The 226,938-nt window shown below is 35.9% G+C and carries 264 protein-coding genes, 2 pseudogenes, 6 riboswitches and 1 other annotated feature (2 of these 273 cut by a window edge); of the genes and pseudogenes, 191 read left to right on the top strand and 75 right to left on the bottom strand.

Translation table 11 applies throughout. The features are described 5' to 3' along the window. The 12 genes from MKY90_RS21850 to glcK all read left to right on the top strand — a co-directional run. A protein-coding gene (locus tag MKY90_RS21850; protein WP_002015154.1) for an MFS transporter crosses the window boundary here: on the top strand, positions 1-904 show its 3' portion. The gene continues 374 nt to the left of window position 1, outside the view; 904 of the gene's 1,278 nt are visible here — the last part of the coding sequence; the start codon falls outside the window, past its left edge; the stop codon is at positions 902-904. A 109-nt stretch (positions 905-1,013) separates the two neighbouring features. Beyond that, complete coding sequence (locus MKY90_RS21845; RefSeq protein WP_341092551.1) at positions 1,014-3,140, top strand: peptidoglycan D,D-transpeptidase FtsI family protein; 2,127 nt, start codon at positions 1,014-1,016, stop codon at positions 3,138-3,140. Between the two features lie 522 nt (positions 3,141-3,662). Beyond that, positions 3,663-4,580, top strand: coding sequence for a PstS family phosphate ABC transporter substrate-binding protein (locus MKY90_RS21840; RefSeq protein WP_098167349.1), 918 nt, complete (start codon positions 3,663-3,665; stop codon positions 4,578-4,580). A gap of 27 nt (positions 4,581-4,607) precedes the next feature. Next, positions 4,608-5,558, top strand: coding sequence for a phosphate ABC transporter permease subunit PstC (gene pstC, locus MKY90_RS21835; RefSeq protein ID WP_098167350.1), 951 nt, complete (start codon positions 4,608-4,610; stop codon positions 5,556-5,558). A gap of 1 nt (position 5,559) precedes the next feature. Continuing rightward, positions 5,560-6,426: a phosphate ABC transporter permease PstA gene (gene pstA, locus MKY90_RS21830; protein ID WP_098167351.1), complete on the top strand. Its 867-nt coding sequence runs from the start codon at positions 5,560-5,562 to the stop codon at positions 6,424-6,426. Positions 6,427-6,454: 28 nt separating this feature from the next. Continuing rightward, a complete protein-coding gene (gene pstB / locus MKY90_RS21825; RefSeq protein WP_098167352.1) occupies positions 6,455-7,270 on the top strand; it encodes a phosphate ABC transporter ATP-binding protein in 816 nt (271 codons plus the stop codon). Positions 7,271-7,597: 327 nt separating this feature from the next. Beyond that, positions 7,598-8,254 (top strand): phosphate signaling complex protein PhoU, encoded by a 657-nt coding sequence (phoU, locus tag MKY90_RS21820; RefSeq protein WP_002015145.1) that lies wholly within the window; start codon positions 7,598-7,600, stop codon positions 8,252-8,254. Between the two features lie 345 nt (positions 8,255-8,599). Then, on the top strand, positions 8,600-10,954 hold the full coding sequence (locus MKY90_RS21815; RefSeq protein WP_002190680.1) for a sugar phosphate nucleotidyltransferase: 2,355 nt from the start codon (positions 8,600-8,602) through the stop codon (positions 10,952-10,954). Positions 10,955-11,023: 69 nt separating this feature from the next. Further along, complete coding sequence (gene rpmG, locus MKY90_RS21810; protein ID WP_001265616.1) at positions 11,024-11,173, top strand: 50S ribosomal protein L33; 150 nt, start codon at positions 11,024-11,026, stop codon at positions 11,171-11,173. A gap of 104 nt (positions 11,174-11,277) precedes the next feature. Continuing rightward, entirely contained in the window at positions 11,278-11,856 is a 579-nt protein-coding gene (locus MKY90_RS21805; protein WP_063218896.1) for a 5-formyltetrahydrofolate cyclo-ligase, read from the top strand. A 103-nt stretch (positions 11,857-11,959) separates the two neighbouring features. Further along, the gene (locus MKY90_RS21800) at positions 11,960-12,160 is read left to right on the top strand and encodes a YqgQ family protein (protein ID WP_002015140.1); all 201 of its coding nucleotides are present in this window, start codon (positions 11,960-11,962) and stop codon (positions 12,158-12,160) included. Positions 12,161-12,179: 19 nt separating this feature from the next. Continuing rightward, complete coding sequence (glcK, locus tag MKY90_RS21795; protein WP_002034037.1) at positions 12,180-13,163, top strand: glucokinase; 984 nt, start codon at positions 12,180-12,182, stop codon at positions 13,161-13,163. 80 nt (positions 13,164-13,243) lie between these two features. Here glcK and MKY90_RS21790 read toward each other — a convergent pair whose 3' ends face one another. Further along, positions 13,244-13,414 carry a DUF2759 domain-containing protein gene (locus tag MKY90_RS21790; RefSeq protein WP_002034036.1) on the bottom strand — a complete coding sequence of 57 codons (171 nt, stop codon included), beginning with the start codon at positions 13,412-13,414 and terminating at the stop codon, positions 13,244-13,246. A gap of 170 nt (positions 13,415-13,584) precedes the next feature. Between MKY90_RS21790 and MKY90_RS21785 the strand changes: the two genes are divergently transcribed. After that, positions 13,585-14,214 carry an MBL fold metallo-hydrolase gene (locus tag MKY90_RS21785; RefSeq protein ID WP_002034035.1) on the top strand — a complete coding sequence of 210 codons (630 nt, stop codon included), beginning with the start codon at positions 13,585-13,587 and terminating at the stop codon, positions 14,212-14,214. A gap of 9 nt (positions 14,215-14,223) precedes the next feature. Continuing rightward, positions 14,224-15,336 (top strand): class I SAM-dependent methyltransferase, encoded by a 1,113-nt coding sequence (locus MKY90_RS21780; protein WP_341092547.1) that lies wholly within the window; start codon positions 14,224-14,226, stop codon positions 15,334-15,336. Positions 15,337-15,486: 150 nt separating this feature from the next. Here the strand turns inward: MKY90_RS21780 and MKY90_RS21775 are convergent, their stop codons facing one another. The 3 genes from MKY90_RS21775 to metI all read right to left on the bottom strand — a co-directional run bounded on the left by MKY90_RS21775 (position 15,487) and on the right by metI (position 18,560). Continuing rightward, complete coding sequence (locus tag MKY90_RS21775; protein WP_000894375.1) at positions 15,487-15,777, bottom strand: ArsR/SmtB family transcription factor; 291 nt, start codon at positions 15,775-15,777, stop codon at positions 15,487-15,489. A gap of 510 nt (positions 15,778-16,287) precedes the next feature. After that, a complete protein-coding gene (gene metC, locus MKY90_RS21770; protein ID WP_098167354.1) occupies positions 16,288-17,451 on the bottom strand; it encodes a cystathionine beta-lyase in 1,164 nt (387 codons plus the stop codon). Beyond that, on the bottom strand, positions 17,448-18,560 hold the full coding sequence (gene metI / locus MKY90_RS21765; RefSeq protein WP_098167355.1) for a cystathionine gamma-synthase/O-acetylhomoserine thiolyase: 1,113 nt from the start codon (positions 18,558-18,560) through the stop codon (positions 17,448-17,450). Before metI ends, metC begins: the two co-directional genes overlap by 4 nt. Positions 18,561-18,649: 89 nt before the next feature. After that, positions 18,650-18,763: riboswitch (SAM riboswitch) on the bottom strand. A gap of 202 nt (positions 18,764-18,965) precedes the next feature. Beyond that, positions 18,966-19,075, top strand: a riboswitch (SAM riboswitch). Between the two features lie 70 nt (positions 19,076-19,145). On the opposite strand from metI, the gene MKY90_RS21760 reads away from it, so the two are divergent. The 6 genes from MKY90_RS21760 to MKY90_RS21735 all read left to right on the top strand — a co-directional run bounded on the left by MKY90_RS21760 (position 19,146) and on the right by MKY90_RS21735 (position 27,012). Continuing rightward, entirely contained in the window at positions 19,146-20,978 is a 1,833-nt protein-coding gene (locus MKY90_RS21760) for a bifunctional homocysteine S-methyltransferase/methylenetetrahydrofolate reductase (protein WP_098167356.1), read from the top strand. Continuing rightward, positions 20,978-24,376 (top strand): methionine synthase, encoded by a 3,399-nt coding sequence (metH, locus tag MKY90_RS21755; RefSeq protein ID WP_341092542.1) that lies wholly within the window; start codon positions 20,978-20,980, stop codon positions 24,374-24,376. Before MKY90_RS21760 ends, metH begins: the two co-directional genes overlap by 1 nt. A gap of 18 nt (positions 24,377-24,394) precedes the next feature. Beyond that, the gene (locus MKY90_RS21750) at positions 24,395-25,453 is read left to right on the top strand and encodes an undecaprenyldiphospho-muramoylpentapeptide beta-N-acetylglucosaminyltransferase (protein ID WP_063218900.1); all 1,059 of its coding nucleotides are present in this window, start codon (positions 24,395-24,397) and stop codon (positions 25,451-25,453) included. A 244-nt stretch (positions 25,454-25,697) separates the two neighbouring features. Continuing rightward, positions 25,698-25,940, top strand: a complete 243-nt coding sequence (locus tag MKY90_RS21745; RefSeq protein WP_085960924.1) for a DUF3966 domain-containing protein — start codon at positions 25,698-25,700, stop codon at positions 25,938-25,940. Positions 25,941-26,037: 97 nt separating this feature from the next. After that, positions 26,038-26,415 carry a nucleoside 2-deoxyribosyltransferase gene (locus MKY90_RS21740; protein ID WP_215599348.1) on the top strand — a complete coding sequence of 126 codons (378 nt, stop codon included), beginning with the start codon at positions 26,038-26,040 and terminating at the stop codon, positions 26,413-26,415. A gap of 108 nt (positions 26,416-26,523) precedes the next feature. Further along, on the top strand, positions 26,524-27,012 hold the full coding sequence (locus MKY90_RS21735; protein ID WP_002015119.1) for a hypothetical protein: 489 nt from the start codon (positions 26,524-26,526) through the stop codon (positions 27,010-27,012). 35 nt (positions 27,013-27,047) lie between these two features. Here MKY90_RS21735 and MKY90_RS21730 read toward each other — a convergent pair whose 3' ends face one another. Next, complete coding sequence (locus MKY90_RS21730; protein WP_002165070.1) at positions 27,048-27,359, bottom strand: hypothetical protein; 312 nt, start codon at positions 27,357-27,359, stop codon at positions 27,048-27,050. A 252-nt stretch (positions 27,360-27,611) separates the two neighbouring features. Between MKY90_RS21730 and MKY90_RS21725 the strand changes: the two genes are divergently transcribed. Further along, positions 27,612-27,827 (top strand): DUF3912 family protein, encoded by a 216-nt coding sequence (locus tag MKY90_RS21725; RefSeq protein WP_002034026.1) that lies wholly within the window; start codon positions 27,612-27,614, stop codon positions 27,825-27,827. A 69-nt stretch (positions 27,828-27,896) separates the two neighbouring features. Further along, the gene (locus MKY90_RS21720) at positions 27,897-28,307 is read left to right on the top strand and encodes a hypothetical protein (protein WP_165689457.1); all 411 of its coding nucleotides are present in this window, start codon (positions 27,897-27,899) and stop codon (positions 28,305-28,307) included. A gap of 80 nt (positions 28,308-28,387) precedes the next feature. Here the strand turns inward: MKY90_RS21720 and MKY90_RS21715 are convergent, their stop codons facing one another. The 3 genes from MKY90_RS21715 to MKY90_RS21705 form a co-directional block, all read right to left on the bottom strand. After that, a complete protein-coding gene (locus MKY90_RS21715; RefSeq protein ID WP_341092539.1) occupies positions 28,388-29,782 on the bottom strand; it encodes an L-cystine transporter in 1,395 nt (464 codons plus the stop codon). Positions 29,783-29,889: 107 nt separating this feature from the next. Further along, the gene (locus MKY90_RS21710; protein WP_002088627.1) at positions 29,890-30,132 is read right to left on the bottom strand and encodes a DUF2626 domain-containing protein; all 243 of its coding nucleotides are present in this window, start codon (positions 30,130-30,132) and stop codon (positions 29,890-29,892) included. A gap of 281 nt (positions 30,133-30,413) precedes the next feature. After that, positions 30,414-31,109, bottom strand: coding sequence for a helix-turn-helix transcriptional regulator (locus MKY90_RS21705; RefSeq protein ID WP_002014995.1), 696 nt, complete (start codon positions 31,107-31,109; stop codon positions 30,414-30,416). A gap of 205 nt (positions 31,110-31,314) precedes the next feature. On the opposite strand from MKY90_RS21705, the gene comGA reads away from it, so the two are divergent. From comGA to MKY90_RS21655, 10 genes are all read left to right on the top strand, one after another. Continuing rightward, positions 31,315-32,358, top strand: coding sequence for a competence type IV pilus ATPase ComGA (comGA, locus tag MKY90_RS21700; protein WP_002138337.1), 1,044 nt, complete (start codon positions 31,315-31,317; stop codon positions 32,356-32,358). Next, the gene (gene comGB / locus MKY90_RS21695; protein ID WP_016096112.1) at positions 32,345-33,382 is read left to right on the top strand and encodes a competence type IV pilus assembly protein ComGB; all 1,038 of its coding nucleotides are present in this window, start codon (positions 32,345-32,347) and stop codon (positions 33,380-33,382) included. Before comGA ends, comGB begins: the two co-directional genes overlap by 14 nt. An 11-nt stretch (positions 33,383-33,393) precedes the next feature. Beyond that, the gene (gene comGC, locus MKY90_RS21690; RefSeq protein WP_002088623.1) at positions 33,394-33,693 is read left to right on the top strand and encodes a competence type IV pilus major pilin ComGC; all 300 of its coding nucleotides are present in this window, start codon (positions 33,394-33,396) and stop codon (positions 33,691-33,693) included. Continuing rightward, on the top strand, positions 33,690-34,145 hold the full coding sequence (comGD, locus tag MKY90_RS21685) for a competence type IV pilus minor pilin ComGD (RefSeq protein WP_078184431.1): 456 nt from the start codon (positions 33,690-33,692) through the stop codon (positions 34,143-34,145). Before comGC ends, comGD begins: the two co-directional genes overlap by 4 nt. Then, positions 34,138-34,434, top strand: a complete 297-nt coding sequence (locus MKY90_RS21680; RefSeq protein ID WP_016100615.1) for a hypothetical protein — start codon at positions 34,138-34,140, stop codon at positions 34,432-34,434. The genes comGD and MKY90_RS21680 overlap by 8 nt, the downstream gene beginning before the upstream one ends. Beyond that, positions 34,418-34,879: a competence type IV pilus minor pilin ComGF gene (comGF, locus tag MKY90_RS21675; RefSeq protein WP_002088620.1), complete on the top strand. Its 462-nt coding sequence runs from the start codon at positions 34,418-34,420 to the stop codon at positions 34,877-34,879. The genes MKY90_RS21680 and comGF overlap by 17 nt, the downstream gene beginning before the upstream one ends. Next, positions 34,876-35,247, top strand: coding sequence for a competence type IV pilus minor pilin ComGG (gene comGG, locus MKY90_RS21670; protein WP_098167362.1), 372 nt, complete (start codon positions 34,876-34,878; stop codon positions 35,245-35,247). The genes comGF and comGG overlap by 4 nt, the downstream gene beginning before the upstream one ends. A gap of 173 nt (positions 35,248-35,420) precedes the next feature. Beyond that, entirely contained in the window at positions 35,421-36,071 is a 651-nt protein-coding gene (locus MKY90_RS21665; RefSeq protein WP_341092534.1) for a 2OG-Fe(II) oxygenase, read from the top strand. A gap of 151 nt (positions 36,072-36,222) precedes the next feature. Then, positions 36,223-36,720 (top strand): shikimate kinase, encoded by a 498-nt coding sequence (locus MKY90_RS21660; RefSeq protein WP_002129082.1) that lies wholly within the window; start codon positions 36,223-36,225, stop codon positions 36,718-36,720. 38 nt (positions 36,721-36,758) lie between these two features. After that, a complete protein-coding gene (locus tag MKY90_RS21655; RefSeq protein ID WP_002015009.1) occupies positions 36,759-36,959 on the top strand; it encodes a YqzE family protein in 201 nt (66 codons plus the stop codon). A gap of 67 nt (positions 36,960-37,026) precedes the next feature. Here the strand turns inward: MKY90_RS21655 and MKY90_RS21650 are convergent, their stop codons facing one another. After that, positions 37,027-37,662 (bottom strand): VC0807 family protein, encoded by a 636-nt coding sequence (locus MKY90_RS21650; RefSeq protein ID WP_002015010.1) that lies wholly within the window; start codon positions 37,660-37,662, stop codon positions 37,027-37,029. Between the two features lie 128 nt (positions 37,663-37,790). Beyond that, positions 37,791-37,907: pseudogene (locus MKY90_RS21645) on the bottom strand (GTP pyrophosphokinase). A 71-nt stretch (positions 37,908-37,978) separates the two neighbouring features. Here MKY90_RS21645 and MKY90_RS21640 point away from each other — a divergent pair. Further along, positions 37,979-38,206 carry a hypothetical protein gene (locus MKY90_RS21640; protein WP_000032698.1) on the top strand — a complete coding sequence of 76 codons (228 nt, stop codon included), beginning with the start codon at positions 37,979-37,981 and terminating at the stop codon, positions 38,204-38,206. A 98-nt stretch (positions 38,207-38,304) separates the two neighbouring features. Next, a complete protein-coding gene (locus MKY90_RS21635) occupies positions 38,305-38,436 on the top strand; it encodes a hypothetical protein (RefSeq protein ID WP_002088613.1) in 132 nt (43 codons plus the stop codon). 50 nt (positions 38,437-38,486) lie between these two features. Here the strand turns inward: MKY90_RS21635 and MKY90_RS21630 are convergent, their stop codons facing one another. Then, on the bottom strand, positions 38,487-39,281 hold the full coding sequence (locus tag MKY90_RS21630; RefSeq protein WP_002088611.1) for a YqhG family protein: 795 nt from the start codon (positions 39,279-39,281) through the stop codon (positions 38,487-38,489). Further along, positions 39,268-40,950 (bottom strand): DEAD/DEAH box helicase, encoded by a 1,683-nt coding sequence (locus MKY90_RS21625; RefSeq protein ID WP_002015016.1) that lies wholly within the window; start codon positions 40,948-40,950, stop codon positions 39,268-39,270. Before MKY90_RS21625 ends, MKY90_RS21630 begins: the two co-directional genes overlap by 14 nt. Before the next feature lie 392 nt (positions 40,951-41,342). Between MKY90_RS21625 and gcvT the strand changes: the two genes are divergently transcribed. The 11 genes from gcvT (at position 41,343) to MKY90_RS21570 (ending at position 49,755) form a co-directional block, all read left to right on the top strand. Next, positions 41,343-42,443 carry a glycine cleavage system aminomethyltransferase GcvT gene (gene gcvT, locus MKY90_RS21620; protein ID WP_341092532.1) on the top strand — a complete coding sequence of 367 codons (1,101 nt, stop codon included), beginning with the start codon at positions 41,343-41,345 and terminating at the stop codon, positions 42,441-42,443. A gap of 20 nt (positions 42,444-42,463) precedes the next feature. Then, positions 42,464-43,807, top strand: a complete 1,344-nt coding sequence (gene gcvPA / locus MKY90_RS21615) for an aminomethyl-transferring glycine dehydrogenase subunit 1 (RefSeq protein ID WP_341092529.1) — start codon at positions 42,464-42,466, stop codon at positions 43,805-43,807. Beyond that, positions 43,804-45,279 (top strand): aminomethyl-transferring glycine dehydrogenase subunit 2, encoded by a 1,476-nt coding sequence (gene gcvPB, locus MKY90_RS21610; RefSeq protein WP_002122485.1) that lies wholly within the window; start codon positions 43,804-43,806, stop codon positions 45,277-45,279. Before gcvPA ends, gcvPB begins: the two co-directional genes overlap by 4 nt. A 283-nt stretch (positions 45,280-45,562) precedes the next feature. Continuing rightward, entirely contained in the window at positions 45,563-45,766 is a 204-nt protein-coding gene (locus MKY90_RS21605; protein ID WP_000262495.1) for a DUF3929 family protein, read from the top strand. 70 nt (positions 45,767-45,836) lie between these two features. Beyond that, a complete protein-coding gene (locus MKY90_RS21600) occupies positions 45,837-46,028 on the top strand; it encodes a hypothetical protein (RefSeq protein WP_002088608.1) in 192 nt (63 codons plus the stop codon). A gap of 118 nt (positions 46,029-46,146) precedes the next feature. After that, positions 46,147-46,521, top strand: a complete 375-nt coding sequence (locus tag MKY90_RS21595; RefSeq protein WP_002184968.1) for a GntR family transcriptional regulator — start codon at positions 46,147-46,149, stop codon at positions 46,519-46,521. A 3-nt stretch (positions 46,522-46,524) separates the two neighbouring features. Beyond that, positions 46,525-47,397 carry an ABC transporter ATP-binding protein gene (locus tag MKY90_RS21590; RefSeq protein ID WP_341092527.1) on the top strand — a complete coding sequence of 291 codons (873 nt, stop codon included), beginning with the start codon at positions 46,525-46,527 and terminating at the stop codon, positions 47,395-47,397. Further along, on the top strand, positions 47,378-48,046 hold the full coding sequence (locus MKY90_RS21585) for an ABC-2 transporter permease (protein ID WP_341092525.1): 669 nt from the start codon (positions 47,378-47,380) through the stop codon (positions 48,044-48,046). Before MKY90_RS21590 ends, MKY90_RS21585 begins: the two co-directional genes overlap by 20 nt. Positions 48,047-48,060: 14 nt before the next feature. Continuing rightward, on the top strand, positions 48,061-48,693 hold the full coding sequence (locus MKY90_RS21580) for an ABC-2 transporter permease (RefSeq protein WP_078213468.1): 633 nt from the start codon (positions 48,061-48,063) through the stop codon (positions 48,691-48,693). 32 nt (positions 48,694-48,725) lie between these two features. Further along, entirely contained in the window at positions 48,726-49,322 is a 597-nt protein-coding gene (locus tag MKY90_RS21575) for an ABC-2 transporter permease (RefSeq protein ID WP_078213467.1), read from the top strand. 247 nt (positions 49,323-49,569) lie between these two features. Continuing rightward, positions 49,570-49,755 carry a hypothetical protein gene (locus tag MKY90_RS21570; RefSeq protein ID WP_098167366.1) on the top strand — a complete coding sequence of 62 codons (186 nt, stop codon included), beginning with the start codon at positions 49,570-49,572 and terminating at the stop codon, positions 49,753-49,755. A gap of 16 nt (positions 49,756-49,771) precedes the next feature. Here the strand turns inward: MKY90_RS21570 and MKY90_RS21565 are convergent, their stop codons facing one another. The 5 genes from MKY90_RS21565 to MKY90_RS21545 all read right to left on the bottom strand — a co-directional run bounded on the left by MKY90_RS21565 (position 49,772) and on the right by MKY90_RS21545 (position 52,422). Continuing rightward, entirely contained in the window at positions 49,772-50,029 is a 258-nt protein-coding gene (locus MKY90_RS21565) for a DUF3975 family protein (protein ID WP_341092520.1), read from the bottom strand. 15 nt (positions 50,030-50,044) lie between these two features. Then, entirely contained in the window at positions 50,045-50,359 is a 315-nt protein-coding gene (locus tag MKY90_RS21560; protein WP_002015033.1) for a DMT family transporter, read from the bottom strand. Position 50,360: 1 nt separating this feature from the next. After that, positions 50,361-50,693, bottom strand: coding sequence for a DMT family transporter (locus MKY90_RS21555; RefSeq protein ID WP_000312339.1), 333 nt, complete (start codon positions 50,691-50,693; stop codon positions 50,361-50,363). A gap of 71 nt (positions 50,694-50,764) precedes the next feature. After that, a complete protein-coding gene (locus MKY90_RS21550) occupies positions 50,765-51,346 on the bottom strand; it encodes a TetR/AcrR family transcriptional regulator (RefSeq protein WP_341092518.1) in 582 nt (193 codons plus the stop codon). Between the two features lie 98 nt (positions 51,347-51,444). Beyond that, entirely contained in the window at positions 51,445-52,422 is a 978-nt protein-coding gene (locus tag MKY90_RS21545; protein ID WP_002129066.1) for a LacI family DNA-binding transcriptional regulator, read from the bottom strand. 317 nt (positions 52,423-52,739) lie between these two features. On the opposite strand from MKY90_RS21545, the gene MKY90_RS21540 reads away from it, so the two are divergent. Next, positions 52,740-53,276, top strand: a complete 537-nt coding sequence (locus MKY90_RS21540) for a DNA polymerase III subunit delta (RefSeq protein WP_201065576.1) — start codon at positions 52,740-52,742, stop codon at positions 53,274-53,276. A 37-nt stretch (positions 53,277-53,313) separates the two neighbouring features. Here MKY90_RS21540 and MKY90_RS21535 read toward each other — a convergent pair whose 3' ends face one another. Next, positions 53,314-53,697, bottom strand: a complete 384-nt coding sequence (locus tag MKY90_RS21535; RefSeq protein WP_002015038.1) for a rhodanese-like domain-containing protein — start codon at positions 53,695-53,697, stop codon at positions 53,314-53,316. A 169-nt stretch (positions 53,698-53,866) separates the two neighbouring features. Between MKY90_RS21535 and MKY90_RS21530 the strand changes: the two genes are divergently transcribed. Beyond that, positions 53,867-54,703, top strand: coding sequence for a lipoate--protein ligase family protein (locus MKY90_RS21530; RefSeq protein ID WP_002015039.1), 837 nt, complete (start codon positions 53,867-53,869; stop codon positions 54,701-54,703). Positions 54,704-54,731: 28 nt separating this feature from the next. Here MKY90_RS21530 and MKY90_RS21525 read toward each other — a convergent pair whose 3' ends face one another. From MKY90_RS21525 to MKY90_RS21515, 3 genes are all read right to left on the bottom strand, one after another. Beyond that, a complete protein-coding gene (locus MKY90_RS21525) occupies positions 54,732-55,571 on the bottom strand; it encodes a hypothetical protein (protein WP_098167369.1) in 840 nt (279 codons plus the stop codon). Between the two features lie 200 nt (positions 55,572-55,771). Then, positions 55,772-56,443 (bottom strand): DUF1129 family protein, encoded by a 672-nt coding sequence (locus MKY90_RS21520; protein ID WP_078184479.1) that lies wholly within the window; start codon positions 56,441-56,443, stop codon positions 55,772-55,774. A 5-nt stretch (positions 56,444-56,448) separates the two neighbouring features. Further along, positions 56,449-56,766: a PadR family transcriptional regulator gene (locus MKY90_RS21515; RefSeq protein WP_000556081.1), complete on the bottom strand. Its 318-nt coding sequence runs from the start codon at positions 56,764-56,766 to the stop codon at positions 56,449-56,451. A gap of 156 nt (positions 56,767-56,922) precedes the next feature. On the opposite strand from MKY90_RS21515, the gene splB reads away from it, so the two are divergent. The 3 genes from splB (at position 56,923) to MKY90_RS21500 (ending at position 59,211) form a co-directional block, all read left to right on the top strand. Beyond that, entirely contained in the window at positions 56,923-57,948 is a 1,026-nt protein-coding gene (splB, locus tag MKY90_RS21510) for a spore photoproduct lyase (RefSeq protein WP_002067092.1), read from the top strand. A 133-nt stretch (positions 57,949-58,081) separates the two neighbouring features. Next, complete coding sequence (gene mntR / locus MKY90_RS21505; RefSeq protein WP_001143080.1) at positions 58,082-58,510, top strand: transcriptional regulator MntR; 429 nt, start codon at positions 58,082-58,084, stop codon at positions 58,508-58,510. A 53-nt stretch (positions 58,511-58,563) separates the two neighbouring features. Beyond that, positions 58,564-59,211, top strand: coding sequence for an HAD family hydrolase (locus tag MKY90_RS21500; protein ID WP_341092515.1), 648 nt, complete (start codon positions 58,564-58,566; stop codon positions 59,209-59,211). Positions 59,212-59,289: 78 nt separating this feature from the next. Here the strand turns inward: MKY90_RS21500 and MKY90_RS21495 are convergent, their stop codons facing one another. Both MKY90_RS21495 and MKY90_RS21490 read right to left on the bottom strand, forming a co-directional pair. Beyond that, positions 59,290-59,691 (bottom strand): SA1362 family protein, encoded by a 402-nt coding sequence (locus MKY90_RS21495; protein WP_002129056.1) that lies wholly within the window; start codon positions 59,689-59,691, stop codon positions 59,290-59,292. Positions 59,692-59,770: 79 nt separating this feature from the next. Then, entirely contained in the window at positions 59,771-60,691 is a 921-nt protein-coding gene (locus MKY90_RS21490) for a DUF1385 domain-containing protein (protein ID WP_002015047.1), read from the bottom strand. 244 nt (positions 60,692-60,935) lie between these two features. On the opposite strand from MKY90_RS21490, the gene MKY90_RS21485 reads away from it, so the two are divergent. The 4 genes from MKY90_RS21485 to efp are packed head-to-tail and all read left to right on the top strand — an operon-like array spanning position 60,936 to position 63,562. Further along, positions 60,936-61,421, top strand: coding sequence for a YqhR family membrane protein (locus tag MKY90_RS21485; RefSeq protein WP_141506894.1), 486 nt, complete (start codon positions 60,936-60,938; stop codon positions 61,419-61,421). Positions 61,422-61,476: 55 nt separating this feature from the next. After that, complete coding sequence (gene aroQ, locus MKY90_RS21480; protein WP_002015049.1) at positions 61,477-61,917, top strand: type II 3-dehydroquinate dehydratase; 441 nt, start codon at positions 61,477-61,479, stop codon at positions 61,915-61,917. Positions 61,918-61,921: 4 nt separating this feature from the next. Beyond that, the gene (pepQ, locus tag MKY90_RS21475) at positions 61,922-62,983 is read left to right on the top strand and encodes a Xaa-Pro dipeptidase (protein ID WP_002015050.1); all 1,062 of its coding nucleotides are present in this window, start codon (positions 61,922-61,924) and stop codon (positions 62,981-62,983) included. A gap of 21 nt (positions 62,984-63,004) precedes the next feature. After that, the gene (efp, locus tag MKY90_RS21470; RefSeq protein WP_002015051.1) at positions 63,005-63,562 is read left to right on the top strand and encodes an elongation factor P; all 558 of its coding nucleotides are present in this window, start codon (positions 63,005-63,007) and stop codon (positions 63,560-63,562) included. 35 nt (positions 63,563-63,597) lie between these two features. Here the strand turns inward: efp and MKY90_RS21465 are convergent, their stop codons facing one another. Beyond that, complete coding sequence (locus MKY90_RS21465) at positions 63,598-63,918, bottom strand: hypothetical protein (protein WP_063218912.1); 321 nt, start codon at positions 63,916-63,918, stop codon at positions 63,598-63,600. Beyond that, positions 63,899-64,480 carry a GNAT family N-acetyltransferase gene (locus MKY90_RS21460; RefSeq protein ID WP_063218913.1) on the bottom strand — a complete coding sequence of 194 codons (582 nt, stop codon included), beginning with the start codon at positions 64,478-64,480 and terminating at the stop codon, positions 63,899-63,901. Before MKY90_RS21460 ends, MKY90_RS21465 begins: the two co-directional genes overlap by 20 nt. 178 nt (positions 64,481-64,658) lie before the next feature. Between MKY90_RS21460 and MKY90_RS21455 the strand changes: the two genes are divergently transcribed. From MKY90_RS21455 to MKY90_RS21415, 9 genes are read left to right on the top strand one after another with little or no spacing between them, the layout of a single operon-like run. Next, a complete protein-coding gene (locus MKY90_RS21455; RefSeq protein WP_000816054.1) occupies positions 64,659-64,940 on the top strand; it encodes a YqhV family protein in 282 nt (93 codons plus the stop codon). Between the two features lie 27 nt (positions 64,941-64,967). After that, positions 64,968-65,894, top strand: coding sequence for a stage III sporulation protein AA (gene spoIIIAA, locus MKY90_RS21450; RefSeq protein WP_341092511.1), 927 nt, complete (start codon positions 64,968-64,970; stop codon positions 65,892-65,894). After that, positions 65,888-66,403 carry a stage III sporulation protein SpoIIIAB gene (gene spoIIIAB, locus MKY90_RS21445; RefSeq protein ID WP_002088574.1) on the top strand — a complete coding sequence of 172 codons (516 nt, stop codon included), beginning with the start codon at positions 65,888-65,890 and terminating at the stop codon, positions 66,401-66,403. Before spoIIIAA ends, spoIIIAB begins: the two co-directional genes overlap by 7 nt. Positions 66,404-66,417: 14 nt before the next feature. Next, complete coding sequence (gene spoIIIAC / locus MKY90_RS21440; RefSeq protein ID WP_000020914.1) at positions 66,418-66,621, top strand: stage III sporulation protein AC; 204 nt, start codon at positions 66,418-66,420, stop codon at positions 66,619-66,621. A gap of 23 nt (positions 66,622-66,644) precedes the next feature. Beyond that, positions 66,645-67,028, top strand: a complete 384-nt coding sequence (spoIIIAD, locus tag MKY90_RS21435; RefSeq protein WP_078172833.1) for a stage III sporulation protein AD — start codon at positions 66,645-66,647, stop codon at positions 67,026-67,028. A gap of 10 nt (positions 67,029-67,038) precedes the next feature. Beyond that, on the top strand, positions 67,039-68,211 hold the full coding sequence (gene spoIIIAE / locus MKY90_RS21430; protein WP_002067101.1) for a stage III sporulation protein AE: 1,173 nt from the start codon (positions 67,039-67,041) through the stop codon (positions 68,209-68,211). 12 nt (positions 68,212-68,223) lie between these two features. Next, positions 68,224-68,856 carry a stage III sporulation protein AF gene (spoIIIAF, locus tag MKY90_RS21425; RefSeq protein ID WP_002015059.1) on the top strand — a complete coding sequence of 211 codons (633 nt, stop codon included), beginning with the start codon at positions 68,224-68,226 and terminating at the stop codon, positions 68,854-68,856. Next, positions 68,846-69,508, top strand: coding sequence for a stage III sporulation protein AG (gene spoIIIAG, locus MKY90_RS21420; RefSeq protein ID WP_002088572.1), 663 nt, complete (start codon positions 68,846-68,848; stop codon positions 69,506-69,508). Before spoIIIAF ends, spoIIIAG begins: the two co-directional genes overlap by 11 nt. A gap of 15 nt (positions 69,509-69,523) precedes the next feature. Next, positions 69,524-70,180, top strand: a complete 657-nt coding sequence (locus tag MKY90_RS21415; RefSeq protein ID WP_078184424.1) for a SpoIIIAH-like family protein — start codon at positions 69,524-69,526, stop codon at positions 70,178-70,180. A 58-nt stretch (positions 70,181-70,238) separates the two neighbouring features. On the opposite strand, the gene MKY90_RS21410 is transcribed toward MKY90_RS21415, so the two are convergent. Then, positions 70,239-70,436, bottom strand: coding sequence for a hypothetical protein (locus MKY90_RS21410; RefSeq protein ID WP_012261697.1), 198 nt, complete (start codon positions 70,434-70,436; stop codon positions 70,239-70,241). A 471-nt stretch (positions 70,437-70,907) separates the two neighbouring features. Here MKY90_RS21410 and accB point away from each other — a divergent pair, with 471 nt between their 5' ends. The 22 genes from accB (at position 70,908) to MKY90_RS21300 (ending at position 91,087) form a co-directional block, all read left to right on the top strand. Continuing rightward, positions 70,908-71,396, top strand: coding sequence for an acetyl-CoA carboxylase biotin carboxyl carrier protein (gene accB / locus MKY90_RS21405; protein ID WP_002015063.1), 489 nt, complete (start codon positions 70,908-70,910; stop codon positions 71,394-71,396). A 16-nt stretch (positions 71,397-71,412) separates the two neighbouring features. After that, a complete protein-coding gene (accC, locus tag MKY90_RS21400) occupies positions 71,413-72,765 on the top strand; it encodes an acetyl-CoA carboxylase biotin carboxylase subunit (protein WP_002015065.1) in 1,353 nt (450 codons plus the stop codon). A gap of 22 nt (positions 72,766-72,787) precedes the next feature. Beyond that, complete coding sequence (locus tag MKY90_RS21395; protein WP_000807630.1) at positions 72,788-73,180, top strand: Asp23/Gls24 family envelope stress response protein; 393 nt, start codon at positions 72,788-72,790, stop codon at positions 73,178-73,180. A gap of 348 nt (positions 73,181-73,528) precedes the next feature. Further along, positions 73,529-73,921 (top strand): N utilization substance protein NusB, encoded by a 393-nt coding sequence (nusB, locus tag MKY90_RS21390; RefSeq protein ID WP_002067080.1) that lies wholly within the window; start codon positions 73,529-73,531, stop codon positions 73,919-73,921. Positions 73,922-73,944: 23 nt separating this feature from the next. Next, on the top strand, positions 73,945-74,805 hold the full coding sequence (gene folD, locus MKY90_RS21385; protein WP_002067081.1) for a bifunctional methylenetetrahydrofolate dehydrogenase/methenyltetrahydrofolate cyclohydrolase FolD: 861 nt from the start codon (positions 73,945-73,947) through the stop codon (positions 74,803-74,805). 26 nt (positions 74,806-74,831) lie between these two features. After that, positions 74,832-76,190 (top strand): exodeoxyribonuclease VII large subunit, encoded by a 1,359-nt coding sequence (gene xseA / locus MKY90_RS21380; RefSeq protein WP_002015068.1) that lies wholly within the window; start codon positions 74,832-74,834, stop codon positions 76,188-76,190. Beyond that, positions 76,180-76,410, top strand: a complete 231-nt coding sequence (gene xseB, locus MKY90_RS21375) for an exodeoxyribonuclease VII small subunit (protein ID WP_000428422.1) — start codon at positions 76,180-76,182, stop codon at positions 76,408-76,410. Before xseA ends, xseB begins: the two co-directional genes overlap by 11 nt. Beyond that, the gene (gene ispA / locus MKY90_RS21370; protein WP_061674771.1) at positions 76,410-77,303 is read left to right on the top strand and encodes a (2E,6E)-farnesyl diphosphate synthase; all 894 of its coding nucleotides are present in this window, start codon (positions 76,410-76,412) and stop codon (positions 77,301-77,303) included. The genes xseB and ispA overlap by 1 nt, the downstream gene beginning before the upstream one ends. A 307-nt stretch (positions 77,304-77,610) precedes the next feature. Further along, complete coding sequence (dxs, locus tag MKY90_RS21365; protein ID WP_002088566.1) at positions 77,611-79,503, top strand: 1-deoxy-D-xylulose-5-phosphate synthase; 1,893 nt, start codon at positions 77,611-77,613, stop codon at positions 79,501-79,503. A gap of 3 nt (positions 79,504-79,506) precedes the next feature. After that, a complete protein-coding gene (locus MKY90_RS21360) occupies positions 79,507-80,346 on the top strand; it encodes a TlyA family RNA methyltransferase (protein ID WP_002015074.1) in 840 nt (279 codons plus the stop codon). A 142-nt stretch (positions 80,347-80,488) separates the two neighbouring features. Then, positions 80,489-80,938 (top strand): arginine repressor ArgR, encoded by a 450-nt coding sequence (gene argR, locus MKY90_RS21355; protein ID WP_002015076.1) that lies wholly within the window; start codon positions 80,489-80,491, stop codon positions 80,936-80,938. A gap of 271 nt (positions 80,939-81,209) precedes the next feature. Beyond that, positions 81,210-82,949: a DNA repair protein RecN gene (recN, locus tag MKY90_RS21350; protein ID WP_341092508.1), complete on the top strand. Its 1,740-nt coding sequence runs from the start codon at positions 81,210-81,212 to the stop codon at positions 82,947-82,949. Positions 82,950-83,068: 119 nt separating this feature from the next. Then, a complete protein-coding gene (gene spoIVB / locus MKY90_RS21345; protein ID WP_002015079.1) occupies positions 83,069-84,361 on the top strand; it encodes a SpoIVB peptidase in 1,293 nt (430 codons plus the stop codon). Between the two features lie 286 nt (positions 84,362-84,647). Beyond that, positions 84,648-85,442 carry a sporulation transcription factor Spo0A gene (spo0A, locus tag MKY90_RS21340; RefSeq protein ID WP_002015081.1) on the top strand — a complete coding sequence of 265 codons (795 nt, stop codon included), beginning with the start codon at positions 84,648-84,650 and terminating at the stop codon, positions 85,440-85,442. 153 nt (positions 85,443-85,595) lie between these two features. Beyond that, the gene (locus MKY90_RS21335; protein WP_002099536.1) at positions 85,596-86,570 is read left to right on the top strand and encodes a tyrosine-type recombinase/integrase; all 975 of its coding nucleotides are present in this window, start codon (positions 85,596-85,598) and stop codon (positions 86,568-86,570) included. Between the two features lie 884 nt (positions 86,571-87,454). Then, the gene (locus tag MKY90_RS21330; RefSeq protein ID WP_341092505.1) at positions 87,455-87,862 is read left to right on the top strand and encodes a GIY-YIG nuclease family protein; all 408 of its coding nucleotides are present in this window, start codon (positions 87,455-87,457) and stop codon (positions 87,860-87,862) included. Positions 87,863-88,313: 451 nt separating this feature from the next. Next, entirely contained in the window at positions 88,314-88,601 is a 288-nt protein-coding gene (locus tag MKY90_RS21325; RefSeq protein ID WP_341092503.1) for a helix-turn-helix domain-containing protein, read from the top strand. Then, positions 88,598-88,831 (top strand): hypothetical protein, encoded by a 234-nt coding sequence (locus MKY90_RS21320; RefSeq protein WP_341092500.1) that lies wholly within the window; start codon positions 88,598-88,600, stop codon positions 88,829-88,831. Before MKY90_RS21325 ends, MKY90_RS21320 begins: the two co-directional genes overlap by 4 nt. Then, positions 88,815-89,498, top strand: a complete 684-nt coding sequence (locus tag MKY90_RS21315) for a metalloendopeptidase (RefSeq protein WP_341092498.1) — start codon at positions 88,815-88,817, stop codon at positions 89,496-89,498. Before MKY90_RS21320 ends, MKY90_RS21315 begins: the two co-directional genes overlap by 17 nt. 2 nt (positions 89,499-89,500) lie before the next feature. Further along, positions 89,501-89,755 carry a hypothetical protein gene (locus tag MKY90_RS21310; RefSeq protein WP_341092496.1) on the top strand — a complete coding sequence of 85 codons (255 nt, stop codon included), beginning with the start codon at positions 89,501-89,503 and terminating at the stop codon, positions 89,753-89,755. A gap of 143 nt (positions 89,756-89,898) precedes the next feature. Continuing rightward, complete coding sequence (locus tag MKY90_RS21305; RefSeq protein ID WP_341092495.1) at positions 89,899-90,369, top strand: helix-turn-helix domain-containing protein; 471 nt, start codon at positions 89,899-89,901, stop codon at positions 90,367-90,369. Between the two features lie 358 nt (positions 90,370-90,727). Next, complete coding sequence (locus tag MKY90_RS21300) at positions 90,728-91,087, top strand: hypothetical protein (RefSeq protein WP_341092493.1); 360 nt, start codon at positions 90,728-90,730, stop codon at positions 91,085-91,087. Positions 91,088-91,387: 300 nt separating this feature from the next. Here MKY90_RS21300 and MKY90_RS21295 read toward each other — a convergent pair whose 3' ends face one another. Together MKY90_RS21295 and MKY90_RS21290 are read right to left on the bottom strand one after the other, a co-directional pair. Beyond that, positions 91,388-91,981 carry a recombinase family protein gene (locus MKY90_RS21295; RefSeq protein ID WP_341092492.1) on the bottom strand — a complete coding sequence of 198 codons (594 nt, stop codon included), beginning with the start codon at positions 91,979-91,981 and terminating at the stop codon, positions 91,388-91,390. Positions 91,982-92,231: 250 nt separating this feature from the next. Continuing rightward, positions 92,232-92,399: a hypothetical protein gene (locus MKY90_RS21290; protein WP_341092489.1), complete on the bottom strand. Its 168-nt coding sequence runs from the start codon at positions 92,397-92,399 to the stop codon at positions 92,232-92,234. A gap of 1,185 nt (positions 92,400-93,584) precedes the next feature. Here MKY90_RS21290 and MKY90_RS21285 point away from each other — a divergent pair. Then, positions 93,585-93,920, top strand: coding sequence for a hypothetical protein (locus tag MKY90_RS21285; RefSeq protein ID WP_341092487.1), 336 nt, complete (start codon positions 93,585-93,587; stop codon positions 93,918-93,920). A 17-nt stretch (positions 93,921-93,937) separates the two neighbouring features. Further along, a complete protein-coding gene (locus MKY90_RS21280) occupies positions 93,938-94,114 on the top strand; it encodes a hypothetical protein (protein WP_341092485.1) in 177 nt (58 codons plus the stop codon). Between the two features lie 423 nt (positions 94,115-94,537). Here the strand turns inward: MKY90_RS21280 and MKY90_RS21275 are convergent, their stop codons facing one another. Beyond that, positions 94,538-94,792 carry a hypothetical protein gene (locus MKY90_RS21275; RefSeq protein WP_341092484.1) on the bottom strand — a complete coding sequence of 85 codons (255 nt, stop codon included), beginning with the start codon at positions 94,790-94,792 and terminating at the stop codon, positions 94,538-94,540. After that, positions 94,792-95,886, bottom strand: a complete 1,095-nt coding sequence (locus MKY90_RS21270; RefSeq protein WP_341092482.1) for a response regulator aspartate phosphatase — start codon at positions 95,884-95,886, stop codon at positions 94,792-94,794. The genes MKY90_RS21275 and MKY90_RS21270 overlap by 1 nt, the downstream gene beginning before the upstream one ends. A 220-nt stretch (positions 95,887-96,106) precedes the next feature. On the opposite strand from MKY90_RS21270, the gene MKY90_RS21265 reads away from it, so the two are divergent. The 8 genes and pseudogenes from MKY90_RS21265 to MKY90_RS21230 all read left to right on the top strand — a co-directional run bounded on the left by MKY90_RS21265 (position 96,107) and on the right by MKY90_RS21230 (position 101,183). Next, positions 96,107-97,402 (top strand): WXG100 family type VII secretion target, encoded by a 1,296-nt coding sequence (locus MKY90_RS21265; RefSeq protein ID WP_097810843.1) that lies wholly within the window; start codon positions 96,107-96,109, stop codon positions 97,400-97,402. A gap of 34 nt (positions 97,403-97,436) precedes the next feature. After that, a complete protein-coding gene (locus MKY90_RS21260; RefSeq protein ID WP_000707095.1) occupies positions 97,437-98,006 on the top strand; it encodes an imm11 family protein in 570 nt (189 codons plus the stop codon). A gap of 30 nt (positions 98,007-98,036) precedes the next feature. After that, the gene (locus tag MKY90_RS21255; protein ID WP_000265781.1) at positions 98,037-98,489 is read left to right on the top strand and encodes a YrhA family protein; all 453 of its coding nucleotides are present in this window, start codon (positions 98,037-98,039) and stop codon (positions 98,487-98,489) included. A 19-nt stretch (positions 98,490-98,508) separates the two neighbouring features. Then, positions 98,509-98,967 carry an SMI1/KNR4 family protein gene (locus MKY90_RS21250; protein ID WP_000459259.1) on the top strand — a complete coding sequence of 153 codons (459 nt, stop codon included), beginning with the start codon at positions 98,509-98,511 and terminating at the stop codon, positions 98,965-98,967. A 263-nt stretch (positions 98,968-99,230) separates the two neighbouring features. Next, positions 99,231-99,800 carry an imm11 family protein gene (locus tag MKY90_RS21245; RefSeq protein ID WP_000708204.1) on the top strand — a complete coding sequence of 190 codons (570 nt, stop codon included), beginning with the start codon at positions 99,231-99,233 and terminating at the stop codon, positions 99,798-99,800. A 35-nt stretch (positions 99,801-99,835) separates the two neighbouring features. Further along, on the top strand, positions 99,836-99,985 hold the full coding sequence (locus MKY90_RS21240; protein ID WP_000339152.1) for a hypothetical protein: 150 nt from the start codon (positions 99,836-99,838) through the stop codon (positions 99,983-99,985). Between the two features lie 238 nt (positions 99,986-100,223). Beyond that, positions 100,224-100,322: pseudogene (locus MKY90_RS21235) on the top strand (sporulation initiation factor Spo0A C-terminal domain-containing protein); the annotation flags it as partial. Positions 100,323-100,619: 297 nt separating this feature from the next. Beyond that, the gene (locus MKY90_RS21230; protein ID WP_215599354.1) at positions 100,620-101,183 is read left to right on the top strand and encodes a PRK06770 family protein; all 564 of its coding nucleotides are present in this window, start codon (positions 100,620-100,622) and stop codon (positions 101,181-101,183) included. Between the two features lie 240 nt (positions 101,184-101,423). On the opposite strand, the gene MKY90_RS21225 is transcribed toward MKY90_RS21230, so the two are convergent. Next, positions 101,424-101,570, bottom strand: coding sequence for a YycC family protein (locus tag MKY90_RS21225; protein WP_001247671.1), 147 nt, complete (start codon positions 101,568-101,570; stop codon positions 101,424-101,426). 50 nt (positions 101,571-101,620) lie between these two features. Between MKY90_RS21225 and MKY90_RS21220 the strand changes: the two genes are divergently transcribed. Beyond that, positions 101,621-102,349 (top strand): glycerophosphodiester phosphodiesterase, encoded by a 729-nt coding sequence (locus MKY90_RS21220; RefSeq protein WP_078184420.1) that lies wholly within the window; start codon positions 101,621-101,623, stop codon positions 102,347-102,349. Between the two features lie 51 nt (positions 102,350-102,400). Here the strand turns inward: MKY90_RS21220 and MKY90_RS21215 are convergent, their stop codons facing one another. Continuing rightward, on the bottom strand, positions 102,401-102,634 hold the full coding sequence (locus MKY90_RS21215; protein WP_001190193.1) for a DUF2627 domain-containing protein: 234 nt from the start codon (positions 102,632-102,634) through the stop codon (positions 102,401-102,403). A gap of 137 nt (positions 102,635-102,771) precedes the next feature. Here MKY90_RS21215 and MKY90_RS21210 point away from each other — a divergent pair, with 137 nt between their 5' ends. The 18 genes from MKY90_RS21210 to MKY90_RS21125 all read left to right on the top strand — a co-directional run bounded on the left by MKY90_RS21210 (position 102,772) and on the right by MKY90_RS21125 (position 120,861). Next, entirely contained in the window at positions 102,772-104,844 is a 2,073-nt protein-coding gene (locus MKY90_RS21210) for a sigma 54-interacting transcriptional regulator (RefSeq protein WP_002167695.1), read from the top strand. A gap of 195 nt (positions 104,845-105,039) precedes the next feature. Next, entirely contained in the window at positions 105,040-105,939 is a 900-nt protein-coding gene (gene yqiS, locus MKY90_RS21205) for a phosphate butyryltransferase (protein ID WP_002033959.1), read from the top strand. Between the two features lie 35 nt (positions 105,940-105,974). Continuing rightward, positions 105,975-107,075 carry a leucine dehydrogenase gene (locus tag MKY90_RS21200; RefSeq protein ID WP_002015088.1) on the top strand — a complete coding sequence of 367 codons (1,101 nt, stop codon included), beginning with the start codon at positions 105,975-105,977 and terminating at the stop codon, positions 107,073-107,075. A gap of 87 nt (positions 107,076-107,162) precedes the next feature. Further along, positions 107,163-108,266 carry a butyrate kinase gene (gene buk / locus MKY90_RS21195; RefSeq protein ID WP_002088555.1) on the top strand — a complete coding sequence of 368 codons (1,104 nt, stop codon included), beginning with the start codon at positions 107,163-107,165 and terminating at the stop codon, positions 108,264-108,266. A gap of 4 nt (positions 108,267-108,270) precedes the next feature. Further along, on the top strand, positions 108,271-109,692 hold the full coding sequence (lpdA, locus tag MKY90_RS21190; protein WP_002015090.1) for a dihydrolipoyl dehydrogenase: 1,422 nt from the start codon (positions 108,271-108,273) through the stop codon (positions 109,690-109,692). A gap of 27 nt (positions 109,693-109,719) precedes the next feature. Next, on the top strand, positions 109,720-110,721 hold the full coding sequence (gene bfmBAA, locus MKY90_RS21185) for a 3-methyl-2-oxobutanoate dehydrogenase subunit alpha (protein ID WP_000852549.1): 1,002 nt from the start codon (positions 109,720-109,722) through the stop codon (positions 110,719-110,721). A gap of 13 nt (positions 110,722-110,734) precedes the next feature. Further along, positions 110,735-111,718 (top strand): 3-methyl-2-oxobutanoate dehydrogenase subunit beta, encoded by a 984-nt coding sequence (bfmBAB, locus tag MKY90_RS21180; RefSeq protein WP_000290070.1) that lies wholly within the window; start codon positions 110,735-110,737, stop codon positions 111,716-111,718. A 15-nt stretch (positions 111,719-111,733) separates the two neighbouring features. After that, positions 111,734-113,050, top strand: a complete 1,317-nt coding sequence (locus MKY90_RS21175; protein ID WP_098167374.1) for a dihydrolipoamide acetyltransferase family protein — start codon at positions 111,734-111,736, stop codon at positions 113,048-113,050. A 340-nt stretch (positions 113,051-113,390) separates the two neighbouring features. After that, positions 113,391-114,569 (top strand): FtsW/RodA/SpoVE family cell cycle protein, encoded by a 1,179-nt coding sequence (locus MKY90_RS21170; protein ID WP_000831201.1) that lies wholly within the window; start codon positions 113,391-113,393, stop codon positions 114,567-114,569. 106 nt (positions 114,570-114,675) lie between these two features. Continuing rightward, positions 114,676-115,380, top strand: coding sequence for a DUF421 domain-containing protein (locus MKY90_RS21165; protein WP_061674762.1), 705 nt, complete (start codon positions 114,676-114,678; stop codon positions 115,378-115,380). Between the two features lie 73 nt (positions 115,381-115,453). Further along, on the top strand, positions 115,454-115,912 hold the full coding sequence (locus tag MKY90_RS21160; protein WP_078184419.1) for an NUDIX hydrolase: 459 nt from the start codon (positions 115,454-115,456) through the stop codon (positions 115,910-115,912). Positions 115,913-116,056: 144 nt separating this feature from the next. Continuing rightward, a complete protein-coding gene (locus tag MKY90_RS21155) occupies positions 116,057-116,470 on the top strand; it encodes a BrxA/BrxB family bacilliredoxin (protein WP_002015097.1) in 414 nt (137 codons plus the stop codon). Positions 116,471-116,720: 250 nt separating this feature from the next. Beyond that, positions 116,721-117,500, top strand: coding sequence for a transporter substrate-binding domain-containing protein (locus MKY90_RS21150; RefSeq protein ID WP_341092474.1), 780 nt, complete (start codon positions 116,721-116,723; stop codon positions 117,498-117,500). 36 nt (positions 117,501-117,536) lie between these two features. Beyond that, entirely contained in the window at positions 117,537-118,196 is a 660-nt protein-coding gene (locus tag MKY90_RS21145) for an amino acid ABC transporter permease (protein WP_002067073.1), read from the top strand. Then, positions 118,189-118,911 (top strand): amino acid ABC transporter ATP-binding protein, encoded by a 723-nt coding sequence (locus tag MKY90_RS21140; RefSeq protein WP_002088545.1) that lies wholly within the window; start codon positions 118,189-118,191, stop codon positions 118,909-118,911. Before MKY90_RS21145 ends, MKY90_RS21140 begins: the two co-directional genes overlap by 8 nt. Positions 118,912-119,011: 100 nt before the next feature. Further along, complete coding sequence (locus MKY90_RS21135; RefSeq protein WP_002033971.1) at positions 119,012-119,980, top strand: aromatic acid exporter family protein; 969 nt, start codon at positions 119,012-119,014, stop codon at positions 119,978-119,980. Positions 119,981-119,996: 16 nt separating this feature from the next. Further along, complete coding sequence (locus MKY90_RS21130) at positions 119,997-120,557, top strand: L,D-transpeptidase (protein WP_002015103.1); 561 nt, start codon at positions 119,997-119,999, stop codon at positions 120,555-120,557. Positions 120,558-120,621: 64 nt separating this feature from the next. After that, positions 120,622-120,861 (top strand): DUF3894 domain-containing protein, encoded by a 240-nt coding sequence (locus tag MKY90_RS21125; RefSeq protein ID WP_002088543.1) that lies wholly within the window; start codon positions 120,622-120,624, stop codon positions 120,859-120,861. A gap of 90 nt (positions 120,862-120,951) precedes the next feature. Here the strand turns inward: MKY90_RS21125 and prli42 are convergent, their stop codons facing one another. Next, complete coding sequence (prli42, locus tag MKY90_RS21120; RefSeq protein ID WP_000549036.1) at positions 120,952-121,044, bottom strand: stressosome-associated protein Prli42; 93 nt, start codon at positions 121,042-121,044, stop codon at positions 120,952-120,954. A 188-nt stretch (positions 121,045-121,232) separates the two neighbouring features. On the opposite strand from prli42, the gene MKY90_RS21115 reads away from it, so the two are divergent. Next, the gene (locus tag MKY90_RS21115) at positions 121,233-121,778 is read left to right on the top strand and encodes a GNAT family N-acetyltransferase (protein ID WP_078184415.1); all 546 of its coding nucleotides are present in this window, start codon (positions 121,233-121,235) and stop codon (positions 121,776-121,778) included. 127 nt (positions 121,779-121,905) lie between these two features. Continuing rightward, positions 121,906-123,024 carry a tripeptidase T gene (locus MKY90_RS21110; RefSeq protein ID WP_002015107.1) on the top strand — a complete coding sequence of 373 codons (1,119 nt, stop codon included), beginning with the start codon at positions 121,906-121,908 and terminating at the stop codon, positions 123,022-123,024. 50 nt (positions 123,025-123,074) lie between these two features. On the opposite strand, the gene MKY90_RS21105 is transcribed toward MKY90_RS21110, so the two are convergent. Continuing rightward, positions 123,075-123,281, bottom strand: coding sequence for a hypothetical protein (locus MKY90_RS21105; protein ID WP_078184414.1), 207 nt, complete (start codon positions 123,279-123,281; stop codon positions 123,075-123,077). Positions 123,282-123,423: 142 nt separating this feature from the next. On the opposite strand from MKY90_RS21105, the gene MKY90_RS21100 reads away from it, so the two are divergent. Continuing rightward, the gene (locus MKY90_RS21100) at positions 123,424-124,662 is read left to right on the top strand and encodes a DNA polymerase IV (protein ID WP_002088539.1); all 1,239 of its coding nucleotides are present in this window, start codon (positions 123,424-123,426) and stop codon (positions 124,660-124,662) included. On the opposite strand, the gene MKY90_RS21095 is transcribed toward MKY90_RS21100, so the two are convergent. The 3 genes from MKY90_RS21095 to MKY90_RS21085 all read right to left on the bottom strand — a co-directional run bounded on the left by MKY90_RS21095 (position 124,655) and on the right by MKY90_RS21085 (position 128,533). After that, complete coding sequence (locus MKY90_RS21095; protein ID WP_162014387.1) at positions 124,655-124,804, bottom strand: hypothetical protein; 150 nt, start codon at positions 124,802-124,804, stop codon at positions 124,655-124,657. The two genes, MKY90_RS21100 and MKY90_RS21095, sit on opposite strands and share 8 nt — an antisense overlap. A 76-nt stretch (positions 124,805-124,880) precedes the next feature. Beyond that, positions 124,881-127,586 carry a magnesium-translocating P-type ATPase gene (mgtA, locus tag MKY90_RS21090; protein ID WP_341092471.1) on the bottom strand — a complete coding sequence of 902 codons (2,706 nt, stop codon included), beginning with the start codon at positions 127,584-127,586 and terminating at the stop codon, positions 124,881-124,883. Between the two features lie 331 nt (positions 127,587-127,917). Then, positions 127,918-128,085: riboswitch (M-box (ykoK) riboswitch) on the bottom strand. Between the two features lie 196 nt (positions 128,086-128,281). After that, positions 128,282-128,533 carry a DUF3932 family protein gene (locus tag MKY90_RS21085; protein ID WP_000665712.1) on the bottom strand — a complete coding sequence of 84 codons (252 nt, stop codon included), beginning with the start codon at positions 128,531-128,533 and terminating at the stop codon, positions 128,282-128,284. Between the two features lie 189 nt (positions 128,534-128,722). Between MKY90_RS21085 and rnz the strand changes: the two genes are divergently transcribed. From rnz to sdaAA, 4 genes are all read left to right on the top strand, one after another. Beyond that, a complete protein-coding gene (rnz, locus tag MKY90_RS21080) occupies positions 128,723-129,646 on the top strand; it encodes a ribonuclease Z (RefSeq protein ID WP_201052942.1) in 924 nt (307 codons plus the stop codon). A gap of 562 nt (positions 129,647-130,208) precedes the next feature. Then, the gene (locus MKY90_RS21075; RefSeq protein ID WP_002066987.1) at positions 130,209-130,346 is read left to right on the top strand and encodes a hypothetical protein; all 138 of its coding nucleotides are present in this window, start codon (positions 130,209-130,211) and stop codon (positions 130,344-130,346) included. Between the two features lie 45 nt (positions 130,347-130,391). Further along, on the top strand, positions 130,392-131,051 hold the full coding sequence (gene sdaAB, locus MKY90_RS21070) for an L-serine ammonia-lyase, iron-sulfur-dependent subunit beta (protein ID WP_002088527.1): 660 nt from the start codon (positions 130,392-130,394) through the stop codon (positions 131,049-131,051). Between the two features lie 18 nt (positions 131,052-131,069). Further along, the gene (sdaAA, locus tag MKY90_RS21065; protein ID WP_002033842.1) at positions 131,070-131,948 is read left to right on the top strand and encodes an L-serine ammonia-lyase, iron-sulfur-dependent, subunit alpha; all 879 of its coding nucleotides are present in this window, start codon (positions 131,070-131,072) and stop codon (positions 131,946-131,948) included. 57 nt (positions 131,949-132,005) lie between these two features. On the opposite strand, the gene proI is transcribed toward sdaAA, so the two are convergent. Further along, positions 132,006-132,845, bottom strand: a complete 840-nt coding sequence (proI, locus tag MKY90_RS21060; RefSeq protein ID WP_002066991.1) for a pyrroline-5-carboxylate reductase ProI — start codon at positions 132,843-132,845, stop codon at positions 132,006-132,008. Between the two features lie 167 nt (positions 132,846-133,012). Here proI and MKY90_RS21055 point away from each other — a divergent pair, with 167 nt between their 5' ends. Continuing rightward, on the top strand, positions 133,013-133,966 hold the full coding sequence (locus MKY90_RS21055) for an MBL fold metallo-hydrolase (protein WP_002014957.1): 954 nt from the start codon (positions 133,013-133,015) through the stop codon (positions 133,964-133,966). 9 nt (positions 133,967-133,975) lie between these two features. Further along, positions 133,976-134,770 (top strand): SDR family oxidoreductase, encoded by a 795-nt coding sequence (locus tag MKY90_RS21050; RefSeq protein ID WP_002129013.1) that lies wholly within the window; start codon positions 133,976-133,978, stop codon positions 134,768-134,770. Between the two features lie 29 nt (positions 134,771-134,799). Here MKY90_RS21050 and MKY90_RS21045 read toward each other — a convergent pair whose 3' ends face one another. Then, on the bottom strand, positions 134,800-134,985 hold the full coding sequence (locus tag MKY90_RS21045; RefSeq protein ID WP_002014960.1) for a YqzH family protein: 186 nt from the start codon (positions 134,983-134,985) through the stop codon (positions 134,800-134,802). A 224-nt stretch (positions 134,986-135,209) separates the two neighbouring features. On the opposite strand from MKY90_RS21045, the gene argC reads away from it, so the two are divergent. From argC to MKY90_RS21000, 9 genes are all read left to right on the top strand, one after another. Next, positions 135,210-136,247, top strand: coding sequence for an N-acetyl-gamma-glutamyl-phosphate reductase (gene argC, locus MKY90_RS21040; RefSeq protein WP_003191291.1), 1,038 nt, complete (start codon positions 135,210-135,212; stop codon positions 136,245-136,247). Between the two features lie 10 nt (positions 136,248-136,257). Next, entirely contained in the window at positions 136,258-137,481 is a 1,224-nt protein-coding gene (gene argJ, locus MKY90_RS21035) for a bifunctional glutamate N-acetyltransferase/amino-acid acetyltransferase ArgJ (RefSeq protein WP_341092464.1), read from the top strand. 11 nt (positions 137,482-137,492) lie between these two features. After that, positions 137,493-138,260: an acetylglutamate kinase gene (gene argB, locus MKY90_RS21030; protein ID WP_341092462.1), complete on the top strand. Its 768-nt coding sequence runs from the start codon at positions 137,493-137,495 to the stop codon at positions 138,258-138,260. After that, a complete protein-coding gene (locus tag MKY90_RS21025; protein ID WP_215599361.1) occupies positions 138,257-139,417 on the top strand; it encodes an acetylornithine transaminase in 1,161 nt (386 codons plus the stop codon). Before argB ends, MKY90_RS21025 begins: the two co-directional genes overlap by 4 nt. Positions 139,418-139,429: 12 nt before the next feature. After that, positions 139,430-140,380 (top strand): ornithine carbamoyltransferase, encoded by a 951-nt coding sequence (gene argF / locus MKY90_RS21020; protein ID WP_061674752.1) that lies wholly within the window; start codon positions 139,430-139,432, stop codon positions 140,378-140,380. Positions 140,381-140,743: 363 nt separating this feature from the next. After that, complete coding sequence (locus MKY90_RS21015) at positions 140,744-141,736, top strand: WXG100 family type VII secretion target (RefSeq protein WP_098167383.1); 993 nt, start codon at positions 140,744-140,746, stop codon at positions 141,734-141,736. A 22-nt stretch (positions 141,737-141,758) separates the two neighbouring features. Next, positions 141,759-142,220: an Imm30 family immunity protein gene (locus tag MKY90_RS21010; RefSeq protein WP_002190613.1), complete on the top strand. Its 462-nt coding sequence runs from the start codon at positions 141,759-141,761 to the stop codon at positions 142,218-142,220. Between the two features lie 656 nt (positions 142,221-142,876). Continuing rightward, the gene (locus MKY90_RS21005; RefSeq protein WP_033728147.1) at positions 142,877-143,428 is read left to right on the top strand and encodes a DUF2062 domain-containing protein; all 552 of its coding nucleotides are present in this window, start codon (positions 142,877-142,879) and stop codon (positions 143,426-143,428) included. Positions 143,429-143,486: 58 nt separating this feature from the next. After that, on the top strand, positions 143,487-143,699 hold the full coding sequence (locus MKY90_RS21000; protein ID WP_088034343.1) for a hypothetical protein: 213 nt from the start codon (positions 143,487-143,489) through the stop codon (positions 143,697-143,699). Between the two features lie 24 nt (positions 143,700-143,723). Here the strand turns inward: MKY90_RS21000 and MKY90_RS20995 are convergent, their stop codons facing one another. Both MKY90_RS20995 and MKY90_RS20990 read right to left on the bottom strand, forming a co-directional pair. After that, on the bottom strand, positions 143,724-144,170 hold the full coding sequence (locus MKY90_RS20995) for a MarR family winged helix-turn-helix transcriptional regulator (protein WP_002088507.1): 447 nt from the start codon (positions 144,168-144,170) through the stop codon (positions 143,724-143,726). A 72-nt stretch (positions 144,171-144,242) separates the two neighbouring features. Further along, positions 144,243-145,022: a GDSL-type esterase/lipase family protein gene (locus tag MKY90_RS20990; RefSeq protein ID WP_002143069.1), complete on the bottom strand. Its 780-nt coding sequence runs from the start codon at positions 145,020-145,022 to the stop codon at positions 144,243-144,245. Positions 145,023-145,429: 407 nt separating this feature from the next. Here MKY90_RS20990 and cpdB point away from each other — a divergent pair, with 407 nt between their 5' ends. After that, positions 145,430-147,799, top strand: a complete 2,370-nt coding sequence (gene cpdB, locus MKY90_RS20985) for a bifunctional 2',3'-cyclic-nucleotide 2'-phosphodiesterase/3'-nucleotidase (RefSeq protein WP_098167385.1) — start codon at positions 145,430-145,432, stop codon at positions 147,797-147,799. A gap of 49 nt (positions 147,800-147,848) precedes the next feature. Here the strand turns inward: cpdB and nhaC are convergent, their stop codons facing one another. Next, the gene (gene nhaC, locus MKY90_RS20980; RefSeq protein WP_215599364.1) at positions 147,849-149,222 is read right to left on the bottom strand and encodes a Na+/H+ antiporter NhaC; all 1,374 of its coding nucleotides are present in this window, start codon (positions 149,220-149,222) and stop codon (positions 147,849-147,851) included. A 278-nt stretch (positions 149,223-149,500) separates the two neighbouring features. Continuing rightward, positions 149,501-149,720, bottom strand: a binding site (T-box leader). A gap of 142 nt (positions 149,721-149,862) precedes the next feature. On the opposite strand from nhaC, the gene MKY90_RS20975 reads away from it, so the two are divergent. The 8 genes from MKY90_RS20975 to MKY90_RS20940 all read left to right on the top strand — a co-directional run bounded on the left by MKY90_RS20975 (position 149,863) and on the right by MKY90_RS20940 (position 156,625). Beyond that, a complete protein-coding gene (locus MKY90_RS20975) occupies positions 149,863-150,219 on the top strand; it encodes a hypothetical protein (protein WP_002128995.1) in 357 nt (118 codons plus the stop codon). Positions 150,220-150,296: 77 nt separating this feature from the next. Beyond that, positions 150,297-151,730 carry an adenosylmethionine--8-amino-7-oxononanoate transaminase gene (gene bioA / locus MKY90_RS20970; protein WP_061675806.1) on the top strand — a complete coding sequence of 478 codons (1,434 nt, stop codon included), beginning with the start codon at positions 150,297-150,299 and terminating at the stop codon, positions 151,728-151,730. Beyond that, on the top strand, positions 151,730-152,458 hold the full coding sequence (gene bioD / locus MKY90_RS20965; protein WP_098167388.1) for a dethiobiotin synthase: 729 nt from the start codon (positions 151,730-151,732) through the stop codon (positions 152,456-152,458). Before bioA ends, bioD begins: the two co-directional genes overlap by 1 nt. Further along, positions 152,424-153,611 carry an 8-amino-7-oxononanoate synthase gene (gene bioF, locus MKY90_RS20960; protein WP_215599365.1) on the top strand — a complete coding sequence of 396 codons (1,188 nt, stop codon included), beginning with the start codon at positions 152,424-152,426 and terminating at the stop codon, positions 153,609-153,611. The genes bioD and bioF overlap by 35 nt, the downstream gene beginning before the upstream one ends. Continuing rightward, positions 153,608-154,348, top strand: coding sequence for an alpha/beta fold hydrolase (locus MKY90_RS20955; protein WP_341092453.1), 741 nt, complete (start codon positions 153,608-153,610; stop codon positions 154,346-154,348). The genes bioF and MKY90_RS20955 overlap by 4 nt, the downstream gene beginning before the upstream one ends. Then, the gene (gene bioC / locus MKY90_RS20950) at positions 154,314-155,123 is read left to right on the top strand and encodes a malonyl-ACP O-methyltransferase BioC (RefSeq protein ID WP_063218939.1); all 810 of its coding nucleotides are present in this window, start codon (positions 154,314-154,316) and stop codon (positions 155,121-155,123) included. The genes MKY90_RS20955 and bioC overlap by 35 nt, the downstream gene beginning before the upstream one ends. 1 nt (position 155,124) lies before the next feature. Then, positions 155,125-156,123 carry a biotin synthase gene (gene bioB / locus MKY90_RS20945; protein WP_002014986.1) on the top strand — a complete coding sequence of 333 codons (999 nt, stop codon included), beginning with the start codon at positions 155,125-155,127 and terminating at the stop codon, positions 156,121-156,123. 181 nt (positions 156,124-156,304) lie between these two features. Further along, a complete protein-coding gene (locus tag MKY90_RS20940) occupies positions 156,305-156,625 on the top strand; it encodes a hypothetical protein (RefSeq protein WP_063218940.1) in 321 nt (106 codons plus the stop codon). Between the two features lie 30 nt (positions 156,626-156,655). Here MKY90_RS20940 and ribH read toward each other — a convergent pair whose 3' ends face one another. The 5 genes from ribH to MKY90_RS20915 form a co-directional block, all read right to left on the bottom strand. Beyond that, positions 156,656-157,117, bottom strand: a complete 462-nt coding sequence (gene ribH / locus MKY90_RS20935) for a 6,7-dimethyl-8-ribityllumazine synthase (RefSeq protein ID WP_000230897.1) — start codon at positions 157,115-157,117, stop codon at positions 156,656-156,658. An 18-nt stretch (positions 157,118-157,135) separates the two neighbouring features. Next, entirely contained in the window at positions 157,136-158,329 is a 1,194-nt protein-coding gene (gene ribBA, locus MKY90_RS20930) for a bifunctional 3,4-dihydroxy-2-butanone 4-phosphate synthase/GTP cyclohydrolase II (protein WP_002033864.1), read from the bottom strand. A gap of 12 nt (positions 158,330-158,341) precedes the next feature. Continuing rightward, on the bottom strand, positions 158,342-158,986 hold the full coding sequence (gene ribE / locus MKY90_RS20925) for a riboflavin synthase (protein ID WP_098167392.1): 645 nt from the start codon (positions 158,984-158,986) through the stop codon (positions 158,342-158,344). Beyond that, entirely contained in the window at positions 158,968-160,080 is a 1,113-nt protein-coding gene (gene ribD / locus MKY90_RS20920; protein WP_063218942.1) for a bifunctional diaminohydroxyphosphoribosylaminopyrimidine deaminase/5-amino-6-(5-phosphoribosylamino)uracil reductase RibD, read from the bottom strand. Before ribD ends, ribE begins: the two co-directional genes overlap by 19 nt. A gap of 309 nt (positions 160,081-160,389) precedes the next feature. Continuing rightward, a riboswitch (FMN riboswitch) is annotated at positions 160,390-160,533 on the bottom strand. A 190-nt stretch (positions 160,534-160,723) separates the two neighbouring features. Beyond that, positions 160,724-160,930, bottom strand: coding sequence for a CDGSH iron-sulfur domain-containing protein (locus MKY90_RS20915; protein ID WP_001151582.1), 207 nt, complete (start codon positions 160,928-160,930; stop codon positions 160,724-160,726). 139 nt (positions 160,931-161,069) lie between these two features. Here MKY90_RS20915 and MKY90_RS20910 point away from each other — a divergent pair, with 139 nt between their 5' ends. Next, positions 161,070-161,315 (top strand): DUF2552 family protein, encoded by a 246-nt coding sequence (locus tag MKY90_RS20910; RefSeq protein WP_002014992.1) that lies wholly within the window; start codon positions 161,070-161,072, stop codon positions 161,313-161,315. 10 nt (positions 161,316-161,325) lie between these two features. Here the strand turns inward: MKY90_RS20910 and MKY90_RS20905 are convergent, their stop codons facing one another. After that, entirely contained in the window at positions 161,326-162,249 is a 924-nt protein-coding gene (locus MKY90_RS20905) for an alpha/beta hydrolase (RefSeq protein ID WP_002033868.1), read from the bottom strand. 82 nt (positions 162,250-162,331) lie between these two features. Here MKY90_RS20905 and MKY90_RS20900 point away from each other — a divergent pair, with 82 nt between their 5' ends. Further along, the gene (locus MKY90_RS20900; RefSeq protein WP_063218943.1) at positions 162,332-162,826 is read left to right on the top strand and encodes a GNAT family N-acetyltransferase; all 495 of its coding nucleotides are present in this window, start codon (positions 162,332-162,334) and stop codon (positions 162,824-162,826) included. A gap of 248 nt (positions 162,827-163,074) precedes the next feature. Next, positions 163,075-164,001 carry a LacI family DNA-binding transcriptional regulator gene (locus MKY90_RS20895; RefSeq protein ID WP_063218944.1) on the top strand — a complete coding sequence of 309 codons (927 nt, stop codon included), beginning with the start codon at positions 163,075-163,077 and terminating at the stop codon, positions 163,999-164,001. A 25-nt stretch (positions 164,002-164,026) separates the two neighbouring features. Here the strand turns inward: MKY90_RS20895 and MKY90_RS20890 are convergent, their stop codons facing one another. Together MKY90_RS20890 and MKY90_RS20885 are read right to left on the bottom strand one after the other, a co-directional pair. After that, positions 164,027-165,346 (bottom strand): Na+/H+ antiporter family protein, encoded by a 1,320-nt coding sequence (locus MKY90_RS20890; protein WP_002138221.1) that lies wholly within the window; start codon positions 165,344-165,346, stop codon positions 164,027-164,029. Positions 165,347-165,465: 119 nt separating this feature from the next. Beyond that, complete coding sequence (locus MKY90_RS20885) at positions 165,466-166,464, bottom strand: alpha/beta fold hydrolase (RefSeq protein WP_002138220.1); 999 nt, start codon at positions 166,462-166,464, stop codon at positions 165,466-165,468. A 131-nt stretch (positions 166,465-166,595) separates the two neighbouring features. Here MKY90_RS20885 and MKY90_RS20880 point away from each other — a divergent pair, with 131 nt between their 5' ends. Further along, positions 166,596-167,072: a ribbon-helix-helix domain-containing protein gene (locus MKY90_RS20880; RefSeq protein ID WP_002014948.1), complete on the top strand. Its 477-nt coding sequence runs from the start codon at positions 166,596-166,598 to the stop codon at positions 167,070-167,072. A 49-nt stretch (positions 167,073-167,121) separates the two neighbouring features. Here the strand turns inward: MKY90_RS20880 and MKY90_RS20875 are convergent, their stop codons facing one another. Together MKY90_RS20875 and MKY90_RS20870 are read right to left on the bottom strand one after the other, a co-directional pair. Then, entirely contained in the window at positions 167,122-167,433 is a 312-nt protein-coding gene (locus MKY90_RS20875; protein WP_063218945.1) for a ferritin-like domain-containing protein, read from the bottom strand. Positions 167,434-167,602: 169 nt separating this feature from the next. Continuing rightward, the gene (locus MKY90_RS20870) at positions 167,603-169,192 is read right to left on the bottom strand and encodes a bifunctional metallophosphatase/5'-nucleotidase (RefSeq protein WP_098167394.1); all 1,590 of its coding nucleotides are present in this window, start codon (positions 169,190-169,192) and stop codon (positions 167,603-167,605) included. Positions 169,193-169,393: 201 nt separating this feature from the next. On the opposite strand from MKY90_RS20870, the gene MKY90_RS20865 reads away from it, so the two are divergent. From MKY90_RS20865 to MKY90_RS20855, 3 genes are all read left to right on the top strand, one after another. Continuing rightward, the gene (locus MKY90_RS20865) at positions 169,394-169,657 is read left to right on the top strand and encodes a YqkE family protein (protein WP_002014945.1); all 264 of its coding nucleotides are present in this window, start codon (positions 169,394-169,396) and stop codon (positions 169,655-169,657) included. 68 nt (positions 169,658-169,725) lie between these two features. Continuing rightward, positions 169,726-170,250, top strand: coding sequence for a GrpB family protein (locus MKY90_RS20860; protein ID WP_002138216.1), 525 nt, complete (start codon positions 169,726-169,728; stop codon positions 170,248-170,250). Positions 170,251-170,380: 130 nt separating this feature from the next. Further along, on the top strand, positions 170,381-171,208 hold the full coding sequence (locus MKY90_RS20855; protein ID WP_341092447.1) for an aldo/keto reductase: 828 nt from the start codon (positions 170,381-170,383) through the stop codon (positions 171,206-171,208). A gap of 58 nt (positions 171,209-171,266) precedes the next feature. Here MKY90_RS20855 and MKY90_RS20850 read toward each other — a convergent pair whose 3' ends face one another. Both MKY90_RS20850 and mciZ read right to left on the bottom strand, forming a co-directional pair. Further along, the gene (locus MKY90_RS20850; protein ID WP_063218948.1) at positions 171,267-172,181 is read right to left on the bottom strand and encodes an aldo/keto reductase; all 915 of its coding nucleotides are present in this window, start codon (positions 172,179-172,181) and stop codon (positions 171,267-171,269) included. A 53-nt stretch (positions 172,182-172,234) separates the two neighbouring features. After that, positions 172,235-172,363 (bottom strand): Z-ring formation inhibitor MciZ, encoded by a 129-nt coding sequence (gene mciZ / locus MKY90_RS20845; RefSeq protein WP_000870295.1) that lies wholly within the window; start codon positions 172,361-172,363, stop codon positions 172,235-172,237. A gap of 74 nt (positions 172,364-172,437) precedes the next feature. Between mciZ and MKY90_RS20840 the strand changes: the two genes are divergently transcribed. Continuing rightward, the gene (locus tag MKY90_RS20840; RefSeq protein ID WP_002014941.1) at positions 172,438-172,977 is read left to right on the top strand and encodes an NUDIX domain-containing protein; all 540 of its coding nucleotides are present in this window, start codon (positions 172,438-172,440) and stop codon (positions 172,975-172,977) included. Between the two features lie 23 nt (positions 172,978-173,000). Here the strand turns inward: MKY90_RS20840 and MKY90_RS20835 are convergent, their stop codons facing one another. Next, complete coding sequence (locus tag MKY90_RS20835) at positions 173,001-173,552, bottom strand: GNAT family N-acetyltransferase (RefSeq protein ID WP_002033881.1); 552 nt, start codon at positions 173,550-173,552, stop codon at positions 173,001-173,003. A gap of 126 nt (positions 173,553-173,678) precedes the next feature. On the opposite strand from MKY90_RS20835, the gene spoIIM reads away from it, so the two are divergent. The 9 genes from spoIIM (at position 173,679) to corA (ending at position 181,859) form a co-directional block, all read left to right on the top strand. Continuing rightward, positions 173,679-174,326 (top strand): stage II sporulation protein M, encoded by a 648-nt coding sequence (spoIIM, locus tag MKY90_RS20830; RefSeq protein WP_002014939.1) that lies wholly within the window; start codon positions 173,679-173,681, stop codon positions 174,324-174,326. A gap of 106 nt (positions 174,327-174,432) precedes the next feature. Beyond that, entirely contained in the window at positions 174,433-174,888 is a 456-nt protein-coding gene (fur, locus tag MKY90_RS20825; RefSeq protein WP_000392654.1) for a ferric iron uptake transcriptional regulator, read from the top strand. A 103-nt stretch (positions 174,889-174,991) separates the two neighbouring features. Beyond that, positions 174,992-175,222, top strand: coding sequence for a YqzK family protein (locus MKY90_RS20820; protein ID WP_002165108.1), 231 nt, complete (start codon positions 174,992-174,994; stop codon positions 175,220-175,222). 6 nt (positions 175,223-175,228) lie between these two features. After that, positions 175,229-176,119 (top strand): site-specific tyrosine recombinase XerD, encoded by an 891-nt coding sequence (xerD, locus tag MKY90_RS20815; RefSeq protein WP_002067028.1) that lies wholly within the window; start codon positions 175,229-175,231, stop codon positions 176,117-176,119. A gap of 143 nt (positions 176,120-176,262) precedes the next feature. Continuing rightward, positions 176,263-176,991, top strand: a complete 729-nt coding sequence (locus MKY90_RS20810; protein WP_002088470.1) for a FixH family protein — start codon at positions 176,263-176,265, stop codon at positions 176,989-176,991. Positions 176,992-177,355: 364 nt separating this feature from the next. Further along, the gene (gene deoB, locus MKY90_RS20805) at positions 177,356-178,540 is read left to right on the top strand and encodes a phosphopentomutase (RefSeq protein ID WP_002014935.1); all 1,185 of its coding nucleotides are present in this window, start codon (positions 177,356-177,358) and stop codon (positions 178,538-178,540) included. Positions 178,541-178,552: 12 nt separating this feature from the next. Next, complete coding sequence (locus MKY90_RS20800; protein ID WP_001078443.1) at positions 178,553-179,374, top strand: purine-nucleoside phosphorylase; 822 nt, start codon at positions 178,553-178,555, stop codon at positions 179,372-179,374. 7 nt (positions 179,375-179,381) lie between these two features. Then, positions 179,382-180,686 carry a pyrimidine-nucleoside phosphorylase gene (locus tag MKY90_RS20795; RefSeq protein ID WP_002067030.1) on the top strand — a complete coding sequence of 435 codons (1,305 nt, stop codon included), beginning with the start codon at positions 179,382-179,384 and terminating at the stop codon, positions 180,684-180,686. A gap of 210 nt (positions 180,687-180,896) precedes the next feature. After that, positions 180,897-181,859 carry a magnesium/cobalt transporter CorA gene (gene corA, locus MKY90_RS20790; RefSeq protein ID WP_002067031.1) on the top strand — a complete coding sequence of 321 codons (963 nt, stop codon included), beginning with the start codon at positions 180,897-180,899 and terminating at the stop codon, positions 181,857-181,859. Positions 181,860-181,892: 33 nt separating this feature from the next. Here the strand turns inward: corA and MKY90_RS20785 are convergent, their stop codons facing one another. After that, a complete protein-coding gene (locus MKY90_RS20785; protein WP_063218949.1) occupies positions 181,893-183,182 on the bottom strand; it encodes an NCS2 family permease in 1,290 nt (429 codons plus the stop codon). Positions 183,183-183,316: 134 nt separating this feature from the next. After that, positions 183,317-183,988: an SIMPL domain-containing protein gene (locus tag MKY90_RS20780; protein WP_002138209.1), complete on the bottom strand. Its 672-nt coding sequence runs from the start codon at positions 183,986-183,988 to the stop codon at positions 183,317-183,319. A gap of 160 nt (positions 183,989-184,148) precedes the next feature. Between MKY90_RS20780 and MKY90_RS20775 the strand changes: the two genes are divergently transcribed. Further along, entirely contained in the window at positions 184,149-184,568 is a 420-nt protein-coding gene (locus MKY90_RS20775; protein ID WP_002088468.1) for a MarR family winged helix-turn-helix transcriptional regulator, read from the top strand. 100 nt (positions 184,569-184,668) lie between these two features. Continuing rightward, positions 184,669-185,214 carry a hypothetical protein gene (locus MKY90_RS20770; protein ID WP_002128961.1) on the top strand — a complete coding sequence of 182 codons (546 nt, stop codon included), beginning with the start codon at positions 184,669-184,671 and terminating at the stop codon, positions 185,212-185,214. 17 nt (positions 185,215-185,231) lie between these two features. On the opposite strand, the gene MKY90_RS20765 is transcribed toward MKY90_RS20770, so the two are convergent. Genes MKY90_RS20765 through MKY90_RS20745 form a run of 5 tightly spaced genes read right to left on the bottom strand, consistent with a single transcriptional unit; the run spans position 185,232 to position 189,710 of the window. Further along, positions 185,232-186,281: an ABC-2 transporter permease gene (locus MKY90_RS20765; protein WP_341092444.1), complete on the bottom strand. Its 1,050-nt coding sequence runs from the start codon at positions 186,279-186,281 to the stop codon at positions 185,232-185,234. A gap of 37 nt (positions 186,282-186,318) precedes the next feature. Then, positions 186,319-187,383, bottom strand: coding sequence for an ABC transporter permease subunit (locus MKY90_RS20760; protein ID WP_061674468.1), 1,065 nt, complete (start codon positions 187,381-187,383; stop codon positions 186,319-186,321). A gap of 12 nt (positions 187,384-187,395) precedes the next feature. Then, the gene (locus tag MKY90_RS20755; RefSeq protein ID WP_341092442.1) at positions 187,396-188,454 is read right to left on the bottom strand and encodes an ABC transporter permease; all 1,059 of its coding nucleotides are present in this window, start codon (positions 188,452-188,454) and stop codon (positions 187,396-187,398) included. Then, positions 188,444-189,325, bottom strand: a complete 882-nt coding sequence (locus MKY90_RS20750) for an ABC transporter ATP-binding protein (protein ID WP_341092440.1) — start codon at positions 189,323-189,325, stop codon at positions 188,444-188,446. The genes MKY90_RS20755 and MKY90_RS20750 overlap by 11 nt, the downstream gene beginning before the upstream one ends. Continuing rightward, a complete protein-coding gene (locus tag MKY90_RS20745) occupies positions 189,291-189,710 on the bottom strand; it encodes a GntR family transcriptional regulator (protein WP_002033900.1) in 420 nt (139 codons plus the stop codon). Before MKY90_RS20745 ends, MKY90_RS20750 begins: the two co-directional genes overlap by 35 nt. Before the next feature lie 166 nt (positions 189,711-189,876). On the opposite strand from MKY90_RS20745, the gene dacF reads away from it, so the two are divergent. The 13 genes from dacF to MKY90_RS20680 all read left to right on the top strand — a co-directional run bounded on the left by dacF (position 189,877) and on the right by MKY90_RS20680 (position 198,987). Further along, a complete protein-coding gene (gene dacF, locus MKY90_RS20740) occupies positions 189,877-191,067 on the top strand; it encodes a serine-type D-Ala-D-Ala carboxypeptidase DacF (protein ID WP_215599370.1) in 1,191 nt (396 codons plus the stop codon). 165 nt (positions 191,068-191,232) lie between these two features. Continuing rightward, positions 191,233-191,583, top strand: a complete 351-nt coding sequence (gene spoIIAA, locus MKY90_RS20735; protein ID WP_201064446.1) for an anti-sigma F factor antagonist — start codon at positions 191,233-191,235, stop codon at positions 191,581-191,583. Further along, positions 191,584-192,024 (top strand): anti-sigma F factor, encoded by a 441-nt coding sequence (gene spoIIAB / locus MKY90_RS20730; RefSeq protein ID WP_001243400.1) that lies wholly within the window; start codon positions 191,584-191,586, stop codon positions 192,022-192,024. Between the two features lie 12 nt (positions 192,025-192,036). After that, entirely contained in the window at positions 192,037-192,795 is a 759-nt protein-coding gene (sigF, locus tag MKY90_RS20725; RefSeq protein WP_002014922.1) for an RNA polymerase sporulation sigma factor SigF, read from the top strand. A 157-nt stretch (positions 192,796-192,952) separates the two neighbouring features. Then, positions 192,953-193,051, top strand: a complete 99-nt coding sequence (locus MKY90_RS20720) for a methionine/alanine import family NSS transporter small subunit (RefSeq protein WP_000016829.1) — start codon at positions 192,953-192,955, stop codon at positions 193,049-193,051. Between the two features lie 118 nt (positions 193,052-193,169). Then, entirely contained in the window at positions 193,170-193,790 is a 621-nt protein-coding gene (locus MKY90_RS20715; protein ID WP_063218951.1) for a stage V sporulation protein AA, read from the top strand. Next, positions 193,783-194,199 carry a stage V sporulation protein SpoVAB gene (gene spoVAB, locus MKY90_RS20710; RefSeq protein WP_000568664.1) on the top strand — a complete coding sequence of 139 codons (417 nt, stop codon included), beginning with the start codon at positions 193,783-193,785 and terminating at the stop codon, positions 194,197-194,199. Before MKY90_RS20715 ends, spoVAB begins: the two co-directional genes overlap by 8 nt. A 12-nt stretch (positions 194,200-194,211) precedes the next feature. Further along, on the top strand, positions 194,212-194,670 hold the full coding sequence (gene spoVAC, locus MKY90_RS20705) for a stage V sporulation protein AC (protein WP_002128953.1): 459 nt from the start codon (positions 194,212-194,214) through the stop codon (positions 194,668-194,670). Positions 194,671-194,683: 13 nt separating this feature from the next. Further along, the gene (gene spoVAD / locus MKY90_RS20700; RefSeq protein WP_002165116.1) at positions 194,684-195,700 is read left to right on the top strand and encodes a stage V sporulation protein AD; all 1,017 of its coding nucleotides are present in this window, start codon (positions 194,684-194,686) and stop codon (positions 195,698-195,700) included. Positions 195,701-195,703: 3 nt separating this feature from the next. After that, positions 195,704-196,054, top strand: coding sequence for a stage V sporulation protein AE (gene spoVAE / locus MKY90_RS20695; RefSeq protein WP_002014916.1), 351 nt, complete (start codon positions 195,704-195,706; stop codon positions 196,052-196,054). Between the two features lie 5 nt (positions 196,055-196,059). Next, positions 196,060-196,629 (top strand): stage V sporulation protein AE, encoded by a 570-nt coding sequence (locus tag MKY90_RS20690; protein WP_002088445.1) that lies wholly within the window; start codon positions 196,060-196,062, stop codon positions 196,627-196,629. After that, on the top strand, positions 196,616-198,088 hold the full coding sequence (gene spoVAF, locus MKY90_RS20685) for a spore germination protein SpoVAF (RefSeq protein ID WP_002143032.1): 1,473 nt from the start codon (positions 196,616-196,618) through the stop codon (positions 198,086-198,088). The genes MKY90_RS20690 and spoVAF overlap by 14 nt, the downstream gene beginning before the upstream one ends. A 95-nt stretch (positions 198,089-198,183) precedes the next feature. After that, positions 198,184-198,987, top strand: coding sequence for a Cof-type HAD-IIB family hydrolase (locus tag MKY90_RS20680; protein ID WP_141506897.1), 804 nt, complete (start codon positions 198,184-198,186; stop codon positions 198,985-198,987). 31 nt (positions 198,988-199,018) lie between these two features. Here the strand turns inward: MKY90_RS20680 and MKY90_RS20675 are convergent, their stop codons facing one another. Next, a complete protein-coding gene (locus MKY90_RS20675) occupies positions 199,019-199,885 on the bottom strand; it encodes a DUF1002 domain-containing protein (RefSeq protein WP_002143030.1) in 867 nt (288 codons plus the stop codon). 187 nt (positions 199,886-200,072) lie between these two features. On the opposite strand from MKY90_RS20675, the gene MKY90_RS20670 reads away from it, so the two are divergent. Both MKY90_RS20670 and ribT read left to right on the top strand, forming a co-directional pair. Continuing rightward, positions 200,073-200,510 (top strand): peptidylprolyl isomerase, encoded by a 438-nt coding sequence (locus MKY90_RS20670; protein WP_000853785.1) that lies wholly within the window; start codon positions 200,073-200,075, stop codon positions 200,508-200,510. 484 nt (positions 200,511-200,994) lie between these two features. Continuing rightward, positions 200,995-201,363 (top strand): GNAT family N-acetyltransferase RibT, encoded by a 369-nt coding sequence (gene ribT / locus MKY90_RS20665; RefSeq protein WP_000908403.1) that lies wholly within the window; start codon positions 200,995-200,997, stop codon positions 201,361-201,363. Between the two features lie 20 nt (positions 201,364-201,383). On the opposite strand, the gene MKY90_RS20660 is transcribed toward ribT, so the two are convergent. Together MKY90_RS20660 and MKY90_RS20655 are read right to left on the bottom strand one after the other, a co-directional pair. Further along, a complete protein-coding gene (locus tag MKY90_RS20660) occupies positions 201,384-201,902 on the bottom strand; it encodes a DUF309 domain-containing protein (protein ID WP_063218952.1) in 519 nt (172 codons plus the stop codon). 99 nt (positions 201,903-202,001) lie between these two features. Beyond that, the gene (locus MKY90_RS20655) at positions 202,002-202,097 is read right to left on the bottom strand and encodes a YjcZ family sporulation protein (RefSeq protein WP_000510194.1); all 96 of its coding nucleotides are present in this window, start codon (positions 202,095-202,097) and stop codon (positions 202,002-202,004) included. A gap of 169 nt (positions 202,098-202,266) precedes the next feature. Here MKY90_RS20655 and MKY90_RS20650 point away from each other — a divergent pair, with 169 nt between their 5' ends. From MKY90_RS20650 to phnF, 6 genes are all read left to right on the top strand, one after another. Then, positions 202,267-203,010: a segregation/condensation protein A gene (locus tag MKY90_RS20650; protein WP_002143025.1), complete on the top strand. Its 744-nt coding sequence runs from the start codon at positions 202,267-202,269 to the stop codon at positions 203,008-203,010. Between the two features lie 156 nt (positions 203,011-203,166). Continuing rightward, on the top strand, positions 203,167-203,739 hold the full coding sequence (gene scpB, locus MKY90_RS20645) for an SMC-Scp complex subunit ScpB (protein WP_002128944.1): 573 nt from the start codon (positions 203,167-203,169) through the stop codon (positions 203,737-203,739). 78 nt (positions 203,740-203,817) lie between these two features. Then, positions 203,818-204,720, top strand: coding sequence for a ComEC/Rec2 family competence protein (locus MKY90_RS20640; RefSeq protein WP_002128943.1), 903 nt, complete (start codon positions 203,818-203,820; stop codon positions 204,718-204,720). 206 nt (positions 204,721-204,926) lie between these two features. Beyond that, positions 204,927-206,069 (top strand): N-acetylglucosamine-6-phosphate deacetylase, encoded by a 1,143-nt coding sequence (gene nagA / locus MKY90_RS20635; protein ID WP_002088433.1) that lies wholly within the window; start codon positions 204,927-204,929, stop codon positions 206,067-206,069. Positions 206,070-206,073: 4 nt separating this feature from the next. Then, on the top strand, positions 206,074-206,862 hold the full coding sequence (gene nagB / locus MKY90_RS20630) for a glucosamine-6-phosphate deaminase (RefSeq protein WP_002033913.1): 789 nt from the start codon (positions 206,074-206,076) through the stop codon (positions 206,860-206,862). Further along, a complete protein-coding gene (gene phnF / locus MKY90_RS20625; RefSeq protein WP_012261644.1) occupies positions 206,792-207,523 on the top strand; it encodes a phosphonate metabolism transcriptional regulator PhnF in 732 nt (243 codons plus the stop codon). The genes nagB and phnF overlap by 71 nt, the downstream gene beginning before the upstream one ends. Positions 207,524-207,596: 73 nt before the next feature. Here the strand turns inward: phnF and MKY90_RS20620 are convergent, their stop codons facing one another. Continuing rightward, positions 207,597-208,415 (bottom strand): Cof-type HAD-IIB family hydrolase, encoded by an 819-nt coding sequence (locus MKY90_RS20620; protein WP_033734224.1) that lies wholly within the window; start codon positions 208,413-208,415, stop codon positions 207,597-207,599. Positions 208,416-208,580: 165 nt separating this feature from the next. Between MKY90_RS20620 and glcT the strand changes: the two genes are divergently transcribed. The 4 genes from glcT (at position 208,581) to ptsP (ending at position 213,944) form a co-directional block, all read left to right on the top strand. After that, positions 208,581-209,429, top strand: coding sequence for a glucose PTS transporter transcription antiterminator GlcT (gene glcT, locus MKY90_RS20615; RefSeq protein ID WP_063218955.1), 849 nt, complete (start codon positions 208,581-208,583; stop codon positions 209,427-209,429). 340 nt (positions 209,430-209,769) lie between these two features. Continuing rightward, positions 209,770-211,833: a PTS glucose transporter subunit IIABC gene (ptsG, locus tag MKY90_RS20610; protein ID WP_002014901.1), complete on the top strand. Its 2,064-nt coding sequence runs from the start codon at positions 209,770-209,772 to the stop codon at positions 211,831-211,833. Between the two features lie 135 nt (positions 211,834-211,968). Further along, positions 211,969-212,232, top strand: a complete 264-nt coding sequence (gene ptsH, locus MKY90_RS20605; protein ID WP_002033915.1) for a phosphocarrier protein HPr — start codon at positions 211,969-211,971, stop codon at positions 212,230-212,232. Next, on the top strand, positions 212,232-213,944 hold the full coding sequence (gene ptsP, locus MKY90_RS20600) for a phosphoenolpyruvate--protein phosphotransferase (RefSeq protein WP_002128938.1): 1,713 nt from the start codon (positions 212,232-212,234) through the stop codon (positions 213,942-213,944). Before ptsH ends, ptsP begins: the two co-directional genes overlap by 1 nt. Positions 213,945-214,030: 86 nt before the next feature. Here the strand turns inward: ptsP and MKY90_RS20595 are convergent, their stop codons facing one another. From MKY90_RS20595 to MKY90_RS20585, 3 genes are all read right to left on the bottom strand, one after another. Further along, positions 214,031-214,399: a DUF3915 family protein gene (locus tag MKY90_RS20595; protein ID WP_050000339.1), complete on the bottom strand. Its 369-nt coding sequence runs from the start codon at positions 214,397-214,399 to the stop codon at positions 214,031-214,033. A gap of 197 nt (positions 214,400-214,596) precedes the next feature. After that, complete coding sequence (locus tag MKY90_RS20590) at positions 214,597-214,815, bottom strand: hypothetical protein (RefSeq protein WP_002088422.1); 219 nt, start codon at positions 214,813-214,815, stop codon at positions 214,597-214,599. Between the two features lie 234 nt (positions 214,816-215,049). After that, a complete protein-coding gene (locus MKY90_RS20585; protein ID WP_002033918.1) occupies positions 215,050-215,667 on the bottom strand; it encodes a nitroreductase family protein in 618 nt (205 codons plus the stop codon). A gap of 310 nt (positions 215,668-215,977) precedes the next feature. On the opposite strand from MKY90_RS20585, the gene MKY90_RS20580 reads away from it, so the two are divergent. The 4 genes from MKY90_RS20580 (at position 215,978) to MKY90_RS20565 (ending at position 219,768) form a co-directional block, all read left to right on the top strand. Continuing rightward, positions 215,978-217,270 (top strand): GGDEF domain-containing protein, encoded by a 1,293-nt coding sequence (locus tag MKY90_RS20580; RefSeq protein WP_078184386.1) that lies wholly within the window; start codon positions 215,978-215,980, stop codon positions 217,268-217,270. A 149-nt stretch (positions 217,271-217,419) separates the two neighbouring features. Beyond that, entirely contained in the window at positions 217,420-218,547 is a 1,128-nt protein-coding gene (locus MKY90_RS20575; RefSeq protein ID WP_063218958.1) for a serine hydrolase domain-containing protein, read from the top strand. 4 nt (positions 218,548-218,551) lie between these two features. Then, on the top strand, positions 218,552-219,430 hold the full coding sequence (locus MKY90_RS20570) for an NAD(P)-dependent oxidoreductase (RefSeq protein WP_078184384.1): 879 nt from the start codon (positions 218,552-218,554) through the stop codon (positions 219,428-219,430). 5 nt (positions 219,431-219,435) lie between these two features. Continuing rightward, the gene (locus tag MKY90_RS20565; protein ID WP_002014892.1) at positions 219,436-219,768 is read left to right on the top strand and encodes a DUF3909 family protein; all 333 of its coding nucleotides are present in this window, start codon (positions 219,436-219,438) and stop codon (positions 219,766-219,768) included. A 111-nt stretch (positions 219,769-219,879) separates the two neighbouring features. On the opposite strand, the gene MKY90_RS20560 is transcribed toward MKY90_RS20565, so the two are convergent. The 6 genes from MKY90_RS20560 to MKY90_RS20535 all read right to left on the bottom strand — a co-directional run bounded on the left by MKY90_RS20560 (position 219,880) and on the right by MKY90_RS20535 (position 224,913). After that, positions 219,880-220,155: a hypothetical protein gene (locus tag MKY90_RS20560; RefSeq protein WP_002033923.1), complete on the bottom strand. Its 276-nt coding sequence runs from the start codon at positions 220,153-220,155 to the stop codon at positions 219,880-219,882. A 319-nt stretch (positions 220,156-220,474) separates the two neighbouring features. Continuing rightward, entirely contained in the window at positions 220,475-220,987 is a 513-nt protein-coding gene (locus tag MKY90_RS20555) for a 1,2-dihydroxy-3-keto-5-methylthiopentene dioxygenase (protein ID WP_016100676.1), read from the bottom strand. Next, positions 220,965-221,603, bottom strand: coding sequence for a methylthioribulose 1-phosphate dehydratase (locus MKY90_RS20550; protein ID WP_044442765.1), 639 nt, complete (start codon positions 221,601-221,603; stop codon positions 220,965-220,967). The genes MKY90_RS20555 and MKY90_RS20550 overlap by 23 nt, the downstream gene beginning before the upstream one ends. Beyond that, the gene (locus MKY90_RS20545; protein ID WP_341092432.1) at positions 221,600-222,259 is read right to left on the bottom strand and encodes a 2-hydroxy-3-keto-5-methylthiopentenyl-1-phosphate phosphatase; all 660 of its coding nucleotides are present in this window, start codon (positions 222,257-222,259) and stop codon (positions 221,600-221,602) included. Before MKY90_RS20545 ends, MKY90_RS20550 begins: the two co-directional genes overlap by 4 nt. After that, entirely contained in the window at positions 222,256-223,500 is a 1,245-nt protein-coding gene (gene mtnW / locus MKY90_RS20540; protein ID WP_061674459.1) for a 2,3-diketo-5-methylthiopentyl-1-phosphate enolase, read from the bottom strand. Before mtnW ends, MKY90_RS20545 begins: the two co-directional genes overlap by 4 nt. Positions 223,501-223,564: 64 nt before the next feature. Beyond that, positions 223,565-223,670: riboswitch (SAM riboswitch) on the bottom strand. A 52-nt stretch (positions 223,671-223,722) separates the two neighbouring features. Further along, positions 223,723-224,913, bottom strand: coding sequence for a pyridoxal phosphate-dependent aminotransferase (locus MKY90_RS20535; protein WP_063218962.1), 1,191 nt, complete (start codon positions 224,911-224,913; stop codon positions 223,723-223,725). A gap of 14 nt (positions 224,914-224,927) precedes the next feature. On the opposite strand from MKY90_RS20535, the gene MKY90_RS20530 reads away from it, so the two are divergent. Both MKY90_RS20530 and mtnK read left to right on the top strand, forming a co-directional pair. Then, positions 224,928-225,791, top strand: coding sequence for a carbon-nitrogen family hydrolase (locus tag MKY90_RS20530; RefSeq protein ID WP_141506899.1), 864 nt, complete (start codon positions 224,928-224,930; stop codon positions 225,789-225,791). A gap of 71 nt (positions 225,792-225,862) precedes the next feature. Then, positions 225,863-226,003, top strand: a riboswitch (SAM riboswitch). An 88-nt stretch (positions 226,004-226,091) separates the two neighbouring features. Beyond that, a protein-coding gene (gene mtnK, locus MKY90_RS20525) for an S-methyl-5-thioribose kinase (RefSeq protein ID WP_002190558.1) crosses the window boundary here: on the top strand, positions 226,092-226,938 show its 5' portion. 332 nt of this gene lie beyond the right edge of the window; 847 of the gene's 1,179 nt are visible here — the first part of the coding sequence; the start codon lies at positions 226,092-226,094; its stop codon lies off the right edge, out of view.

Here is a 226,938-nt window from a genome sequence, read left to right as displayed (position 1 = left end):
TAACTTGTTGACATTTGAGATTACAGAACCAGAAACAAGAGATTTTTTTAACGGTTTTCTAGGACTTCTTACATCGTTCTCTGGAATGATTGGACCGATAGCAGCGGGATATACAATTTCACGTATGGAAAAATGGAGTGGTTATACTGTCGTTTTCTTCCTCTCGTTAATGCTATTTGCGGTTGCAGTCGTTCTAAGCTTTTTTTTATCGAAGAGGGAATGTGAAGGACGCTATGAAATTGTGCAAGTATTGAAAGAGCGGCAAGTTGATGAAAACTGGGGAAGAATTACGCGCGCTCATTTCTTCCAAGGTTTGAGAGAGGGAACGTTTATTTTCGTCATTTCGGTATATGTCTATTTAGCATCTGGTAGCGAGTTAGCACTAGGGAAATATAGTTTAGTGAATTCTGCAGTATCATTTGTATGCTATTATTTAGTTGCTCGTATGTTAAAGAAAGAATGGCGAAAAAAAGCAATTTTACTTGGTGGCATTATTTTATATGCGGTCGTATTTTTAGTTATTTTTAATGTTACATATACGAAATTACTTATTTATGCAGCATGTATTGCGGTTGCATATCCGATTTTACTCGTTCCGTACGGCTCAATGACATACGATGTAATTGGTAGAGCAAAACAGGCGAGAGAATGGCGTGTAGAATATATAGTGGTCAGGGAATTATGGTTAAATGCCGGAAGAATTTGTTCCATTTTAAGTTTTTTATGTGCTGTCATATTTTTTCCGCCTGAAAAAAGTTTACCTTTCTTACTATGTATTTTAGGAGCTGGACATTTTCTTATTTATTTTGCAGTTAAAAATGTCAAATATGATGAGGGGAATGTGAACAAAACCAGTGTTGTAGCGCAAGGAAGCACACAGAATCAAACTGAACCAGAAGGTTAACTTATCGCGTGTTTTATGCTAGAATAGAAAAAGATGTAAGACAGCAGTGAGGGCACCTGTATGAAGGTGTCCCTTTCACATTACATAGCTGTTGGTAGAGGGGGTTTGTATGAGCAAGAAGCAGAAACAACAAAAGAAAAAGACCCACGTTCCTTTTCGGTTAAACGTGTTGTTTTTTTGCGTGTTTTTAATGTTCTCCGCGGTTATTGTAAGGCTTGGATACGTACAAATTGTTCGTGGTGAGGAATATAAAAATGAAGTTGAGAAAAAAGAAAACTCAACGATAAGTAATCCTGTACCACGCGGGAAAATATTTGATCGTAATGGAGAAGCGGTCGTAGATAATGAGCCTATTCGTACAATTACATTTACAAAAATGAAGGGGTCAACTGCAGCAGATCGCTTAGAGACGGCGAAAAAGTTAGCAGATTTAATTGAAGTCCCAACAGATAAGTTAACAGATCGCGATAAGAAAGATTATTGGCTTGCTTTACATAAAGAAGAAGCAGAAGCAAAAATCACAAAAAAAGATCGTGAAGAGTTTAAAGCGAATAAAATTGACGATAAAGAACTAGATGAACGTCAACGAAATCGTGTAACAGAAGAAGAGATTAATCAACTGTCAGCAAAAGATTTAGAAATATTGGCGATCAAAAGTAAGATGGAAAGCGGATATGCAATGACGCCGCAAATCGTTAAAAAAAATGCAACACCGGAAGAATACGCGATTATTAGTGAAAATTTAGCGAAATTACCAGGTGTAGATACAAATGTTGACTGGGAGCGAAAATATAAGTATGACGATATGTTCCGAAGTGTACTTGGTGGTGTAACTTCTTCTGATGAAGGGTTACCGAGAGAAAGATTAGATCACTATCTTGTTCGTGATTATAATCGTAACGATTGCGTAGGAAAAAGTTACCTTGAGCAACAGTACGAAGATAGTTTACACGGCACAAAAGCTGAAGTTAGAAATGTTACAGATAAAGACGGTAATATTTTAGAAACTATTAATGTGTCACAAGGACAACGAGGTAACGATCTGAATTTAACGATTGATATGAAATTACAAAAGCGCGTAGAAGAAATTCTTACAAAAAACTTAATGAGATTTAAAGGGAGCGAGCCTCTTTTAGACCGTGCATTCGTTGTAATGATGAACCCGAAAAATGGTGAAGTTTTATCTATGGCGGGGAAACAATTAGTGGATAAAGACGGCGAAACGAAAGTAGAAGATTTTGCATTAGGAACGATGACAAGTTCTTATCCGATGGGTTCAACTGTAAAAGGTGCGACAGTACTTACGGGGTATCAAACTGGTGCGATTCAGCCTGGATCTGTACAGTTAGATGAACCAATTAAATTAAAAGGGACACCTACGAAGTCATCTTGGAAACAGATGGGGTATATTAATGACCTTACAGCATTAAAACAGTCTTCAAACGTTTATATGTTTAAAACAGCGATGAATATCGCTGGGGTTCCATATGTACGAGGCGGTACGTTAGATATTCCGAAAAGTGCGTTCGATACTATGCGTTACTATTTTGGTCAGTTTGGACTTGGTGTGAAAACAGGAATTGATTTGCCAAATGAAACTGCTGGTCAAATAGGTAAAGGAAATCAACCAGGTTTCTTATTAGATTTATCAATCGGGCAGTATGATACGTATACACCGCTTCAATTAGCACAATATATTTCGACGATTGCGAATGGTGGATATCGTATGCAACCGCAAGTTGTAAAGGAAATACGTCAGCCATCGGCGAAGCCAGAGGAAGTTGGAAAAGTTGTTCAATCCATGGAACCGAAAGTATTAAATCGCATTGATATGCCTGAATCGCAAATTAAACGTGTTCAAGAAGGATTTAGACAAGTGTTTAACGATACAGGTGGTACAGCTACAAAATACTTTGCAGGTGCACCGTATAAAGCCGCTGGGAAAACAGGTACAGCTCAAACTGTATATGGCGGAGATAAAGAGATTGGTAGAAATGCAAAGGGTGAGCGTGTTGAAACATATAACTTAACATTAGTAGGTTATGCCCCGCTCGAAGATCCAGAAGTAGCATTTTCTGTTGTTGTGCCATGGGTACATGATGATAAAACAGGGATTAATGGATATATCAGTCGTGAAATAATGGACGCTTACTTTGATTTGAAAAAACAAGCATTAACTGGTGAAGCTCCGCAAGATGAAAAAGCGAAAAAAAATAAAAATCAAGATGATGAATAAAAAAGTTGTAAAAAAAGCACACTATCTGAAAAGATAGTGTGCTTTTTTTTATGCCTTACGCATATGGTTTAGTAAATGTGGACAAGCATAAAATATTGAAAGAACATGTAGTTTCAAAAACGATGAACACAACAAGATTAGTGCATACGCTCTAAGTTTGTTGTGTGTGATAGGCGATAGCAGTTTTATCCCGCGTTTGAGGGCGGTAAAACTCCCACCTCAAAATTCAGCTGGAGCAAAGAAGTTAGGTGGGAGCCCTGCTGCCCGTAAACGCCCGATTGGTGAGGGCTAATAATCAGTGGGGGGATGAACAAAACCCCCACTGATTAAAGTTTCGCTTTATGGATGATTAGAAAATTTCCTGCATCTAAAGTACAAAAGTGAAAATAAAATTTGTGTATACAGTTGTTTTTGTGGGACTTTACAAAACTTTTACAAATAATTAAAACCGAATTAATAGTTTAGCAGTATTCTTATATCTGTAATCCTGTTATTTCCGGTTACTTCTAGGAGGAAGAACACGTGAAATGGATGAGCGCATCGATTCAAGTTTTGACATTATCGACATGTTTCCTTTGTTTTAATATGTCTACTGCATTCGCTACAAATGAAATGGGAGAAGTGAGAGTTGATGGATCCTCAACGGTTTTCCCCATTATAGAGGCAGTAGCAGAGGAATATACAAAGGCCCATCCAAACGTGAAAATTTCTATTAGTATTTCTGGGACAGGGGGAGGATTTAATCGTTTCAGTAAAGGAGAAGTAGATATAAACAATGCTTCGAGATTGATGAAACCGGTAGAAGAAAATGCAATGCAGAAAAAATTCATTCAATTTACACCATTTGAGGTTGCTTATGACGGTCTAACGATTGTTGTGAATCGTCAAAATACGTGGGTAAACAATATGACGATAGACGAGTTACGTCTATTATGGAGTGAAAATGGAAGATTGAAACGATGGTCACAAATTCATTCATCATGGCCTCGTGAACAAGTTAAATTTTATGCGCCAGGCGTAGACTCTGGTACTTATGATTATTTCCAAAATGTTGTCTTACAAAATAATCGCCTTGTAAAAACGGTTTCTTTGTCTGAAGACGATCAAGTTATTATGCAAGGGGTTATGAATGATAAAAATGCCATTGCTTTTGTAGGATATGCTTATTATATGGCCAATCGAGATAAGGTAAAAGCAATACAGGTGGATGGTGTATTTCCAACGAAAGAGACCATTCAGTCGGGTACGTATAAGCCATTATCTAGGCCACTATTTACGTATGTGAATCATGCATCTATCAGAAATAAAATTAATGTAGCAAATTATGTGGAGTTTATGATTAAGCATGTTGGAAGCCTTGCTGAAGAGGTCGGATATGTAAAATTGCCAAAAGAAAAATATAATGAACAGCTGCGAATGTTAACAGAAATAAAAAGGTAATGTCAGGGTGGAAAGGGGTTTTCATCTTTGGCTCATAATGACAAAAGTCAAATTACATTTTCTGTACAACATTTGATTGAGAGAAATACAAATAGAAGAAAAAAAACGCAGCGAATCAATCGAATTGTTCCGTTAATACTAAAAGCCATTGCTAGCGTGTCCATTGTAACGACACTTGGAATTATTATTACGTTGGCAAATGAAACAATCATGTTTTTTCAAAAGATATCATTGTATTCTTTTTTGACAGAGAAGGAATGGTTACCTTTTTTTGAAGATCCAAAATTCGGTATATTACCACTTATATGTGGAACAATCCTTGTAACAGCAATTGCCATGTTCGTAGCAATTCCTATTGGTTTAGGTTGTGCCGTGTTTTTAAGCGAATACGCTTCGAATGGCGCTCGGAAAATATTAAAACCGTTGTTAGAGCTACTAGCAGGCATCCCGACAATTGTATATGGTTTTTTCGCGTTAACAGTTGTCACACCACTTTTACAACGGGTTATACCAGATTTGCAGTTTTTTAATGCTATTAGTCCAGGTATTGTTATAGGGTTTATGATGATACCGACGATTGCGTCTCTCTCTGAAGATGCGATGAGAGCTGTAGCGAAAGGAATTAAAGAAGCCTCATTAGCGCTAGGAGCAACTCGTTTTGAGATGGTAAAACAAGTGGTGTTTCCATCGGCTTTTACGGGCATAATGGCAGCGATTATATTAGCAGCTTCCAGGGCAATTGGTGAAACGATGATTGTTGTTATTGCAGCTGGATCAACACCTAATGTATCGATAGATCCGACTCATTCTATTCAAACATTAACAGCCTATATTGTACAAGTGAGTTTAGGTGATGCTCCGCACGGAACGATTACTTATTACAGCATGTATGCTGTAGGTGCAACGTTATTTATGTTTACTTTTATTATGAATATCATTTCGCAATATATTATGCGCGGTTTTAGGAGGGTGACATAATATGCGAATGTTAAACCATAAGAACATACAAGAAAATATGGCATCTCGTTTTTTAAAGGATCGGATTTACAAGTGTTTGTTTTATATAGCAATTTTGTTTTCAGTAGTAATACTTTTTATATTGCTTTTTCAAATTTTTGAAAAAGGTATAAATTATCTTTCAATAGATTTCTTTACAAACTTCGCCTCACGTAATCCGAGAGAAGCTGGGATTGTCGCTGCTTTGTCAGGGACAATACTATTTATGAGCATTGTTATACCAGTCTCTTTTATATTTGGAGTCGGAACAGCTCTTTATTTAGAGCATTATGCGAAGGAGTCCGTTTTTAAAAAGTTAATTGAATTAAATAATCAAACATTAGCAGGGGTACCTTCCGTTGTGTTTGGTTTACTCGGGTTAACTATTTTCGTATACGCTCTCCATTTGGGAGAGAGCATAATGGCAGCGGCACTGACGATGAGTTTACTCGTCTTACCAACTGTTGTTGTAGCTAGTCAAGAAGCGATTAGAACTGTGCCGAGCTCATTACTAGAGGCTTCTTACGGATTAGGTGCTACGAAATGGCAAACGATGTATCGAATTGTATTGCCAGTCGCTTTGCCAGGGATTGTAACGGGATGTACGTTAGCGGTATCGAGAGCAATTGGTGAGGCAGCACCATTATTAGTTATTGGGGCCCTTGCCTTTGCAAATTATGTTCCGTTCAGTATGTTTGATAGATTTACGGTTTTACCAATTCAAATTTTTAATTGGATGAGTAGACCACAAGAAGAATTTCAGTATGTAGCAGCAGCTGGGATGATTGTTTTGCTAGGATTGTTGCTCTTTATAAATATATTTGTCTTATGGTTACGAAATCGAAAATAAGTTGGAAGTGGATGAAAGGGGAATTCAAATGGTAGCAACAGTAGTAAATGTACAGGTGAAAAATGAGAAAAAGATTGAGACAGCACAAAAAAAAATAGTATTTGATACGAAAAATTTAAATTTATGGTACGGAGAAGACCATGCTTTAAAAGATATCAACTTAAGTATTCATGAGAATGAAGTAACAGCGATTATCGGTCCGAGTGGTTGTGGGAAATCAACATACTTAAAAACGCTAAATCGTATGGTAGAGTTAGTGCCTATCGTTCGAACTACGGGCGTTATCGAATATAGAGAACGAAACATATTTGATAAATCATATCCGGTTGAAGAATTACGTACGCATGTGGGTATGGTGTTCCAAAAGCCAAATCCATTCCCAAAATCTATTTATGAAAATGTAGCATATGGTCCGAAAATCCATGGTATTCGTGACAAAAAAACACTTGATGAAATTGTTGAAAATAGCTTGCGCGGCGCAGCTATTTGGGATGAGTTAAAAGATCGTTTGCATGATAATGCATACGGTTTATCTGGTGGTCAGCAACAACGTCTATGCATTGCACGCTGCTTAGCGATTGAGCCAGACGTAATTTTAATGGATGAGCCAACATCGGCGCTAGATCCAATTTCAACATCAAAAGTAGAAGAATTAATTCAGGAGTTAAAGAAAGATTTTAGTATTGTTATCGTAACGCACAACATGCAACAAGCAGCACGAATTTCAGATAAAACTGCTTTCTTCTTAAGTGGAGAAGTTGTGGAATATACAGATACGAACAAATTATTTACAACACCTGCAGATAAGCGTACAGAAGACTACATTACAGGACGATTTGGTTGATATCGCTAGCAAGGCTAAGAGTAAATGCCCTCTTAACAGAGGGCATTTCTCATTTTCACCTCATTTTAAATAGAGGAGTAATATTTCTCTTTTCTCAAGGCTTAATAAACATACAAGAGGCTGGGTAGGGGATTTATCCCGCTATTTGCCGGGCAGTAAAACTCCCAACTCAAAACTCGGCTGGAACAAAGAAGTTAGTTGGGAGTCGGGCTGCCCATAAACGCCCGATTGGTGAGGGCTGATAATCAGTGGGGGATGAAAAACCCCCACACTGATTAAAGTTTCACTTTATATAAAATGGCACATAATATTGAGGGGGAAGAAATGATGGTAAGAGAACAGTTTCAATGTGATTTAAAAACGTTACAGCAAAAGGTGATCGAGCTTGGTGAGTTAGCAAGTGGAGCTTTATTGATTGCTATGGAAGGTCTTCACAACAGGGATGTAGAGAAAGCGTTAGAAGTCATTGATGGGGATTATCGCATGGATAATTTAGAAGAGGAAATAAATGACCTTGCGCTTATGCTTATTACAAAGCAGCAGCCTGTAGCAAGTGATTTAAGAAGAATTTTCATTTCAATTAAAACAGCGACAGATTTAGAACGTATTGCAGACCATGCTGTTAATATTGCGAAATCAACAATTCGTCTTGGTGAAAAAGAAGTGGTTGTTAGTTTACATAATCTTGAGGAAATGTTTGAGATTGCTCATAAGATGTTAAATTTAGCATTAGAAGCATATGAGCAAGAAAATTTAACTTTTGCTAAACAAATTGCTGAAATGGATGATTCAGTTGATGAAATTTATGGGAAGGCGATTCGTGAATTTATTTCATCTATCCCGGGACAACCAGAAGCGATTACACAAATTACACAACTATCCTTTGTTGCAAGATATATTGAGCGTGTAGCAGACCATGTTACAAATATTGCCGAGAATGTATTTTATGTAGTAAAAGGAAAGCATTATTTATTGAATGAGTAGGGGGAAAAGTAGGTGATGAGAAATCACCTGCTTTTTTTAGTCAAAACATGACAAAAAAAGCTCGTTGTTTCCTTTAGTCTATGATGATAAGATGTATCATAATTGATGGGAAAATAAGTACATATGTGTTAGTTACGTTTTATTAATTATTTTACCAAGTTAATAGTAAGCGCTTTCTTTTTTATGGGAGTTAAAAGGTACATTTATTTATAAAGGGAGGCTTTAATTAGTGGGGCTGTCTCTCGCTGATTGTTAGATCATACTAAACCGGACTTTTACTGCAGTTAATATGGGGTAAATGATATACGGAGTTCTTGAACATTATATAAGTGGAGGCTGAAGTATATGAAGGGGGTTATTTTAGCTGGAGGAAAAGGGAGACGCCTTAGACCATTAACATGTAATACTCCAAAACCGATGTTACCATTGTTAGAAAAACCAGTTCTTGAATATAATATTGAATTATTACGTCAGCATGGTATTCGTGAAATTGCAATTACAGTTCAATATATGAGTACTGCCATTAAGCAATACTTTGGTGATGGTAGTAAGTGGGGAGTTAACTTGTATTATTTTGAAGATTCTCCTCCGCTTGGAACAGCAGGGAGTATTAAGCAAGCGGAAAGTTTTTTAGATGAAACATTTGTTGTTATTAGTGGGGATGCACTAACTGACTTTCAATTATCAGAAGGAATTGCATTTCATGAACAGAAGAAGAGAATGGTAACGATGTTTGTGAAAGAAGTAGAAAACCCACTCTCATTTGGCTTAGTTGTAATGAATAAAGAACAAGAAATTATACGATATATAGAAAAGCCGAGCTGGAATGAGGTAGTTTCTAATATTGTGAATACAGGTATTTATATAATGGAGCCAGAAATCTTTTCTTACATACCATCCATGGAATTTTCGGATTTCAGTCATGATGTGTTTCCTTTATTGGCAAATAAAAATGCTTTATTTGCATATTTATCAGAAGACTATTGGCTAGATATTGGTACATTTGATCAATATCGGCAAGCTCAATTCGATTTGTTGACGAAAAAATTGAAGGTGCCTATTCCATATACAGAAGTATTACCGATGGTGTGGATGGGAGAAGGTGTAACGATAGGAAAAGGGACGAAAATTCATGGCCCTTCTTTTATTGGAGAAGGAGCAATGATTGGTGCAGGGGCTGTAATTGAACCGTACTCTATTATCGGGAAAAATAGTATCGTTTCAAGTTATTCTCATCTTCAAAAAAGCATCATTTTTGCAAATTCTCATATAGGAAAAAATTGTGAGTTGTTAGAAACAACAATAGGAGATCATACAATGGTCGAAGATGATGTTACACTTTTTCAAAAAAGTATTGTAGCGGATCATTGTCATATAGGGAAAAGTACAGTAATTAAGCAAAAAGGAAAAATATGGCCATATAAGGAGATAGATAGTCATTCGATAGTAGGTTCTGCCGGTGTTAAAGAGAGTGAAAAGAGTGCAGGATGGTTACAAAAAAGCCGAATTGTAGGAAGGGGTAATGTTGAAATTACTCCTCAATTTATTGTGAAAGTTGCAATGGCTTATGGATCTCTTTTTGCCAAAGGGGAGAGTATATTGATTGGAAGTCAGGAAAATATAGAAACAACTTCCTTTAAAAATTTATTCCTCCATGCCATTCATGGCAGCGGGATTCATACGATGGAATGTAAAGAAATGAATGAGTCGCTTTTTCAGTATGCCATTCATAATTTGCAATGTGCAGGTGGAGTTTTCGTTCAAGTGGAAAGCAAAAGAGGGATTGTTATACAACTGTATGGCAAGGAGGGCTCGTTTTTAACGTATAAGCAGCAAAAAGAGATAGAACAAGTATATATGTCTGAGTCGTTTTATTACGCTTCTGAGAAAGAACTGGGGCGAAATAAGCTAGTTCACGTTTCTGCAAATAATTATGTAGAAGCTGTGTTAGAGCGTATTGATATTGAAACGATACAAAAACAGAAGTTTCATCTTCTTATTAATAAGAGAAATGATATGTTACAACATTTACTTATGATTTTTTTGCAAAGGCTCGGATGCACAGTTACATGGATTTATGCGGGCGAACAAAAGCATCATGTGAAAGCCTTGATGAAATCAAGTAAAGCAAATATGGCACTTATGTTTTCAGAGCAAGGAAATTATTTCGAGTTATATGATAATCATAGTAATATTTACCAGGGAACAGATTTTGAAGAGGTAGATATTCCAGATTTATTACTTGAATCGGCAGGAAATATTTACCCGATGTCTTTGAAATTAGGAGAATGTTACCTTCTATTTTATACGCAGGATGAAAAAAAGTCGTTTCAAGCGAGATGGAAGCGAGATATTTTATATCGAATTGGAAAATTATTCGAGCTAATAGCATTGCAGGGAAAAACATTTCTCAGCATAGTAGAGCAATCACCTCCGCTCTATCTACTTTGTGATGAAGTTGTATGTTCATGGAATGAAAAAGGGAAAGTAATGAGGAAATTATTGGCTGATATGGAAAGAAAGGAAGAAGGTATATTTGAAGGAGTACAGTTCAAATATACCGAAAAAGAGTGGTCTTATATCGTTTCTGACACAAAACAACCGAAATTTTTAGTGTATTCGCATGCTAGAAACCCAGTAATAGCAAGGGAAAACATGAAAAATCTTATAGAAAAAATTAGACAATATCAAAAGGTGTAGAATTTTTATTTTAAAAGTGGTATTATAGTATAGTCTGATTTAAGTTATTAGTACTGGAGGGAAATAAGAATGCGTGTGAATATTACTCTAGCATGTACAGAATGCGGAGATCGTAACTATATCTCAAAGAAAAACAAACGTAACAACGCTGAGCGTATCGAGCTTAAAAAGTATTGCAAGCGTGACAAGAAGTCTACGTTACACCGTGAAACAAAGTAAGCAGTAGGAATATTTTCCTACTGTTTCTTTTTTTATTCGGTTCCTCTGTTAAAAGTGATACACTATCATCGTAGAGCAAAGTGTCACTGTGAGGGGGAAAATGTGTGAGAGAAGAGAAACTACGTTTACGTAAACAAATAATAGAACACATGAATTCTTTATCAGAAGAACGGTATACAACTTTATCAGAGCAAATTGCAGCTTCGTTGTATGCGCAAAAAGAGTGGGTTGAAGCTAAAACAATTGGAATCACCCTCTCGATGGAGCATGAAGTGAATACATATCCTATTATCGAAAAAGCTTGGGAAGAAGGAAAGAAAGTTGTTGTTCCGAAGTGTAATAAAGGAACACGAACGATGTCTTTCCGGAAAATTAGTAATTTTGATCAATTAGAAACAGTGTATATGAATTTACGTGAACCAATTCCAGCGCTTACGGAAGAAGTGAATGCAGATGAAATTGATCTTCAAATCGTGCCAGGCGTAGCTTATACAGAGCGAGGAGAACGGATTGGATATGGCGGTGGCTATTATGATCGTTATCTCGTGCATTATAAAGGGAAAGCGCTATCATTAGCTTATAGTTTTCAAATGGTAGAACATATTCCAGTAGAGCCATTTGATAAAAATGTAGAAAAAATTATTACAGAAAAAGGAACAATGGTTAAAATTGGGCTTGTATAGACAAATAAAAATTGACGAGACTTTTTCTTCGTGATTATAATAAAATATGTGAACGTTTTCTTATTATAATTTTTTATAGTAAGTGAGCATAGAGGGTGATGAAATGATATCCATTTATGATATTCAGCAATTGCTAAAGAAATTTGGCACGATTATTTATACGGGTGATCGAATTGCTGATTTACAATTAATGCAAGATGAATTGCGTGAATTAAATCAATCACAGCTAATCGATCCACAAGACTATCAAACAGCTTTATTTTTGTTGAAGCAAGAAATTCAAAAAGAAATAAATAAGAAATAGATAAAGGTAGGTACGTAACATGGAAGAGAAATGGTTAGTTGGTGTTGACCTTGGTGGTACAACGATTAAATTAGCATTTATTAATGTGTACGGTGAAATTTTACATAAGTGGGAAATCCCTACGAATACAAATGAACAAGGAAAACATATTACACTTGATGTAGCGAAAGCTATTGATAAAAAGTTAGAAGAATTAGGTGAATTAAAAAGTAAGCTAATTGGTATTGGTATGGGAGCTCCTGGTCCTGTACATGTGGCATCTGGAATGATTTATGAAGCGGTTAATTTAGGATGGAAAAACTATCCGTTAAAAGATTTACTAGAAGTAGAAACGGGATTACCTGTTGTTATTGATAATGATGCAAACTTAGCGGCGCTTGGTGAAATGTGGAAAGGTGCTGGTGAAGGAGCAAAAGATTTAATTTGTATGACACTTGGCACTGGTGTTGGTGGTGGTGTTATCGCCAATGGTGAGATTGTACATGGTATAAGCGGTGCTGCTGGTGAGATTGGACATATTACAGTTGTTACAGAGAACGCTTTTCCATGTAATTGCGGGAAGTCGGGTTGTTTAGAAACGGTAGCCTCTGCAACAGGTATTGTACGTGTTGCTATGCAACAAATACAAGAGACAGATAAAGAAAGTGTTTTACGTTCTATGTTAGCAGAAGAAGGGCTTATTACATCAAAAGATGTGTTTGAAGCGCTTGGACAAGGTGACGAACTAGCAGGTGAAGTAGTGGAAAAAGTAGCTTCTTATTTAGGATTAGCTGTAGCGAACCTTGCTAGTACGTTGAACCCAGAGAAAATCGTAATTGGTGGTGGCGTATCTAAAGCTGGAGACGCACTATTAGAGCCAATTCAACGTTATTTCGAGCAATATGCTTTCTCTCGTGCTGTAAAGAGCACAAAGTTAGCAATTGCAATACTTGGTAATGATGCAGGTGTAATTGGAGGAGCGTGGCTTGTAAAAAAGCACAAATACGAGGCGAAGATGATATAAGTTGTGAATAATGAAAAGAGGAAGGGGCCCCCTTCCTCTTTTTATGCAAGATCTTGTTGGAGAATAAAAATGTAAATGGATTAAGCTGGTGGGTACCCATTATATAGAACAGTCATGATTGTAAACCATCCGAAAACAAGTACGGTTGCAATAGCGAAGCCACCCGCGAATAAGTTTTTTTCGCGAAGTGTTCTAAGCGTAGCAAATACAGCTAACAGAGTGACTAGCGTAAAAATAATAACAAGGCCCATACAATATCCTCCTCTGTCTACTCATTCCTTAAAATGAGTTTTTAGAATATTTACTCTTTTATATTGTACATGTTTTAAAAATGATTGTCGAGATAACACGCCTTCTTTTCCTAAGAGAAAGAAATGTTGTATCATTAAAAGTAAATTAAATAACTGGAGGAGATTTTCATATGAAATGGATACAAATGCCTTTAGGCCCATTACAAACAAATGCTTATATTTTAACGAATGATCAAAATGAGTGTATTATTTTTGATCCTGGTCATGAAGGAGAGAAACTTGTTACATATTTACAGGAAGCACAGTTAAAGCCACTTGCGGTTTTATTAACACATGCTCATTTCGATCATATTGGTGCTGTTGATGCCGTGAGAGACGCTTTTCATATTCCGGTATACGTACATAAAGAAGAAGCGAATTGGTTAGGCGATGCAACTGTGAATGGCTCGCAAATTTTTATGATGAACCGCAGTATTACAGCAAAACCAGCAGATCATATTATCGACGAAGAGGGTACATTAACGATCAGTTCTTTTAGTTTTGAAATTTTTGAGACACCAGGACATTCTCCAGGAAGTATCTCTTATTATAGTAAAGAAGCGAATGCTGTATTTTCTGGAGATGTATTGTTCCAAATGAGTATTGGAAGAACGGATTTACCTGGTGGAAGTTTTGCTGAATTAATTGGAAGTATTGAAGAGAAATTATTTGTATTACCAGATGAAACAGCGGTGCTATGTGGACACGGTCCAGAAACAAGCATTGGTTTTGAAAAAGAAAATAATCCATTTTTACAATAAGGAGTCATTATGGAGATGGAGCCCATTTTAAGAGAATGGATGGGAAAAGAAAAGGATCATTCGATTTCATATAGTACGTATATGAACCTCGTATTATATGCAGAGGAATATGGGTATTATATGAGAGAACGTGAAAAAATTGGAAGACAGGGAGATTTTTTTACGAGTAGCAATGTATCTTCTGTATTTGCGAAGACTTTTGCTAAGTTTTTTATTCGGCTTGTTGAAAAGGGAGAAGTTTTTCCAAATATTTGTGAGATTGGTGGGGGAACAGGAAAGTTTGCCTATGATGTTTTACAAGAATGGAAACAATTATCTCCGGAAACCTTTATCAATTTAAACTATTCAATTATTGAAGTGAGCCCTTTTCATAGAAGGCTACAACAGGAGAGGCTTTGCTTATTTGATAATGTGTCGTATTATACATCTTATATTGAAATGGGAGAGTCTTTCGAAGGAATTATTTTTTCGAATGAATTATTTGATGCGTTTCCTGTTGAGATAGTTGAGAAAAGAAATGGAATTTTGTATGAAGTACGTATCACGTATACAGATGAAGGAAACCTTACAGAAGTATTTAGACCGATAGAGAAAAGAGTCGGTCGTTACTTATTGAAATATAACATTCATATTGCCGAGGGACAGCGCTTTGAAGTGCCTATTGCAATGGAAGAGTATATAGAAGAGATTGCGAAATGGTTTCAGAAAGGTATATGTATTACAGTTGATTATGGATATACAAAAGAAGAATGGATGCATCCTGCACATCGTGAAGGAAGTTTAAGAGGATATTATAAGCACAAGCTAATTCGTAATCCTCTTGCATATCCAGGAGGAATGGACCTTACTACGCATGTTCATTGGGATGAGTTGAAGATGAATTTTGAGCTACAAGGAATTAATACGATATGGCATAGGAAGCAATCAGAGTTTTTGTTAGCAGCAGGAATATTAGATCAGCTTGCTAGCCATCAAGATACCAACCCTTTTTCTGAAACTCAAAAACTAAATAGAGCTATTCGCTCTATGATTTTGAACGGAGGATTAGGTAATGCTTTCGATGTTGTTATACACACAAAAGATATGAAGAATTTACTTTTGAATCAATATTTAACAATATGAAAAAAACAAGACACAGTATTTTCTGTGTCTTGTTTTTTAATACGACTTTTAATTATGTAGCATTATATATTTTCTCTCATGATATATATTTATATTAAAGATATGAGATGAAAAATATAGAATACACTCTTTTTCTCTGTCTATAGGTCCCTAACCTAATAATACGCGAACGAGTTGAATGATTGTTTCGTTTTCTACTTTGTAGTAAATTTCCAATCCTTTTCTTTCACTAGAAACGATTTTAGCACTTTTTAACTTTGCTAAATGCTGTGAAATTGTAGATTGTGGCATGTTTAAGCCTGTGTACATTGTAGAAACGTTGCTTGGGCCACGTTCAATTAATCCCTTTACAATACATAAGCGAACAGGATGAGCAAGCACTTTCAATAATTCTGCATTGCTTTCATATAGTTCTATTTCTTTTTGAAAGGTTTCTAACATGTTCTTTTCCACCTCCGTGTGAGCTGTTATACCATACTATACATACCAAAAAATCAAAGAAAAGAAAACAGTTGTTGCAGAAAAAAAGTCCTAAAGTAAAGAAATTGTAAGAAAAGAGACCCTGATGTAAATAAAATAGATAAATTTGCACAGTTTTGTAAAATGACATTTTTGAGTGAAAATTTTGATGCGTTTCAAAAATTGAAAGATATAGATATATTCGTAACACAATTTTATCATGATTTTCTTATTCTTTCAAATGAATATACAAAATTTTTAAAATAATATGACAAAGGAATTATAATGTTATATATAGAATATATAACAGGTTAAAAGAAAAGAAGCTGATTATGATCAGCTTCTTTATGATGATAATGAAATGTTTGGATGTAACTGATACATCTTAGAATAATCAAGTCATCAGTCATTTATTCTAGAGTTCATCTTTTTAAACAACTATTTTATTTCTTGAAGAGTTTTATTATTCGTACACAGCTTCGTTTCTTCCCTTTATGCATTTACAGGTTCTTCGACATAAGAAAGAGCATTTTCGAAATCGGATATTAAATCGTTAACATTTTCAAGACCAACCGATAAACGAAGTAATGAATTGGAAATCCCTCTTTCATCACGTGCTTCCTGTGATAAAGCTGCATGTGACATTTTTGCTGGATATGAAAGAATAGATTCAACAGCTCCTAGACTAACCGCAAAAACGGGTAGTTTAACTTTTGATAAAAATTGGCGCAGTGCATCTTCGGATTGTAAGGTGAAAGATAAAACAGCCCCAGCTGATGTTGCTTGAGTTTGTTGAATACTATAGCCAAGATGTGATTGTAATCCAGGGTAATAGACATTTTGAACTTTAGAGTGCTCTTGTAAAAAATGTGCGATTTTGTTGGCACCTGCAGCTGAATGTTCGAGACGTACATGCAATGTTTTAATGCCGCGAAGCACGAGAGAACAATCTTGCGGTCCTAAAATAGCACCAAAAGCGTTTTGTAGAAAGCCGAGCTTTTGAGCGAGTTCTTCATCTTTTACGACAGCTAATCCGGCAGTAACATCACTATGACCGGCAATGAATTTTGTGGCACTATGAAGAACGACATCGGCGCCAAGGTCAAGTGGCTTCTGGAATAGTGGTGTCAAAAATGTATTATCAACAAATGTAAGAGCACCAATAGATTTTGCGAGTTTAGAAACCTCGCGAATATCTGTCACTTTTAAAAGTGGGTTAGATGGTGTTTCTACATAAAAGAGCTTCGTATTCGGTTTGATATTTTGTTTTATTGCCTCTAAATTGGTCATATCAACAAATGTATGTGAAACACCGTAACGAGAGAGAACTTCAGTTATAATTCGGTAAGTGCCTCCATATACATCTTCTGAAATAAGAACATGGTCACCTTGTGAAAGAAGGAGAAATGCAGTAGAAATGGCTGCAATGCCTGATGCAAAGGCAAATCCTTTTGTCCCGCCTTCTAATAAAGCAATGATATCTTCAAGAGCTTCACGTGTTGGATTTCCAGATCTACTATAGTCATACTTTCCGAAAGCATCTACATCAAACTGATGGAATGTTGATGTGTTATAGATGGGAACGTTAACAGCTCCTGTGTGTGAGTCATGCTTGTATTGATTATGCAGTAAAAGCGTATCTATGGAATAACTCATATTCTTACACCTTCTTTTACAAGTTTAATTGCTTGCTTTAAGTCTTGAATTAAGTCGTTGCTATTTTCGATGCCGACTGAAAAACGGAGAAGACGATTACACACACCACGTGCTGTTCGAACATCTTCTGGAATATCGGCATGAGTTTGCGTTGCTGGATAAGTCATTAAACTTTCGACACCGCCAAGACTTTCAGCAAATGTAATTAAGGATAAAGATTGTAAGAAAGGATTAATCCAAGTTTCATCTTGAAGGCGAAATGAAATCATACCACCTCTTCCTGGATAAAATACATCTGTCACACTATCTTCATCATTTAAATAAGCAACAATTGCATGAGCGTTTTTTTCATGCTGTTTCATGCGAAGTGCTAAAGTCTTCATGCCTCGAATTAATAGCCATGAATCAAACGGGCTTAAGACAGCACCAGAGGCATTATGATAATGAGCAAGCTCCTCGCAAAGAGATTTCCCTTTCGCAACGACAAGTCCGCTTAGTACATCGTTATGACCGCCTAAATATTTAGTTGCGCTATGAAGGACGATGTTTGCACCTTCTGTTAATGGTTGCTGTATATAAGGTGTATAGAACGTGTTATCTACAATAAGAAGTAGTCCGTGCCTTTTCGCTACACTTGCTACACTTACGATATCAGTTACTTGCATTAATGGATTAGTCGGTGTTTCTATGAAAATAGCCTTCGTTTGAGATGTGATTGCTTGCTCAATTTGTTTAATAGATTGTGTATCTACGTATCTACATCGAATATTCCACTTGTCTTCATGTTCGGAAAATAGACGATATGTTCCCCCGTATAAGTCTTCAGATACGATAAGCTCATCTCCTGAACGGAATAGTGAAAGGACAAGGAGAACAGCCGCCATTCCTGAACTACAGGCATACCCTTGCTCACCGCTTTCTAAGTCTGCAATTGCCTGTTCTAAAAGGCCACGAGTCGGATTTCCAGTTCTTGAATAGTCAAATCCAGTAGATTTACCAATTCCTTCGTGACGATAAGCAGTTGAGAAATAAACAGGTGGATTAACCGTTCCTGTTGTAGCTTCGCTACGGTTCCCGATTTGTGCTAGTTTTGTTTCGATTGTTGACATGTGAAAATTCCCCCTTTTTAAAGTGAACAACTAAGTGAAAATAAAAAAAGCCTTCTAAGAAGAAGGCTTTCGGATTGAATAGAGTCTTCTTCTCATCTGTCAAATCTTTCACAATTTGCTGGAATTAGCACCTTATTAACGAATGAATGTTAATGGTTGCTGAGGCGTCAAAGGGCCAGTCCCTCTACCTCTCTAGATAAGAATGTTCGTATGAAATTTTATTATGGTTTTAACTTTACAACAAAAGATAATTGAATTGCAACTTTATTTTAAATAATTTTTATTTTTCCGCAAGTGTCATTGACTTTTATTTTAGTGCGTGCTAAATTTATAAAAAATTAACAAACATTGTTAAAAGGGGAACGTATTTCCTTTTAGCTACATAAATAAAATAATAAAGACAAACTCTTATTGAGAGCGGTGGAGGGAAAGGCCCTGTGAAACCCGGCAACCTTCAAACTAAATGTTTGAAACGGTGCTAAAACCTGCAAAACGTGTGTTTTGCATAATAAGAGGAGGAACAATTATGTCCCCCTCTTCAAAGTGAAGAGGGGGTTTTTATATTGATAGAAATGAGGGAGATTCGTGAAATTACTAGATTTATTATCAAAAGGAATTGTAATAGGTGATGGTGCGGTTGGAACGTTATTACATTCGCATGGTTTACAAAGTAGTTTTGAAGAATTGAATTTGTCTGATCCGGACTTAATTATATCGATCCATAAACAATATGTAGCTGCTGGAGCGGATGTTATTCAAACGAATACGTATGGTGCGAATGAAGCGAAACTCCGCATGTATGGTCTAGAGAATCAAGTTGTCCAAATTAATAAAGCGGCAGTGAATATTGCGAAAGCATCAGTAACAGATCGGAATGCAATTTTAGGGACAATTGGAGGTATGAAACATATTGGTGCTGTTACAACGACTGATATAGAGCGAGAATTTATGTTACTTGAGCAGGCAGGTGCTTTACTAGAAGAACAGGTTGATGGATTACTATTAGAAACTTTTTATGATGAATTTGAATTATTGCATGCGGTTAAAGTATTGCGTAAACAAACGAATATTCCGATTGTTGCTCAGTTAGCGTTACATGAGGCAGGTACGACTCAAAATGGGAATGATGTCAATGAAATATTAAAACAGCTTTTAGATTACGGTGCCAATGTTGTTGGGTTGAACTGTCAACTAGGCCCGCTTCACATGACGGAAGCTTTCAAAATGATATCGATTCCTCAAAATGGCTATTTATCAGCATATCCGAATGCAGGTCTCCCGAATTATGTGGAAGGGCGTTACGTATATGAGGGAAGTCCAGCGTATTTTGAAGAAATGACACCGAAATTTATTGAACAAGGTATTCGTTTATTAGGTGGTTGTTGTGGTACTACCCCGGAACATATTGAAGGAATGAAACGTGCTATTGCAAATGTTACACCTGTAATAGCAAAGGAGACGATTCAAAGGCCTAAAGTGGTCCATACACATGAGAAGCGTTCGAGAGCTCATGTTACTCTAGCAGAAAAGGCAAAGAAACAAACGACAGTTGTAGTGGAATTAGATCCACCGAAAACGTTAGACACGCAGCGTTTTTTTGAAGGGGCAAGAGCACTGAAAAGGGCTGGAGCGGATGCTATTACTCTAGCAGATAATTCATTAGCATCTCCTCGTGTTTCGAATATGGCTATGGGTGCATTATTAACGAAGCATGATATTCCAGTATTGACGCATTTAACGTGTAGAGACCATAACGTCATTGGACTACAGTCTCACTTACTTGGATTATCAGCATTAGGTATGGAGGAAGTGCTAGCTTTAACTGGTGATCCAGCGCGCGTTGGTGATTTCCCAGGTGCAACTTCTGTATATGATTTGTCATCGATAGAGCTCATTAAAATGATTAAAGAGATGAACGACGGACGCTCTATTTTAGGGAAATCAATTGGTCCGGCAACAAGATTTTCTGTTGGAGGTGCATTCAATCCTCATGTAAGGCATTTAAAAGCAGCGGTCAAGCGAATGGAACGAAAAATTGATGCTGGTGCTGAATATTTCTTAACGCAGCCGATATATGATGTTGCTTTAATAGAAGAAGTATATGAAGCGATAAAGCATTTGGAACAACCTATCTTTATTGGAATTATGCCGTTAGTAAGTAAGCGGAACGCAGATTTTCTTCATTTTGAAGTGCCGGGTATTACTCTCCCTGAAGAGATAAGACAAAGAATGGATGGACATGAAACGAAAGAGGCAGCCATAGAGGAAGGGATTCGTATTTCACAAGAGTTGATCGATGCGGCGATGAAATACTTTAACGGTATTTATCTTATTACACCGTTTTTAAAATATGAAATTACAGAACATCTCGTGAAATATGTGAGAGAAAAGCAAGAAGTGAAAGAAGGTATTAATTGATGAAACGAATAGAAGAGAGATTACAACATGAAATTTTAATATTAGATGGTGCAATGGGAACGATGATCCAGCAAGAAGACTTAACAGCGGAAGATTTTGGAGGAGAAGAATACGAAGGTTGTAATGAATATTTAGTAAAAACAAGACCGGATGTTATTTTAAATATTCATAAAGTCTACATTGAAGCTGGAGCAGATATTATTGAAACGAATACGTTTGGTGCAACAAATATTGTATTAAGTGATTATGCATTGTCTCATTTAGATGAAGAGTTAAACGAAAGGGCAGCGCTTTTGGCGAAGCAAGCGGTTAAAGAAAGTGGGAAAGAAGTGTATGTTGCGGGAGCGATGGGACCAACGACGAAAGCGATTAGTGTTACAGGTGGTGTGACTTTTGAAGAGTTAATTGAAGCCTATACAAGGCAAGCGAGAGGACTATTAAGAGGAGAAGTTGATGTATTACTCGTTGAAACGAGTCAAGATATGCGTAATGTGAAAGCTGCGTACATTGGAATTCAATCGGCGTTTGAAGAACTAAACAAAATAGTACCTATTATGATTTCTGGAACAATTGAACCGATGGGAACGACTTTAGCGGGTCAAACGATCGAAGCCTTTTATTTATCGGTAGAGCATATGAAGCCATTATCGGTTGGATTAAACTGTGCTACTGGTCCAGAATTTATGAGGGAACATATACGTTCCCTATCTGATTTATCGGAGTGTTATATTTCGTGTTATCCAAACGCTGGTCTTCCTGATGAAGATGGGCATTATCACGAATCTCCAGCGTCACTTGCTGAAAAAGTAAAACGTTTTGCTGAAGAAGGATGGATTAATATTATTGGTGGTTGTTGTGGCACAACACCAGAACATATACGTGTAATGAAATCGGCGCTTGCCTCGATTAATCCTCGTGAGCATCATGAAAGGGTTGGACATGGAATTAGTGGACTAGAAGTGTTGCAATACGATGATTCTATGAGGCCCTTATTTGTTGGAGAAAGGACGAATGTAATTGGATCGCGTAAGTTTAAAAGATTAGTAGCAGAAGGGAAATTTGAAGAGGCTGCTGAAGTGGCAAGAGCGCAAGTGAAGAAAAATGCTCATATTATTGATATTTGTATGGCAGACCCTGATCGTGATGAAATAGAAGATATGGAAAGATTCTTGGCAGAAGTTACGAAAGTGTTAAAAGTACCGATTATGATTGATTCAACAGATGAAAATGTTATGGCGAAAGCTCTTACTTATATTCAAGGAAAAGGTGTTATCAATTCTATTAATTTAGAGGATGGAGAAGAACGTTTTGAAAAAGTGACACCCCTTCTTCGGAAATACGGTGCTGCGATAGTTGTAGGGACAATTGATGAAGATGGTATGGCAGTTAGTGCAGAAAGAAAGATAGAGATTGCTAAAAGAAGCTATGAATTACTAACGAAAAAGTATGGTATACGCCCATCTGATATTATTTTTGATGCGCTTGTGTTTCCTGTAGGAACAGGTGATGAAGAATATATAGGTTCAGCGGCAGCGACTATAGAAGGAATTCGTCTTATTAAAGAAGCGTTACCAGAATGTTTAACGATTCTAGGTGTGAGTAATATATCTTTTGGTTTACCACCAGCTGGACGTGAAGTATTAAACTCTGTCTTTCTATATCATGCAACGAAAGCAGGATTAGATTATGCGATTGTTAATACGGAAAAATTAGAACGCTATGCGTTAATTCCAGAGGAAGAAAAACGTCTTGCGGATGCATTATTATTTGAAACGACGAAAGAGACGTTAGAAAAATTTACAAACTTTTATCGTGTTGCCAAAAAGAAAGATGTCGTTATACAAGAAACGCTAACACTTGATGAACGACTGGCAAATTATATTGTAGAAGGTACGAAGCAAGGACTACAAGAAGATCTAAGTCTCGCGCTTACAGAAGGACGAAAACCTCTGGATATTATTAACGGGCCGCTTATGACAGGAATGGATGAGGTGGGGCGATTATTTAATGGTAATGAGCTTATCGTTGCTGAAGTATTGCAAAGTGCTGAAAGTATGAAAGCTGCCGTAAGTTATTTAGAGCCACATATGGAATCTAGTGAGAGTGCAAAAAAAGGGAAAGTATTATTAGCGACTGTTAAAGGAGACGTACATGATATTGGGAAAAACCTTGTTGAAATTATTTTATCAAATAACGGATATGAAATTATTAATTTAGGAATTAATGTTCGTTCGGATCGAATTGTTCAAGAAGTACAAGAAAAGAAACCTGATATTATTGGCCTTTCGGGTTTGTTAGTAAAATCAGCGCAACAAATGGTAACGACTGCTGAAGATTTAAAAGCAGCGAATATTGATATTCCAATTGTTGTAGGTGGTGCAGCACTAACGAGGAAATTTACAGATAATCGTATTTCTCCATCTTATAAAGGGCTCGTATGTTATGCAAGTGATGCAATGACAGGTCTTGATATTATTAACAAATTACAAAAAGAAGAAGAACGTGAAAAGATGAAGCGAGATAAAAAGGAACGCCATCTTCATATTGTGAAACAAGAGGAGAAAAAAATAGAAATTCCCGCAGTTATTGAGCCGTTGCCAAAAGCAACTGTTATAGTGCCAGATTCGACGAAACGAGTTGTATTACGGGATATTCCTGCCCTTCATCTTGCACCGTTTTTAAATAGACAAATGTTAATTGGACACCATCTTGGATTAAAAGGAAACGTAAAAAAACTCTTGCAAGAAGGGGATAAAAGAGCACATGAGCTAAATGATTTAATTGATGAATTATTACAAGAAGGACAATCTTGGTTACGCCCAAAAGCGGTGTATCAATTTTTCCCGGCGCAAAGTGATGGACAAAATATAATTATATACGATCCGGAAGATCACACACGTATTATAGAGCGATTTGAATTTCCGAGACAAGGGAAAGCACCATACCGTACTTTAGGAGATTATATACGCCCGATTGGAGATGAGATGGATTATGTCGCTTTCTTATCTGTTACCGTTGGAGAAGGGGTTCGAGATATTGCAGAGGAATGGAAGGCGAAGGGAGATTATTTACGCAGTCATGCGATTCAGTCGTTAGCACTTGAATTAGCAGAAGGACTTGCTGAAAAAACACATATGCTCATTCGTGATCGTTGGGGAATTCCAGATTCACCTGAACTGACGATGGAAGAGAGATTCCGTACGAAATATAGAGGAATACGCGTATCATTTGGTTATCCAGCATGCCCAGAACTTGCTGATCAAGAAAAATTATTTCGCTTAATTCATCCAGAAGAAATTGGTATTTCATTAACAGAAGGATTTATGATGGAGCCAGAAGCGTCTGTAACGGCTATGGTATTTTCTCACCCTGAGGCAAGGTATTTTAGTGTACTATAGTGTAGAAGGGGGAGACGTATGAAAAAAATAGTCTTTACAGGTGGCGGTTCGGCCGGGCATGTAACACCTAATTTAGCAATTATTCCACATTTACAAAAGCAGAACTGGGATATCTCTTATATTGGTTCTCATCAAGGGATTGAGAAAACGATTATAGAAAAAGAAGGAATCCCATACCATAGTATTGCAAGCGGGAAGCTACGTCGTTATTTTGATTTGAAAAATATAAAAGATCCTTTTCTCGTGATGAAGGGTGTTATGGATGCGTACGTAACAATTCGTAAACTAAAACCGGATGTTATTTTTTCAAAAGGTGGTTTCGTATCCGTACCAGTCGTAATAGGAGGGTGGCTAAATAGGGTGCCAGTTTTATTACATGAATCTGATATGACACCTGGACTAGCAAATAAAATTGCGCTCCGTTTTGCCTCGAAAATATTTGTTACATTTGAAGAAGCAGCGAAACATTTACCGAAAGAAAAAGTAATATATACAGGATCGCCTGTACGTGAAGACGTACTAAGAGGAAATCTTGAAAAAGGTTTAAAGTTTCTAGGGTTTTCCCGGAAGAAATCAGTTATTACTGTTATGGGAGGAAGTTTAGGCGCAAAGAAAATTAATGAAACGGTTCGATCGGCACTTCCAAATCTTCTGAAAAATTATCAAATTGTGCATCTTTGCGGAAAAGGAAATCTTGATGAATCCTTACAAAATAAAGAAGGATATAGACAATTTGAATATGTACATGAAGAGTTGCCGGATATATTAGCAGCAACAGATTTTGTTATTTCACGTGCGGGATCCAACGCGATTTTTGAATTTTTAACAATGCAAAAGCCGATGGTTTTAATTCCGTTATCGAAATTTGCAAGCCGTGGAGATCAAATTTTAAATGCTGAATCCTTTAAAAGACAAGGGTATGCATCGGTATTATATGAAGAGGATGTAACGGTGAACTCACTTATAAAGCATATAGAAGAGCTATCTCATAATAATGAGACGTATAAAATAGCATTAAAAAAATATAATGGAAAAGAAGCGATTAAAACTATCATTCAACATATTTCAGAGGCATGATTAAACAATCATGTCTTTTTTAGTAGGATGAAAGATTCCAAGAATTGATATTTTTATGTTACAATAAAGTGAAACTTTAATCAGTGGGGGGTTCATCCCCACTGATTATTAGCCCTCACCAATCGGGCTTTTACGGGCAGTTAATCCCACACCTAACTTCTTTGTTTTCGCTGAATTTTGAGGTGGGGGTCTTACTGCCCTCAAATAGCGGGGTAACAAATGGTTAATAGGGAAATTCCAATTGATTAAGCGTGAAAATACGAATGGATTAGGAGTGACTGTGTTGGAGCTAAGTCTCTATGAAAATACTGCACTTATTATATGCTTTGTGTTGTACGTTGGTAGTGTTATTGTTTATATTTCACGGAAATTTTCACAAGAACGAGAGCTTGAAAAATCAGAAATAACAGCTGAACTAGAAATGTTAGCTGATGAAAGTTATAAAAAACAAAAAATAAAAGAAGATCATGAGGCACCCCATCATTGAAACGCAAATAAGTTCTAAGGATGGGGATTTTTTTTGAAAAAATCCCATTAACGCTAAAAAAGGAGTTTCCCCATACATATTTAAGGAGTGAATATAAATGAAATTTTATATTGCTTCAGGATTTCAAAATAAACATCTTGTTCGTTTCGTATCAAGCCAGTTGAAAGAAGTGGGATGGCAGCATACATATGATTGGACGAAAAATGAAAGAGCAACCAATAGAGAACAATTGCAAAAGATTGGTGAAGAAGAACAAGAAGCGATACGAGAAGCTGATGTTTTCTTACTCATACTAGAGGGTGGGAATGGAAGTCATACAGAATTAGGGATGGCAATTGCTTTAGAAAAGAAAATTTATATATATCACAAGGGCAATGAGTTGCAAACGACATTCTACCATTTACGAGAAGTTGATATTTTCGAAGGAGAAATTGAGGGGCTTGTCTCATATATATTGAATAAAGTGGAATATTAGACGTGGGAATGCAGTGAGAAATATTTATTGCAAAAAAAGAGTGAAGGTTACCATTAGGCTATTTTGGGCACAGTTATTATAAGTAAAGCATATAAAGGAGTTATAAATATGAAATTAGAAAATGGATGGGAAACAAGTTTTTTAGAGGTTGTACAAAACAGTGAATTTAAGAAAGATGCAATTCTTAGTCAATTGCTTTTTGCGGATAGTGAAGAAGTAGAAGAGCTTGTTGATGATTACGGTTATGAAGAGATTATTGAACGCGAACATGATGATGAGTTAGCAGGAATTTTAGGAGAAGAACTTTTCAGTGAGCTGGAGCGAAACGTATTCTTATCTCCACAGCCAGAAGAAAAACTTATTTCATTCGTAAATGGATTAGGTTTTCATGTGTTAGATTGGATTGTGCTTCTTGAAACAGAATTTGGCATTGATAGCGCAAACTTCACATCGGATGCAGTGAAAATGTTAGAAAAGCGCTTTAGACAGTTTCCCTATATAGAAGAGAAGACAATTTTTGATATGACGTTTGAAGAAGCGATGGATGTATTAGAATCTGTTACAGGATTACAGCTGAAGGGGAAAATGAACGTATAATGAAAAAGAACGTGATAGCTTCACGTTCTTTTTTTTTACATAATAATAATTTTATCATCTAGCTTTGTTTGTCCAGTAAGAAGTGCATTTAAATACTCTACTTTTCGTATGCAAGCTTGTATATGTCTTTCAACCTCTTGTAACTCTGCTTGGTGATGCGTTTCAATTGGATGAATTTGTACGTTAAATTTTTCGAATTGACTACTATATGTTATTTCTGCATAGCCGCTCATAATATCGGTTTCGTTATGAAATAAAAATTGCTTCGTTTCTTCACAGAATGATACATCCTGAAAGCCATATACTTTTAATGCTTCAATTACTTTGTTAATCATGTTTATATTCATTTTTTAACCCTCTTTACGAAGTTCTACTTTTATATTATAACATAAAAAATTACGTAGAAAGCGCTTCCAAGTGTATTTTATTATAAACTTTACGTTTCAATCATAAAAATGAAACAAAGAAAAAATAATTGTAAAGAAGGAAGGACTCTTTTATTGTTTCGTCATATATATAGAGAAATAGTGCAATGAAAGGAAATTTTCCGAGGTGGAGATTGTATTTCCAATTTGAGCGCAGTAAAAGAGGTGAGAATCTTGAACTTTGATATTGTAGGACAAAAAGCATATATAAAAAATGGGCCGCATCGGAACCGAATTGGAACTGTAAAGAAAAATGAAAAACAATTAGAATCCCATTTTGCTATTGTAATTGGAGAACAAAGTATTGATGTAGAGCTAAAGGATATCGTGTTAGTTGGAGTAGATGTAGGACAATTTCATACATGGTGCGAGCAAAATGGTTATTTGTGAAAGGGACGGGCTGTGAGATAATGAAATATATTTGAGAAAAGAGAATATGTTATTGTATTCTCTTTTTCTATGTTTAAGGAGGCGGAAATGAAATATAAAGCACAGGAGCTTACATTGGAGTTGAAAGAGAAGATTCAATGTATGGAGAATGGAATAGAGCGAATATCACTTGAACTTTTTAAAGAGTATTCATATTTATACATAGAGAAAAACATGGAACTATCTATGGAACTTGTTAAAGATAAAGAGCATCCTTTTGAGGTGGGTTATTATTCATCAGTTGCCATAGCTATATTAGATGAAGAAAAAGAGATGATTGGATTTTATAATATTCCAATTTGGAAATGCGAAAGAATCTTTTTAGGAATGCAAATTCAATTAAGCATTTGGGGAAGTAAGAAAGTAGGGGAACTTGTTGATGAATCTTGTTATGAGATTGAGGAAGAGTTAAAAGAGCAACTAGAAGAATACTTGGAGTGATAACTTTCAAGAGAAGATGTATAGAGATGGAACATAATAAAAAAGACGCTAACAGTATAAATTGTTAGCGTCTTTTTTTATTATGAAGCAATCTCACCAGTTTTTACATCATCTTGATTGTACGTATCCTGATCTAATTCACCAAGCCATTTACTAGAAATAAGACCTGCTGTCATAGAACCACTTACGTTAAGAGCTGTACGACCCATATCGATTAATGGTTCAACTGAGATAACAAGAGCGACAATGCCGATTGGTAAGTTCATTGTAGATAGTACGATTAACGCTGCGAATGTTGCACCGCCACCAACACCGGCAACACCGAATGAGCTAATAGAAACGACAGCGATTAAAGTTAAAATGAATTGTGGTTGTAATGGATCGATTCCTACAGTTGGAGCGACCATCATAGCAAGCATTGCTGGATAAATACCTGCGCAACCGTTTTGACCGATAGATACCCCAAAGGATGCAGCGAAGTTAGCGATTCCTTCAGAAATACCAAGCTTTTCTTTTTGAGCTTCAATATTTAATGGCATTGCACCAGCACTAGAGCGAGATGTGAATGCAAATGTTAATACAGGGAACACTTTTTTCAAATATTGAATTGGATTTAAACCAGATAGTGCGATTAATAATAAGTGAATGATAAACATTACGATAAGAGCTACGTAAGATGCTAACACGAAGTTACCAAGTTTTAAAATAGCGTTAATATCGCTACCAGCAACTGTCTTTGCCATAAGAGCTAATACGCCGTATGGAGTAAGACGTAAAATTAATGTTACCATACGCATTACGATTGCATATACAGCATCAAGCATTTTCTTAAATAGCTCTGCTTGTTCTGGATATTTTCGTTTTACACCTATAAAGGCAATGCCGATAAAGGCTGCAAATATTACAACAGAAATTGTTGATGTTGGACGAGCACCTGTTAAATCAAGAAAAGGATTTGTAGGCAATAGTTCTAACAATTTGTCTGGAATTGTTGTCTTTTCAATAGAAGTAAATCTTTCTTCTACTAATTTCAGACGAGCAGATTCTGCATCACCTTGTTGTAATCCTGTTGCTGATACATCAAATCCTGCGCTTGCAGCTATACCGACAGCTGCGGCAATTCCTGTAGTAAGAATTAAAATTCCGATAATAAGACCACTGATTTTACCAAGGTTTTTCGTTAATTGTAATTTTGTAAATGCTGAAATAATAGATACTAAAATAAGTGGCATAACGATCATTTGAAGTAATTTCACATAACCGTTACCAATTAAACTAAACCAGGTATTTGATTCGATAATTACTTTAGAAGTAGGTTCATAAATAAATTGTAATATAAGACCAAAGATAATTCCGACTCCTAAAGCAGTAAATACACGTTTATTAAAAGATACATGCTTACGTTGCATATAATACAATACGCCAACTAAAATGAGCATGACTATGATGTTAATCCCGACAAGCAGTGTATTCATGTTGATTCCCCCTAATTCCAATGTGTTATATAGAATATAAGGTAATAAAACCTATAAGTCAACTAGGGAATTGCGGAATTAAAAAAAAGATGGCAATTTGCCATCTCTTAATGCCCAGCTCCAGGGACAAGTAAAAATGTTGTGTACCATGTAAATCCGATGAAGAAAACGGTTAAATATGCCCCGAATACGTATATATACATACGCTCTGTTAATTTTAAATAACTTAAAAGTACGAAGAATCCTGTTTGTCCTAAAAATAGTAGTGCGGCCGAATGCATATCCCCTACGTAAAACATAACCGAGAAAATTCCAGTCCAAAAGCCAAGAACGCGAAACATGCGCTCCATGCCATCTCCCTCCTTTTCTAAAAAAAGTAAAACCTCTTTTCATTATAGTTTATTTTTCTAACTATTGTAAATATTCATTCATATAAAAAAGAAGCCAATTATAATATTGACTTCTTCTTAGTTGAAAAACTAAATTCGAACTTTATCCCGCTATTTGTGGGCAGTAAAACTCCCACCTCAAAATTCGGCAAAATGCGAGGAAGTTAGGTGGGAGATAACTGCCCGTTAATGCGGGATTGGTGCGGGCTAATAATCAGTGGGGGAAGAACACCCCCCACTGATTAAAGTTTCACTTTATAGTTACAAGATTTGCATCCATCTAGTAGACTATCGTTTCGTGTTAATTCCACGTTCGGGAATAGGATTTCAAAAATCCCCTTCATCATATCTCCGTGCATATTACAAATTTCAGTCGGATGATGCGCAGCAACTTCTTTAAATGGGCAATTGTGTACATCATAGAAAATTTTTGTGCCATCTGTACTTAATTCAAAAGCAGGAGATAAGCCAGCTGTTGAGAATGCTTCTTTTGCGATTAGCATTTTTTGTTCTATCGTCAATGCTTCTGCACTTACATTTAAGCGATGCATATGTTGTTGCATTAATTCTTTGCCGAATTGTTTCCCTGTTTCATATAGCGCTTTTTCACCAGCACTACCTAAGCTTAGCAGTGAATTAAATGCTATCTGCGCTAACAATTGATAATCGCGAAATGGGAATTGTAACTGGATGACATCTTGAGACAAGACGTATAGTCTGCTTGGTCTGCCGCCTTTCCCAGTTTTTTTTGTTTCTGATTTGAGCATATTAACATCTTCTAATTTAGATAAATGTAAACGCGCTACGTTTGGATGAATGTTAAACTCATCTGCAATTTCTTGTACAGTTACGTAATTATGCTTTTGCGAAATATATTTATAAATGTAATAACGAGTAGGGTCAGATAACACACCTGTAATTTTTAAAGCTTGTTCCATTAGGATCTCCACCTTTATCACTTTATCCAAGATATTAACATTATAATACAGATAAACTTCCATATAGGTAATTTCAGACAATAATTCAGAAATTGTTCATAATTTCACAAACATATTTTCCCTTTTTCTCCTAGTGAAAATACAAAATCTCTAATTTTTCTTGTGCATTTTTTCATGATATATACATAGTGAGGAGGGAAACTTGATGAATAGTGTCGAGCTTTTTGCAAATATGATTATGAAAGAAGCTTGTGGGGTGCAAGCATCGGACTTACATATTGTGCCCAGGCAGAAGGATGTGGCGATTCAATTACGTATTGGAAAAGATTTAATTACGAAACGGTGTATTGAAAAGGGATTTGGAGAAAAGCTTGTTTCGCACTTTAAATTTTTAGCATCAATGGATATAGGAGAGAGGAGAAAACCTCAAAATGGTTCGTTGTACTTACAAATTGATGGGCAAGAAGTGTATTTACGCCTTTCAACACTTCCAACAGTATATCAAGAAAGTCTCGTTATTCGCCTCCATTTACAAGCATCTGTACAGCCGTTGTCTCACCTTTCGTTATTTCCAAGTTCAGCGGAAAAATTACTCTCTTTTTTAAAGCATTCGCATGGGTTACTCGTATTTACTGGGCCGACTGGTTCTGGAAAAACAACAACAATGTATGCGTTATTAGAAGTAGCTAGAAAATGGCAAACACGTCGTATCATTACACTAGAAGATCCAGTTGAGCAAAGAAAAGACGGTTTATTACAAATTCAAATAAATGAAAAAGCTGGTATCACATATAAAACAGGATTAAAGGCTATTTTGCGTCATGATCCAGATATTATTTTAGTTGGCGAAATTCGTGATGAAGAAACAGCAAAAGTAGCTGTAAGGGCCAGTTTGACGGGACATTTAGTAATGACAACCTTGCATACAAATGATGCGAAAGGAGCGATACTACGATTTATGGATTATGGTATTACAAGGCAAGAAATTGAACAATCATTATTAGCAGTAGCTGCTCAGCGGCTCGTCGAATTAAAATGTCCATTTTGCAGAGGGAAGTGTGCAACTTTATGTAAATCAATGAGGAAAGTGAGACAGGCAAGCATTTATGAACTGTTATATGGATATGAATTAAAACAAGCGATTAAAGAAGCAAGTGGAGAACATGTTACGTATCACTATAAAACGTTGGAATCGTCGGTTCGAAAAGGGTATGCTTTAGGCTTTTTAGAAGAAGATGTATATGTTTAAGAGAAAATGGAGTTTAAGTGATCAAGCATTATTATGTAAAAGATTAAGTGATTTATTAGAGAAAGGTTACTCACTTTTGCAGGCGTTAGAATTTTTGCAGTTGCAACTACCATTAGGGAAGAAATTACAGTTACAGCGTATGATCGAGGGATTGAAAAATGGACAAAGTTTGCACGCTTCTTTTCACCAATTAATGTTTCACTCTGAGATGTTAAGTTATTTGTTTTATGCAGAGCGACATGGTGACATTTCTTTTGCTTTGCAACAAGGAAGCGTACTTCTTTACAAGAAAGATAAATATAGGAAAGATATGATGAAAGTAATGCGATATCCTATGTTTTTATCATTTTTTTTAATGATTATGCTTTCTGTTTTTAACCTCATTTTATTGCCTCAGTTTGAAATGATGTATAGTTCTTTACGTTCTACAGCACCACCACTTACGGAGCAAATTTTAGTTGCAATTAAATTATTACCCTACTTCATTTATATGATTGTTCTTATCGTTATAACGGGATTTAGTTTATATATATTTTATTTCCGAAAACTTCCGCCTACTCAAAAGGTAAAGATTATGATCCGTATTCCCCTTATGAAAACATTTCTTATTTTAAATCATTCTCATTATTTCTCCACTCAATTAAGTGGTTTATTACACGGTGGATTGTCCGTACACGAAGCATTAACAATAATGATGAAGCAAAAGTATCATCCGTTCTTTCAGTATGAAGCAGACCGAATTGAGCGACAATTAATTGCAGGAGAACCGTTACAATCTATTATTGATAAAAGCGGTTATTACGAGAAAGAACTTTCTTATATCATTACGCATGGACAAGCAAACGGTAATTTAGCAAATGAGCTTGGTGATTACAGTGAGCTCATTATTGAAAAGGTAGAACAAAAAATTAAACGTATGTTATTTGTGATTCAACCCATTTTATTTACATGTCTTGGGGTTATAGTCATTTTGATGTACTTAGCGATGATTATGCCGATGTTTCAAATGATGAATTCTATATAGGGGGCATTTACATGCAGAATGAGGAGGGTTTTACTCTTTTAGAAATGTTATTAGTTATGGTTGTCATAACTGTATTATTACTATTAATTATTCCAAATGTAGTTACACAGCGCTCATCCGTCCAAGGAAAAGGATGTGCAGCCTATGTGAAATCTATAGAAGCACAAATACAAGCATATCACTTGCAACATAATAAGATTCCATCAATAGAGGAACTTGAAACAGGAAAGTATATTACTTCAAAAACTTGCCCGAAAGGTGAACCAATCCATATTTCCGATGATGGTACGGTATCAGCTGGGAAATCGTGAAGCAAAAAGGTTTTACTCTTTTAGAAATGCTACTTGTCTTATTTGCTATTTCTGTACTGAGTGTTGTTACGCATTTTAACGTTACTTCATTACATGAAAAACAAAAAGTTGAGCAGTTTTTGAAACAGTTTTCAAATGATATTTTGTATATGCAGCAGTTGGCGATTAAGCGTCAACAACATTATACGTTACGCTGGTTTAAAGGGAAACAGATGTATTATATTTCGGAATCGGAGACAGACCTTTTAATTGTTAAGAGAGAATATGATAAAGATGTCCAAGTGGATTTGCATACCTTTCCAAATCCAATGACATATAATCCGAGCGGGAATATTAATAGGGGTGGTACGATTTTACTTTCCTATCGAGGGTATAAATATGAGATTGTATTTCAGCTTGGAAGAGGGAGATTTACGTATCGTGAAGTGTCAAAAAGGATCAGTAATGGTTGAAATGGTTGTAGCGTTAAGTTTAATAATGATGGCGGCATCGTTATTGCTCCCGCAAACATTATTAATTATGCAAGAAAGAAAAAATATAAAAATGAGCTATAAAGCATTAATATTATTAAAAAAAGAAGCGGCCTTATTTAAGTATGAGAATGAGGAAAAGCGAGTAAAAGAGCAAGTCATAAAAGGAATTGTATATTACACATATTGGAGAGGAGATGAGGTTTGTACGATGTGGAAAGATAGGAGAGGAAAAGCGATGGAGCAATGCCTTTATGCAAAGGAAAAATAAAAAAGAAGCGGGATTTACATTAATAGAAATGATTGCATGTTTGTTGCTTTTATCAATGTTCTTTTTACTTTTACCGCGTCTTCATATTATGGGGATAGAAAATACACATTCAAAAGGATTAAATGACTGGGAGTGGGATGTGTTTTTAGGACAAATGCAATTAGAGTTTCGTGAAGTATTAAGTGGGAGGAAGATAGAGCTAGAAAACGGTGGGAATATTTTACGCTTCCAACTTCGTAATGGTGATCAGGTGACGTATGAAAAGTTGAATAGTAATCTGATAAGAAAAGTAAATATGCGCGGAAGGGAATTTATATTACAAAGGATTGAAGCGATTTCGTATAAATTAACACCTCATTTGTTATATATATATGTGAAAGATATAAGTGGTGAAATATATGAAGGCGTGGCTGTGCGCTATAGTGAAATTGAGATAGAAACATGAGAAAACAAAATGGATTTGTAATGCCAGGAACAATTATTTTTCTTATTTTATTCATTTCTTTTTTGATGTACGAAACGAATATGTTACTTTCGGATAAAAAATTTTATTCTGAAATAGAACAAAGTTTTTTCATGGAGGAACTTGTTGATCGCGCTATTTCAGATATAAAAAGAGAGTTACAGCAAAAAGAAAAAGAGGATGTTTTTTTATTTCAGTATGAAAGAGGAGAAGTGAGTGGAAAGTACGTCTTTGAAAATGATGTTATTATCATTTCGTTGCAATGTGTTACAAAACAGAGAGTTTTCTATACAGTGAGCTTTCACTATAGGAAAAAGGATAATAAAATATTTGATTGGGTAGAAGGATAATATGTAAAATATATGGAGAAGAACCATGAGTTTCTATTGTGGAGGGAGTCAATTTCTTTGAGGAAAGGGATAAGAACGATGTTCAAAAGTTTAAATTTTCTCAAAAAAGAGAAAGGTAGAAAGAATATGATATATTCATGCTATCCAATCATTTTTTCTAGGGAGATAAGAAAATGACAAATAACAATCAAATAGGTGAAAGTAAGGAACAAACTATTTTTGATCATAAAGGAAATACGATTATGACAGAGGATAGGGAAATACAAATTATTTCAAAATTCGAAGAACCTTTTATTGTCGTATTAGCAAATGTATTAAGTGATGAAGAGTGTGCTGAATTGATTGAATTGTCTAAAAGTAATATGAAACGTTCTAAAGTTGGTTCATCACGTGATGTAAATGATATTCGAACGAGTAGTGGTGCATTTTTGGAAGAGAATGAACTTACTTCGAAGATTGAAAAACGAATTTCATCTATCACGAATGTTCCTGTAGCGCATGGAGAAGGATTGCACATTTTAAATTATGAAGTAGATCAAGAATATAAAGCGCACTATGATTATTTTGCGGAACATAGTAGATCAGCTGCTAATAATCGTATAAGTACTCTTGTGATGTACTTAAATGATGTAGAAGAAGGCGGAGAAACATTCTTTCCGAAATTAAATCTTTCTGTACACCCTAGAAAGGGAATGGCAGTATACTTTGAGTACTTTTATCAAGATCAATCACTAAATGAGCTTACGTTACATGGAGGGGCACCTGTTACGAAGGGCGAGAAATGGATTGCAACGCAGTGGGTGAGAAGAGGTACTTATAAGTAAAAGTGAGCCAGCTTGTTTGATTACGAGAAAATAGTGAGTATGTTACGTTTTGTTCTTCATAGCATAAGAAGAACAAAACGTTTTTTTATTAAATAAAGTAACATCTTTCGTTATAATAACAAATAATAACGGATGATTGAGAGGAACGAAAATGAAATCTATATACATAACTGGCTATATGGGAGCCGGGAAAACAACAATTGGAAAAGTGTTAAGTAAAGAACTTCATATGGATGTTGTAGATACAGACCAAAAAATTGAAGAGAAGCAAGAGAAGGCAATTCGTGATATTTTTGCCGAAGAAGGCGAAATGGCTTTTCGGGAATATGAAAGTGAAATGTTACGTTCACTACCGGTTCAGAATGTAATTATTACAACGGGTGGAGGGATTATTGAACGAGCGGAAAATCGAAAGTGGATGAAGGAAAATGGAACTGTTGTGTATTTATATTGCGATCCACATGTAATTGCAGAAAGGCTTCGTGAAGATACGACACGTCCACTATTTCAGAAGAAAGATATAGATGCATTTATAACGAAATTTGAATCGCGCCGAGCTTATTATGAAGAGGCTGATATTCATATCGATACGACAAATAAGTCGGTAAAGCAAATTATGAATGAATTAAAGCAAAAGATTAATGAATAAAAAAGTGGACATACTAATCAAGTAGAGGTGATGATAATATGTCTACTAATGATTATGTACGCTTTGTGACACAGCAATTTGTGTCATATATGGATGCTCCAAAAGAGGATCGAAAACAACAGAAACAACAACGTCGCGCGGAGAAAGAGCCATTCTTAAATAAATGGTTTGGTGTTATGCCACTGAGCGCTGCTTTGTTTTATCGAAATGTAAAAAATAAAAGAAAAAAATCAAGCTAACTTTTTCGTAATATGTCTGGCAAAATAAAGATCCCCCTAGTGCAACAAGCTGCTAGGGGATCTTTATTTATTGTTGCACAGATTCTTTTTCTTCAGTAACCGCATGTATCTTATTATTTACCCATACAAACCCTATTCCGATGCAAATAGAAATACCCCAGCCAACAGCGGTCATAATAGCTCTCATTTCACCATATCCATCTACACCGAAAACAGAGATGAAATAGATTTTCAAGAAGCTTTTTAATATAAATTGAAGGCCGAAAAATAGTGTTAAATATTGCAGTGCTGGATATATACGACTATCACGATAAAGCTCACGACTTTTATCACGATCATGACCTTGCAGTGCTGAAATATCCGCTGCGAAATATAACATAAGTGGTTTTTTTATAAAGATTGTACATATAACGATGCAGCCAAGTACGATATGATAATATGCATCATTCCATAGCATTCGTTCCGCTGATCCAGATATTAAGTCTACCGTTGTATTAGAAATGAGTGTAATTAAAATAAAGAACCCTGTAACGTTAAACTGTTTTTCTTTTTTAAAGGTATACAGTGTATAAATAATCCCCGGAACAGAGGAAATTAACATTGCGTAATAAGGATCGATATAAGGTTTTGCAAATTTCCAAATGAGGAATGGGAATACGAGATAAAAGACAAGATCTAATATAGCTTTTTTATTTTGATTCATACAAATCCTCCTTAAGTCATACATATATTTTATAATATAATTTCTGAAAATTGTATAAGGTTTAATAAAAAAAAGAAAAGTAGATGATTAGTAGATTAAAAAAATTGTCCCTAGCGTAGTAAGTTTTTTTAGTATATAATAAAGGAAACGCTTTCATTTTTGATTTGTTCACAAAATGGATGGAAAATCACATATTTACTATTGATATGTTACTTTATAATGAAACTAATTAAATATACATGCATACAATATTGTGAAATAAATAACATAAATAATCTATATAAATGTAAACGTTATCAAAAGAGAGGTGGAGACAATGAGTAAATTTTTCTTCAATCATAATCCAGCAACATTAGAGGATGGAAGACTGGTTAAGTATGCTGAAATTATTTATGGAGAAGGTGGCCGTTCTGTATTAGAAAATTTAATGGTGAAGGCATCTATCAGATTACGTGATCGTTATCCGAATAAATCTGACGAACAGATCTCGAACCTCGTAAATCAAGGCATCCATGATATGTTTCAAAAATACGTGAATGAGTAAGAGCAGCTACTGGCTGCTCTTATTTTTTTGTATAAGGATTGTGCCTCTAGCTGAAAATAAAGATGCATTTTGAAACATGCAAAAAGGAGGCGAAAAAGATGAGTAATGGAATTGGTCGTTCAAAAGAGAATCTTCCAACTGATGCAAACCATGTAAGTGCAAAGGATCGTGCATATCAGAAACGTATGACAGAGAAAAAACAGCAAGAGCGTAATGAAGATAGAGAATAGGCTGGGAACATATCTTAAAAGAAAGCTCCTTCAATCTGAAGGAGCTTTCTTTAAGATAGAAAATGATTTGCGGTAACATAAAAGAGACCACCGTTTATAATTTGTATTGTAATGCGTGGTTCGTATTGTTCTTGTAATGCTTGCTTTTCAATTTCATAGCTTTCTGGAAGTTCATCGCTATCTTCGTAAAATCGATTTAAAAGGTCTAAATCGTGATTCCAACGCACTCTCGCTTCTTTTGCCCACGTGTGGTCATCTTCAGCGATTATACTTTTTAAAGCATCCTCTATACGCTGTAAGCCACTTTGTGGCTTAATGATAGGTGAGAGGGTAAAACAAAAGTCAGGTATTTTCGGTGTGAGTTTGATCTCTGCTAAAGTGTCATGAAAGTTTGCAATCATTGTCCCGGAAATAAGATGAATACCGATGGAATGAAGTATGTCTTTTTTTCGGTCGCATTGATAAGATACTTTTATATTTACACCAAGCCAAGGATGAAGGGGGGTATGAGTTGCCCCGCTATGTTTCACTTCCTCATATAAACGTATGTATGAACCTAGTTCTTTTGTTGTTTCAAATATTTGATGCAAACGGGGTGAACCGTAATGAATAAGTTCACCGTCGTTTTCTTCGTTTTCCGGATTTGTAATAAGAGTAAGGCGCATCGGGTTCGGAACGCCTCCTGTTTTTTCAAGATAGTGCCAATAGAAAGGGCGGTTCATTAATAATTTATCCATTTCAATTGTTAATTGCACGTCTAATAGGTGAGGGGAACGTTCTAAAATTTCGCAGTTATTCGCCTCAAAAAAGTTATATAAGTAATTATGAATTTCATTTTGCTGCATAGTCCTGCACCTCTGCTTCATTGCGCTTCGCAAAATCGATAATAGATGTTAAATTTTCCATCTTGATTCGAATTTCACCTTCGCTTTTTGACTGCGCGAAAATTTCTTGAATATGCGCATCAATATTTTTCATGTTGATTCTCGTTAAAATTTCATCGAGTTCACCGATTACACGTTCAAATAAATTAATTTTTTCATATAGTAGTTTTAAAATGTGCTCTTCAACAGTGTGCTTTGTTGCTAAGTTATAAATGTGAACATCATTTTTTTGTCCAAGACGGTGAATACGTCCAATCCTTTGCTCGAGTCGCATTGGATTCCACGGTAAGTCGTAATTAATCATATGGCTACAAAATTGTAAGTTAATTCCTTCACCACCAGCTTCGGTCGCAATTAATACTTGGGCATGATTTTGGAAAAGCTCCTTCATCCAATCTTTCTTCCCGCGCTTAAATCCACCGCGAAATGGAACAGAGGAAATGCCATGTTGTTGTAAGAACCATTGTAAATACATTTGTGAAGCTCTATATTCAGTGAAGATAATGACTTTATCGTCAACTTCTTTTATAAGCTCTAGTGCTTTATTTGCTTTGGAGTTGAACGGAATATGATTAATTTTGTCCATCAGCACATCAATATGTGGGTCCTTTATGTAGTGCTCATTTTCTTTCTGTCTTTTTTCTACATGTTTTTTTAGTGAATAGTAAACAGCTTCACGACTACTACATGCTTCCCGTTTTAAAGTTAAGGATGAGAAAGCAGATGTGACGGCATCTTGTCCACGCCAATTTTCAATTTCATTATACAAAGCTTGTTCTTCTTCATTGAATTCAACGAAGATTGTTCGTACATGCCTCTTCGGCCAATCAATGCCAGTGTTATTGCGTCTATTTCGAACCATTACTTTATTGATAAGAGCTTTTAAATCTTCATCTGATTCAGTGGAACGATTTTTGGAAGCGTAATATTCTTCAAAATTAGATTGATTGCCTAAATGACCTGGTTTTAATAAAGAAACGAGGTTGAAGATTTCATCGATTTTATTTTGAACAGGAGTTGCAGTTAGTAATAAACAAAACTTCTTTTTTAATCGCTGTGCAAATTCATAGTTTTTTGTTTTATTATTTTTTAGTTTATGTGCTTCATCGATAATAATAAGGTCATACTCTAGGTTTAAAACGATATCGCGATGCGGTGAACGTTTCGCAGTATCGATTGATGAAACGATGACATCAGCTTGTTCCCAAGAATAACTTTTCTTTTGAGCGACCGCAGGAATAAAAAATTTTGTGTTTAGTTCATACGCCCACTGAGATACGAGAGAAGCTGGAACGAGAATGAGTACCTTTTTTACAAGTCCTCGAACCATATATTCTTTCAAAATAAGTCCAGCTTCAATCGTTTTTCCAAGTCCAACTTCATCTGCTAGAATCGCTTTACCATTCATTTGTTCAATGACATTTTGAGCGACCTCTAATTGATGTGGAAGCGGCGTGAAATGTGATAAATGTTTCGGTGCTTGCAATCCATCAAAAGTAGGGACGAGTAACGATTTCTCTGTTTTATAAGCTAAATGATATAAATCCCAATTTGTCCAAGGACCATCTTCATCAATTCTTTTTAAAAAATTATTTTGCCACGTTCGATCTACGGAAATATCGACATTCATTAAGACTCTCCCACCTTTTATAAACTAAAGTGATTATTAAAAAAATCTTTATTATAAGCCTCGTAATAAGGCGCTATCACAATTACTAAAAGTTAAAGAATAGGCAATGATAGAGGGCTAAATTTCAAAATTTGTATTTAATAAGATTAAGAATGAAAAATTCTAAATTATTTTTTATGCTAGAATATTGATGAAATATAGCGAATAATGTTAGGATAATGGTGTGAAATGTGTGGAATCTTTCGTATTTTATCCAAGAAAGTAACTTTTTATTTACGCTTTCATAAAAAAAATATACTGAGATTCCGTATAACCTTATCTTTTCAGAATGAAAATGTTTAGATATGGGAAGCAACTTTTATTGATTTGTCAGAGCATAAGGGGGAAAGAGCATGATTACATTACAACGTACACCGTTATTTGATGTATACGCGAAGTATGGTGGGAAAACAGTCGACTTCGGTGGTTGGGAATTACCAGTTCAATTTTCAAGCATTAAAGAGGAACATGAAGCTGTACGTACAGGAGCAGGTTTGTTCGATGTATCTCATATGGGAGAAGTAGAGGTAAAAGGTGTAGATAGTTTAGCATTTTTACAACGTGTTGTTACAAATGACGTATCTACCTTAAAGGTAGGGGGCGCACAATATACAGCTATGTGCTATGAAAATGGTGGCACAGTAGATGACTTATTAATCTACAAACGTGGTGAAGAAGACTATTTATTAGTAATCAATGCATCAAATATCGAGAAAGATTACGAATGGTTAGCTAGCCATGTAATTGGCGATGCGAAAGTAGTCAATGTTTCTAGTGAAGTTGCGCAGCTTGCAATTCAAGGACCAAAAGCAGAAGGCATTTTACAAAAAGTTGTGTCAGAATATTTGAAAGAAATTAAGTTCTTTAAATTTAAAAATAATATTCTTGTAGATGGAATTCCTGCACTTGTATCTCGTACAGGTTACACAGGTGAAGATGGATTCGAAATTTACTGTAAGAGTGAAGATGCAGCAAAACTTTGGGAGAAACTTCTTGAAGTGGGAGCAGAAGAGGGCTTAAAACCATGTGGCTTAGGTGCTCGTGATACACTTCGCTTCGAAGCAACACTTCCGTTATACGGACAAGAGTTATCAAAAGATATTACACCGATTGAAGCGGGAATTGGCTTTGCGGTAAAACCAAATAAAGAAGCAGATTTCTTTGGAAAAGAAACGTTAAAAGAGCAAAAAGAAAACGGTGCATCTCGTAAATTAGTCGGCATCGAAGTAATCGAACGCGGTATTCCTCGTACGCATTACCCTGTATTTATAGGAGAAGAAAAAATCGGGGAAGTAACGAGTGGTACACAATCTCCAACGTTAAAGAAAAGCATTGGTTTAGCACTAATTGATGTAAAATACGCAGCAGTTGATACAGAAGTAGAAATTGAAATTCGTAATAAACGCGTCAAAGCAGTAGTTGTTCCAACACCATTTTATAAACGTTCAAAGTAACGGGGAGAGGGGTAGATTTCATGTTGCATCGTTATCTTCCAATGACAGAAGAAGACAAAAAAGAAATGTTACAAACGATCGGCGTTCAAACGATCGACGAATTATTCTCTGATATTCCAGAGAGTGTTCGTTTTAAAGGGGATTTAAAAATTAAAGAAGCAAAATCAGAGCCAGAGCTGTTAAAAGAGTTATCTCAAATGGCTAGTAAAAATGCTAATTTAAAAGAATATGCTTCTTTCTTAGGAGCAGGTGTATACGATCATTACGCTCCAGTAATTGTTGATCATGTTATTTCTCGTTCAGAGTTTTATACAGCTTACACACCATACCAACCAGAAATTTCACAAGGGGAATTACAAGCAATTTTTGAATTCCAAACAATGATTTGTGAATTAACAGGAATGGATGTAGCAAACTCTTCTATGTATGACGGAGGTACAGCTTTAGCTGAAGCAGCAATGCTAGCAGCTGGTCATACTCGCAAAAAGAAAATTCTTGTTTCAGCGACAGTTCATCCAGAATCAAGAGCGGTACTTGAAACATATGCAAAAGGTCAAAATCTTGAAGTTGTTGAAATTGATCATAAAAACGGTGTAACAGATTTAGAAGTATTACAAAGTGAAGTAGATGATACAGTTGCTTGTGTAATCGTTCAATATCCAAACTTCTTCGGACAAGTGGAAAAGTTAGCTGATATCGAAAAAATCGTTCATCAACAAAAATCATTATTTATCGTTTCTTCAAATCCATTATCATTAGGCGCATTAACACCGCCAGGAAAATTCGGTGCTGATGTTGTAATCGGTGATGCACAACCATTCGGTATCCCAACGCAGTTTGGCGGACCGCACTGTGGTTACTTTGCAACAACGAAAGCATTTATGCGTAAAATTCCAGGACGTCTTGTCGGACAAACTGTAGATTCAGATGGTAAACGTGGATTTGTATTAACGTTACAAGCACGTGAACAGCATATTCGTCGTGATAAAGCGACGTCTAACATTTGTTCAAACCAAGCGTTAAATGCATTAGCAGCTTCTGTTGCAATGACGGCACTTGGCAAACAAGGTGTAAAAGAAATGGCACGTCAAAACATTTCTAAAGCACAATATGCAAAACGTCAATTTGAAGCGAAAGGTTTCACAGTAACGTTCGCTGGACCATTCTTTAATGAATTTGTTGTAGATTGTAAACGTCCAGTTAAAGAAATAAATGATGTATTAATACAAAAGAATATTATCGGTGGTTACGACCTAGGCCGTGATTATAAAGAGCATGAAAACCATATGCTTGTAGCGGTAACAGAGCTTCGTACAAAAGAGGAAATTGACACACTTGTAAACGAAATGGGGGCTATCCAATGAAGAACCAAGACCAAGCACTTATTTTTGAAGTGACTAAAGAAGGACGCGTAGGATATAGCTTACCCAAATTAGATGTAGAAGAAGTAAAATTAGAAGATGTGTTTGAGAGTGATTATATTCGAGTAGAAGATGCAGAGCTTCCAGAAGTATCTGAACTTGATATTATGCGCCATTACACAGCGCTTTCAAACCGTAACCACGGTGTGGATTCTGGATTCTATCCACTTGGGTCTTGTACGATGAAATATAATCCGAAAATTAATGAAAACGTAGCTCGTTTCGCAGGCTTTGCAAATATTCATCCACTTCAAGATGAAAAAACAGTGCAAGGTGCAATGGAATTAATGTATGACTTACAAGAACATTTAATTGAAATTACAGGTATGGATACTGTTACGTTACAACCAGCAGCTGGTGCACACGGAGAATGGACAGGATTAATGTTGATTCGTGCATATCATGAAGCGAACGGTGACTTTAACCGTACGAAAGTAATTGTTCCTGACTCTGCTCACGGAACAAACCCGGCGTCTGCAACAGTAGCTGGTTTTGAAACAATTACGGTGAAATCAAATGAACATGGTCTTGTTGACTTAGATGATTTAAAACGTGTTGTAAACGAAGAAACAGCAGCACTTATGTTAACAAATCCAAATACATTAGGCCTATTCGAAGAAAATATTTTAGAAATGGCAGAAATCGTCCATAACGCAGGCGGTAAATTATACTATGATGGTGCAAACTTAAATGCGGTATTAAGCCAAGCACGCCCAGGAGATATGGGATTTGACGTTGTGCATTTAAATCTTCATAAAACATTTACAGGTCCGCATGGCGGCGGTGGCCCAGGTTCTGGTCCAGTAGGTGTGAAAGCTGATTTAATTCCGTACTTACCAAAACCGATTTTAGAGAAAACAGAAAATGGCTATCACTTCAACTATGATCGTCCAGAAGCAATTGGGCGTGTGAAACCATTCTATGGTAACTTCGGAATTAACGTTCGTGCATACACATATATTCGTTCTATGGGCCCAGATGGCTTGCGTGCAGTAACTGAGTATGCTGTATTAAATGCGAACTATATGATGAGAAGATTAGCACCATTCTATGATCTTCCGTTCGATAGACATTGCAAGCATGAATTTGTATTATCAGGTCGTCGTCAAAAGAAACTTGGTGTACGTACATTAGATATTGCAAAACGTCTGCTTGATTTCGGTTACCATCCACCAACAATTTACTTCCCATTAAATGTGGAAGAATGTATTATGATTGAGCCAACAGAAACAGAATCAAAAGAAACATTAGATGGTTTCATTGATAAGATGATTCAAATTGCTAAAGAGGTAGAAGAAAATCCAGAAGTTGTACAAGAAGCACCACATACAACAGTAATAAAACGTTTAGATGAAACATTGGCTGCTCGTAAACCAGTTTTACGTTATGAAAAGCTAGCACCTGTACAAGTGTGATTGCAAAAAAAGAACTCGCTACATGCGGGTTCTTTTTTTTGCAACATTGGTGCAGCTAGAATGAAAAAAATGTTAAAAATTTATATTTTTTGTTTCATATTGCTGTAAAGATGCGGTTTTATAGGTGATTTTGTTGAAAAAGTCGGTTTGATAAAAGTATTTATTTTTGTTAGAATTTTATTGAAATTAAGAAGATGTGATGAGGTAGAAATTACTCATTTTTATGTATATGTGAAAAAACGAGCAAGACGGGGGTGGAAGCGTGGGATATCGATGTTATAGAATGGTATACCATTTAGAAAATGGAGAAACAATTAAAGATGTAAAAGAATTTTGTTACCGAGACCAAGGGAAAGTGTTAGAAAGAGTAGCACACCGTGTAATGGATAATAGAGAAGTGACAGCGATTGATAAACAAGGAACAATCATTTCAATAGCGTGTGAGGACATTGTAAAGGTAGAACTTGATTACATAACAGAAAGTTAACCTTGAGTCATATCGAATTATTCGATACAATATACTGTTGAATGGTGAAGAGAGAAGAGAGGAGTTTATCATGGGTAATACACGACACTTTTATATGTTTATTTTAGCGTTTGTTCTTGTTGTGGCGTTAACGATTTATTTAATTGTTGATAGCAGCTGGTACAATACAGTTCATCCAGCATTCCTTCTTTTTATGTATGTAGGAATTGCGGTTGTTAGTTTCGGAATGAGAGACGAAATGTTAGATCGCTTTGAAAAGTGATACATATACGAAAGACCAACAGGAAAATGTTGGTCTTTTTTTCTTGCCAAAAATAGGATGGTGTGTATATACTGTATATATAAGGTATACACAGTATATACACACACTGGAGGAAAACATGAATATTATTATTTCGAATTCTTCCCAAGACCCTATTTATGTGCAAATAAGAAAACAATTAAGCCAGCTTATTTTAAATGGTGGTTTAAAGGGTGGAGACCAATTACCGTCTATTCGTAGCTTAGCGAAGGAATTACAAGTTAGTGTAATTACAACGAAGCGTGCGTACGAGGAGCTTGAAAAAGAAGGATATATAGAAACTGTTGCTGGGAAGGGGACTTATGTTTCACGTAAAAATAATGAACTACTAAAAGAACAGCGGCTACGTCTATTGGAAAGTAAAGCGGAAGGGATTGTGAATGAAAGTAAAGCGTTGCAGCTTTCACTTGAAGATTTACAGCAGATGATTGCGTGTTTATATGAGGGGGAATAAGAGATGTTAGAGCTAAAAAACGTTTGTAAAACTTATCAAGATTTCTCAGTGAAAAATGTAAGTTTTACATTGCCACGTGGATATATTATGGGATTTATCGGACCGAATGGAGCTGGAAAAAGTACGACGATCAAAATGATTATGAATTTAATCAGAAAAGAGAGCGGTGATATAAAAATTTTTGGTAAGGACAATAAGAAAGCCGAAAAGGAAATAAAACAAAATATTGGTTTTGTATATGATGAAAATCATTATTACGAAGATTTAACGTGTGAGCAAATGAAACGGATTATTGCACCGTTATATAAAAAGTGGGACGAAAAGCAGTATCAATCGTATATGCAGAGATTACAAGTTCCAACGTATAAAAAGATTAAAGAGTTATCCAAAGGGATGAAAATGAAATTTGCGATTGCAATCGCACTTTCACACCATGCGGAATTCATTATTATGGATGAACCAACAGCAGGATTAGACCCAGTTGTTCGAAGTGAATTACTTGATATGCTGCAAGAGATTTTAATGGAAGATGAAGTATCTGTATTATTCTCAACACACATTACAACAGACTTAGAGCGCATCGCGGATTATATTACGCTCATCAACGATGGAGAAATTATATTTACTGGTGAGAAAGATGAATTAATGGAGAATTACGTAATCGTAAAGGGGAGCAATGATTTATTGGATCGAGAAGGAAAAGAGTTATTCGTTGGCTTACGCAAAAATAAATTCGGATTTGAAGGACTCGCAAAGGAAAAACAAGCAATTATAGATTGGTTTGGAAATGAGGTTGTACTAGAAAAACCTACATTAGATGATATCATCGTTTACACTGCGAAAGGGAGAGGTGCCTATGCGTCAGCTCATCTATAAAGATTTATTCTTTTTTCGGGTGATGTGGTTAGTGAATTTTGTTATGCCTCTTTTGTTATTTATGTTAGAGCCAAGTGGTGAATTGTTATTTCCGATGAGTTGTCTATTTATAACCCTTTCCTCGGTTATGACGTTAATCTATATGGATGAAAGGAATAAAAGTGACATTGTTATAAATAGTTTACCGTTAAGTCGAAAGGATATCATAATTGCTAGATATATTTCCTGTGCGATATTTATTGTAGGTGGGATAGTCTCAACTATGTTAGTTGTTTTTCTTATAAGAGGTGTCGCTGTTATTGATGATATCGGTGTATACCATCCTAATTTGTATATTGAAATTCTGTGGTATGGAGTAGTAAATGGGGCTGTTTACGCTTTGGTTTTTGTTGCGGCTTTTTTTCCTAGTTATTACGGAACCAAATCAAAGGTAGCAAGAAGTATCTTGTCAGGAGCATCGATGGCAGTAGCTGGAATTGCATGGATATTTATAGGGGATGGACTGAACGCAACAGCACCTTCATTCATTGAGTGGATTATGAATCCATCACATCTTAGCTTATTTATAGTTGGAGGAATTATATTAGCTAGTGTATATATCGCTTCTATGTTTCTAACAATTAAAATTTATGGATCGCGTGATTTATAGAGAGGAGAATTCATATGAAACAGTTGATTTTAAAGGAGTTTTTCTTACATAAGAAGATGTTTCCTTTCTATTTTTTAATACCTATTTTCTCTGTTTTTAGGAATCCCGTCCAACCAATGGGGATTGCAATAGGATTATTTATAACATGTAGTACGATTATATATATTTCTTTTTATCATGAAGAGAAAAGTAAAGCAGAAAAAGTATTAGTGAGTTTGCCTATAACGAGAAAAGAGATAGTTATAGCTAAATATATTTCAAGCTCATTATTTATTATGACTGGTTTGAGTACAACTTTTATAGTCGTAATATTAGGAAATATTTTATTGAACAGAGACATAGCTATTCCTGGATATGCAATATTTTCAGCAATAGTAGCAACTTTGATCTATTGTGTTGTAACGATACCTGCTAATTACGTTGGAGGATATAAAGCTACTTCTGTTTTGAATGTTATTATGGTTTTGCCTTTAACGGGTATGATTGGCCTTATGTGCAATGTTTTTGGTGATAAAATAATTATGTTAAAAGTACTTCAATCTCAAGAGGCTACACTAGCAATGATTGTTCTTGGTATCGGAGTATTAGTAAGTATAGTCATATCAATGTTTCTCTCAATGAAAATGTTTCAGGAGGCAGAGTTATAGAAGGGACATTTTCATATTAGGAGGTGTAATACATGATCAAGCAATTAATTTTAAAAGATTTCATCATTCAATGGAAATTTTTAATTTGGTACATACTGTATCCTATTCTCTTTTATATGGCTTTAACAGATACGGAAAATCTATTCATAATTATGTCAGTAATTATTACAATTGGGGCAACAGTAAAAACATTTGAAGCAGATAGTAAAAATGAGAGTGAAGTTATAGTAAGTAGTTTGCCAATATTCAGGAAACAAATCGTGTATGCGAAATATATAGTAGCAATTATTATTCTTTTTATAAGCGTAACGGTCGGTTGTTTCACGATGGGAATGAAGAATGGGGTTAACCTATTTGAATTTATTGAAACGACAATGGTTGCTAGTATTAGCTTTATTTTAGTGTATTTAAGCTTTGTTTTACCGATATCGTTTTGGCTAGGGTATAAAAAAACTATTTTTATTACGCTTTTCATACTAATAGCACCGATAGCAATCTGTTCTATGTTCTTTCAAATCAACCTAGAACAAATTCAACTATATAACAGCGTGTTATTCGTTAGTTCAATTTGCATGTTCATAGTATCTATCTTCGTTTCAGTGAAATTGTATGAGAAGAGAGAATTTTAAAAGGTGCCTCGTAAAAGGCACCTTCTTCAATAACGGCAATACGAGAGCAAAAGTTTATAAACAGAAAGGCTATTAGGCACATCTTTCGGAGTATGTAATATAAAGCTGAAAACGATAACGAAAATGAGAAAGAGGAAAAATAAAAATAGGATCTGCTTATGTATAGAATTTTGCATATAACCCACTCCTTTTTTAGGTAGTATGTCCAAAAGAAAGAAGGATATGAAAAATTTTAGGAGGGAGAATGATGAACAAAAGAAAATGGTTATATAGAATAGGAGTACTTTTATTTTCAATAGGTCTCACATTAGCAAATTTTTATTCGGATATACCACCGCTATTTCCTATTTTGCATAAAGGGATTGGTATGAGTGTTGTCATAGTTGGTTTGCTTTGTCTTATCGCATCAAATTTCTATAGAAAATCTGAATAGGCATAAAAAAGGACAGTTACTTCTTTTCAGAAGAACTGTCCTTTTTAAATAACTTGCTCCATAGCTTGGCGATACTCCATATAATCACGATTGTAATGGAGGCAATAATTGACCAAGCGATAGATGCAATTTCAAGTGCCATGTTAGGAAGGAATGTAAGAATGGATAATACTTTATGAAACAGCCATTCTATTATATGAAAACTTATTTGTAATAGAATGATAATCCCGAGTGTGATCCATGTTAAGATTTGTTTTCCTTTTTCTTTCCACATGACATTCACCTCACGTTAGCCTAATAATTTTAAGCCAACAGCGCCGCATAGAATGCAGCTTAAGAAGGCAAGGCGACGCCAATCCGCTGACTCGCGGAAAATAAGAATACCGAGAAGTGCACTTCCGGCAGTTCCGATTCCAGTCCAAATTGCGTAAGCAGTTCCCATCGGTAATGTGTTCATTGCAAGAGATAAGAAGAAGAAGCTTACGCCAAAGTTAGCGATTAAAATAACTTTTGGTGCCCAGCCTTTCTTTTCAGTGGCTACTTTCATAAAGAGTACACCAACAATTTCACAAATACCAGCTAGAATTAAAAATACCCAAGCCATTTTATGCGGCCTCCTTCGCTTCTTTTTCTTCTGTTACTCGTTTTAAACCAATTACTCCGAAGAAGATTAAACCGATTAATAATACTTTTACGATAGAGAAAGGTTCTCCGAAGATGAAAATCTCTGTAAGAACGATTCCACCAGCTCCAATTCCTGTAAAGACTGCGTATACAGTGCCGACAGGTAAATCTTTATATGCTCTAAATAATAAGACGAAACTAATTGTAATTAATAGAGCAACACCAGCCCACTCAAGTGGTGCCTCCGCTTTTTTAAGTCCAATAACCCAAAAGATTTCAATAATACCAGCTATGATTACATAAATCCATGCCATATGTCATTTCTCCTTCCTACCAGTCGTTAGGTAAAGGGCTTAAAAACGACGCATTGCAAAGGAGCAATCCGTCAGTTTGAAAGGCCGCGCCAAAATACTTTCCAAGAAGCTTCTAAACGTGTCTCAAAACGATTTAAACCTGCGTATAGTAGTTCAACCATAAGGCCGTCAAGTAAGCATAAAAAAGCCTCCAAAGCATCTTTTACTTCAATGTTATGCAGTTCATCTTGTTCGCTTGCTCTTTTAAACACAGGGAATAAAAGTTTTCCGAAATTTTCAATGTGTACATTCGCTTTATCAATAATTTGTTCGCGAAATGCATCCGGCGGAAAATAAGAAGTTCGTAACCAAAACATTGATTCTTCACTTTCACCAAATCGTTTTGCATAACCTTTTAACAGATTTACTAGCAATTCTTCAGTAGACGATTTTGAAAAATTTTCGATATCGTCAGTGAAGCTTTGTAAATCTTTTTGAAGAGCGGATTCTAAGCATGTAAAATATAGCTCTTCTTTTCCTTTAAAGTGTGCGTAAATCGATGGTTTTTTAATCCCAACTTCTTGAGCAATATTTGCTAATGAAGTTCCTTCGTAGCCGTAGCGCGCGAAATGAGAAAGTGCTACAGCTTTAATGCGGTTTGCTGTCATTTTCATCCCCTACCTACCGTTCGTTAGGTTCATTATATGAGATAAAAAATATAAAGTCAATAGGTGAAGAACTGAAAAAAGAGTGCTATGGTTGGCACTCTTTTCTAGACTGTTTTTCGCTCAATTAAATGGAATGAAAGTTCTTCTGAGTTTCCAATAATGTGTTCGTTTTGTATCTGTTTATGAAATAAAGAAAAAGCACGTGATCCCATTGTGAGCCCGGGATGCTCAATAGTTGTAATTTCTAATGCTTTTGAAATTTCATGGTTATCAAATCCCAGGATAGCGAGGTCTTCAGGTATGCGAATGCCATGTTTTTTTGCCTCTGTTAATAAACCAGCAGCTACTTGATCGTTCGCTGTGAAAATAGCGGTTGGACGATTTTTCATGTTTAAAATACGATGAAGTATTTTTGCCCCGTCCTGCATCGTATAACATTGATGAAAAACCCAATCAGGGTGCACTGTTTTTCCTTCTTGACGAAGAGTATCGGCGAAAGCTTTTTCACGATCGATTGAATTAGCACTTGTTTTTCTTGCTAAACAAATGCCGATTTTTTCATGACCTTTACTGAGTAAATAGGAAGTACCAAGGCGGAATCCTTCGTAATGATCTACATAGACAGATGAAATGAGGGGATGTTTCATTTTTTCACATGAAATAATAGGGGCAAATTTTGCGAACGGTTCAATTTGTTCCCATGAACTCGTGCGAGAGCAAATAATCATCCCGTCAAATTGCTTCATTTTCATCATTTCAAGAACGCGAATTTCTTCAATACTATCGTAATTCGTTTGGCATAAATTAATATGATATCCAGCTGCTAACGCTTCGTTTCCGATTCCTTCAATGATCGTGCTAAAGTACGGAAGATTAATAAAAGGTAGCATAACGCCAATTGTATATGTTTTACCCTTTATTAAATGGATAGCATTTATATTTTTTGCATAGTTCAATTCTTCAACTGCATCTAAAACACGCTTACGCTTTTCTTCTTTTACGTAAGGATGATTATTAAGAACACGAGAAACAGTTGATATAGATACACCAGCAGTTTTTGCAATTTGTTTTATATTGGCCATATGTATCACCTCTTTCCTTAATTATAAGGGGAAAATAATAAGAATGAAAAAAATCTTGACCTGAAAAGCTTTTCACAATCTATGTTATAAGCATGACTTCTGTTGTTCGCGTAACCTTTTTATTTGGGCGTAAGAATAGTGGGGTCTTTTTTGTATGTCTGCAAAGAATTTTTGTCAGAATGTGTGAGAATAACGTGGAAAGTTTTCGGAGGAGGCGTTTGATAACGAAGCGAATAGTAGAGAGTATAAACGCTTCACTCGTTAAGAGAGCGGTATGAAAGGGCGGAAACAAATTGAAAAAAGGAATCATTTGTTTCGTGTTTTCTAGTGTAATACTTAGCTCATGTTCATTTCAGCAAACGATGCAAGAAGAAAAAACATTTGTAGGAACAACAGGAGGGGCTAAGGACCGTGTTACTGATCCGATTCCGCTAAAGGAACTTCCAAAATATTTTCCGGCAAAGTTTAAAGTTCCAACGTTTTTACCTTATGACATTACGAGTGATGTGCAGGGAGAGGTAAGAACGATGGGAAAGAAGAATGCTGTCTTAACGATTAAATATAAGCAACAAGAGAAAGGAAGGCACGATTATATAGAATTAACAGTGGCCAACTTTTCTTACAGTTTTCCATACCTCGTAGAAGAGAATCGATTTCAAGAACAAATGAAATTGAATAATGGAGCACCTGCTTATTTTAAAAATAAGGATGATTACGAGCGAGGGGACGAATTTGCTACGCTTATATGGAAAGAGAAGGGGATTGAATATCAGCTATTATATCGTAATGTAAATGAGAAAGCTGAAGATGTGATTAAACAAAATCTGCTGTACATTGCGAACAATATGGAATGAAAAAACTAGCTGTATCGTGCAGCTAGTTTTTTGTATATTATTTCTTTTTAATTTTTCCTGACCAAGATTTAAATCCACCTTTTAATTGGTAGAAATCTGTGTAGCCTTGTTTTTTTAAGTATTGAGCTGCACGACCTGTACGGAATCCGCTTTGGCAATATAAATAAACCGGTTGATCTTGGCGAAGTTCTTTGTGGCGAAGGCGAATTTGTGATAATGGAATGTTACGCGCACCTAAAATATGTCCCGCGTTAAATTCATCCGCTTCGCGAATATCGATAAGCTGTGCTTTACGGTAGCCAGCGCGAAATTCATCTTCTGAAAGTGTTTTAATTAATTTTTTCTGATAGAAATACATCCATACAGTGTAGCCGATGAATGCTGCAATTGCGGCTAGTATAATAATCAAGTTTGTTGACACGATTCTATCGCTCCTTTTTTCTTATCCTACTTTCAATATTATAATGCCCATATGTATTTATGCAACAGATTCATTTGTATATAAGAAGAAATTTCGTATTCTTTCACAAATTTTGTCGAATTTGGTAGACTAGAGAATGTGAAAAATAATTGGTTATATGAGGTGCAGGATGGGAAAAGAAAAATGGTGTTATATTAACTCTGGTCAATGTTCACCAGCATTTAATATGGCGTTAGATGAATGTTTATTAAATTGGCAAAGTGCAAAGAAAATGTCACCAACAATTCGTTTTTATGAATGGGAAGTACCAACATTAACAGTCGGGTATTTCCAGCGTGTTGAAAAAGATATAAATATGGATGTAGTTAACGAAAAGAAATATGGATTCGTTCGTCGTCAAACAGGCGGCAGGGGTGTACTACATGACAAAGAATTAACGTACAGTGTTATTGTGTCTGAAGATCATCCGAATATGCCAAAAACAGTTACAGAAGCATACCGAATTATTTCGCAAGGCTTATTGGACGGTTTTAAGGCATTAGGATTAGAAGCGTATTATGCAGTTCCGAAAACAGAAGCGGATCGTGAGAATTTAAAAAATCCGCGTTCAGGAGTATGTTTTGATGCACCATCTTGGTATGAGATTGTAGTTGAAGGAAGAAAAATCGCGGGTAGTGCCCAAACACGTCAAAAAGGTGTTATCTTACAACACGGTTCTATTCCGTTAGAAATAGATTTAGATGAGTTATACGACCTATTTTTATTCCCAAATGAGCGAGTAAAAGAGCGTATGAAAAACATGTTTTCTTCTAAAGCGGTAGCGATTAATGAATTAACAGACCGCACATTTACGATTGAACAGTTAATTAAAGCGTTTGAAACTGGATTTGAAAAAGGTTTAGATATAGAGCTTGTGCCGTATGAACTAACAGAAGAACAGCTTCATGAAGTTCAAACTTTAGCAAAAGAGAAGTATGAAAGTAATGAATGGAATTATAAAAAATAAGGAGATGGCGACCGCCATCTCCTTATTTTTATAGTAAATTAAGTACTTTTTCTACTTTGATTCCTTTATCTTGTAAAGAACGAAGGCGATTTACAACGTCCATAATTTCTTTGTCGAATGTAACGCTAATACCTTGGCTTTGTAGCTCTTTTTTTAATCCTTCAATAGAATCATCTATGTCGATGCCAAGCTCGTAATCTTGACAAACTTCAATTGTCTTTTTCACAAGTTTAACATAATTTTCTTGTAGTTTTGTATTTGTTTCAGTCAAAGCAGGTTGCTTCGGTTTTATAGGAGTAACCGGTGCTGTCTCTTGCTTTGTAACTGGAGTAGGTACTGCTTTTTTCACAGGTGCTGGAGTAGATAGTTCTATAGCTGCTTCAACACTTACTGACTTCGGCGTTGGTACCGGAGTAGGTTTAGATACAGCAGGTGTTTCTACTCGCGTAATAGGCTTTGGAGCAGGTGTAACTGCTTTTGGAGCTTCTACAACTACTTCTTTTTTCGGAGTAGCTTCTACAACTGTTTCTTCTTGCTCAGCAGCTTCTTTATTTTCTTTGCTCCACATAACGCGTTCAACTTCTAGAGAAACATTGTTTTTGTTCATCGCTGTTAATGTAACTTTACCAACCTCAGCGTTCCCAGTGAAATCAACAATTTTATAAATAACACTCTTGTTCCAATCCACGTTTCCGCTCAAAAATAATTCTTCGTTACATTTTGGCGTTAAGCCCTCGATTTTAATTTCTGCGTTTACACCGTTTTCACTATATACCATAATTAGCGAAGCATTTACATCTTCGTCTGCTAACATTAGTTCACGTACCATTTTGCCGGTGCGTACTTGCGTTTTCTTCTTAACTGACATCAAATTTCTCCTCTCAAAAATTCAGTAATAATAAAAAAATCGTATAACGAAAAATAATTGCTCACGAAGATTTATGATACCGATAATAAAAGCATCACGTCAACAATTAACTTTAATTATTTTGCATTTTTCTTATTTTCTTTATGAAATTTTTCAATTTGTAAAATTATACAGAAGAAAAACAGCCGTTTGAAGGGCTGTTAAAAATTTGATTTTTTGTATAGTAATTTATATAAAATATAAAATAGAATAGCGATTAAAGCGTTTTGCCAAAAGGTTAGATGATAAATGAGATAAGGTTGTTTTTTGAAATAGACATTTAAAAATACAGCTGAACAAAATGGAGTAGCAAATGCAAATCCAAATAGAATCCTTCTTTTCCAATTCATCTTTTGATCAAAGGAATAGCGCTTTAATAAATATAAAATGAAAAGTATACCTAGTATAATAAGTGAAACGAACAAAGTGGTTCCAGGGATGCTAAAAGCTGGGCTTAATTGTTCGATATTCTTCCCGAAGATTAAAATGAAAGTCGAAACAAGTGCATCTATTCCAAACTGTATAGCAAGAAGTAAGCTAATAACAAAACCGATTAAAGAAGTTTGTTCTAGCTTTGTTTGGGTTGGTAAAGCTGATATAAGTTCATCGCAGTAAGATCGTAAATCATTTCCGAAAATATCATAAGCATTTTTATTTTCTGCTTGTGCTTCGATGAGGTGATCTAATATTTCTAATAATAGTTCTTCTACTTGATGTTCAGGTACGTTAGATAACCGAAGATATACTAGCATATCGCCATAAGCAGCTTCGTTTTCAGGTGTTAGAAGTTTGCGTTTTCTGTTGTTTAGTTCTATCATATCTTGAGCTTTCATCCCCATCACTCCCCTTGTAATAAGTTGTTTACCGTCGTTGAAACCATTCCCCAACTTTTTTTAAATTCTTCAAGTTGTTCTAATCCCTTATCAGTTACGTGATAATATTTTCGCTTCGGTCCAAGAGAGGAAGCCTTTAATGTTCCTTCAATAAGTTTCTCTTTTTGCATGCGTAACAATAAAGGATAGATGCTTCCTTCACTTACGAATGTAAAGCCGTGTTTATTTAATTTTGTACTTAGTTCATATCCGTACACTTCTTCTTGTGAAATGATATATAGAATGCAACCTTCTAGTACACCTTTTAACATTTGGCTGTGCATGATTTCACCACCTTTTATCCAGGTAACTTGCGTTGCAAGGTAGCTGTTATCCAAATTATAACAGTCAGTAACTTGCAAAGCAAGTTACTGAAGTGGAAAACTTTAATCTGTGTTAATTTTCATGTGCTTCCCATACTAACGAGAGGAGGGAAGCACATGAAACCATTTATGCCAAAACTCGTTTACTTTGAACCGAGGGCACTCGAATATCCGCTTGGAAAAGAGCTTTATGAGAAGTTTACGAAGATGGGATTAGAAATTCGTGAAACGACATCACACAATCAAATTAGAAATTTTCCAGGGGAAAATGAATTGCAAAAGTATCGTAATGCAAAAGCAACACTTGTCGTTGGGGTGAGGAAGACGTTAAAGTTCGATACATCAAAACCTTCAGCTGAATATGCAATTCCGCTTGCAACAGGGTGTATGGGACATTGTCATTATTGTTATTTGCAAACGACACTTGGGAGCAAACCTTACGTAAGGGTGTATGTGAATCTAGATGAAATCTTTGAGAAGGCAAAGCAATATATGGATGAAAGGGCCCCTGAAATAACAAGATTTGAAGCGGCGTGTACATCAGACATCGTTGGAATTGATCATTTGACACATGCATTAAAGCGGGCGATAGAGTTTATCGGAGAAAGTGAACATGGACGTTTACGTTTCGTTACGAAATATTCGCATGTTGATCATTTATTAGATGCAAAGCATAACGGGAAAACGCGTTTTCGATTTAGTATTAATTCACGTTATGTGATTAAAAATTTTGAACCAGGGACATCGCCATTTGAAGAGCGAATTGAGGCTGCTCGTAAAGTAGCGGGGGCTAATTATCCTCTTGGCTTTATTGTTGCGCCAATTTATATGCATGAAGGGTGGGAAGAAGGGTACCGTGAATTGTTTGAACGATTGTACAATGAATTAAAAGACATGACGATACCAAATTTAACGTTCGAATTAATTCAACATCGTTTTACGAAACCAGCCAAAAAAGTCATTCAAGAACGTTATCCGAATACGAAACTTGAAATGGATGAAGAGAAGCGGAAATATAAATGGGGACGATACGGTATTGGGAAATATGTATATCAAAAGGATGATGCAGAAGTATTGGAAGAAACAATACGAGGTTATATATATGAGTATTTTCCCGATGCAGAAATTCAATATTTTACATAAGGGGAATCTGGATTCTTTTTTTGTTTTATATATTTAGGCTCGTTTCCACCTTGTCACGTTATTCTTTCTGGTGTATCATTTTATTGATTGCTTCGCACGGAATAAGCAAAATGAAATTGGATGGAGGAAACCGATGCCTACCCCTAGTATGGAAGATTATATTGAACAAATTTATTTGTTGATTGATGAAAAGGGTTATGCCCGTGTATCTGATATTGCTGAAGCGCTTAGTGTACATCCATCCTCTGTAACAAAAATGGTACAAAAATTAGACAAAGACGAATATCTAATTTATGAAAAATATAGAGGGCTTGTATTAACATCAAAAGGTAAAAAAATCGGAGAACGTCTCGTATATCGTCATGAATTGTTAGAACAGTTCATGCGCATTATCGGTGTGGATGAAAGCAAAATTTATAATGATGTAGAAGGAATTGAACATCATTTAAGTTGGGAATCAATTGACCGTATCGGTGATTTAGTACAATACTTTGAACAAGATGAAGTTCGAGTAGAAACACTTCGTGGTGTTCAAAAAGCAAATGAAGAGAAAAGTAATTAAGGGGAACGTGTGGCGTTTCCTTTTTTATTTCAATCGAAAAGGACGGGAGAATAATGAAAGCAATTATTTTTGATTTTGATGGATTAATTGTGGACACAGAAACAATATGGTTTCACTCTTTCAGAGATGCTGTTCGTGAATACGGCGGCGAGTTACCTTTAGAGGAATTTGCGAAATGTATTGGAACGACAGATGAAGTGCTTTATGCATATTTAAAAGAGCAATTAAAAGAAAAATTTAACGAGCATGCATTAAAGGGAAAAGTAACAACTTTACATAAAGAGAAAATGAAAATACCAAAAGCGCGTGACGGGGTAAAAGAATATTTAGAAGAAGCGAAAGAACTTGGATTGAAAATCGCATTAGCCTCTAGTTCATCTAGGGAGTGGGTCGTTCGTTTTTTAGAAGAGCTACAAATTAGAGATTATTTTGAAGTGATTAAAACGCGAGAAGATGTAGAGAAGGTAAAACCAGATCCAGCTCTTTATAAAGTTGCGATAGAAGAATTAGGAATTGAACCATCAGAAGCTGTTGTATTTGAAGATTCATTAAATGGATTGAAAGCAGCAATTGCAGCAGGATTAAAATGTGTCGTCGTACCTAATGATGTGACAAGAAATTTACAATTTGAAAACCATCACCTTCGTATCGAAAGTATGAAAGATAAAAGTTTGAAAGAAGTACTTCAACATATAAAGTGAAACTTTAATCAGTCGGGGCTTTTCTCATCCCCACTGATTATTTGCCCATACTAATTGAGATAAAAAAGACCGTATTTCCTAAAAGGAAGCACGGTCTTTCTTTTTGTTTTTTTTACCTTCAATGACAGTTAAATGAGATTGTTTTCTTTTTCTTTTCAACGATGGAGAATTACCCTTTTTCCCCTTGTCATCAGAAGCATTTCGTTTCAAGAAAGAATTACTTAGGGGTGCTACATTTTGTTTCCCGTGTTTGCGGTTCGATTGTTTCGCTGCACGCTTATATGAGCTTTGCGAATTTGCAGAACCACTAGAGTTTGTAAACATTTTGTAGAGTAAGTAAAAGATACCGACGACAGCTAACATGATACCAATGTTTTTCAATACTCCCATTGGATCTGTAATAACAGATGAAACAAGGCCGAATATTGCTAATCCGATAATAAGCACAAATATAGCGAATGTAAACGAACGACCGTTCATAAGGGACACCTCCTAAAAACATATATTAAAATTAGTATATTAACGATGAGGAAAGGAGTTGAACACCATTTTTAAATAATTATTGTTTGTTTTCTAAACGTAATAATTCTTCAAACGATGCGATTGCAACTTCCGCTTGATCATCTGTTGGTTCTTTCGTTGTTAATAGTTGCAGCCATAATCCTGGATATCCAAGTACTCGCAAAACAGGGACATCTCGTAATCGATTGGTAAATTGTAATACTTCAAAAGAAATGCCGAGAACAACTGGAATTAATAAAATTCTGTTTACTACCCTTGCCCAAAGTGGATCTGTAGGAACTAGGAAATAAACAAACATTCCAATAATGACTGTAAATATTATAAAGCTACTGCCACAGCGATAATGGAGGCGAGTTTGCTTTTGAACATTTTCTACAGTCAGTGGAAGGTTATTCTCGTAAGCATTGATTACTTTATGTTCCGCACCGTGGTACTGAAATACCCGCTTAATAAGTGGGGTTAAAGAAATGAAGTATATATAGCTCAATAATAGCATGAGCTTAATGACACTTTCGACAATGATTTGCCCTGTATGAGATGGGAAAATCGGTCTCGTTAATTCAGCTAAAAGTGCAGGAACTGCTGTGAAAATTACTTTACCGAATATGAACGATAAAACGCCAACTGCTGCAACTCCTAATACCATCGTTAATTTTGATTGTTCTTCTTTTTTATTTGCAAGTTGTTCATCTTCTTCTGGGTGGACATCAAATCGTTCTGAAGCAAAGTTTAAATGTTTCGCTCCATTCGCACTTGCATCCACAATAGCGGCAATACCTCGTAAAAATGGAATTTTCTTTAGTAAAGATAATGCTTTATTACGAACGCGTGGTAAACGATAAAATTCAATCGATTTATCTTTACGACGAACCGCTGTAACAGTATATTCTCTACCGCCAAACATAACTCCTTCTATGACTGCCTGCCCGCCATATATTTGTTTTGACTCTTCTGCCATGTTAACACCAACCTGTATTTGTTTCTCTCTTATGTAGAAAAAGAGGCAATTGTCATACTTGGTTTTGTCATCTTGAAATAAGACAATCACCGAGTTTCCTTTATTTTATCGACAAATACAGGCAGATGACAAGGGAAAATGTTACGAGAGTCGGACATTTCTTATTCTTTTTATAGACAAATTTTGCAGGATTTAAACATGCCTCAAAATAGTTTCGGGCATACTAGTGAGCGGAGGTGTCAATGTGAATCAAGAACAATCAACAATAAGAAACTTTGTACAAATTGGTTTATTTGGGGGCTTATTTTGGGGAGGTATATGGTATTTCCTTCATATATTCTCATTTACAGAAGCTGGACCTAACTATTTACTTTTACCGTTTGCATTTGGAGATTGGAAAGAAGGGGTTTGGGGAAATGTACTAGGTATCGTTTGTATGGGACTTCTTTCAATTTTAGTGGCATTTCTCTATAAAGCCCTTTTTAAAAAGTTTGAAGGAGTACTCCCTGGCGTACTATACGGTTTGTTTTGGTGGGCATTATTATTTTTGGGGATGGGGCTAATGGCACCTGTTATTAAAAGTGCACTCCATTTACCGAAAGAAACAATTGTAACGACAATATGTATCTTTATATTATATGGTGTTTTTATTTCGTATTCTGTAGCATTCGAATCGAATAATACAAATAGAGGAGAAGGGGTCGAGAAGACAAACTATTCAAACAAGTGATTCCTATGTTAAAATGTCGTATAGACATTTTTTAATATTAAGGAGTTTTAAGAAAATGAAAAAGTTACTCCTCGTAAATGGTCCTAACCTAAATCGCCTTGGCGTTAGGGAAGTAAATGTATACGGAAAAGGAACGTTAGCGACGCTTGAAACAGATATGAAACACGAAGCAGAGAAAATGGGAGTGGAGTTAGAATGTTTCCAATCGAATCATGAAGGTGCTATTATCGATCGTCTTCATGAGGCTGAAGATATATATGAAGGGATCATTTTAAATCCTGGAGCATTTACGCATTATAGCTATGCGATTCGAGATGCAATTGCGAGCATTTCGATTCCTGTTATTGAAGTACATATTTCTAACATTCACCAGCGTGAATCGTTCCGTCACGAATCTGTGACGGCGGCTGTTTGTGCGGGACAAATTGTTGGATTTGGTTTTTATGGCTATAAGTTAGCGTTATTTGCATTAATGGAGAAATTGAGGGAGGCATAAAGTAATGGAAAAGATCGAGAGATTAAGAAGTGCGTTTGATGAGGCTGGTATTGACGGTATCGTATTAACGAATGAACATAGCCGTAGATATATGGCGAATTTCACAGGAACAGCTGGTGTTGTACTAATTTCAAAAGAGCGTGCTCTATTTATTACAGATTTCCGTTATGTAGAGCAAGCTAGTAAGCAAGCGGTTGGATACGAAATAGTGCAGCATGCAGGATTAATTCTTGATGAAGTTGCGAAACAAGTTAAAGAACTTGGAATTCAAAAGCTAGGATTTGAGCAAGATACTCTTACATATAGCTCTTACGTAACGCATAATGAAGCGATCGAAGCTGAATTCATCCCAACTTCTGGGCTTGTAGAAAAGTTACGCTTGATAAAGACTGATTCAGAGATTAAGATATTAAAGGAAGCTGCACAGATTGCAGATGCTGCCTTTGAGCATATTCTATCATTCATTCGCCCGGGAGTATCTGAAATTGAAGTGTCAAATGAACTTGAATTTTTCATGAGAAAACAAGGAGCAACATCTTCTTCGTTTGATATTATCGTTGCTTCAGGTCTTCGTTCGGCATTACCGCACGGCGTGGCATCTGAAAAAGTGATAGAAAAAGGAGATTTCGTTACATTAGACTTCGGCGCTTATTACAAAGGATATTGCTCTGATATTACTCGTACGATTGCAGTCGGTGAACCATCTGATAAATTAAAAGAAATTTATAATATCGTTTTAGAAGCACAACTACGTGGTGTGAACGGTATTAAAGCTGGTTTAACGGGTCGTGAGGCCGATGCATTAACGCGTGATTACATAACGGAAAAAGGATATGGTGAATACTTCGGACACTCTACTGGTCATGGAATCGGTCTTGAAATCCATGAAGCACCAGGTTTAGCGTTCCGTTCTGATACAGTACTTGAACCAGGTATGGCTGTAACAGTAGAACCAGGTATTTATATTCCAGGTGTTGGCGGGGTACGTATTGAAGATGATATCATTGTAACAAGTGAAGGTAATGAAGTAATAACGAAATCACCAAAAGAACTTATTATTTTGTAATACACAGGAGGATTTTTTTACATGATTTCAGTAAACGATTTTCGTACAGGTTTAACAATTTCAGTGGACAATGCCCTTTGGCAAGTAATGGATTTCCAACACGTAAAGCCAGGTAAAGGTGCTGCATTCGTTCGCTCTAAACTACGTAACCTTCGCACAGGATCTGTTCAAGAGAAAACATTCCGTGCAGGTGAAAAAGTAGAAAAAGCACACATCGAAAACCGTCGTATGCAATACTTATACGCGAGCGGTGAGTCTCACGTATTTATGGATAACGAAACTTATGAGCAAATCGAACTTGGCGAAAACCAAATCGAGCGCGAATTAAAATTCTTAAAAGAAAACATGGGAGTATCTATTATGACATACCAAGATGAAGTACTTGGTGTTGAACTTCCGAACACAGTTGAATTAGCAGTGTCAGAAACAGAGCCTGGTATTAAAGGTGACACAGCTTCTAACGTAACAAAACCAGCTAAATTAGAAACTGGTCTTGTTGTACAAGTACCAATCTTCATTAACGAAGGCGAAATGCTTATCATCAACACTGGTGAAGGTAAATACGTTTCTCGTGCATAGTAGAAAAGCACTCGTGATTATCACGAGTGCTTTTTTTATAGGAAGTAGGGAAGATAGTAAATTGCGGTTATAACAAAACTAACTGTGACGAGTGAAAGGGTACCCATAATATATGGAGTCAAAACAATTTGAAACGGGCGTATTTCACCAGTTTCAATACCGGTAAAAGTTTTATTCGTTACATGATCCATATTGTTATTTCTAAAGTTACTCATAATAATTAACCACGTAATTGCAAATATTGCTAGACTGCCAAGGAAAAAGCTCTCGATAAATGACCAGCCAACCATTTTTGAAAAAAGATAAATAATAGCTAATTCTACTACAATTGTTAAACTAATTTTTAATGCTTTCATATTTTCCCCCCTCATTTTGTACTTCCAACCAATTTGAAAATTTTTCGCATGATACAACATGCAGTACGCAAGGTGATTTTACTTCTTTCTCCAAAGCAGCGTGTACGTCTGGAAATTGTTTTTCCACATGTAATGAAATGTAAGATAGTTTCTCTTGTGCTTTTAAAGAGCGAATGTTAGTCGTTTTAGCACCGGCAAATACGTATGTAAGTTGCAAGTCTAAAAAAGCGATTTTAAAGATCTCTTTTTTCGCAGATTCGTTATATCCTCTTCCCCAATATTGATAGCCGAGCCAACTTCCAATATGTGAGTGCTTTTGTTCGTAATTAATATGTTTAAGTGTCGTGAGGCCAATTATTTCATTTTCTTCATTTACAATCACTCTTGATAAGGAGTGCTTTTTTCGTTCCTCTTCAATTGCAAAAAGAATGAATGTTTTTGTATCTTCCACTGATTCTACTTTTAGCCCTAATGCATTTTTTACATGTGGATTGCTTGATAGCTCAAAAATCACATTTGCATATCGTAAATCGAGCGGTAATAAAGTAACTTGCTTCATCATCTATGCTCCTTTTCTATTAAATATACCATAAATTAATTGGAATATTCAGTTTTAGATTAAGTCGATAGAGAAAAATTATGTTTTTACTTCTGAAATAGACAACCTCTGCATATGGTTGTACAAATATATTCTTTTTCAGAATAAGGAAGTAGTAACTGTTATGGGAGAAGGTGGGAGAATGAAACAGTGGCTAGCGGCAATGGAAACATCCGTGCTTGTTATGGGATTACTTCGGTTGTTTTCAGGAAGCGCGGAAATATTCGCCGCTCTGCTTATGCTTTACGTGAATGATGCGAAGAAAGCATTGTTTATAAATGGTATGTTGGCGTTTGTTGGACCGACCGTATTAATTTTAACAATGACAATTGGCATAGCGAGTGTAGCAAGTGAGATTTCTTTCTTGAAACTCTTTTTTCTAGCGCTTGGAATTGGCTGCATTTTTATCGCGTTGTTGAAATAGTAAGTCGAGTATAGTGGGGAGAAGCTTATGAAAGAAGTATTAGAAGTTTTACCGAAAGCGATGAGACAGTTAGTTGAAGGCTGTAAACAATACGATACTCTAGAGGAAATTCGCGTTCGAATTGGAAGGCCACTAGAGTGTATTGCACATGGAGAAGTGTTTTTCTATGACTATATCGCTACAGCGGAAGATGCAATCCATTTATTGAATAAATTAAGTCAATTCTCAATTTATACGATGGAAGAGGAATTGAAACGTGGATATGTGACACTACGAGGAGGACATAGAATTGGCCTAGCTGGAAAAGTCATTACAGAAAAAAGCGCAGTGAAAATGATTCGAGATGTCTCTTCTTTTAATATTCGTATTGCCCGTCAAAAAATAGGGATTGCTGAGCCGCTTCTGCCATACCTTTATGAATCGCGATGGTTAAACACGATGGTAATTGGCCCACCGCAAACGGGGAAAACAACACTTTTAAGAGATGTAGCACGCTGTATGAGTCAAGGTGTAAGTGCTTCGGAAATTCCTTCATGTAAAGTGGGGATTGTTGATGAACGATCAGAAATTGCGGGCTGTGTGAAAGGAATCCCGCAATATGACTTTGGCGTGCGAGTAGATGTATTAGACGCTTGTCCAAAAGCTGAAGGAATGATGATGATGATTCGTTCTATGAGCCCAGACATATTAATCGTAGATGAAATTGGACGTAAAGAAGATAGTGAAGCGATTATGGAGGCGGTACATGCAGGTGTTCAGCTTTTTATAAGTGCACATGGATTTTCTTATGATGATGTTGTGAAACGTCCATCGTTACAGGCGGTGCTGGAACTTGGTGTATTTGATAGGTTTGTGGAATTATCAAAAGCGAGAGGGCCAGGAACAGTTATGCAAGTGAAAGATAGAGATGGAAAACCAGTATTATCCCATAGAAAGGTTCAAGGCGTATGGTGAAAATATTTGGTGCGGTATTAATAGTTGCTGTTAGCACTTTTTTCGGATTTTCATACGCTAAAAGGTACAGTGAGAGACCGCGGCAACTTAGGTTATTGAAGGCAGCATTGCAATCATTAGAAGCTGAAATTATGTATGGACACACGCCGTTATCTGAGGCTGCAGAGCGTTTAGTCAAACAAATGCCGAAGCCGTTAAATTGGATATTTCAAAGCTTTTCGAAACGGCTAGAGGACGGGGAGCAAACAGTTAGAGAAGCTTGGATTGATAGTTTGAAGGAGAACTGGACGTTAACGGCGTTTAAACAAACCGAGTATGAAATCTTACAACAATTTGGTGAAACACTTGGACAACATGATCGTGAATCACAGCAAAAACATATTCGCTTATGTATTACACATTTGGAGAGAGAAGAAGGAGAAGCGAAAGCATTACAACTACAATATGAAAAAATGATAAAGAGTTTAGGGGTACTAGCAGGGCTACTTATCGTAATTTTACTGCTATAGGGGGGAGAAAGGCGATGTCCATTGATGTTGGATTAATATTTCAAATCGCCGGAATCGGCATTGTTTTAGCTTTCATTCATACTGTACTAAAAGAATTAAAGCGAGAGGATATTGCAAATTGGGTTATCCTTGTCGGTTTTGTCGTTATTTTGTTTCATGTTGCATTTTTAATTAATACTCTATTCGACAAGATTAAAAGTGTCTTTCTCTTCCAGTAAAGGAGGCGGTTCGAATCGAAATTATACAAATTGTCGGATTAGGCCTCGTTGCTACATTTTTAGCTGCTGTTTTAAATCAGCATAAGTCTAGTATTACATCGTTATTTATTGTGTTCATTGGTAGCATGATGTTTCTTCTCTTAATCGATCAAATTCATTCTATTTTACAAATGATTGAGAGAGTGGCGAGTGAAGCGAAGGTTAGCAACGTATATGTAGAAACGTTATTGAAAATTATAGGGATTGCTTATATCGCTGAGTTTGGTGCGCAAATTACAAAGGATGCTGGTCAAGGTGCAATCGCTTCGAAAATTGAATTAGCTGGGAAAATCTTAATTCTCGTCATGGCAATTCCTATTTTGACGGTTGTAATTGAAACAATTCTCGGTTTTTTACCTACGGGATAAGGGGGAGTGAATGTTGAGGAAGTTTGGAGCTAAGCTATTATTTGCTTGCTTCCTTTTCTTTTCTTTACCGATTGTTGTACAAGCTTCTCCTATAGAAACAAACGTCGTTGATCAACAATTGGATAAGCTCGGAATTGAAGATGTGAAGCAATTTTGGGACGGGCTTGTTACAAAGTATGGAGGCTATTTACCAGAGAGTCAAAAAGGAAGCTTTATGGAGTTTGTAAAGGGAGAAAAAGAGTTCTCCATAAAAGAGTGGATGATAGGTCTATTAAAATATTTATTTCATGAGCTTGTTGCAAATGGAAAGTTACTCGGAACGCTCATTATGCTCACGATTTTCAGTGCATTGTTGCAATCGTTGCAATCTGCTTTTTCAAAGAGTAGCGTGAGTAAAATCGCTGATGCAGTCGTATACATGGTACTTATTATTTTCGCTTTAAATAGTTTTTATGTCGTTATGACATATGCAAGAGAGACGATACAAACAATGGTAGATTTTATACTAGCGTTATTACCAATTTTACTTGCACTCGTAGCAACAGGCGGCGGTGTTGTTTCTGTATCATTTTTTCATCCAATCATCATTTTCTTAATGAATACGAGTGGGCTTCTTATGAACTATATCGTTCTACCACTTTTATTACTTGCAACTATATTAAGTATTGTAAGCACGATGAGTGATCAATATAAAGTTACGAAATTGTCCAAGCTTTTGCAAAACGTTAGTGTTGGGATTATTGGTATCTTTTTGACGGTTTTTTTAGGCGTATTATCTGTACAGGGAACAGCGTCAGCCGTTGCTGATGGTATAGCTGTGAAAACGGCTAAATTTGTAACAGGAAATTTCATTCCTGTAGTAGGAAGGATGTTTACTGAGGCGGCGGATACTGTTATTAGTGCATCTGGATTATTAAAAAACACAGTCGGAATTATCGGGCTCGTTATTTTATGCTTAATTGTCGCTTTCCCAGCGATTCAAATTTTTTGTATCGCGTTTATTTATAAATTCGCAGCAGCAGTATTGCAACCAGTAGGCGGAGGAGCAATTATTCAATGCTTAGATATCATTGGACGAAGTATCATTTACGTATTTGCTTGCTTAGCTATCGTATCATTTATGTTCTTTTTAAGTATCACAATTATTATTGCTGCCGGGAACATTACTCTCATGATGCGGTAGGAGGTGAAGAGTATGCAATTTGTTACAGAGTGGATTAGAAATATTATCGTTTTTTTACTCTTAGCGACAATGCTTCATCTTATTCTTCCAAATTCAAATTTGCAAAAGTACGTTAAATTCGTTGTAAGTCTATTGTTAGTCGTATTAATTTTAACGCCTCTATTTAAGTTGTTACAAACAGATGTAAATGAAGTTATCGCAAATTTCAATGAGGAAAAGTACGTAGCAGATGGATCTGTAAAAAATTCGATAGATTCGAAGAAAAAAGAAATACAAGCTCTAACACGTGCATATAGTTTAGAAGAGATGGCTACCAAAATGAAAAAAGACGTAGGAAAAGAGTTTGAGAAAAAGTATGGTATGACAGTCTCTGAAATACAAATAGTCGCAGTGGAACATGCAGAAGAAGTAAAGTCAGCGAAAGATATTCAATCTGTTGTTGTGACGTTGAAAGAAAAAGAACGTAGTAAAAATGATGCAATCGAAACAGTAAAGCCAATTGAAATTAATATGAAAGAACCTCCAAAAAAAATAGAAGAAACGAATGTAGAAATGAAAGATTTCTTTTCAAGCAGGTGGCAACTAGAGGATAAACAAATCCAAGTTCAGATGGAAGGGAGGACAGGTAGCGTAAATGGACAATAAAGATAAAAATTCGAGGTTCTCATTTTTTCGAAACCTATTAAATGGGGATGGAAAAGAAAGTAATGAGAAGGGGAAAAAGGTAACACCTAAGTTTTTGCTTGTCCTACTCATACTTGGGATTGCGCTTATGTTTTCTAGTAATTTCTTATCACCTAAAAAAGAAGAAGTGCCTGTGTTTAAAGAAAAGACAAGTCAAAGCCAAGATAAAGATGTACCAACTTTCGGTCAAAAAAACAATGATAATATGTCAAATGTAGAAAAATACGAAAAAGCGTATGAACAAGAATTGAAAGCTTCTTTAGAAGAGATAGCCGGAGTAAAAGATGTAACTATTAAAGTGAACTTAGATTCATCTGAAGAAAAAATACTCGAGAAAAATACAGTAAAACGTTCACAAACGACAGGTGAAACTGATAAAGCAGGCGGGAAAAGGGAAGTAGAAGACGAGTCTCTTGATGAAAAGACAGTCATTATACGTGAAGGTGATAAAGAAACTCCAATTGTTTTGCGAACAGAGAAACCGAAAGTACGAGGTGTTCTGGTCGTAGCAAAGGGAGTGGATAATATACAAATAAAAGCAATGGTAAAAGAAGCTGTGACGCGATTATTAGATGTACCAGCTCATCGCGTTTCAGTATCACCGAAAAATTGATAGGGAGGAAATAAAGTGTTAAAAAAACAAACGGTTTGGCTATTAACGATGTTAAGTTTAGTGGTTGTACTATCTGTTTATTACGTAACAACTCCTGATAAAATGAATACAGCAGCACCGGCAACGGGTGAAAAGATGGGACAAGAAAAGCAAGGTGTTGATAAAGCAGTTACAAAAGAAACAACGAAAGAAACTGCAAATAAAGAGACAACAAAAGAAAATACAAGCAAGGAAACTACAAATAAAGAAACAGACAAGAAAGAGAATGACAAAAAAGAAACAAGTAAAAAAGAGGCTAGCGTAACAGTTCAATCAAGCGATGAGAATTTTACAGCGCTACGTATGCAAATGGAAGATCAGCGTAGTGTAGAGAAAGAAAAGTTACAAAATGTAATGAAGTCATCAAAATCTTCAGCAGAAGAAAAGAGTAAAGCGAAAGATAATCTTGATGCAATCACTACGATGGAAACGAAGCAACAATTACTTGAGACAGTGATTAAATCTCAAGGCGGATATAAGGATGCTCTTGTAAGAGCTGATGGAACAGACATTAAAGTAACAGTTAAATCGGCAAAGCATTCACAAAAAGAAGCGAATAAAATTATTCAGCTCGTAAGAAGTGAAGGTGGTTCAAAAGATGTAGGTGTGAAATTTGATCCATCAGTAAAATAAATTGAAATTATAATAGGTGTTGCTGCTTCAAATTAGATAAAAGAATAATAGAAAAAAGCTATCGTTTTCGATAGCTTTTTTCTATTTCATCTTTGCAGTTGTATTTAGTATTTTCAATTGGAAACGGGGAAATACGCTGTGAGTAAAAGATTAATGGTTCGTGATGATGGTGATTAGTTTTTCCAGATTTGACGTGAATGAAGAGGACCAATGTCCAAATCACTACGGCAGGCAAGAACAGGATGAGCCATATCATATGTCCGCACCTCACTACAATAAATTTGCTACACTTTGAACATACTATTCTTTTATGAAGGAAGAATGAACGGCGCGTAAACAAAAAAATAATATTTGGTAAAAATATGTTTTTTTACCGTGGATAAAATGAAGAATGCTGAGGGAATTACGTTTTTACACTTTGCAGTTTTGAAAAAGTAAAGAATGTTTTTTAGGAAGTGGTCTTGCCAATTTTGTGTGAAACTTGGTATTATTACTAGGTAATAATTTTTTGGTGGAATAATATTTTTACAGGAGTTTCGATTTATAATAAAGAAATATAAATTGGAATGTTTAAAAAATTTAGCGTAAGATGGGAATAGTAAATATTTCTATTAGTAAATGTCATAGGAATAAATTTTCTAATAGAATACATCGTATTTTTACAGTAAATCAGTTTGATGCCAATCTGTAAAAACGGGACAAACAAGAGTATGGGAGTGGATTTTACATGTTTAAAATTCAAGAAGTTCGTGAATTAATTAAATTAATTGATAGCTCTAATATTGATGAATTTGAATACAAAAAAGACGGTACAACAATCAAAATGAAAAAACGTGGTAATGAAATAGTTACTGTGCAAGCACCGGTAACGAAACAGGTAGTACAGCCAGCAGCATCTGTCGAAGTAGAAACAGCAGTAGCGGCAGCGCAAGTAGAAGCGCCAAAACAAGAAGAGAAGAAAGTTGTTCAAGATGAAAACCTACATAAAATCACATCACCGATGGTAGGGACATTTTATTCCTCTTCTTCGCCTGATACACCTCAATATGTAAGTGTTGGGGACAGAGTATCGAAAGATTCTATCGTATGTATTGTTGAAGCTATGAAATTATTTAACGAAATTGACGCAGATGTAGAGGGCGAAATTGTTGAGATTCTTGTTAATAACGGACAGCTTGTTGAGTATGGACAACCGCTATTTCTTGTAAAAGCGTAATAAGGGAGTCTTTGTGATGATAAAAAAAGTATTAATAGCCAATCGTGGGGAAATTGCTGTACGAATTATTCGTGCTTGTAAAGAAATGGATATTGAAACAGTTGCAATTTATTCAGAAGCAGACAAAGAGTCACTTCATGTGCAAATTGCAGATGAAGCGTATTGTGTTGGACCAACGATTTCAAAAGAAAGCTATTTAAATTTGACGAACATTATTAGTGTTGCGAAATTAACAGGTTGTGATGCAATTCATCCGGGATATGGATTTTTAGCAGAGAATGCAGATTTTGCAGAATTATGCCGTGAGTGTAACTTGATTTTTATCGGTCCAAGCCCAGAAGCCATTTCAAAGATGGGCACAAAAGACGTTGCACGTGATACAATGAAAGAAGCAGGGGTTCCGATTGTACCAGGTTCACAAGGGATTATTAAAAATACCGAAGAAGCGATCGAGCTTGCTAATCAACTTGGATATCCAGTTATCATTAAAGCGACTGCAGGTGGCGGCGGAAAAGGTATTCGTGTTGCGCGCCATGAAGAAGAGCTTGTAAAAGGAATTCAAATTACACAGCAAGAAGCCAGTACCGCTTTTGGGAACCCTGGTGTATACTTGGAGAAGTACGTTGAAGATTTCCGCCATGTTGAGATTCAAATAATGGCAGATACACATGGAAATGCCATTCATTTAGGAGAGCGTGATTGTACAATTCAGCGCCGTCTGCAAAAACTATTAGAAGAAAGTCCATCACCTGCACTTGATGAGAATATTCGCAAGCAAATGGGTGAGGCAGCAGTTAAAGCGGCGGTAGCGGTTGATTATACAGGTGCTGGTACGGTTGAGTTTATTTATGAATATAAAACGAAAAGCTTTTATTTCATGGAGATGAATACGAGAATCCAAGTTGAACATCCAGTTACTGAAATGGTAACAGGGATGGATTTAATTAAAGAACAAATTCTTGTTGCTTCTGGAGAAAAGTTATCGTTACAGCAAGAAGAAGTACAATTTAATGGTTGGGCAATGGAATGTCGAATTAATGCGGAAAACCCTGCCAAAAAATTTATGCCATCTCCAGGTAAAGTAGAAATGTACTTACCACCAGGCGGATTTGGTATTCGCGTCGATTCAGCTGTATATCCGGGATATTCAATACCACCTTTCTATGATTCGATGGTTGCTAAATTAATTGTTCACGGAAAAACACGTGAAGAGGCAATTGCAAAAATGAAGCGAGCGCTCAGTGAGTTTGTCATTGAAGGCGTACATACAACAATCCCGTTCCATTTGCAATTGCTAGAGCATCCTGATTTTGTAAAAGGTGAGTTTAACACGAAATTTTTGGAAGAGCATGAACTTGTGACGCAGTGATACATTAAAGGAGGTTTTTTTCATGGCTGAACATATGTTAGATATGGGTCAAGATACAACTCTTGGAAAAGTAGAAATTGCACCAGAAGTAATCGAAGTAATTGCAGGTATTGCAGCTGCTGAAGTAGAAGGTGTAGCGGCAATGCGTGGTAATTTTGCTACAGATGTTGTTGAGAAGTTAGGTAAGAAAAATCATGGTAAAGGTGTAAAGGTTGAATTGGCAAACGAAGATATTATTGTTGACCTTTATGTTGTGATGTATTTTGGTGTAGCGATTCCGGTTGTTGCACAAAAAATTCAAGACAATATTCGCCAAGCACTCTTTACAATGACAGGACTTGAGCCAAAAGAAGTGAACGTTCACATCGTTGGCGTAACATTCGAAACACAAAAAACAGAAATCGAACCAGTGTAAGAGTGGAAAAAGGTGCCTAGTAAAATAGGCATCTTTTTTATCGTTTCATTTCTTCACAAATTAAAACCCTCTAATTGTTATACTATTTCAAAAAAAAAGAAAAATAAAACGGTATGTTTCATTTTTCCAAAAAACGTACATTGTGATAAGATATGGAACTTGAAGTTAATCTTTTTATTATTTTTCAGCCTTGTACCCCGTGTGTGAAACGATAAATTGTGTTATTATCATTGTATTATAAGGTTGGAAAATCAATGAAAACTGCAAGAGTAAGTGAATTGACGGCTTATAAATTATAATAATATAACAAAACATAAGGAAAGACTTGAAGTATAAAGGAGAGTTACAATGAAACGTAGGACGGCTAGAGAAAGAGCAATGCAAGCATTATACCAAATGGATATTACAGGTGAATTGGAACCGAAAGTAGCGGTGGAAAATACGCTAGATGAAGGCGAAGAAACAAATGAGTTTCTAGAATCACTTGTTGTAGGATTTGTAGACAACAAAGAAGAGATTGACGCAGCAATTCGTCAAAATTTAAAAAAGTGGAAGCTTGAGCGTATTAGTATTGTTGATCGCAGTATTTTACGTGTAGCTGTGTGTGAGATGAAATACATGGAAGAAATTCCGCACAATGTAACAATTAACGAAGCAATTGAAATCGCAAAAACATTTGGGGATGAGGAATCTCGTCGTTTTATTAACGGCGTTTTATCTAATATAAAAGATACACTGTAATTTCTTTAAGGGGGAAACTTAAAATGGTAGCAGTAATCATCAAAGGAAATGAAGTTGCGGAGAAAAAACGAGCACAATTAAAAGAAAAAGTTGTGAAGTTAAAAGAGCAAGGGATTGTACCAGGATTAGCAGTTATTTTAGTTGGAGAAGATCCAGCATCTCGTTCTTATGTAAAAGGAAAAGAAAAAGGCTGTGAGCAAGTAGGAATCTATTCAGAGCTAATTGAACTTCCTGAAACGATTACTGAGGAGCGTTTGCTTGCTGAAATCGATCGCTTAAATGGAGACGACCGCATTAATGGCATATTGGTACAATTACCTTTACCAAAACATATTGAAGAAAAAGCTATCATTGAAAGAATTTCACCGGAAAAGGATGTAGATGGATTTCACCCAATCAGCGTAGGACGTATGATGACGGGACAAGACACATTCCTTCCATGTACACCGCATGGCATTTTAGAATTAGTAAAAGAAACGAATCTTGATATTTCTGGAAAGCATGTTGTTGTAATTGGAAGAAGTAATATTGTTGGTAAGCCAGTGGGGCAACTGTTTTTAAATGAAAATGCAACTGTCACATATTGTCATTCTAAGACGCAAAATATAAAAGAATTATCGAAGTTAGCTGATATTTTAATCGTAGCCGTTGGACGACCGAAAATGGTAACAGCTGACTATATTAAAGAGGGTGCGGTTGTAATTGATGTTGGTGTTAACCGTTTAGAAACAGGCAAACTTTGTGGTGATGTTGATTTTGACAATGTATTAGACGTTGCAGGTTACATTACGCCTGTGCCAAAAGGAGTCGGCCCAATGACTATTACAATGCTTCTTCACAACACTGTGGAGTCTGCAAAGCGTGCAGGTGTTGTTTGTCAATAATTTGAATCGGCTATGAGGAGAGAGAAATGGAGAAACAATATTTAACCGTTACAGCATTAACACGCTATATTAAAACAAAAATAGAGTATGATCCGCATTTACAGTCTGTTTGGTTAAAAGGAGAAATTTCCAACTTTAAATATCATAGTCGTGGTCATATGTATTTTACATTGAAAGATGAAAATGCAAGAATTGCAGCGGTTATGTTTGCGGGTCATAATCGTAACATTAAATTCAGACCGGAAAATGGAATGAAAGTACTTGTAAAAGGAAAGATTTCTGTTTACGAGGCGAGTGGTTCTTATCAAATTTATATTCAAGACATGCAGCCTGACGGAATTGGAAACTTGCATTTAGCTTATGAGCAATTAAAAGTTCGTTTAGAGGAAGAGGGCTTGTTTTCTCAAGTTTATAAAAAAATAATTCCTCCGTATGCTAAAACAATAGGTGTAATCACGTCGCCAACAGGAGCAGCAATTCGCGATATTATAACAACAATTAAACGTCGTTATCCAATTGGAAATGTTATTGTATTTCCTGTACTTGTACAAGGGGAGTCAGCAGCTCCCTCGATTGTACAAGCAATTCGTACAGCGAATGAAATGGGAGATATTGATGTTTTAATTGTTGGACGTGGTGGAGGCTCTATTGAAGAATTATGGGCCTTTAATGAGGAAGTAGTTGCAAGAGAAATTTTCACAAGTGAGATTCCGATTATTTCGGCTGTAGGCCATGAAACAGATTTTACAATCGCAGATTTTGTCGCGGATTTACGTGCACCAACACCGACTGCAGCAGCTGAGCTGGCGGTACCTAATACTATAGAGTTACAAGAAAAGGTATTACAAAGAACTCTGAGATTGCAAAGAGCAATGAGAGAGAGAGTACATAAAAAAGAAGAAAAACTGCAAGTGTTACAAAAATCTTATGCGTTCCGTTATCCAAGGCAAGTGTACGAGCAAAAAGAAGAGCAGTTAGACAGGGCTCTTGAACAACTTGTTTTAGCGAAAGAGCGTTATATAGATAAAAAAGTAAATCAATTAAAGCAACTTTCATTTTATTTAGAAAAGCACCACCCATCTCAAAAAATTATACAAACGAAAACGGCAATTGAAACGTTGCAAAAGCAGTTGCAACGTGAAATGCAAACCTTACTTCAAACGAAGGAGTTCGTATTTGTGAGAGCGGCTCAAAAGCTTGAGGTATTAAGCCCGCTTAAAGTAATGATGAGAGGGTATGGGCTTGTATACGATGAAGAGAAACAAGTATTAAAAAGCGTGAAAGATGTTAGCCTTGGAGATGCTGTTTCGGTTCAATTACAAGATGGAATACTAGATTGTAGCGTATCAAGCATAGAGGAGCGTGAATTGAATAATGGAAAATAAGTTAAGCTTTGAAGAAGCAATTTCGCAGCTTGAGCATCTCGTTTCTAAGCTTGAACAAGGTGATGTACCTTTAGAGGAAGCAATTTCTTATTTTAAGGAAGGCATGGAATTATCTAAGCTTTGTGATGAGAAATTGAAAGATGTACAAGAACAAATGGCAGTTATCCTTGGGGAAGATGGAGAGCTTAAACCGTTTACTGCTTTAGGAGATGAAGCATAGTGACACATATAGCTTTTGATGCTTTTTTGAAAGAGAGTAAAACTTTCGTAGAAGAAAAGCTTGTAAGCTATGCAAATGAATTACAATGTCCAAATGTGCTTCGTGAAGCGATGGCATATTCTTTGGAAGCGGGTGGGAAACGTCTCCGCCCGTTACTTTTATTTGCAACGTTACAAGCGTTTGGGAAAGAAAGAAATCTTGGAGTGGGTGCAGCTTGTGCCCTTGAAATGATTCATACATATTCGTTAATTCATGATGATTTACCTTGTATGGATGATGATGATCTAAGACGAGGAAAGCCTACCAATCATAAAGTATTTGGTGAAGCAATGGCAGTTTTAGCAGGAGATGGTTTGTTGACATATGCTTTTCAAGTTATTATGGCATATGGGCAAAAAGAAATCTCTGCTGAAAAAAAAGTAAGACTTGTACTTGAGCTTGCGAAAGCAGCAGGACCTGAAGGAATGGTTGCTGGACAAGTGGCAGATATGGAAGCTGAAGGAAAACGACTTACAATTAATGAATTAGAGTACATTCATAATCATAAGACAGGTAAACTGCTTGAGTTTGCTGTACTTGCAGGTGCGATACTTTCTGATGCTACAGAAGAGCAAGAAGAGAAGTTACTTGCATTTGCGAAATATATCGGTCTAGCTTTCCAAATTAGAGATGATATTTTGGATGTAGAAGGAACAGAAGAAGAGATTGGAAAACCGATTGGTAGTGATGCTTCCAACGAGAAGAGCACATATACGACGTTATTTACTGTAGATAGAGCAAAATCTATTTTAGAGGAGAAAATTGCAAAAGCAAAAGATTCTATTAGCTCCTTACAATTACAAGATGAATATTTACTATCTATTTGTGATTTAATCGCAAAACGTAATAACTAATATAACAGCGTTTCCATTTGTTGAGTCATTCATCATTTTATGATATAAATGTAGGAAAGGTTTTTCTTTTCTTGTTATTGGCAAAAATATATGTAGATTACATTGCCGTTATCACTTCGTGTTAGCGGCTATTTTTTTCATCACGTAAAGAAATATGATGTATAATATGATAAGTGAAAAAATGGAAGTGTTTTCTGAAAGCAGGACAAGATAAAAAGAATAGAAAAGATAATTTCTTGTGTTGTGTAAATGTTTCTTATAATATTTGACATGTTGACAGATTATGAAATGAAAGTGAGTGATCCATGTGGATCTAACGCAAATTCAAAACCCTAGTTTTTTGAAAGATATGTCTATCAGTGAACTAGAGGGGTTGAGTGAGGATATTCGTAAGTTTTTAATTGAAGAGCTCTCTCAAACAGGTGGACATATTGCACCTAATTTAGGTGTAGTAGAACTCACAATTGCTCTGCATAAATTATTTGATAGTCCGAAAGATAAGTTTTTATGGGACGTAGGACATCAATCCTATGTACATAAAATTTTAACAGGGCGTGCGAAAGAATTCGGCACATTAAGGCAATACCAAGGTCTATGTGGTTTTCCAAAACGCTGCGAGAGTGAGCATGATGTTTGGGAAACTGGTCATAGTTCGACATCGTTATCTGCTGCAATGGGAATGGCTCTAGCACGTGATTTAAAGAAAACGGAAGAATACGTTATACCAATCATTGGCGATGGTGCATTAACAGGCGGAATGGCTTTAGAGGCATTGAACCACATTGGGCATGAAAAAACGGACATGATTGTTATTTTGAATGACAATGAAATGTCAATTGCACCAAACGTCGGTGCACTTCATAATGTACTTGGTCGTTTACGTACCGCAGGGAAGTACCATTGGGTAAAAGATGAACTAGAGTATATATTGAAGAAAATCCCAGCAGTCGGCGGGAAAGTTGCTGCGACAGCAGAGAAAATAAAAGATAGTCTAAAATATTTACTAGTATCAGGCGTCTTTTTTGAAGAATTAGGCTTTACATATTTAGGTCCGGTCGATGGGCATGATTATGAAAAGTTATTCGAAACGTTGCAATATGCAAAGAAAACAAAAGGCCCAGTACTTGTTCATGTTATTACGAAAAAAGGAAAAGGTTATAAACCAGCTGAAAGTGACGTTATTGGAACTTGGCATGGAACAGGATCGTATAAAATTGAGTCAGGTGACTTCGTTAAACCGAAAGAAGTTGCACCAGCATGGAGTGCTGTTGTTAGTGAAACAGTGCTTAAGCTAGCGAGAACGGATGAACGTATCGTTGCAATTACGCCTGCAATGCCTGTTGGATCGAAACTTGAGAAATTCCAAAAAGAATTTCCGGATCGCATGATTGATGTAGGTATTGCAGAGCAGCATGCTACAACAATGGCAGCTGGTATGGCAACACAAGGGATGAAGCCGTTCTTAGCAATTTATTCAACATTTTTACAAAGAGCATACGACCAAGTTGTTCATGATATTTGTCGCCAAAATTTAAATGTTTTCATTGGAATAGATCGCTCTGGATTAGTAGGAGCAGACGGTGAAACGCATCAAGGTGTATTTGACATCGCGTTTTTACGTCACTTGCCGAATATGGTGCTTATGATGCCGAAAGATGAAAATGAAGGTCAACATTTAGTATATACAGCGATGCAATACGAAGATGGACCGATTGCTTTACGTTATGCACGCGGAAATGGACTTGGCGTTCAAATGGATGAAGAATTAAAGGCGATTCCAATCGGTACATGGGAAACGTTAAAAGAAGGCACACAAGCAGCAATTTTAACGTTTGGTACGACAATCCCGATGGCAATGGAAGCAGCTGAGCGTCTTGAACAAGCTGGAGTATCAGTGAAAGTAGTGAATGCTCGCTTTATTAAGCCGATGGACGAAGCATATTTACATGAGCTTTTAGGGAAAAATATACCGATTTTAACGATTGAAGAGGCTTGTTTAATCGGTGGCTTTGGAACGGGAGTAGTTGAATTTGCTTCTGAGAACGGATACCATAGTGCTTTAATTGAACGAATGGGTATTCCTGATCGCTTCATAGAGCATGGTAGTGTAACAAAACTGTTAGAAGAAATTGGTTTAACAACAGATGCTGTTGTAGACCGTATTCATACAATGATTCCATCAAAACAAAAAAGGGCGTAACAAATGAGCGTAAAAAAAGAAAGAGTAGATGTACTATTAGTAGAGCGAGGACTTATAGAAACGCGTGAGAAGGCTAAACGTGCTGTTATGGCAGGTCTTGTATATGCGAATGAAATGAGACTCGATAAGCCAGGGGAGAAAATCTCACAAGATACGGAGATTACGGTGAAAGGGCAAGTCATGCCGTATGTAAGCCGTGGTGGTTATAAGCTTGAAAAGGCACTAGAAACATTTCAACTTGATTTACAAGATAAGGTTATGATAGATATTGGTTCATCAACTGGTGGTTTTACAGACTGTGCGCTTCAAAATGGGGCGAAGTTATCCTACGCATTAGATGTAGGATATAATCAACTTGCGTGGAAATTGCGTCAAGATGAGCGTGTTGTTGTGATGGAACGAACGAACTTCCGTTACGTGACACCGGCAGATTTAGAGCGTGGTTTACCGCAGTTTGCAAGTATTGATGTTTCATTTATATCATTAAGGCTTATATTGCCGGTTTTAAAAACAATGCTTATGCCAAATGGTGATGTAGCTGCATTGATTAAACCTCAGTTTGAAGCTGGACGAGAACAAGTCGGGAAAAAAGGCATTGTTCGTGATAGAAAAGTACATGAAGCTGTCGTGGAAATGATTGTCGATTTTGCTCTTAAGGAAGGCTATAATATCGAAGGTTTAACATTCTCACCAATTACAGGCGGGGATGGAAATATTGAATTTTTAATTCATCTAAAGTGGCACGGTGAGCGTGAGAATGGCGAAAATCATTCTCCGGTTTCTATTGAACAAGTTGTTACAGAAGCACATGATGTTCTAAAACAAAAAGGGAAAGGGGAATAACATATGTTGTTCCTCTTTTTGTTGTAATCGTATAATGATTGTAAAAACAATTGTGTACAAGTAATGGATTATACGGTAACATAAATAAATGAAGTATACCAATGTTTAAACTATGGTAAGAGATAGTGTGAGGTGCAAATGTATGAATAAAGGTCAGCGCCATATTAAAATCAGGGAAATTATTGCTAACAAAGAAATTGAAACACAAGATGAACTAGTTGATATTTTACGTAATGTGGGGTTTAATGTAACGCAAGCAACAGTATCGCGCGATATTAAAGAACTGCACTTAGTGAAGGTGCCATTACATGATGGCCGCTATAAATATAGCTTGCCAGCAGATCAACGATTTAATCCGTTGCAAAAATTAAAACGAAATCTAGTGGATTCATTTGTAAAATTAGACACGGCAGGACATATGCTTGTGCTAAAAACATTGCCTGGTAACGCTCATTCACTTGGGGCACTCATTGATCATTTAGAGTGGGATGAGATCGTCGGAACCATTTGTGGTGATGATACTTGCTTAATTATTTGCCGTACACCTGAAGATACAGGTGTTGTCTCTGATCGTTTCTTAAATATGCTTTAACAGAAAAATCTTGTTTACTTTCCTCTGTAAAGTGGAAAGTAAACAAGATATTTTTATTGGCGAAAAATACGGATTTTCAAATACAATACATTATTTTTTTTGAATGAAGTTAGAAAATAGGTGGATTGACCCGTAAAACGAATGTTTGGTACAATGGAGCGGGTTAGAAGAGTAATTTATACATACAAACATATAGTATAACTATTTGAATGAAGAATACTGAGAAAAGCCCTTAATAGGGGGATTAGTTTATAACGAGGTGAATGGGGCATTGTTATCGGAATTATCGATCAGAAACTTTGCTATTATTGAGGCATTAAATATTTCTTTTCAAAAAGGTTTAACCGTTTTAAGTGGTGAAACAGGAGCTGGAAAATCCATTATTATTGATGCAATTAGTTTGCTTGTTGGTGGCCGTGGTTCAGCAGAATTTGTTCGATATGGAACAGAAAAGGCTGAGATAGAAGGCTTATTCTATGTAGAAGATGACAAGCATCCATGTATCGCAAAGGCAGAAGAGTTAGATATAGAAATAGAAGATGGCATGATTATTTTGAAGCGTGACATCGCTGCGAACGGAAAAAGTGTCTGTCGTGTAAATGGGAAACTTGTTACACTCAGCATATTAAAAGAGATTGGAAAAACGCTAGTTGATATTCATGGACAGCATGAAACACAAGATTTAATGAATGAAGAGCGTCATATGTTTATGCTTGATCATTTTGATGGAAATCGCATTGTTAAACAATTGGGCATATATCAAAATGTATATACAGACTATGAGAAGTTAAAAAAACAGCTGAAATCTTTAAGTGAAAATGAACAACAAATGGCCCATCGTCTAGATTTAATTCAATTCCAACATGAAGAAATTCGTAAGGCGGATTTAAAAATGGATGAAGAATATGAATTGACTGAGGAACGATTAAAAATCTCCAATTTTGAAAAGATTTATAAAGCATTAGGAGATGCGTATCGTTCGTTAAGTGGAGACGGACAGGGATTGGATCACGTAAGAAATGCAATGGGACAAATGGAGAGTATTACGCACTTAGATGAAGCGTATCAAGAAAATCATGATTCTATTGCAAATAGTTATTACTTATTAGAAGAAGTTGCATACCAGCTTAGAGAAAAATTAGATATGATGGAATATGATCCGAAACGTCTAGATGAAATTGAAACACGTTTGAATGAAATCCGTATGTTAAAGAGAAAGTATGGAAATACTGTAGAAGAGATTTTAGCGTATGCTGATAAAATTGAACAAGAAATTTTTACGATTGAAAATAAAGACGTACATATTGAAACGACGAGAAAGCAGTTAACGAAATTAGAAGGTGTTATTGTAAAAGAAGCAACGTTGTTAAGTACTATGCGTCATGAGCTTGCAGATCATCTTACAAGCGCTATTCATCAAGAATTAAAAGAACTATATATGGAAAAAACGAAATTTGAAGTGAGAATTATGAAGAGGGTAGGAAATATAGAAGAACCTCTCGTGGAAGGAACACCGGTAAAACTTACGGCGGATGGCTACGATCATGTGGAATTTTATATTTCAACGAATCCGGGTGAACCGTTAAAGCCACTTTCAAAGGTCGCTTCTGGCGGAGAGTTATCTCGTATTATTTTAGCTTTAAAAAGCATTTTTTCTAAGCATCAAGGTGTTGCATCTGTTATTTTTGATGAAGTGGATACGGGTGTGAGTGGTCGGGTTGCACAGGCTATTGCGGAAAAAATTTATCGTGTATCAGTAAACTCGCAAGTACTTTGTATTACGCACTTACCTCAAGTAGCTTCAATGGCGGACTCTCATTTATTTATTAGAAAACAAGTGGCGAATGATCGTACGATTACATCGGTTACTGTGTTAAGTACGGATGAAAAAGTAACAGAAATTGCTCGAATGATTTCTGGTGTTGAAATTACAGATTTAACGACAGAGCATGCGAAAGAGTTACTTACGCAAGCGCATCATTTCAAACAGACAGCAGAGGCTATCCAGTAATGGATAGCTTTTTTTTCTCAAATGACGATTTCTTAATTCTTCCGGTTATAAATAAAGCGCTGCAAGGAGAGATTAAAAAGTGAAGCCAAGAGGCTGAATGTGGGGTAGGAGCGAGGAGAGTGAACAAATTGAAATTAGAAAGATTTCGAAAAATAATAGGTCTTTGTCTCCTTGTTTCTCTAGTTTTTATTGGATGTTTTAAACCGCTTCGAACGTTTATTTCATCGCCGAAGCAACTTGTTGTTTTTGAAGGACAACAATCAGAAATAGCATCATTACCAGTTTTTAAGGCTGCATCTACAAATCGTAATGTATTTACTGTAAGTTCAAATGAACAAGAACTTATGGTAAATTCTCACCAAAATGGTGAAGCTGATATGGTGTTTCAACTTGCTGGTTTTCCAGTGAAAAAAGTAAATGTGAAAGTATTAAAAGATTTTAAAGTTATTCCAGGTGGACAATCGATTGGTGTAAAATTGAACACAAAAGGTGTACTTGTTGTAGGCCATCATTTAATTCAAACTGAAAAGGGTAAAGTATCTCCTGGTGAAACAGCTGGTGTACAGATTGGAGATATGATTACTGAAATCAATGGTAAAACAATTGAAAGAATGAGTGATGTAGCACCATTTATTCATAATAGTGGAGAAACAGGTGAACCGCTTAATCTTGTTTTATTAAGAGATGGAAAATATATTCGTGCTAAGCTAACACCACAAAAAGACAATGGTGAATCCTCTTACCGAATTGGACTGTATATTCGTGATTCAGCAGCTGGTATCGGAACGATGACATTTGTACATCCAGATTCTATGAAATATGGAGCGCTTGGTCATGTAATTTCCGATAATGATACAAAAAAGCCAATTCAAGTAGAAGATGGACAAATTATGCGTTCGACAGTAACGTCTATTGAAAGAGGAAGTCACGGGAACCCGGGAGAAAAATTAGCAAGATTTTCACCGGATCGTGAAGTGATTGGTAATATTACAATAAATAGCCCGTATGGTATTTTTGGGAAATTAAACACAGATATGACAAACGGCATAATGGATAAAGCAATGCCTATCGCATTATCCCATCAAGTAAAAGAAGGGCCAGCGAAAATATTAACAGTTATTGATCAAGATAAGGTGGAAGCGTTTGATATTGAAGTTGTTAGTACGGTACCACAAAAGTTCCCAGCTACAAAAGGTATGGTTATAAAAGTGACAGATAAACGTTTACTAGCAAAAACGGGTGGTATTGTACAAGGAATGAGTGGAAGTCCGATTGTACAAAATGGGAAAGTAATTGGTGCGGTTACACATGTATTTGTAAATGATCCAACGTCAGGATACGGTGTTCATATTGAATGGATGTTACATGAGGCTGGAATTAATATTTATGATCAAGAGAAAAAAGCGAGCTAATACATATTAGCTCGCTTTTCTTTTGAAAAATTCGTTGAAATTTTGTAAAAGCTCCGCAAGAGCTGTTTTTTGTTGTAAGATATAAGCAAAGGGTTGAACGTTTCGCTGTAATTCTATGATGGAATGTGTTGCGAAAGTAAAAAAATGAACGATAAACATATTTTTTTGTGATTTTATCGGAAAGTAAGAAACTTTAAAGGGAATTTTCACACAATTGTCGAACAATTCATGTAGCCTAGAAGCTTACACATGTCGGAAGAATCGATTCGGTAAGGGAGGAAAAACTGTGGAAAAAATTAAAGTATGTCTTGTGGATGATAATAAAGAATTGGTATCGATGCTAGAGAGTTATGTTGCTGCCCAAGATGATATGGAAGTTATCGGAATTGCTTACAATGGTCAAGAATGTTTAAACTTATTGAAAGAAAAGCAGCCTGATATACTCGTTTTAGATATTATTATGCCACATTTAGATGGTCTAGCTGTGCTAGAGAAAATGCGACATATTGAAAGGTTAAGACAACCTAGCGTTATTATGTTGACAGCATTCGGACAAGAAGATGTGACGAAAAAAGCGGTTGATTTAGGGGCATCATATTTCATATTAAAGCCATTTGATATGGAGAATTTAACAAGTCATATTCGTCAAGTTAGTGGTAAGGAAAGTGCTACTATTAAACGTCCATTACCATCTTTCCGATCAGCAACAACAATCGATGGAAAACCGAAAAACTTAGATGCGAGTATTACAAGTATCATTCATGAAATTGGTGTACCCGCTCATATTAAAGGGTACATGTACTTACGAGAAGCAATCTCTATGGTGTACAATGATATCGAATTACTAGGATCTATTACGAAAGTATTATATCCAGATATTGCAAAGAAATATAATACAACAGCAAGCCGTGTCGAGCGCGCAATCCGTCACGCAATTGAAGTAGCTTGGAGCCGTGGGAATATTGATTCTATTTCGTCCTTATTTGGTTATACTGTATCCATGTCAAAAGCAAAACCTACGAATTCTGAGTTCATCGCAATGGTTGCGGATAAGCTAAGACTTGAACATAAGGCTTCGTAAATATTGATATAGCAGTGTTTTTGATTGTTTAGCGGTAATGTAAAGTTACCAACAAACTTCTTTTCGTACCAACAAATAATGTTAATGCATTTTAATAAACACCGTCTTTTATTGGTTTGTAAATCAAACTAATGAGAGGCGGTGTTTTTTGTTTTGACTGAATTTGAATTACAACTAGATAATTTTATGTTGTATTGTTCGAGTAAAAATTTGTCGACTAAAACGCTGAAAAGCTATGACCAGACGCTAAATTTATTTTTATTGTACATGAGAGAGACGTATCAAGTGGAGGAAGCGGGAAAGGTAAAGGCCGTACACATTCGGCAGTATATTAAGTATTTAAAGGAACGTGGAAAGTACACCGTGGCTGCTAGAACAATAGCAAATGATATTAATCGCCCGCATAACCGGACAGATTACAAAAAGCCACTAAGCGATACAACGATTGCTAACTATTTACGTAATATCAAAGTGTTTTTTAATTTTTTATTCCAGGTAGAACGAGAAATTAAAATAAATCCTGTCGAAAGCATTCAAAACATTAAACCGAAACGTAAGCAAAAACCTTTGTTGACGGAAGACGAAATCATACGTGTATTAAGAGTTTTTGATGTTACCACATTTCATGGTTATCGTAATTGGATTGTTACTCGATTGCTATTGGATACGGGAATGAGAATATCAGAGTGTTTAGAGTTGCTTCCTGAAAAAATTGATTTTAAGCATAAAGCAATTTTAATTGAGAACTCGAAAAATAAGCAGCAACGTTACACGTACTTCTCATTTAAAATGGCAAATGATTTAAAACGTTGGTTATTGTATCGAGACCGTTATTCAAATAGTGATTATATGTTCCCTACAATTCGAGGAACACAATTAGAAGTGCGAAACTTTGAAAAATCTTTACGTGAAGCGGGGAAAAGAGTAGGAGTATCAATACACCCACATCAACTGCGTAATAATTTTGCTAAGTATTATATTCTAAATGGCGGAGACTGGGCCTCGTTATCACGTATTTTAGGTCATTCTAGTGTAGAGGTAACTCAAAAAGCTTATTTAGATTTCACAGATTCAGAAATAGGTAAGAAATATCAAAAACATTCACCATTAAATCACTTGAAAGTTTAAAGCAAAGAAAAAAGCCGCCTATTGCAGTAGGCGACCGAAAGTTAAGTTTAAATTCAAAACTAAATAACGGATATTCCGTACATTCAGCACTTGTATTATACCATTTTTCAAAAATGGATAGCAAGGGGTCTAATTTCTTATTGCCTTTTTTAGATGATTAGAGTCTTCAGTGTACGGTAATTCCGAACGTGGAATTGCCTGTAAACCACGCTAAAAACTGTTTCCCGTAATTATGGACACGTATAACGCTGGGGTAATTACGGATTGGCTTGCTATCGGTCGTGCGGAAAGTACTTAGTATACTTTTACAAGGATAGCACACCCCGCTGGATTCCTATTCATTCGGTGGGGATAAGGTGAGAACTACCTTAAAGGTTCGGGTTGGTTATCGTTAGTACTACGGTACTAAGGAACACGTTCAGCTTGTCGCACAGGGGCGATATTGTGAGGAACAAGCCTTGTTAAAGGGCGTGTACGGTGAAAACTGTTAAGCGAATAGGGTCTATACATACGGAACACTGACTAAGCAAGGCATGGCATGAACCGAAAGACGCTTATCCTTCTATTCTGATTGATTACTTTTTTGTAGTCTTTCAGCATAGGGGATAAATCTGCCTTCCAGCCATTTTCCTAACATCGCTTCAGCATGATAAAAAACCTCAAAATCTAAAGTCAATATCACTATTAAAGAAAAGTGTAAGTTTATAGCATTTTCCACTAATTAAGTTAAAATAAATTAGCCAAATGAAGTGTAGGAACAATATAAAGAATTAAGTACTATATAAAGAGTAGAGTATACGGGATAATGATATTTAAGGTACTTTATTTAAGACGCAAAGTAACGAATGGTCTTAAATATAAGAAATATAAATAGGAGAAAGAATATGAGGGATAAACTAGAACGGCTTTTAGTATCTGAGGAGATTTTACCATTAAGTTCTTCTAAATGGTCAGTGTTTCAGGTGGATTTTAAGAAGGAATGTAAGGAAGTAACACATAAAATAATAAATGACAATGTACCTAGTAATGTTATTGGAGTGTATGTAATTCAAAATAGTGACGGAGAAGTATTGTATGTGGGACAAGGGAAAGTAAAAGAAAGAATTAAACGACATTATAAAAAGTTATTTGCTTCTATCCCTAGTTACAGGCAACAATTCTTCCAAGAAAAAGAGGGGACAATGAATATATATTGGGCGGCATTTGAAAGGGATAGGCTTGTAGTAGAAACGTTGTTGCAGCTTGTCTTAAATCCTGCATTTGAAGCATATAAAAATGGGAGGAAAAATTAACAGTATAATAAGACTGTGGGACTGGTTCTATATAGTTCGTTCAAAGAAAAATAGAGACATATAAGGCAAAAGAATTTTTAAAGTAGAGAAATGATGAGTAGTTGCCCAGATAAGCACGTTAGAATATACAGCGATGCGTTAGACGAAAATCTCCAGTATGTTTAAAATACACTTGACGAAGAGGGAAGCATAAATCCTTGTCATACATAGTTTGAAATTAAAAATAATTCTAAAATATACCTGTAAAAGTACCCTATTTCAAACACATTAATATAGGGGAACTTATTAGACCGCATACTGTACTGTGTGCGGTTTTTATTTTCCTCTCTCCTTTTTGTGGTGTACATTTCTTACCTTAGCCCCTATGTCATTTATGATGTGGGGGATATTTTTTGTACCAGCAGAAGGAGAAATAAAACTAATGTAACTACCTATAAAGGGGGATTTAATGATGATTGGAAACGAATATAAAAACTTGCCGTATAAGCCTGAAATAAAACCGCAAATGCTTAAATACATTCGATTAAGTAGAAACCTTACACAAATTTCTGTGGCAGAAAAGCTTGGGGTTTCACAGAAAATGATTAGTGATTATGAGAACGGAAAATATGAGGACTTCAGTCCCAACGTTTACGCCCGTGTACGTGAACTGGTGAGGGCATATCGTATAGACCGCTATGAAATAGAATCTTATAAAAAACTTATGGAAATCAAAAGTAGACGTGGTTACAAGGTATGACAAAGAAAGTAGAAAGCTTATGTGCAGCTATTTTAACTAAGGGTTATAACGCTAAAGAGTTGGACAGCAAAGCAAATGCCCTGTTAGATAAGCTATTTCATTTACGAACTATTGAAAAGGAAACAGCCATTAGCATAAAAGAAACGAAAGTAGCTATACAAGCTGTAATGCTTGCTAAGAAACAGCAGGTACAAACGAAAGGGGAAACAATAAATGTTATTTCAAATTAATCGTGAAGAACTAAACAAAGTAATTGCAGGATATAAACCGCACCGCCATACAAAGAAAGCTATCCAAGCATTTCAAAAGGATATAGCTGATATTGAAAAATATGCTGCTAGTATTGAGGAACAGAAGATAGAAAAACAATTAGAATTAACGAAAGTACTTGCTGATATTGAAGTGACTTTTGAAATTGGCGAACGTGTTTATCTTCAAAACGAAAAAGCCCACTTAGTGGAACAATTACAAGGCTTAGACTTCTTTTTAGAAGAAACTAAGGAACACAAGACGCAAGCACGGTTAAAACATTCCCCAGCAGTAGCACAGGCGATTGATAAAGACCGTAACGAGTTGTTATCTACCTTTAATGAGGAAATGAATAAGGCTGTACGTGTGGGGCTTTCTGATATGTTTCAGTGTGTAGTTGATGTGAATGTAATGTTGGAAACTGAAAAGCAAACCTTTGTAAATGATGTGTATGATTGTTTGGCTGGTGATGAAGTAGTTATTGATACGTACCGCTTTCAGAATAAGAGAGTACCTACAGAAACACCACTTGAAGTGGGATACCTAAACATTACACCTAATGATTTTAGTCAGGCTACGAATGGACATAACACGGTTAAAAGTAACAGCTTCATTATTCGTAACTATGGACAAGAAGGGGGCGAGTAATAATGCAATACAGTAAAGAAGTGTTAGATAAGATAAGAAGCGGCGATACTTCCCTTTTACAAAACTTGTCACCACTTGCCACAGTCGCATTAGGGTTGCAATTACAGCAAGAAGCAATGGACAAGGTTAATGGAACTACAATTGATTTTAATAAAGTAGGGCAGACTGTTCAGGGTTTAAATAACAGTAACCATGCTACTAAACCAACTGGTATTACGTTTTTTAAGACTGATGAAGAAGTAACCCCACAACAATAAATATGCAAAACATGAAGGCAGCCATTGCGGTTTGCCTTCTTTTTTTATTAATCACATACATACGTGTCCCGTTTGGTTATTCGTTTGGTACTACTTTTATGTAACCGATTTTAAATAGGGTACAAACAAAAGGAGGAACTAATATGAAAACAATTCAAGGAACGAAGAAACTAGCAAAAGGAAACATTGAGGGTAATTATGAACACTTCCCGAAAGATTTACACGCATACTTACAGCTGGGAGTGATTAAGCCCAGTGACGTTATAGTGTACATGACTTTAATGGCTTATCACAACACAGAAATAGGGTACTCATTTCCTACTAATGTGCAGATAGAAATTGCAACGGGATTGAGTAAGGGGACGGTATGCACCTCCTTACAACGGTTAGAAAAGGTAGACCTAATAGGAAGAAAGCGTGCAAAATACTATGCAAACAAGAAAATTTTCTTTGTATTCAAGCCGCTAACACGAGATGAATTATACAAGCAGTTACCTAAAGAAGCAGAAGCATTTGAGAAGAAGAAGGCAAAGAAATTGGAAGAAGCGGAACAAAATAAGGCGGACTTCCTAGCCTACAAGGAAATGCAAAAGCACAACTTACAAGCCATTTAGTGGTGTGATTAATAGTTTGATTAAAACGTTGATATGACAGCATTTAGGGAGTTTATTAATCACAAGGTATTAATCACACACGTATGTGAGTACTTTGTATAAAAATTGTAATGAGATAAGTTCAATTTTAATGAAAATGGAGTGCAAAATGTATACCTTATAAAGACTTACTTACCAAGACTTACAATATAAAGACTTACAAATAAGAATGAGGGCAAGCCCTCCACTATCATAAGAATAAAAGAAATATTATCTAAAGAAATACTATGGATAAGTAAGAAAGAAAAGAGATAAGATTACGCCGCCGCACCTTGCCATTAGTGAGGCTGTTTGGCGTGCAGTAAATAGGGGGACTAATATGTGTACAGAATATGAAAATAAAATTAGCAGTTACGAAGTGGCTAGTTTTAAAACGATTAGTAAAGAAGAGTACCAGCAGTTATTGAATGATAAATACGAGGGTTTTATTACAGTTGAGGGGCGTCCTATTAATGTAATAGTAGCTGTACCGCATGAGTGCCGTATTTGTGGGAAAGGGTTTTATAATAGGGCGGTTAATATGCTAGGAAATGCGGAGGAACTTCACCACCAGTGTTTTTTAATGTTCAGTGGAGGAAGTAATAGTAATAGTGAAAGTGATAAGGTGCGTAAAAAAAGATTGGCAGAAATAGAGAAGGTGAAAAGTAAGTTACGTAAGGAAATGTCCCCTACTGGTTAACGGTGGGGGGGGTATTTCTATTCAAACAAAGTGTTTGTTTAGCCGAAGAAATATTTTCTTTCCCTAACTACTACACTTGACGATAATTTACGTTGTAGTGGCTGAAACAGGTGAAATAACACCGCTTGTAGGGATAATAAATTGTGGGTTTGAAAAATCTTTTTTGGGGTAAGTAATAGCCCTTCAGCCCCTGATACATATGTGTTTGTGGGCACTTTTTACCTTGTGGGAATTAGGGATAACCCACAAATATTATCCCTTGGACTTTTTTAAAGCGAGTTTAAGCCCGTTACTAAAATATTAGTGGGAAACCCCTTGTTGTTCTCGGTATTCTTTTAATCGTCTTTTGAATGTAGCAACACTACACTTTGCAAATTCAGCCCCTTCAGGTTGGGACATTTTCCCTTCTTCAACTTGCTGAATGGCACTTAATAAAGCACCTTCAATTTTATGTGTCTTAGATTTTCTACCAAACCTAACACCTTTTTCCCTAGCGTCCTTAATGCCTTCCTGAGTTCTTTCAAGTATCATAGAACGTTCAAATTCAGCAAATGCACCTAATACTTGAAACAATAGCTTTGTCATAGGGTTCTCCATCGTTTCAGCTGTAAACATTCCCATATTGATTACATGTACTGCTACACCCCTATTAGTTAATTCAGTAACGATTTTCTCTAATTGAGATAAAGAACGTGCTATGCGGTCAGCCTTAGTTACAACAAGCGTGTCACCAGCTTTAATTTCTTCTAACAGCTTGTTAAGTTCTTTTCGGTTAGCTTTAGCACCACTAATCTTTTCTTTATATATCTTCGTAGCACCAGCCTCTTTAAGTGCTTTGATTTGAATATCTAATTCCTGCTTATTTGTACTTGCACGTCCATATCCATAAATCATTATTTTTTGCCCCTTTTTATTGTTTTATTTGATACGACTTTTTGATACTTTGCGAATCCTATAATACAGGGGTTTCTTATCAGTGTCAACAAGTGTAGGTTTTTTGATACTTTTTTATTTAGCCTGTCGTGTAACAAGCGTCCCTTTTTAAACGCCCCATAAAGCCCTGTAAAGCGTTGTTAAAATAAAACTACTCCCCTTTTATATTACTCTACGTCATAAAGTCCGTTATACAGTCGTCTGTGAGGTATCATGTATGCCCTTGTGTAGTAGGTGTACGCACAGGTATATCATGTACACCACGCTTACCAACTGCACCACATGGCACAGCAGTAGTACTACATCTACCTAGTGCGAGGACACGGATACGGCAAAGTACCACATACAGTGCATAGCATAGGTGCATACGCAGTACCATACATGCACACATACACAGCACAACACTATCACATGTATTCATACTTAATAGTATCAATCTGACAGCATAAGAATGCGGCTTGACTCACTATCATAACTAACTATCACAATGCACCTTGTCATAATGGCACACATTCACGCATTCTTTTTTCCCTGAAGGGGTACATAGGGGGAAGGTAGAGGGTCTAGGGCTGGGTCTAGTACTTTAAACATTCCTACACCACTTTTCTAAACTCGGACTAGTGAATATTTAAGAAAATACGTATACTAAAAGTAACTACTTCTTTTAGCGAAGTTATGTTTCAATGCCGTTAAATCTAAAACAGTCCTATCGGCATAATAATATGTAAAGGCGTATGGCAGAACTGGAATGGCTGTACGTCTATTTTTATGCCATTTTAAGGGAAGGGTGGTTTACCAACACCTTAATTTGCCTTGCTTGTAAGTGCTTAAAAAATTTGCGATGGGGGCTGGGAAACCTCGGGTGTCATATGTCTTTGTAATGGCTTTGCTGTGCCGTTCTCAACTGTCTTCCTTTACATAAATGTGTAAGTCGCATAATGCATTTTAACAATATTAAGCAAGCTTTTACCAGCTTCCCTAAAGTTTGTACTATAATTCAGCAAGGAACCGCAAAACTCTACACGATAGGATAAGGGGTATCCATGAAATTACAATTTTCATTTTAGAAAAACCTTTTCAAAAAATTACACAACGGTTTTCATAACTTTTTGTAACAATAGGGACATCCTAAAAATGACCAAATTATTACCAGTGGTAGAGATGACTAATTACATATATGATGAAAGTACACTAACAATGTGATAATTAATTTTTTAACGTGTTTCCTGTAAGAGGGATGTTCTCTTACAGGGCACGTTTTTTTTCGTTTGTAGTAACATTGGAGAACCTAACTCATGATAAAAATTAATAGACTTACACGCTGTAAACCTAGAAACGGAAAAAGGAAAGTTCTTTGTTACATTCGAAAATGGTGAAGAATTTATGTTCTCAAATAGTAACATTCAATTATTCCCACGCCGTGCAGTACTACGTGTAGCAATGCTGTTACAGGATAGTTAATTGCAAGGGAAGTACGTACACAGCTACTAAATATTCAAAATAATAAACTGGGGAATATTGTATAATAAATTTGTAACTACAATGAAAGGGTGGGAGATATATTATGACTACTAAGGATTATATGGTTAACAAACAAGGGGCGAAAATTTATAGTGATGTTAACAAGCATGAAATTCTATCAATACCAAAAATTAAGAATGATAGAGAACAAGGTGCTATTTATGAGATATTGTCTGTCGGTATGTTAGGAATGAACACACCTATTGTTACGGTAAAAGAGAAAGGACAAGCGGTAGCGTATAGACTTCCTCAACAATATGTAGAATGGGCTACTAGTTCACTTATGATGGCGAAAGAATTAAATGTTTCAATGTTTCCTGAAAAAGTGGAGTTTGGTTGCATTGAAAAAGAAAACTATTATTATGCAGAAATTCTTTAAAAAGAGGATTAAATAATATGGTAAGAAATTTAACTATGAGGGAAGTATTTAACATAGGTATAGTTAACCTCTTAGAAAATGAAGAATTAATGTATAGGGCAGATAATGAATATGAAATAAAGATATTTAAAGGTGCTGCTATTGGTGTAAGAATGTTTTTATGTAGCAAGAATATGATATTCAAATTGGTATAGAAGCCGTCAAAAAAGGTAAAGTACCATTAGACCTTATGAAAGAAGTCAAAAATTTAACTGCAAAAGGTTTACACTAAGAAATGAAAGGCGACTGTTAATTGCAGTTGATTTTTTATTTATTGTGAGTAAACATTGAATAGCTGTTTTTTGAAATAGATTTAATATACTTTATTCCTCATTGTTAAACTTTAATAGACTTTAATTCACTGACCTTGCTGTATAAGTGAAATATGCAATTTGCTTTATTTGTATTTAATTTTAAAGTACATACTTTATTAGGCTTTATTTATGAAGTGCAGTTATGTAGTGGAAATAAAGTGATTTAAAGAAAATTAAGTTTAGATAAAGTTAATTAAATTGAAATATAGAATATGGAACAATAAAAAAGCCATACAAGTAGTATGACTTTTCACTATGAAACCATTATGCTTGCGGTGCTGGTGGTCGTCCGTGGTCATATACAGGTGCACCAGTGTTACCATCAGCTACACCCCAAGGTTGCCCGTGTGTGTAAGATGGAGACCAACCTTCTCCATGTGTATATTCAGGAGAACCACCAGTATGACCGTGACTATACGCTAAGTCAGGTCTTTGTGGTGCAGGTGTGTCACCCTCAGCCATTGCTAAGAAACCAAATGCCGTAACCGATAATAGTAGTACTGCTTTAAGTTTATTCATTACACTAACGCCCCTTTTTCTTCATACTTTTTTCGTGCTTCGTTACTCATGTAAAAATACTTACTTGCTTTCTTCTCGTTCTCTTCCTTATAAAACATAGTTGCTAATATTTCCGTGTATTCTTGTACGCAACGTGTTAAATTTTCTGCTTCGAAGTAGGAAATTCCTTCTAAAACAGTACTTTCCAACGTTAGAGAATCAGAACCAGTATTCATTTCCTTCAGGATATTAAAGCGATGCACGTATTCCTTATTTTCTATCTTAGTACAAGCCGCAAGACCTTTTTTAATTAGTGTATTAGCCTTGTTGCGTTCACCTAACTTATAATGTTCTCTAGCCTGTAAGAACATAGCTTTATAATGGTTTGGAAGGTGTTCAGTAACTGCTGATAAATGACGAATAGCTAAATCAGAAAGATTTTGATTTGCGTATAACCAGCCTAAATTATTTCTAATACGTAACAGTAGTTCCGTGCTATCAATCTTTTTAACAGTATCAATAGCTTTAGTTAAGTATTCTTCTGCCTGTTCAAACTGTCTTATCTGAATGCATGTTAATCCTTGTACGTTTTCGCATAAAGCAATGTTAATGTCAGAGGAGTTAGTTTTGCTGAAAAAGTCTTTTGCTTTACTAGCATATAACATAGACGGTAGGGGTTTGTAATTTTGGTAATAGAAAGATGCCAGCCTATAATTAAATTCTGCTTTCTCTAATTCATCAGGCAAATACATTAACAGTTTTTCTGCCTTCTCAAAGTGTTCTTTAGCTTCATTATAGTCAGCAAGAGTTGTGCTGTGAATTGCTTTGAAGAAGTGATAGTAATAGGATAGAAAGCTGTTATCAGGTATATCAAAGGAGTTAATTTCATTAAAGCTATCTTTTGTAATATTAAGTCCATCTGTCAGCACTTTATATCTAAAGTTTAATAATGAATAGTATAATAATAAATTCTTGTCTTCTTTTATACTGGAAAGCTTATCTTCAACTTCTTGTTTTAAGTTTGTTGCTTGTATATTTTGATGTTGTAGTATAGCTTGATACCAGTCATTAAGTGATTTTGTAATTTGTTCATTCCCCTTCACTGGAACATGCATATAATCCCTTCCTTTTCTGAATAGTCTTACATTAAATGATAACAAGAATAGAATATAATGGAAATTGAATTTCGATATTTCTCAACATTTATTTAAAAATTTTATTTTAAAAGGAAAAATTCATTAATTCATTGTGTTTAGTAAATTCGAATATTTGGCACAGAAAAACAAGCCCACATGGTATAATTTTGTGTGGAATATTAAGGGAAGGAAGGGCTATATGGTTCAAATAAAAGTAACACCAGAACGGCTAGAACAGTCAGCAAAGCTTGTTCTTGAAACTAAAAATAGGTTAGAACAGATACATAAAGATTTATATAACCAAACGGAATACGTAGCTTCAATGTGGAATGGTGCAACGAGTCAAAGGTTTTATCAGATGTTTAATGAAACAAAACCGCAAATGTTTAATGTGTTTCGGCAATTTGATAAGATTGCAGAAGAACTAATGCACGCTGCTGAAAAGTTTCGTAATGCTGATGAACTTTATGGCGGTAATTTAGTTGATGGGAATTTATCAGATGAAAAGGTAGAAGAAGGGGCAATGTGCGGCAAACCCTCTGAAAAATCTATGCTTAGAAAGATTTGGGATGGTATATACGTGGGTTCTGGGCAAGTTATTGGGGGGATTGTAGAAGGATTTGATTCACTAGACGATACAGTAACGAAAGAAAACATTAAGTATGCTATAGGTCACCCTATAGAGACAACCTTTACTGCTTGGAATGCTGTTTCGGATTCATTTATGAATGATTTTTGGCATGGTGATGCGGAAAGTCGTACAAAATGGGGAACGAGTGTTTTTATGGGGCTTGGATTGGGATGGCTTGGGGATAAAGGAATAAGTAAAGTAGGGAAAGTAACTACACTCGCAAAAGGTGCGAATCTAACAAAATTCTCAGAAGGTATCTCGTCTGTTTCGAATCAATTACCATTGAAAGACCGTTTTGCATTTGCAGGTACTAGTGGCTTTGGTAGCAATCAGATAAAAACTTTTGAAGCTTTACAAGAAGCCCGTGATACATTTATGTTTTCCGAAACTGGTGGAAGAAGTAGAGTTAAAGGTGTACAAGAAGTAATAAAAGATTATGCGGATAAAGTTCTTGATAGAGTAGATGTAAAAAATGATTATCCCGATTCGTATACAGCATCTAAAGTATTACGTGAAGAACTTAAGGATGCAGGGATTGAACCACCCCCATATTCTAATGCAGCACATCATCTAACACCTTGGAATGATAAAAGGGCTATTGAAGCACAAGAATTATTAAAAGAATTTGGAATACACCATGATTCTGCTGCTAATGGAGTATTTTTACCGTATAAAGTAAATGAATATGTGACTACTGAAGTGTTACATATAGGTAACCATAGTACGGATTATATGAAAGAGGTAACTAAGGTACTAAAAGAAGTTAAAGAATATGGTGGTACTCAAGTAGACGCTGTTGCAGCTTTACATGACATAAGAACACGTTTATTAGATGGCAGCTTAAAATTAAATAGCCCGAAATAATTTATGAATAGATTAAATATAAAGGAGAAGGAAAATGAAAATTTGGGAATTGAAGAGTTCATCTGATAACTATGAGTCTTTCCAACTATTAAATTATAAAAAGGATAAGAAATATTTTGAAGGAAAATTCAACTCCACTACAATTTTACTAGATTCATGGGGAGAAATATTTATTGAATGTCTAGAAGAAGGAAATCATAGTGATTTTCCTCATTTTTGGGGAGAAACTGGTGCACCAATGGTTAGCGAACAAGCGAAAAAATTATTAGAACCTTTAATAGGTGCTAATGTTGAGTTTCTTCCACTTATTAATAATACAACAGGTGAAGTATATTATGTAGTTCATGTTTTAAATGTATTAGATGCAATTGATAGTGATAAAGCAATTTTTAAAAAACTAATTACAGGTTTAATAATAGGGTGTGAAAAATTTGCATTTACTCCTAATGTTATTCAAAATGAAATGATTTTTAAAGTATATGTAAATAAAAGGATTCATCCTACTGCTGTTTTTGTATCTGAAGAATTTAAAAATACAGTGTTAGAAAGTGATTTAAAAGGTTTTGAATTTGTAGAGGTATGGGATTCAGAAGCAAACATGTAAAAGACAGTCCTGAAAGAAAGAGGTTTTTATATGTGGAAAAATCTGATTTTAGAAATTGACGATATATTGAAAAGTGTTAACTTTAATCTGAACACACCTGCAACAGATACTGAAGTTCATAGATTAAGAGAACACGTGAAAGAGAAATTTAATGTTGATTTACCGATTGAATTTGAGGAGTTTCTTAAAAACGTAAACGGTTTAGATTTTGGTGGACTAGTTATTTATGGAGTTGACCCTTCTTTACTAGAAACAGAAAGAAACGAACCGATTTGTGGATTTATAGACACGAATGAGATTTGGTATGAAAATGAATTTCAAAAAGAGTATCTTTTCTTTGGAGATTCAAGTATTGCGTGGTTTTGTAAAAACTTATCTGACGGTACTTACTTAGAACTTGATAAACCATCTGGTACAGTGATGAAATCATATAATGATTTCAATACAATGCTTGAAGAAGCATTGAAAACAGCCCTTCTTTAATACGGAGGTAGCAAAAGTTATGTTTGATTTTTTGAAAAAGTATGTTGTAGCTAATGAAAGTGTAAAATCCGACCAAACACCTTTTTTTTACCCTTTACCAAAAGAAGAGATAGCAGAAGCAGAAGATTTGTTGAAAATGCAGTTCCCAAAAGAATTGAAAAATTTTTATAAAGAAATTGGTTATGGTTTTATAGAGGCATCAAGTAAGTTCTTTTTTAACAGATTTATGGACCCCTTTTCAGTTGCAGATTTCCGTTTAAGGCAAGATATTTATGAATATAACCCAAACCTAGATGATGTAGATGATGAAGAATCATTGGTGTTTTTTGAAGTAACAGAACTTAGTTTTTTAACAATTAAATTTAAGCAGGAAAATGAATTAGGTCAATGTCCAATTTACTCTGAGGACGTAAAAATAGCGGATTCTTTAGAGGAGTTTTTAATTAAAATGGATGAAAATCCTGACTACTATATTTAATAGATATCAAGTCTATTTTTGTAGAGTGGTGCATTATTGGTTCATCCTTTTAAGAGTTGTTTTCTAGTTTATGTGATTGCGAAGACGAATAATAATTAATTATGAATAACAAAAGTAAGACTTATGTGAATTACGCATAAGTCTTTTTAATATATAATTAGCCTACAGTTAAGAGAACGTTTATTGAATGGTGAATTAAAATTAAATAAACCGAAGAAAGAGTAATCTTATTTATACTAGAAAAATAGCAAAGGAGAGTAAAAATGAAAATTTGGCAATTAAAAAGTTTAACCAATGATTATCAAACTTTTCAATTATTTGATTATGAAGAGGACAAGAAATATTTTAAAAACGATTTTAATTCTACGGTAAGTTTATTAGATTCATGGACAGCTAAATTTATTGAGATTGTAGATGAAGGATATCAAAGTGATTGTCCTATTTTTTGGGGGAAATCGGGTTTACAAATAATTAGTGAGAAAGCTAAGTCAGTATTAGAATCTTTAGTAGGAAATAATGTTGAATTTTTACCACTAATTCACAAAGAAGCAAACGAAAAATACTATGCTATTCACGTTTTATGTGTATTAGATGCACTTGATATTAATAATACAATATTTGAAAAATTAAGTTCAGGTTTAATAATAGGCTGTGAAAAATTTGCATTTACTTCTAATGTTATTCAAAATGAAATGATTTTTAAAGTATATGTAAATAAGAGGATTCATCCTACTGCTGTTTTCGTATCAGATGAATTTAGAAATGCAGTGTTAGAAAGTGATTTAAAAGGTTTTGAATTTGTAGAGGTATGGGATTCAGAAACGGACATGTAAAAAAAGTCCTAAAATAACTGACAGGAGTTAGTAATATGGACGCAAAGGTTTCAGAAATTCTAAGAATGTTAGACAATTATGAGGGAAATGAAAAAGAAATTTTTGAAATGATTCAAGCTGAAGTAATGGTGAAATATAAACAATGTGAAAAAATGATTAAGAATCGTCAATCATCTATACATTGATTTATATTTTGAGATAAAGTCGTACCAGATAGTTGATGAAATGAATAATAGTACACGAATGTCATTTAATTTTATTGACGTTTGCCCCTGTGGTTATGTATCATATTCTTATACACATGAGTAACGTAATGTTACCAATGAATTAGGAAAAACTAAACCAATAAAGGGCGTGAAATTTAGCGTATTTATTGGACGAAAAGAAAATGTTAGAAACGTCTACATATCAACGTTCAAAGCTTTTGGTTATACTGTATCCATGTCAAAAGCAAAACCTACGAATTCTGAGTTCATCGCAATGGTTGCGGATAAGCTAAGACTTGAACATAAGGCTAGCTGAGAGGAAAAGTAGTAAGGGATTTAAGTTTTAATAGAGCTTAATAATTCTTGAAATTTATACTCGATATCAATTTTAAAACCAATAAACTTTTATTTAATGACCAATGAATTTTAGAATTCGTTGGTCTTTTTATTTTGTTGAGAAAAAGAGGGAGAAGTGATATCGATTTTATCAAAATTATTTGGGTAGATAAAAAGGGTTGTTTGATATTATGGAAAATAAAACCTGTTTTTAGTAATATTACATATAAGTGAGTTTTTTAAGGTAATTAAATAGGTATACAGAGGGAGAAGGAAAATGAAAAACAAAATATTAACTTGGCTAGGAATAGTAGCAGCTATGGGAGTTCTTGCTGTTGCAGTTACATTTGGAATGTTAGAGCTTGCCGATAATCCAGTAGATAAAGAAGTGAGTGCTCAAATAGATAAAAAAGAAGACCCAACGATAGTAGGTAGAGAGGTAGATGGAGTCTTTGTTGATGTGTATGTTACTGAAAATTCTACTGAAAGCGAAGTCATTACAGCGATGTATCACATGACTCATCAAAAAGTAGTGGCAGAACGAAAATCGGGATCCATCCCAATGATTCAAAATAACGCTGAAAAATTAAAAAAAATCATAAATAAGAGTAGTTTTGCGAAGAAAAATGAGCTTGTAGCAATTGCTGATAGATGGGTGAAAAAAGATTTTAGTAAAATTGTAGAAGATCACAATTTTTTCTCGGATGCTCAAGAGGGGAATGTTTGTAAAGCCACTAGAGTGATGGATGCGGTAGAAGAGCAACATTATATTTTAACTACATTCGGGGAGGAAAAAGCGAAAGAACTATACGAATCAGGGGATACTCCGCACATTCAATAAAAAATAATATGAAGGGCTTCTAGTTATTTTATTACCTTGCTTTAAGGGGGCAATGGTGACTTGTGAATAAATATTCTGCTTTCTTTATGACTTGTAACAAAAAAGAAGATATATAATGCATTATTAAATGATGAAGTAAAGGCTAAATCGCATCGTAGTACATCTGTTAAAGGATTTTAGCGGGGAAGTCATCCATGATATAATAGATGATAATAAAAAGCCCTGCAAAACAGGACTATATTATTCTTCGTCTTTATTTTGTTTTTCTAATTCAACTAACTTTTGGATTAAAATATGCTGTGGCATATGCATAAGTTGTTCAAGTGGAACACCTAACGCTTTTGATAGGCGGACTGCAGTGTCTGGAGAAATTTGTAATGGTCTCATAGAAGTACCTCCTTTTTCGTATAGTATAGCATAAGATTGGGGGAGTGAGGATGACTCTTATATTTGCACATCGTGGTGCGGCGGGAACGTATCCGGAAAATACAATGATTTCATTTGAAGCGGCGGAGGCTTTCGGGGCAGATGGAATTGAACTCGATGTTCAATTCACGAAAGATGGAAAAGTTGTCGTTATTCATGATGAAACGGTGGATCGGACAACAAATGGAAAAGGTGCGGTTCGAAATTATTTATATGAGGATTTATGTAAGTTGGATGCGAGTTATAAATTCGGTGACAAAGTAGGTTTTTGCAAAATACCTCTTCTAGAAGAGGTGTTAGAATGGCTCGCAAAAACGAAATTGCTACTCAATATTGAACTGAAAAATAATAAAATCCCATACAGAGGTTTAGAAGAAGTGGTTATAACACTTGTACGTAAGTTTAGTCTAGAGGATCGGATTGTGTTTTCTTCCTTTAATCACTACAGTATGAAGCGATGTCATATGATGGCTCCTGATATTCAAACAGCTATTTTGTATCGTGAAGGTTTGCATAGCCCGTGGGCATATGCAAAAAAGATGGGTGCTACTGCAGTACATCCGAATTATCGTTATCTTCAAGATGCTATCGCTGAATTAACGATGGGAAGTGGTGTGGAGGTTCGTCCTTACACGATAAATGAAGAAACGCTTATGCGTAAATATTTTGATATGAATATATCAGCGATTATTACTGATTATCCTGAAACAGCAAGAACTTTATTACCGATAAAAAAATGAGACCTAATATAATGGTCTCATTTTTTATTTATGATATGTGAAAACTTTGTTTTATCTTCTGAAGCGTGCTTGTACTTTATTTCTCTTACGATCTCTGTGTAAGACGAAGCCGCCGAAGATATAAAACCCGAGTGCGAAGCAAAGAGCGCCGATTAAAAATTGTAACCATAATATAGGGATTGGGGAGAACAAAATCCCAAATACAGTATCTCTCATTAGTTTAATACCAAGCACGGCTAATGAAATGGGGATGAGTGCTAATAATAGAGCGAGGTAACGCTGCATACATAACGCTCCTTTTCAGATTATTTTGTGTATTTTAATGATGTTATATGGAATGGGGGTTTGTCAAGAGGTTGCTGAACGAGTAAGATAAGAATGTGAAAAATTTTGCAGAGATACTTCGAGAGGAAGTGTAATGTATGAAACAAAATGTGTTAATTGTTGGAGCAGGTGAAGGTGGGAGTACACTGCTGAGTCTGTTGCAAAATTCGAATATATTTCAAATTATAGGAGTTATTGATAGTAATCCAATTGCGAAAGGATTACAAATCGCAAAGGAATATGGGGTTCCGATTGGTGATAGTGTAACTCCGTTTCTTTCTATGCATATTGATGTAATGTTTGATATGACAGGTGATTATGATTTACATAAAGTTTTATTGGGAAGCAAGCATAAAGACACCCTTCTTATACCAGGGGATATTGCAAAAATTGTTACGAGACTAGCGCATGAGAAGGAAAGCTTAATTGGAAAGCTAGAAGAACAGACGCAACAAGGGAATTTAATTTTAAATTCAACGCATGACGGTATGATTGTTATAGACCAAGAGGGACAAGTTCGTCTGTTTAATAAAAGCGCAGAGCGTATTACTGGATATAAAAAAGAGGAAGCAATAGGGAAATATATTTTAGAAGTTATTCCAACGAGTAAGTTGCTTCGTATTATACGCACGAAAAAAATAGAAGTGAATCATGAACTGACGTTAGAGAATGAAAAAAAGATTATTACAACGCGTATTCCGATATTAAAAGAAGGTGGGGAGGTTCAAGGGGCATTTGCGATTTTTAAAGACATTACAGAAGTTGTAGATTTAGCGGAAGAAGTTACAGACTTAAAAGAAATTCAAACGCTACTTGAGGCGATTATTAACTCATCTGAGGAAGCAATTTCGGTTGTTGATGAGAAAGGAAGAGGACTAGTTATAAACCCTGCTTATACGAAGTTAACGGGTTTGACTGAAGAAGAAATTATTGGGAAGCCGGCGACAACTGATATTGTGGAAGGTGAAAGTATGCATATGAAAGTACTTCGGACGCGCCGAGCGGTACGAGGAATACATATGAAGATTGGGCAAAAAAAGCGAGATGTAATTGTAAACGTAGCACCGGTTATTGTCGATGGAATATTGAAAGGGAGCGTCGGGGTAATTCGCGATGTATCAGAAATTCAAAAGTTAACAAATGAATTGAATAGGGCAAGACAAATTATTCGAACGTTAGAAGCAAAATATTCATTTGATGATATTGTTGGTGATTCAGATGAAACGACGGCAGCTATTGAACAAGCAAAACTTGGAGCGAATACACCGGCAACAGTATTGCTTAGAGGGGAATCTGGTACGGGGAAAGAGTTATTTGCACACGCTATTCATAACAGTAGTAATCGAAAATACAATAAGTTTGTACGAGTAAACTGTGCTGCTATTTCTGAGACCTTATTAGAAAGTGAATTATTCGGTTATGAGGAAGGCGCGTTTTCTGGAGCGAAAAGAGGCGGGAAACGAGGATTCTTTGAAGAAGCGAATAATGGAAGTGTTTTTTTAGATGAAATCGGAGAGTTATCTGCAAATACGCAAGCGAAGCTCCTTCGTGTGCTACAAGAAAAAGAAATTGTGAAAGTAGGGGGAACGAAAGCGATACCTATTAATGTCCGGGTAATTGCAGCAACACATGTGAATTTAGAAAAGGGTATTCTAGAAGGAGAGTTCAGAGAGGACTTATATTATCGTTTAAATAAAATCCCGATTCAAATTCCTTCCCTTCGTCAGCGTAAAGGAGATATACCAGCGATTGCAGAAAGGTTAATTCAAAAAATTAATCAAGATTATGGTCGTAATGTAGAAGGACTCACCGATTCAGCCGTTTCGTATTTACAATCATATGAATGGCCAGGGAATGTTAGGGAACTTGAAAATATTTTAGGACGAGCTATTATCTTTATGAATTATAACGAAATATATATTGATGTACATCATTTACCGCCTTTACATAAAGAAGAACAAGTAGAGACGAAACAAAATAATTTATTACCTGAATTAGAAGAGAAGGCCCTTGAACACCTAGTGACAGAATTTGAGGGGAATATTATCCGTGAATATTTAGAGAAATTTGATGGGAACAAAACGAAGACTGCAAAAGCGTTAGGAATTTCAGTTCGAAACTTATATTACAAGCTAGAAAAGTATGACTGTGCAAAAAATAGCACGCAATAAATTGCGTACCGTGCAATTTATTGCGTGGTATACAAAAAGCGACAAAACGAGACAGAATATTTCGTTGTTTTCCAAAGTATTGATTTTACTGCATTTTGAATGCGTTTTCATTATTGGTAAGACCACTTTTGAAAGTTGGCACGGTATTTGCTTAATGAATAGACGAGGGACGACGGAAAGGGTTGATTACAAAATATGAAGTTAGAACACTTAATTGATCAAGCAGCAGGACAGCCTAAAAAAACTGTGGCTGTAGCAGTAGCTGAAGATCATGAAGTAATTGAAGCTGTAGCGAAAGCAATCAAGTTACAGCTAGCTCAATTTCGTCTATATGGAAATCAAGAGAAAATAATAGGGATGCTACAAGAGCATGGGTTACAAACTTCAGAACATATTGAAGTGATTGCAGCAGCGTCAAGTGCTGAGGCTGCAGAACTTTCTGTTAAATCTGTAAGCAATGGCGAAGCAGATGTGCTAATGAAGGGGAACATCCCAACAGCAAATATTTTGAAAGCTGTATTAAATAAAGAGTGGGGACTTCGTAAGGGCAGTGTGCTTTCACATGTTGCAGCGTTTGAAGTTCCAAATTACGATCGTCTTATTTTTGTTACAGACGCAGCGATGAACATTGCACCTGATGTAACACAAAAAGCTGCTATTATACAAAATACTGTAGAAGTTGCCCAGGCAATAGGAATTGATTTGCCAAAGGTAGCGCCAATTGCAGCGGTAGAGGTTGTTAATCCTGCGATGCAAGCGACAATTGATGCAGCGATGTTAACTCAAATGAATCGCCGCGGACAAATTAAAAATTGTGTCGTTGATGGACCACTTGCTTTAGATAATGCAGTATCACAAATTGCAGCAGAACATAAAGGCATAGTAAGTGATGTAGCAGGTAAGGCAGACATTTTACTCGTCCCAACGATTGAAGCTGGAAATGTGCTATATAAATCACTCGTCTATTTTGCAAATGCAAAGGTAGGAGCGATGATTGCTGGCGCTAAAGCACCGATTGTTTTAACATCACGTGCTGATTCAGCAGAAACAAAAGTATATTCATTAGCATTGGCAGTTGCGACTGCTTCAAAATAAACCAAATAGGGTAAAACAATTAGGGGGAAACGACAATGACATTAGAAATCTTCGAATACTTAGAAAAATATGATTATGAGCAAGTGGTATTTTGTCAAGATAAAGAATCTGGTTTAAAAGCAATCATTGCAATCCATGATACAACACTTGGACCAGCTCTTGGTGGAACAAGAATGTGGACATATGATTCTGAAGAAGCGGCGATTGAAGATGCATTGCGTCTTGCAAAAGGGATGACATACAAAAATGCAGCAGCTGGTTTAAACTTAGGTGGTGCAAAAACAGTAATTATCGGTGATCCACGTAAAGATAAAAGCGAAGCGATGTTCCGTGCATTAGGACGCTACATTCAAGGACTAAACGGACGTTACATTACAGCTGAAGATGTTGGTACAACAGTAGATGATATGGATATTATCCATGAGGAAACTGATTTTGTAACAGGGATTTCACCATCATTCGGTTCTTCTGGTAACCCATCTCCAGTAACTGCATACGGTGTTTACCGTGGTATGAAAGCAGCTGCAAAAGAAGCATTTGGTACAGATAACCTAGAAGGAAGAGTAATTTCTATTCAAGGTGTTGGTAACGTAGCGTATCACCTATGCAAACATTTACACGCTGAAGGAGCAAAATTAATCGTTACAGATATTAATAAAGAAGCTGTACAACGTGCAGTAGAAGAATTCGGTGCAACAGCAGTTGAGCCAAATGAAATTTACGGTGTTGAATGTGATATTTACGCACCATGTGCATTAGGCGCAACAGTTAATGATGAAACTATTCCACAACTTAAAGCAAAAGTAATCGCTGGTTCTGCAAATAACCAATTAAAAGAAGATCGTCATGGCGACCTTATTCATGAAATGGGTATTGTATACGCACCAGACTATGTTATTAATGCAGGTGGCGTAATTAACGTAGCAGACGAATTATATGGATACAATAGAGAACGTGCATTAAAACGTGTTGAGTCTATTTATGACACAATTGCAAAAGTAATCGAAATTTCAAAGCGCGATGGCATAGCAACTTATGTAGCAGCAGATCGTCTAGCTGAAGAGCGCATTGCAAGCTTGAAAAACTCTCGTAGCACATACTTACGCAACGGTCACGACATTATTAGCCGTCGCTAATCATTCATATATAACTTTTACAAAAGGTGTGGTTACCTCTTATGAGGTTTCCACTTCCTTTTAAATTTATTAGTGGAGGTAGCAACATTGTCTGTAAATCGAATTCTTGTTATTAACCCAGGTAGTACATCCACAAAGATTGGTGTTTTTGATAATGAAAGACCCGTTCTAGAAGAAACTATTCGTCATGACGTAGAACAGATTGGAAAATATAAGCGAATTATCGACCAATATGAGTTTCGTAAAGAAACGATTTTAGAAGTTCTACATTCTCATGGTATTAACATTTCAAAATTAAACGCTGTTTGTGGGCGTGGTGGATTACTTCGTCCAATCGAAGGCGGTACGTATACAGTAAACGATGCGATGTTAGAAGATTTAAAAAATGGGTTTAGTGGTCATCACGCTTCAAACCTTGGAGGCATTTTAGCATATGAAATTGCTTCTGGATTAAACATTCCTGCATTCATTGTGGATCCTGTCGTTGTAGATGAGATGGAGCCAATTGCTCGTATAAGTGGTATTGCTGGTATGGAACGCAAAAGTATCTTCCATGCATTAAATCAAAAAGCAGTTGCTCGTAAAGTGGCAGATGAATTAAATCACAAATATGAGGATTTAAATTTATTAGTTACACATATGGGCGGTGGTATTACAGTTGGTGCTCATAAAAAAGGAAAAGTTATCGATGTGAATAATGGCTTAAACGGAGAAGGACCATTTAGTCCAGAGCGTGCTGGTACAGTACCAGTAGGACAATTAGTTGAAATGTGTTTTTCTGGTGAGTATTACCGAGACGAAATGGTTAAAAAACTTGTCGGACAAGGTGGACTTGTAAGTCTTATCGGTACAAACGATGCAATTAAAGTAGAACAAATGGTTGAAAAAGGTGATCCTGAAGCAACTCTTATTTATAAAGCAATGGCGTATCAAGTTGCAAAAGAGATTGGCGGAGCTAGTGCTGTACTTCACGGGAAAATCGATGCAATCGTATTAACTGGTGGACTTGCGTACAGTAAAATTCTTGTCGATGAAATAAAAGAACGTGTTCACTGGATTGCAGATGTTATCGTACATCCAGGAGAAGATGAATTACAAGCGTTAGCAGAAGGAGCACTTCGTGTATTACGTGAAGAAGAAGCTCCAAAAGAATATATTGTACGAGAAAAACAAACAGTAGCTAGGGGTTGAGATAATGGCAAGAGAATATGATTTAGTCATCGTTGGCGGCGGTACTGGTGGATATGTTGCTGCTATTCGTGCATCACAACTAGGGTTAAAAACTGCACTTGTTGAAAAAGAAAATCTTGGTGGTACTTGTTTACACAAAGGATGTATTCCTAGTAAAGCTCTTTTACGTAGTGCGGAAGTATACGCAACTGCTAAAAAAGGAGAAGAGTTCGGAGTTATTGCAAGTAATGTAGAACTAAACTTTGCTAAAGTACAAGAGCGTAAAGAGAAGATTGTAACGCAGCTTCATAAAGGCGTTCAGCATTTAATGAAACAAGGTAAAATTGATGTGTTTGAAGGTATTGGCCGTATTCTTGGCCCATCTATTTTCTCTCCAATGCCAGGTACAATTTCAGTTGAACTTGCAAGTGGAGAAGAGAATGAAATGTTAATTCCAAAAAATGTACTTGTTGCAACAGGTTCTCGTCCAAATTCATTACCAGGATTAGAGTTAGACGGAGAGTATGTAATGTCTTCGGATCATGCCCTAAAAATGGAAACGCTTCCTAGCTCAATCATTATCGTTGGTGGCGGTGTAATTGGTATTGAGTGGGCATCTATGCTTGCTGACTTCGGTGTAGAAGTTACTGTATTAGAATATGCGAAAAACATATTACCACTAGAAGATAATGACGTTTCAAAAGAAATGCAACGTCTATTCAAGAAAAAAGGTATTAAAGTGGTAACTGGTGCAAAAGTATTACCAGAAACATTGGTAAAAGATAATGGAGTAACAATTCAAGCTGAACATAACGGTGAGAACAAAGCATTTAAAGCAGAAAAAATGCTTGTATCTGTAGGAAGACAAGCGAATACGCAAAATATGGGCTTAGAGAACACAGATATTGTTGTGGAAAAAGGATACATTCAAACAAATGAGTTTTATCAAACGAAGGAATCTCATATTTACGCAATTGGAGATGTAATCGGTGGCTTGCAACTTGCTCACGTTGCTTCTCATGAAGGAATTGTTGCAGTAGAACATATCGCTGGTAAAGAAGTTGCACCAATTGATTATTCTATGGTATCAAAATGCGTATATAGTAGTCCAGAAGTTGCTTCTGTCGGCTTAACAGAACAAGAAGCAAAAGAAAAAGGCTATAAGTTAAAAGTCGGTAAATTCTCATTCCGTGCAATCGGAAAGGCACTTGTATACGGAGAATCAGACGGTTTTGTAAAACTTGTAGTTGATGAAGAAACAAATGACATTCTCGGTGTTCATATGATCGGACCACATGTAACAGATATGATTTCTGAAGCTGGTCTTGCAAGAGTACTTGATGCAACACCTTGGGAAGTAGCACATACAATTCATCCGCATCCATCATTATCTGAGGCGATTGGTGAAGCTGCACTTGCTGTAGATGGAAGAGCGTTACACGCATAAAAATGTGGATTTAGGAGGTTATGAAAAATGGCAGAAGTAAAAGAAAAGCGCCATGAAGAGCTTGGCTTAAGTGATGAGCAAGTATTAGAAATGTTCCGTACGATGTTACTTGCACGTAAAATTGACGAACGTATGTGGTTATTAAACCGTGCAGGTAAAATTCCATTCGTAATTTCTTGTCAAGGACAAGAGGCTGCACAAGTTGGAGCGGCATTCGCTCTTGATAGAGAGAAAGATTATGCATTACCATACTACCGTGATATGGGTGTTGTACTAGCGTTTGGTATGACAGCTAAAGAGCTTATGTTGTCTGCTTTCGCAAAAGCTGGAGATCCAAACTCTGGTGGTCGTCAAATGCCTGGTCACTTCGGTCAAAAGAAAAATCGTATTGTTACAGGATCATCACCAGTAACAACGCAAGTACCACATGCAGTTGGTATTGCACTAGCTGGAAAAATGGAGAAGAAAGATTTAGTAACGTTCGTTACATTCGGAGAAGGCTCTTCAAACCAAGGTGACTTCCATGAAGGAGCAAACTTTGCTGGTGTACACAAACTACCTGTTATTTTCATGTGTGAAAATAACAAATATGCAATCTCTATTCCAGTTGAAAAACAATTAGCATGTAAAAACGTATCAGACCGTGCAATTGGTTACGGTATGCCTGGATATACAATAGACGGAAACGATCCGCTTGCAGTATATAAAGCTGTAAAAGAGGCAGCAGACCGCGGCCGTCGTGGTGAAGGCCCAACTTTAATTGAAACAGTATCATATCGTTTAACAGCACATTCTAGTGACGACGATGATCGTGTTTATCGTGATAAAGAAGAAGTAGAAGAAGCAAAGAAAAAAGATTCAATTATAACATTTGCAGCTTATTTAAAAGAAGCTGGCGTGTTAACTGAGGAATTTGAAAAACAAATGTTAGACGAAATTATGCATATCGTAAATGAAGCAACAGAATATGCAGAAAATGCTCCGTATGCAGCACCTGAAGATGCATTGAAGCACGTATACGCAGAATAGGGGGGAACGTTTCATGGCTGTAATGTCTTATATTGATGCTATTACATTAGCAATGCGCGAAGAAATGGAACGCGATGAGAAAGTATTTGTTTTAGGTGAAGATGTTGGTAAAAAAGGTGGCGTATTTAAAGCGACACACGGATTATATGATCAATTTGGTGAAGATCGTGCGCTTGATGCACCGCTTGCAGAATCTGCAATTGCTGGGGTAGCAATTGGTGCGGCAATGTATGGTATGCGTCCAATCGCTGAAATGCAGTTTGCTGATTTCATCATGCCAGCAGTAAACCAAATTGTTTCTGAGGCAGCAAAAATTCGTTATCGTTCTAATAACGATTGGACTTGTCCAGTTACAATTCGTGCGCCATTTGGCGGCGGTGTTCACGGTGCATTGTATCATTCACAATCTGTGGAAGCGATGTTTGCGAACCAACCAGGTTTAAAAATTGTTATTCCTTCTACACCATATGATGCAAAAGGCTTATTAAAAGCTGCAATTCGTGATGAAGATCCAGTATTATTCTTTGAGCATAAGCGTGCATATCGCTTAATTAAAGGTGAAGTGCCAGAAGATGACTATGTATTACCAATCGGAAAAGCAGATGTAAAACGCGAAGGTGATGATATTACTGTTATCACTTACGGATTATGTGTTCACTTTGCTCTTCAAGCAGCTGAGAAGTTAGCACAAGATGGAATCTCTGCACACATTCTTGATTTAAGAACGGTATATCCGTTAGATAAAGAAGCGATTATTGAAGCGGCTTCTAAAACAGGTAAAGTTCTTCTTGTAACAGAAGACAATAAAGAAGGAAGTATTATAAGTGAAGTGGCAGCAATTATTGCTGAAAACTGTCTGTTTGATTTAGATGCGCCAATCGCACGTCTTGCAGGTCCAGACGTTCCAGCAATGCCATATGCACCAACAATGGAAAAATTCTTTATGGTAAATCCAGATAAAGTTGAAAAAGCAATGCGTGAACTTGCGGAATTTTAATCGGGGGGACTATACATGGCTGTAGAAAATATCACAATGCCTCAGCTCGGGGAGAGCGTTACAGAGGGTACAATTAGTAAATGGCTCGTTAATGTTGGCGATCACGTAAACAAGTATGATCCGCTTGCAGAAGTAATGACTGATAAAGTAAATGCTGAAGTACCATCTTCTTTCACTGGTATTGTGAAAGAATTAATCGCTGGTGAAGGTGAGACGCTAGCTGTAGGTGAAGTAGTTTGTGTTATTCAAGTAGAAGGCGCAGATGAAGTAGCAGCGACAGCTGTTGAGGAAAAAACAAAAGAAGAACCAAAGGCAGAAGTAGCTACGCCTGAAAAAGCACCGGAAGCAAAACAACCAACTGATGGAAAACCACGTTTTTCACCAGCGGTTTTAAAACTTGCGGGCGAGCATAACGTTGATTTAGATTTAGTAGAAGGTACGGGAGCAAATGGCCGTATCACTCGTAAAGATATTTTAAAGCTAGTGGAATCTGGAAATATTCCGCAAGCAGGTGCGAAGAAAGAGGAAGCGGTAGCAGCAGTAGTAGAAGCACGTCCAGAAGCACCAAAAGCAGCGCCAGTAGCACAAAAAGTAGAAGCTGCAAAACCAGTTTCTGTACCAACAATGCCTGGCGATATCGAAATTCCAGTAACAGGTGTGCGTAAAGCAATTGCAGCGAACATGTTACGTAGTAAACACGAAGCGCCACATGCTTGGATGATGATTGAAGTAGATGTGACAAACCTTGTGTCATACCGTAATTCAATTAAAGGTGATTTCAAAAAGCGCGAAGGCTTTAATTTAACGTTCTTTGCTTTCTTCGTAAAAGCAGTAGCGCAAGCGTTAAAAGAGTATCCTCAAATCAATTCAATGTGGGCTGGCGATAAGATCGTTCAGAAGAAAGATATTAACCTTTCTATCGCTGTTGCAACAGAGGATGAACTATTTGTACCAGTAATTAAACACGCGGACGAGAAGACGATTAAAGGTATCGCTCGTGAAATTACAGAGCTTGCAGGAAAAGTACGTACGAAATCGTTAAAAGCGGACGAAATGCAAGGCGGAACATTTACAATTAATAACACAGGGTCATTCGGTTCTGTTCAATCTATGGGTATTATTAATTACCCACAAGCGGCTATTTTACAAGTTGAATCAATTGTAAAACGCCCAGTAATTATGGATAACGGTATGTTCGGTGCTCGCGACATGGTTAACTTATGTTTATCACTTGACCACCGTGTACTAGATGGCCTAATTTGTGGTAAGTTCTTAGGACGTGTAAAAGAAATTCTAGAAAATACGTCAGAAAATAATACATCTGTATATTAATAAAAAGCTCGCTTATGCGAGCTTTTTATCATCTTATTTCTTCATTTGCATCCTACTATATGTACAACACTTTTCCCGGCAATCTTACAATGAACGAGTATGTATTAGAAATTTACGAAAATACATTGCTGATATATGGTATATAGATATAAAATAAGAAAAGAATAATTTTTTTGGCAAATCTTACTGACGAAACTGTAGTATAATATATTGTATTGTATGAAAAAGAGGGTTATTCTATATAAGTGTTTTATAGATAATGTGTAATCAGTCGTCAAAACATGAAGAATGTTGACTCCTGGTTTTTTATTTTGCTGTAACAATGTTTCAGGAGGATGTCATGAAAAGAAGTACCGAGTTTCTAAAAAGTTTAGATGTAAAATTAATATTAATTTTGTTAGCATTATGTGTTACGAGTATAGCTGCTATATATAGCAGTCAGCAAACTGGCCAATATGGAGAGGCAAACTTTGCGATGAAACAGGGTTTGAACTACATAATTGGAGTTGTATTGTTATTGCTTGTTGCAAGCATCGACTTAGATCAATTACAAAAATTGTCTTGGCCACTTTATATCGTCGGATTTGGTTCACTTATTCTTTTGAAAATACTACCGGTTTCCACTTTCACACCTGAAAAATTAGGTGCAAAAAGATGGTTTGTATTTCCGTTAGTTGGACAAATTCAACCATCTGAGTTTTTCAAAATTTCATTGCTTCTCGTAGTAGCAAGTATAGCAGTGAAACATAATGCACAGTATATGGCAAGGACATTCCAAACGGATTTACAATTAGTAGGTAAAATTGTGCTTGTATCCCTTCCGCCCATGGCTGTTGTATATAGCCAACCGGATACAGGGATGGTGTTCTTATATGCTGCTGCAATTGCATGTATTTTATTTATGTCAGGTATTCAGAAGAAATTGATAGCGTTATGTACAGTTATTCCAGTCACCATATTATCGGCGTTAATATTTATTTACGTAAGGTATGAGGATTTCTTCTTTAATAAGTTAGTTACGTTACTAAAACCTCACCAACAATCACGTATTTTAGGTTGGTTAGATCCATTTGAACATACAGATCAAGGTTATCAAACACAGCAATCGATTTTAGCTGTAGGTAGTGGTGGTATGGAAGGGAAAGGATTTGGCGAAGGGAACGTCTATATCCCTGAGAAGCATACTGACTTTATTTTCGCTACAATTGCCGAAGAAGGTGGATTTATCGTAGCCGCGTTAGTTGTGTTCTTGTTCCTATTACTGCTATATCGAACAATTATTATCGGTTATTCTGCTGATAATTTATTCGGTACATTATTATGTGCTGGGTCTATTGGTATATTAACAGTTCAAATATTCCAAAATATTGGTATGATCGTCGGATTAATGCCTGTAAAAGGGATTGCATTACCTTTCTTATCGTATGGGGGAAGTTCCTTATTCTCGAATATGATTATGATGGGGCTCATATTGTCCGTACGGAAAACGTATAAAAAATATATGTTTTCAGTTAAGTAAAAAAGCTAGTTCGTGTAAAAACGAACTAGCTTTTTTACATATATGCTCTTAAACGTTGCAAACTAAAACAAAGTAGCAGTTTGAGACGGGTAAGGAGTGCAAAGTGATGCATATGCATATTTTTGAAGGGGCACGGCATCTTTCTAATAGTGAATGGGTTATTCGGGCTATCATAGCATACATATTTTTAATATTAGTTGCGAAAGCGATGGGGCAAAGGTCCATCGCGCAACTTCGTTTTTTAGATGTTGTATTAGTATTATTGCTTGGTGGGAATATTTCTAACGCATTATCTGATGAAAAAGTGGGGTTACTCGGCTCGATGATTACAACGTTCATACTCGTTGTACTTCACATTATAAGCTCAGTCTTAATGTTGAAATGGGATAGATGGAGACGCTTTTTAGAGCCAGCACCTATTATTCTTATACACAATGGCTCCATTGATTTTAGCAATTTGAAAAAAGCGAGAATTACGGTGGAATATTTATTTTCGGAACTTCGTATGCGAAATGTGAGCGATATTCAAACGATTAAATTAGCATTGTGGGAAGCGAATGGTGTTGTTTCTATATTTCGGTATCCAGAATATGAAGCAGTTTCGCGGCTTGATCTGAAAGTGGCGGGAAGAAGATCTCCAGTTTCTTTTGTATTAGTAAAGGATGGGAGGATTCAGCAAGATGTTCTAGCTTTAGTAGGGAAAACAGAAGAGTGGGCGAGAGAATTTCTAGAGAAGAGTGCAGAAGTCGAATCCATTATGTTAGCTACAGTAGATGAAGCGCATAAAATAAATATTTTGTTAAAAAAATGAAAAATATACGCATTTTGTCGTTTCATACATATGATACAATAGTGTGGACAACGTAAAAATGGGAGGTGTTTCCATGGGATATGTAGAGGAATTACGAAAAATAGTTGGTCATCGCCCTTTAATTTTAGTTGGTGCTGTTGTACTCGTTATAAATGAAAGTGGATATGTATTATTACAGCAAAGAACAGAGCCTTACGGAAAATGGGGGTTGCCTGGCGGGCTAATGGAGCTTGGTGAATCACCAGAAGAAACAGCTTACCGTGAAGTATATGAAGAGACAGGAATAGAAGTAAAGAACCTCCGATTAATCAATGTATTTTCTGGAGCGAACTATTTTTCAAAATTAACAAACGGTGATGAGTTTCAATCCGTAACGACAGCCTATTATACCGATGAATACGAAGGGAATTTTGTTATGAATAAAGAAGAAGCGGTTCAGCTTACATTCTTCCCACTAACAGAACTACCTGACTATATTGTAGGATCGCATAAAAAAATGATTGGTGAATATATGAAAATTATGGAAAAGTGACAAAAAGGTGTTAGAGCAAGGGCTCTAACACCTTTTCTATGCCTAAATACAAGTAAACTTACTTGTATTTCATAAACATTAACTGGTAAGATACAAATAGGTAGAATTAGAGGAGGGAAAAGATTGATTAACTTTAACTTTTTTATGAATGATGTTGTCCGTCAAGCGCGTGAAGAGATTGTCTCTGCGGGATATACAGAATTGACGACACCAGAAGCAGTCGAAGAAGCATTTAAAAGAAATGGTACAACACTTGTAATGGTAAACTCTGTATGTGGTTGTGCAGGTGGCATTGCTCGTCCTGCTGCTGCACATTCCGTACATTATGATAAACGTCCTAACCACCTTGTAACGGTATTTGCGGGTCAAGATAAAGAAGCAACAGCAAGAGCTCGTGAATATTTTGAAGGATATCCACCTTCATCTCCATCATTTGCGTTATTGAAAGATGGAAAAATTGTAACGATGGTAGAACGTCATGAAATTGAAGGTCATGAACCAATGCAAGTAATTGCAAAACTACAATCTTATTTCGAAGATAATTGCGAAGAACTATAAGGAAGAGAAAAAGGCGGTACGTCCACAATCAAGTGGGTGTACCGCCTTTTTTATTTAGTTTTTAAAATAATTAAACATGCAGGAAGTTGTTATTTTATACATGTTTTTATGCATTAACAACAGCTTTAATACTGTTTTTATATTTATTTTTATTTTATATATTGCATAAAAATTAAAGTGCTGATACAATACAAACATCGAATAAATATTCTATTAAACTTTTAAATATACATTATTAGGGGGAAGAAAGATGAAAAAGTTATTATCAATATCGTTTGCACTTATTTTAATTGTAAGTATGTTCAGTGCTTGTAGTAATGGGGAAGAAAAGGCTACGGGAAAAAATAAAAAAGTACTCGTTATGGGGACTTCAGCAGACTATAAACCGTATGAATACGTGGAAGCTTCAAAAAGTGATGAAATTATCGGCTTTGATGTTGATATTGCCAAATATATCGGAAAAGAACTTGGATACGAAGTGAAAGTGAAAGACATGGATTTCGGCGGATTATTAGCATCTCTTAATTCAGGAAAAGTTGATTTCGTTATGGCAGGTATGACGCCAACTGCAGAGCGTAAAAATAATGCTGATTTCACAGATATTTATTTTGTTGCTAAAAATATGATCGTTTCAAAAAACGGCTCTAATATTAAATCGTTAGAAGCTTTAAAAGGGAAAAAAGTAGGGGTACAAACAGGGTCAATTCAAGAAGAAAAGGCAAAAGAATTTCAGAAACAAGTCGATTTCAAAGCTGAGGGACGTGACCGTATACCAGAAATCGTACAAGAAATTAAAGCTGGTCGTTTTGACGCTGCAATTATAGAAGACACAGTTGCAAAAAATTATTTAGAAAAAATGAAAGAACTACAAGGAATTGAAATTCAAGAAGCACCAGAAGAAGTAGGTGCAGCAATTGCTCTTCCGAAAAATAGTGATAAAACAGAAGAATTTAATAAAGTAATTAAGAAAATGCAAGAAAATGGAGAAATGGATAAATTAGTGAAGAAATGGTTTGGCAGCGGAAAATAAGCTGCCTTTCACTTTTCTGTGAGGGGAATGAAAAGGATGAATCTAGATTTTTCGGCAATTACGCCTTCAATACCATATATATTAAAGGGATTAGAAGTTACATTGAAAATTGTAGCTGCATCAGCTGTGGTAGGATTTATTTTAGGAACGTTATTAGCACTTTGCAAAATTGCTAGAATACGAGTATTAAATATTGCAGCAGATATTTATACGTCAATATTTCGTGGCACACCGCTAGTATTACAATTAATGATTATTTATTTCGGTGTTCCGCAAATGATGGGTTATGAGATACCGGCCTTTTTAGCAGCTGTACTTGCATTTAGCTTAAATTCAGGTGCATATATGTCAGAAGTAATTCGTGCCGGCATTCAAGCAGTCGATAAAGGACAAACAGAAGCAGCAATGGCTTTAGGTATTCCGTACAGTAAAATGATGAGAAATATTATTTTTCCTCAAGCTTTAAAAAATATATTACCAGCGCTTGTGAATGAGTTTGCGACACTTACGAAAGAGTCGGCTGTAGTAACCGTAATAGGAGCGACTGATTTAATGCGCCGTGCTTATATTGTAGGTGGTGAAACATTTAAATATCTTGAGCCATTACTTTTTGTTGGACTTATTTATTATATATTAGTAATTATTCTTACATTAGTCGGGAAAGCCATTGAAGGGAGAATGAAGAAAAGTGATTAAAATTGACAACCTTCATAAATCATTTGGGAAAAATGAAGTATTAAAAGGAATTACAACAACGATTGAGAAAGGAGAGGTTGTTGCAATTATTGGACCGTCTGGATCTGGAAAGTCAACGTTTTTACGCTGTATGAATGTATTGGAAGCGCCGACAGATGGTCACATTTGGATTGGAACGGAAGAAGTAACGAATCCGAAAACAAATATTATGCACGTTCGTGAAAATGTCGGAATGGTATTTCAACATTTTCACTTATTCCCTCATATGACTGTATTAGAAAATATTACGTATGCTCCTATCAATGTAAAAGAAGTAACGAAGCAAGAAGCTGAAAAAAAAGCTGAGAAACTTCTAGAAAAAGTGGGGTTATTAGATAAGAAAGATGCATATCCAAATCGTCTTTCAGGAGGACAAAAGCAACGTGTAGCAATTGCAAGAGCGTTAGCGATGGAACCGGAGGTTATGTTATTTGATGAACCTACCTCTGCGCTAGATCCAGAAATGGTGAAAGAAGTGTTAGAAGTTATGAAATCATTAGTTACGACAGGAATGACGATGGCAATCGTTACACATGAAATGGGATTTGCAAAAGAAGTAGCAGACCGTGTTCTCTTTTTAGATGGTGGAAAGCTCGTAGAAGATAGTAATCCGGAAGAGTTTTTTACAGCACCAAAAAGTGACCGTGCAAAAGAATTTTTGCAAAAGATATTGTAATATGTGAAGGGTACGTGAATAATAGGTAGAAAAGGATGACATTGCGTCATCCTTTTTTTATACTAACTGTAAATACGTTTATACATATAGGAGTAATGATATGTTTAAAATTGGATATAGAACAGTGAAAACAGCGCTTGGAACGGGAGCGGCAGTTTTTATTGCTCAGTTATTAGGATTAGAATTTTATAGTTCAGCTGGTATTTTAGTCATTTTATGTGTGCAAAATACGAAACGAAAATCCGTTCAAGTATCGTTGCACCGTTTTTTAGCTTGTGTATTATCGATGGTATTTGCGTTTTGTATTTTTGAAACGATTGGTTATACACCACTTGCGATTAGCGTATTACTGCTTACCTTTATTCCAACTGCAGTTATGTGCAAAATTCAAGAAGGGATTGTCACGAGTTCGGTTATCGTTATGCATCTGTATTCATTAAAGCAAATTACATGGTCTATAGTTGGTAATGAAATTGCTATATTAACGATTGGAATTAGTGTCGCTTTATTAGTAAACATGTACATGCCAAGCAGTGAGAATAAACTGAAAGAGTATCAAGGAAAAATAGAAGAGCATTTCAGAACGATTTTGTTTGAAATGGTCGTTTATTTACGGAATCGAGATAGTAATTGGAGTGGGGCCGAATTAATTGAAACAGAAATGATGCTGAAAGAAGCGAAAGATTTATCATTTAAAAAACTTGAGAATGAATTTATGCGTGAAGATGACTATTATTATCGGTATTTTGATATGCGTATGCAACAATTTGAAATTTTGGAGCGCATGATACCATTAGCTGCATCACTATCTTGGACGTATGAACAAGCTGATATGATTGCAGACGTAATTGAAAATATAGGGAATTCTATTCGACCTGAAAGTACAGGGGTCATTTCGTTAAGACAACTTCAAGAAATGCGAGAAGTATTTAGAGAAATGCCTTTACCAGTCTCGCGAGAAGAATTTGAAATACGTGCAAAACTTGTTCAACTTGTTTATGAGATGGAGCAATATTTACTCATTAAAAGTCGTTTTAAGGGAAAGGATAATATAAAAGAACTTATTTAGAAGGTAGGAACTATATATGCCGTATCTTCTTTCTTTATTATTATGTCTTTCTCTATCACCGATCTGGCCTCTTGGTGATAACCCACGTGCTGGAGATCCTTTTATAATTGTAAATAAAGCAACGAATAAACTAGCTTACATCGATGATGGGAAGATTCAAAAGGTTTTTCCAGTAGCGACAGGGAAAACAAATGAATTAACCCCAGAAGGAACCTTTGACATTGTATTGAAGGCGAAGGATCCCTATTATATTGCGAAGGATATTCCTGGGGGCTCTCCCAAAAATCCACTTGGATCGAGATGGATGGGATTTAATGCAAGAGGCACGGATGGAAGTAAGTATGGGATACACGGGACAAACCAACCTAGTTCAATTGGAAAATATATTTCGCAAGGATGTATAAGAATGAAGAAACATGATGTGGAATATTTGTTTGATCGTATTCCAATTGGAACGAAAGTATCGATTGTGAAATCGAAAAAAACATTTCAGCAATTGGCGAAGGAAAAAGGGGCCATAGTATTTGGAAAAGTCAACGAAACGGTTGGCTTTTTCTTTTATTATAAGTTGTCTTGACATGTGTACATAACCATGCGTTAATGAGAATATATAAAGATAATTGAGTAAAGGGGTTGCTCATATGTATTTAAATCCAAAAATTTCTTACATGCAGTTTTGTGTTGGTTTTCTATTTGTTATTACATTCATATTGGCAACTTTTAATATATGTTCTTACGTTGTAGCGATCGTATTTATGGCATTACTCAATCTTACTTTTGTTATTGGGGCATTTCAGCAGAAACAATATACAAGTTTTGTAATAGCACTTGTAATGGCCTTTTCCTTTAGCATTGTAGCAATTGTAATATATATAAAATAAAATGTTCATTACAAGATAGACTATCTCGATTTCGAGATGGTCTATTTTGTATGTGTAAGCAGTAAAAAAAGGACGAGTGAATCGTCCTTTTTACCAAAACATACTTGCGCCAGTAAGTAATGTTGTTACAAGCATAGAAATTAGCATTATATAAACCATAATTTTTTGAGCTTTTTTATGCATCGTTAAACCTCCTTGCAAATCAGTACAATTTCATTGTAACGAGAAATGAAATTGTGGACAAGGGGAGAGAAAGGACAAAATTCGGGAAGGGGGTGCAAAATATTACAGGAAATTTGAGCATACGTAGAGAATATGTTAAAAGATAGATTATTAATTTTTTTTTATGCAAGCTGAAGAATGGAGATACAATGATGAAAATATACGAGACAGAGCGTTTACATTTAAGAGAAATTGATGAGTCGTATGCGGAAAAAGTTCTTCAATATTACGACAAAAATCGTGAATTTTTAAAAGCGTGGGAAGAGTATAGACCGGAGGGGTTTTTCACGTTAGATTATCAAAAGAAAAAGTTACAAAAGGATAGAAAAGAGTTCGCGGAAGGCAAGATTATCAGGCTTTGGATTTTTAAAAAGGGTGATGATACAAAAATTATTGGATGTATTTCATTTAATCTAATTGTTCGCGGAATTTATCAATCTTGTGTACTCGGTTATAAATTAGATAAGGAAGAATTGAATAAAGGTTACACAACAGAAGCGCTTAGAAAAGCAATTCAAGTTACCTTTGAAGAATTTCATTTACATCGTATAGAAGCACCAATTATGCCACGAAATTTAGCATCTATACAAGTAGTGACGAAGATAGGATTTCAATATGAAGGTGTATCTCGAAAAATGCTAATGGTAAATGGCATCTGGGAAGATCATATGCGCTGGGTATTGTTAAACGAGTAATAGAAGGCAGATGGGTATCTAGATGTGTTAACCATCTGTTTTTTGTCTTGTATTTCGAAACTTTTGCGAAATTCTGTTATAATTAATGTTGTTACATACATAATGGTAGTGCAGGAGGCGCAGTCTTATGATTAATCAAGAACGTTTAGTAAATGAATTTATGGAGTTAGTACAAGTAGATTCTGAAACAAAATTTGAAGCAGAAATTTGCAAAGTGTTAACAGAGAAATTTACTGCTTTAGGTGTAGAAGTATTTGAGGATGACACGATGGGTGTGACTGGTCATGGTGCAGGTAACTTAATTTGTACTTTACCAGCAACAAAAGACGGTGTTGATACAATTTATTTCACTTCTCATATGGATACAGTAGTTCCTGGTAATGGAATTAAGCCTTCTATTAAAGATGGATATATCGTATCAGATGGTACTACAATTTTAGGAGCCGATGACAAAGCTGGATTAGCATCTATGTTTGAAGCAATTCGTGTCTTAAAAGAGAAAAACATTCCTCATGGTAAAATTGAATTTATTATTACAGTTGGAGAAGAATCTGGTCTTATTGGCGCAAAAGCGTTAGATCGCGAGCGCATTACAGCAAAATATGGTTATGCATTAGATAGTGATGGAAAAGTTGGTGAAATTGTAGTTGCAGCGCCAACACAAGCGAAAGTGAATGCGATTATTCGCGGGAAAACAGCTCATGCTGGCGTAGCACCAGAAAAAGGTGTATCTGCAATTACTATCGCAGCAAAAGCAATCGCAAAGATGCCACTTGGCCGTATCGATTCTGAAACAACTGCAAATATTGGACGTTTTGAAGGTGGTACACAAACAAATATCGTTTGCGATCATGTTCAAATCTTTGCAGAAGCTCGTTCTTTAATAAATGAAAAAATGGAAGCACAAGTTGCAAAAATGAAAGAAGCATTTGAAACAACTGCAAAAGAAATGGGTGGTCATGCAGACGTTGAAGTAAACGTTATGTATCCAGGATTTAAGTTTGCTGCTGGCGATCACGTTGTAGAAGTTGCGAAACGTGCAGCTGAAAACATTGGTCGTACGCCTTCTCTTCACCAAAGTGGTGGCGGAAGTGATGCGAACGTAATCGCAGGACATGGTATCCCAACAGTTAACTTAGCAGTTGGTTATGAAGAAATTCATACAACAAATGAAAAAATTCCTGTTGAAGAATTAGCGAAAACAGCAGAATTAGTTGTAGCTATTATCGAAGAAGTAGCGAAGTAAGTAATAAAGTCAAAAAGACGTGTGAACCAATTATGGTTTACACGTCTTTTTTATTTTGATTCAATTGCTTTCACAAGGCGGATAAGCCAATATAAGAAGACCCACGGAAGTACATAAGTTGTTGCAAAATGTATGAAATGAGAGAAGATTCCTAAAGCGTAAATGTTAATGTTAAAAAGGGGAAGTAACAAATAATTAATCGCAAGGATTACTATAATAATAATAAATACATAATTGAGTTTATTATGTTGTTTCATAACGATTCACCTCCTTTACAATAATATCCATTTGTTACGTACAGTATAGCAAAAAATAGATAGAGAAAAACCAATAATTATTATAACGTGTAAAGAAATTTGATATAATGAAGGAACAAATGTTCTTTAAGGGGTGAGTAGTATGCGAGAAATGTATCCGAAAAATGGACGTGTTATTTTACATGTAGATATGAATTGTTTTTTCGCATCTGTTGAAATTGCTCATGACCCATCATTACAAGGAAAGCCATTAGCGATTGCGGGGAATGAAAAAGAGAGAAAAGGGATTATCATAACATGTAGTTATGAGGCGAGAGAATATGGAATACGTACGACGATGCCTCTATGGGAAGCGAAGCGATTATGCCCGCAATTAGTTGTGAGGCACCCTAATTTTACATTATATCGAGAAGCTTCATTTCAAATGTTTCAAATTCTTTCCCGTTTTACAGAAAAAATACAACCGTTTTCTATAGATGAAGGGTATTTAGATATTACAGATTGCTATGCGCTCGGTTCGCCTCTTGAAATAGCGAAGATGATTCAACAAGCGTTACTAACAGAGTTACAGCTTCCATGTAGCATTGGGATTGCCCCAAACCTTTTCCTAGCAAAGACTGCTTCAGATATGAAAAAACCTCTTGGAATTACAGTACTTCGAAAACGTGATATCCCAGAAATTATTTGGCCACGATCAGTTGCAGAGATGCATGGAATCGGAGAGAAAACAGCTGAAAAACTAAAAGATATTCATATACATACAATTGAACAGTTAGCAAAAGGAGACGAGCATATCATTCGCGCTAAAATTGGAAAGCACGGTGTTGATTTACAAAAACGTGCAAAAGGTATGGATGACAGGGAAGTTGATCCGAATCAAATGGGACAACATAAAAGCGTTGGAAATTCGATGACTTTCTCAAAGGATATGGACGAAGAAAAAGAATTACTTGATATGTTAGAAAGATTATCGAAATCAGTAAGCAAAAGGCTACAAAAACGAACTCTCGTTAGTTATAACATTCAAATTATGATTAAATACCATGATCGTCGCACGGTAACACGGAGTAAACAATTGAAAAATGCAATATGGGAAGAACGGGTTATTTTCCAAGCAGCATCACGTTTATGGAAGCAACACTGGGATGGTGATTCTGTTCGTCTGTTAGGTGTTACAGCTACTGAATTAGAGTGGAAGACAGAATCAGTGAAACAGTTAGATTTGTTTTCATTCGAAGAAGATGCGAAAGAAGAGCCGTTACTTGCTGTTATTGATCAAATTAATGAAAAGTATGGAACACCTCTTTTACAGAGAGGTAGTCAATTATTGCGTAAGCAAGAAAAGTCGTTTCAGCAAAAATTAGAAAATAAGTTTATGTAGAAGGTTTTAGAGATTTAAACCCTTCTTTTTTAGATGGAAGAGAGGATCCAGCCATTCGATGTCTCCATTGTCTTTCCATTCCGATGCAAGCTCCTACAATAATTGCTATAAATAACCTTAATACGATGTCATACCATATCATCATGGTTACCTCCATACATATAAGTACATGTTATATTTTTTGAGAATGAGTGAGAAATACCCACTCATTCTCATTTTTACAACCAGCTGTGGAATTTTTTAATATAAAGCTTTTTCAGGAATTGTGTTAAGAAAGCATAACCTAATAATATTCCTATGAGCCACGGGAAGTAGCTTAGTGGTAATGCTTGTAAACCAATTGCTGCACCAAGTGGTGAGAATGGAATGTAAATTCCGATTGCCATAATACAAGCGGTTAATATAAGAACTGGTATTGATGCTGTACTTTGAATGAACGGAATTTTTTGTGTTCTAATCATATGGACAATTAATGTTTGAGTTAGCAACCCAACGACAAACCAACCAGATTGGAATAGCGATTGTTCTCCAGGTGTATTTGCACCGAACACATTCCACATGACAACGAATGTGATAATATCGAATATAGAGCTAATTGGACCGATGCAAATAATGAAGTTACGCAAGTTTGCAGTATCCCATTTTCTAGGCTTCTCTAGAAATTCCTTATCCATTTTATCCCATGGAATTGAAAGCTGTGAAATATCATAAAGTAAGTTTTGAATTAAGAGATGAATTGCAAGCATCGGTAAAAATGGAATGAAAGCACTTGCCACTAATACACTAAATACATTTCCAAAGTTAGAGCTAGCTGTCATTTTTATATATTTTAAAATATTGCCGAAAGTAGTGCGTCCTTCTAAAATACCTGCTTCTAATATAGTTAAACTTTTTTCAAGTAAAATAATATCGGAAGATTCTTTTGCAATGTCAGTAGCAGTATCAACAGATATTCCAACATCAGCATCACGTAGTGCAACGGCATCGTTAATACCATCCCCCATATAACCTACAGTATGACCATTACCTTGCAATACGCGAATGATGCGGGACTTTTGCATTGGATTTAGTTTTGCGAACACTGTTGTTTCTTCTGCCAGTGTTGCTAATGTTTTATCTGGTAAAGAATCAATTTCGTAACCGAGGACAGGCTCACCTATATTTAATCCCACTTCTTTACAAACTTTTTTTGTAACAATTTCGTTATCGCCTGTTAAGATTTTCACTTGTACGCCATGTTTTTGCAATGCTTGAATTGCAGAAGCAGCAGATGGTTTAGGTGGATCTAAAAAGCCGATATATCCAGTAAGGATCATAGCGGATTCATCTTGTACTGCATAAGCTTTATGATAAGGTTTGTTATCGTTCTTGTATGCTACAGCGATGACACGCATTCCTTCACTATTTAAAGTTTCGCTGAGATGTTTTACATTTACTCTCATTTCTTCAGTGAGAGGGACAATTTGTCCATCAACTTCAGTGTAGTTACAAATTGATAAAATTTCTTCTACGGCACCTTTACAAACCATTGTATGTTCACCTAAAATATTTTTCACGATGACAGACATGCGACGCCGAGCAAAATCGAATGGAATTTCATCTAGCTTTTGAAAAGCTGATGGATCAAATTTATGGTTCTCCTCTGTATGTTCAATAACAGCTTTATCTATTAAATTTTTCAATCCAGTTTGATAGAAGCTATTTAAATAGGCAAAGTGTAATACACGATCGCATTCATTTCCGTTAGGATCTAAATGACGAACTAGGACAACTTTATCTTCTGTTAAAGTTCCAGTTTTATCTGTGCAAAGAATGTTCATAGCACCTAAGTTTTGAATTGAGTTGAGCTGTTTTACAATTACTTTTTGTTTAGACATGTTCACGGCGCCTTTAGCTAAATTAGCAGTTACAATCATTGGCAGCATTTCAGGTGTAAGGCCAACTGCAACAGCAATAGCAAAGAAAAAAGCTTCTTGCCAATCTCCTTTTGTGAATCCATTAATGAGAAGGACAATGGGTGCCATAATAAGCATGAATGTGATTAAGAGCCAACTTACTTTGTTTACGCCTTTATCAAAGTTTGTTTCTGCACGTTTTCCGATAACCTTTTTTGCTAAAGAGCCGAAATACGTATCCGTACTAGTTGAAACAACAACAGCTTTTGCGCTACCGCTAACAATATTTGTACCCATAAAGCAAAGGTTTTCCATATCGAGCGGATTGTAATTTTTTTTCATGTTTTTCGGTAATATATGTTTATTTTCCGTATGGTAGCAGTTTTCGTATTTTTCTACAGGAAGTGCTTCCCCGGTTAAAGAAGACTGATTAACAAATAAATCTTTTGCGGATAAAATACGCACATCAGCTGGCACGATATCACCAGCTGAAAGTGAAATAATATCGCCAGGTACAAGTTCTTCAATTGGAATTTCTGTTGTGTAATTTCGATTTAAATTTGTTACGTTTTTTGTTTCGTGTACAAATCCATCTATTCTAAAGACACTCGCAGTTGTTCGAACCATAGCCTTTAACTTATCCGCCGCTTTCTGAGAGCGGAATTCTTGTAAAAAGCGAATCGTTGCACTTAGCAGTACCATTACAGATACGACAATTGTTCCTTGTATATCATCTGTGAAAAAAGAGAGTGCTCCAAGAGCTAACAAAACAAAAATAAATGGATTTTTAAATGCCAGCAGAAATTGAATGTACCACGGCAATGTTTTATTATGAGCGATTTCGTTCGGACCATATAAAGAAAGTCTACGAGACGCTTCTTGTTTAGAGAGTCCATCTTGTGTTGTTTCTAAGAGTTTTAACGCAGAGTTTACATCCTGTGTTGCAACTTCCACTAATAATTCGTTATTTGCTTTCATGCTATCTTGATTGTAAGCATGCTTCGTTTCTTGTTTTTGTAAATTTAACATTGGTAGTTCCTCCTTTTCATGAAGGAGGAAACAATCTGTTACTCGACTATTTTAAACAGGGAGGAACAGCTTCTTTCCTACCTACATGATGAAATATAAATGTAAAACATATGGGTATCTGGGCCGAATCATCACTTGACACTGTTCCTCACCTCCATACAATTTAATAGTTTCTGAATATGCTATGTTTGTTTCATAGTAGGGTGCATAAAGATATAAAAAAGACCTTTACTCAAAACGAGTAAAGGTCTGAATTCATAGTCAAAAAGAGTCAACAACAAAGACTGTTAGTAAACATAGATAAAAACAGTTTTTGTGTATGACAAAACATACGCACCTCTCCCTCGTTGAGTTTTAGCACTGTATAGCATAGGTACTGAAACCAGCTACGTTAAGAAAGGCCTTCATTCCGACCTTTCCTGTTGACCCATTGGCGTCTCTCGACATTTTTGGGCAGCAGCGTTTCTCTATACAGGAGCCTCACCTAACAGAGACCATATTCAATTACACGTTGAATATTAGCACTGTAAAATCGTAGTGTCAATATCTTTTTAATCTGTTTTTTTGAAAAATCAAATAGATTTATGATGGCTATATAGTAGGAAATAAGCGGAGTTTTTTGAAATAAGGCGGGAAAATAAATACTTTAATGAACATAAATAAAAAGCACTGATTACAGTGCTTTTTATTATAGATTATGAGATTGTAGGATTTTCAAAAATAACAATTTCTGAGTTACTTGTTGTTGAAACGCGTTGTGCGTAATATGTTAAAGCTGAAGAAATATATGTTGGTAACGTCTCATTTGTATGTGATGTTGTATATTCATGGATTAATTCTTTTAAAGTCGTCCATTCTAATTGTGCTGGGTGATCAGAAACGAAAGAACTTACCCAGCGATCAAATGAAGATGAAAAATCAGTTTGTAAACGAAATACTTCTTTCATAATAAAACGCTCCCTTAAAATGTAGTACAATTATTTTACCACAAAATACGAACGATAGCTAAATTTTTTAAGTATAATGTTCGTGTTATATAGTTGTCTAGATGATTGGTTATACAAATTCAATTTGCCATTTGAAATAACATTCCGTAAGATGAAAGATAGATTATATAAAGAGCTGGAGGAAAGAAAGTGGAATTTGTATTTTTAGGGACTGGTGCAGGTGTTCCTTCAAAAGGAAGGAATGTTTCAGCAATTGCTTTGCAGTTGTTAGAAGAACGAGGACAGACTTGGTTATTTGACTGTGGCGAGGCGACGCAACATCAAATACTACATACGTCTGTACGTCCACGCCGCATTGAAAAAATATTTATTACGCATTTACATGGCGATCATATTTTTGGATTGCCGGGTTTATTGGGTAGCCGTTCGTTTCAAGGTGGAACAACAAAATTAACAGTGTACGGACCAAAAGGAATTAAACAATTTATTGAAGTGGCATTATTAGTAAGTACGACACATGTTAAATATCCACTTGAAATCGTTGAGATTACGGAAGAAGGTATTGTGTTTGAGGATAATGAATTTTGTGTAGAAACAAAAAGGTTATCACATGGAATTGAATGCTTCGGATATCGAATTGTAGAGAAAGATATACAGGGAGCTCTTTTAGTGGATAAGTTACTGGGAATGGGTGTGAAACCTGGTCCAGTTTTTAAACGCTTAAAAGATGGTGAAGTAGTTGAATTAGAGAATGGCACAGTGTTAGATGGAAAAGATTTTATTGGCCCGCCTCAAAAAGGAAGAGTTATTACAATTTTAGGCGATACACGATATTGCGAAGCGAGTAGAGAGCTTGCGCAAGATGCTGAAGTACTTGTTCATGAAGCGACTTTTGCGGCAGAAGATGAACAACAAGCGTATGATTATTTTCATTCCACATCTAAGCAAGCTGCGAGTATTGCACTTCAGGCAAATGCAAAACGCTTAATATTGACTCATATTAGTTCTCGTTATCAAGGAGATACATATAAGGAATTATTGAAAGAGGCAAGAGAGCTATTTTCTAATACAGAAATAGCTACGGATTTAAAATCATTTCCAGTAGAAAGATAATAATGTTGTGAAAAAATGGTGACGATAGGTTGCCATTTTTTTTATTTCTAAAAAAAATTAAAAATAAAACTGTTATCATTTTATTTTTATATAGGATGACACAGAAAGTTTTAATGATGTGAAGATATAGGATGAAAATACATAATACCGATTATTTAGAAAAACTGTTATATAAGTCAGACGACATACGAGTGGTACAAGTAGCGAAAATGGATTTTTATTCAGAACTTTTAAAATTCATTAAAAGTAAGCGTTTTATTAAAAACAAGCTATAATGAGGGCAGATTATAATTTATTGTAGGCTACATGCGTTTTAGCCATTTGTCATAACAAGTGAAGTTGACTAAATCGTGAGAGAGCAACATGGAAATTATAATAGGAAGGATATTACTATTATTTGTACTAAGTCTTTTTTTCCTTTTTAGCTTTAAAATATCAAAAGGTATGAAAGCAATGGGAGTTTCACTTGTTTATGCTATGCTTGTAAGGGGTTCTGTGTTAAACTTTGGATTGCTACCAGACTTTATTGTGGACTATCTTATATTATTTTTAAATGCAGGTAATGCTAAGTTTCTTATTTATTATTATAACTGGTATTATTTCAGGATATATTGCTTCACTGTTATTCAAAAACTATCCAATTCTTACAGCGGAACAAATTCGTGGTACGACTGGAACAGCAACCGATTCGGTAGCTTAATAGAATAGTAAATAATTTTTTCATAGAGGTTTAGGGGGAGTTATGATGAAGTATCGCTCAGTGTTTGATATTATTGGTCCGGTTATGATTGGTCCATCAAGTTCACATACAGCAGGCGCGGCAAGAATGGGACAAGTTGCTCGTCAGCTGTTTCGTCATGAACCAGAGAGAGTTAGCATTTCATTATATGGTTCATTTGCAAAAACATACCGTGGTCACGGTACGGATGTAGCGCTAATCGGTGGAATACTAGGATTTGAAACAGATGATTTACGTATTCCAAGTGCGTTAGATATTGCAAAAGAACGCGGGATTGAAGTGGAATTCATTGAAGAAGATGCAAATGCTCCGCATCCAAATACAGCGAAAATTCGTCTGTATAAAGGTGAAGAGGAAATTGAAGTTGTTGCTTGCTCAATTGGTGGCGGTAAAATTGAAGTTGTAGAATTAAACGGATTCGATCTTCAATTAACAGGCACGAGTCCAGCACTACTTATTGTAAATAACGATCGCTTTGGTGCTATCGCAGCTGTAGCTTCAATCCTTGCTAAGCATGAGATTAACATAAGTACAATGAGTGTTTCTCGTAAAGAAAAAGGAAGAAGAGCGCTTATGGTCATTGAAACAGATGAATTATTAGCAGATGAAGTAATTGCGGAAATAAATGGGCAACAAAATATTTGTCAAGTAACTATTATGGATTAATTGCAGGGGGGACACACCATGTTTCGGAACGCAGCGGAACTAGTGGCGCAAGCTAAAGAGCAAAATGTAAAAATCGCAGAAATTATGATTCAATGTGAAATGCAAACAAGGAATATCTCACGTGAAGAAGTAATTGCTGGAATGGAAAAGAACTTAGTCGTGATGGAACAAGCAGTAGAACGCGGTATTCGTGGTGTAAAATCACCGACTGGTTTAACTGGCGGGGATGCTGTGAAAGTCCAAGCGTATATGCAGAGTGGAAAAGGTTTATCTGGAGATACGATTTTGGACGCAGTGAGTAAAGCTGTTGCGACAAATGAAGTAAATGCGGCGATGGGAATTATTTGTGCAACACCAACAGCAGGATCTGCTGGAACAGTGCCAGGTGTACTGTTTGCACTGCAAGAAAAATTACAGCCGACACGCGAAGAAATGATTGAATTTTTATTTACAGCAGGAGCTTTCGGTATGGTTGTTGCGAATAATGCTTGTATTTCTGGCGCGGCAGGAGGTTGCCAAGCTGAAGTAGGTTCAGCAAGTGGAATGGCAGCTGCAGCAGCAGTTGAGATGGCTGGTGGAACACAAGATCAAGCAGCTACAGCGATGGCGATTTCATTAAAGAATATGCTTGGTTTAGTATGTGATCCTGTTGCAGGGCTTGTAGAAGTACCTTGTGTAAAACGTAATGCAGCAGGAGCTGCGAATGCCATGATTTCAGCTGATTTATCATTAGCTGGTGTAACTAGTACAATTCCATGTGATGAAGTCATTGAGGCGATGTTTAGAATTGGACAAACGATGCCAGTAGCACTTCGTGAAACAGCAGAAGGTGGCCTTGCAGCAACACCAACAGGTCGTCGTTTGCAAGAAGAGATTTTTGGTAAGAGTAATAACTAAAAGCATATCATATGATTAAAGTAAAAACGGAGCTCAAATAAAGTTGAGCTCCGTTTTTTATTTTTCTTTTGCTATTTCTTCTAATGTTTTTCCAAGATCGTGTGATCGTTTCGTTGCTTGTGTAATACATGAGATTAATGCTTGTTGAAAATTATGCTCCTTTAATACTTCAATACCTGCTTCAGTTGTTCCGCCAGGAGAAGTAATTTCTTTTCGCAAAATAGAAGGGTGTTTTTCGCTTGCTTTTAGCATTTCAGCAGAACCAATCATCGTCTGAAGAATAAGAGATTTTGCAACATCTTCTTTTAAACCAATTTTTTTTGCTGCCTCTTCCAGTGCCTCTACCACGTAATAAATATAAGCTGGTCCACTTCCAGATAATGCAGTGATAGCATGCATATCTTCTTCTTCTACAACAGAGACGAGACCAATCGTTTCAAATAAAGATGTTGCAGTGCGAATATGTTCCTCCGTTGTGTGTTCTGAAGGTGAGATAGCGGTAGCGGATTTTAAAATGGCTGCAGATGTATTTGGCATTGCACGAATAATCGGAACGTCTTTTTGAAGTAGGTTTCTAATTGAATGAGTAGAAACACCTGCTAATAACGAAATAATAAGCAAGTCATTATTTATGTATTCTTTAAGAGGAATAACCGCTTCTGCGACATCTTTTGGCTTCATAGCTAGAAAAAGAATATTTGCATCAGCAAGTAATTCCTTTTTATTATGTGTACCTTTGACACCGTATTTTTTATGTAACTCCTGTAATCTTGTCTCGTTAGAACGATTACTTACAGTGACGTGTTCTCCCTTAACAACATTTGCGTTTAATAAGCCACCAATAATCGCTTCGGCAATAGAGCCTGCACCGAGAAAGGAAATGTTTTGCATAGACATGATGTGCCTCCTTTAAATTTGGTTAGAAATACTTATAAATGTACATACATTCGTTTTTTTATGGAAAAGACCTCTTTTTATCTGAAAATAATGACAAATTTATAGGGAAGTTGTAAACTGAAGAGGTATTCATTTTTGAACCGGAAAAAGACAGGGGGGGGCTAAGCATGACGGCGATTCATCGAATGGAGATTCCTGTTCCATTTGCAGTTGAGACAGTGAATGTGTTTTTAGTTGAGGGAGAAACATTAACGTTAATTGATACAGGGACAAATACAGAAGAAGCAAAGAAAGCACTAGAAAGTCAATTAGGTGCATTAGGATATAAGATAGAAGATATTGAAACGGTAGTGATTACGCATCACCATGCGGATCATTGCGGACTTTTAAATACATTTTCTGAAAAAGTAAAGATTATCGGACATCCTTGGAATGAACCATGGATTACACAGAATGCTGAATTTTTAAAGAGGTATCATGAATTTTTTAAAGAGACAGCCTTGCAGTTCGGCGTTCCAGCAGTATTTCTGAATGGTGAGGCGTTATTGACGACGAAGACACTTAAATATTCTTGTAATAGATCGTTAACACATACCGTGAGAGAGGGAGATCGTATAGATTCATTACCTGGATTTACAGTGATTGAAACCCCGGGTCATGCTTCCACTCATATTTCATTATATAGAGAATCTGATGGAATATTAATTGGTGGGGATGCTCTCATTAGTCATATTTCTTCAAATCCAATATTAGAACCACCATATGAAGGGCAAACAGAAAGAGCGCATCCCTTATTGCAGTACAATCAAACGTTAAAACGTTTAAGTGAAATGAATATTTCACGGATTTTATCAGGGCATGGGGAAGATGTTCTGAATGTGAAACAACTTATTGAAACAAGATTACAAAAGCAAGAGACACGTGCTTTTAAAGTGCTTGAACTATTAAAGGAAAAGCCAATGACAGCATTTGAGGTGTGTGTAAAACTATTTCCGGTATTATATAAAGAGCAATTACCACTTACTATCTCAGAAACTGTTGGACAATTAGACTTTTTAGCATATAATCAACAGGTGATGATTGATGAATCTTCACAACAATTGATTTATTATGCAAAGTAGGTGACAGCAATGACGGGACGTTTACAAGAAAAAGTAATCGTCATTACAGGTGCTTCTAGTGGAATTGGAGAGCAAGTTGCAATGCAGGTTGCAGAGCAAGGGGCGACGCCGGTATTAATGGCTCGAACAGAAGAGAAGCTACAAGCATTAGCAGACAAAATTAAAGTAACTTATAATACGCCTTGCTATTACTATGTATTAGATGTAAGTGAAGAAACGAAAGTACAATCTGTTTTTTCAAAGGTATTACAAGAAGTAGGCCGTATTGATATATTGGTAAATAATGCTGGGTTTGGTATTTTTAAAACGTTTGAAGATGCTTCAATGGATGAAGTAAAGGATATGTTTCAAGTAAATGTATTTGGATTAGTAGCTTGTACGAAAGCGGTATTACCTAATATGGTAAAAAGGAACGAAGGACAAATTATTAATATTGCTTCATTGGCTGGAAAAATTGCAACTCCGAAGTCGAGTGCTTATGCAGCAACAAAACACGCTGTATTAGGATTTACGAATAGTTTACGTATGGAGTTATCTAACACAAATGTGTATGTAACAGCAATTAACCCAGGACCGATAGAAACGAACTTTTTTGAAATAGCCGATCAATCAGGTACATATGTGAAAAATATGGGACGTTACATGTTAAAACCAACATATGTAGCAGAACAAATCGTAAAGGCGATGCAAACGAAAAAACGTGAAGTAAACTTGCCGAAGTGGATGGGAATGGGGCCAAAGCTCTACGCATTATTCCCAGGTTTATTTGAACGCGTTGCAGGCAAATCATTAAGTAAAAAATAGGAGATTTCCATATGGAAATCTCCTATTTTTTATTTTCCAGTCACATAATCGTAAACGATATCCTCAACAGCCTCGTATACATCAATTTCAGTATTTGAATGAATTATCATTTGAATATGTTTAATTAGCATTTCCTGATCCTCTTTTGAAACAGGATTACATTGATATTGCCGAAAACTTTTTATAATCATTTTCTCAATTAATTTTTTATTCATGTTTTTCCCCGCCTATATGTATACATGTATTGTTTTATTGTACTTGAAGTGAAATGAAAATACTACTATGCACTACTTTTGTATAAAAATGCACTTGTATATATTGTTTTTATAGCAAAGTTAGTATTTTCAAGTTTTTAAAAATTATAAATATTTAATTGACTTTATAATTATGCAATATTATAATCAAACTTAATTTAAAGAATAGATATGAGGAGGAGCTTATGAAAGTCGCAATTATTGGAGCAACTGGATATGGAGGTATTGAGTTAATTCGGTTATTAGAGCAACATCCATATTTTTCGATAGCATCTCTCCATTCTTTTTCACAAGTCGGTGAATTTATAACAAATGTATACCCGCATTTTCGAAATGTTCTTGTCCATACGTTACAAGAAATTGATGCGGAGAAAATAGAGAAGGAAGCTGAAATTGTATTTTTAGCAACCCCAGCGGGAGTATCGGCAGAGTTAACACCAAAATTATTGGCAGTAGGTTTAAAAGTAATTGACCTATCTGGAGACTTTCGTATGATAGATCCCTCGTCATATGAATTGTGGTATAAAAGGCCAGCTGCACAGGAAGAACTTCTTAGGAAAGCAGTATATGGATTAAGTGAATGGAAAAGGCCTGAGATCCAAAATGCAAATTTAATTGCAAACCCAGGATGTTTTGCTACAGCTGCATTATTAGCGGTAGCGCCGTTAGTACGTAGCGGCATGATTGAAGAAGCTTCGATTATTATTGATGCGAAATCAGGAGTATCTGGAGCGGGCAAAACGCCAACAACAATGACTCACTTTCCTGAGTTATACGATAACTTACACATTTATAAAGTTAATCAGCATCAGCATGTTCCTGAGATTGAGCAAATGCTTGCAGAGTGGAATCGTGAAACGAGGCCAATCACGTTTAGTACACATTTAATACCGATATCACGAGGGATTATGATTACACTTTATGCGAAAGTGAAAAAGGAAATGAAAATAGAGCAACTTCAAAAGTTGTATGAAGAAACGTATGAATACTCAGCTTTCGTTCGAGTTCGCTCGCAAGGAGAATTTCCAAGTCCGAAAGAAGTAAGGGGCTCAAATTATTGTGATATTGGGATAGCTTACGATGAAAGAACAGAAAAAGTTACGGTCGTTTCTGTTATAGACAATATGATGAAAGGTGCGGCAGGGCAAGCAGTTCAAAATGCAAATTTATTAGCGGGACTAGAAGAGACAACGGGTTTACAGCATATGCCGCTTTATCCATAAGGGGGAAATTATGATTAAAGCATCGTCTATTACAAAATTAGCAAATGGTTCAATTGTTACACCAAAAGGCTTTTTGGCAATCGGTACTGCAAATGGTCTGAAAAAGGTGAAAAAGGATATGGGTGCAATCGTTTGTGAGGTGCCAGCATCATGTGCCGCTGTGTATACAACAAATCAAATACAAGCAGCGCCGTTGCAAGTAACGAAGGATAGCATAGCAGCAGAAGGGAAATTACAAGCAATTGTTGTAAATAGCGGCAATGCAAATGCTTGTACGGGGATGAAAGGATTGCAAGATGCTTATGAGATGCGAACATTAGGAGCGGAACACTTTGGAATAAAAGAAAAGTACGTCGCAGTCGCTTCAACAGGTGTAATTGGAGTACCTTTACCGATGGATATCATTCGAAAGGGAATTGAATCTCTTGTGCCAACAAAGGAAGTAAGTGAAGCTTATTCTTTTTGTGAAGCAATTTTAACGACAGATCTTATAACGAAAGAAACTTGCTATGAGATGATAATTGATGGGAAAGCAGTGATCATTGCTGGGGTCGCAAAAGGATCAGGGATGATCAAACCGAATATGGCAACGATGCTTAGTTTTATTACAACAGACGCCAATATAGAGCATGAAGTATTGCAAACAGCATTATCACAAATTACGAATCATACGTTTAATCAAATTACGGTGGACGGAGATACTTCTACAAATGATATGGTCATCGCTATGGCAAGTGGATTATCAGAAACGAAAACGATGAATATGGAACATGAAGACTGGGAAACTTTCGTAGTTGCTTTACAAAAGGTATGTGAAGATTTAGCGAAAAAAATTGCACAAGATGGTGAAGGTGCTACGAAGTTAATAGAAGTAAATGTGCTAGGAGCTCTAACAAATGAAGAGGCAAAGAAAATTGCAAAGCAAATAGTCGGTTCGAGTCTTGTGAAAACAGCGATATATGGTGAAGACCCAAATTGGGGGCGAATTATTAGCAGTATTGGACAAAGTGAAGTAGAGATTAATCCGAATACAATTGATATTACTCTTCAATCTATCGCTGTGTTAAAAAATAGTGAATCTCAAATGTTTTCTGAAGAGGAAATGAAAAAGAGATTACAAGAACATGAAATTATTATTGATGTGTATTTACATTTAGGAGAAGAGAACGGATCAGCTTGGGGCTGTGACTTAAGCTATGAATATGTAAAAATAAACGCTTGTTATCGTACATAAGGAGAGGGAAGATGAGCGATTATATTGTAGTGAAATGCGGCGGTAGTATGTTGGATCAATTAAATGATGTGTTTTTTGATTGTATAAAGAAATTGCAACAAAAGTATAAGGTAGTGATTGTTCATGGTGGTGGTCCAGAAATTGATGCCAAATTAAAAGATTGTAACATCAAAGTAGAGAAAAGAGATGGGTTACGAGTAACACCAAGAGAAGTTATGGATATTGTTCAAATGGTGCTATGTGGAAGTACGAATAAAAAACTCGTAATGAATTTACAAAAGCATAATTTACTTGCGGTAGGTTGTTCAGGATGTGACGGCAATTTACTTCAAGTTCAACCTGTCAGCAAGGAGATAGGATATGTGGGAGAAGTAAGTTATGTCGAAACAGCCTTACTAAAAGGGTTAATAAATATGAATTATATTCCTGTTATTGCTCCAATCGGGATAAATGAAAATGAGATTTATAACATAAATGCGGATAATGCTGCAGCTGGAATTGCGGCAGCATTATCTGCAAAGGAACTCATTTTTATTACAGATGTAGATGGAATATTACATGAAGGAAAATTAGTAAAGAAAACGGACGAATTTGAAATTGATACTTTTATTGAAAAAGGGGTTATTACAGGCGGGATGATTCAGAAAGTACAGGCGGCACTAGCGTCATTAAAAATGGGAGTGCAAAAGGTAAGTGTCGTGAATGGTACAAAAGACTTTGCTGAAGTTACCGGAGAGTGTATTGGAACGACGGTAACGAAAGGAGTGAGTATCGTATGACAAGCCATCTTTTTCAAACATATGGAAGAAGAGAAATTGAATTTCTAAAGGGCAATGGGGCGAAAGTTATTGATAAAAGTGGTGAGCAATATTTAGATTTCACTTCTGGTATTGGAGTATGTAACTTAGGACATTGTCATCCTACTGTGATGAAAGCTGTACAAGAGCAACTTGATGATATATGGCATATATCTAACCTGTTTACAAACAGCTTACAAGAAGAAGTCGCGTCATTATTAACAGAAAATATAGCATTAGATCATGTATTCTTTTGTAATAGCGGGGCAGAGGCGAATGAAGCAGCTTTGAAGCTAGCCCGTAAGCATACTGGAAAATCTCTCGTCGTAACATGTGAGCAGTCTTTTCACGGGAGAACATTTGGAACGATGAGTGCGACGGGGCAAAATAAAGTGAAAGAAGGATTTGGTCCGCTCCTTCCGTCTTTTTTACATATCCCTTTTAACGATATAAAGGCGTTAGAGGAAGTAATGAATGAAGAAGTTGCGGCGATAATGGTAGAAGTTGTTCAAGGAGAGGGAGGAGTCATACCTGCTGATCTATCTTTTTTGAAAGCAATTGAAGCATTATGTAATAAGTTTGGCTCCTTATTTATTATAGACGAAGTACAAACGGGGATAGGAAGAACAGGAACACTATTCGCTTACGAACAAATGGGAATAAAACCTGATATCGTTACCGTTGCAAAGGCACTAGGAAATGGTATTCCTGTTGGAGCGATGATTGGTCGGAAAGAGCTCGGAACGTCGTTCACTGCAGGATCACACGGTTCAACTTTTGGCGGGAATTATATTGCGATGGCTGCAGCGAAAGAAGTATTACAAGTAAGTAAAAGACCATCGTTTTTAAAAGAAGTACAAGAAAAGGGCGAGTACGTATTAGAGAAGTTGCAAGAGGAATTACGACACGTTGAATGTGTTCAAAATATTCGTGGTAAGGGACTTATGATTGGAATTGAGTGTAAGCATGAAGTTTCAAGTTTTATAGAACAACTAGAAAAATCAGGACTTCTCGTATTACAAGCAGGGCCTAATGTTATAAGACTATTACCGCCACTCATTGTAACGAATGAAGAGCTAGAACAGGCAATATATATGATAAAAAAAGTGGTTTGTACAAAAAATGCATCAATCATATAAGGGGGAAATTTCATGTCAACTGTACAAGTACCGAAATTAAATACGAAAGATCTTTTAACACTAGAAGAATTGACGCAAGAAGAAATCATTTCTTTAATTGAGTTTGCTATATATTTAAAAAAGAACAAGCAGGAGCCTTTATTACAAGGAAAAATATTAGGGCTCATTTTTGATAAACATTCAACTCGTACTCGCGTATCTTTTGAAGCAGGAATGGTACAGCTCGGAGGACATGGCATGTTTTTAAGTGGGAAAGAGATGCAAATTGGAAGAGGGGAGAGCGTTTCAGATACTGCGAAAGTGTTATCTCATTACATTGACGGGATTATGATACGTACATTTTCACATGCGGATGTAGAAGAGCTTGCAAAAGAATCGAGCATACCTGTAATTAATGGATTAACGGATGATCATCATCCATGTCAAGCGTTGGCAGATTTAATGACGATTTATGAAGAAGTGAAGACATTTAAAGGAATTAAATTGGCTTACGTAGGTGATGGGAATAACGTATGTCATTCATTGTTGTTAGCGAGTGCGAAAGTCGGAATGAATATGACTGTTGCAACGCCTGTAGGGTATGAACCGAATGAGGAAATTGTAAAAAAAGCGTTAGCGATTGCTGAAGAAACAGGAGCTGAAATTGAAATTTTGCATAACCCTGAACTAGCGGTGAGTGAAGCGGATTTCATTTATACTGACGTTTGGATGAGCATGGGGCAAGAGGGAGAAGAAGAGAAATATACTTTATTTCAACCTTACCAAATCAATAAAGAACTTGTTATGCATGCGAAGCAAACATATCGTTTCTTACACTGTTTACCTGCCCATCGTGAAGAAGAGGTAACAGGAGAAATTATAGATGGACCACAGTCTATCGTATTTGAGCAAGCTGGTAATCGATTACATGCGCAAAAAGCATTATTAGTAAGTTTATTTAAAAATGTAGAAGAGCCTTCCTAAATGATGTGCACCCCAATTGTTAGACACGAATAACAATTGGAGGTGTATTTTTTATGGTTAAATTCTTACTAGAAGAAAAAGTAAATGAAATAAAAACATATTCCCTTCAGTATACACTGAATGTACTTAATTATATGGATAGACGAGGGATATCCATTAGAGAAATAGCTACTTAATTTTTTATCTAACCTTTTGGGCCCTGTTCACCAGGAAGGCTCTTTCCTTTACTTCACATGCACATAGGCTTCATTTGTTGTTAAGCAGGTTTTATGTTATATAAAGACTTTTGGTTAGCCTGAAGTTTCCGTATTTACATTTTTTTCTTTTTATCTCGTAATTTTAATTGGGAGAGGGAGGAAAAAAATGGTTCAAATTAAAGTAACACCTGAAATGCTAGAAGAAGTTGCTAATCGTGCAAGTAATACTCGAATCGCATTAGAATCTATACATAATAAATTATGTAATGAAATAGATCAATTGTGTTTTCAGTGGATTGGTGCCTCCAATCAACAGTTCATTCAAATGTTCAATGATGCGCGACCAAAAGCTTTTACATCTATTCATTCACTTGTAAAAGTAGAAGAAGATTTGAAACGAATTGCTGAGAAATTCCGCAATACAGATAATCAAGATGTTACAATGGAAAAAGGTGCAATGTGTGGACCACTATCATCAGAAAAAGAGGGTTTTGATGGTAAAAAACTAGCTAGGGATATAGCGGGTGAAATAAGTGGGGAGTATGATGTTCGTCGTGTTTGGGATGGTATTGATCCATCTACTGGCGAAAAACTTTCGGGGTGGGAACGTGCAGGGGCAGGTGTCATGGCTGTAGCCGGCCTTACACCCTTTGGAAAGATAGCTAAAGTAGGAAAAGGAGTTAAAATGACTGCTAAGGCTACTGAGGCTGTGAATAAAGCTAAAAAATTACCTGTGGAGAAAGTCAATGGAGTTAATGGTGCGGATAAAGCTCTATTGACTAATGAAGGAAAAGTTGGAACCTATAAACAACTTGTGAAACAAGGAACTGCTTTTGATAATATTACTCCACATCATATGCCTTCTGCACAGAAAATGAAACAAGCTGGTATAAAAAGGAATGATGGTGTGAGTATGAATATGGAACAACCTCATCCTGGAACTGGTGGGAGACATCGTGAAACATATACATATGGTCTATCAGGAGAAAAATCGCAGGCGTATTTAAACCTTAGCTTTCGTGAGGCCTTATCTCATGATATCTTGGATGCTCGAAAAATTTATATAAAAGATGGTTTATATACTGCTGAGATAAGAGAAGGTTTAAGAGAAGTTATTAAAAGAAACAAAGAGCTGTATCCGCATTTATTTGATAAATAAAACATGGAAAGGATGATTACCTTTGGATATTAAGAGTCATTTAAAAAGACTATATGATAATCGTTTATTAGAAAATGAAAATGAGATACGAGATTTTAATGAGTCATTAATGGAAGTAATAGAGTACAATGACGTCTCTGTTATTACAGATTTATGTTTAGTTCTGGATGATGAGACTGAGCAATTTGAGGTTATGTTTGGTTTGATTCATGGAATAGAGAGCTTATATAAAAATAACATAGAAGAAGGACTTGTATGTATTGTTAAAGCTTTTCCAAAGATGATTAACTCAGCTAAAGAATGGGTAGAAATTTTACATTATAGAATTCTTAATCACCCTCAAGTAAGATTAGCATATGGAAAAGTACTTTCGGGATTTGATCCATCAATTACGATTAGTATTAAAGAATTATTGATTGATATAAAAAATGAAGACCCTGATATGTTTAGTGAATCTGTTAATGAGGTAATTAAGAGCATCTAACCATCTAATGTTTAAAGTTGAAACGATATATAAGCACATAAGGCAAGCTAACAGAAAAGAATTTATTATTGGAGTGGAAAGAAAAAGAATAAGAATAAGCTATTAAAAAGTACATACTCCATGATGGTTGTACCATCATGGAGTACTGTGTGCAATGATAGAATAGAAAAACGAAGTACGAGCTTAGGCGAGATGACATTTTACTGGATGATGAATATAAACACATGGAATGGACATAAAACTAATGAACTCGTACAAACTCGTAAGTTTTAACGTAGTAGTTGTCACAACATATAAAGGCTGTCAAACTGTTACTACAAAACTTAGAAATCTATGCTACTTAAAAACAGATGAACTTAAAGCACTGGGTTGTCGATTAAAGGCAACAAGTGCTTTTTTCGTCTTGATATAAAAATAAATGACATGGGACAAACATTAGGAGAATAAATAAGAAAAAAGCCGTCCAACTAAAGTGCACCTCAAATTTTTAGACACGAATAACAATTAGAGGTGTGCTTTTTTATATTGAAATGTCGTATGTATATTTGGTTAACCATCTCTATATCATTTATAATAAAAAGAGTAAACTACATTTGTTTTTCATATCATGTAAGGACATACTAGATAGAAAAAATATAGTTAAAGAGATGATGAATTTGAAAACAACTAAGAAAACATATTCGTTTTTTCAGCGGATGTGGAGAATATTAAAGTTTCAATATTATAAGTTGCTTCGATCACCAGAAGGAGCAAAGAAAGTGTCGTTAGGTTTTGCGATTGGATTTGGTTTAGAAATGTTGGTAATTTATACGGCATCGCTCGTGTATTTAATATTTTATCCAATTGTCAGGTTAGCAAAAGGATCTTTTCCAGCCGCAGTCATTGGTAATATTATTGGGAAAATATCGTTTCTCCCAGTATTTTTATTTCCATTTGCTTATGCGCTAGGAAAAATGATTTACCCATTTCATGTACAGAAAATACATCATGAACCATTTACGATATCAGATTTGTTTTCGAGCCATATTTTTACGATGTTAAAGAGCTTATTACAGAGTGAAGTATATGTATTAATTGGTATGACGATAATAGGAATTGTGTTTGGGGTAATTTCATATTTCGTTGTGCATTATTTATATGAAAAGAATCGTAAGTTACGTTTGAAGAAAAGAAAGAAACAAGTGAGAGAACCACTTGTTCAAATATAAAGAATGTCACATTCATTTTCTCCTTTGAATATGTTTAAGAAAAAGGGGGAGAGAATGAATGTATTATTACTATGTACCTCAAGTATATCCATATACAAATTATTATCCTGTAACTGGAGTGAGACAGCAATTCGGAGTATATCCGCAGCAACAAATACAGCAAATGCAGCAAATGCAACAGCCTGAGCAGCAACTTGTTCAAGAACGAAAACCGTATTTAATGACATGGCCGTATTCAAATGTATACTATGGTAATTATTACGAATCATAAAGCTGCTTCTATTTAGAAGCAGCTTTATGCGTTTGTTTTCAAAATTAAATTTTGAATGGTTTTAAGAGAATAAATGAGCTTTTCGCGCTCTTCCTCAGATAATGTTTGAAAATTTTCTTTTAGTTTGCCTAAAATGAATTGCTGATACTGACTTACTAACATTTTCCCTTCAGTTGTTAGGGAAATTAAAATGACCCTTCGATCTTTTTCGCTATAATGACGCTCTATTAGCTCTTCTTGAATAAGTTTGTTTAATAGAGGGGTCATGTTAGGCCGTGAAATCGCTAGCCGCTTGCCAATTTCTGAAACTGCTAATGTACCATTTTCATGCAAAAGCAGTAACACTTGCGTATGTGATGGCGGCATATGTCTTTGAGAAGAAAACTCTCCAGGAAGCATAAATTTGCGATAAAAAAGAGGCACTAGCGAAAGAAGATGATCAACAATACGTTCCCACTCGCGTGATTCCATATAACGGCCCCCTTCCACTATCATTGTAACAAAAAAGACAAGGTATAAAAATAGAATTGTTTCATGGTAGCCTTAATATTTGTAGGATAACACTTGCTTTGTAAATGTATTGGCAATAATCGTATAACCGTTATCATTTGGGTGTACTTGGTCAAATAGTAAATCTTTTTTATCCTTCGATATTAATTTGCGAATTGGTAAAACAATCGACGGTTGATGTGCTTTTGAAATAGAATAAATAGAATCATTCCAACCATCTAAAAACATATCTGCATAACTTGCGATGGAGTCATCTAGTTGTAAAGGGTTATAGAGTTCAGATAGAATGAGTAAAGCATTCGGATTTTGATCTCGAACGGTCTTTACAATGTTTTTTACATCCGTTTCAAAACGGGCTTTTTCTTTATTTAACATTTTAATACCATCTATAACACCTACATCACGATTTAAGCGGAATAAATTATTTGCTCCAATATTAATAGTAATTATATTTGCTTCCCTAATTTTTTGTTGAACTTCTTCTGACTGGACTTTTTTAACGAGACGATCTGTAGTGAGACCATTTACACCGAGGTTTTCTACCCTAATTGGTTTATGAATTTGTCCTTCTAATTGTTTAGAAGCTAATTCGGCAAATCCCCCTTGTGTAGATCCATATCCTTTTGCAAGTGAATCACCTAATACGAGGTGATAAAAGGAATCATTCGTTTGCTTATCAATCCAACTGGGAGCAGATGTTTTTTCTGTTTTTCTTTCAGTTTCTTTTTGTTTTGTCTCATCGTTCTTTTCAAAATTAGAATAAGAAATGATTAGAAGGAGGAGACAAACAATTGTTAAGATGACTTTTCTCATAAATTCATCCTCCTTGTAATTGGTAATTGTATCATATTCAGCAGTATTAGCAATGTAAGGGCATATTATATGTTTATGAAAAGTTTATAATAACTTTACAGAAAATTTGTTGAAGTTTGTCAAAAAATATTGACGATATGAAAGAACTTTATATATGATAATGTCAGATAAGGTGAAATTATTGTTAGTGGAGCATGATTTCCTACTAATGATGTATCTTAACCAATCGGGCGTTAAAGAGCAGTGGAACCTTTTGTTTACCTATTTCTTTGAGGGAGCAGTCTGTTGTTCGTTAACGTGGGATAAAGTGAAAAGCATCGCTCTAATAGAAGAAAAAAGGTATGTGGTTAGGGACTGATAGAGATGCACTTCATTATTTTGGGGTAATTGTATAAGGGGGATTTTTTGTGAAAAAGTCAAAAAAAATGCTAGCTGGAGCAACACTTGCTATTGGCGTTATAGCACCGCAAGTGTTGCCGACAACAGCTCATGCAGAGGAAAAAGCTGGGGAGAGTACAGTTAACTTACGAATTTTAGAAACATCAGATATTCACGTTAACTTAATGAATTACGATTATTATCAAACGAAAACAGATAATAAAGTAGGTCTCGTGCAAACTGCAACACTTGTTAATAAAGCACGTGAAGAAGCGAAGAACTCTGTCTTATTTGATGATGGGGATGCATTACAAGGGACACCGCTTGGAGATTATGTAGCGAATAAAATAAATGATCCGAAGAAGCCTGTGGATCCTAGTTATACACATCCATTATATCGTGTAATGAATTTAATGAAGTATGACGTCATCTCTCTTGGGAATCATGAATTTAACTACGGTTTAGACTATTTAAACAAAGTAATTAGTAAAACAGAGTTCCCGGTTATTAACTCGAACGTCTATAAGGATGATAAAGATAATAATGAAGAGAACGACCAAAACTACTTTAAACCATATCATGTTTTTGAAAAAGAAGTAGAAGATGAATCAGGTCAAAAACAAAAAGTGAAAATTGGCGTAATGGGATTTGTTCCACCTCAAGTTATGAACTGGGATAAAGCGAATTTAGAAGGAAAAGTGAAAGCAAAAGATATAGTTGAAACAGCGAAGAAAATGGTGCCAAAAATGAAAGCAGAAGGTGCAGATGTTATCGTTGCACTAGCGCATTCCGGTGTTGATAAGAGTGGATACAACGTTGGCATGGAAAACGCGTCGTATTATTTAACAGAAGTTCCTGGTGTAGATGCAGTATTAATGGGACATTCACATACTGAAATGAAGGATGTATTTAATGGTGTTCCTGTTGTAATGCCTGGTGTCTTTGGAAGTAACCTAGGTATTATTGATATGCAATTGAAAAAGGTAAACGGAGAATGGGAAATACAAAAAGAGCAATCGAAGCCGCAACTACGTCCGATTGCTGATAGTAAAGGGAATCCATTAGTACAATCCGATCAAAGATTAGTTAATGAAATTAAAGATGATCATCAAGCGACAATTGATTATGTGAATACAGCTGTAGGAAAAACGACAGCGCCAATTAATAGTTATTTCTCATTAGTACAAGATGATCCTTCTGTACAACTTGTGACAAATGCACAAAAATGGTATGTAGAAAAGCTATTCGCTGAAAACGGACAATATAGTAAATATAAAGGAATTCCAGTATTATCTGCAGGAGCACCATTTAAAGCGGGTGGCCGAAACGGTGCTACATATTATACGGATATTCCAGCAGGGACGTTAGCAATTAAAAACGTAGCGGATTTATATGTATATCCAAATACGTTATATGCTGTAAAAGTAAACGGGGCACAAGTAAAAGAATGGCTTGAAATGTCTGCTGGTCAGTTTAATAAAATTGATCCAGCGAAAACAGAAGAGCAGCCACTAGTAAATATAGGTTATCCTACATATAATTTTGATATTTTAGATGGTCTAAAATACGAAATTGACGTGACGCAACCAGCGAAATACGATAAAGATGGTAAAGTTGTAAATGGAAATACGAATCGTATTGTAAATATGACGTATGAAGGTAAGCCTGTAGCTGACAATCAAGAGTTCATCGTAGCTACAAATAACTATCGTGGAAGTAGTCAAACGTTCCCTGGTGTAAGTAAAGGGGAAGTTGTATACCAATCACAAGATGAAACACGTCAAATCATTGTGAAATATATGCAAGAAACACCAATTATTGATCCAGCAGCAGATCAAAATTGGACGTTTAAGCCGATTGTTGCAGATAAATTAAATACAACATTTGATTCTTCACCAAATGCACAAAATCATATAAAGAAAGATGGAAAGATATCATATGTTGGACCATCTGAAAATGAATTTGCTAAATATGCAATTGATATAACGAAGAAGAATGATGATAAGGAAACTGGTGGAGAGAATCCAACGACGCCACCAACAGGTGAAGGCAATAACGGAGAAAATCCAACGACACCACCAACAGGTGAAGGTAATAACGGAGAAAATCCAACAACACCGCCAACAGGTGAAGGCAATAACGGAGAAAATCCAACGACACCACCAACAGGTGAAGGCAATAATGGAAATGAACCAAAACAAGATGGAAATAATACAGGATCTGGACAAACTACAACGGATAATCAAAACTCAAAAGAAACAACAACTGTAAGTGAAAATAAAGAAGAACGTGATTTACCGAAAACAGGTACAAGTGTTGCTTCTACAATTGGAGCAGGTCTGGCGTTTGTTGGAGCGGGATTACTTATGTTATTTAGAAGAAAGAAAGCGAATAGATAGCCGAGAAATATAAAAAGGATTACCGATTAAGGTAATCCTTTTTATTATATTATGAAACTGGTAATGCTTTTTCTTTCTTCCATGAAAGGCCAAATCCAGTAAAGCCGACGATAATTGTTAAGACTGGGCAAGCTAAACAGAAGATTGCGTATGGAAGGTAATCGAATGTTGGAACGCTAAGGACGTTTGTTAAGAATACGCCACTTACACCCCATGGTACGAGCGGGTTAATAACTGTACCTGCATCTTCTAATACGCGTGATAAATTACGACGTTCTAAACCGACTTCATCGTATTTATTAGCGAATGCTTGTCCTGTTAAAACGATTGATAAGTACTGCTCACCAAGTAAGAAGTTTACACCAATTGCAGTTGAAGCAGTAGAAATAATTAAGCGTGTGCTATTTTTTACGAAGCTAGAGATAATATTCATCAGCTGCGCTATAATACCCATTCCTTGTAATAATCCTCCCATACAAAGAGCTAGGAAAATAAGAGCAATCGACATCATCATACTTTGTAGACCACCGCGAGATAGTAAGCTATCAATGTCTTTAATACCAGTTTTAGAAACGTAGCCGTCTTGCATAATTTTCATTAAATCAGCTAAAGAAGTGCTAGGTTTAAAAATAAAGAGAATAATAATTCCTACTACAATTCCTGCAAGCAATGTTGGAACTGCTGGAACCTTTTTAAATGCGAATAGGAACAGTAATAAAATTGGAATAAGTGTAACGATAGAAATTGTTGTGTTTTTTTCTAACGTGCTAATAAAGTTTGTGAAGTCAACGTCTCCACTAGTACCGCTTCCTAAAATGAAAAATGCGATAAAAGCAATAATGAAAGCAGGAACTGTTGTCCAAAGCATGTTACGAATATGCTCAAATAAATCTACACCCGTTACAGCAGGAGCTAAGTTTGTTGTATCAGATAAAGGAGACATTTTATCTCCAAAGAATGCACCAGAAATAATTGCACCAGCGATCAGAGCTGGATCGTACCCGAGAGCACTACCCATTCCCATAAAGGCAAGTCCTACAGTTGCGGCAGTTGTAAAGGCACTACCGATACTTGTTCCAACAATTGCACAAACAACAAAAACGGTTGGGACGAAAATTTTAGGAGATACAAGCTGGAAGCCGTATACCATTAAAGTTGGAATTGTTCCAGCAGCTATCCAAACACTAATTAATACGCCCACAAGTAAGAAAATAAAAATAGATGGAATACCAGCTGAAATACTACTGATCATCCCTTTTTCCATAGTAGACCAAGAGATTTTTTTCATAAATCCAAATGCTAATAAAAGAACGATACCAAATAAGATTGGGATGTGTGGTGAAACTTCTAATTGGATAACACTAAAGCCAATACAGAAAAAGATAAATAATGTTAAAAGAACAGATTCAATTTTTGAAACCATTGTTTTTCCCTCCTAAGTAATTTAAAATAGCTCTTTTTTATATGAAATTCGCCAATATTGTATATTTCCTTCTAAAATTTAGAATTTTGCGACAAATTATCGGTAATTGTCAACATCTCAATATGATACGGAAATGATTGGATAAAAAAAACGCCCCTGCATATAATTATGCAGGGACGAAGAAATCGCGGTACCACCCTAGCTTGTGAAAGGAATGTATCACAAAATAAAGGGTCATATGATATGCGCTCATAAAATAAAAACGCCCCTGCAATATATGCAGGGACGAAAAATTCGCGGTACCACCCTAAATTGTGAAACAGTTTCATTTCACCACTCTTTAGACATAACGGTCTAAACCGTCTTTCACTACTCCTCACGTTTCGTAAAAGAAGCTCCAGGGGGTAATTCATAAATCGCTCTGTACTGGTTCGCACCGACCACCAGCTCTCTGAAATCAGAAAACGAAATACTACTAAATCCTATCAACGCCGATTCATATGATGTTAGTTAAATTTTTATCATATATTCATCATACATGTCAATAAAAACATTCGATATTTTTTTAGGGAAATAAAGGAGAAATGTTTTTCATACTGTAAAAATGTGCGTTATAATGAATTTGAAAGGGGAGGAAAGAGTGAAGAAAAAAATAATTCTTTTTACCACCTTACTAGTCGTTGGCGGAAGTGCTGGAATTTACACAGCTTTTGCAGCTGAATCAGAGCAGTCGAAACAAAAGCAAATACAGCAGTCAGAAGTGAAGAAAGTGAAAGAAACTGAAGAGAAGAAATCGATGGAAAAAGCAGCTACGAAACTAGGAGTTTCTACTGAGGGGAAAACAAAAGAAGAGGTTACAAAAGAAGTAGATACCGCTAGATTTGAGCAGCGCCATGATTTGTTAATTGAGCATGCTAAGCAACTTGGAATTGATACAGAAGGAAAAAAAGATGAAGAGATTATTTTAGAAATTGGAAAGATACAACATGGAAAGTAGAACAACTTATCGTATGATAAGTTGTTCTTTTTTGAGAACTATTTGATTTAAAAATAATTGACAGTCATTTGTTTTTAATGTTAACTATATTTATAAATAAGTTAACATTAGGGGTGACAATTGTGGCTGTTAATAGTAACACGAGTGAAAAATCGTTTTATACATATGAAGAATTATCGAAGAAGAATAAAGATTACGTATGGCACCCATTTACACAAATGAAAGATTATTTAGAAGAAGATCCTGTCATTATTGAACGTGGAGAGGGAAGAAAGCTATACGATGTAAATGGAAATGAATATTGGGACGGTGTTTCATCTATTTGGTTAAATGTTCATGGGCATCAAGTACCAGAACTAGATGAGGCAATTCGCGAGCAATTAAATAAAATTGCTCATTCTACTATGCTAGGACTTGCTAACGTTCCATCTATTTTATTAGCAGAAAAAATAATTGAAGTTGTACCAGAAGGTTTGAAGAAAGTATTCTATTCAGACTCTGGTTCTAGCGCCGTTGAAATTGCAATTAAGATGGCCTTTCAATATTGGCAGCATAAAGGAAAACCGAAAAAACAAAGATTTGTTACATTAAAAGAAGCATATCACGGTGATACGATAGGTGCTGTTTCAGTAGGAGCAATAGACTTGTTTCACCAAGTGTATAGTTCACTATTATTTGAGGCAATTAAAATGCCGTATCCATATACATATCGTTCTCCTTATGGAGATAATAAGGAACAAATTGTAAAGAAACATTTAGAAGAAATGGAAGAAATGCTACAAGAAAAACATGAAGAAGTAGCAGCTATTATTGTGGAGCCATTAATGCAAGGTGCTGGTGGGATGATTACAATGCCAAAAGGATACTTAAAAGGGCTTCGCGATTTATGTACAAAATACAATGTATTATTTATTACAGATGAGGTAGCGACTGGATTTGGGCGTACCGGGAAAATGTTTGCATGTGAACACGAGGATGTAACGCCAGACATTTTAACAGCCGGAAAAGGTTTAACAGGTGGTTATTTACCAGTGGCAATTACGGTAACGACAGATGAAATTTATAATGCCTTTTTAGGAGGCTATGAAGAACAAAAAACGTTTTTCCATGGTCATAGTTATACAGGGAATCCGTTAGGGTGTGCCGTAGCAATTGCAAATTTAGAACTATATGAAAAAACTAATTTAATAGAAGATGTTGCGTATAAAGCAGAATATGTAGCGGCACAATTAGAAGCTCTTAATGAATATAAGCATGTAGGAGATATTCGTCAGTGTGGGCTAATGGTTGGTATTGAACTTGTGAAGAATAAGGAAATGAAAGAATCGTTTGAATGGACAGAAAGAGTCGGCGTTCAAGTATGTAAACGTTCAAGAGAGCTGGGCATGATTTTGCGACCACTCGGTAATACGATTGTATTTATGCCTCCTCTTGCATCTACGGTGGCTGAGATTGATGAGATGTTACGCATTTTATATAAAGCAATCTCGGATGTTACGGAGGGAGAGTAATGAGTGGTTTCTTTATAACAGCAACGGATACAGAAGTTGGCAAAACGGTAGTGACAGGAGCATTGGCAGGTATATTTCGAGAGCGTGGACATAATGTTGGTGTATATAAACCGTTGCAAAGTGGACATGTTGCATCAAATCCTGAGGGTGATGCAGCAAGATTAAAAGCATTATCGGGTGTACCGACAGAAGAAGATGAAATTTGTCCTTATTCCATTGAAGAACCACTTGCTCCGAGACTTGCCATGAAAAGAGCTGGAAGGACAGTAACGTTAAAAGAAATTACTGCTCACTATAATGAACTACTAAAAGAGTTTAATAGCCTATTTGTAGAAGGGGCTGGTGGGCTTGCAGTTCCATATACAGAAGATGCTTTAGTGATTGATTTTGCAAAAGAATTACAGCTTCCTCTTATTGTAGTAGCGCGTCCTACGCTTGGGACAGTTAATCATACTATTTTAACAATTTCTTATGCAAAAGCACATGGATTAAAAGTAGCAGGTGTAATTTTATCTGGATGTAAAGGATATGAAAAAGAAAGAGTGCAAGAAAATAAAATAATGATTGAGGAGTTAAGTGGCGTGCCGGTTTTAGGGTTATTACCATTCCTTGAAGGAGAGTTTACAAAGGAAGAATTATTAGGGGCGGCAAAAGAGCATATTATGATTTCAAAATTAGAGGAGCTCATCCAAAATGAATCAAATGTGGCGCACGCATCTTCAATCTAAAGTAGAACAATTAAAGGAGCAAGGGCAGTATCGTAATTTACATGTAACAGAGAAAGCGGAAGAGACATGGCTTATTCGAAATAAGAAAAAGATGCTAAATTTAGCATCGAATAATTATTTAGGATTAGCTGGAGATGAAAGGTTGAAAGAAGCTGCTATTGCCTGCACGAGAAAATATGGAACTGGAGCGACAGCATCTCGTCTCGTTGTAGGAAATTATCCATTGTATGAAGAGGTTGAGAAAATTATATGCAACTGGAAAGGTACTGAAAGAGCATTAATTGTAAATAGTGGGTATACAGCAAATGTAGGTGCTATATCTGCTTTAACCTGTCGTCACGATATGGTTTTTAGTGATAAATTAAATCACGCAAGTATTGTTGATGGAATTATATTAAGCGGAGCAGAGCATAAAAGATATCGTCATAATGATTTGGATCATTTAGAAAAGATGTTGCAAATAGCGTCACCAGAAAAGAGAAAATTAATCGTAACAGATACGATTTTTAGTATGGATGGAGATATTGCATATTTGAGAGGCTTAGTTCAGCTGAAAGAGAAATACGGGGCAATCATTATAGTTGATGAAGCACACGCAAGTGGAATATATGGAATCGGTGGAGCTGGACTATCTCATATAGAAAAAGATATCGCTCAAAAAATTGATATACATATGGGGACGTTTAGTAAGGCTTTAGGGTGTTATGGTGCGTATTTAACGGGTGATTCCATTTATATAGAGTATTTACAAAATATGATGAGAAGCTTGATTTTTACTACAGCTTTACCACCAGGAACATTAGGGGCGATCCGAAAAGCAATTGAAATTGTGAAAGAAGATAACGAAAGAAGAGAGCGACTTATAGAGAATGGTGCATATTTCAGGACGCATTTACAAGAAGCTGGTTTTGATATTGGGAATAGCTCAACTCATATTGTACCGATTGTAGTTGGGTCAAATGAAAATACTTTACGGTTTAGTGAAAGGTTACAAGAGGTAGGTATCGCAGCCATTGCAATTCGTCCGCCGACTGTTCCGGTTGGTAGTTCTCGAGTCCGTTTTGCAGTTACGTCACAACATACAATAGCCGATTTAAAATGGGCTATTCAGCATATTATACGCATTGGTAAAGAAGAGGGGTTTTTAGTATGAAAGAGCTAAAGCTTATTTTTATTCCAGGATGGGGAATGGAAGAAGGTGTTTGGACTTTGGTTCTGCCGTATTTTAAAGGATATTCTGTTCAATGTATAGATTGGCGTAACGTGAAAGAACAAAGTGAATTTGCGGGGCGAATAATAGATGTAGCGCAGGATGAAAATGTAATTTTAGTTGGATGGTCACTAGGAGCGTTAGCGGCAGTACAAGCTTATAAAAAGATTAAGGCCCAAGGTATGGTACTAATTGGTGGTACCGCTAAATTTACCAATACAAGTGACTATACAAGTGGATGGAATTCCTTGCATGTAGAACGTATGAAAAAGAATTTAACGAGAAAAAAAGAAGATACTTTGAAGCGTTTCTATGAAAATATGTTTACAAAAAGTGAGCTGAGGGAAAATACGAGTTTTGAAGAGGTTGCGCGGAAGTTTAAAGGAGACTCGATTCAGTCTTTAAAATTAGCCTTAGATTATTTAATAGAAACAGATATGAGAAACGAATTAACAAGTGTAAAAGTCCCTTTGTTACTTCTTCATGGAGAACAGGATGTGATATGTCCATTATCCGCAGCTCATAGTATGACAGAGAATACGAATGCTACGTTAAAAGTAGTAAGCGAGGCTGGGCATGCTTTATGCGTGACAAATTTTGAATATTGCGCAAACGAAATCATTCAATTTGTAGAGGGGATACGACATGATCAACAAAACGTTACTGCAAAAACGGTTTAACGGGGCGGCTGTATCCTACGATCAATATGCAAATGTACAAAAAAAGATGGCGCATTCGTTACTTTCTACATTGAAGGAACGATATAGTGAAACTTCATCGATACGTATTTTAGAACTTGGATGCGGGACAGGATATGTAACAGAGCAATTATCAAATTTATTTCCGAAAGCTCATATTACAGCTGTGGATTTTGCTGATGAGATGATTGCAGTCGCGAAAACTAGAAAAAGTTTGGGAAATGTGATGTTTCGATGTGAAGATATTGAACAATTAAAATTAGAAAATCCATATGATGTCATCATTTCAAATGCTACATTTCAATGGCTTAATGATTTAAAAGAGACAGTGAAAAATTTATTTAACTATTTGTCTGAAGAAGGAATATTATTATTTTCCACGTTTGGTAATACGACTTTTCAAGAATTGCATACGTCTTTTCAGCGTGCTAAGAAAGAAAAGGGGATATACAATTGTACTTCAATAGGACAACGATTCGTTTCGAAAGAACAGTTAGTGAATATATGCAAAAATCCATTAGGAAATGTACATGTTTCTGAAACGTGTTACATAGAAAGCTTTACAGAAGTTAGGGAGTTTCTACATTCTATTCGAAAAGTAGGGGCAACCAATAGTAATGAAGAGTCTTACTGTCAAAGCCCTTCACTCTTTCGTACGATGCTTCGTATATACGAAAGAGACTTCACGGGAAAAGAAGGGATAATGGCAACATATCATGCTTTATTTACGTATATAACAAAAGAGGGGAAGAGATGAAATGAAACAAGTACAAACAAAAAGGGATTGGAAAAAACTTGCATACGACGTAGTAGAAGAGAAAATGATTACGAAAGAAGATGCAATTGCAATATTAGAAGCTGATGATACAGAGGTTTTAGAAATTATGAATGCAGCTTACATCATTCGCCATCATCATTTTGGTAAGAAAGTAAAGTTGAACATGATTATAAATACGAAATCTGGATTATGTCCTGAAGATTGCGGGTATTGTTCACAGTCTATTATTTCAGAAGCACCGATTGATAAGTATGCATGGTTAACACAAGAGAAAATTGTTGAAGGAGCGCACGAAGCAATTCGTCGTAAAGCAGGTACATATTGTATTGTTGCATCTGGTCGTCGTCCGACGAATAAAGAAGTAAATCACGTTATTGGAGCAGTTAAGGAAATTCGTGAAACGACAGATTTAAAAATTTGCTGTTGTTTAGGATTTTTAAATGAAGATCAAGCAGGTCAGTTAGCAGAAGCTGGTGTGCATCGTTATAATCACAATTTAAATACGCATGCCAACAATTATGATAGCATTTGTTCAACGCATACTTATGACGATCGTGTTGATACAGTCCAAAAAGCGAAGCAAGCCGGTATTTCTCCATGCTCTGGGGCAATTTTCGGAATGGGAGAAACGATTGAACAGCGCGCTGAAATTGCCTTTGAATTACAACGTTTAGATGCGGATTCTATTCCGTGTAATTTCCTGGTTGCTGTAAAGGGTACTCCGCTTGAAGGACAAAAAGAATTAACACCTGTAGAATGTTTAAAAGTGCTGGCGATGATGCGTTTTGTAAATCCAACAAAAGAAATTCGTATTTCAGGTGGTCGAGAACTTAATTTACGTTCTGTACAGCCACTTGGTTTATTTGCAGCAAACTCTATCTTTGTCGGGGACTATTTAACAACAGCTGGACAAGAGCCGACTGCGGACTGGGGTATGATTGAAGATTTAGGATTTGAGATTGAAGAATGTGCGCTATAAGATAGATGAAAAGCAAACTCTTTAAAGGGGTTGCTTTTTTTTGTAAATAAAATGTAATAAAAGTCCATTAACGCTTGATAGTAGTCACTTTTGGACGAGAAAAATAATTTTGTGGACGAATTTTCCAAGCCCTAATTGTACATAGTAAAAATGTAATTTATATCGGGTTGGAGGATTTTACATGTACAAATACATATTAACTATTATGACCTGTCTGATTTTAATAAAAGCGATAAGTGCTGATCCAGTTAAGGCGGCTGAAAATCCTGAACAAAAAGAAATGCAACAAAGAATTGAACAGCATTTTCGAACGAAAGCTGAACATTTTGGGCTTGAAACAGAAGGAAAAGATTTAAAAGAAGTGAGGAAGGAAATTTCTATTATAGAAGAAGCGGAAAAGAGAGAAAATGTGTGGAGAACAGCACAAACACTTCGTATACAAACAGAAGGAAAAACAATGGATGAATTAATAAAAGATGTCCGGAAAAAAGTAAAAAAATAAAAAAGAGGCCGCAGCCTCTTTTTTATTTTTTTATGCCCATTGTTTTGATAAGTGAGCCATTTCAATGGCAGCAACTGCTGATTCATAGCCTTTATTACCAGCTTTCGTGCCCGCACGTTCAATCGCTTGTTCGATCGTTTCTGTCGTTAATACACCGAAAATAACTGGGATGTCTGTTTGTAGTGATAAGGATGCAACACCTTTTGCTACTTCATTACAAACGTAATCATAATGCGTTGTAGCACCGCGAATTACTGTACCTAATGTAATAACAGCATCATACTTTCCGCTACTAGCCATCTTTTTAGCGATTAAAGGAATTTCGAATGCACCAGGAACCCATGCAACATCAATATCATTTTCTTCTACACCGTGACGCTTTAATCCGTCTAAAGCACCGCCAAGTAACTTGCTTGTAATAAATTCATTAAAACGTCCAACAACAACCCCAACTTTTAATCCTGTACCAACTAAATGACCTTCGAATACCATAATGTATCTCTCCCTTAATTATAAGTTTAGTAAATGTCCTAATTTGCTTGCTTTTGTTTGTAAATACGTTTTATTTTCTTCTTTTGTTGGCATTTGTAACGGTACACGCTCGGTTACTTCTAAATCGTAACCTTGTAAGCCAGCAATTTTTCGTGGATTATTCGTTAATAATCGTAAACTTTGTAAGCCTAAATCTTTTAAAATTTGAGCGCCAATACCGTAATCACGAAGATCAGCTGGGAACCCAAGTTTTTCATTTGCTTCTACAGTATCTAACCCTTCTTCTTGTAACTTATAAGCGCGGAGCTTATTCAGAAGGCCAATGCCTCGTCCTTCTTGTCTCATATAGAGAAGAACACCTTTTCCTTCACGCTCAATTTGAGCAAGTGCAGCATGTAGCTGTGGTCCGCAATCACAGCGGCACGAACCAAATACATCTCCTGTTAAGCATTCTGAATGAACGCGTACAAGTACAGGTTCGCCTGTTGAAATATCACCTTTTACGAGCGCGATATGTTCTTTCATATCTAATGAGTTAGAATAGCCAATTGCATGGAAAGTACCGAAATCTGTAGGTAATGTAATTTCCACTTCTCTTGTCACAAGTGTTTCGTGATGGCGGCGATAAGCAATTAAATCTTCTATTGTAATCATTTTTATATCAAATTGTTTTGCGCACTCTAGTAAATCAGGTACACGTGCCATCGTACCGTCCTCATTTATAATTTCGCAAATGACTCCAGCTGGTTCTGCTCCGCAAAGTTTGGCTAAATCGACAGCGGCTTCTGTATGACCAGCACGGCGCAGTACACCGCCTTCTTTCGCAATTAATGGAAAGATATGTCCAGGGCGATTGAAATCAGAGCCTTTTGATGCAGGGTTTAACAATTCTTGTATTGTAGTTGCACGTTCATGAGCACTAATCCCTGTTGTTGTAGAAACATGATCAATGCTCACTGTAAACGCAGTGTGATGTGAATCTGTATTATGAGATACCATTGGTTCTAACTGTAGACGTTCTGCGTACTCCTCCGTAATGGGTACACAAACGAGACCACGACCGTGTGTAATCATAAAATTAATCGTTTCTGGTGTAATGTACTCTGCTAAAGCAATAAAATCGCCTTCATTTTCTCGGTTTTCATCATCACATACGATAACAACTTTTCCTTGTTTTAAATCTTCTAGAGCTTCTTCAATACGATGAAACATTGTGCTTCCTCCTTATAGAAATCCGTTTTCTTGTAAAAAGCTTTCGGTCATTGAACCAGTTTTTTTTGCGGGCTTTGAGATAAAGCGTTCAATATATTTTCCAATCATGTCACACTCAATGTTTACGATGTCCCCGGCTTTTTTTTCTCCGATTATAGACTCGCTTACTGTGTGGGGGATGAGTGAAATTGTAATTGAAGATTCGTCTATATCAAATATTGTTAAGCTAGTGCCATCAACAGCAACGGATCCTTTATGCAAACAATAGCGTAGTAATTCATCAGAAATTGCTATTTTGTAATAGATGGCATTGTAATGTTGTTTTTTAGTTAAAATCGTACCGATGCCATCGATATGTCCGGTGACGAAATGTCCACCGAATCGTCCGCTTGCAGCCATCGCCCGTTCTAAATTCACCTTGGCACTTGGCTTTAGCATACGAAGTGATGTTGCTTTCATTGTTTCAGGCATTGCGTCGACAGTGAATGAAGTAGTCGTAAAAGTAGTTACTGTTAAGCAAATGCCGTTAACTGCGATACTATCACCTAATTTGACATCCGATAAAATTTGCTTTGCGCTAATAGTTAGCTTCATTGCTTCACCACTTTGAGTCATGCTTGATATCGTTCCTAACTCTTCTACGATTCCTGTAAACATTCCGTCACCTCGCTTTTTAAGGTTGCAACAATTTTTATATCATTACCGATTTGTTTCATCTCTTGAATTGTTAAGGAAAGTGCATCTTGTAACTTCGAAAAACCAGCTCCGCCAAATAAGGTGGGTGCATCTTTTCCACCAATTAATTTCGGGCTTATATAGGTCACGATTTCATTAAAACTATTTGTTTTTAAGAAGTTTGCATGCACCGTTTGACCACCTTCAACGAACAGAGAAAGAATTTGTTTCTCACCGAGCAGGGATAGGACATCTTGTATTTCAATTTGCTGTGTTTTCATTTGGAATACAGCTATATTGTTAGATTCATAAGACGCTATTTTCTCTTTGTTTACATCCTTACCGACAATAATCCATGTCGGAGTTAAGCCATCTGTTATGACATAAGAAGATGGCGGCGTTCGTAAGTGGGTATCTAAAATAACGCGTATAGGATGTTTACCTCCGTTTGGAATTCGTGTTGTTAAGTGTGGATTATCAGTTAGAACTGTATTCACACCGACTAGAATAGCATCATGTATATGACGATATTGGTGAACGTCAGCGCGTGCTTCTTCGCCTGTAATCCACTTACTTTCACCGGTTATAGTTGCTGTTTTTCCATCTAAGCTCATTGCTGTTTTTATTGTTACAAAGGGACGTTTCGTTTTCATATAGTGAAAAAAGTATCGATTTAATAAAGTGGCTTCCGCCTCAAGAACACCAGTAGTTACCTCGATTCCAACTTCTTCTAATCTCCTTTTTCCATTGCCGGAAACGAGTGGATTGCAATCAAGAGTAGCAATTACAACACGCTGAACTCCTTTTTCAATGAGTAATTCACAGCAAGGGGGTGTTTTTCCAAAATGGCTACACGGTTCAAGTGTTACATAAACGGTAGCGTCTTTTGCTCTTTCACCAGCCATGTGAAGAGCATGAACTTCAGCATGTTCTTCACCAGCACGCATGTGGGCACCCATTCCAACAATTTTTCCATCTTTAACAACAACGGCACCAACCATAGGATTTGGGCTTGTTTGTCCCGATGTTCCTTGTGCTAACTGCAAGGCAATCCTCATATATTCTTGATCTGTCATTCTTTTCACCTCTCCTGAAAAAATCAAAAAAACCCAAGGATTTTATATCCTTGGGGTTTGGGAGACGTGATTTCTAGAAATATAGTTCGAATACGAAAGTATAGGAAAGAAACCTAACGATGACTGATATTTTGGCATAAGGAAAAAACCTAGCAAAATATCAAATTCTTTCAACGCTAGTCGTATCTTTTTATTTCAGTATAGAAACATAACTATACAAAATAAAACATATATAAAGATTCAAAATGAAACTTTAAAAATATGCATACTGAAATAAAAGTGTATTCGCTATATAAAATTACTAGAAAACATATCCTTCTCCCATCCAGACTATACTGTCGGCCCTAGAGTTTCACTAGATCCACCGTTTTCGCGTTGAAAACGGGTCACGGACTTAGAAGCTATCGCTTCATCACCGCCGGTTGGGAATTTCACCCGACCCCGAAGGATGTTGTTTGCTCACATTATAGCACAAAAAAGAAAAAAGCATAGTAAAAAATATTCGAATGTGAAGAATTGTTTGAAAATATATACCGATTTGAATGGGGAAGAAAGTAATAGAAATGTGGAAAGGGGAAGGGCTGTATAGGCTTTGATCAAAAGAAAAAACATACACAAATAAATGTGCATGCTCTTTAAATATTTATTCTGCCTCTGGTGCTCTAACAACAGACTCGAATTTTCCTTTATGCGAAGCATCGCAATAAGGCATGTTTTTTGATAAACCACAACGACATAAAGAAAATGCTGGTTTTGCTGGGAATACATTCCCTTGTGAGTCAACTAATTCCACGTCCCCTGTAACGCGAAAAGAGCCATTATCATTCACTTTAATTTGTACTTTTGCCAACGTTATCCCTCCTTTCCAAACGCTTACTCTCATCATATAATTAGGGAGAGTACTTGACAATATAAAAAGAGCGCTTTGTTTGAGAGAGAAGAGAGTGTTATAATAGTTTTTATAACTGACTAGAGTAAGGTGACGAAAGATGGATAAAAAATTACACACACTACAAAATATTGCAAATGAGCGCACATGGGCATCATTTTTGAATGATAATCATCCATATAGTTTACTTCATTGGTCAATCGCAGGTGTAGGACAAGAACCGAAAGATGTTTGGTTACTTCAAGATGAGGTAACTTTTCAAACGACGGAATTCCCAACGCTAGACGAGGCAGTAAAGTGGATTTCTGAAAATATGGAACAAGTTACAGACGTTTTAGCGCAGTAAAAAAACAGGCTTATGCAAGCCTGTTTTTTGTTTCTTTTACATATGTGTTTAAAAATTGATCGATGGCATCTTCGTACTCTTCTTTATTTTCATTATAAGAGCAAGCGTGTGCACCATGTTCTGCAATATAAAGCTGTTTATTATTTTCTTTCGCTTCATAAAGTGATTTCGTCATATCAGATAAAATATAGTCATCATCTTTACTATGAATAAAGAGAACCGGATTGTTAATATTTTTTATACAATCAATTGGTGAAACTTCACGAATTGTATAGCCATCACGAACTTTTAAAAAGGCATTTGCTAAAGGTAATAAAGGCCATTTTGGCAAATGAAACTCAACTTTCAAACGATGTTGTAACTGTCCATAAAAATCAGAGAAAGGACAATCAGCAATATAAAAATCAGCACCATCTTCTACAAATCCTGCATATTGAAGAAGAGTTGCAGCGCCCATAGATTCACCATGAATTCCGAGTGTAATATTCGTTCCGAAACGATCCTTTAGCCAGTCAACTACTGACTTTAAATCATGTTTTTCATAATAGCCATAACTTGTTGTTTTACCACCGGTTTTACCATGACGGCGATGATCATAAATAAATACGTTATATCCTCTATTTAAAAATAAGTTTGCATATTTAACGGAATTCATTTTATTTACAGTCACACCGTGGCAAAAAATCATAAATTTATTGGAATGACCAGCTGGCATGTAATATCCGTGAAGTTCGTATCCGAATTGAGAAGGGATGTGAACCTCTTCTTTTTGAATAGCCTTAAAATCGTCCAAATGAAAATGCTTTTTCGTTTCGCGTTCTAAAACTTCTTCCTCTGTTTTTTTCTTCAAGTACATAACTTTATTTGTAAAGAAAATCCCAATCGCAGTTAGTGCACCTAGTATAGTAAACAATGCTGTAAAAAAACGTTTCATACTTTACCTCATCCTCCAAATACCTCTACATGTGATACACTAACATTGTATCACAATGATGTGAAAAGGGGAGAAATCGTGTATGGTTCATATACAAAAAATCACACCAGAAATGAAAGAAGTAATTCAGGATTTTATGTGTGAAAATTGGGGAAGCTCAATGATGGTCTCGCGAGGCAGAGTACATCAATTAGAAGAATTACCTGGTTTTATTGCACTTAGAAATAACAGAATAGTGGGAATTATAACATATAAAGTGATAGAAAACATGTGTGAAATTGTATCGTTAAATAGTTTTGAGGAAGGGAAGGGGATTGGTACAAAACTGGTGGATTGTGTGTTGCAAGTGGCAAAAGAGAACGAATGTAAAAAAGTGTGGCTTATTACGACGAATGATAATATGAACGCACTTCGTTTTTATCAAAAACGTAACTTCATGATGACGAACTTGTATATTGATGCGGTAAAGGAAGCACGAAAAATAAAGAAAGAAATTCCATTTATTGGTTATGATAATATCGCGATTTCACATGAAATTCAGCTGGAGTATATTTTCTCCCGCATTAACGGGCAGTAAAACTCCCACCTCAAAATTCAGTTGGAGCAAAGAAGTTAGGTGGGAGATCCACTGCCCGTAAACGCCCGATTGGTTCAACTAATAATCAGTGGGGGATGAACAAAACCCCCACTGATTAAAGTTTCACTTTATGAGTAGAGTGGGAATTGTGTAACAATTTTCAGAAATATAAAACAATAACCTTGACGAATGTTATATTTTGGTTTAGTTTAAAATTGTAATCTATTACCATATTAAGGGGTGACGATGTGGCAACTATACGTGATGTTGCAAAATTGGCCGGTGTTTCAGTCGCAACCGTTTCAAGAGTCATTAACGAAAAAGGATATGTCCATGAAGATACGGTGAAACAAGTAAAAAAAGCAATTGAAGAATTACATTATAGACCGAATGCTACAGCAAAGCCTTTATTTAAACAGCCTTCAATGGTGATTGCATTACTTGTAGATAATTTGCATAATCCATCATACATCACTTTGCTCCGTTTCGTTGAGGAAATAGCATACAAAGAAGGGTATCAAGTAATAGTTTGTAATATAGAAAATAAGAATAGATACATAGATATGTTGGAGCAAAATAACATTGCAGGCGTTATAATGACGAAATCTGTTTTTCGAAGTATAGGAGACATCTCACTTCCTTTCGCTGTGCTTGAAGAACGACAATCTCTTATGAGCTATTATGAAAGTGGACAGAAAGCTGTTTCTTTATTAAAAGAGAAAGGCTGCCAGTTTCTTGCTTATATCGGTGAGGGAGTAGAGAGTGAAGAAATGGAAGAGCATGTGGCAGGATTTCTAGATACTGCTTGGAAAGAAGGACTTTCTTATCGAGAGGAAATTGTACAAGGGTATACGAATCAACAGTTTCTTGAATTGTTACAAAAGCATCCATACATAGATGGGGTTGTAGCTTCAAGTGATAAGGTCGCTATTGAGCTAATCAGGGCGGCGAAAACTCTTAATATTCATATACCAGGTAAGTTACAAATCATTGGATTTAACGGGAGTGTAGAGGGTGAATGGATAAGTCCATCATTAACGACGATTGGAAGTTATATCGAAGAAAATGGGGAAATAGCTTTTCAACAGTTAATAGGAAAAATAAAGAAGAAACAAGTGCGACAAGAAGAAGTGGAAACAGAATTTAGGTGCATTGAGAGAGAAACAACAAAGTAAAAGGTGCGTTTTTAAAACGCACCTTTTATAGTGTAATTGCGGCAATAAAGCCGAATATAAGTAACGGTATATTATAGTGTAGAAATGTTGGGACACATGTATCCCATATATGATGGTGCTGACCATCAGCATTTAAACCAGACGTTGGTCCAAGTGTACTATCAGATGCTGGAGAACCTGCATCACCAAGTGCACCAGCTGTACCGATAATTGCGATTGTAGCCATGGGACTAAATCCGAGCTGGACGCATAACGGTACGAAAATTGTTGTTAAGATTGGGATGGTTGAAAAGGAAGAGCCAATTCCCATCGTAACGAGAAGTCCAATAATGAGCATAAGAAATGCAGCAAGCGGTTTATTATTTCCGATTATATGTGCACTCGTTTGCACAAGAGATTCAACATGTCCAGTTTTTCGAAGAACAGCGCCAAATCCAGCGGCAGAAATCATAACAAATCCGATAAAGGACATCATACGCATTCCACTCGTTAAAATAGCATCGGCTTCTTTAAGAGGGAGGCTACCGCTAACTGATAAGACGATAATACCTGCTAAAGCACCAAAAATCATTGATTCTGTTGCTAATTGCACAGTTAATGTAGCGAGTATTGATAATAAACCCAAAGTAATGCTTCTTTTCGTATAGGGAACGATTTCATTCTGTGCAGCATGAATTTGTTCTGTTTCATATGTACGTGGTTTTCTGTATGTAATGAAAACCGCTACACATAATCCGATAATCATACCGATTGCTGGAATAGTCATCGCTTTTGGAATAAGTGCGACATCAAATGTAAGACCGCTTTGCGCAGCATTTGTTTGCAATACGTCATGAAAAATTTTTCCGAACCCTGCTGGAACCCACATGTAAGGGGTAATTAACCCAAATGTAATAAGACATGTTACAAGCCTACGATCCACCCTCAGCTCATTTAATACTTTTAAAAGTGCTGGAATTAAGATTGGGATGAAAGCGATATGAACAGGGATAATATTTTGTGAGAAACAAGCCATTGTTAAAATGATAAATAATATAAGTATTTTAGAATAGACTTGTTTTTTCGTGTCTTGTTCGTTGCCGATCCATTTTAAAGCTGATTGGATCATTGCATCAGGAAGTCCTGTTTTTGAAAGGGAAATAGCAAATCCACCGAGCATTGCGTAGCTTAATGCGATAGGAGCACTGTTCCCAAGACCGGCTGTAAAAGTACTAATTGTTTCTGAAATACCGAGTCCGCCGATAAGGCCGCCTGTTAAAGCTCCAACGATAATGGCGACAATGACTTGGACACGTAACAAACTAAGCAGTAGCATGACTGCTACTGCGATGAGTACAGCGTTCATAATAAATGTAATCTCCCTAATTTTTATTCTGTTAAGGCAAGCAAGTGTTTGTAGTGACATATACTTGCGACATATCATTATAAAATGTTTTCTATGAAATGTAAAAGCGCCTTTTGTTATTAATGTTGAAAAGATAGTTCTTGTTTAATTGATTGTAAAGATTTAGCGAATAACTCAGGCTCTTCTAAATCTGGAGAATGTGCCGAGTTTGGAAACCAAATCATCTTTTTAATAGGAGCTTGAATGATATCGCAATATTGTTGAACGAGTGCATAAGGAGTTTGATAATCATAGCGACCAGAACAAAAATAAACAGGAACAGATAAACTTGAAATAGATGAAAAGAAATCGATTGTCAGCATCTCTTCCCATAAAACTCCGGATTTTAAATTTCCTGCGAGAAATTTGAACCAATCTAATAGCGTATATTCAGGAGAAAAGAAGCCTTTTCGTATGAAAGAAAAGGAAGATCCATTTTGGATTGCTCCTCCGAATGTACCAAGCCACTTTCTTTGAATAATGAGGCGTCTCGTATCTAAAAAGGGTGGTTTCCCTAATTTTAAAAGAGAAGCTAATGCCTTTTTATGGTCATGCTTTTTGGCAGAGCTAATTAAATGTTGATATAGTAATTCTTCATTTTGCTTCATATGTACGATTTGACCGATGCCGATGTATGCTTCTATATATTCGGGACATTGATTAGCGATTTGTAGTCCGATAATACTTCCCCAAGAATGACCAGCGAGAAATAGTTTTTGCTTATTAAAGCGTTTGAGAAGATATTGAATAACCTTTTTTGCATCTGAAAAAAATTGATCAATCGTAAGATTTGTTTGGATGTCCCGCCATAAAAAGGATTTACCTGCCCCTCGCTGATCCCAATTAATAACGATAAAGTGCTTTTCTAACTCTTTTTGAAAATGGCGAATAAAGCCGATTTGTGCCATACCAGGACCGCCGTGACAGCATAATAAAATAGGCTGATCCACGTTTTGGCCGCGTATAAGGAGAGATTGTTTCCGGTCATTAATCATAACGCTTTCTATCGTAGCGATACTGTTAGGGATTAGTTGCTTCTTTTCGTTGTAAAACCGAGGGGTATGGCTACGAAAAAGCATATGTAAACCTCCTTTTCTTAAATGGTATGAATCGCACAGGCTCTTTCTTTTGCATATACTACTAGAAAATCATTGTATCATAACATACTGGTTTGATTTCAAGTTTAGGCGATTAAGAGAGGAGGGAGAATGTGACGATTGGAGAAATTATTGATTCTTTAAATAGACGCGAATCAATCGCTATTATAGCGAAACGGCTTGAAATGAGCCCATATACATTATCAAAGAAATTAAGGGTGATTGGATATGAATATGATGGAGAGCAGAAAAAACGTATCTTTATAGGTGATGGTGAAGAGCCACGTCATTTGCAAATACAAGAAGCTACTGCCCTTCAATATGCAAAAACAGACTATCAATTACTAATTTATGAACAATTACAAAGCATTTATGAATTGCTAAGAAAAAGAGAAGAAGTAAGTGTTCAAATTATAAGTAAGAGCACAGAGAAAAAGAAACGAACCTTTTCGATTAATATAGAAGTATTAGCAAGACTAGATGTTATATCGGAATCAAAAGGGATTCAAAAGTCTAAAATTGTAGAAGAAGCACTACAGGAGTTTTTGCAACGGTATGATGTTAATCATGAAACGTATCCAGAGAAATAAAAGAAAGGATACTATGTTCCATATAAGAGCGTGTATCCTTTCTTTTATTTCATTTTTTGTTTTGTTTCGAAAAGTAATATAGGAACCAAACGGCATGATTTTGTTCATCAGCTGCTGCGCGCTGAAATGTTTCTTTCACTTGTTGATTTGTCGTTTCGTCAGCAATTTCTAAGTAAAAATCAACTGTTCGTTGCTCATCTTGCCGAATTTCAAGGATTTGAGTTCGTTCATTTATGTCTGGAGCTAAAGTAGCTAATCTAGCATAAAAATGAATGGCGCTATATTCTCCATTAATTGCTTTCTCAATACTACGAATGTGTTTGTCGATACAATGTATCGTCATTGTTTGATAGAAATACATACAAATCTTCCCATTATAGTTTTCTATATACTACGAAGAAACAAGGGGCTATGTGCGTATCCTTTACTGCACTAGAAGAATGACAATACGTATGACTCTAAAAGAAGAAGCTCCTTGCATATAAAAGGAGCTTCTTCTTTCGAGTGTCACGCACTAGTTTAAATAGTATTTAATTGTTTTTTTGAATACGTCCATCAATAATCGGCTGAATTGGTTCTTTCACTTGTTTTACATAATCGACTAATGCTTCAAAATCGTTTGGACCAGTTTCAGCATTTTTTCCATTTTTAAAGGATACGAATCCATCACCGCCAGAAGCTAGGAAAGCATTTGCAACTACGCTATACGTTTTAGAGGGAACTAATTCTTCACCATTTGTTAAACGGATATTCGTAACCTTTTCGTTATTTGGTTTATTTGCATCCCAAGTGTATTGAATACCTGAAATTTGAAGCATTCTCGTTGCTCCTTTTTGCCATTGTTGATTTAATATATCACGAATATCTTGACCTGTTAGATCTACTTTAATTAATTGGTTTCCGAAAGGCTGAATGCCGTATAATTCGCCCCATGTAATATCTCCAGCGTCTAGATCATTACGAATTCCACCAGGATTCATAAGAGCGATTTGTGTTTGCATAGTTTGGCGCTGGGCATCCGCAACTAAATTTCCAAGTGTAGATTCACCAGCATCGTTTTGTTTACGGTCGATAGGTGCTGTAGATTTTCCGACAACTTCATTTACAAGCGGTGCAATTTTTTCTTTATATTGATCTAACTTTTGTTTTACTTGTTTATCAGGCTCTACACCTTCATGGTACGTTGTAATAACTTCAGCTTTTTTCTTCACAATATCTTTTGTTTTTCTATCAATCGTTACATCTACATCAGAGAAAGCCATCCCGTAAGAGTTCGCTTGCACGATAAGTTTATTATTTACAGTACCATTTACGTACGTATGACTATGTCCGCCGAAAATAACATCAACTTCGGGATCTGTTTCATTTGCAATTCGAGTGAGGTCTCCATTTGTTACACCAGACTCATCAGTTGTTCCGCCGACATGTGCAAGGACTACGATAGATTTAACGCCGAGACGCTTTAATTGTTGTGTGGATTTATTAATAGCCTCTACTTCATCAGTGATTTCTACATTTTTAAGCATAGTAGGCATAACGACATTCGGTGTATCCGTTGTAACAACTCCAATGAACCCTACAGGAACTCCGTCAACCATTTTTACAGTGAATGGTGGTAAAAATAAGCGGCCAGTTGATTTATTATAGAAGTTTGCAGCGACATAAGGGAAGTTTGCTCCTTTGAAATTCCCTGTTTTTTCATGATATCCACCATAAATGAGACGTCGCATTTCCTCAATGCCTTCATCAAATTCATGATTTCCAATTGTACCAACATCAAACTTTAAATCATTTAAAAATTCAATTGTTGGTTCGTCCTGTAATAATGCGGAAACTGGTGGGCTGGCTCCGACAATATCACCGGCATGTACGAGAAGTGTATTAGGGTTTTGTTTTTTGCGTTCTTTTAAATAAGTAGCTAAATAATCAGCGCCACCAGCTTCTTTATTGTTAACTTTTTTTACAGTATCTAGTTGACCATGTAAATCATTAATACCAAGCATTTGTACGTCTATGTATCGGTTTTGTTCGGCAGGAGTCTGAGATGGAGGAGCGGCGAATACGCTTGAAAAAGTAATAGTACTTAAAACAGCAACAGCAGGAATAATTTTTTTCCACATAATTAATTTCTCCTTTTTTTATAATCTGACATCATACGACATAATTTTAATAGATTACTAGGATTATATCTATATAAAAATTTAGTTTTTTCGAAAAATTAACATATTTACAAAAGATAAATAATAGAGTATGGAACCTTTTTTATTGTCGATTTCGCCATGTATCCTCTATAATGGAGAAAAAAGTAAAAGGTGAGTAGTATGAAGAAAAAGAAGCAAAGACAAACACAAAGACACTCTCAAATGAATCAACCAGAGAAAGAATCACTTACACTAGGTGATCAATTGAACGATTCGTTAATGCAACAATTAAAGAATAAGAAAAAAGAGTTGCAAGTGAGAGAAGAGAAAAAAGAGGCAGCAGAACAAGAAAGAAAGCGTAAGGAACAAAAAGAACGTGAAAAGAATAAATCATTTGAAGAACTGTTAAGTGAAAGTAGCCTTACTTGGAAAGACTTTAAATAATAAAAAGATGATCAGTGAAATGCCGCTGATCATTTTTTTGACGAGTTTGTAAGAAAAGGGGAGTTAGAATGAGGGAAATTGTAGTCGTTCCGTATGAAAATCATTGGAGTGAGAAATTCCAAATGGAAGCCGAAAGATTAAAATCGGCGATGCCAGAAATGGTGAAAGTCCATCATATTGGAAGTACGTCAGTGCCAGGACTGGCAGCTAAACCAATTATAGATATGATTATGGAAGTAGAGAGTATCGACAGAGTAGATCATTGGAATGAACGTTTTAAAGAGCTTGGTTACATCGTAAAAGGGGAAAATGGTATTTCAAGACGTCGTTATTTTATTCATGGGACTGAGGAAAAACGCTCGTATCACTTACACGTATTTGAAAAAGGAAATCCTGAGATAGTAAGGCATTTAGCATTTCGTGATTATATGATGGCTCATTGTGAAGAAGCAGAAGCGTATGCGACTTTAAAGAAAGAACTAGCTGAAAAATATACATATGATGGCACGTTGTATACAGAAGGAAAAAATGAATTTGTACGTAATGTTGATGAAAAAGCGAAGAAATGGATAGAAAGTAACGTGAACGACTGAGTTCATGTTATTTTCTAAAGGGGTATAAAATTATTATGTAAACTGTACGTATGTTTTGACATTTTGAATAAATCTTGTTGAAATAAAGTGGTGGTTTATAAAAAATGTAACATTGAAAGGGAGAACGAGTATGCATATTCCAACAACTACACTTCATAATGGCGTGAAAATGCCGATGATTGGTCTAGGCGTTTATAAAGCTAAAGAAGGCGACGAAGTTAAACAAGCAGTAAAAACAGCGTTAGAAGTTGGATACCGTTCGATTGATACAGCAACTGTATATGAAAATGAAAGCGGTGTCGGAGAAGCGGTTCGTGAATCTGGAATTTCGCGAGAAGACTTGTTTATTACAACAAAAGTTTGGAACGACGATCAAGGGTACGAGGAGACGCTCGAGGCGTTTGAAAAAAGTTTAAAGAAATTACAAATGGACTATGTAGATTTATATTTAATCCATTGGCCGATAAGAGGGAAGTATGTTGATACGTACCGTGCTCTAGAAAAGCTATATGAAGAAGGTAAAGTGCGTGCCATTGGTGTTTCTAATTTTCATAAACATCATTTAGAACTGTTATTACCAAATTGCAAAGTGAAGCCGATGGTAAACCAAGTTGAACTTCATCCAATGCTAGCGCAATTTGAATTGCGTGATTTCTGTCAAGGTGAGCAAATTCAAATGGAAGCATGGAGTCCTTTAATGAGAGGCGGCGAAGTATTCCAGCATCCAATTATTCAGGCTATTTCTAAAAAATATGAAAAGTCACCTGCACAAGTTATATTAAGGTGGGATATTCAAAGTGGGATTGTGACTATTCCTAAATCTGTTACGCCATCTCGTATTAAAGAGAACTTTACTATTTTTGATTGCTCATTAACTGAAGAAGAGATGGATCAAATTAATACGTTAAATCGTAATTTACATGTAGGAACGAATCCTGATAAATATGATACGTTATAAAAAAAGACTGCCGCCTAGTGTTGAGGGGCAGTCTTTTGCTTTTATCGGTATCAATATTTTAGCGATGCAAAGCATATGAATCATACTTAACAATCTTTTGAAGTTGTACATATTCTTCTTTTGTTAAAGATAACTGTTGGCTAGCTTGTATATTTTCTTGCAATTGTTGAATAGAGCTTGCACCAGGTATAACAGCTGCAACAGTTTCGTTATGTAAGCAATATTGAATAGCTGTTCCTGTTAAAGAGCTTTCTTGGGTTATTTCTTTTACACTCGCGAGTGTCGAATATAACTCATCGTAAGAATAAGAGAGGTAATCTTTTTCTTTTACTCTTTCTATCTTTCTTGCATTATTGTTAGTTAAAATCCCTTTTGCAAGTGGTCCGCGAGCAATAACGCTAATTTGCTGTTCATTAAGAAGCGGGAACCATTCTTCAGGGCGACGATTTAAAAGGCTGTATTCCATTAATATGCTAACGATATTTGATCGTTTTGCATACTCACGAATGACATTTGGACGTATAGAAGAGATACCATAATGACGAATAATCCCTTCTTTTTTTAATTCTTCAAAGGCTTCAACTGTTTCATCTATAGGATCTTCAATCGTCCCACCATGAAGTTGATATAAATCAATATAATCTGTTTGAAGTCTACGTAAACTCTCTTTTACTTCGGCCTTTATATAAGCTTTAGAAGGATCCCAAGACCAACCGTTTTTTTCTTCTGTCCATCGATTTCCAACCTTTGTTGTAAGAACAATTTGGTCACGTTTTCCTTTCAGAGCTTTTCCAACAAATTCTTCATTTAATCCATAATCGTATAAGTCTGCTGTATCAAAAAAATTAATTCCTAAATCGATTGCCTCATCGATAATACGCATAGCTTCAGCCTCAGATGCACCGAGAGACATACAGCCAAATCCAATTTCCGTAACATATAAATCTGAGTTTCCTAATTGACGTTTTTTCATAGGTCAACCTCCTTACTTTTATTGTACGAAAGGGGAAGGAGGTTGACAAACGTTTACTTTTTATTTGCTGTAATCCACTCTTGTACAGTTGTATACTCTTTTCCATATTGTTTTAGCTTATGACGAATTTGCCATGCTTTGCCGACTAAAGTGACGCGATTTGGTAAAATGTAAACTTTCATTTCTATCACGCTCCTTTCAATGTGGTAAAATGTATGAAGAACGATTAGGAAATAGAACAGGGAGATGAAGTAGTATGAGTAATCTTGCAGAAAGAACAGTAAAAACTGAACCGATTTTTGATGGTAGAGTTATAAAAGTTCGTGTTGATGATGTAGTATTACCAAATGGAGAAATGAGTAAACGTGAAATCGTAAATCACCCTGGGGCAGTTGCTATTATTGCTATTACTGATGAGGGGAAAATTGTACTCGTTGAGCAGTATCGTAAAGCTCTCGAAAAGGCAATTGTGGAAATTCCTGCTGGGAAGTTAGAACCTGGGGAAAAGCCAGAGGTAACAGCAGTTCGTGAATTAGAAGAAGAAACAGGATATGTATGTGAAAATATGGAGCTTATTACATCTTTCTATACATCACCTGGTTTTGCAGATGAGATTTTATATGTATATAAAGCGACAGGATTAAAACAAAAAGAAAATAAAGCAGCTTTAGATGAAGATGAATTTGTGGAATTAATGGAAGTGTCATTAGAAGAAGCGATTGATCTTATGAAAGACCTTCGCATACATGATGCTAAGACGATGTTTGCAGTACAATATTTACAATTACAAAAATAAACACTCGCCTAAGGCGAGTGTTTTTAGTTGATTTTTGCATATACACGTGCATCGCGTAAGCTGCCATCGGGTGCTAGGAAATCATTTTCCATTGTACCTTCTAAAATAAATTCTAGACGTTCTGCTAAGTTACATGCGTTTATATTTGTTGCATCAGTACGAATTTCAATTCTTCTAGCACCTAGTTTATCAAATGCAAATTGAATCGCACCTTTAATGGCTTCTGTCATATAGCCATGCTTTGTATAAGCGCTATGTAGCCAAAAGTGAAGTGAAAACTTTGGAATATCCCAGTTTTCAGGCTTGAGCGTAATAGCTCCGATGAATGTACCAGATACTTTATCGTATAAGTGGAAATCAAGTGTTTCACGAAGTAAAAACTGTCCGTGAGCTTCGCGAACAATTTCTTCAGCACGTTCTTCTGTTTCAGCTGTAATTGGCATCCATGGTAATAAGTCTTCTAGCGAAGCTTGGATTGCTTCATATACTTCTGTGCCATCACCTGGAAACGGCTTACGTACTTGCAAGCGCTCAGTTTGAAATAATGTTGGAAAATCTAATAATAATGGTTTCAAGAGAAATCCCTCCTATTCTCTACTTTTTAGTTTAGCAAAGTAGAGCGGAATTTCAATGCTAATTCGTCATACTTTTTTTCTTTCTTTCATACATTTTTAGTAAGAGTGTGAACGGAGGGAAGGAAAATGTGGCGAAAAACGTGGCAAGACCGTGTAATGTCTCACATACAGGAAAATTCTTCACTATATATATTTAATGCGGTTTTATTACTGATGGGAGTAATATTTGGAGCGATTCTTGTGAATAGTTTACAAATAAACCAAAAGCAAGATTTATCATTTTATTTACAGCGTTTTTTTGGACAAGTTTCTAAAGGAGAATTTGCTGTCGCAGGCGAAATGTTTCGAGAAAGTTACTTTTCGCAATTAAAATATATCGGTTTTATTTGGATTTTGGGGATTTCAATTATTGGGTTGCCGCTCATTTTTATCTTACTATTTTTAAAAGGGGTAGTTGTTGGATTTACAGTAGGTTTTTTAGTAAGTCAGCACGGATGGAATGGACTATTATTAGCATTTGTATCTGTATTGCCACAAAATTTAATTATAATTCCTGTATTTCTCGTAATGACAACAATTGCTGCAAGCTTTTCCTTACGCATGATTAGGCATCAATTTATTCGGAAAATAACTGAGCCACTATTACCGTTATTAATTCGCTATACATGCTTTTTTCTCGTGATTGGAGCGGTATTAGCTATTGCTTCCAGTGTCGAAGTGTATGCATCACCAGTTTTAATGAAAGAAGTTGTGGAGGCTATTAACAAACAATAAATATTTTTTGAGAATAATTATCAATTTGTTTTTATTGTTTTTCTTTTGACAGGAGCCCTTCTTCTGATATAATGGTGTAAGAGTGGCGAGGAGGGAGTAGTACCGAATGGAAGAAAGAATTGAACGAATTAAGAAGCAATTACATGCAGCGAGCTATAAATTGACACCACAACGTGAAGCAACAGTTCGTGTGCTGCTAGAAAATGAAGAAGATCATTTAAGCGCAGAAGATGTATACCTCCTTGTAAAAGAAAAGTCGCCAGAGATCGGATTAGCAACCGTTTATCGAACTTTAGAGTTATTGTCTGAGTTGAAAGTTGTCGATAAAATTAACTTTGGAGACGGTGTTTCGCGTTATGACTTACGCCAAGAAGGTGCACAGCGTTTCCATCATCATTTAATCTGTACACAATGCGGTGCTGTACAAGAAATACAAGAAGATTTACTTGGTGAAGTGGAGAATAAAGTGGAACGAGACTGGAGCTTTAAGGTGAAAGATCATCGTTTAACATTCCATGGGATTTGTAAAAATTGTCAAGAAAATGAAACGGATGAAAAATAACCTTTTCCTATTTAACTAGGAAGAGGTTTTTTATTTGAATAAGGTATAAATTGGTGAAAGCTTGGCATATGTTGTAATAACTTATATTTTGGAGGAATTTACAATGCGCCGAGCTTTAAAATTAACTTTTGATGGGATGAAAGTATTTTTATTATTTACAAGTTGTACGATTTTGTTTTATTTCGCTATACTATGGATAAATCAAGAATATGAAAGTTACCATCGTTATGAAAAGCCAAAAGAAGAGACTGTAGAAAAAGTATCAGGGAATGAGGAGCCGGAAAAGGATGCTTTCGTAAATAGAATGATGTTTTTCTATGAAAATGGGGAGTAGTGTAGATTGGAAGATCAATTAAAAGATTTTATTCATTATATGATTGTTGAAAAAGGGTTAGCGAAAAATACAGTTGTATCTTATGAACGCGATTTAAAAAGCTATGTGAAGTATTTGCAAAATGTAGAACAAACGAAGACGTTTCATGAAGTGACACGCTTGCATATTGTTAACTTTTTGCAGCATTTAAAAGAAAACGGGAAATCTTCAAAAACATTGGCGCGTCATATTGCATCGATTCGTTCGTTTCATCAATTTTTACTTCGTGAACGAGCAGTGGAGCATGACCCATCGGTACATATTGAAACGCCACAAGGGGAACGGAAATTACCAAAAGTATTATCAATCGACGAAGTGGAAGCATTGCTTCAAACACCGAAAACGGCAAGTGCTTTTGGGATTCGTGATAAGGCAATGTTAGAGTTGTTGTATGCAACAGGACTTCGTGTTTCAGAATTAATTGCATTAAATTTAGAAGATGTGCACTTAACGATGGGATTTGTTCGCTGTATCGGGAAAGGGAACAAAGAAAGAATTATTCCACTAGGAAGCTTAGCGACAGAAGCGATTCAAAAGTATATTGAAAAAGGAAGAAGAGAATTGATGGGTAAAAAAGCAGTAGATGCGCTCTTTTTAAACCATCATGGTAATCGATTATCGAGACAGGGATTTTGGAAAATTTTAAAACGGCTAGCGAAAGAAGCGAATATTGCAAAAGAGCTTACACCGCATACGTTGCGTCACTCTTTTGCTACGCATCTATTAGAAAATGGGGCAGACTTACGTGCTGTACAGGAAATGCTTGGACATGCAGATATTTCGACGACACAAATTTATACGCACGTTTCAAAAACTAGATTAAAAGATGTATATAAACAGTTTCACCCGAGAGCATAGTCACTATGCTCTTTTTTCATAGATTAAGAAGAGTGAACCATTTCACAGAAACTTCACAAACATTTCGTACATTGTTTTCAGCAGAAGACTAGAATATTACAATGTATTTCCTCTATACTAAATAAAGTATGAAGGAGGAAATGATGATGAAAAAACTTATTATGACTTTATTTATCGCGATGCTAGCATTGGCTGGCTGTAATACAAACAAAGAAGAACCGAAAAAAGAACAGAAACTGGAAGCTATAAAAGTAGCGGTTCAAACGAATCCGAAAGAAATTAAACCTGGTGAAAAAACAGAAGTACAAGCACTTGTTACACAAGGAAAAGAAAGAGTAACGGATGCTGATGATGTAAAGTTTGAGATTTGGAAAGATGGCGACGAGAAACACGAGATGTTAGATGGTAAGCATAAAGGAAAAGGTGTTTATGCAGTAGAGAAAACATTTGAAACTGATGGAGTATATCATATTATTCCTCATACAAATGCACGTGAAATGCATGTTATGCCAGAAACAAAAGTCGCTGTAGGAAATGCAAAAGTAGAAGATGCGAAAAAAGAAGAAGGTCATGGGGATCATAAAAGTGATACGATGATACATCTTATGGCTGGTGATATTAAAGCAAATGCTGAATCAACAATGAAAGTTCATTTGAAGCAAAAAGAAGAAGCGTTAACTGGTGCTGAAGTACAACTTGAGATTTGGAAAGATGGTGTTGAAAAGCACGAATTTATTCCAGCGAAAGAAGGAAATAAAGGAGAGTATGAAACGAAACATACTTTCAAAGAAAACGGTGCTTACAAAGTGAAAGTTCATGTTAAAAAAGGTGAACTACATGAACATAAAGAAGAAACAGTAGAAGTAAAATAAAAAGTAGCTCTTTAGAGCTGCTTTTTATTTTTATATTAGGAAATATGTTATAAAATGATTAGCACTTCTTTGCAGAATGGATTACAATAGAAGGGTAAAGAAAATGAGAAATTCTACGAAAATGTATTAAAAAGAAAGCGTAAACATGTTATGATATCAATATCAGATGTCTGACATCTGACTTGGAAAAACCTAGAAATGTTTTTTATTCGTTTGAAAGTAAAACGAAAAAGTTAGAGAATGATTTAAAGCAGTACTGTTTAATAATGAGGACGAAAGATAATTCCCATTGATAACAGTTTCACTTTATAGCGTTTTGAACATACTACAAGAAGTAGAACTGAACATATAGGAGGTTGCAGTTATGAATAAATATAAACGTATTTTCCTAGTCGTAATGGACTCTGTGGGAATCGGTGAAGCACCAGATGCTGAGCAGTTTGGTGATTTAGGTTCTGATACAATTGGTCATATCGCTGAACATATGAATGGATTACACATGCCAAACATGGTGAAATTAGGCCTTGGTAATATTCGTGAAATGAAAGGAATCTCTAAAGTAGAGAAACCGCTTGGATATTATACAAAAATGCAAGAGAAATCTACAGGTAAAGATACAATGACAGGTCACTGGGAAATCATGGGCCTTTACATTGATACACCATTCCAAGTGTTTCCTGAAGGATTCCCGAAAGAATTACTTGATGAATTAGAAGAAAAGACAGGTCGTAAAATTATCGGTAATAAACCAGCTTCTGGAACTGAGGTACTTGTTGAGCTTGGTCAAGAACAAATGGAAACAGGTTCTTTAATTGTTTACACTTCTGCTGATAGTGTATTACAGATCGCAGCTCATGAAGAAGTAGTACCACTTGAAGAGCTATATAAAATTTGTAAAATCGCACGTGAATTAACATTAGATGAGAAGTACATGGTAGGGCGTGTTATTGCTCGTCCGTTCGTTGGAGAGCCAGGAAACTTCACACGTACACCAAATCGTCATGACTATGCGTTAAAACCATTTGGTCGCACAGTAATGAATGAACTTAAAGATAGCGATTATGATGTAATTGCTATTGGTAAAATTGCTGACATTTATGATGGAGAAGGTGTAACTGAATCACTTCGTACGAAATCAAATATGGATGGAATGGACAAGCTTGTAGATACATTAAATATGGACTTTACAGGTATTAGCTTCTTAAACTTAGTTGACTTTGATGCCTTATTTGGTCATCGTCGTGACCCACAAGGGTACGGAGAAGCATTGCAAGAATATGACGCACGTCTTCCAGAAGTATTCGAAAAACTAAAAGAAGATGATCTATTATTAATTACAGCAGACCATGGTAATGATCCAGTACATCCTGGTACTGATCATACACGTGAATATGTACCGTTATTAGCATATAGCCCAAGCATGAAAGAAGGCGGACAAGAGTTATCACTTCGTCAAACATTTGCTGATATTGGTGCAACTGTAGCAGAAAACTTTAATGTTAAAATGCCAGAACATGGAACAAGCTTCTTAAACGAGCTAAAGAAATAGGGGGATAAACAGATGAATCGTGAACTAATTACAAAATCAGCTTCATACTTAAAAGAGAAATTTCAAGAGACACCACAAGTAGGACTAATCCTTGGATCTGGACTAGGTGTATTAGCAGATGAAATCGAGAACGCAGTAACAGTACCATACAGTGAAATCCCTGAATTCCCAGTTTCAACTGTAGAAGGACATGCAGGTCAACTTGTATTCGGTACACTTCAAGGTGTAACAGTAGTAGCAATGCAAGGACGTTTCCATTTCTATGAAGGATACGATATGCAAAAAGTAACATTCCCAGTTCGTGTTATGAAAGAATTAGGTGTAGAAACAGTTGTTGTAACGAACGCAGCTGGTGGTGTAAATACATCATTTGAACCAGGCGATCTTATGTTAATTTCAGACCATATTAACTTCATGGGTACGAACCCATTAATCGGACCAAATGATTCTGAAATGGGTGTACGTTTCCCTGATATGTCTACATCATATACGCCAGAACTTCGCGAAATGGCGAAACAAGTTGCAGCAGATTTAAATATTAAAGTACAAGAAGGTGTATATGTTGGAATGACAGGTCCTGTATATGAAACACCTGCTGAAATTCGTATGCTTCGTACACTTGGCGGAGATGCAGTTGGTATGTCAACAGTACCGGAAGTAATTGTAGCTCGTCATGCAGGTATGAAAGTACTAGGTATTTCTTGCATTTCAAATATGGCAGCTGGTATTTTAGATCAACCACTTCACCACGATGAAGTAATTGAAACGACAGAACGTGTTAAAGCTAATTTCTTAGCATTAGTAAAAGCAATTGTAAAACAAATGAAGGGGTGACTTCACAATGAGAATGGTGGACCTAATTGCAAAAAAACGTGATGGACATGCATTAACGACAGAAGAAATTAACTTTATCGTTGAAGGATATACAAATGGTAGTATTCCAGATTATCAAATGAGTTCACTTGCAATGGCAATTTTCTTCCAAGATATGAATGATCAAGAACGTGCAGATTTAACGATGGCAATGGTAAATAGCGGTGATACAATTGACTTATCAGCCATTGAAGGGGTAAAAGTAGATAAGCATTCAACGGGTGGAGTTGGTGATACAACGACACTTGTATTAGGTCCATTAGTAGCTGCTTTAGGTGTACCAGTTGCGAAAATGTCTGGACGAGGTCTAGGACATACGGGTGGTACAATTGATAAATTAGAAGCAGTACCAGGATTCCATGTGGAAATTGAAAATGATGAATTCATGCGTCTTGTAAATGAAAATAAAATCGCTGTTATTGGTCAAAGTGGAAACTTAACACCTGCTGATAAAAAGTTATATGCGCTTCGTGATGTAACTGCAACAGTAAATTCAATTCCTCTTATTGCTAGCTCAATTATGAGTAAGAAAATTGCTGCTGGTGCAGATGCAATTGTTCTTGATGTAAAAACTGGAGCAGGCGCGTTTATGAAAACGGATGAAGATGCAAAGCGTTTAGCAGAAGCAATGGTACGCATTGGTAATAACGTTGGTCGTAATACGATGGCGGTTATTTCTGATATGAGTCAGCCGCTTGGTGAAGCAATCGGTAATGCATTAGAAGTACAAGAAGCAATTGATACATTACAAGGTAAGGGACCGAAAGATTTAGAAGAGTTATGTTTAACACTTGGAAGTCAGATGGTGTACCTTGCTGGACAAGCTTCATCTTTAGAAGATGCACGTGAAAAGTTAATTGAAGTAATGAACAATGGTAAAGCGCTAGAATCATTTAAAACGTTCTTATCAGCACAAGGCGGCGATGCATCTGTTGTTGATGATCCTTCTAAATTGCCACAAGCACAATTTAAAATTGAAGTGGAAGCGAAAGAAGACGGTTACGTATCGGAAATCGTTGCAGATGAAATCGGAACAGCAGCAATGCTTTTAGGAGCAGGGCGTGCAACGAAAGAGTCTGAAATTGATTTAGCAGTTGGTCTAATGCTTCGCAAAAAAGTAGGCGATAGCGTGAAAAAAGGTGACTCTCTTGTTACAATTTACGCAAACCGCGAAAATGTTGAAGACGTAAAAGCGAAAATTTATGAGAACATGAAAATCGCTAAAGATCACGTAGATGCACCAACTTTAGTACACGGTATTGTAACGAAGTAATAAAGTGAAACTTTAATCAGTGGGGGCTTTATCCCCACTGATTATTAGCCTTCACCAATCGGGCATTTACGGGCAGCCCGACCCAGACCTAACTTCTTTGCTTTCGCTGAATTTTGAGGTAGGGGTCTTACTGCCCGCAAATAGCGGGATAAAAAAAAGCTGAGGAGATTTCTCCTTGGCTTTTTTTACTATTTTTTGTTTATAATAGTAATGGGTGAAATTATGATTAGAATTTGTGCAATAACGAAAAAAAATGAAGTTTTATATGATGTTTCGCTAGAAGAAACGAAAAAAGAGAACATCATATGGTATTGGCTTGATTTATATAAGCCAACGAAAGAGGAGTATACATATATTTTACAAGATCACTTCAAGTTCCATCCCCTTGCAATTGAAGATTGTGTAGAGTATGTACAGAGACCAAAGGTAGATTTTTATGATGGATATAACTTTTTAGTTCTTCATGCATTCGGAGAAGACGGATTAGAACCGCATGAAATCGATTTATTTATTAGTGATCGATATATAGTCTCTTTCCATTTCTCTCATAACAATGCGATTGAAAGAGTATGGAAAACGCTCGGTGAAAAGAAACGTATTAAGAAGAGCCCTTTGCATGTAGCACATACAATTATTGACCAAATTGTAGATGATTATTTCGCACCTGTTTATTACATTGAAGACCATTTAAATGCAATTGATGATAATTTAACGGGTGAGACAGCAGGAAGTGTGTTAGAAGAAGTATTTGATATTCGTGCAGATTTATCTAAGCTAAGGCGTACGATTATTCCGATGCGTGATTTATTGTATCGTATATTAAATTCAACACGTTTTTACGGTATAAGCGATCATGAAATTTATTTTAAAGATATACATGATCATTTGCTTAAACTGACAGAGATGATTGAAGCGAGCCGTGAATTAACAGCAGATATTCGAGATAGTTACTTTTCGTTGAATTCCCACCATATGAACAATATTATGAAAACATTAACTGTTTTCTCAACTATTTTCATGCCGTTAACATTTATTGCAGGGGTATACGGCATGAACTTTGCACATATGCCAGAGCTTGGCGGGAAGTATAGTTATTTTATTTGCTTAATTTTAATGGCATTAATTGGCGGCGGAATGATGGCTTGGTTTTATAAAAAAGGTTGGTTTAAGTAAAAAAACACCGAGGATTTCCTCGGTGTTTTTTTCTTAGCCAATAGCGTGTAATACGAACATGGCTAAGAATAAGCATGTAATAATATACATGGACGGTGCGACTTCTTTACGCTTTCCAAGTGCAACTTTCAAGATAGGATAAGCAATAAATCCGAACGCAATGCCATCAGCAATACTATATGTGAGCGGGATCATAACGATAATTAAAAACGCTGGAAATCCTTCTGAAAAGTCGTTCAGAGGAATTTGTTGAATGCTTGTAATCATCAGCCCGCCAATAATAATTAAGATTGGTGCAATGGCACTGTCAGGAATTATTTTGACAAACGGAAGCGCAAACAGTGATGCGAAGAATAACAACCCTGTAACGATAGACGTCAGACCTGTCTTTCCGCCTGCAGTAATACCTGCGGCACTCTCTACTGTTGAAACGGTAGGGCTTGTGCCAAATAGACCACATGTCATTGCTGAAATTGCATTTGCTTGGTAAGCACGTGGGAATTTACGATCATCTTCTAATAAACCATGTAAAAGTCCCATGTTCTCAAAAATAAGCACCATGCTTAAGGAGAATGTTGCAATCCAAAATGGCAAGGAAGAAAGTTTCCCAAATGACATAGCTCCAAACACATCGCCATAATTAGCGAATGAAAACGAACTATTTCCCATTTGACTCGTATCAACAAGACCAAACAGCCATGCAATACCAGTTCCAATTGCAATCGTCCATAAAAAGCTTCCACGTACGTTACGCGCAAATAGTACAAGTGCGACAATAAGAGTAAGTAGTGTGGCAAGAACGACAGGACTACTTAATTTTCCCATTGCAACAGCAGTATTAGGATGCGAAACGACTAAACCACCTTTTTGCAAGCCGATGAAAGCTAAAAACAACCCGATACCGACAGTGATCGCTTCCTTTAATGACTTTGGAATCGATACCGAAAGCACGCGAGCAATCGGTGTAAAAGCAGCAATTGCAAAAATAATACCGGCGATAAAAACAGCTGCCAATGCTTCTTGCCAAGTTAAACCGAGCGTATGCACAGCAGTGTACGTGAAGAATGCATTTACACCCATACCAGGGACAAGAATAGCAGGTGCATTTGCCCAAAATGCCATGAGTAGACATCCGACAAATGAACTTAAAACAGTTGCCAAAATTCCTGCCTCAAGAGGAATGCCGGCATCTGATAAGATTGACGCATTTACAATCATAATATAAACAATTGTGAAAAATGACGTGACTCCAGCTAAAACTTCTTGTTTTGGTGATGTTTGGTGTAAGTCTAATTTAAATGTTCTTTCAAGTATTCCTTTCATGTTAAACCTTCTTTTTCATATCCCTCTCCCACCCGTGATATCTCTTATGTAAGAGCTCACCGTCCTTTATTATATCAGAACATCATGTTTTTACAACAATGAAAATGATAACGGTTACTTATAAATGAGTTTATTTATAAATACGTAAAAATTGCCCGGATAGATGAAATGATTTCTAGTTCTCCTGATTGAATGGGCGGAGCTGCTTGCGCATGCAAAGTAGCATATGATGCGATCTCCCGTGGTAATTGGGCAGATTCTTCAACGAGTGAGAGGGGAACAGGATTAATATTTAAATTGTAGGTACTCGCAATTGTACGAGCTTTGTCTACTGCTTGTTGCAGAGCTTGAATGAGAGCTTGCTCATAATATTTATTTGGATGAGATATTCGAAAACGTAATCCTTTTGCTACGTTTGCACCATTTGTAACGGCTATATCATATACTTCCCCTGCTTTTTGCACATTTAAAACGGTAATTTCATACAAATGCTCCACACGGTAGCCTTGTAGTAATGCTTTATCATTTACATATTCGTATTGAGGAGTAATGGTATAAGAAATGGTTTCTATATCTTTATCGGCAATACCTAGCTGTTTGAGTGCATCAAGCAATTGTTTCGATTGCACTGCATTTTCTTCTTGCGCCTGTTTTACATTTTTACTATCTGTTCGAATGCCCAGTGTTAATATGACAACATTTGGTTTTGCCTTTATAATGCCTTCTCCTTGTACAGTAATAGTAGCTTCTTTACCAGTATTTGTCGTACGGATATTATGTAAATACGGATTCATTCCACTTTGCATTTATGCTCACCATCCTTTTTTATATGTATATGTGTGAACAAAAAAGAAAATCTTATGAAAAAAGTTACATAAATGAGAATGTTAAGGGAAGAAAGCATATACAATATAGGTATTTATAGATTATAATATGTGTAAATATGATAAAAAAGGGACGAGGCTAGTGAACGAAAATAGAGAAACACTGATTTTAGATCTATCTGCATCATTTCGAAAGATGATACGTTTATTACAAAATGATATTAATACACGTTTTTCAGAGCATATGCCATATAATGAATTCTCTGTATTACGTGCGTTATTTTTAAAAAGTCCACAGATGGCTTCGCAAATTGCGAGTGAAGTAAACGTAACCTCCAGTCATATTACAGCTGTAACAGATCGTCTCGTGCGAAAAGGGTTTGTTGAAAGAAAACGTTCAAATTCGGACCGTCGTATCGTATACTTAGAAATTACTGAAAACGGACGAGAAGTAACTGAAAAGCTTGAAGCTGTGCGTAAAGAATATTATAAAGAGAAATTTAAAGGTTGGAGCGACCAAGAGATAGAAATGGTTTTAGAACTATTTGGCCGCGTATTATAATAAATGAGGATAGGAAGCGAGAGCTTTCCTATCCTTTTTCTTTTGAATAAAAATATTTTGAAACTCCGATACTTTAATTAAACAGATCGGAGGAAAGATTATGAAATATATTGCTGCACTTACCATTTTACTTGGAAGTTTTTTCTGCTTTCATACATTCATGTACGCTGATAGCCCTATCCAAGTGGTGCAAAAAGAAGTGAAGTACATTGAGAATGATAATACCGTCTTGTATTCGAAATTATGGGTTCGTTCTATGCAAAACGCAGTATTATTTCATCATAGCGATAATGTTCGTAATCAGGACACTTTGCGTAATGTAACAAGTTCATCGCTCGTTAAAGCGAAGCAATTACCATTTAAGAAAGCATCAATGTACATTCCAAGATTATCGCAATACGTATCAAAAGCAGGGAAAGAAAATATTCAAGTGCACTACATTGCGGTGCACTATAATGTGAAAAAAGAAAATGCGTATCAATTAAATGGTATGAACTATTTTCTGCAAGTATTTGTGAAAGAGCGCGGCGAATGGAAAATTGCTGAAAGTGTAGTCGCGCCGACAGAGCAAATTGTGCAAAATGGTGATGGATTTGGGATGAAAGAAGAGATGGTGTATGGGGATAGGAGAGAGAATGTGAAATAGCCTCCTTTTGAAGGAGGTTATTTCGTATGAAGTAAAAATTTTTTATTTATCAAATAGTGAAGTATTACATAGCCAAATAGTCCTATTATTATGAACCCAGCGTAATAACTTAATAGCGGATCGTTTTTTCCACCTGTTATCCGGCCTCCTAATAGAGCAAAGCATATTGTAACACAAGGTATAAATAGTCGATGTAGTTTAGTGAATAATAATATTTTACCGTTATTTTCATTAGGAGTCCGATTATACAAAAATACTCCTAATGGTAAAAGAATGAGAATATATAGAATCGGAGTGATAAGCTTCCAGATGGGCTGGAATTGATGCTGCTCCTTAACGGATTCTTTTAAATTATTAATGTCTACTTCCTTTACTTCTGGATTAAATGTATAAGATATATAAGTATTATTAGTAGGTGCAAAAACTTCAATATTCTCTATATATGATGCATAATTCGCTTTCTTAAGGAAAAATTCAGTTGTAGATACATTTGTGTGAATCCAAGCAAAATGAAACAGTAACATGCCTATTCCAGATGGTAATATAATGAAAATTAAGCTTAATATACTATGCGAAATGACATTGCCAGCAATTGTTCCGATAAAAATAGCTATTGTAAAAATCGCAATCCATGTAATGGTAACATAACATAATAATGTACCCATTGGCCCGAAAGATTGGTATTGGCTAAAAAGATTAATCTTTAGGATGAAATAAATTAAGATGCCATTAAGACTCATTATGAATAGAATTGCGATTGTCCCGAACAGCCACTTAGAAAGAAAAAGCTCTTTTCTCGTGAATGGCATTGCAAATAACAGATAGTCTGTTTGATTTTGTCTTTTCCAACTGATTAATGAACAGGCGAGTAATATGAAAATTGGAATGAAGGGGATGATAAGAGTATCCCCATTTAAACTATAGTAGAAATAGCCATCTTCGTTTGGTTGAACCTGTAAATCATTAAAGTAGCTAATAAGTAAAAACCAAAAACTACTACAAGCAAAGAGTAAAAGAATGTACTTACTTTGCTTGTAATGATGGAGCCATAAAGCTTTATGAAACATGTAATCCCTCCAGTACAAAATTGTGATAATGATGAGTTTATTTAGCGTTCCAAGAGAACTTCCATTTCAATAGTTTGGATAGAAGAAAATAGCTAATTATGCTTGCCCCAAAAAATCCAATGTAAAAATTAAGTAATGATTTGTCTCCCCTTAAGACTAAACCACCAACTATTCCTATAACGAAAATACCAATGCTCATAATTATTTTTTGTAACTTCGGATATAGGAGGAAGTTTCCATTTAGCTCATTGACTGAACGAACATATAAATATATACCGAGTGGTAATAAAATAATGATATATGTGATAGGTGCAATCAATAATTTTGCTGAAGGGATTTTTGTAAAGTTTGGTTCATTATGACGCACTCCATCTGGATCGGTATAGGCACTATGTGGATCATAATCAAATCTAATACGAAAATCTTCTGCTGGACCAGAAATACGTATGTTTTCTAAGAAATGGTTCATATTATTACTGTTCTCATGAAAGTCTATATTTGAGTGAACAGCGATGACTCCTGAGACTAGAGATGGAAGTAACAATGGAAACATGAATATAGCTGCAGTGAGAAGTCCCTGCGAGATAATATGCCCTGTAATTGTTCCAATACATAATGCAAGTGTATAAATAGCGATTAATACAATTAACATATATATAAAATAAGAATGGAATGGGGAAAATACTTGATATTTATTATGAAAAGTTATCTCTTTCATAATAGCAAATAGACCCCAGTTTATACTGACAACTGCTACAATGTTACAAATACCAAACAACCATTTCGTCATAAAAAAGTGTGAGCGTTTAAAAGGCAGAGACCAAAGAAAATCAATGGAGTTATTTTGTCTTTCCCATCCGATTAACGTACAAGCTAAAATGATAAGTGCAACACCTTGGAATATAACAGGATCCATTAGTGATAAACCAAACTGGTAGTGATATGTATAGTTGTCTTCTTTAGGCATCGTTAGAAAGTGTTGTTGTTCAATAGCTGCCATATAGTATTTGTATGACAAATTGTAGAAGCTAACGAACCAAAATAACCAGACTATATATTTACTTTGTTGGTACGTCCGTAGCCATAATGCTTTTTGAAACATAGGATCTCTCCTTTAAAAGACTTTATAATTTGTAAGGCGCTTTAGTACGAAATAAGTGACGATTCCGGCGAAACACATACCGGTATACTGATTAAATAAGAAATTAAATAAAGGTAATTTATAGCTACTTAGTAAGGCGAAATAGATTGTCGTTCCCCATATCCATATTCGTAAATGTTTTTTGGAAATAAATATTCTTTGACTATTTTCAATTGGTGACCGCTTGTATAAATATGAGCCAATTAGTAAATAGAAGATTGTATAAAAAATAGGAACTAGCATCGATTTAGCTGAATAATAACTATGGAACTCTGGACCTTTTAAAAGCGATGAATCGGGTGCTTCCTTATCTTTTTCCGGATTATAGTAGTAATTAATAGAAAAGTAATTTATCGGTGCAACGATATTTGCTTTTGCATTAATTTCTGAAAGACTTACATATAAGTGTCGTTCTTTCTTATATGTAATATCTAGAGAATTAATTGTAAAATTGTGTAGTAATGAAATAAAGGTAAGCCCCATTAGTAACGAAGGAATACAAAAAACGACTTGTGAAACGATACCTCCAGTAAAAGTACCTATACATAAAGCAGCTGTATATACTGCGACATATGAAACGATTGCATACAGAAAGTATCGATGAAATGGTCCAAATGATTGATAATCAAAATGAATTGTAGTTCTATAAATAAAATACATAAGAACCCAATTTATAAGAAATGAGCATACAATACAGAATGAACCGAAAGCCCATTTAGATAAGAAAACATCTTTTCGTCTAAAAGGCATTCCCATAAGTAAAGTAATAGATTGATTGCTACGTTCCCATCCTATTAATAGACACGCTAAAGAAATAATAAGAATAGTTAACCAAAGGCTATTATCATTTGACCAAAATGTGTAACTATAATCGAATGTTCCTTTTTCTTTCAAGTCATAATACTTAGCAAGTTGTAGTTGAGCTTCTCTATAGTATTTGAAAGATAAATAATAAAGCGTACTCAAGAAAAATAGTAAAGCAGCATACTTCCCACGCTTCCAATTCCACATCCACAATGCCTTATGAAACATACCCATCCTCCTCAAGTGTCGTAACAAAGACATCTTCAAGTGACCTTGCTAATTCTTCAATGAGTATTGGTTGCTCTTTATAAAACTTCTCCAGTGTTGTAGCCACATTTTCCTCAATTAAGATTGTATATACTTTTCCTGTTTGGTTTAATATTTTAATATTGCTTAAGTTTTCTAGTTTTTGAGGTAATGAACGTTCATAAGCAACTTGTATTTTGGCAAATCGTGATTTTGCATCATCTAGTGATGTAATAGAATCTACTGTATGTCCTTTTAAAATAATGATTGTATCGGCAATTTTTTCAACTTCATCTAAATGGTGAGTGGAGATGAAAATTGTAATTTCTTTTTCTGCTACTTCTTCAACGAGAAATTGTAGAATCTGTCTTTTGACGATAGGATCAAGTCCGTTTGTCGGTTCATCTAAAATGACATATTCTGCTTTTGCAGCGAAAGCTAAAATGATCGCAAGCAGTGCTTTCATTCCTTTTGAGTAACTACGAATACGTTTGTTTGGTAAATTAAAACGTTCTAATATTTCATAAAAATATTGTTCATCAAATGCTGTATAAACCGCTTTATAAAACTTTACGATTTCTTTTACTGTATATCCGTTCAGTATGTTAGTAGAGTCTGGAACGTATACAACTTTTTGTTTAATTTCAGGATGCATATGAACATCTGTATTCTCATATGTAACAGTTCCTTCATCGGGGTCTAAAATGCCGACCATCGTTCGTAATAAAGTTGTTTTCCCCGCACCGTTTCTTCCGAGCAATCCGACGATACTACCTTTTTGTAATGTGAAAGAAACATCGTCTAAAATCGTTTGGTTATCAATTGTTTTCTTCAAGTTTGTCACTTTCAACATCTGTATTTCCTCCAATCTCTTTATAGTATGAATCTATCCAATCGTGAATTTTATCTTTCGTAATCCCAAGATAAGAGGCTTCTAGTAATAATTGATGAAATTGCTTTTCAACCATAGCGATTTTCCTTTCGTCTAATGTTGGGGTAATCGATTGGGCTACAAATGTTCCTTTTCCTCGTAATGTTTCAATAATCCCTTGTCGCTCTAATTCTTGATAAGCTTTACTTACTGTATTTGGATTTATAACAAGCAAAGAAGCAAGCTCGCGTACAGAAGGAAGTTTATCACTTGGAGCTAACATATTTTTGAGTACGAGCTCTTTTATATTTTGAACAATTTGTTCCCATATCGGAGTGTTGCTTCTTGGATCAAGTTGAATATGCAAGAGCAATGTCTCCTTCCTGATGAGTATTAAGTGTACTACTACGTATAATACACTTAATACAATATAGGCAATGAATTTATTTGTCAACTGAAAATAATAGAAAAATATGGTATTAAAAATGTATAAATTGGAAAAAATAAGTTTGATATAGAATGGAGGGTTAGTCATGAAGCGAGTTTTTGGAATACTTGTTTGTTTCATGTTATTGCTTTCTGGTACTTCAGTTAGTTTCGCACAATCTGAGAAAACGAAGCAGGAAAAAACAGAAGAAACCACGCCGAAGTTAGCGGAACAAGCGTCGTCAGCGATCGTAATTGAGCAAGATACAGGTAAAGTTTTGTTTGATAAAAATCCGAATGAAAAGTTACCACCTGCTAGTATGACAAAGATTATGACAATGCTATTAATTATGGAACAAGTTGAAAAAGGAAAACTAAAACTAAACGATAAAGTTAGAGCGAGTGAACACGCAGCTTCAATGGGCGGATCACAAATTTTTCTAGAACCTGGGGAAGAGATGACTGTAAATGAAATGTTAAAGGGCATTGCAATTGCATCTGGAAATGATGCATCGGTTGCAGTAGCTGAGCATATCGCTGGTTCAGAAGAAGGTTTCGTAAATATGATGAACAAAAAAGCGAAAGATCTAGGATTGAAAAATACACATTTTCAAAATCCGACAGGTCTCCCGGCCAAAGATCATTATTCTACAGCGAATGATATGGCTATTATGGCGAAAGAGTTGATGAAGTATCCACTTATTCGAAAATACACAGGTAAATATGAAGACTATTTACGTGAAAATACGGATAAGAAGTTTTGGCTTGTTAATACGAATAAGCTAGTACGTTTTTATCCTGGAGTAGATGGAGTGAAAACAGGCTTTACGACAGAAGCGAAATATTGTTTAACGGCATCGGCTGAGAAAAATGGTATGCGTGTTATTTCAGTTGTAATGGGAGCACCTACATCAAAAGAGCGGAACAATCAAGTAACGAAGCTTCTTGATTATGCATTTGGACAATACATGACAAAGAAATTATATACACGTGGTGAGAAAATTAAGGCTGTACAAGTAGGAAAAGGTAAGGAAGAAAAAGTAGATTTAGTTGCGTCAGACAATGTGTCTCTTCTTATGAAGAAGGGCGAAAATATGGACAAAGTTAAACAAGAAGTGATTGCTGAAAAGAAAGTGAAGGCACCGATTAAAAAAGGTGATGCACTTGGCACACTTGTTATTAAAAGAGATAAAGATGTTTTATTAAAACAAACAATTGTAGCGAAAGAAGATGTTGAGGCAGCGAGCTGGTGGGAGTTATTTAAAAGAAGTTTTGGGATGTTTTCAACATCAAAATAGCGGCGGGAATTTTGATGTTTTTCTGTTCGTATTTACTGAAATAATTGCTGAAAGGTTTCACTTTATGACGAAATAGTTCTTCTTTTGTCAGTAGGAAGGATTCTGATTTTATATCACGAAAATCTTATGTTAATGAGTAAAGTTTGAGCATAAGGAGGAAATCGTGTGAGTCTTTCCATGCATTTAGAAGTAAAACGTGACGTCTTATGTGTGAGGCTAGAGGGCGAGTTAGATCATCATACTGCTGAAGAGTTGCGAACGAAAGTCACAGATATGATTGAGACACATGGTGTTCATCATATTATTTTGAGCCTAGAGAACTTAACATTTATGGATAGTTCTGGTTTAGGCGTTATATTAGGCCGATATAAACATGTAAAGGGATTAGGTGGAGAGATGGTTGTCTGTGCAATTTCACCGTCCGTTAAACGTTTATTTGAAATGTCAGGTCTATTCAAAATTGTTCGTTTAGAAGAAAGTGAAGCGCATGCGCTCGCGACGTTGGGGGTGGCGTAGATGAGAAATGAAATGAACCTTCAATTTTCAGCGTTAAGTCAGAATGAATCATTCGCTCGTGTTACGGTAGCTGCTTTTATTGCGCAATTAGACCCGACGATGGAAGAACTAACAGAGATTAAAACAGTTGTGTCAGAAGCGGTTACAAATGCAATTATTCATGGGTATGAAGGAAATGCAGAAGGTGTTGTTTATATTTCAGTGATTTTGGAAGAAGCGATGGTGAAACTCACGATTCGAGATGAAGGGATTGGTATCTTTAACTTAGATGAAGCAAGACAACCCCTTTTTACAACTAAACCTGAATTAGAGCGTTCCGGAATGGGATTTACTATCATGGAAAATTTTATGGATGAAGTAGAAGTTATTTCAAACGAATCTTTCGGGACAACAATCCATTTGACAAAATACTTATCAAATAGTAACGCTCTATGCAATTAAGGAGAATAGCCAATGGACATAGAGGTCAGAAATGAGAAGAAGAAACCTCAGTTAAAGGACCACGAGCTAAAAGCGTTAATTCAAAAAAGTCAAGATGGAGATCAACAAGCGAGAGATACAATCGTTCAAAGTAATATGCGTCTCGTATGGTCGGTTGTACAGCGATTTCTTAATCGAGGATACGAACCAGACGATTTATTTCAAATTGGATGTATTGGACTCTTAAAATCGGTAGATAAATTTGATTTATCTTTCGACGTGAAATTTTCAACATATGCAGTTCCAATGATTATCGGTGAAATACAACGATTTTTACGTGACGATGGATCAGTGAAAGTAAGTAGATCTTTAAAAGAAACAGGAAACAAAGTCCGAAAGATGAGAGACGAGCTTTCGAAAGAATTTGGAAGGGCTCCAACGATTAATGAGGTAGCACAGGCTCTTGAACTAACGCCGGAAGAAGTTGTTCTGGCGCAAGAAGCGAGTCGTGCTCCTTCGTCGATACATGAAACTGTGTATGAAAACGACGGAGATCCAATTACTATTTTAGATCAAATTGCAGATCAATCGGAAACGAAATGGTTTGATAAAATTGCTTTAAAAGAAGCAATTAGAGAATTGGATGAACGAGAAAGGCTAATTGTGTATTTGCGCTATTATAAAGACCAAACCCAATCAGAAGTAGCGGAGCGCATAGGCATTTCGCAAGTACAAGTTTCAAGACTTGAAAAGAAAATATTAAAACAGATGAAAGATCGAATAGATGAATAGCTATCTATTCGATTTTTTTTGTTGTAACGTATGGTTGGTCGATAGCGGCAGCATTCCTTCTAGTCGCGTTAGTTATTGGTCTGAAAAAATGGAATGCACAAATACATTCAGACTCTGTCCAGCTTGAAAAAGAATGGAAGGACCGAGGTGTTTCATGATGAGTGGATCAGCGATTATGATGATGGTTATAGGTATGGTAGTCATTTGGGGAGGACTTGCATTAAGTATTGCAAATTTATTTAAGAAAAAGGCATAAACTAAAAAACATCTGTACCGAAATGGTACAGATGTTTTTTTTTATGAAAAAATTGTATTAGAAAAAATTCCAATAACCATACTACAACTACGAGGAAGAGTGAAGGGGTGAATGAAAATTGGAACAAACGATTTATATTAAAATGCGCAATCGCTTAAAAGTGTCTCCTACGTATGAAGTAAAGCTGAGCGATGTTGCTCAACTTGCCGGAGACTCTTTTGTAGTTGAGTCGTTACAAAATGAGATAGTCTACAAAATAACAGCGCATGATAAGACGCATGTTGTAATTGATGTCATGAAAGTAATTGAGATTATTCAACAAAAAGCATCTCATGTACAAATTAATTTACTGGGTTCTGGACAAACTCTTGTTGAAATTATATATGAAAAAAAGAAAGTACCCCCAATTTTCTTCGGACTTGTATGGTTGTTACTTTTCATTGGAGCGGCCCTTGCAATAATTTATTTCCATGAGGATGTAAGTATGCAACAAGTACATCAACGGTTATATTACATGATTACTGGAGAGTTTAAGGAGCAACCACTATTATTTCAAGTCCCATATTCAGTAGGTCTTGGATTAGGTATGGTTTTATTTTTTAATCATGTATTTCAAAAGCGAATTAATGAAGAGCCTAGTCCGTTAGAAGTTGAGATGTTTCAATATCAGCAGTCGCTTGATCAATATGTAATTGTTAATGAAAACAAGGATAACACGAAACAACTTGCCGATGATTGAATGTGGGTTTGTTATATTAATTGGTTTAGCTGGCGGGATTGCAGTAGGTAGCGGATATGTTGCCTTTTTAGCTGTTCTCGGTATTATCCCGCGCTTAGCTCAATTAACGAGAAGTGGAAAGCATATTCAATATTTTGAGTGGGCTGTCATTGCGGGTACTTTAACTGGGGCTTGGTGCAGTTTGAAAAACATTACATTTCAAACATCGCAATATTGGCTTGTAATATTAGGGTTATTTTGTGGCACATTCATTGGAATGCTTGCTGCGGCGTTAACGGAAGTGTTAAATGTTTTACCTATTTTAGCGAAACGAGTCGGGGTAGAGGGGAAAATTGTTGTTTTACTCGTTGCTCTTGTACTTGGAAAAGTAATAGGCTCATTGTTTCACTGGATTTATTTCGTAAAGTAGGAGGCAATATATATGGCAGGGCGAAAATTGAAGGACGATTACATAAATAAAGTGAAGGAGTACCATCCAAAACCGAACTATTTCATAAATTGTGTGAAGGCATTTCTTGTTGGTGGACTCATTTGTACGGTTGGAGAAGTGTTGATGAAATTTTATATACATTACTTTCATTTTAGTGAGAAAGAGGCAGGAAACCCTACAGTTGCAACTCTTGTTTTACTATCAGCGATTTTAACAGGGTGTGGTGTATATGATAAAATCGGGCAGTTTTCTGGAGCAGGATCAGCAGTACCAGTTACTGGATTTGCGAATTCTATGGCGAGTGCCGCACTAGAACATAGGAGTGAAGGGATTGTTCTAGGAATCGCTACTAACATGTTTAAGCTTGCAGGAAGTGTCATTGTATTTGGAGTCGTCGGTGCATACATTATCGGGTTAATAAGATATACATTTCAAATTTTAATGTCTTAAAGGAGGGTTGGGTATGAGATTGACAGGAAAACAAACGTGGGTATTTCAAAATGATATCTTCGTGAATGCAACTGGTACTGCTGTCGGTCCGAAAGAAGCTGAAGGCCCTCTTGGAAAGGATTTTGATATTTCATATTCTGACTTACATTGCGGAGAGGAAAACTGGGAACTTGCTGAACGAAGATTAATGTCAGACTCAATTCAACAAGCGATGCAAAAAGGGAATATAAAAAAATCGCAAATTGATTTCTTTTTAGCGGGAGATTTATTAAACCAAACAGTGACAGCAAATTATGTTGCTCGTGAGTATGGTATTCCTTTTTTAGGGATGTTCAGCGCTTGTGCGACGTCAATGGAAACTTTGGCGATTGGATCAGCTTTTATAGATGGTGGATTTGCGAATCGTATTTTAGCTACAGTAAGTAGTCATAATGCGACGGCTGAAAGACAATTTCGTTCCCCAACAGAATATGGAGGACAAAAGCCAGGGACAGCAAACTCAACTGTTACCGGAGCAGGGTCAATATTAATTAGCAATGAGGAGAGTGCAATTAAAATAACAGCAGCAACAATTGGTAAAGTGCAAGATTTAGGAATTGCTAATCCTTTAGATATGGGATCAGCGATGGCACCAGCTGCTGCTCATACAATTCAACAACATTTTGAAGATTTGAGAAGAAGTGCAGCTGATTATGATCTTATTGTTACTGGTGATTTATCGGCTGTTGGGACACCAATTGCGAAACAACTTTTACTTGAGGAAGGGTATGATTTGGGGAATGTATACAATGATTGTGGATTAATGATTTACAATTCAAATCAAGAAGAAGTGTTTGCAGGGGGCAGTGGTTGTGCTTGTTCAGCTGTTGTAACATACGGCCATTTATTGCGTGAAATGCAAAAAGGGAATTTACAAAGAATTTTTGTCGTTGCAACTGGAGCTCTATTAAGCCCCATGATGATACAACAGAAGGAAACGATTCCAACAATTGCGCATGGTGTTGTGTTTGAAAGCGTTAAAGGAGAGTGAATTGTGGATTTTATATATGCATTTCTTGTAGGAGGAGCTATTTGTGTAATTGGACAAGTGTTGCTAGATTTCGCAAAGTTAACACCGGCACATTTAATGGCAACTTTTGTAGTCGCCGGAGCTATTTTAGACGGATTCGGATTGTACGATAAGCTTATAAAATTTGCAGGTGCTGGGGCAACAGTCCCTATTACAAGTTTTGGACACTCACTATTGCACGGGGCAATGCATGCGGCAGAAAAACATGGATATTTAGGAATTGGAATCGGTATGTTTAGCTTAACGTCTGCGGGGATTTCAGCAGCGATATTATTTTCATTTTTTGTTGCACTTATATGTAAACCGAAAGGATAAATCAAATGAGACGAAGGGTTGTTTTGGTCACAGATGGAGATGAATATGCAAAGCGGACAATTGAGCTGTTAACAAAGGAATTTGGGGGGAGGTGTATTTCAGCATCGCAAAGTAATCCGACCAAATTGACAGGGAAGAAAGTTGTTGAGCTTATTATGCAAACGCCATATGACCCTGTATTTGTCATGTTTGATGACAGCGGATTTATAGGAGAAGGATCTGGTGAAAAGGCGTTAAAGTATGTCGCAACACATAAACAAGTTGATGTACTCGGTATTTTAGCAGTAGCATCTAATACACATCATTGGGAATGGGCGCGTGTAGATGTAAGTGTAGATCGGAATGGGAATTTGACAGAATATGGCGTTGATAAATTTGGACTCCCAGATGGTGAAATTGGCAGGATTAGTGGGGATACGATTTATTGTTTAGATGGTCTGAATGTTCCTGTCATAGTGGGGGTCGGTGATATTGGCAAGATGTGCGGAAATGATGAATGGGAGAGAGGATCACCTATTACTAGAAAAGCGATTCAATTAATTTTGGAAAGGAGTGGCTTTTATGACGAAGCCTAAAAAAGTGAATATCCCGATTTCATCTTTTTTAAGTGATAATGAAAATTATTTAAAGCAAACAGTTGGACTTGGTGTTACATACGATGTTGGTATTCGTAAATTTAAAATTTTAAATAAAGAAATTGGTGTGTTATTTGTAAATGGACTTTGTGATACGAATTATATTATCCCTATTTTAGAAGAAGCGGTGGATACAAATGAAATAAGGGATGTAGAAGAAGATACAGTAAAGCTTTTAGAGAATCGTTTAATTCATCAACAAGTAAGTAAAGTAAAAACGATGGATGATGTAATGCTCCAAGTATTATCAGGACTCATTGTTATATTTGTGGAAGGTGAAACTGAAGCGTTCGCAATAGATGTTCGTAGTTATCCGGGCCGGACACCGACAGAACCAGATACAGAAAAGGTAGTGCGTGGTGCAAGGGATGGATTTGTTGAAAATATCGTTGTAAATACAGCGTTAATTCGTAGAAGAATACGCGATCCACGTCTTCGAAATGAAATGATTCGAGTAGGGGATAGATCGCAAACGGATATTTGTATTACATATGTACAAGATGTTGCAAATCCGGATTTAGTGAAGATTATAAAACAAGAATTAAATAATATTGAAGTAGATGGGATTACGATGGCGGATAAAACGGTAGAAGAATTTGTAGTGAAACAAGGTTATAATCCATTCCCGCTTATCCGATACACAGAGAGACCAGATGTAGCAGCAAATCATCTGTTAGAAGGACATGTGTTAGTACTCGTTGATACATCACCAAGTGCTATGATCACTCCAACAACATATTTTCACCATTTACAGCATGCAGAAGAGTTTAGACAAAATCCAGCTGTAGGTACATTTTTACGTTGGGTACGTTTTTTAGGTGTTATATTTTCGCTATTCTTACTGCCATTTTGGCTAGTTTTTGTTTTTGATCCGACTCTTTTACCGGAAAGTCTTGCTTTCATTGGACCAAATAAGATGACGCATTTACCGATTTTATTACAAATTTTGATGGCGGAAGTCGGACTCGAATTTTTAAGAATGGCTGCCATTCATACACCGACATCATTGTCGTCGGCAGCAGGATTAATTTCTGCCATATTAATTGGTCAAATTGCAATTGATGTAGGTTTGTTTGTACCAGAAGTTATTTTGTACGTAGCAGTTTCTATGATTGGAGCATACGCTACGCCAAGTTATGAGTTAGGGCTTGGGAATAAGATTGGAAAATTGTTTGTCATTATTTTAACAGGCATATTTCATGAAATGGGATTTGTCATTGGAATGACGATATTGATTCTATTTTTAACATCTATAAAAAGCTTGCAAACACCTTATTTATGGCCGTTTTTACCGTTTGATTGGGGCGCGTTAACGAAAATTTTACTTCGTCCAACTATGTCTAGTTTAAAGGTTCGTCCAAGTATTGTAAGACCTCAAAATGTGCGAAGACAAAAATAAGCGGGAGTATGCTCCGCTTATTTTTTATTGAAAATTTATTGTTTTTTTAACAAAAATCAAACATTTTTTTTGTACAATTAGAGTAGATATTGTGTATGGAAGGGGAAGAGGACATGATTAAACTATTTGTAAGTGATTTAGATGATACACTCGTTTACAATATGAATGATATGCAAAAAGAAGATGAACGAGCGCTTTGTTGGCTAGCTGAAAACGGGACAAATATTTGTTTTGCCTCTGGCCGTTTTACTCACCGAATTGATGAGGCGGTAAAAAGGTTTTCGTTCTCGTATTACACAACTAGTTTAAATGGAGCGACAATGATACTACCGGATGGAAAAGTATTTCATGAATCGAGTTTTGAAGATGGGGTTGCCCAGGAAATATATCGATATATACATAAAAAGGGACTAGCAGATATTGTTTGTGCAAATGAGCAGCGATATACAAAAAGGAAGAATGAACATCACCATACTTTTGAAGAGTATATGGGAGTGCATATTGCGGAAATCGAAGAGTTAGAAGAGGAATTTGGGAAGACTGTACATCCTGCGAAATTATTTGTTTTTGGCGAAGAAGAAAAAATTGTAGCATTAGATCAAGAGTTGAGAGATACATTTCATAGCGAAGCGGAAGTCTTTATATCGGGTAAGCGATATGTTGACATTATGCCAAGGGGTGTAAGTAAAGGAAGCGCTCTGAAGCGATTAATGGAACATTTACAAATTGAAGCAAATGAAGTTGCATGTATTGGAGATTCTTTCAATGATATTTCTATGTTTGAAGTAACCCCGCACTCCTTCACCCTCCATCATGCTCATCCGTATGTGAAGGAGAAAGCAAATCATGTTGTCCGTTCGGTTGAAGAAGCTATTATGAAATTACCGTTACTTGTATAAAAAAGAAGCTCGTCATTGGCGAGCTTCTTTTTTACTTGAATAAAGATTTAACGAAATCAATGATACTAGAGAAGAAATCTTTTACTTTATCTAGGAAACTTTGCCCTTCATCAGATCCTAAGAAGGCAGACACATGGTCTTTTGCTTTCTCTAATTGGCTACCAACTTGGTTCCAATCGATATTAAGATTTTTCATTTTATCAAATAACGATACTAAGTTATCCAACTGTTCATCTGTTAATGTAATGCCAAGTTGATCAGCAATTTTTTTAATTAATGAACGTAAATCTTCAGTGGTTTTGGGCTGTTCTTTTGCAATTTCTTCTTTAATTTTTGCAACAAGTTGAACTGCTTTTTCTTCGCCGATTTTATCACCAAGCTGGGCTGTTTGTACCATTTCTTCATTGGCTACTTTTTTTACTTCTTCAGGAATGGCTTTGTTTGATGTTGTTTCATAGGCCTTCATTAAACCTGTTAAAGCAGCAGTTCCTGAAACTTTAAATGGTGCAGTAATTTGAATCTCTGCATCTTTCACACCTGCTGTAATAAGTGCATTTGTGTACATTGCATCTGTTATCGAATTAATGTTTTTTGAGCGTACAATGAGACCTGACCCTGGTTTTGTGTATGTAATCATAGAAGAGGAAATAGCTCTCGTACCAATTTGCGCTTTTGGAACGATGCCCTCTAGAAATTTATGTTCTTCCGCATTAGATACAGTAATAATTTGTGCATCTTTTGGTGCTTTCATTTCTTTCAAAAGATCTTGTTTCTGTTGTTCAGATAAGTTTTCTCCTAGTGTAACAATTGATTCTCCCTCAATGATGTCTGCAAATGAAGCTGTTGGCATAATAAATACGGCTACAGCTAATAGCAGAGCTAGTAATTTCGTTTTCACGAAAAATCGCTCCCTTTCTCTTTCTTAAATTTTCGGGCAACACAGTTATTATAGTATATTTTTCTTATTTGTCACCTAGCTTCTTCCACATTTCAAAAAAGAAGTATGCAGATTGTCGGATTCTTTTTGTTTCTAGTCATGAATATGGTAATATAGTGCTGAGATAGTTGAAAGGAGACATATACATATGAAAACTTTAGGATACATATTAATGGAAAATGGCGAAAAAATCGATTTAGAATTTTTCCCAGAAGAGGCACCAAAAACAGTAGAAAACTTTAAAAAATTAGCAGAGCAAGGATTTTATGATGGTGTGACATTCCACCGCGTTATTCCTGGCTTCGTAAGCCAAGGTGGAGACCCAACAGGCACAGGAGCAGGTGGCCCAGGTTACTCTATCCCATGTGAAACTGATGGAAATCCTCATAGACATCTTGTTGGCTCACTTTCTATGGCACATGCTGGCCGTAATACAGGTGGTAGCCAATTCTTTGTTGTTCATGAGCCACAACCGCATTTAGATGGCGTACATACTGTATTCGGTAAAGCAACAAGCGGTATTGAAACAGTATTAAACATGCGTCAAGGCGATGTAATGAAAGAAGTTAAAGTTTGGGAAGAATAAGTTACGAGAAAAGGAGAGCGATTTTGCTCTCTTTTTTTATTTCCTATAAACAGGGTTGGTATATATTTTAAAGTATATGACACAAATAGGATGGCTACTAACGTTAAATTATATTGTTCATGAGAACACACTTTTAACAAAATACATAGGATGGAGTACGAATTATATGCTTCAATAAATGTATTTCTCTTAACATATTGCTTTTAGTAGAACTACTTTGTTCAAAAGTGGTTAATAAGTGAAATGTGATGAGAAAGGGATTTTCCTTTTAGTTCCTATATAGTATTGTCTCTTTTTTGAGCGGTGTAATAGAAAGAAATAGCGTGGAAACATATATTTGACTTTCTTCTTAACGCTTTGTATGATTATCAAGTTGTTTCAGCCCCTTCTCACTCTGGTAAAAATATTGTAGAATGAATGTGATATGAAAAGAGTGATTGAGGGGATAAATAGTTTGTAACTTTTGTAAGAAGGGATAAGGGTTATGTTAATTCGTTTTAAAAAAAGTTATGAAAAAATTGCAATGGGGCTTCTTTCATTTATGCCAACTGAAAAAGATGTGAAAACATTACAATTGACAATGAAAGAGTATGAGGCGAAAGAGGATTGGCAATTGTATTTGTGGAAACAAAATGAAGATTTTGTTGGGATAATGGGGATTATAAAAAAAGAAGATCAGGTATTGGAAATTCAGCATTTGAGCGTGAATCCGTCTCACCGTCATATGGGGATTGGGACGAAGATGGTTCAAGAGCTTAAGAGTAAATTTCTTGAGTTTACAATTTGCGGAAATGAGCAAACAGCAAGTTTTTGCAAAAAGTGTAAAGAGCTTGAACAAAATATACATTCATGAAAGCAGGGATAAGTAGTTTATTATCTCTGCTTTCTTTTTTGTAGTTGTTCGTGTCGTTCAGAAATGACTTCTGTTCGATCACGCAATGTGTGCTTATTTATGATGTATTCACCAGGAATGACGTTCGCATCTTTCCAAGAGAGGTTTTGTTTCTTACATAACTGTATGCATTGTTTTTCTAACGATACGTCTAATAATGGTAAAAATAACGGGGCGAAATTTTCCTTTTTGTGGATAGATTGTAATCTTTCATTTAATAAGAATGTAAGTTGTTTATGATCTATTCCGAATTGATGTAATTGCGCGCTGCTCTTTTCTAAAATTGTTATTGCGCTTTTTATCATCTTCTCTGCACCATTCCAATTGGATCGTCTATGATGGTATGAGGAAACAGCAATTTGAATGAGGCCGACTAAGTAATTGTCACGTTCTCCTCTAGGTTTTAATTTCCAATATTCTTCTAATATTTCATGACATTCAAAATAATCATAGTCTCCGTGAAAATGAATTAAAAATTGTACGTACTCGGTAGGATACATTTTATTCGCTCCTGTCTAACGGTTATATGTACAGTTTATCATAGAAATATTAACAATAAGCGACTAGGGAAATATCCCTAGTCGCTTTATTGCGTCCTATTAGCAGAAGCAAGCTGCTCCTACAATGATTAGTAAAATGAACAGTACAACAAGTAATGCGAACCCACCGCTAAAACCGCAATCAACGTGACCCATAGTTTTTTGACCTCCTACATTGTTCTTACTACATTGTTATCATATGAAGCGGTGGGCATTATGACATGGGCATAGGTCTATTTTTAATTAAATTTCTTAAAAAGGTTGGATAGAACATGAGTATGCTCTATACTTATGGTGTTATAGAAAAAATGTGGTGGGATGCTTTGTGCAGTATAATTTTAAAGTAGAGGCTTTTGAAGGGCCTTTAGATCTATTGTTACACTTAATAAATCGTTACGAAATTGATATATATAATATTCCTGTAGCGAAAATTACAGAGCAATATCTATCTTATGTCCATACGATGAAAGAATTACAATTAGATGTTGCCAGTGAGTATTTAGTAATGGCTGCAACGTTATTACAAATTAAAAGTAAAATGTTGTTACCGAAACAAGAAGAAGATGTACCTGATAACGGTGAAGACTTTATAGATGATCCTCGTCAAGAATTGATGGAGAGGTTAATTGAATATAAGAAATATAAGCAAGTTGCTACTGAGTTAAAAGAAAGAGAACAAGAAAGAGCACAGCTATATACACGTCCGCCAATTGATTTTACATCATTTCAACAAGAAGAGGAGACAAGCTTACCTCTTGATGTTACGTTATATGATATGTTAGCGGCATTTCAAAAGCTAATGCGTCGTAAAAAAGCAAAAACCCCCGTAACAACGCGAATTACTCGCCAAGAAATACCAATTGCACAGCGAATGACTGATATTCTACAACAGTTAGAAGTAAGAGGCGGTCGTCAAAGCTTTTATGATTTGTTTGCTGATGAAGAACGTGAAATAATGGTTGTAACATTTTTAGCGGTTCTTGAGCTAATGAAAAATCAACAAATCATAATTGAGCAGGAACATAATTTTGATGAAATTTTCGTATCAAGCTCTAATAAATCCGTATAGAGTTGATGTGAAGATGGGATAGAAATATTTTATCTCATGTTAGGTTTTAATGTATCGTTTGGAACGAGAGAAGAAATATTGAACCGAACGCATTTACTGTGATTCGGTTTTTTTATGTGTGTTTTTTATGGGAAATAGGAGGAAGGAGTTCGTAAAATGGATAGAAAAGAACAAAAATCGATTATTGAAGGGCTTTTATTTGTTGCAGGTGACGAAGGGATTTATCCGGAACAGATAGCTAAAGTTCTGGAAGTTGAAGTGGAAGAAGTAATAAACAGTATAGAGGAAATGCAAAAAGAATGCGAAGGATCGAATCGCGGTTTGCAAATTGTACAATATGCAAAAGTGTATCGTTTTGCAACAAAGAAAGAACATGCTTCGTACTATCAAAAATTAATAGATACTCCAACCGCGGCTTCACTTTCTCAAGCAGCTCTTGAAACGTTGGCAATCGTTGCGTACCGTCAACCGATTACAAGGACAGAAATGGAAGAGATTAGAGGTGTGAAAACGGATAAGGCATTACAAACGTTAGTTTCACACTTACTTATAAAAGAAACGGGAAGAGCGGAAGGACCAGGGCGCCCTATTTTATACGGAACGACGAAAGAATTTCTAGATACGTTTGGATTGAAAACATTAGATGATTTACCACCTCTTTCGGAAGAAAATGAACAAATGAATGAAGCAGATTTATTCTTTGGTTCTTTACAGGAATTATCAAAATAAAAGCTTAGCATTTTGCTAAGCTTTTTTTGTATATCAATTACAGAGCGTGCCATACTAAATGAAAAAAGGAGACGAGTTATGAAAGGTGTACGGAGTATTCTATTGTTGGTTTCTGTTTTATTATGTTTTTCGTTAAACAGCGCATCGGCTAAAAGATATATGATGTCTATTCATACTGCGTCTTCTATACATATGCAGCGGCAACATTTCGGTAAAATGAAAGTGAGTTTTTTAAAAGTTGGACAAGGTGATGCGACACTTATTACATTGCCAAATGGTCAAACGATGTTAATAGATGGGGGTCCTTATGAAGCGGGAGAGGTCATTATTCAAAAACTAATTGAAAAAAGAATTAATCATTTAGATGTGATTGTAAGTACTCATCCTGATATGGACCATATAGGAGGACTTATTCCAATTGTAGAGCAAATGCCAGTTTCCCTCGTATTAGATAGCGGGAAAACATATAGTTCATTTACTTATCATACGTATCGAAATAACATTAAAAAAAGGGGCATTCCTTTCATTTCAGTGAAGGAAGGACAATACATACCGCTAGATCCACATGTTTCTATACAAGTATTAAACAATGGTAAATCGAAAGACGAGAATAACGAGTCCTCAATTGTGTTAAAGATTCGATATGGTAAAGCGGACTTTTTATTAATGGGTGATGCTGATATACGGACGGAAAATGAAATATTAAAGCAATTTGATGTACATGCAGATGTATTAAAAGTAGGGCATCATGGCTCGTATACTTCAACGAGTGAAACATTCTTAAAAAAAGTAGATCCACAATTCGCTATTCTTTCGTACGGGAGTAGAAATCCATATGGGCATCCTCATCAGAGTGTAGTAAGACGATTAAAACAGCGTGGTATAATGATATATGGAACAAACAAGCGAACTGTGGAAATAGAAACAGATGGTGAACATATTACTATGGGGGCAAGCGGTCTTATGCCATTACTTAAGTAACTAATTATATAAGAGGTTATTATCCATTTTGGTAAAAATGGATAATATATATTAGAATGAAAAAGAAATCAATTTCCTTTTTTCGCTGAACGAAGAGGAAATTTCATTAGAATGTATAGACAACTACTTGTGTGTATATTAAGATGGAATTAGGCGAATAAGGTAATAATAATAAGTAGGTATTTCATGGGAAAGGGTCGATGAAAATGAAAACGCAAGTTGTCATCAATGCCGAAATTTATACAGGTAAAGAAGTAGTGGAAAACGGATTTATTCGTTACACAGAAACAGTTAAAGAAATTGGTTTGATGGCTCAATATGTATCACAAGAAAATGAAACTGTGTTAGATGTGGCAGGAAAGATTGTGATTCCAGGTATGATTGATGTTCATATTCATGGTGGATACGATATTGATGCGATGGATGCAAATAGCGATGGATTAGTAACTCTTGGTAAAGAAATGTTAAAAGAAGGAGTTACAACTTACTTCCCAACAACAATGACACAAGCTCCAGAAGCGATTGAAGCGGCGCTAAGTGCTGCGAAGGAAGCGAAAGACAAAGGAGCACATTTCGAATATATTCACTTAGAAGGACCATATGTTTCAAAAAAACGTGCGGGTGCACAACCACTTGAACATATTGTTCCTGCGAGTATCGAGCAATTTAAACAATGGCAGGAAGCAAGCGGTAATTTAATTAAATTAGTAACATATGCACCGGAAGAAGAAGGTGCGTTAGAGTTTGAACAGTATCTTGCTGAAACAGGTGTTGTTGGCACAATGGGGCATACAGATGCAATTGATGCACAACTGAAAAATAGAAAAATTACACATGCAACACATTTATACAATCAAATGCGTGGATTACATCATCGTGAACCAGGAGTTGTTGGTCATGTGTTATTAAATCCAGATGTAATGGTTGAAGTAATTACAGATGGTATTCACATTCACCCTGATATGGTGAAATTAGCATATAAATTAAAAGGACCGAAAAAAGTAAGTGTCATTACAGATGCAATGCGTGCAAAAGGTCTTGAAGAAGGATTATATGAGCTTGGCGGACAGCCAGTACATGTAAAAGATGGCAGTGCCCGATTAGAAGATGGAACGTTAGCTGGTAGTATTTTAAAAATGGATCAAGCTTTCCGAAATGTAATTGAATTTACAGGATGTTCAATCGAGGAGGCAGTGTTAATGACATCAGTTAACCAAGCAGAAGAATTTGGATTAAATAATAAAGGCGCATTAGCGGTAGGTAAAGATGCAGACTTTGTTGTTATGACTGAAGAATTACATGTATATGATACGGTTCGTTTAGGAATTCATATGAAGGAAGGGAAGTAATTAGATGAATATTCTAGTTGTAAAAACTCCAGAAGAATTAGCAGAAGCAGGTTATAAGTTAATTAAAGAGGTTGTAAAATCAAAAGAAAATCCAACTTTAGGAATGGCTACAGGAAGCTCTCCATTAGGTATTTATGCAGAAATGCGAAAAAATAAACTTGATACAAGTCATGCAACCACTGTAAACTTAGATGAGTACGTAAATTTACCACACGAAGATAAAAACAGCTATCACTATTTCATGCAAGAACAGTTGTTTGATCATCTTCCATTTAAACAAACTTATGTACCGAATGGGATGGCAAGTGATTTAGAGGAAGAGTGCAAGCGTTATGAAGGCATTCTAGTAGCTAACCCAGTTGACTTACAGATTCTTGGAATCGGTGAAAACGGTCACATCGGATTTAATGAGCCAGGAACACCATTTAATTCTCCAACTAACATTGTAGAATTAACAGAATCTACACGCCAAGCAAACCTTCGCTTCTTTGAAAATGAAGAAGATGTGCCGACTCATGCGATTACAATGGGAATTGGAAGTATTATGAAAGCGAAACAAATTCTACTTGTTGCTATGGGATCTAAAAAGGCAGAAGCTATTAAAGAATTATTGCAAGGTGAATATAGTGAGGCGTGTCCTGCTACAGTTTTACAACGTCATCCGAATGTAACCGTAATCGCAGATCCAGAAGCTCTATCTTTATGCAGTGAGGCGATTGCTGATGAACATCGACAAGTATTCACCATTTCCGATTTATTATCAGATTCAAGAGTGGGTGAAACAGCTAATTGAGGAAGGCGAATGGAAGCCGGGAGATAAAATTCCGTCTGAGAATGAACTTTGTGATAAGTTCGAAGTGAGTCGTATGACAATCAGACAGGCGATTAATAACTTAGTGGAACAAGGTTATTTATACCGGAAACGTGGGATTGGAACGTTCGTCCAACTTCCGAAAGTGGAGCAAAAGTTGCAAGGAATGACGGGATTCACAGAAGATATGATATCTCGTGGTATGAAACCGAGCAGCCAGTTATTAAGTTTCCGCCTAGTTCCAGCTACTGCTAAAATAGCAGACCGGCTGAGAATACAAGAGGGAGAATCGGTTTATGAAGTGAGGCGTACGCGCTTAGCTGATGACGAACCGATTGCATTTGAGACGACATATTTGTCGCCAACTCTTGTGAAAGATATTAACGAAGAAATATTACAACAATCTTTATATGAACATTTAGAGAAAAAACTGGGCTTTAAGCTTGTTCGCGCTACTCAATCAATTGAAGCTTCAATTGCAACGGATAATGAAGCTGAACATCTGCATATTCCTAAAAAGGCGCCTGTACTTGTAATGCGTCAATGGTCATATGCAGAAGGTGAGTTACCGTTAGAGTATGTGAAATGTATTTATCGTGGGGATCGTTACAAGTTTATTACGAACATCGCACGTAACAAGTAATATATTTCAGTTTGTGAAGTACAGTGAACTTTGATGTTTTCAACATGTAAAGAAATAAAAATACGACTCATCCTTATAAGGATCGAGTCGTATTTTTATTTGCTTCTTCATTATAAACAAGTACTTGGTTAACGGCATCTTTGACAGCATCTACTACATAGTGAGCGTGCTCTTTTACCGCATCATCAGCTTGAGACATAGCAAAACTATGAGGAGTTAAGGAAAACATTGGAATATCATTGTAAGAATCCCCTATGCATGCAACCTCCTCTGGTTGTATTTGAAACTCTTGTAATAAAACAGAAATAGCAGAACCTTTACTAATATTTGGTGGCATTACATCTAAACATTGTTCAGCTGAAATGAAAGTACTAACTTTTCCATAGAATTTTTCATCGATCTTTTTTTGAAGGAGTTGTAAGTTTTCCTTTGTTCCACCGATAGAAATTTTATTTGGAAAAATTGTATCATCGATTTTCTGTAATAAATTTGGTTCTTCAACAGAAGTCATTGCTACTTGTTTTTCGAGTTCATGAATAAAAGGTGTCTTTTCTTCAATATAGTAATTATGCTCATCACTTACATAACGGAAATAAGGGTCTTGATTTGTCATAGCTAGTAAATCAGGAAGAATGCTGGAATCAAAATTTGCGGATAATAGTTGCTTATTTTCATTAGTGTATACAAACACACCATTTACACTAATACGATGGAAATTTGTATTTACAGCTTTCATTAAGTCTGCGATTTCATTATCAAGTCGTCCAGAAGCGAAGCAAAGAATAACATTTTGCTCAGCAAGACTGCGAAGTGCCGCAACATCCTGTTCATCAATCAGACCTCCATGCTGCATCATTGTACCGTCAATATCACTTACAAACATTTTAATCATGTTGCTATCTCCTTTCTATGTACAGTTGCTCTTACATTATACGTATCATATACAAACATGTCTAAAAAATGAATTTTTATCAAATGGTAGATGTTTTACATTGACGACAAAGAAGAATGTTCTGTAACATAAAAGTAGGCTATTTAAGTACGAGGGTGGTGTTATATGAGTAATTATCTAGAAATTAAAAAAGTTTTAAATAATAATGTCATCATTGCTAGCCATCCTGAACACGAGGAAGTAGTAGTGATCGGTAAAGGAATTGGATTTGGAAAAAAGGCTGAAGATGTGTTGGAGCAAGAACAAATTGAGAAAATGTTTGTTTTAAAAAATGAACGTGATCGAGAACAATACAAACTTTTAGTGCCGCATGTGAGTGAAAAGCTAATTGAATTGATGAATGATATTATGTTATACATTCAAGAAAAAGCGGAGTCTCCATTAAATGAACATATTCATATCGCTTTAACAGATCATATTTCTTTTGCAATTAAAAGGATGAAACAAGGACTTACAATAGATAATCCTTTTTTAGTTGAAACGAAAATGCTATATCCAGAGGAATATAAAATTGCTGAAGGAGTTGTGAAACTTTTAAATTCTCGTTTGCAAATTACATTGCCAGAAGGAGAAGTTGGCTTTATCGCACTCCATATTTATAGCTCGCTTACAAACTCTGATTTATCTTCTGTTAATCAAAATTCTCGTCTTATTGCACAACTTGTGTCTTTAATTGAGACAAACCTACAAATTACATTAGACCAAGAAAGCATTCATTATTTACGCCTTATTCGCCATTTGCAATATGCTATTGAACGGGTGAAAAAAGGAGAAAAAGTAGAAGAAGCACAAAGTTTTGCTGATTTATTAAAATTAGAATATCCAGTTTGTTATAATTTGGCGTGGAAGCTAGTCAAAGTAATGCAGAACGAATTACAACTTCCTGTTTATGAAGCGGAGAGTATTTATTTAACGATGCATTTACAACGATTAGTGAAAGCAGAACATGTGTAAAAAGACATATATTTTTGTCTAAAATGAAAACGTTAAAAAAAATGATTGAATCGCTTACAATAGTTATGTATAATAACTATTGCAAAGTTATACAAAATTCGACAAACACATTAAGGTAAATAACGAAAACGTTTGCTTTAATTATAGTGAACTTATACGTAATCCTATTTTTGACACGTGTTACTGATTCGATCAGGCATGAGTGGAGAAAAGTTGGGAATGTAAGCTAAAGAAAGGGACATACTACCCTTTGTATAGCTATCGTTCTATCTTTTTTTTCCTCATGCCTTTTTGGCGTTTGTCGAAAAGTATCAATATAGATAAGAGAGGAAGGGTTTCCATGTTTAAGAAGATCTTTGGTGTTCTTCAAAAAGTCGGAAAAGCGCTTATGCTTCCAGTAGCGATTTTACCGGCAGCAGGTATTTTACTTGGATTTGGTAATGCATTTCAAAATCCACAACTAACAAATGTTATCCCTGCTTTAAAAGCAGATTGGTTCGTAATGGTTGCAAAAATTATGGAACAATCTGGCGATATTATTTTCGCTAACCTTGCGCTATTATTCGCAGTTGGGGTAGCGATTGGTTTAGCTGGTGGAGACGGAGTAGCTGGTTTAGCAGCGTTCGTCGGATACTTAATTATGAACAAAACGATGAGTGTATTCTTAGAAGTAGATAAACTAGTGAAAGTAACAAGCACTGGAACAGATCCAGTAAAAATTGGATTTTCAGATCCAGCATATGCAAACGTATTAGGAATTCCAACGCTGCAAACAGGAGTGTTTGGTGGTATTATCGTCGGGATAGTAGCGGCATATTGTTATAATAAATACTTCAACATTGAATTACCATCATACTTAGGTTTCTTTGCAGGTAAGCGTTTCGTACCAATCGCAACTGCAACATTCTCTTTAGTGGTAGGTATTATCATGTGCTTCATTTGGCCATACATTCAGGGTGGCTTAAATACGTTCTCACATCAAATGATTGATGCAAATAGAACGATAGCAGCATTTATATTCGGTTTAATCGAACGTTCATTAATTCCATTTGGATTACATCATATTTTCTATTCACCGTTCTGGTTCGAATTCGGTCAGTATACAAATGCAGCTGGCGAATTAATCCGTGGTGACCAAAAAATCTTTATGGCACAGTTAAAAGACGGCGTAGAATTAACAGCAGGTACATTTACAACTGGTAAGTATCCGTTCATGATGTTCGGTCTTCCAGCAGCAGCTTTAGCAATGTACCATGAAGCACGTCCGGAAAATAAAAAATTAGCAGCTGGTATTTTAGGATCTGCTGCATTAACATCTTTCTTAACAGGTATTACAGAACCGCTTGAATTTTCATTCTTATTCGTAGCACCAGTATTATTCGGAATTCATGCAGTATTCGCTGGTCTATCATTTATGACAATGCAAATTTTAGGTGTTAAAATTGGTATGACATTCTCTGGTGGTTTAATTGACTTCATATTATTCGGTGTACTACCAGGTCGTACGGCATGGTGGTGGGTAATTATTGTTGGTCTTGTACTAGCAGTTATTTACTACTTCGGATTCCGTTTCGCAATCCGTAAATGGAACTTAAAAACGCCTGGTCGTGAAGTAGCGAATGCTAATGAAGGCGCAGGGAAAACAGAAGCAGGAGAACTTCCACGTGAAGTATTAGTAGCACTTGGTGGTAAAGAAAACATTGCTTCGTTAGATGCTTGTATTACTCGTTTACGCGTTCAAGTTAACGAACAAAAAAATGTAAATAAAGACCGCTTAAAAGAGCTTGGAGCAGCCGGTGTACTTGAAGTTGGAAATAACATTCAAGCTATTTTCGGACCGAAATCTGACACATTAAAATCACAAATTCATGATATTATGTCAGGCCGTACACCTCATGTTGAAAAAGAAGCGCCTGTAAAAGTGGAAGAAGCTCCTCAACAGGTTGATGAAAATGAAACAATCGTTTCACCAATTGAAGGGAAAATCTTACCGATTACAGAAGTACCTGACCAAGTATTCTCAGGGAAAATGATGGGAGATGGATTTGCGATTGAGCCAACAGAAGGAACAGTAGTTTCTCCGGTTAATGGTGAGATTGTAAATGTATTCCCTACAAAACATGCGATTGGTATTCAGTCTGAAGGCGGAAAAGAAATTTTAATCCACTTCGGTATTGATACTGTAAAATTAAATGGTGAAGGCTTTGAAGCGCTTGTAGCACAAGGTGATAAAGTGAAGCAAGGACAACCATTATTAAAAGTAGATCTTGCATTTGTAAAAGAAAATGCACCATCTATTATTACACCAATCGTCTTTACGAATTTACAACAAGGGCAACAAGTCGAATTGAAAAAAGATGGAAATGTTAAGAAGGGCGAAAACGCTATTATTGACATTCAGTAGGAATTTGACGCAAAATGTTTATAATTATAATAGGCGATGTGGTTGACCGAACATCGCCTATTATATACAATAGATGATGTAGTACTCACGTCTATACAACTAAAAAAATACTGTATTTGAAGGAGATAAATTATCATGGAAAAAATCTTTAAAGTAACTAGCGACTCAGGAATTCATGCTCGTCCAGCAACTCTACTTGTAAACACTGCAAGCAAATTTGGTTCTGACATCAACTTAGAGTATAACGGAAAAAACGTTAACTTAAAATCAATCATGGGTGTTATGTCTTTAGGAATTCAACAAGGCGCGGAAATTAAGGTCACTGCAAATGGTGATGATGCAGCTCAAGCACTAGCAGCTATCGAAGAAACTATGAAAAACGAAGGATTAGGAGAATAATGACTCTTAACATTCAAGGGATCGCTGCATCAAGTGGGATTGCTATTGCAAAGGCTTTCAGACTTGAGAATCCTGAATTTAACATTGAAAAGAAATCAATTACAGACGAAGCTGCTGAAATTGCACGCTTAGACGCTGCGCTTGAGAAAGCAAAATCTGAACTAGAAGCTATTAAGGACCATGCTTTTGCTGAGCTAGGTGCTGATAAAGCTGCTATCTTTGAAGCACATTTATTAGTATTAAATGATCCGGAATTAGTAAATCCAGTAAAAGATAAAGTAAATGGCGAAAAAGTAAATGCTGAATTTGCAATGGATGAAGTTGCATCAATGTTTATTTCTATGTTTGAAAACATGGATAACGAATACATGAAAGAACGTGCTGCGGATATTCGCGACGTAACAAAACGTGTTCTTGCACATTTACTAGGAATTAACTTCTCAAACCCTGGTACAATTTCTGAAGAAGTAATCATCATTGCTGAAGATTTAACACCATCTGATACAGCTCAGTTAAACCGTAAGTATGCAAAAGGTTTCACAACTGATATCGGTGGACGTACATCTCACTCTGCAATTATGGCTCGTTCTATGGAAATTCCAGCTGTTGTTGGTACGAAAGTTGTTATGGAGAAAATCCAAAACGGCGATATCGTAATCATTGACGGTTTAGATGGAGAAGTAATTGTAAACCCATCTGAAGAAACTCTTCGTTCTTTTGAAGAAAAGAAAGCGAAATTTGAAGAGCAAAAAGTTGTATGGGCAAAATTAAAAGACCAAGCAACTGTAACAAGTGATGGACATCACGTTGAGCTTGTTGCTAATATCGGAACACCAAATGATGTACAAGGTATTATCGATAATGGCGGAGAAGGCGTTGGTTTATACCGTACAGAATTCTTATACATGGGCCGTGACAATCTTCCAACAGAAGAAGAGCAGTTCGAAGCGTATAAAGCAGTTCTTGAAGGTGTAAAAGAAGATCAACCAGTCGTTGTTCGTACACTTGACATCGGTGGAGATAAAGAACTTCCATACTTACATTTACCAAAAGAAATGAACCCATTCTTAGGATACCGTGCAATTCGCTTATGTCTTGATGAGCAAGATGTGTTCCGTACACAACTTCGTGCATTACTTCGTGCTAGCGTATACGGTAACTTAAAAATTATGTTCCCAATGATTGCAACTCTTGATGAGTTCCGTCAAGCGAAAGCAATCTTATTAGAAGAGAAAGCAAAACTTGTAGAAGCGGGTACAACTGTTTCTGATTCTATTGAAGTTGGTATGATGGTTGAAATTCCAGCTTCAGCAGTATTAGCAGATCAATTCGCCAAAGAAGTTGATTTCTTCTCTATCGGAACAAATGACTTAATCCAATACACAATGGCTGCAGACCGTATGAACGAACAAGTAGCTTACTTATACCAACCATATAACCCATCTATTTTACGTCTTGTAAAAATGGTTATCGATGCTGCTCATAAAGAAGGAAAATGGGCTGGTATGTGTGGTGAGATGGCGGGAGATTCACTTGCTATCCCATTATTATTAGGCTTAGGTTTAGATGAGTTCAGTATGAGTGCAACATCTATCCTTCCTGCAAGAACACAACTAAGCAAGTTGTCAAAAGCAGAAATGGAAACATTAGCAGAAAAAGCATTAACAATGTCAACTGCTGAAGAAGTTGTTGAATTAGTTAAAAGCATATAATAGTAAAAAAACCTGAGTCGATTCGAAATCGATCTCAGGTTTTTTTGCTACATATACCTTAGGTGATTTTATTGTTTAAACTTATCTTAAAGAGCAATTGCGATAACATCTTCTGGGCAAACACGTAAAATCCCTTCAAATCTATCGTCATTACGATTGTTTCCATTCTTATCATCTTTGTTGTTGTCTTTGTCGTCATCTCTTCTTAATGCAGAGAATAGAGCAATACCGTTACAGAACCCCTCAAAAACTAAATTGCGGAATGTTCCATTTCCTTTTAGTTTAAGAAGCGAAATCTCAGTGCCTATAGAAAGATGTGCAAGTACGTTACATACAGCAGCTCGTTGTGGTCTAACTTCTTCTCTCTCTTTCTCGCGATGTTCGCGATGGTCACACTCTCTTTCACGATGATGACAGTCTCTAAAGTTATCACAGCATCCAAATGATCCAAACATAATCCTCATCACCCCCTTCACACTTATAATCTATGTAAGTTCGGTAGTCGGTGACTGGACAGATAATGAAAATTTTTCTAGGGGATTTTCTCATTTTAAATGACTAGATGGGTATTTAGTATGGAATGATGTTTAAAATAGGGGAAATGTCACAAAAAAAATGTAAAGACCACCGAAATGAATGAATTAGGTAGCCTTTACACTTTTTTGCTTTTATATAAAACGATGATATATACAGGAAGAGCTAGGAGTAGTGGTGCAATGGATCGTGCAGTATGTTTTTCTGCTTCTAATTGTAACGCTTCTTCTTTAGGGAATTGTAACACTGATATGTTTGCAGCATCGCCAATAAAATATAGCAGTAGTACAGTTACTATGTAACTCAAAAGTGCGATAAAGCTTCCGTATGAACTCAATGAAAATCCCTCTCTTGTTATCTATTTGTTATCATTGTATCACAATTGTAACAAAAATACACGGTTATATTTCAATGCTTTAACAAATTTCGACACAAAACGCCATATTTGTTTATGGTGATAGCGTAAAAATTACAATTTCTCTATGTGTAGATGTCGAATAATACATTGTAATATTACGGATGTGTGACAGAATATAAAAAAACGAAGGTAATGAAATTACCTTCGTTTTTATTATTTCGCCCATTCACTTACTTGTTCTACGCTCATGCGCGGTGCAGGGTGACCTTTTAAAGTGGATTCACCAATTGTAATAAGCATAATTGGTACGTAACGAGATGAAACATTAAATTCTTCCATTAGTGCTTGTGGGTTGAAACCACCAATTGCGCAAGTATCCCAGCCAGTTGCTTTAGCAGCAAGCATAAGTTGCATTGCTGCTAAAGCAGCATTTGAAAAGGCAGCATCTCGTGGGTATTGCTCACGAGTATATGCAGATTCAATATTTTTAGCTAAGCGCTCTTTTGCGTCTGCTTTCATAAATCCTTGTTCTACAATTGGACCGTAAACCGGTTCAACATTTTTATATGCCTCTAAATCACCTAAAATAGCGACTACGGCAGAAGCATCAAGAATTTGTTGTTGGTTATAAGCAATTGGGTGTAATCGTTTTTGTACATCTTCGCCTTGGAAAACAAGGAATTTCCAGTGTTGCAAGTTCCAAGCAGAAGGTGCTTGCGCAGCTGCTTTTAAAATTTCATGTAACTCTGTAGATGAAATTTCTTTTTCAGGGTTGAATGCACGTGTAGATGTGCGTTCATATAAAACGTTAAAAAAGTCATTGTTTGTCATTATATATCCTCCAAATTACATATCAACTTAATATGAAATAAATGTAATATACTCTACTTACATTTTGTAAGTTATTGAATTTAAGAATATAATACCTTTATTTTAATTGTCAAGTTTTAAATAGTAAGGCAGGGCATTCATACAAACGATACAATTCATATAATCATACACTAAAAAAGGAATTTCCAGAGCAGATAAGCGAAGATAACATTCTCAATTAGCTTGTTAATATGAGTTCCTCACAATTCTTTATAAAATGATTGTGAGGAATTCAGTAAAACAAGATATATGAAGTGAGTGAAGACTAGTGATGAACATACTACATTTTTTATTAGAGAATACTGTTTTCCAAAATGTATTACAAGATCTTCAGTTGAATGTCCTTTATATAGAAGATGGATGTACACATCAACAAACGATAGAAAACGTCCATCCAAAATGTATGTTTATAGCAAATAGTTTTGAAGAAGGAGAAATATTGTTTCATAGAACTAGACCGCATATTGTAATTATGTACGTAACAGATTTTGCTCAAATAAAATATATAAAGAATATATATAATTCACAGAGCACATTCATTATCATTTGGGATCAACAGATAGATAATCAGTTTGCAGATTTACTACTGTTAGGAATACGTAATATTGTTATAGCACCAGTAACTCCACAAGTGGTACTAGAGGAAGTGAATAAGAGTTTATATCAACTTTCTTTAGTGCGGCAAGTAGGTTTACAACAAGAATTGCTTCAAACGATGTTTGATTTTCAAAATGATTTATTATTTATAGTAGAAGATGATGAGATTGTTGATTGTAATACGAATTTTTTACAATTCTTCGGACATGATAATTTATTTACGTATCGTGAACAACATTTAGTGTTTGCAGAACATCTTATTAGAGAGAACGGATATTATTCGACGACTCACGATATAACATGGCTGGATGATACTTTATCAAATGGAAGAAGAATTAAAATGTACAATTATGAAGGAGAAGCATTTACTTTTCTATTACGTGCGACACCATTACCAGAAGACTTATCGCGATTTATAGTAAAATGCACAGAGATTACAGAATTAGATGAAATCTATCAAGAGCAAGAAAGATTGGCTATGATAGATTCATTGACAGAAATATATAATCGCTTGAAATTCCAACAAATATTGGAGACAGAGTGGGAGAATGTATTACGTAATGATGAAAAAGTTGCACTTATTTTGTTTGATATAGATAATTTTAAATCAGTAAATGACACATATGGTCATGATTTTGGCGATTTAGCATTAGTACAACTTGCAGATCTTATGAAATCTAAAGTTGAAAATCAACATGTATTTGCAAGATGGGGAGGAGAGGAATTTATAATATTAGTGACAAATACGGTAGAAAAAGAAGCGTTTCAAGTTGCGGAATCATTGCGATTTTTCATTGAAACAAAGCATTTCTCTGGAATTTCGAAATTAACAGCGAGTTTTGGAGTTGCGTTATATGAGCAAGGGATTACAAGAGAAGAGTTAATGCAAAGAGCGGATATTGCGTTATATGAAGCGAAAAAAAATGGGAAAAATCAAGTATGTATATATAGAAAAGAAAAAATGTGATTTTTCGCAACAAATTGTTGCGATTTTTTTTTATTACTTGATAATAGAATATGGGGGACCATTTTAACCGAGAAGCTCCCACTTCAAGTAAGCTCGCAAGAGAGAATAAGTGGTGGGTAGTTCACATGAAGTAATTACGGAGGAACAATATGATAAAAAAAATAATGGTTATGGCTTCACTGTCTGCTGTAGTTTGCGGCGGAGTATACTATTTTCTCTATCCCGATCAAAAGGAACAAGCAGTATTAACAACAAAGGTAACTCCTGCTATTGAGTCAGAGGTACAGGATAATATAGAAGAAGTACAAAAAATTGATTATGCTAGTATATCTCAAAAGTTAGATCAGTATTTAGTAGGAAAGCAATTTAATGGGACAGTTTTGGTGACAGATAAAGAGCATGTTATATTGAATAAAGGATATGGATATGCTGATATTCAAAATAAAATAGAAAATACGCCTCAAACAAAATATCGTATCGGTTCTATTACGAAAACAGTTGTTGCTACATCCATTCTACAGTTACAAGAACAAGGGAAGTTAAATATCCAAGATAATGTAAATAAATATATTCCTTCATTTCCAGCAGATAAACACATCACGTTATATCACTTATTAACGCATACATCTGGTTTACCGGAAAGTGGGAAAGGGAAGGTTAATGTAGCTTCACGTATAAATTTAGTAACTTGGATTGGAAGTCAAAAATTAGAGTTTCCACCAGGAACAGGTTGGAAGTATACGGATTATAATTATATGGTGCTCGCTTATATTATAGAAAATATAACGAAAAAGCCTTTAGGAGACTATGTAAAAGAAAATATATTTACAAAGGCCGAGATGCATGAATCAGGTATGGGAAATATGGTGCCTGGAGATAAAAACTTCACGAAGGGGTATGTGAAGAAAGATCAAGAGCTTGTACTAGCACAAAAATTAGGGGTGGACTGGTTATATGGATCGGGTGAGATGTATACGACAGTAGGGGATATGAAAAAATTAGATGAAGCGATTATAAATGGAAAGCTTCTTTCTGAACAAAGTATACAAGCGATGTTTACACCTTCACAAGAAAGAAAATATGCATTTAGTTTTTACATATATCCAGATTATTTCCATAATCATGGTGTACTATCTGGTTGGAATACTTTCAATAATTTTAATAAAGAAAAAGGAACTTTTGTTATTTTATTTTCAAATGTGAAAAATAGTATGGATGATGATTTTAATAAAGAGTTCCGAAAGATGGTAAATGATTTATTAGAACAAAGGGGATGAGAAGATGGAAAATAAAAATTTATCAATAGGTTTCATTGGTATTGGTGTAATGGGAAAAAGTATGGTCAACCATTTAATGCAAAGTGGTTATAAAGTATATGTATATAATAGAACGAAGGAAAAAGCGGATTCTTTGGTGCAAGAGGGTGCGACTTGGTGTGATACACCGAAAGCGTTAGTAAAGCAAGTTGATGTTGTTATGACGATGGTTGGTTATCCTCATGATGTAGAAGAAGTGTACTTTGGGGTAGATGGAATTTTAGAACATGCAAATGAAGGTACGATAGCAATTGACTTTACAACATCTACACCAACATTGGCAAAACGTATTAATGAAGTTGCGAAAAGCAAGAATATATATACATTAGATGCACCAGTATCTGGCGGGGACATTGGGGCTAAAGAAGCAAGACTAGCAATTATGGTCGGTGGAGAGAACAGAATATATGATATTTGCTTACCTCTATTTGAAAAACTAGGAACAAATATTCAGTTGCAAGGCCCTGCTGGGAGTGGACAACATACAAAAATGTGCAATCAAATAGCAATTGCTTCTAACATGATAGGAGTATGTGAAGCGGTAGCATATGCGAAAAAGGCTGGACTTAATGCAGATAAAGTATTAGAGAGTATTTCGACAGGAGCAGCAGGTAGCTGGTCATTAAGTAATTTAGCTCCTCGAATGTTAAAAGGAGATTTTGAACCTGGCTTTTATGTAAAGCATTTTATGAAAGATATGAAGATTGCTTTAGATGAAGCTGAAAAATTACAATTACCAGTACCGGGTTTAACCCTAGCGAAGGAATTGTATGAAGAGCTAATCGCAGATGGAAAAGAGAATAGCGGAACACAAGTATTATACAAAAAGTATATAAGGGGGTAAATGGAATGGATCTCCAAAAGTTTGACGAGATGATTGATGCTGTGCAGCGAGCAACTTGTGTACAGATTAATGATAAGCAAAAAGAAGCTTTTAAACAAAAATACGATTTTGGGCCAGATTTTGAATATGGAAGAGATGAGAAAGGACATTATGTTATCCGAAGCTCGAAAAAGATGTTAGAGGAAATGGAGTTTTATTTGGCATTGAAATATGATCGGGATGGAATTGTCCTTTATATGCATGCTGAGATTGAAGGGACATGTCATGTATCCGTTAGCTACAGTGAAGATGCACTTCATTTGCAAGAATTGTTTCAATTTCTAGAAGAAAATAAATAAAAAGTCCTCATTTGAGGACTTTTTATTTATTTAGGCAGGCATAATATTTAAGTTGGATAATTTATCCCGCTATTTGTGCGCCGTAAAACTCCCACTGATTAAAGTTTCACTTTATAGGCTGGAAGCGCGGCGGCATCGTTCAATTGGGAATGGAATAACTTGGGCAATGTGATTAGGGCCGAGCTGTTTTGCGCGAGCATGGCGTAGTATATAAAATGCGCACAGAATAGAAACAGGAATAGCACCATATAAACCAAAAAATAAAGCGCTTACACATGATGCAGCAAAACCTAAAACACCAACTTCTAATTCTTCCATAATAGCTCCTAAAATGACAGGAATAGCTCCGCATGTAACTCCTAGTATAAGTGCGATAAGTAAACTCATGATTATCCCCCTCTGTTTGCAATATTCATTTCCTTCTTATTAGTTGTAGTATATCATACATAAAACAGAATTTTCAGAAAAAATTCAAAAAAAGTTCAATAAATGTTCAAAAAATATTCCGGAATGTACTTGATAAAGTGGAATTGTGATTCGAGATATTTGATTTGAACAAACGAAAGGGACAAATCATTTTAGTAAATAAAAAATCAGGCTTACTTCAATGTTATGAAATAAGCCTGTTCCATAGGAGGATGTATATATGTAGAGTGAATAAAAGGTTGGAAAAGGGGTTCCAAGTTCTTTTATTCAACTAGCTACCTTAATAAATTGGAACCCAACCTTCTGTTGTAACAAAAATACGAATAGCTACAACTTGGCGATCATCTTGTAAGGTGAAATAGTGTCTTGCATTTTCAGGCACAGATATAAGATCACCAGGCTCGAGTTCAACGTCAAAGAATCGACCATCTTTTCCTTCAATAGCGAAGATGCCATGACCGCTGACAATAAAGCGAACTTCATCGTCAGTATGATGGTGTTCTTTTTGAAAATTAATTAATAACTCGTCAAGGTTAGGTGTGCTATTTGAAAGTGAAATCACATCATATGCTTTATAACCTCTGCGCTCTGAAACATCAGCAATTTCTTTTGAAAACACAGCTAATATTTCAGCCTTGTTTTCATCTGCTAACGAATAATTTTCATTTAAATGAGTAGGAAGCTTAGAGATGTTCCATTTCTCATATAAAACGCCTTCCTCTTGTAGAAATTTAGATACTTCCACTTCATTTTCGATACGAGTATTTACTTCATGAATACGAATTTGCGCCATTAGAAACGCCTCCTTGAATTGATAATAGTTTTATATGAAATTGGAATAAAAACTCATAAGCTTCTAATCTTTTCTTTGCATCAAAGCTATCTCGGCCCCATACGGTAATACCATGGTTACGGATTAATACTGCTCCCGAATCTCCTTGTATATGCTTTCGGAAGTTTTCTCCAAGCGTTGGGATATGGGCATGGTTTTCGATAATAGGAATGTTAATCGTTGCACCTTCTTCCCAAATATCGAGAGCTTTAATAATTTCTTGATTTTGAAGGGTGACTGCATCACTATATAAATTTGTGATGACATTATTATCAGTTGTATGAACATGAAGTACGCACCCGGCGTTCGTATTGTTATAAATATGTGTATGCAATATTGTTTCTGCTGAAGGGCGTAATTCAGTCTCTAATACGGGAACCCCTAGATGATCTACTAATAGAAAATCATCTGGAGTAGTTTTTGTTTTATCTTTACCACTTGCTGTAATAAGAAAAGTAAGTGGATCATGACTGACTTTTATAGAAATATTTCCACTCGTTGCTGGAAACCAATTCCGAGTTGTTAATTCTTTTTTTATTTCACTTAAGTCATACCATTGACGAAAAAGTTGTTTCATGATTTCACCTCCAACAAATGTTGTAATTCGACTTGAATATCGTGAAATGTGTTAAAGGATGTATAAGCAATATGATTTTCTTCACATTTTGTAATAAGGAAGTCACGGGCGAATACTTTATCTGCTTGTTTTGCTGCTTGTAAATCAGTAATGGAATCTCCTATCACAATATGAAAATCATCTTTAGAGCTTAGTTTACGAATTAATGATGATTTACAGAGACCGCAACTATGCTGACATTGCTCGTCACAAGGGTGCGGCCATTTAACTTCAACAAATTTTCCTGAAAAGTCAGTTGCATTACAGTAAATTTGCTCTTTTGGAATGATTCCTTGTAAGAGTGGATAGACGAAGAAATCCATTCCACCTGATATAACGTAAAAGGAAATGTTATTTTCATTAATAAATTGTATGAATTCATGAAAACCTGTACGGATTTCAGCAGTTTCTTGTAAAAACTGAATAATATCATCGTGTAGATTAATAGGTATTAATCGAAATAATTGAGAAACACCTTCTTGAATAGAAAGTTCTTGCGATAAAATTTTTTGCTTTATTTCCTCTGCTTCTGGTGGTGCGAACTTTTCCATAATGGACATGATATTATCGTTATTTGTAATCGTACCATCGAAATCACAAAATACTTGAATACTCATAATTTCACCTCATGAGAAGGATTTCCCCATATTTGTAGTGCACTATGCAAATTTATTTCATCCACTTCATGGAGTGGTTTACCTTGTAAAGTAGCTTCAATTGCAGCACGGAAAGCTTTGCCACCACCTTGAGCTCCATTTGGATGCCCATGAATCCCGCCGCCGGCATTAATAACAACATCCTTACCAAAATCTCGTAAAATAAAGGGAACGAAACCAGGATGAATTCCAGCAGATGGAACAGAAAAACTTTTCTTGAAATAGTGGTCTTCCTCAGTTAATGCTTCTGTAATGAGAAGAGCTTCCTCTTTTTCTAATGCAACGTTGCCGTATGGTGATGGGAATAAAGAGAAATCAGCACCAGCGTAACGTAGTAATTTTCCAAGTAGTAATGGAGAAGAGAAACCGTATAGTTTCGATGATGAATATGCGCCACTTACAGCAGGGTGTGCCATAATAGGGATTGGAATTTCATCGTCTTCTACAAGTGCTTGCAGTACATCTAATCCATAAGAAAATACATTAAATAAAAGAATGTCTGCTCCAGCTACCACCGCACGTTTCGCGTTTTCTTTTAAATCATAAGTTCGACCTGTTAAATTTACTGCGTATAAAGTTTTATGCCCGTAAGTTTCGTATACAGATTGTAAAACTTCTTTACCAGATTCAATTCTTTTTGTAAGTGGTGTTAATGAGTTTTCGAATAAAATTTCATCATCTTTTACAATATCTACGCCTCCAATTGCCTGATCGCGTAGTTGAGTTTTTAAATATCCAATATTCCGTCCTATCATCCCTTTGAAAATACTCATTAGAAGAGGTCGATCTTGAACTTGTAAAAGGTTTCGGATGCCTTCAATTCCAAATTTTGGTCCAGGGAACTGTTTCTTTAATTCGTCTGAGAATGTTAAATCAATTAGTTTAATTTCCCCATCTAACGAAAGTTTTCCAAATGTTGTTGTCAAAATGGCTGGTAAGTCAGGGCTAAAGTTCAGCGATGGATAATGAATTTTAATGAGTCCACGTGATACTTTTTTGCCAAGGTAAGAGTTAATATGTTCTTGTTCGTCTAACGCTTCAATATGAATGACATTGCCTTTATGTTGTTTTAATTGTTCTTGTAATAAGTGTGGTAAATGAGTCCATGAACCAATTGTTAAACCGATTGCAATTTGTTCTGCTTTCTTTTCTAAGTTGTGAGAATCATCGTGGATTAAATATGTCGCTATAATTCCGCTCATTGTTATACCCTCCTAGTTAAATAAAAAAACCTCTCAGCTAAGGAGAGGTTTTTTTACAACCAGCTCCTTATCTGTCAGCGTAACGCTGCGAGAATTAGCACCGTGTCTACAATTGTAGATCGGTTGCCGGGTTTCGTCGGGCTCGTCCCTCCACCTGCTCTTGATAAGAAGTATTTAGAAATGTTTAAATTTTTAAGATAACTGAATTTTGTCAGATATTTTTTATGTTGTCAATGACTTTTTGAAAAAATTTAATTTATCAATTCGATTAATTGCTTCTCGTAATCTATCTTCTGTATGCAAGAGACCAACACGGACATACCCTTCGCCGTGCTCACCAAATCCAACACCAGGAGCAACTGCAACGTGTGCTTTTTCTAGTAAAATGTCAGAAAATTGCTCAGATGTATATCCTTTTGGAACAGGAAGCCATGCAAAGAATGATCCTGTTGGAATGTTTACTTTCCAACCAATTGAGTGACAAGCTGAAATAAGAGCATTTCTCCGAGATTCATAACTATTAACAAGATCTACCACACAAGACTGCGAGCCTAATAGTGCTTCGCGGGCAGCATCTTGAACTGCACCAAAAATACTAACATACATATGATCTTGCAATAGGTTAATAGTTTCGATGACACTTTCATTTCCTACTGCAAAAGCAATACGCCATCCAGCCATATTGAAAGTTTTCGATAAAGTGTAAATCTCAATACCTGTATCTTTAGCGCCGTTTGCTTGCAAGAAACTAACAGGCTTTTGACCATCGAATCCGATAGCACCGTAAGCAAAATCGTGAACAACTAATATATTATGTTTATTAGCAAAATGAATGGTTTCATCAAAAAAATCTTTTGATGCAGTAGCACCGGTAGGGTTATTTGGATAGTTTAAAAACATTAACTTTGTTCGCTCCGCAACAGAGTCATCAATTTTTGTATAATCCGGTAAAAAATTATTTTCTGCAATAAGCGGTATTGTTTCAAATTGTGCTTTTGCTAAAGCAACTCCTGATAAATAATCTGGATAGCCTGGATCTGGAACGAGAATAGTGTCACCAGGGTTTGTAAAACAAACTGGTAATTCTACTAATCCAGCCTTTCCGCCAAACAAAATAGCAACTTCAGTTTTTGGATTTACTACTACATCATATTCACGTTGATAGAATGTTGCCACGGCTTCTTTTAAGCTTTCGTGTCCGCGAAATGGCGGATATTTATGATGAATGGTCTTTTCAGCAGCATCTTGTAAAGCTTTAACGATATGCTGCGGTGTTGGTTGATCTGGATTACCTTGACCTAGATTAATAACATCGTGACCAGCTGCAACGACTTTGTTAACTTTTGCAACAAGTGAAGCGAAAAATTGTGTTGGCAATGATGTTACTATCTCAGAAGGTTGAAATAATTTCATACTTTCCACCTCTTTTGAAAGTTGTTACAATTCTAGTGACAAATGATATAATCTTTCCAGTATTTTGTAAAGAAAAAAATGAGAATGGGGCTGAAAAAATGAAAGTCGCATGTATTCAAATGGATATTGTCTTTGGAGATGTAGAAAAAAATATTGAGAACGCTAAAAAAAAAATAAGTGAAGCGATGAAAGAAAGACCAGATGTTATCGTCTTACCAGAACTATGGACAACAGGATATGATTTAACGAGACTTTCTGAAATTGCAGATACGGATGGATTAGAAACGAAAGAAAAGTTGAAAGAATGGTCGAAGCAATATGGTGTACATATTGTTGGTGGTTCCATAGCAAAGCAAACAGAGCAAGGGGTTACAAATACAATGTATGTTGTAAACAATGAAGGGAATCTAGTCAATGAATATAGTAAAGTACATTTATTTCAGCTGATGGATGAACATAAATATTTAGTTGCTGGTAATGAGACAGGTGAATTTAAGTTAGATGATGTAGAGTGTGCTGGTACAATTTGTTATGATATTCGTTTTCCAGAGTGGATGCGCGTTCATACTGCTAAAGGTGCAAAAGTTTTATTTGTTGTAGCAGAATGGCCATTAGTACGTTTAGCACATTGGCGTTTGCTTTTACAGGCGAGAGCAGTTGAAAATCAGTGTTATGTTGTTGCGTGCAATAGAGCAGGAAAGGATCCGAATAATGAGTTTGCAGGTCATTCTCTAATTGTGGATCCTTGGGGTGAAATTGTGGTAGAGGCAAATGAAGAGGAATCAATTTTATTTGGAGAACTTAAATTTGAGAAAATTAAAGAGGTACGTAAAGGAATTCCGGTTTTTGCAGATCGTCGTCCAGAATTATACAAATAAAATGTTGACAAGTGATTTTTATTCTTGGTATAGTCTTCATCATAAAGTTAAAAATTCTAAAAATTATAAAACTCTTATCAAGAGCAGGTGGAGGGATTTGGCCCGATGAAGCCCAGCAACCGACCGTAATACCATTGTGAAATGGGGCGTTTATGACGCCAAAAGGCACGGTGCTAATTCCAGCAGAAAGTAAACTTTCTGGCAGATAAGAGGGGAGAAGATAAACTTCAAACCTCTTTCTTTGTGGAAAGGGGTTTTTCTATTTTAGAAAAACCTCTGAATGAAAAGGAGGAGAAGACGATGGGATATTATTCATTAACTGAAACAACAGCTATACAATATGCGAAAGAACACGGTTATTTTGAAAAGAAAGCAAATGTAGTTTGTCATGAAATTGGAGATGGAAATTTAAATTACGTGTTCAAATTAGATGATGGAGAGAAGTCTATTATAATAAAACAAGCACTGCCATATGCGAAAGTAGTTGGTGAGAGCTGGCCACTGTCTATAAAAAGAGCGACGATTGAAAGTAAAGCATTACAAATTTTTGCGAAGTATGTGCCAGATTATGTTCCGGTAGTGTACAGTCATGATGAAGAGTTAGCAGTTACAGTAATAGAAGACTTATCAAGACTAACAATTACAAGAAAAGGATTAATAGATGGAGAAGGATATCCACTTTTATCCCAGCATATCGGTCGTTTTCTAGCACATGTTTTGTTTTATACTTCAGATTTCGGTTTACAGTCAGAAGAGAAAAGGGTACTAGAAGGTACATTTGTAAATCCAGACCTTAGTAAAATTACAGAAGATTTAGTTTTTACGGATCCATTTGGACATTATGATACGAATGATTATGAGTCAGATTTACAGTCAGTGATTGATGAACTTTGGAGTGACAAAACTTTAAAGCTAAAAGTAGCACAATATAAATATAAGTTTTTAACGAGAAAAGAAGCGCTTATTCATGGTGATTTACATACTGGTAGTATTTTTTCATCACCTTCTGAAACGAAAGTGATCGATCCAGAATTTGCAACGTACGGTCCATTTGGATTTGATATCGGTCAATTTATTGCAAATCTATTATTAAATGCTTTATCTAGAGAAGAAGAAAAGAGAAGTGTACTATTTTTCCATATAGAAA

Source organism: Bacillus sp. FSL P2-0099 (assembly GCF_038007445.1).
In the GTDB taxonomy this organism is placed as follows: domain Bacteria; phylum Bacillota; class Bacilli; order Bacillales; family Bacillaceae_G; genus Bacillus_A; species Bacillus_A mycoides.
Note: the sequence above shows the minus strand (reverse complement) of the source record. Positions and strands in the feature narration are given on the sequence as shown.

What these genes read in the sequence shown, in the direction of transcription:
- MKY90_RS21845 (WP_341092551.1), top strand. Translation starts at nt 1,014, where the DNA reads ATGAGCAAGAAGCAGAAACAACAAAAGAAAAAGACCCACGTTCCTTTT.
- pstA (WP_098167351.1), top strand. Translation starts at nt 5,560, where the DNA reads ATGCGAATGTTAAACCATAAGAACATACAAGAAAATATGGCATCTCGT.
- pstB (WP_098167352.1), top strand. Translation starts at nt 6,455, where the DNA reads ATGGTAGCAACAGTAGTAAATGTACAGGTGAAAAATGAGAAAAAGATT.
- phoU (WP_002015145.1), top strand. Translation starts at nt 7,598, where the DNA reads ATGGTAAGAGAACAGTTTCAATGTGATTTAAAAACGTTACAGCAAAAG.
- MKY90_RS21815 (WP_002190680.1), top strand. Translation starts at nt 8,600, where the DNA reads ATGAAGGGGGTTATTTTAGCTGGAGGAAAAGGGAGACGCCTTAGACCA.
- rpmG (WP_001265616.1), top strand. Translation starts at nt 11,024, where the DNA reads ATGCGTGTGAATATTACTCTAGCATGTACAGAATGCGGAGATCGTAAC.
- MKY90_RS21800 (WP_002015140.1), top strand. Translation starts at nt 11,960, where the DNA reads ATGATATCCATTTATGATATTCAGCAATTGCTAAAGAAATTTGGCACG.
- glcK (WP_002034037.1), top strand. Translation starts at nt 12,180, where the DNA reads ATGGAAGAGAAATGGTTAGTTGGTGTTGACCTTGGTGGTACAACGATT.
- MKY90_RS21790 (WP_002034036.1), bottom strand. Translation starts at nt 13,414, where the DNA reads ATGGGCCTTGTTATTATTTTTACGCTAGTCACTCTGTTAGCTGTATTT.
- MKY90_RS21785 (WP_002034035.1), top strand. Translation starts at nt 13,585, where the DNA reads ATGAAATGGATACAAATGCCTTTAGGCCCATTACAAACAAATGCTTAT.
- MKY90_RS21780 (WP_341092547.1), top strand. Translation starts at nt 14,224, where the DNA reads ATGGAGATGGAGCCCATTTTAAGAGAATGGATGGGAAAAGAAAAGGAT.
- MKY90_RS21775 (WP_000894375.1), bottom strand. Translation starts at nt 15,777, where the DNA reads ATGTTAGAAACCTTTCAAAAAGAAATAGAACTATATGAAAGCAATGCA.
- metC (WP_098167354.1), bottom strand. Translation starts at nt 17,451, where the DNA reads ATGAGTTATTCCATAGATACGCTTTTACTGCATAATCAATACAAGCAT.
- metI (WP_098167355.1), bottom strand. Translation starts at nt 18,560, where the DNA reads ATGTCAACAATCGAAACAAAACTAGCACAAATCGGGAACCGTAGCGAA.
- metH (WP_341092542.1), top strand. Translation starts at nt 20,978, where the DNA reads ATGAAACGAATAGAAGAGAGATTACAACATGAAATTTTAATATTAGAT.
- MKY90_RS21750 (WP_063218900.1), top strand. Translation starts at nt 24,395, where the DNA reads ATGAAAAAAATAGTCTTTACAGGTGGCGGTTCGGCCGGGCATGTAACA.
- MKY90_RS21740 (WP_215599348.1), top strand. Translation starts at nt 26,038, where the DNA reads ATGAAATTTTATATTGCTTCAGGATTTCAAAATAAACATCTTGTTCGT.
- MKY90_RS21735 (WP_002015119.1), top strand. Translation starts at nt 26,524, where the DNA reads ATGAAATTAGAAAATGGATGGGAAACAAGTTTTTTAGAGGTTGTACAA.
- MKY90_RS21730 (WP_002165070.1), bottom strand. Translation starts at nt 27,359, where the DNA reads ATGAATATAAACATGATTAACAAAGTAATTGAAGCATTAAAAGTATAT.
- MKY90_RS21720 (WP_165689457.1), top strand. Translation starts at nt 27,897, where the DNA reads ATGTTTAAGGAGGCGGAAATGAAATATAAAGCACAGGAGCTTACATTG.
- MKY90_RS21715 (WP_341092539.1), bottom strand. Translation starts at nt 29,782, where the DNA reads ATGAATACACTGCTTGTCGGGATTAACATCATAGTCATGCTCATTTTA.
- MKY90_RS21710 (WP_002088627.1), bottom strand. Translation starts at nt 30,132, where the DNA reads ATGGAGCGCATGTTTCGCGTTCTTGGCTTTTGGACTGGAATTTTCTCG.
- MKY90_RS21705 (WP_002014995.1), bottom strand. Translation starts at nt 31,109, where the DNA reads ATGGAACAAGCTTTAAAAATTACAGGTGTGTTATCTGACCCTACTCGT.
- comGA (WP_002138337.1), top strand. Translation starts at nt 31,315, where the DNA reads ATGAATAGTGTCGAGCTTTTTGCAAATATGATTATGAAAGAAGCTTGT.
- comGB (WP_016096112.1), top strand. Translation starts at nt 32,345, where the DNA reads ATGTATATGTTTAAGAGAAAATGGAGTTTAAGTGATCAAGCATTATTA.
- comGC (WP_002088623.1), top strand. Translation starts at nt 33,394, where the DNA reads ATGCAGAATGAGGAGGGTTTTACTCTTTTAGAAATGTTATTAGTTATG.
- MKY90_RS21680 (WP_016100615.1), top strand. Translation starts at nt 34,138, where the DNA reads ATGGTTGAAATGGTTGTAGCGTTAAGTTTAATAATGATGGCGGCATCG.
- comGF (WP_002088620.1), top strand. Translation starts at nt 34,418, where the DNA reads ATGCAAAGGAAAAATAAAAAAGAAGCGGGATTTACATTAATAGAAATG.
- comGG (WP_098167362.1), top strand. Translation starts at nt 34,876, where the DNA reads ATGAGAAAACAAAATGGATTTGTAATGCCAGGAACAATTATTTTTCTT.
- MKY90_RS21665 (WP_341092534.1), top strand. Translation starts at nt 35,421, where the DNA reads ATGACAAATAACAATCAAATAGGTGAAAGTAAGGAACAAACTATTTTT.
- MKY90_RS21660 (WP_002129082.1), top strand. Translation starts at nt 36,223, where the DNA reads ATGAAATCTATATACATAACTGGCTATATGGGAGCCGGGAAAACAACA.
- MKY90_RS21655 (WP_002015009.1), top strand. Translation starts at nt 36,759, where the DNA reads ATGTCTACTAATGATTATGTACGCTTTGTGACACAGCAATTTGTGTCA.
- MKY90_RS21650 (WP_002015010.1), bottom strand. Translation starts at nt 37,662, where the DNA reads ATGAATCAAAATAAAAAAGCTATATTAGATCTTGTCTTTTATCTCGTA.
- MKY90_RS21640 (WP_000032698.1), top strand. Translation starts at nt 37,979, where the DNA reads ATGAGTAAATTTTTCTTCAATCATAATCCAGCAACATTAGAGGATGGA.
- MKY90_RS21635 (WP_002088613.1), top strand. Translation starts at nt 38,305, where the DNA reads ATGAGTAATGGAATTGGTCGTTCAAAAGAGAATCTTCCAACTGATGCA.
- MKY90_RS21630 (WP_002088611.1), bottom strand. Translation starts at nt 39,281, where the DNA reads ATGCAGCAAAATGAAATTCATAATTACTTATATAACTTTTTTGAGGCG.
- MKY90_RS21625 (WP_002015016.1), bottom strand. Translation starts at nt 40,950, where the DNA reads ATGAATGTCGATATTTCCGTAGATCGAACGTGGCAAAATAATTTTTTA.
- gcvT (WP_341092532.1), top strand. Translation starts at nt 41,343, where the DNA reads ATGATTACATTACAACGTACACCGTTATTTGATGTATACGCGAAGTAT.
- gcvPA (WP_341092529.1), top strand. Translation starts at nt 42,464, where the DNA reads ATGTTGCATCGTTATCTTCCAATGACAGAAGAAGACAAAAAAGAAATG.
- gcvPB (WP_002122485.1), top strand. Translation starts at nt 43,804, where the DNA reads ATGAAGAACCAAGACCAAGCACTTATTTTTGAAGTGACTAAAGAAGGA.
- MKY90_RS21605 (WP_000262495.1), top strand. Translation starts at nt 45,563, where the DNA reads ATGGTATACCATTTAGAAAATGGAGAAACAATTAAAGATGTAAAAGAA.
- MKY90_RS21600 (WP_002088608.1), top strand. Translation starts at nt 45,837, where the DNA reads ATGGGTAATACACGACACTTTTATATGTTTATTTTAGCGTTTGTTCTT.
- MKY90_RS21595 (WP_002184968.1), top strand. Translation starts at nt 46,147, where the DNA reads ATGAATATTATTATTTCGAATTCTTCCCAAGACCCTATTTATGTGCAA.
- MKY90_RS21590 (WP_341092527.1), top strand. Translation starts at nt 46,525, where the DNA reads ATGTTAGAGCTAAAAAACGTTTGTAAAACTTATCAAGATTTCTCAGTG.
- MKY90_RS21585 (WP_341092525.1), top strand. Translation starts at nt 47,378, where the DNA reads ATGCGTCAGCTCATCTATAAAGATTTATTCTTTTTTCGGGTGATGTGG.
- MKY90_RS21580 (WP_078213468.1), top strand. Translation starts at nt 48,061, where the DNA reads ATGAAACAGTTGATTTTAAAGGAGTTTTTCTTACATAAGAAGATGTTT.
- MKY90_RS21575 (WP_078213467.1), top strand. Translation starts at nt 48,726, where the DNA reads ATGATCAAGCAATTAATTTTAAAAGATTTCATCATTCAATGGAAATTT.
- MKY90_RS21570 (WP_098167366.1), top strand. Translation starts at nt 49,570, where the DNA reads ATGAACAAAAGAAAATGGTTATATAGAATAGGAGTACTTTTATTTTCA.
- MKY90_RS21565 (WP_341092520.1), bottom strand. Translation starts at nt 50,029, where the DNA reads ATGTGGAAAGAAAAAGGAAAACAAATCTTAACATGGATCACACTCGGG.
- MKY90_RS21560 (WP_002015033.1), bottom strand. Translation starts at nt 50,359, where the DNA reads ATGGCTTGGGTATTTTTAATTCTAGCTGGTATTTGTGAAATTGTTGGT.
- MKY90_RS21555 (WP_000312339.1), bottom strand. Translation starts at nt 50,693, where the DNA reads ATGGCATGGATTTATGTAATCATAGCTGGTATTATTGAAATCTTTTGG.
- MKY90_RS21550 (WP_341092518.1), bottom strand. Translation starts at nt 51,346, where the DNA reads ATGAAAATGACAGCAAACCGCATTAAAGCTGTAGCACTTTCTCATTTC.
- MKY90_RS21545 (WP_002129066.1), bottom strand. Translation starts at nt 52,422, where the DNA reads ATGGCCAATATAAAACAAATTGCAAAAACTGCTGGTGTATCTATATCA.
- MKY90_RS21530 (WP_002015039.1), top strand. Translation starts at nt 53,867, where the DNA reads ATGGGAAAAGAAAAATGGTGTTATATTAACTCTGGTCAATGTTCACCA.
- MKY90_RS21525 (WP_098167369.1), bottom strand. Translation starts at nt 55,571, where the DNA reads ATGTCAGTTAAGAAGAAAACGCAAGTACGCACCGGCAAAATGGTACGT.
- MKY90_RS21520 (WP_078184479.1), bottom strand. Translation starts at nt 56,443, where the DNA reads ATGAAAGCTCAAGATATGATAGAACTAAACAACAGAAAACGCAAACTT.
- MKY90_RS21515 (WP_000556081.1), bottom strand. Translation starts at nt 56,766, where the DNA reads ATGCACAGCCAAATGTTAAAAGGTGTACTAGAAGGTTGCATTCTATAT.
- splB (WP_002067092.1), top strand. Translation starts at nt 56,923, where the DNA reads ATGAAACCATTTATGCCAAAACTCGTTTACTTTGAACCGAGGGCACTC.
- mntR (WP_001143080.1), top strand. Translation starts at nt 58,082, where the DNA reads ATGCCTACCCCTAGTATGGAAGATTATATTGAACAAATTTATTTGTTG.
- MKY90_RS21500 (WP_341092515.1), top strand. Translation starts at nt 58,564, where the DNA reads ATGAAAGCAATTATTTTTGATTTTGATGGATTAATTGTGGACACAGAA.
- MKY90_RS21495 (WP_002129056.1), bottom strand. Translation starts at nt 59,691, where the DNA reads ATGAACGGTCGTTCGTTTACATTCGCTATATTTGTGCTTATTATCGGA.
- MKY90_RS21490 (WP_002015047.1), bottom strand. Translation starts at nt 60,691, where the DNA reads ATGGCAGAAGAGTCAAAACAAATATATGGCGGGCAGGCAGTCATAGAA.
- aroQ (WP_002015049.1), top strand. Translation starts at nt 61,477, where the DNA reads ATGAAAAAGTTACTCCTCGTAAATGGTCCTAACCTAAATCGCCTTGGC.
- pepQ (WP_002015050.1), top strand. Translation starts at nt 61,922, where the DNA reads ATGGAAAAGATCGAGAGATTAAGAAGTGCGTTTGATGAGGCTGGTATT.
- efp (WP_002015051.1), top strand. Translation starts at nt 63,005, where the DNA reads ATGATTTCAGTAAACGATTTTCGTACAGGTTTAACAATTTCAGTGGAC.
- MKY90_RS21465 (WP_063218912.1), bottom strand. Translation starts at nt 63,918, where the DNA reads ATGAAAGCATTAAAAATTAGTTTAACAATTGTAGTAGAATTAGCTATT.
- MKY90_RS21460 (WP_063218913.1), bottom strand. Translation starts at nt 64,480, where the DNA reads ATGATGAAGCAAGTTACTTTATTACCGCTCGATTTACGATATGCAAAT.
- MKY90_RS21455 (WP_000816054.1), top strand. Translation starts at nt 64,659, where the DNA reads ATGAAACAGTGGCTAGCGGCAATGGAAACATCCGTGCTTGTTATGGGA.
- spoIIIAA (WP_341092511.1), top strand. Translation starts at nt 64,968, where the DNA reads ATGAAAGAAGTATTAGAAGTTTTACCGAAAGCGATGAGACAGTTAGTT.
- spoIIIAB (WP_002088574.1), top strand. Translation starts at nt 65,888, where the DNA reads ATGGTGAAAATATTTGGTGCGGTATTAATAGTTGCTGTTAGCACTTTT.
- spoIIIAC (WP_000020914.1), top strand. Translation starts at nt 66,418, where the DNA reads ATGTCCATTGATGTTGGATTAATATTTCAAATCGCCGGAATCGGCATT.
- spoIIIAE (WP_002067101.1), top strand. Translation starts at nt 67,039, where the DNA reads ATGTTGAGGAAGTTTGGAGCTAAGCTATTATTTGCTTGCTTCCTTTTC.
- spoIIIAF (WP_002015059.1), top strand. Translation starts at nt 68,224, where the DNA reads ATGCAATTTGTTACAGAGTGGATTAGAAATATTATCGTTTTTTTACTC.
- spoIIIAG (WP_002088572.1), top strand. Translation starts at nt 68,846, where the DNA reads ATGGACAATAAAGATAAAAATTCGAGGTTCTCATTTTTTCGAAACCTA.
- MKY90_RS21410 (WP_012261697.1), bottom strand. Translation starts at nt 70,436, where the DNA reads ATGATATGGCTCATCCTGTTCTTGCCTGCCGTAGTGATTTGGACATTG.
- accB (WP_002015063.1), top strand. Translation starts at nt 70,908, where the DNA reads ATGTTTAAAATTCAAGAAGTTCGTGAATTAATTAAATTAATTGATAGC.
- accC (WP_002015065.1), top strand. Translation starts at nt 71,413, where the DNA reads ATGATAAAAAAAGTATTAATAGCCAATCGTGGGGAAATTGCTGTACGA.
- MKY90_RS21395 (WP_000807630.1), top strand. Translation starts at nt 72,788, where the DNA reads ATGGCTGAACATATGTTAGATATGGGTCAAGATACAACTCTTGGAAAA.
- nusB (WP_002067080.1), top strand. Translation starts at nt 73,529, where the DNA reads ATGAAACGTAGGACGGCTAGAGAAAGAGCAATGCAAGCATTATACCAA.
- folD (WP_002067081.1), top strand. Translation starts at nt 73,945, where the DNA reads ATGGTAGCAGTAATCATCAAAGGAAATGAAGTTGCGGAGAAAAAACGA.
- xseA (WP_002015068.1), top strand. Translation starts at nt 74,832, where the DNA reads ATGGAGAAACAATATTTAACCGTTACAGCATTAACACGCTATATTAAA.
- xseB (WP_000428422.1), top strand. Translation starts at nt 76,180, where the DNA reads ATGGAAAATAAGTTAAGCTTTGAAGAAGCAATTTCGCAGCTTGAGCAT.
- MKY90_RS21360 (WP_002015074.1), top strand. Translation starts at nt 79,507, where the DNA reads ATGAGCGTAAAAAAAGAAAGAGTAGATGTACTATTAGTAGAGCGAGGA.
- argR (WP_002015076.1), top strand. Translation starts at nt 80,489, where the DNA reads ATGAATAAAGGTCAGCGCCATATTAAAATCAGGGAAATTATTGCTAAC.
- MKY90_RS21330 (WP_341092505.1), top strand. Translation starts at nt 87,455, where the DNA reads ATGAGGGATAAACTAGAACGGCTTTTAGTATCTGAGGAGATTTTACCA.
- MKY90_RS21325 (WP_341092503.1), top strand. Translation starts at nt 88,314, where the DNA reads ATGATTGGAAACGAATATAAAAACTTGCCGTATAAGCCTGAAATAAAA.
- MKY90_RS21320 (WP_341092500.1), top strand. Translation starts at nt 88,598, where the DNA reads ATGACAAAGAAAGTAGAAAGCTTATGTGCAGCTATTTTAACTAAGGGT.
- MKY90_RS21315 (WP_341092498.1), top strand. Translation starts at nt 88,815, where the DNA reads ATGTTATTTCAAATTAATCGTGAAGAACTAAACAAAGTAATTGCAGGA.
- MKY90_RS21310 (WP_341092496.1), top strand. Translation starts at nt 89,501, where the DNA reads ATGCAATACAGTAAAGAAGTGTTAGATAAGATAAGAAGCGGCGATACT.
- MKY90_RS21305 (WP_341092495.1), top strand. Translation starts at nt 89,899, where the DNA reads ATGAAAACAATTCAAGGAACGAAGAAACTAGCAAAAGGAAACATTGAG.
- MKY90_RS21300 (WP_341092493.1), top strand. Translation starts at nt 90,728, where the DNA reads ATGTGTACAGAATATGAAAATAAAATTAGCAGTTACGAAGTGGCTAGT.
- MKY90_RS21295 (WP_341092492.1), bottom strand. Translation starts at nt 91,981, where the DNA reads ATGATTTATGGATATGGACGTGCAAGTACAAATAAGCAGGAATTAGAT.
- MKY90_RS21290 (WP_341092489.1), bottom strand. Translation starts at nt 92,399, where the DNA reads ATGGTACTGCGTATGCACCTATGCTATGCACTGTATGTGGTACTTTGC.
- MKY90_RS21285 (WP_341092487.1), top strand. Translation starts at nt 93,585, where the DNA reads ATGACTACTAAGGATTATATGGTTAACAAACAAGGGGCGAAAATTTAT.
- MKY90_RS21280 (WP_341092485.1), top strand. Translation starts at nt 93,938, where the DNA reads ATGGTAAGAAATTTAACTATGAGGGAAGTATTTAACATAGGTATAGTT.
- MKY90_RS21275 (WP_341092484.1), bottom strand. Translation starts at nt 94,792, where the DNA reads ATGAATAAACTTAAAGCAGTACTACTATTATCGGTTACGGCATTTGGT.
- MKY90_RS21270 (WP_341092482.1), bottom strand. Translation starts at nt 95,886, where the DNA reads ATGCATGTTCCAGTGAAGGGGAATGAACAAATTACAAAATCACTTAAT.
- MKY90_RS21265 (WP_097810843.1), top strand. Translation starts at nt 96,107, where the DNA reads ATGGTTCAAATAAAAGTAACACCAGAACGGCTAGAACAGTCAGCAAAG.
- MKY90_RS21260 (WP_000707095.1), top strand. Translation starts at nt 97,437, where the DNA reads ATGAAAATTTGGGAATTGAAGAGTTCATCTGATAACTATGAGTCTTTC.
- MKY90_RS21255 (WP_000265781.1), top strand. Translation starts at nt 98,037, where the DNA reads ATGTGGAAAAATCTGATTTTAGAAATTGACGATATATTGAAAAGTGTT.
- MKY90_RS21250 (WP_000459259.1), top strand. Translation starts at nt 98,509, where the DNA reads ATGTTTGATTTTTTGAAAAAGTATGTTGTAGCTAATGAAAGTGTAAAA.
- MKY90_RS21245 (WP_000708204.1), top strand. Translation starts at nt 99,231, where the DNA reads ATGAAAATTTGGCAATTAAAAAGTTTAACCAATGATTATCAAACTTTT.
- MKY90_RS21240 (WP_000339152.1), top strand. Translation starts at nt 99,836, where the DNA reads ATGGACGCAAAGGTTTCAGAAATTCTAAGAATGTTAGACAATTATGAG.
- MKY90_RS21230 (WP_215599354.1), top strand. Translation starts at nt 100,620, where the DNA reads ATGAAAAACAAAATATTAACTTGGCTAGGAATAGTAGCAGCTATGGGA.
- MKY90_RS21225 (WP_001247671.1), bottom strand. Translation starts at nt 101,570, where the DNA reads ATGAGACCATTACAAATTTCTCCAGACACTGCAGTCCGCCTATCAAAA.
- MKY90_RS21220 (WP_078184420.1), top strand. Translation starts at nt 101,621, where the DNA reads ATGACTCTTATATTTGCACATCGTGGTGCGGCGGGAACGTATCCGGAA.
- MKY90_RS21215 (WP_001190193.1), bottom strand. Translation starts at nt 102,634, where the DNA reads ATGCAGCGTTACCTCGCTCTATTATTAGCACTCATCCCCATTTCATTA.
- MKY90_RS21210 (WP_002167695.1), top strand. Translation starts at nt 102,772, where the DNA reads ATGAAACAAAATGTGTTAATTGTTGGAGCAGGTGAAGGTGGGAGTACA.
- yqiS (WP_002033959.1), top strand. Translation starts at nt 105,040, where the DNA reads ATGAAGTTAGAACACTTAATTGATCAAGCAGCAGGACAGCCTAAAAAA.
- MKY90_RS21200 (WP_002015088.1), top strand. Translation starts at nt 105,975, where the DNA reads ATGACATTAGAAATCTTCGAATACTTAGAAAAATATGATTATGAGCAA.
- lpdA (WP_002015090.1), top strand. Translation starts at nt 108,271, where the DNA reads ATGGCAAGAGAATATGATTTAGTCATCGTTGGCGGCGGTACTGGTGGA.
- bfmBAA (WP_000852549.1), top strand. Translation starts at nt 109,720, where the DNA reads ATGGCAGAAGTAAAAGAAAAGCGCCATGAAGAGCTTGGCTTAAGTGAT.
- bfmBAB (WP_000290070.1), top strand. Translation starts at nt 110,735, where the DNA reads ATGGCTGTAATGTCTTATATTGATGCTATTACATTAGCAATGCGCGAA.
- MKY90_RS21175 (WP_098167374.1), top strand. Translation starts at nt 111,734, where the DNA reads ATGGCTGTAGAAAATATCACAATGCCTCAGCTCGGGGAGAGCGTTACA.
- MKY90_RS21170 (WP_000831201.1), top strand. Translation starts at nt 113,391, where the DNA reads ATGAAAAGAAGTACCGAGTTTCTAAAAAGTTTAGATGTAAAATTAATA.
- MKY90_RS21165 (WP_061674762.1), top strand. Translation starts at nt 114,676, where the DNA reads ATGCATATGCATATTTTTGAAGGGGCACGGCATCTTTCTAATAGTGAA.
- MKY90_RS21160 (WP_078184419.1), top strand. Translation starts at nt 115,454, where the DNA reads ATGGGATATGTAGAGGAATTACGAAAAATAGTTGGTCATCGCCCTTTA.
- MKY90_RS21155 (WP_002015097.1), top strand. Translation starts at nt 116,057, where the DNA reads ATGAATGATGTTGTCCGTCAAGCGCGTGAAGAGATTGTCTCTGCGGGA.
- MKY90_RS21150 (WP_341092474.1), top strand. Translation starts at nt 116,721, where the DNA reads ATGAAAAAGTTATTATCAATATCGTTTGCACTTATTTTAATTGTAAGT.
- MKY90_RS21145 (WP_002067073.1), top strand. Translation starts at nt 117,537, where the DNA reads ATGAATCTAGATTTTTCGGCAATTACGCCTTCAATACCATATATATTA.
- MKY90_RS21135 (WP_002033971.1), top strand. Translation starts at nt 119,012, where the DNA reads ATGTTTAAAATTGGATATAGAACAGTGAAAACAGCGCTTGGAACGGGA.
- MKY90_RS21130 (WP_002015103.1), top strand. Translation starts at nt 119,997, where the DNA reads ATGCCGTATCTTCTTTCTTTATTATTATGTCTTTCTCTATCACCGATC.
- MKY90_RS21125 (WP_002088543.1), top strand. Translation starts at nt 120,622, where the DNA reads ATGTATTTAAATCCAAAAATTTCTTACATGCAGTTTTGTGTTGGTTTT.
- prli42 (WP_000549036.1), bottom strand. Translation starts at nt 121,044, where the DNA reads ATGCATAAAAAAGCTCAAAAAATTATGGTTTATATAATGCTAATTTCT.
- MKY90_RS21115 (WP_078184415.1), top strand. Translation starts at nt 121,233, where the DNA reads ATGATGAAAATATACGAGACAGAGCGTTTACATTTAAGAGAAATTGAT.
- MKY90_RS21110 (WP_002015107.1), top strand. Translation starts at nt 121,906, where the DNA reads ATGATTAATCAAGAACGTTTAGTAAATGAATTTATGGAGTTAGTACAA.
- MKY90_RS21105 (WP_078184414.1), bottom strand. Translation starts at nt 123,281, where the DNA reads ATGAAACAACATAATAAACTCAATTATGTATTTATTATTATTATAGTA.
- MKY90_RS21100 (WP_002088539.1), top strand. Translation starts at nt 123,424, where the DNA reads ATGCGAGAAATGTATCCGAAAAATGGACGTGTTATTTTACATGTAGAT.
- MKY90_RS21095 (WP_162014387.1), bottom strand. Translation starts at nt 124,804, where the DNA reads ATGATATGGTATGACATCGTATTAAGGTTATTTATAGCAATTATTGTA.
- mgtA (WP_341092471.1), bottom strand. Translation starts at nt 127,586, where the DNA reads ATGTTAAATTTACAAAAACAAGAAACGAAGCATGCTTACAATCAAGAT.
- MKY90_RS21085 (WP_000665712.1), bottom strand. Translation starts at nt 128,533, where the DNA reads ATGAAAGAAGTATTTCGTTTACAAACTGATTTTTCATCTTCATTTGAT.
- MKY90_RS21075 (WP_002066987.1), top strand. Translation starts at nt 130,209, where the DNA reads ATGCTAAGTTTCTTATTTATTATTATAACTGGTATTATTTCAGGATAT.
- sdaAB (WP_002088527.1), top strand. Translation starts at nt 130,392, where the DNA reads ATGAAGTATCGCTCAGTGTTTGATATTATTGGTCCGGTTATGATTGGT.
- sdaAA (WP_002033842.1), top strand. Translation starts at nt 131,070, where the DNA reads ATGTTTCGGAACGCAGCGGAACTAGTGGCGCAAGCTAAAGAGCAAAAT.
- proI (WP_002066991.1), bottom strand. Translation starts at nt 132,845, where the DNA reads ATGTCTATGCAAAACATTTCCTTTCTCGGTGCAGGCTCTATTGCCGAA.
- MKY90_RS21055 (WP_002014957.1), top strand. Translation starts at nt 133,013, where the DNA reads ATGACGGCGATTCATCGAATGGAGATTCCTGTTCCATTTGCAGTTGAG.
- MKY90_RS21050 (WP_002129013.1), top strand. Translation starts at nt 133,976, where the DNA reads ATGACGGGACGTTTACAAGAAAAAGTAATCGTCATTACAGGTGCTTCT.
- MKY90_RS21045 (WP_002014960.1), bottom strand. Translation starts at nt 134,985, where the DNA reads ATGAATAAAAAATTAATTGAGAAAATGATTATAAAAAGTTTTCGGCAA.
- argC (WP_003191291.1), top strand. Translation starts at nt 135,210, where the DNA reads ATGAAAGTCGCAATTATTGGAGCAACTGGATATGGAGGTATTGAGTTA.
- argJ (WP_341092464.1), top strand. Translation starts at nt 136,258, where the DNA reads ATGATTAAAGCATCGTCTATTACAAAATTAGCAAATGGTTCAATTGTT.
- argB (WP_341092462.1), top strand. Translation starts at nt 137,493, where the DNA reads ATGAGCGATTATATTGTAGTGAAATGCGGCGGTAGTATGTTGGATCAA.
- MKY90_RS21025 (WP_215599361.1), top strand. Translation starts at nt 138,257, where the DNA reads ATGACAAGCCATCTTTTTCAAACATATGGAAGAAGAGAAATTGAATTT.
- argF (WP_061674752.1), top strand. Translation starts at nt 139,430, where the DNA reads ATGTCAACTGTACAAGTACCGAAATTAAATACGAAAGATCTTTTAACA.
- MKY90_RS21015 (WP_098167383.1), top strand. Translation starts at nt 140,744, where the DNA reads ATGGTTCAAATTAAAGTAACACCTGAAATGCTAGAAGAAGTTGCTAAT.
- MKY90_RS21000 (WP_088034343.1), top strand. Translation starts at nt 143,487, where the DNA reads ATGTATTATTACTATGTACCTCAAGTATATCCATATACAAATTATTAT.
- MKY90_RS20995 (WP_002088507.1), bottom strand. Translation starts at nt 144,170, where the DNA reads ATGGAATCACGCGAGTGGGAACGTATTGTTGATCATCTTCTTTCGCTA.
- MKY90_RS20990 (WP_002143069.1), bottom strand. Translation starts at nt 145,022, where the DNA reads ATGAGAAAAGTCATCTTAACAATTGTTTGTCTCCTCCTTCTAATCATT.
- nhaC (WP_215599364.1), bottom strand. Translation starts at nt 149,222, where the DNA reads ATGGTTTCAAAAATTGAATCTGTTCTTTTAACATTATTTATCTTTTTC.
- bioA (WP_061675806.1), top strand. Translation starts at nt 150,297, where the DNA reads ATGTTAACTATATTTATAAATAAGTTAACATTAGGGGTGACAATTGTG.
- bioD (WP_098167388.1), top strand. Translation starts at nt 151,730, where the DNA reads ATGAGTGGTTTCTTTATAACAGCAACGGATACAGAAGTTGGCAAAACG.
- bioF (WP_215599365.1), top strand. Translation starts at nt 152,424, where the DNA reads ATGAATCAAATGTGGCGCACGCATCTTCAATCTAAAGTAGAACAATTA.
- MKY90_RS20955 (WP_341092453.1), top strand. Translation starts at nt 153,608, where the DNA reads ATGAAAGAGCTAAAGCTTATTTTTATTCCAGGATGGGGAATGGAAGAA.
- bioC (WP_063218939.1), top strand. Translation starts at nt 154,314, where the DNA reads ATGATCAACAAAACGTTACTGCAAAAACGGTTTAACGGGGCGGCTGTA.
- bioB (WP_002014986.1), top strand. Translation starts at nt 155,125, where the DNA reads ATGAAACAAGTACAAACAAAAAGGGATTGGAAAAAACTTGCATACGAC.
- MKY90_RS20940 (WP_063218940.1), top strand. Translation starts at nt 156,305, where the DNA reads ATGTACAAATACATATTAACTATTATGACCTGTCTGATTTTAATAAAA.
- ribH (WP_000230897.1), bottom strand. Translation starts at nt 157,117, where the DNA reads ATGGTATTCGAAGGTCATTTAGTTGGTACAGGATTAAAAGTTGGGGTT.
- ribBA (WP_002033864.1), bottom strand. Translation starts at nt 158,329, where the DNA reads ATGTTTCATCGTATTGAAGAAGCTCTAGAAGATTTAAAACAAGGAAAA.
- ribE (WP_098167392.1), bottom strand. Translation starts at nt 158,986, where the DNA reads ATGTTTACAGGAATCGTAGAAGAGTTAGGAACGATATCAAGCATGACT.
- ribD (WP_063218942.1), bottom strand. Translation starts at nt 160,080, where the DNA reads ATGACAGATCAAGAATATATGAGGATTGCCTTGCAGTTAGCACAAGGA.
- MKY90_RS20910 (WP_002014992.1), top strand. Translation starts at nt 161,070, where the DNA reads ATGGATAAAAAATTACACACACTACAAAATATTGCAAATGAGCGCACA.
- MKY90_RS20905 (WP_002033868.1), bottom strand. Translation starts at nt 162,249, where the DNA reads ATGAAACGTTTTTTTACAGCATTGTTTACTATACTAGGTGCACTAACT.
- MKY90_RS20900 (WP_063218943.1), top strand. Translation starts at nt 162,332, where the DNA reads ATGGTTCATATACAAAAAATCACACCAGAAATGAAAGAAGTAATTCAG.
- MKY90_RS20890 (WP_002138221.1), bottom strand. Translation starts at nt 165,346, where the DNA reads ATGAACGCTGTACTCATCGCAGTAGCAGTCATGCTACTGCTTAGTTTG.
- MKY90_RS20885 (WP_002138220.1), bottom strand. Translation starts at nt 166,464, where the DNA reads ATGCTTTTTCGTAGCCATACCCCTCGGTTTTACAACGAAAAGAAGCAA.
- MKY90_RS20875 (WP_063218945.1), bottom strand. Translation starts at nt 167,433, where the DNA reads ATGTATTTCTATCAAACAATGACGATACATTGTATCGACAAACACATT.
- MKY90_RS20870 (WP_098167394.1), bottom strand. Translation starts at nt 169,192, where the DNA reads ATGTGGAAAAAAATTATTCCTGCTGTTGCTGTTTTAAGTACTATTACT.
- MKY90_RS20865 (WP_002014945.1), top strand. Translation starts at nt 169,394, where the DNA reads ATGAAGAAAAAGAAGCAAAGACAAACACAAAGACACTCTCAAATGAAT.
- MKY90_RS20860 (WP_002138216.1), top strand. Translation starts at nt 169,726, where the DNA reads ATGAGGGAAATTGTAGTCGTTCCGTATGAAAATCATTGGAGTGAGAAA.
- MKY90_RS20855 (WP_341092447.1), top strand. Translation starts at nt 170,381, where the DNA reads ATGCATATTCCAACAACTACACTTCATAATGGCGTGAAAATGCCGATG.
- MKY90_RS20850 (WP_063218948.1), bottom strand. Translation starts at nt 172,181, where the DNA reads ATGAAAAAACGTCAATTAGGAAACTCAGATTTATATGTTACGGAAATT.
- mciZ (WP_000870295.1), bottom strand. Translation starts at nt 172,363, where the DNA reads ATGAAAGTTTACATTTTACCAAATCGCGTCACTTTAGTCGGCAAAGCA.
- MKY90_RS20840 (WP_002014941.1), top strand. Translation starts at nt 172,438, where the DNA reads ATGAGTAATCTTGCAGAAAGAACAGTAAAAACTGAACCGATTTTTGAT.
- spoIIM (WP_002014939.1), top strand. Translation starts at nt 173,679, where the DNA reads ATGTGGCGAAAAACGTGGCAAGACCGTGTAATGTCTCACATACAGGAA.
- fur (WP_000392654.1), top strand. Translation starts at nt 174,433, where the DNA reads ATGGAAGAAAGAATTGAACGAATTAAGAAGCAATTACATGCAGCGAGC.
- MKY90_RS20820 (WP_002165108.1), top strand. Translation starts at nt 174,992, where the DNA reads ATGCGCCGAGCTTTAAAATTAACTTTTGATGGGATGAAAGTATTTTTA.
- MKY90_RS20810 (WP_002088470.1), top strand. Translation starts at nt 176,263, where the DNA reads ATGATGAAAAAACTTATTATGACTTTATTTATCGCGATGCTAGCATTG.
- deoB (WP_002014935.1), top strand. Translation starts at nt 177,356, where the DNA reads ATGAATAAATATAAACGTATTTTCCTAGTCGTAATGGACTCTGTGGGA.
- MKY90_RS20800 (WP_001078443.1), top strand. Translation starts at nt 178,553, where the DNA reads ATGAATCGTGAACTAATTACAAAATCAGCTTCATACTTAAAAGAGAAA.
- MKY90_RS20795 (WP_002067030.1), top strand. Translation starts at nt 179,382, where the DNA reads ATGAGAATGGTGGACCTAATTGCAAAAAAACGTGATGGACATGCATTA.
- corA (WP_002067031.1), top strand. Translation starts at nt 180,897, where the DNA reads ATGGGTGAAATTATGATTAGAATTTGTGCAATAACGAAAAAAAATGAA.
- MKY90_RS20785 (WP_063218949.1), bottom strand. Translation starts at nt 183,182, where the DNA reads ATGAAAGGAATACTTGAAAGAACATTTAAATTAGACTTACACCAAACA.
- MKY90_RS20780 (WP_002138209.1), bottom strand. Translation starts at nt 183,988, where the DNA reads ATGCAAAGTGGAATGAATCCGTATTTACATAATATCCGTACGACAAAT.
- MKY90_RS20770 (WP_002128961.1), top strand. Translation starts at nt 184,669, where the DNA reads ATGAAATATATTGCTGCACTTACCATTTTACTTGGAAGTTTTTTCTGC.
- MKY90_RS20765 (WP_341092444.1), bottom strand. Translation starts at nt 186,281, where the DNA reads ATGTTTCATAAAGCTTTATGGCTCCATCATTACAAGCAAAGTAAGTAC.
- MKY90_RS20760 (WP_061674468.1), bottom strand. Translation starts at nt 187,383, where the DNA reads ATGTTTCAAAAAGCATTATGGCTACGGACGTACCAACAAAGTAAATAT.
- MKY90_RS20755 (WP_341092442.1), bottom strand. Translation starts at nt 188,454, where the DNA reads ATGTTTCATAAGGCATTGTGGATGTGGAATTGGAAGCGTGGGAAGTAT.
- MKY90_RS20750 (WP_341092440.1), bottom strand. Translation starts at nt 189,325, where the DNA reads ATGTTGAAAGTGACAAACTTGAAGAAAACAATTGATAACCAAACGATT.
- dacF (WP_215599370.1), top strand. Translation starts at nt 189,877, where the DNA reads ATGAAGCGAGTTTTTGGAATACTTGTTTGTTTCATGTTATTGCTTTCT.
- spoIIAB (WP_001243400.1), top strand. Translation starts at nt 191,584, where the DNA reads ATGAGAAATGAAATGAACCTTCAATTTTCAGCGTTAAGTCAGAATGAA.
- sigF (WP_002014922.1), top strand. Translation starts at nt 192,037, where the DNA reads ATGGACATAGAGGTCAGAAATGAGAAGAAGAAACCTCAGTTAAAGGAC.
- MKY90_RS20720 (WP_000016829.1), top strand. Translation starts at nt 192,953, where the DNA reads ATGAGTGGATCAGCGATTATGATGATGGTTATAGGTATGGTAGTCATT.
- spoVAB (WP_000568664.1), top strand. Translation starts at nt 193,783, where the DNA reads ATGATTGAATGTGGGTTTGTTATATTAATTGGTTTAGCTGGCGGGATT.
- spoVAC (WP_002128953.1), top strand. Translation starts at nt 194,212, where the DNA reads ATGGCAGGGCGAAAATTGAAGGACGATTACATAAATAAAGTGAAGGAG.
- spoVAD (WP_002165116.1), top strand. Translation starts at nt 194,684, where the DNA reads ATGAGATTGACAGGAAAACAAACGTGGGTATTTCAAAATGATATCTTC.
- MKY90_RS20690 (WP_002088445.1), top strand. Translation starts at nt 196,060, where the DNA reads ATGAGACGAAGGGTTGTTTTGGTCACAGATGGAGATGAATATGCAAAG.
- spoVAF (WP_002143032.1), top strand. Translation starts at nt 196,616, where the DNA reads ATGACGAAGCCTAAAAAAGTGAATATCCCGATTTCATCTTTTTTAAGT.
- MKY90_RS20680 (WP_141506897.1), top strand. Translation starts at nt 198,184, where the DNA reads ATGGAAGGGGAAGAGGACATGATTAAACTATTTGTAAGTGATTTAGAT.
- MKY90_RS20670 (WP_000853785.1), top strand. Translation starts at nt 200,073, where the DNA reads ATGAAAACTTTAGGATACATATTAATGGAAAATGGCGAAAAAATCGAT.
- ribT (WP_000908403.1), top strand. Translation starts at nt 200,995, where the DNA reads ATGTTAATTCGTTTTAAAAAAAGTTATGAAAAAATTGCAATGGGGCTT.
- MKY90_RS20660 (WP_063218952.1), bottom strand. Translation starts at nt 201,902, where the DNA reads ATGTATCCTACCGAGTACGTACAATTTTTAATTCATTTTCACGGAGAC.
- MKY90_RS20655 (WP_000510194.1), bottom strand. Translation starts at nt 202,097, where the DNA reads ATGGGTCACGTTGATTGCGGTTTTAGCGGTGGGTTCGCATTACTTGTT.
- scpB (WP_002128944.1), top strand. Translation starts at nt 203,167, where the DNA reads ATGGATAGAAAAGAACAAAAATCGATTATTGAAGGGCTTTTATTTGTT.
- MKY90_RS20640 (WP_002128943.1), top strand. Translation starts at nt 203,818, where the DNA reads ATGAAAGGTGTACGGAGTATTCTATTGTTGGTTTCTGTTTTATTATGT.
- nagA (WP_002088433.1), top strand. Translation starts at nt 204,927, where the DNA reads ATGAAAACGCAAGTTGTCATCAATGCCGAAATTTATACAGGTAAAGAA.
- nagB (WP_002033913.1), top strand. Translation starts at nt 206,074, where the DNA reads ATGAATATTCTAGTTGTAAAAACTCCAGAAGAATTAGCAGAAGCAGGT.
- phnF (WP_012261644.1), top strand. Translation starts at nt 206,792, where the DNA reads ATGAACATCGACAAGTATTCACCATTTCCGATTTATTATCAGATTCAA.
- MKY90_RS20620 (WP_033734224.1), bottom strand. Translation starts at nt 208,415, where the DNA reads ATGATTAAAATGTTTGTAAGTGATATTGACGGTACAATGATGCAGCAT.
- glcT (WP_063218955.1), top strand. Translation starts at nt 208,581, where the DNA reads ATGAGTAATTATCTAGAAATTAAAAAAGTTTTAAATAATAATGTCATC.
- ptsG (WP_002014901.1), top strand. Translation starts at nt 209,770, where the DNA reads ATGTTTAAGAAGATCTTTGGTGTTCTTCAAAAAGTCGGAAAAGCGCTT.
- ptsH (WP_002033915.1), top strand. Translation starts at nt 211,969, where the DNA reads ATGGAAAAAATCTTTAAAGTAACTAGCGACTCAGGAATTCATGCTCGT.
- ptsP (WP_002128938.1), top strand. Translation starts at nt 212,232, where the DNA reads ATGACTCTTAACATTCAAGGGATCGCTGCATCAAGTGGGATTGCTATT.
- MKY90_RS20595 (WP_050000339.1), bottom strand. Translation starts at nt 214,399, where the DNA reads ATGTTTGGATCATTTGGATGCTGTGATAACTTTAGAGACTGTCATCAT.
- MKY90_RS20585 (WP_002033918.1), bottom strand. Translation starts at nt 215,667, where the DNA reads ATGACAAACAATGACTTTTTTAACGTTTTATATGAACGCACATCTACA.
- MKY90_RS20580 (WP_078184386.1), top strand. Translation starts at nt 215,978, where the DNA reads ATGAACATACTACATTTTTTATTAGAGAATACTGTTTTCCAAAATGTA.
- MKY90_RS20575 (WP_063218958.1), top strand. Translation starts at nt 217,420, where the DNA reads ATGATAAAAAAAATAATGGTTATGGCTTCACTGTCTGCTGTAGTTTGC.
- MKY90_RS20570 (WP_078184384.1), top strand. Translation starts at nt 218,552, where the DNA reads ATGGAAAATAAAAATTTATCAATAGGTTTCATTGGTATTGGTGTAATG.
- MKY90_RS20565 (WP_002014892.1), top strand. Translation starts at nt 219,436, where the DNA reads ATGGATCTCCAAAAGTTTGACGAGATGATTGATGCTGTGCAGCGAGCA.
- MKY90_RS20560 (WP_002033923.1), bottom strand. Translation starts at nt 220,155, where the DNA reads ATGAGTTTACTTATCGCACTTATACTAGGAGTTACATGCGGAGCTATT.
- MKY90_RS20555 (WP_016100676.1), bottom strand. Translation starts at nt 220,987, where the DNA reads ATGGCGCAAATTCGTATTCATGAAGTAAATACTCGTATCGAAAATGAA.
- MKY90_RS20550 (WP_044442765.1), bottom strand. Translation starts at nt 221,603, where the DNA reads ATGAAACAACTTTTTCGTCAATGGTATGACTTAAGTGAAATAAAAAAA.
- MKY90_RS20545 (WP_341092432.1), bottom strand. Translation starts at nt 222,259, where the DNA reads ATGAGTATTCAAGTATTTTGTGATTTCGATGGTACGATTACAAATAAC.
- mtnW (WP_061674459.1), bottom strand. Translation starts at nt 223,500, where the DNA reads ATGAGCGGAATTATAGCGACATATTTAATCCACGATGATTCTCACAAC.
- MKY90_RS20535 (WP_063218962.1), bottom strand. Translation starts at nt 224,913, where the DNA reads ATGAAATTATTTCAACCTTCTGAGATAGTAACATCATTGCCAACACAA.